Origin of the sequence: Marinobacter sp. KM021 (assembly GCF_050707965.1) — a bacterium.
GTDB classification, from domain to species: Bacteria; Pseudomonadota; Gammaproteobacteria; order Pseudomonadales; family Oleiphilaceae; genus Marinobacter; species Marinobacter shengliensis.
In genome coordinates, this window is sequence record NZ_CP136129.1 from 4,127,700 (window position 1) to 4,358,385 (window position 230,686).

Sequence of the window (230,686 nt, forward strand, 5' to 3'; positions counted from 1 at the left end):
CCCCAAGCTGCTCGATGAGAACGGCGGCCTGAAGCATTTCGACATCGTGGTGGCCAACCCTCCCTTCTCGCTGGAGAAATGGGGCTTTGAGGGCGCGGACAGCGATCCCTATAGCCGGTTCCGGCGCGGGGTACCGCCAAAGTCCAAGGGCGACTACGCCTTTATTCTGCACATGATCGAGACCCTGAAGCCGAAGACCGGCCGCATGGCGGTGGTCGTGCCTCACGGTGTCCTGTTCCGGGGTTCTAGCGAAGGCAAGATTCGGCAGAAGCTGATCGAGGAGAACCTTCTGGATGCCGTCATCGGCCTGCCCGAGAAGCTGTTCTACGGCACCGGCATCCCGGCGGCCGTACTGGTGTTCCGCAAAGACAAGACCGACAACAACGTACTGTTCATCGACGCCAGCCGCGAGTTCCAGGCCGGCAAGAACCAGAACCAGTTGTCCGATGAAAACATCGCCAAGGTGGTCGAGACCTACAAGCAGCGCGAGAACCTCGACAAGTACGCTTATCTGGCCAGCCTGGAGGAAATCCAGGAGAACGACTTCAACCTCAATATTCCCCGCTATGTGGACACCTTCGAGGAAGAAGAAGAGATCGACCTGATGGCCGTGCAAGCGGAGCGGAAGGCCATCGAGGCTGAGATTGCGAAGCTGAACGAGCAGATGGAAGGCTACCTGAAGGAGTTGGGTTATGGTGCCTGATGGTTGGAACGACCTATCTCTGGGTCAACTTTATGATTTTAAGAATGGACTGAACGCAGACAAATCCAGCTACGGTCATGGAACGCCCTTTGTGAACGTAATGGACATCTTTGCAGCAGACGAGCTTTCAGCTGAGGCATTACGTGGATCTGTAGCCGCATCAGAAAAAGCCATACGCGAGTTTTCTGTCAATTATGGCGACATTCTGTTCAATCGCACCTCCGAAACGGTTGAAGAAATTGCTTACAGTGCTGTGTATTTGGATACGCAACCTGCGGTATTTGGTGGGTTCGTTATTCGAGGTCGACCCAAATCTAGATCGGTCGATGCTCACTACTCCAAATATCTATTCAAGTCGGCACCTTTTCGCAGAAAAGTGATAAAAGCCTGTCAGGGTGCCGTCCGAGCCAATATTGGACAAAAAGATTTGGCGAAAATCGAGGTTTCGCTCCCCCCCCTCCCCGAACAAAAAAAGATCGCCCAGATCCTCTCCACCTGGGATCAGGCCATCACCGCCACCGAGCGCCTGCTTGAGAACAGCCAGCAGCGGAACAAAGGGTTGATGCAGCAGTTGCTGACCGGGAAGAAGCGGTTGCCGGGGTTTGAGGGGGAGTGGGATAAAGTTCAGCTCAAAAAGCTTGGGAAGTGCATACGTGGCGTGAGCTATAAACCCTCAGATATTTGTAGCGAAGTCCCCACTAAAACAGTCCGACTTCTGCGCTCTACAAATATCCAAAATGGGAGCCTCAACGATAAGGATCTCGTGATTTTACCGAACGCAAGCGTAAAATCAGAGCAGCTCCTCAAAGCTGGCGACCTATGTATATGCATGGCAAACGGTAGCAAAAAACTGGTCGGTAAAAGTGCTGTTTTTCACGACTCTGAACGACCTTATACCGTCGGGGCATTCTGTGCGATTTATCGAACATTTAAGACTGCTGACAGCCGGTTTGTCCGGTTTCTTTTCGAGTCTTCTAAATATGAGCAGCAGATTTCAGTAATACTGGCTGGTTCCAGCATCAATAATTTGAAAGGGTCTGATATTGAATCAATGTGGTTCAATGCCCCCGTCGATCCCGAGGAACAAACGGCTATTGCAGATGTTTTGTCATCGGCAAGTAGAGAGATAAGGTTGCTTGCCAACTGCTTGAACAAGTTTAAAGAAGAGAAAAAAGCCCTAATGCAGCAACTCCTTACCGGCAAGCGTCGGGTTCAGGTGGAAGCCGCGTGAGCAAGGAGTCTGGCATGCAGATCCATGAAAGCCTGGCACTACTCAACGATCTGCACCTGATCGAGTGGCTTTCTCAGGATGTTGAATCATCGACAAGAACCGTCGTGAACGCCCTTGTGAGTGACCTGCTAGAGACCGATGACCCGAGGGAATGCCGTCCTGCATCCTGGTCGGACGCAGTAATCCAGGTCATGACAAACGAGGTTTTTCTGGAGGACTGGTTCGACCTATTGAGCGGCCGTTTTCGAGATGCCATCGAGTTGAACGCGGACTCTATTGGTTTCGCCATCAGTAGTTACGATTCGATCCTGACGGATAGAGAAGGAAAAAAAGTGGCCATTGATTCTGCCCATGGGTGGGAATCGCATGTCAGATTGGTCCTGAAACAGGCCATTAACGGAACAGCCCGGAGATAGTATGAACACCACCCCTCAAGGGAATGAGCAGCATTCCAGCCACATCCCGGCCCTGGCCACCCTGATCAACCTGGGCTGGACGTTTCTGCCGGCCACGGAGTGTCAGGCCCTTCGGGGCAGCCAGCGGGAAGTGGTCATGAAGCCGGTGCTGGAGCGGGTGTTGCGCCAGCGCAAGTTCGAGTTCAAGGGACAGTGGTACCCGTTGTCCGATCAGGCGGTGGATCAGGTGATCCGGGAAATCACGACACCTTCCATGGCCCAGGGCCTGATGGACGCCAACCAGTCCGTGTACGACATGCTGACCCTCGGTGTGACGGTCACCGAGTTCATCGGCGGCAAGAAGGCCCAACCCACGATCCATCTGATCGACTGGGAGAATCTGGACAACAACGAGTTCCATGTCACCGAAGAGATGGAAGTGCTGTCCACTCAGGGTACCCACACCCGCCGGCCGGATGTGGTGGCGTTCGTCAACGGCATCCCCCTGGCGGTGATCGAGGCCAAGAAGGCGGCCTCCGGCAACCCCAACAAGAACATGGTTGAAGAAGGCATCAGCCAGCACCTCCGAAACCAGAAGAACGACGAGGTTCCGTACCTCTACGCCTTCGCCCAGCTGCTGTTTGCAATCAGCCGCAACGACGGGCGGTACGGTACCACGCACACTCCGCTGAAGTTCTGGTCAAAGTGGACGGACGAGGAGTTCGATGACCGGTACGTGCAGGACATCAAGAACCGCACGTTGTCCGTGTCCGACAAGGACGCGCTGTTCCAAGATAAACCCCCGAAAATCCGGGCCTACTTCGAGCAGCTCTGGTCACAGTCCGTCATGCCCACGGAACAGGATCGCCTTCTGGTTGGCCTTCTCGACCGACAACGGTTTCTGGAGTTTCTGCGGTTCTTCATCCTGTTCGATCGCAAGGTCGGGAAGATCGCGGCCCGGTATCCGCAGGCCTTCGGGATTAAAGCGCTTCTGGAGCGCATCTCCGACTTCAAACCCAGCGGCGAGCGCAAAGGCGGCGTATTGTGGCACACCACCGGCTCCGGCAAGTCGTTCACCATGGTCTATCTGTGCAGGGCCCTACTGCTCAGTGAAGCCCTGAAGAACTGTCGGATCATCGTGGTCACCGACCGGGTGGATCTGGAGAAACAGCTGTCCAAGACCTTCCTGACGGGCGGGGCCTTTGGTTCCGACATCGCCGGCAAGAAAAGCGGCGACTCGCTGGCCAAGACCCGCTCCGGACGCGATCTGGCCAAGCGCATCGGCCAGGGCAACGAGCGAATCATCTTCACCATCATCAACAAGTTCGCCTCGGCCGCCAAGCAGCCGGAGTGCTACAACCCGTCCAACAACATCATCGTCATTGTCGACGAAGGACACCGGAGCCAGGGCGGCGAGAACCATCAACGGATGCGCCAGGCGCTGCCCAATGCCTCGTTCATCGCCTTCACCGGCACCCCGCTGCTGAAGAACGAGAAAAGCGAAACCGCCGAGAAGTTCGGGGCCATCATTCACACCTACACCATGAAGCGGGCGGTCGAAGACGGCACCATCACGCCACTGCTGTACGAGGAGCGTAAGCCCCTGCTGGATGTGAACCAGCAAGCCGTCGATACCTGGTTCGAGAAAGTCACTGCGTCCTTGTCGGACGACCAGAAGGCGGATCTCAAGCGCAAGTACGCCAAACAGGGCCAGATCTACACCGCCCAGGATCGCATCAAGCTCAACGCCTTCGACATCGGCGTGCATTTCAGCGAAAACTTCAAGAAGGCCGGATTGGAACTCAAGGGCCAGCTGGCCACCGACAGCAAACTGAGCGCCATTCGCTACAAGCAGCACCTCGACAGCTGGGGCCAGGTCACCAGTGCCATCGTGATTTCCCCACCGGACACCCGTGAAGGCCATACCGACGCGGACGAATCCAATCTTCCGCTGGTGCAGGAATGGTGGAAGAAAAACGTCACTGGGGATGCTCAGGACTATGAGAAACACATCATCGAGGACTTCGGCACCGATGGGCCGCCGGACATCCTGATTGTTGTAGACAAACTCCTGACCGGCTTCGATGAACCCCGTAATGCAGTGCTCTACATCGACAAGCAGCTCAAGGGCCACAACCTGATCCAGGCCATTGCCCGGGTGAACCGGCTGCATCCCCAGAAGCCCTTCGGCTATCTCATCGACTACCGGGGCATCCTCAAAGAGCTGGATACCGCCATCAGCGACTACCAGAACTATGAGGATCAGACCCAGGGCGGCTTTGCCATCGACGACATCGAGGGCCTGTATTCCAACGTGGACACCGAGTACAAAAAGCTCCCAGCCCTGCACGACAAGCTCTGGAGCTTTTTCGGTGAGGTGCGCAACGCCCTGGATCAGGAGCAGTACCGGCAGATCTTCATGCCGAAGTACGAGACGGACGAGGACGGCGTAGAAGTCGATACCCGACAAGCCCTGCGAGAGGATTTCTACGAAGCCCTGACCGAGTTCGGCATGTGCCTGAAGACCGCGCTCTCGACTCAGAGCTTCTTCGAGGACAAGGCCTTCACCGAGACCGACATTCGCCGGTACAAGTCCGATCTCAAGTGGTTCTCCGATCTGCGCAAGGTCATCCGTCTGGATGCTCAGGAAACCGTGGATTACTCCGAGTATGAAGGCCAGATTCGGGATCTGATCGACCGCTACGTGATCGGCGTGAGCGTCACCCCCGGTGAAGACCCGGCCCTGATCGCGTCCGTGGAAGACAAACCGGAAGACTGGTCAGAGGAAAAGACCAAGAACGAAACCGACAAGATTAAAACCCGTACCAAGAAGACCATCGAGGAAAAGCTCGGCGACGATCCCTACGCCAAGAAAGTATTCTCCGCTATGCTGAAGGAAGCGATCCAGAAAGCGGAGTCCATGTTCGACTACAAGGCCCAGTTCAAGCTGTTCAGCGACCTGGAAGCCATGGTGGAAGAACGGGAAGTACCGAACCTTCCGGTAGACCGGTTCGAGGGCAACAAGCACGCCCAGGCTTACTATGGCGCGTTCAAGCTGGTGTTGGGCGACGCGTTCGCCGCACTGGAAGCCGAAAAGGGCGAACAGCTGATTCAGGAGGCCTTCGAGATCGACAAAGTGGTGAACCGGGCCGTGGCTGAGAACTCCCTGAACCCCGTGGGCATTGAGCAGGATGTCCGTAAAAACCTGCTACCCCGGCTGTTTGGGCTGATCGGTCTGGACAAGGCCAAAGCCATGCTCGATGAGGTGGTGCAGATTCTTCTTAACGGAGTGGCCCGGTGATGACCTCCGTAGACTCCCGTCAGGACGAACAACCATTGGAATACATGGCCCGGTACGGCGACCGGGAGTTCCGGTACCACCTGTGCTACGTGCCCGAACACAAGAAAGCCACCATACGGGTGCATGTGCATCCCAATGGCATGGTGCAGGTAGATGCCCCCGAGTCGGCTCAACTGCCGGCCATCAAATCCGCCGTCCAGCGCCGGGCACGCTGGATCTTCAAACATCTGGACGACATCGCCGAGCGCTATCGGGATGTCCGGCCGCGACAATGGGTGAGTGGCGAGAGTGTTCTGTACCTGGGCCGGCGGTACGTCCTGAAAGTTATCGAATCTCCAGAGCAACGCAAGGTCACCTGCAAACTGATCGGCGGCCAGCTCCGGGTGCAGGGAAAAGACCTGACCTCGGATCGGATTCAGAAAGCCGTGCGCCAGTGGTACCGGGATCGCGCACTGGACGTGTTCCAACGACGGCTCGACCTGATGGTTGAAAGTCTGCCTTGGACAACGACGGCACCAGCCTGGCGTATCATGGAGATGCAGACCCAGTGGGGGAGCTGTTCACCGGAAGGGGCCATCTTGCTGAACCCGCACCTGATCAAAGCCCCCACGCGAGCCATTGACTATGTGATTCTTCATGAGTCTTGCCATTTAGTTGAGCACAATCATAGTCCCAGGTTTTACGGACTTCTCGATCGGTTCATGCCAGAGTGGCGGTCGGTGAAGGAACAGCTCGATGGCAAAGCGGAGCTATTATTGAAAGGGTCAGAAGCCTAAACGCTCATGCAGCATCAATCTATCTACAAAGACGGCTGGGATATAAACCTTGAGATTGGGATCTAAATTACGAATAACGGCAGCGACTTCACACATGCTACGGCGGCATTTCACCAAGTTCAGCCGAGGAAAGACTTAAGATGCTGTCTGATATTAATTTGACCATCAAACCTCGTTCAGTGGAATAGCCTAATGAAAAACGTTCTTTTATTTTCTGCCACTTTACTTATTGGCCTCGGTGTATTGCCTTCCCTTTCAGCCGGAGAGCCAGGTGAAAGACCGTTTCAAGAGAGGTTAGAGGCGATGGTCTCTGAAGCGGACCAGCTTTACGAGCAAGGGAAAAAAGATGCCGCGAAGACCGGGTACCTGTTGGCATCTTACATGGGGAGCCCGGAAGCCCATTTTAATTTAGCCTATCGATACATCGTGGACGACAGGGAATACCACTTAGAACAAGCGGCTATTCAGGGGCACGAGAAGGCTCTACGCCTTTATTTAGACCACACATTTTACAGGGCGGGCAGTATTCGTCAGGCAAACCCGCACAAGGCTGCTGCAGTCTATGCAAGAGCCATATCAGAGAATTCAGATATTACCTTCAAGTACCTAGATCCAAAAACTTCTCTCTTATATGCCTCCGAGCTCGCAATAAGGGATAAAGAAGCGTTTTTTACCAAGTATCGCGTTGAGGATGAGGACGGCAAATACCCTTTTTATGATGTTTGGGAGTTGGCGGAAAAAGCATCACGCCCCAGTGAAGTATTTGGGCAGCCTAATCCTGAGCTAGTGTTTTGGCTAATCACTCACGGTGGAGTGGTTCCATCTGAAATGGATACGGCTGTAAAAGTCTACTACCAGCGATGGAAGACCGGGGGGGCGATTGAGTTCAATCTATGTGAATTTGTCACAAGTGGCATTGGCGCAACACACTGCGCCACGAGAAATGAGGAAATAAGGGAGAAAGAGAGAAATACGGATATTGATTCATTGATGAGCAAGCTGGACCCAGTGCAAGCTTCATTACTCCAAATGGCATATCAAGAGATGGCAGAGTTCGTCACGTTGAAAGCTCAAGGTGAAGAAATGCATGGTGGGACAGCCTTTTCCGCAACAATAGCTTGGTCAATAGATGAACAAAAGCAGGAATTTATAAACCTTGTTTCTAACATAATTAACCGTCGGACTCCTCAATACAGCTTCGACCTTCATGCAGAAGACGCAAAACTAAATGAAGAATATGGTATTTTATTATCTCTGATAGAGGCAAACCCTGACCTAGATATGGGACTCAATTCGACAATGGTTTCATTATCGGATTTTCGTAACACACAGCGCCAATGGATTAAGTATCGAGACGCTATGGAGCAATTCTTTCACTCTGCTACGGGAAAAAGCACTAAAAAAATTAGAGGTTTCTTGACCCATAAACGCAATGAGGATCTGATATCATTAAAAAATTACATTTCTAGTAATCTTAGATAAGAGTATTATTAAAATGTTACGTATTAAACTGGCCGTGAGTTTCTTACTCCTTACAATTTCCATTCCGTCTGAGGGAAAACTCAATTTAGGACAAGGTTCGCTCACATGCACGAGCATAGAAAAAAACGTCGATCGCCTGATTTGCTATGACCAGGCCCATGGCTACAAAAAAGAAAAAGTAAATGCACTAGGTCATTGGAAATTTGTATCCAAAATAGACCCACTGGATGATACAGTTCAGGCCTCAATTTACGTTCGATCCGAATATAGCCCTTATGATCCACGTAATCAGATGCTCAGAGAGTCTGGACATGATACCTTTTTCATCAGATGTACCAACGAGTTGTTAGAGATATTCATAGACTGGGGAGGCGACTATAAGGGCCAGTCTCTGAAAATTACTGAGCCTGCCGTAACCTTTCGAATTGGTTCCGAAAATGCGAAATCGAGCATTTGGTTGCCGTCGGAGAAAAGAGGGGCAACTTTTTATCCGTTAGACTCCCATGACTTCCTCGAATCACTAAGCGATAGTCACAAACTCGCCGCTAGAATACAAGACTCGAATAAAAGAATCATAACTGCGGTATTTAATCTTTCCGGTATAGATATTGCGCTAGAACGATTGAATCCAAAGTGCATTGACGATGGACTAGCAGATTATACGCCAGCAGAGAGAAAACTTATCCGGAGAGCCCTGTCCGAGGATCGGAAGCAGTAAACACGGGAGTATCATACTTTCGCTGTGGTGTCAGCGAGGTTTTCGAAAAATCTACGTGTGACAGCGCCCGATCACAACCAGAATATTGTCTCATCGCAACTGAAGATAGTCTGCTCTGTACAACTGACGTCGCGACCTTTAGTGGGGAAACTCTGGCCGGATACGTGAACAACACCCGATCTGGTCAAACTAGTTCATCATCTTCACGTAGATGTATTAATTTAAGGTAATTTTGGCAACCTTATTTTTGTCAGCATTTAAATTTTAGGTTTTAAAAGATAAATTCCTGATAAACCATTCACCAACTATCTCGGTACTGGCCTTTGATCTTTAAATCGACCCAGCGTTTTAGAAGTAGCGCCCGCTGTTTCACCATTGGAGTGATTGCATCCTCTGCTCTTCCAGCTCTCATTGCAACAAACATTGTTCCGTCCATGTCTTCATAGAGCCAGTCAAGAAAAGCACTATTAATTTCTATAGTTCGGTCTCGATTCTGGATCCACAGCCGCTGAGACTGCAGGAGTAATACGTTCTCTTCAGGAGAACATAAAATTTTAAGCTTTTGGTAGTAGTCATTTAACTCACGATCCCAAATTTTATATCCAACAAAGCATGGAACCGTCTTGGTATTTATGAATGTGTTATCGATACATGACTGCACATAATCATCGATATACGACTGAAACTCATTAACGGTATCAAATTCCTCAAGTCTTGAAAACTCATCAACCTCTTTAGTTTGAAACTCACTCAACCCCATATCTTCATTGCTTTTTAAATCGGAAGCCGACGCAATCCCAGATATTAGTCCATGAAAAATAAAAACAAGGAAAAACCTAGACATATTGTTAAAAAAACCACTTGAACATTATCATTGCCTCCTGGATTATTACAACTGAAAGCATAGGCTACATCGAAGAATGCGCAAGCCAACTACGTCCAATCATTCCCCTTGCAAAAGGACTATATATAAATCCCTAAAAATACCGATAATACGCATATTGTAAACCACAAAGGATGAGCCTAAGCTCCTCTAAGATTGATTGGCCGAGGCAAAGATTTGTTCAAATTAGTTCTTGAAACACCAAAATGCTCTGCCACTTCCGTCTTTGTAATTCTGGGGCTAATAAGCTTTTTTCGTGTCGGTATCGGACATTGCTGGTTTCCGGCCGCCCTTTCGGCCCCTAGGAGTCTGCGCGGCAGAAGTGTTTTGAGCAAGTGCCTCCGCCGCGCCGAATCACGGTTGTGCCCGAGAGTATAGGCGCAGTATCCAACCGGATAGAGTCACGATTTTCTGTCTAGGCAATCAAGACGGTTATAGGCAAGTTCACAACCGTAGCCCGACCACTCAGCACGGCCCAGCACGCCGCCTCAGATCGCCTATGTCAGCCTCATCAGCGAACTCATCCGCCTGAGGTTAAGCGACAGGCAGACCAGATCCCATTCGCCTTGCACGGCATTAAGCCCCCTCAGGCTGAACTGCCGGAAGCCCAGAATATGCTTGATCCAGCCATTAACCGCCTCAACCAGATACTTGCGCCGGGCGTAAACCGATCGCCCCGTCGCGGTGGCCAGCTTCTCGGCCATCCGTGACGTGGCGGGATAACCGCTCGCGTCTATCTCTGCGCTCTTTTTCCCTTCCCGACGCAGCGAGACATAACCGTCGATCCTTTTGTCCTCCAGGGACTGTAAGTCGTCTTCTTTACGGTAACCGGCATCGGCCAGGCATTGTTGCGGATAGGTTTTCAGGATGTCTTTCACGTCATCCAGTAGCGGTATCAGGCGACCCTGATCACTGGCATTGCTGCCCAGATGATTAGCGACAATCAGTTGGAATTCACCATCCACGGCCAACTGGCCGTTGTAGCATTGCTGGAACCCATCCGCCGTTTTCATAATCCGGCTTTGCGGGTCGGTAAAGTTGCTTTGATCTTTGTCGTCCGGCACCCCGTAATCTCGCTTGAAGTTCCGGCCACCGCGGGGTGGGCGGCGATCATCGTCCGGGTGCCGGCCTTTGGCTGTATCCCGCGCTTTCTGATCCGCTTCCAATTTCTCCTTGGCAGCGCGGATCTTGTCCAGTCGCGCCTGTCGGTACTGCAACTCCTCAGGTAGCTCATCACCCCGCTGATCCGGGCCGAACTGCCGATCTTCCGACTCATCCGTTCGACGGGCCTGACGACATAGCCCATCGATCTCTTTCGATAAACGATCTTCTTCCTCGCCCATGCGGCCATAGCTCATGGCCTTGTGCTTACTGGCATTAGCCCGAATCTTTGTGCCATCAATCGCCAGTGTTCCCAGCGTGATCAGCTCCGCCTCCCGGGCAATCCGTACGACTTGAATGAAGATGGCCTTGAAGGCGACCAGATGGTGTTTGCGGAAATCACAGATCGTGCGGTGCTTGGGAAAATTACCCGCAGCCAGAACCCGAAAGGCGACGTCTTCCTCCAACTTCCGGGCAATCTTGCGTGAGGAGAATACGCCGGTGGCGTAGGCGTAAATAAGAACCTTCAGCATCATCCGCGGATCGAACGGCGAGTTACGCCGACCGTTGCCTTCGTAGCGGGCGTAAAACGCACTCAAATCCAGCTCCTCGACAACATCACTGACAAAATAGGCCAGGTGGCCATCAGGCAGCCACTCGTTCAGGCTTGGGGGAAGGAGCAATTCCTGGTCGGGCGAGTACGGGCGGAAAGTGGTTCCCATCAGACGTCCTGTTGCCGAAAAATTTTCGGTTTATTATGCCAGAAACGAGCTTCTGCCGCGCAGACTCCTAGCCCGGGTTGACCTGTCCCGAATCAGGTCGCGTTCAAACTCAGCCAGGGACCCGAAGATTTGAACACTAAGCTCCCACCTGAACTGGTCGTGTCGATGGATTCGGTCAGGGATTTGAAGCCTACCCCACGCTCGTGAAGCTCCTCAACTAGAACAACCAGGTCTTTTAGTGAGCGAGCGAGACGATCCAGCTTCCAGACGACCAGGACATCGCCCTTTCTGAGCATCTCAGGCGCTGCGACAACTCGGGTAGCTCACGTTGATATCCTGTGAACTTTTCCTGGAAGATCTGCTCAGCCCCAGCCTTCTCCAAAGCATCTACCTGGAGTTCTGGGTTCTGGTCACTCGTGCTTACCCGTGCATAACCTATGATCATCAAACGAACCTTTTCTGGACATAGATTGTTGTACGGGATTTATGGACACTAAACAAGGCAAATCTGACCACTTTCTATGGGTCGGCGAGAGTGTCCAACAAACGACCGATTACTGAACCTCCAATTTGAATCACGCACATGTCACCGCAACGATTGCGAATATAAAATAAATTATTAGGGCTCTCAATGAGCATCAGCCAGACTGTTGTTAACAGTTCGATTAGATCTTTGGGGAGGTCGGATAGCCCGAATCCCAGCTACATTTATAGACAGAATATTTTGAAGCTCGGGAAAACCATTAACCTGGCCCCCGCAGACCTGCCCAAAGAGGGTGGACGCTTCGACCTGCCCATCGCCCTTGGCATCCTCGCCGCTTCCGGGCAGATTCCCGCCGAAAGTCTCAAAGACCTCGAGTTCATTGGCGAGTTGTCCCTGGATGGCGCATTACGGCCCCTGAAAGGCGTATTGCCGGCGGTACTGGCGGCAAGAGGCGCCGGTCGCGCGCTGTTGCTTCCCCAAGACAATGCTGAAGAGGCCGCGCTGGCCAGCGATGATGACGTGTTTGCCGCCAGCCACATACTGACCGTCTGTGAGCATTTGTCTGGTCGCGCCCGGATATCCCCGGTAGCTCGAGCCCAGCCAGAAGCCGGGCCCCGGGACGAGGGGCTGGACCTCGCGGACGTCCGGGGCCAGCAGGTTCCCCGACGGGCCCTGGAAGTGGCGGCTGCCGGCGGGCACAATCTTCTGCTGTTTGGCCCGCCAGGCACCGGCAAAAGCATGCTGGCCAGCCGGCTGCCCGGCATACTGCCAGCCCTGGACGACGCCGCGGCCATGGAGGTGGCCAGTGTGCATTCGGTCGCCGGCCTTCCCCTCAAGCCCGGTGGTTGGCGGCAGGCTCCATTCCGCTCCCCGCACCATACCGCTTCGGCGGTGGCGCTGGTGGGAGGTGGTAGCAGCCCAAGGCCCGGAGAAATCTCCCTGGCCCATCGAGGCGTACTGTTTCTTGACGAGTTGCCAGAGTTCCAGCGCCGCGTGTTGGAGGTATTGCGGGAACCTATGGAAACCGGTGAAATTTCCATCAGTCGGGCTGCACGGCAGGTCACTTTTCCTGCCCGATTCCAGGTGGTTGCTGCTATGAACCCTTGCCCGTGCGGCTACAGTGGGCATCCGACCATGGAGTGTCAGTGTACGCCGCAGCAGGTCATGCGCTATCGCTCCCGGATATCCGGGCCGTTGCTGGACCGGTTTGACCTGCACGTTGAAGTGCCGGTGCAGGCCGGGGGCGTGTTGTTGGGGGCGGGTGAAACCGGAGAGTCCAGCGCCAGCGTCCGGGAACGGGTGTTACGGGCCCGGGCCAGGCAGTCAGAACGGGGCGTGCTCAATGCGGCCCTTGCTGGCAAGGCGTTGCACGAGGCCAGCCATCTGAATGCGGAGAGCGAGAAACTGCTGTCCGGAGCCATGGAGAAACTGGGGTTGTCTGCGCGGGCGTTGCACCGAATTCTGCGAGTGGCCCGCACCCTGGCGGACCTGGATGACCAGCCAGCGGTAACCCGAAACTATCTGATGGAAGCGCTCGGCTACCGGCAACTGGACCGTCAACAGGGGCAAAGCTCGGTTGTCTCCGCTTGAGGCGGCCTACTCTGGTAAACTGGCGGGTAACGTTCCCTAAATCAGATCCGCATTGACGGTTGAGGACCACAGATGACTGACCAGCATGAGACGCACGATGCCTCCGGCGACAACCCGATCACCACCCGCCGCGGTGTTCGCAGTTTTGTCTTGCGCCAGGGCCGGATGACCGAGGGTCAGAAAAAAGCCTATGAACGCAGCTGGCCCAAGTACGGCCTGAGCCGCGACAACGGCATGATCGACCCGAGGGAAGTGTTTGGCCGGGACAACATGCTGAATCTGGAGATTGGGTTTGGCATGGGGAAATCCCTGGCGGATATGGCGGAAGCGGCCCCCGAGCAGGACTTTATCGGTGTGGAAGTGCACTTGCCCGGTGTTGGAGCCTTGCTCAAAGAGGTGGAGGATCGCGGACTTGAGAACGTGCGCGTTTACAATATCGACGCCAATGACGTCATCGACTTGTGCTTACCAGATGCCAGCCTGGACCGTGTGATGGTGTTCTTTCCGGACCCCTGGCACAAGAAAAAGCACCACAAACGTCGCCTGATCCAGCACGACTTTGTTCAGAGGATTCGTCACAAACTCCGCGTTGGTGGCATTCTGCACCTGGCGACGGACTGGGAAAACTACGCCGGGCACATGCTGGAAGTGATGAACGATTCGGAAGGGTTCGCCAATACTCAGGAGCAGGGTGGCTACTCACCGCGCCCGGATGACCGTCCGATCACCAAATTCGAAAAGCGTGGTGAAAATCTTGGCCACGGAGTCTGGGATTTGTTGTTCTATCGCACCAATTGAGGCGGGACAGTGTCAGGAGTGGCTCAGCGGATGCCGGCGGGCAGCCCGGATGATGACAAGTCCGGCCACTCCGAGCAGCAGCCCGGTGAATTTGATCAACGCGAGGATAGTGGCGGTCATGCTCATGGAGTCTGTGGGCGGGCTCAGGTTGTTCAGCAGTACAATGTTTTCCGCCACGTCACTCAGCCCTGCCGTGATAAACAGCGCGCGCACCCAGCGTGCGACCTTGCGCTCCCGGATGCCGGGCCTGTCCCGGGTGAAGTGTCTGGTCAACTGCAACAGCGCGGCCAGGTAAGCCACGATAAACAGAAAGTCTACCCACAATGACGCTTTTGCCCAGATCAAGCCGTTCTCGCGCCAGCTGCGGATGATGGCGTAGGCCTGGTCTGCCGTGCCTGCCAGTTGGAAGCTGACAATGCCCTGAGGGGCAGAACCGGTCTTCAGGGGTTGGTTGATGGCCATCAGAACCAGAAACAGCGCCACCGCCACCACGATGGATACCTTCATGGGCGGTTTCATCGGGCGAGGCCCGGATGGCACGGTGTGCTGAGCTGAATTCATCAGAGGAAGTGCTCCAGCAGGCTATTCAGGTAACGCTGTCCTTGCTCGGTCGCCTGCAGGCGATCGGGGGTCAGCAGATGTTGTTTGCGTAATTGCTCAAGTTGTACCGCAACTGACGACAAGGGTAAACCTGTACGTTCTAAGTACAGTTGCTCGGAGGTGCCCCGTTTCAGGCGTAACGCGTTCATCATGAACTCCAGTGGCCGATCCTCCGGTTCCAGGTCTTCGCTGCCGGAGGTGCGGGAGCCGATCCTTTGCAGGTAGGCGTCTGGTTGCCGGGTTTTCCAGTATCGCAGAACTCTGCCGTCAGCCAGGCTGACTTTGCCATGCCCGCCAGCACCCAGCGCCAGGTAATCACCAAACGTCCAATAATTCAGGTTATGCCTACTTGCCCGGCCGGGCAAACTCCAGGCCGATATCTCATAGTCGTCGAAGCCCGCTGACCGAAGATGAGCGGTTCCTTGCCGATAAATCTCCCAGAGCCGGTCGTCGTCTGGCAACGCCGGTGGCCGCGAGAAAAATTCGGTGTTCGGCTCAATGGTAAGCTGATACCAGGACAAGTGGGTTGGCCCGTGGGCCAGGGCGGCCTGCAGGTCGTTCACTGCCTGTTCCGGAGTTTGCCCCGGCAGGCCGTGCATCAGATCGATGTTGAAATTGTCGAACCCGGCAGTCTGGGCGGATTCGATGGCCCGGTGGGCCATGGCTTGATCGTGGATACGGCCGAGGGCTTGCAGGTGTTCCGGGTGAAAACTTTGCACGCCGATGGACAGCCGGTTAATGCCGGCCTCGCGGAAACTCTCGAAGCGACCTGCTTCCAGCGTGCCGGGGTTGGCTTCCAGGGTGATTTCCGCATCGCTCGAAAAAGGCAGGCGTTGGCGGAGCCCGTCGAACAGCTGTTCGTAGAAGGCGCCGCTCATCAGGGAAGGAGTACCGCCGCCGATAAAGACGGTTTCGATAGGGCGCCCCTGGATATAGAACAGGTCCTGATCCAGATCCTCCAGAATGGCGTTCAGATAGGCCGTTTCCGGAATTTCCCCCTTGACGGCATGTGAATTGAAGTCACAGTAGGGGCATTTGCGCACGCACCAGGGCACGTGGATGTACAGGCTCAGTGGCGGGCAGACCGCAACCGGGGTGGCGGTCATGGGTTTACCGCTCCGCCTGGAGTTGTTCCAGCAGGCTGGCCAGGGCCCGGCCCCGATGGCTGATCTTGCCTTTCTGTGCCCGGGTCAGTTCTGCGGCGCTGCAGTTGAACTCCGGCGCCAGGAATACAGGGTCATAACCGAAGCCGCCGTCACCCCGGGGCTCGGTCAGGATCTGCCCGGGCCAGCGGCCATGGCAAATGATCGGCGTGGGGTCGTCGGCATGTCGAAGATACACCAGAACACAATGGAACTGGGCACTGCGTTGTGCGGCGGGAACGTCGTTCAAGGCATCCAGAAGTGCCGCCACGTTGTCGGCGTCGGAAGCGGCGTCGCCGGCGTACCGCGCCGAGCGCACGCCGGGCTCGCCATTGAGGGCATCCACGGCCAGGCCGCTGTCGTCTGCCAGGGCCGGCAGCCCGGTTTCCCGGGCGGCATGGCGGGCTTTGAGGATGGCGTTTTCAACGAAGGTGACCGCCGGTTCTTCGGCCTCGCTCACGCCAAGTTCGCCCTGGGCAACCGGCTGCAACCCCAAGGGGCTGAGCAGTTCTGTCAGTTCGGCAATCTTGCCTTTGTTATTGCTGGCGATGATAAATTTCTGGCTCATGGTGTCAGTCATTGAACAGGGTATGGGAGAAACGAACTGGCAGATCCCGGTTGTGGCCAGTGGGCCGGGCCGTGATGTTGAACGTCATCAGGTCGCCGGAACGGTACTGGTACTGGGCGATGAAATAGACTGCATCACCCTCCTGAATACGACGGAAGGCCAGGAAATTCACCTGCTGGATGTCATTGGTAACCTGGCCCTGTACCTGCCCGCCAACCGGCCGGATCTGGCCATGCTCACCTTCGGTCATAATGGAAATGTTGATGATGCCAATGCCCCGGCTGCGTTGCAGGTTGTTGGCCCTGGCGACTTCCGGGTCAAGGAAGGTGCTTGGGAAAACGCTCCAGTGCACCTGATAGTCACCGAAGTCTTCCTGGCCGGCCTGCGCCTGAGCGAATAACAGCAGTCCCAGGGTCAGGGTCAGTAGGCGAGTGATCGAACGAGTCATCATCATGGGTTCTCCCGCGTGATTCGATAGATGGCAATTTCCCCCAACAGGTTCGGCCAGAGCCTGGCCAGCCAGCTGTTCTGATGCTGACCGTCTACCACCCGGCGGCTCTTGATGCGAATGCCTTTCTGACGGCACAAGGCTTCAAAATCCTTGAAGGTGCATAGCCGTATGTTGGGGGTGTTATACCATTTATACGGTAGTGCGTCGGATTCGGGCATACGGCCACTCAGAGCCAGTCCCCAGCGCAGGCGCCAATGGGCAAAGTTGGGGAAGGTGACGATGCCCTCTCGGCCGACCCGGAGCATCTCTTCGATCACTTTGTCCGGTCGCCGCACCGCTTGCAGGGCCTGGGTCATCAGAACCACGTCGAACATGCCGTCGTCAAAATTGTCCAGCCCCTGGGTGTCCAGGTTCTGCTCGATCACGCTCACCCCTTTCGCCATACAGGTGGTGATGTGGTCCGGGTTGATCTCCAGGCCAAACCCCGTGGCGCCTCGCTCCCGCTGAAGAAAGTCCAGCAGGGTGCCATTGCCGCAACCCAGGTCCAGTACGTGATGCCCTGGCTGGACCCATTGCTGGATGATGTCCAGGTCTGGTCTCATGCGCCCACCTCCCGTGCCACCCGGTCCATATAAGCGGTGAAAATATCGGTGTACCTGGGGGTTGGAATCAGGAACGCGTCGTGGCCCCAGGGGGCATCGATTTCGGCGTAACTGACCTTCTTGCGGGCAGAGATCATGGCGTTCACCATCTCTTCGGAGCGTTCGGGCGAAAAGCGCCAGTCGGTGCTGAACGACAGCACCAGGTACTCGCAGCTTGCCGGTGCCAGAGCCTTGGCTAGATCCCCGCCGGCGGCATAGGCCGGATCGAAGTAGTCCAGGGCCCGGGTCATCAACAGGTAGGTGTTGGCATCAAAGCTTTCTGAGAAACGCTCGCCCTGGTAACGAAGGTAACTTTCTACCTGGAACTCGGCGTCGAACCCGAACTTGTAAGCCTCTTCCCGTAACTCCCGGCCGAATTTCTCACCCATGGAGGCGTCGGACAGGTAGGTGATGTGGCCGACCATACGGGCGAGCATCAGGCCGCGACGTGGCACCGCACCAAAATCGTAGTATCGGCCGTCGTGGAACTCCCGGTCGGAGGTAATGGCCTGACGAGCCACTTCATTGAAGGCGATATTTTGTGCACTGAGTCGGGGCGTGGAGGCAATCACCACAGAGTGACGCAACCGTTCCGGGTAATCCAGGCTCCACTGCAACGCCTGCATGCCGCCGAGCGAGCCGCCGACCACCGCGGCCCACTGTTCAATGCCCAGGTGGTCAGCCAGGTAGGCTTGGCTTTTTACCCAGTCGGCAACGGTAATCACCGGAAAATCCGGGCCGAAGGGTTTGCCCGTTACCGGATTGTTGGAATTGGGGCCGGTGCTGCCGTGGCAGCCTCCCAGATTGTTCAGGCTGACCACAAAAAAACGATTGGTATCGATGGGCTTGCCTGGGCCGATGCAGCTGTCCCACCAGCCAGGCTTCTTGTCTTCCATGCTGTGATAGCCCGCGGCATGGTGATGGCCGCTGAGTGCATGGCAAATCAGCACTGCGTTGCTGGCGTCCGGATTCAGGGTGCCGTAGGTCTCCACCACCAGGTTGTAACTGTCCAGGGTCTGGCCGCACGCCAGTTCGATCGGCGTGTCAAAGCGAATGGTTTGGGGGCTTACAAGGCCCACGGAGTCCGAGGGCAGGGAATCAGGCATGGCGGTGATGAGTTCCTGGTCCGGTCCACAAGTGTCTGGCCATTGGCCTTGAAGTGTTCAGAAAAGCGCGACAGCATCGCAGTTTAAAGGCGGGTGGGGGTTGCTGCAACCGGCGCGTGGCTGTGGCGCCGTTTTCGGGGCCCGCGCGATGTTCGAGCGGGCCCCGGTCTTTCAGATGGCGCCTGAGATATTGACGACTTTCTGCTGAATCATGGTAGGGGCCGGTTTGCGGATTTGCCGCATCATGGCGTCGGCCAGTTCCAGCTGTTTACGCAGGTCGGCAATGGCATTATCCAGGCGCTGGCGCTCCGCGCGGCTGTCCCGGTCGCTGCGGACCATGTCGCGCAGGCGGCGGATCTGGTGCTCCAACAGCTGTTTCTGCTCCATGGAATACTGCATGATCGGCAGCAGGGCTTCCTGGGGCCAGCGTTCGACATCCTTACGCACCCGGCCGTGAAGGGTGCGAGCTTCGCCCACCATGACGTTGAAGAAGCGGCGCACCAGCAGGGACTGTTCGGTCAGCAGGTTTTTCGGGCTGATGCGAAAGCGCTTGGCTTTCTTGCGCAGTTCACGAATGGCGATGACATGGCGGCCCGCCCGCAGCGGGATGGGCTCCAGGTGCCTGGCCCGGGTGTCTTCGTTATAACGGCGATAGATGGCTCCGACCATTTTCTCTGCCAGCCGGCCTTCGGCCAGCAGGTTGGTCAGGTCGCTTTCCAACAGTTCAAAGAAATGGTCCATGGCCCGGTTCATGCCGGCCGTCGTCCAGCTCTTGGACATCGTGTGACGAACCTTGGCGGCGCGATTTTCAAAACGATCCTCGGCGACCAGGTTCTTCAGCATCTCTCCCTGGGAATCCATGAGCCGGCGGGAGGAACGCAGGGTGATCAGCTTTTTGTAGTAGAAGTCATAGTCTTTCTGCGCGCGCTCTGCTAGCCGGCTGAGGGCGGCCTTGTCCATTGTGGCGCCGGCACAGGCCTGGCGTTCTTCTTCCAGTGATTCAAGCCGGTATTGCATGGCCGCCTGACTGTTTTGAAGCATGCCCAGAAGATCGTTGATCAGGTTCTGGGTAATCAACTGCTCCTTGTGCATCAGGATGCGCTGAATGATCAGTTGCTCGAGCTGGCCGATGTTGGAGCGCCCGAACAGCTCGTTGTCTTTGCGTACCCGGGCCAGCAGTCCCTGTTTTGCCGAAAGCGGGATCACGTCTTGCTGGCGTATGCTCAGATGTTCCGCAGTATAGGTGCGTACCCGCTCAATGGCATCGGCGGTGTGTTGCTCACCCTGCAGGTCGTCCCACAGCACATCAATTTTGTTCAGCACGGCAAACCGGCCGGCCCTGTGGTCGGCGTGTTCGGTATCGATATGGTCCTTCCAGATGGTCATATCGCTGGCGGTTACGCCGGTGTCCGCACTTAACACAAAAATGACCGCGTGGGCGCGGGGCAGCATACTGATGGTCAGCTCAGGCTCGGAGCCCAGTGCATTGAGCCCCGGCGTGTCGAGGATGCGAAGACCACGCTCGAACAGCGGGTGGCGAATGCTGATCTGGGCGTTGCGCCAGGCAGGCACCAGTACATTGCCGGGGTTGTTGCGATCGTGTTCCAGCATGGCTTCGTCAAAGCCCAACTGGCGCGCTTCGTCAGGGGTCACGCTTTTGATGCGGGCAACCTCGGCCAGCACTTCGCGCATGACTTCCGGGTTGCGCTCGTCCAGCTCGTGCTTTACCCAGCGCTCAGGCTGCTTGCGCAGTTGCTGCAGGGAAAGTTCGCCGGTCCGGGTCTCGATGGGCAGGAGCAGCAGGTAGTTCTGGTTGGCGCTGCGATCAAAGAACAGCTCCGTGGGGCACATGGTGGTGCGGCCTGCCTGGGACGGCAGCATGCGCTGACCGTACTCCGAAAAAAACAGGGCATTGATCAGCTCGGTTTTGCCGCGGGAGTACTCGCCCACAAAGGCGATGGTCAGCTCATCTTCAATGAGCAGTTCCAGGCCATGGCGAATTCGGGTGCTGACGTCTTCCGAGAACAGATTGTTATCTTGCAGCCAGAGCCGGTACCGGCCAATCTGCCGTATCAGCTCTTTCTTCCAGTTGTGGTATGCCTCAACCTGCTGCGACAGAGTTCCCTGCTGATTCATTGGATAATCCTTCTGCGCGACTTCCGAGATTAAATGACGTTAATAGTAGCCTTTTTAGTCAGTTGGGTGGGGTGCGCCAGTCGGCATTTTTTACGGCAGGTCGGGAACTGATGCAAAAAAGGCTTCAGAATCATGTTGTTGACGCTGAAGCCTTCGGTGTTTCGAAATAGATAAAACTGTAACTGAATGTATATCTGTGAGGCAGGTTACATTCCAAGGCCGATGGAGCCGAGGCCCGCGGCGATCTTCATATGGTCAATCACCACAGAGATGACGTTCAGTATCAGGAACACAATGATTGGTGACAGATCCAACCCGCCCATGGAAGGCATGACGCTACGCACCGGTCGCATGACCGGTTCGGTAATCTGCGCGACCAGCTGGATAGCCGGGTGGCTGCTTTGCGGGGCAATCCAACTGACCACCACCACGGCAATCACTGACCAGAAGTAGATTTTGACAATCAGGCTGAGCACATTCAAAACGGCCCAGACGAGCAGGGTAATCGGATTGATGCCGGGAATCCCGCCGTTCAGGGCCACCAGGATCAGGAGGAAGGTAATGGCCTGGATAATGACAGCAAGTACCAGCGCTGCCCCATCAATGCCGCCCCAGCCTGGAATGAAACGGCGCAGCGGGCGTAGCGGCGGATTGGTGGCCTTTACCACAAACTGGGAAATCGGGTTATAGAAGTCGGCCCGGGCCAGCTGTAGCAGGAAGCGCAGCAGTACGATGGTCATGTAGAAGGTGGACGCGATCAGCAGGATCGTAATCACAATATCTGCCAGCATGTAGCTGTGTCTCCGTTAACGGTTACTGTTTATCTGCCAGTTCTTTGGACATTTCCCGGGAGCGATCAAACGCCGCGCCATAGGCCTTTTTCACAAGTTGCCGCAGGCCGCCGTCCTCAAAGGTATTCACGGCACGCTCGGTGGTGCCGCCGGGGGACATGACGTTGCGTTTGAGCTGCGCTGGGTCATCGTCGCTGCGGGCCGCCATTTCGGCCGCGCCCGCCATGGTCTGAATAGCGAGTGCCCGAGCGGTTTCAGGTGCGATGCCGGCTTCGGTGGCGGCGCCTTCCAGAGCTTCAAGCATCAAGAAGAAATACGCCGGGCCGCTTCCGGATAGCGCGGTAACGCCGTGCAACTGGTCTTCGTCGTCCACCCACAGCGCTGAGCCGATGCTTTCGAACATCGACTGTACCGATGTCTTCTGTGCGTCTTTGACCTGTGCGTTGGCAAACAGCCCGGCGGCACCCTTGCCAACCAGCGACGGTGTGTTGGGCATCACGCGAACCAGCGGCATGCCGCCGCCAAGCCAGTTGTCCAGAGTCTCAGCGGTCAGGCCTGCGGCGATGGAAACCATCAGCGGGCGGGTGTTCTGCACCACCGGGGCGATGTCGTGGCAGACATCCGCCATCACCTGGGGCTTAACTGCCAACACCACAATATCCGCCTGTTGGGCGCAGTACCGGTTGTCCGTGGTAACGCTGACACCAAAACGCTTCCGGATGGATTGCAGGTGGCCATCGTCAGGGGCGCTTACCCAGATATTACCGGCCTGGTAGCCGTTCTCCAGCATGCCGCCGATGATGGCGCTGGCCATGTTGCCGGCACCTATAAAAGAAATCGTGGGTGATGTGCTCAAGGGTCACTCCAGGGCTTTGGTCAGTTAATTCGTTGAATGCGATGATAGCAGGAACCAGCGGTTTCAGCTCTGGCTGTGTTTGGATGGCCTTGCCCCAAATAGAGCGGTACCTACGCGAACCCAGGTTGCGCCCTCTGCGATGGCGATCTCGAGATCATCCGACATACCCATAGACAGTGTGTCCATCGGGCCCGCCTCAGGAGACCCCCGTTTAAGCTCCCGCAGGGTATTGGCCAGCTTGCGAAAACTCATCCGCAGATCTGCCTCGGACTGGTCTGGATCGGGAATCGCCATAAGCCCTCGCAATTTTACGTTAGGCAAATCGCCGATCTCATCCACCAGTTCGGGCAGTTCGGACAGGGTGCAGCCGGATTTGCTGTCCTCGTCATTGATGTTGACCTGCAGGCACAGATTCAATGGTGGTAAACCGGGAGGTCTCTGCTCGCTCAGGCGGCGGGCAATCTTCAGCCGGTCAACGCTGTGCACCCAGGCGAACATCTCCGCAATTTGCCGGGTTTTGTTGGACTGGATGGGGCCAATAAAGTGCCACTCAATCTGATCGAGATCCTTCAGGGCTTCAATCTTGTCCAGCGCCTCCTGAAGGTAGTTTTCACCAAAGGCAACCTGGCCGGCATTGGCAGCGACCCGGAGTTCGTCTGGCTGGCGTGTCTTGCTGACTGCCAACAGGCGCACACTGCCGGGGTCCCGGCCTGCCTTCAATGTTGCTTTTTGTATGCGTCGGGTTACGCTCCCGATGTTGTCTGCTATGCTGCTCATAGTGTGAGTTTGCCGCTTCTGGACTAAAAGAAAAAGCCCTCCGAGGAATCCTATGGATATTACTGAACTGCTTGCCTTTTCGGCGAAACAGGGCGCATCGGATTTGCACCTGTCTGCCGGTCTGCCCCCCATGATCCGTGTCGACGGCGACGTGCGCCGCATCAACCTTCCCCCGATGGAGCACAAAGAAGTGCACGGGTTGATCTACGACATCATGAACGACAAGCAGCGTAAGGATTACGAAGAGTTCCTGGAAACCGACTTCTCGTTCGAGGTGCCGGGTGTGGCCCGTTTCCGGGTAAACGCCTTCAACCAGAACCGTGGCGCCGGCGCTGTATTCCGGACCATCCCCTCGAAGGTTCTGACCATGGAAGATCTGGGCATGGGCCAGGTTTTCAAGGACGTGTCTTCGGTTCCCCGTGGTTTGGTACTGGTTACCGGGCCGACAGGTTCCGGTAAGTCGACTACGTTGGCGGCGATGATCGATTACATCAACGATACCCGCTACGAGCATGTGCTGACCATCGAAGACCCCATCGAATTCGTACACGACTCGAAAAAGTGCCTGGTCAACCAGCGGGAAGTGCACCGGGATACCCTGGGCTTTAACGAAGCCCTGCGTTCCGCCTTGCGGGAAGACCCGGACATCATCCTGGTAGGTGAGCTCCGGGACCTGGAAACCATCCGTCTGGCTCTGACCGCCGCCGAAACCGGCCACTTGGTGTTCGGCACCCTGCACACCACCTCCGCTGCGAAGACCATCGACCGGGTGGTTGACGTGTTCCCGGCCGAGGAAAAGTCCATGGTGCGATCCATGTTGTCGGAATCCCTGCAGGCGGTTATCTCCCAGACCCTGATGAAGAAGATGGGCGGCGGCCGTATTGCCGCCCACGAGATAATGATTGGCACCTCGGCCATCCGTAACCTGATTCGTGAAGACAAGATTGCCCAGATGTACTCGTCTATCCAGACGGGTGGTTCCCTGGGCATGCAGACGCTGGATCAGTGCCTGGAGCGCCTGTTGCAGAAGGGTCTTATTTCCCGTGAAGCAGCGCGGGCCAAGGCCAAGATGCCTGATAACTTTTAACTTCGGGCTCCTTGCTTCCACCTTTGGGGAGGGAGCGAGGCGGGCGGCCTTCCCGGGACACGCTGTAAATACGTCCCTGTAAGCTTGACTGCAGCATCCATGCTGCAGACAGTCCCGGGAAGGCCGCCCGCCCCGCTCCTCGAACACTGTTCGGGGAGTCAACGTGGTGAGAACAAAACGGTATAGGTAGACAAATGGAATTCGAAAAACTGTTACGGCTGATGGTGGAAAAAGGCGGTTCGGACCTGTTTATTACAGCGGGTGTGCCGCCGAGCATGAAGGTAAACGGGAAAGTGCTCCCGGTCACCAAGAACGCGCTGACGCCGGAGCAGACGAGGGAGTTTGTCTACGGCGCCATGAACGACAAACAGCGCGCCGAATTCGAAGAGACCCACGAATGTAACTTCGCCATCAGTGCCCGGGGCATTGGCCGTTTCCGGGTGTCAGCGTTCTTCCAGCGCAACCTGTGCGGCATGGTATTGCGACGGATTGAAGTGAAAATTCCCCAGATTGACGACCTGGCGCTGCCCGAGATCGTCAAAGATCTGGCCATGACCAAGCGTGGCCTGATCATGTTTGTGGGCGCCACCGGTACCGGTAAGTCCACCTCCCTGGCCGCCATGCTCGGCCACCGTAACCGCAACAGCCGCGGCCACATCATCTCCATCGAAGACCCGATTGAATTCGTGCACCAGCACCAGGGTTGCATCGTCACCCAGCGGGAAGTGGGTATCGACACCGAAAGCTTCGAGGTGGCCCTGAAAAACACTCTGCGACAGGCGCCGGACGTTATCCTGATTGGTGAGGTGCGTACCCGCCAGACCATGGAGTATTCGGTACAGTTCGCAGAAACCGGCCACCTGTGTCTGGCCACCCTGCACGCCAACAACGCCAACCAGGCCCTGGACCGGATCATCCAGTTCTTCCCGCCGGAACAGCACAACCAGATCTGGATGGACCTCTCCCTGAACCTCCGCGCCATCGTGGCTCAGCAATTGGTGCCGACGCCGGATGGCAAAGGCCGCAAGGCCGTAATCGAAGTGTTGATCAACACGCCGCTGGTGGCGGACCTGATTCGGAAAGCCGAAGTGCACAAACTCAAAGAGTTGATGGCCAAGTCCAACGAATCCGGCATGCAGACGTTTGACCAGGCGTTGTACCGGCTGTACGCCGAAGGCTCCATCACCTATGAAGACGCTTTGGCCCACGCGGATTCCGCGAACGACCTGCGCCTGATGATCAAGCTCGGTGCCGATGCCCAGGGTGCCGACAAGCTGTCATCTTCGGTCGACAAGCTCACCATTCAGGACGATTGATCGAAACCGAACAGCGATCCTCCTTCCAGGCGGCTCTGTCCGGGGCCGCCTTAATACCAAAGTCGTACTTTGTTAGTGCCTGCAACCAGTAGTTTTGGCATTTGAGGCCATTGTGCTGCCCTGCGTATACTCCGCGCGCGACTAACAAAGGAGACAGCATGCACAAGAATACCAATGCCCTCGTAAAGGCCATCCGCTTCGCTACCGTGACAGCTCTCGCCGCCCCAGCCACTGTTTTGGCCGGCGGATTCGCCCTGAACGAGCAGAGCGCCAGTGCCATGGGCACTGCTAATGCCGGTGCAGCGGCTAACCCCGAGAATGCCACTATTGTATTTTTTAACCCCGCTGGCATGAGCCAGTTGTCTGGGACCAATATTTCGTTTGGTGCCGCGGTGTTGGATATTGATGCCAAGGCGAAGACTTCCAGTATCCGAGCTATTGGTGCCGATGGGCAGCCGGTTGATGGGGGTAATTATAGGAATGGCGGAGATATCGCCGACCCAGCAGTATTGCCTAATTTCTACTTGGCCCATGAAATCAACGACTCTATCGATGTTGGCTTTGGTATTCATGCACCTTACGGACTGGCTGCAGATTATGAAAATGATTTTGCCGGTCGTTTTTTTGCTGATAAAACTGAGTTGACTGCGATCGCATTTACCCCATCTATTGCTCTCAATAATGGCAAGGGACTGTCGATGGGGTTGGGTCTCAATGTGCTATATGCAGAAGGTCGCCTTAGCCGTTATCAGGACCTGAGCGCATCGCCTTTGGCGGCAACTGGAGCAGAGCCATACGCCGATGTGGAAGGCGATGATATTGGTGTGACTTTTCGGGTGGGCTTTCTGTATGAGTTCTCTGACCGCACACAATTCGGGTTGACCGCTCAAACAGGTACGGAGCTTAACCTTAAAGGAGATATGGAAGTCACGGGCCTTCCCGGGGCCCCTTTCACGCCAGTGACGACAGCTACCGAGAGAGTTGAAGTTCCGTTGGCAATTCCGGAAAGTATTGGTTTTGGTGCTCGCCACCAGCTGACTGACGAGGTGACGCTGCTTGCGGGCGCAACCTATGCTCGGTGGAGCCGATTTGAGGAACTGGATATCGTTAGTCGCGAGGGTGCGACGGGCCAGGTCTCAGGAATCCTGGGCGCGCTCAATGGTGGTCAGGCTCCTGATCCAATCAACCACGTGACGGAAGAATGGAAGAACACCTGGCAGGTTAATGTTGGGGGCATCTGGCAGGCAACTCCGGCTTGGGCGTTCAAAGCGGGTTATGCTTTCGATGAATCTCCTGTTGACCAATACGTCACTGCACGGATTCCGTCCACGGACCGCCATTGGTTGACGCTGGGTGCGCAATGGAAGGATGTTGCAAGTGGTTGGACGGTCGACGCGGCCGTCGGAACGTTGATATTCGACGGTACTGCCAAGGTTGATGACCGTGAGTATAGTCACGACGATCCAACGGGCGATCCAATCAGCCAATCCAACTACCAAGCGGAATACGACCTGAGCGCCTGGAGCGCCGCCATCGAGTTCAGCAAGGCCTTCTAAGCGGCTGTCCTTCTCGATAGCTGATCCGGCCAGTCCGGGTCAGCCTACCACCTGACCACGATAGATAACCTGTTTCTTCCTTGGTCGGGCTTCTTCCCCGCCTGCCTCCTCCTCTGAACCAGCAATCTCCTGCCCGCGATAAGTTTTGGCAGCGGCTGGCGCTGCATCTATCTGCCCCAGCTCCGGCACCCTCTGTTTAAGCGCTTCCCAGGTATGCACCAGATGCTTCGATCGGGTTTTACCTGCGTATTCAGCCAAGTGCTCCGCAAGGTGGTCTTCGTTCAGGTGGAGCTTTACCCCGAATTCAGACTGAATCAGCCGGCGGCACTGTTGCACCAGTTTCAGGTGGGATGGGTCGAATAACCAGTTGCGTTCATTCGCTACGGAATTCATGGAAAGGCCTCGCATCGCTGTCACGGCATAGGGCATCAAAGAGCCCAGACCCTCAGATCTGTGCAGTTTTCGTGCCGTGATCGGGAGGCGCTTAAACGTAGCGGGAAGGTGGAGTGAAGGGGAAAGGGTGCCCTGTCATTGTGCTTTTCCAGTGAAAATGAACAAAAACAGGGCGTTATCGGGCCAGGTTTCAGGTCTAGTGAGCTTGGTCCCAGTTGTCGCCGGTGCCGGCTTCTACCAGTAACGGTACGTCCAGCTTGGCGGCAGCCTGCATTCGCTGCACCAGGCCCTTGCGCACGGTCTCCAGAGCCTCTTCCCGCACTTCGATGATCAGTTCATCGTGCACCTGCATGGTCATCCAGGCATCGTCGGCATGCTCTGTGTGCAGCCACTGGTCCACATCGATCATCGCCCGCTTGATGATGTCGGCAGCGGTCCCCTGCATGGGCGCGTTGATTGCGGTGCGCTCGGCAGCCTGTTGCAGCTGTTTGTTCCGGGCGTTGATCTCCGGCAGATACAGGCGGCGGCCGTACAGGGTTTCCACGTAGCCATCGTCGTGGGCCTGTTTGCGGATGTTATCCATGTATTTGAGTACGCCCGGGTAACGTTCGAAATAGCGGTCGATGTATTCCTGGGCGGTCTTGCGGTCGACCTCCAGCTGGCGGGCCAGGCCGAAAGCAGACATGCCGTAGATAAGGCCAAAGTTGATGGCTTTGGCGCTGCGGCGTTGGTCGGAGCTGACCTCGATCAGGCTCACGCCGAAGACCTCGGCGGCGGTGGCTTTGTGAATGTCTTCACCATGTTCGAAGGCCCTCAGCAGGCCCTTGTCGCCAGACAGATGCGCCATGATTCGCAGCTCTATCTGGGAATAGTCCGCCGCCAACAGTTTGTAGCCTTCCGGCGCGATGAAGGCCTGGCGAATGCGGCGGCCTTCCGGAGTGCGGATAGGAATGTTCTGCAGGTTCGGCTCGGAGGACGACAGGCGCCCCGTGGCAGTCACCGCCTGATGGTAGGAGGTGTGTACACGGCCGGTGCGGTGATGGATCAGCTCTGGCAGGGTGTCCGTGTAGGTGGACTTCAACTTGCTCAGGCTGCGGTGCTCTACAATCAGTCGGGGCAGTTCGTGCTCATGGGCCAGTTCCTGCAATACTGGCTCGGCGGTGGAGGGTGCACCCTTCGGAGTTTTCTTGATCACGCGCAGGCCGAACTTGTCGTACAGAATGGCCTGCAGCTGCTTGGTGGACCCCAGATTGAAGCTTTCGCCGGCCACCTCGTGGGCCTCTTTCTCCAGTTCCGCCATGCGCTCGGCCAGTTCCTGGCTGTGCTGGCGCAGGGTGCTGGCGCTAATCAGAGTGCCTCTTTGTTCCATGCGTGACAGCACCGGTACCAGCGGCAGGTCGATCTCCCGGTACACCGATTCCAGCTTGCCGGTTTCTTTCAGTTTCGGGCTCAAAGCCTGGTGCAGGCGAAGGGTAATGTCGGCGTCTTCGGCTGCGTAGGGGCCTGCTTTCTCCAGATCAATCTGATTGAAGGTGAGCTGCTTGGCGCCCTTTCCGGCGATGGATTCGTAGGTGATGGTCTGCTCACCGAGGTATTCTAGGGCCAGGCTATCCATGTCGTGGCGGGTGGCCACTGAGTTGAGTACATAGGACTCCACCATGGTGTCGTCGCCGATGCCCTCCAGCTGGATACCATGGTTGGCGAGCACATTCTTGTCGTACTTCAGGTTCTGGCCGATCTTTTTCACGTCCGGGCTTTCCAGCAGGGGTTTGAGCTGGTTAAGCACATGGTCGCGGTCCAGTTGATCCGGTGCCCCCATGTAATCGTGGCCCAGAGGTACATAGGCCGCTTCCCCCGGCTCGATAGCAAAAGACACACCCACGATTTCGGCGTCCATATAGCGCAGGCTGGTGGTTTCGGTGTCGAAAGCGAATTGGTCGGCGGCTTTCAGTCGTTGCAGCCAGGTATCCAGCTCTCTCTGCTCGGTAACCACGGAATACTGTTTCTCTACCGGTTTTGCGGATTCCTGCTCGGTGGAGCGCTCACGTTGGTCGCTGGCGGAACCTTCGGTGTTCTCCAACTCAGCAATCCAGCTGCGGAATTCGTACTCCTTGAACAGTTCCAGCAGGGAATTGTCGTCCTGTTCCCGCTCCTGCAGATCTTCCAGGCCGAAGTCCAGGTCGACATCCAGGCGGATGGTGGCCAGTTCCCGGCTCAGGGGCAGGGTGCCGGTGGCTTCCCGCAGGTATTCACCGATCTTGCCTTTGATCTCGTCGGCGTGTTCGATCAGGTTGTCGAGATCGTTGTAAGTCTGCAGCCATTTCACCGCGGTTTTCGGGCCACATTTGTTCACGCCCGGAATGTTATCCACCTTGTCACCCACCAAGGCCAGGTAGTCGATTATCTGTTCCGGGGTCACCCCGAATTTCTCGATCACCCCCTCCCGATCCATGGCGGTTTCAGTCATGGTATTGATCAGGGTCACGTGATCGCTCACCAGCTGGGCCATGTCTTTGTCGCCGGTGGAGACCACCACATCGATACCCTTGCTGGTGGCTTCGTAGGCCAGGGTGCCAATGACGTCATCGGCCTCCACGCCCGGAACAATCAATAGGGGGAGCCCCATGGCGCGGACGATTTCGTGGATCGGTTCGATCTGAACGGCCAGATCTTCCGGCATGGGTGGCCGGTTGGCCTTGTACTCTTCATAGATGTCATGGCGGAAGGTTTTGCCTTTGGCATCGAACACCACCACCACCTTGGAGCCGGGGAAATCCTGCTCAAGACGCCGAAGCATGCTGATAACGCCCTTGATGGCTCCGGTCGGATGGTTTTTGCTGGTAGTCAGTGGTGGCAGCGCATGGTAAGCGCGAAACAGGTAGGAAGATCCGTCAACAAGAACCACGGGTGGGGTCTTTTTCTCAGTCATATCAAAGCCGGTCCGGAATCTGATTGAAGCGTGGGTTGGCTTGTGCAACTCTAGCCAGAAAGATGAACGAAAGGGTACCACGAAAATGAAACGAATCGCCTGTTCCGCCATGTTGGCTGGGCTTGTGTCTTTACCGGTGATGGCGCAGCAAGAAGGCTCGCTGGATGCCACCCCGGTGGTCACGCCCCAGGAGCCTGTGGTTATTTCCGATTACCAGCCCCCGGAAGGCGGGCCGGAAATTGTGATCCGGCCGGGGGAGAATGAAGTGTTCTATGAATACCGCGTGAATGGCCAGCTTATGGAAATCAAGGTGGTGCCTAACGTCGGGCCCGAATACTACCTGGTACCATCTGGTGGTGGCTGGATACAGGACACTGAGTCTGACCTGCTGATTCCAAGCTGGGTGATCTTCCGCTGGTAACCTGGCACCTTTCCTTTGCGCTCAGATCAGGTTGACTTCCACCGGGTCTGAGCGCCGGCTTTCAAGCCCATCCACATCGACCGTCGTAATTGAGAATTCGTAGGCGCCGGGGGGCATGCCCTCGAGGCGGTAACGGGTTGTGCTGGCATCGTTCAGCGGAATGATATTGAAATCATTTTTGTGCTTCATCCGGTAATAGATGCGATATCCAGAGATCTGGCCCGGTGCCAGTGACGAGCCATCTTCGCGGGTCATAGGTGGATTCCAGGCCAGGGTGCGGGGGGTAACGCTATCGCCGGCTTGGCGACTTTCCTGGGTTGCCGGAGTTTGCCCCAACGTGGCCAGAAGGTTTGATTGCGCCTGTTTCAGCCTTGCATCGGAAACTTCTGAAGCGCGTTGGGAGTCGAGTTTGCTGGCGCGCGTGTCTTCCTGACAGCCAGTGGTCAAAAGGGAAGCGGTAATAATCAGCAAGCAAAGCGCTGACTTTGAAAGCGCGCTGGCTAACCGGCCGGGCACGGGTGGCAATGGATACTTCATGGTCAACTCGCATACGGAGCCGTGGCTGGCTCTCTGGTTGCTGATCGTATGGAGCCTGAATAAAACCGGGAGACGGGCTACCTCAAACAAGGTGCGATTATGCCAGTCGATGCCTTTCGATCAAGTGAACAATCTGTAAAAACCGAAAACTGGTTTTAGTATGAACATTCTAATTTTTATCCGTACCTTGGCAGGTGAAAGTTACCAAAGGCACGCAGAAGCGAGGGCTTGTGGTGCCGAAACGATCCTAATATCAAGGAGAACTACCATGGGTAAACTTAAATCCTACCAGGAACAACTGCAGGACATCGTTGAGAAAGGCATCAATGCCGCGGAAGAGCAGCAGAAGAAGCTGGCTTCCAAGCCGTTCGATTATGCAGAGAAGCTGGAAGCGGAAGCCCGTGAATACAGCGTCAAGACCCTGCGCAAGCGTTACACCGGATACTCCGAGAACCTGTTCGAGCAGCTGCGCAGCCTGAACAGCCGTTTCGGCAACTTTGCCGCCGAACTGGTTGCCAAGCTGGAGAAAGAAGCTGCTGAAGGCGCTGATGCCGTTTCCGGCGCTGCTGAAGACGTTGCGGAAGCAGCTCAGGATGCCAAGAAGTCAGTCACTGCCAAGAAGCCGGCCGCTCGTAAGCCTGCGGCTCGCAAGACGGCAGCCAAGAAGGAAACAGCTTCCGCCTGATCATAACGGCGAGCTGTAACCACAAAGGGCGCTCTGGTGAGCGCCCTTTGTCATTTCCGCCAATACAAACGTTTATTCCGGCTCCAGGGGGAGTGTCCGCTCCTGGCCAGTAACGACTTCCAATCTTTTGATATCCACCTCAAATTCCTTTTTCATCGCACTGATGTCTTGCTGTTGGGCGGCAATTTCCCGTTCCACGTCCCGGATTTGTGACTCCAGCCGCCGAATCCTTTCCAGGGTAGCTTCCGGAATATCCCTGCCGGCCCGCTCCATATCGGCCGCCCGGCTTTGCTCGTTGTCAAGTTGACTGGAAATTACGGAAATGTTGCCCCGTTTCAGCTGGATGATCCCTTCCAGTTCGCGAATCTTCCGATGCATGGCGCGAACAGCCTGGTCTGGATGGCTGAAACGCTTCAACAGCTGGCGATCCTGTTCCTGTTGAATCTCGGCCTGACGTTGGCGTTCTTTTTCCGCTTCCCGGGCGGCGATTTCCTCGGCTGTGGGGGCCGCTGGAATGGTTTCAATCACCCGGCCATTGGTGCTGAGGATGTCGTAGCCGCGTTTGGTAGCCTCCTGCGGGATGGTGCTGCTGATCACCAGTTGACCGTTGTCATCCGTGTAACGATACATATTGGCCTGCACACTGGCGGACAGCAGTAGTCCTGCTGCGGCCAGGCTGGCAATAACCGTTGATTTGGACACACGGTGGTGCATGGTCAGACTCCGTAACGGTCCCGGTAGCTGGCCACTGTTTCCGCGTGGCCGGCAAACTCCGGATTGGACTTCAGGTAGTCCAGTACCTGCTCAAGACGAATGATGCTGACGACGGGGATGCCGAACTCCTGCTCCACTTCCTGGATGGCGGATAACTCGCCATTGCCTTTCTCCTGCCTGTCCAACGCAATCAGCACGCCGGCGGGCTCCGCGCCAGCGGCACGAATGAGGTCGATGGATTCCCGAATGGCGGTGCCGGCAGTGATTACGTCATCTACAATCAGTACCTTACCTTGTAGTGGGGCGCCGACAATATTGCCACCCTCACCATGATCTTTCTTTTCTTTGCGATTGAAGGCAAACGGTTTGCTGTTACCGTCTGTTGCAAGGGCCATAGCGGTCACTGTGGCCAACGGAATGCCCTTATAGGCGGGGCCGAAAATAATGTCATAATTCAGGCCGCTGCGTTCGATGGCTGCGGCATAGGCTTTGCTTAGCTGTAACAGGTCGTTTCCGGTATTGAATAGCCCAGCGTTGAAAAAGTAGGGGCTGGTTCGGCCGGATTTGAGCGTGAACTCTCCAAAGCGCAGAACATTCCGCTCAATGGCAAACTCGATAAAATTTTGCTGATAGTCGTGCATGGCAAGGCTTCTGGCGGGGTTTGATCTTTAATTAAAGCGTAAAACCGGTATCATACACACAAACCGAATCAGGGAACATGTATGCGGGTAGTTACAATCAGCGTCAATGGTCTTGAACAGGCCGTTGAGAAGGGGTTTTTTGACTGGCTTGCAGAGCAGGACGCTGATGTCGTCTGTGTGCAGGACCACCGCATGCGTGCCTATGAAGTAGAAGACAAACACCTGATTCCGGAAGGCTATGAGGCCTACTTTATTGATGGTGAGTTGAACGAACACGGTGGTGTGGGTATCTACACTCGCCATTTTCCGAAGGCCATCATGTACGGGTTTGCTAATGAGCAGGCAGACCGCGAAGGTCGCTTTATCCAGGCGGATTTCGACAAGGTCTCCGTGGCTTGCGTGCTGGCGCCCTGCGCCCTTGGCCGGGAAGACGAGCTGATTGGCGAAGATGACCTGACCGTGCTCGACCACAAAGACGAGTTCATGGAAGCCTTCGGCCTGCATATGCAGAAGACCCTGCGCAAGCGCCGGCAGTTCATCTTCTGCGCCAACCTGCAGACCGCCCACCACGTGACGGACGCCAGTCCGCTGTACCACAAGACGGATTTCTCCGGTTTCCTGCCCCATGAGCGTGCATGGCTTGATCGCCTGTTTGATGAGATGGGCTGCATTGATGGTTTCCGGGAAATCAACAAACAGAGCAATCAGTTTACCTGGTGGCCGGAGCAAACCGAGGGCTCCCGTAAGAAGGCGGGTATTCGGGTGGACTACCAGTTGTTGACGCCGGGCATTCGCAAGACCATCCGTGATGGCTGGATTGATGAAGACACCCGTTTCTCTGATCACGCGCCGGTGATCATGGATTATGATATTGAAATTGGCTTCTGATTCAGACGGCTACTGATTAGGAGCGGGCTCGGAGGGGGAGACCTTTCCGGGACCCTCTCCGGCCAGGGATGGCCGGAGCGGAGCGCACATGGATGTGCTTGTAGCGTGTCCCGGAAAGGTCTCCCCCTCCGGGCACGCGGGCGGCTTACTCAGCCAACGCCGTCTTCTGAATTTCAAACAGTTCGTTAATCGCCTTTCTGGCCAGAACCAGCATGGAATCCAGCTCGGCCTGCTCGAACGGAGCGCCTTCCGCCGTTCCCTGAATCTCGATGAAGCCGCCCTGATCGGTCATGATCACATTCATATCGGTTTCCGCTTCGGAATCCTCCGGATAGTCCAGGTCCGCTACCGGCGTGCCTTTGTAAACGCCAACGGAGACCGCTGCCACCATTTGAACAAGGGGAGATTTCTTCAGGCGTTTAGTGGCGACCAGGTGGTTCAAGGCGTCTACTAATGCCACGCAGCCACCGGTGATGGCCGCTGTGCGGGTGCCGCCGTCGGCCTGGATAACGTCACAGTCGATGGTGATGGAGTGTTCACCCAGGGCGCTCAGGTCTACCGCAGCGCGCAGGCTGCGGCCGATCAGGCGCTGGATTTCCACGGTGCGGCCACCCTGTTTGCCGCGGGCAGCTTCGCGGCCCATGCGGCTGCCGGTGGAGCGGGGCAGCATGCCGTACTCGGCGGTGATCCAGCCTTTGCCTTCACCGCGCAGGAATGGCGGTACCTTGTTCTCAACAGAGGCGGTACAGATGACTTTTGTATCACCGAACTCTACCAGTACCGAGCCTTCGGCATGGCGGGTGTAGTTGCGGGTGATGCGGACGTCTCTGGGTTGCTCGGGCGTTCTGCCACTTGGTCGCATAGTGTGTCCTGTTTATGAAAATGCATATCCGGGCGGTGCCGGGCGGAATCTTTGAAAGGGTGGCGAGTATAACACGTAGCATGCCCGGGGCGGTGGACTGCAGGGTGATCTTTGGTCGGGTTCGCCGCCTGGGCAAATACCCTGTTAAACTCGATGCTTCTGTTCATCGGTTATGGAGCCAATATGATCCGCAGCATGACTGCTTTTGCCCGCAAGGATACCCAGGGTGACTGGGGTACGCTCACGTGTGAGATCCGTACCGTAAATCACCGCTACCTGGAGCCGTCTTTCCGTTTGCCGGAGGCGTTCAGGGAACTGGAGAACCGGTTTCGAGAAGAGCTGCGTAGTCAGGGGTTAAAGCGGGGCAAGGTGGATATCTCCATGCGCCTGCAGTCTGCCGAGAACGAGGTTCAGAGCTTCGAGATCAGCGATGAGATGGCCAAGGCGGTGAACGAGGCAGCCAACCACATCAACCGCATTCTCGATAACCCCGCCCATATTAATGCACTGGATATTCTGCGTTGGCCTGGCGTGATGTCTTTGCCGGAGAAAGACTACAGCGCGGCGAAAGAGGCGGCTGCCGGCCTTTTCAAAGACACGGTCCAAGAGCTGATGTCCGTTCGCGAACGGGAGGGCGAGCGCTTGAGGCCGTTATTTGAGGATCGTCTGGCCACCATGGGCAAGCTGGTGGCAGAAGTGCGGGAGAAAATGCCGCAGCTGCTGGCCGCCCAGGAGCAGAATCTGCGGGATCGCTTCGATAAAGCAAAAGTGGAGCTGGAGCCGGAGCGTGTGGCCCAGGAAATGGTGATGCTGGCGCAGAAGAGTGATGTGGCCGAGGAGCTGGACCGGCTGGAGGCTCATATCAGTGAAGTGACCGATACCCTGAAAAACGATGATGCCATCGGCCGGCGGCTGGATTTCCTGATGCAGGAACTGAACCGGGAAGCCAATACCCTCAGCAGTAAAAGTATTGACGCGGCGGTTACCCGCGCGGCGGTGGACCTCAAGGTTTTGATCGAGCAAATGCGGGAACAGGTGCAGAATATTGAGTGATGTTCTTGGGGGTTCGACGTTGTTCTTGATGGCATTATAAATCAAATAGTTATGTAATTTTGACGCTCATAATGTTCGTGTAAGTTCTGCCAAGTTTGGGTAGTGATGGGTAGTAGATTGGGGAGTATTTTCTCGCTATATTGTATCGGCGAGATTGTACTCCCCAATTTTTTTAAGGCAGGAAAGTGGGCAAGCTACACGACAAGACCGTCAAGAAACTGATCAAAGAGAAGCCATCCGTGCGGCATGCCGATGGCAATGGTCTCTACCTCATGACCCCGAAGCGCGGCGATGCCTACTGGATGCTGCGCTATACCACCCCAGCTACCAAGCTCCGGCGCGAATACACCATCGGCAAGGTGGACGACTGGTCATTGGCCGACGCCCGTGATGAGGCGGCGAAGCTGAGGTTGGCGATCAAGCGTGAGGGTGCTGACCCGGTTCAGGAGCGGCAGAAGGTCAACCAAAACCCCTTCAAAACGCTCAATGACCTGTACGCGGACTACTACGAGCTTCGCAAACGAGAAATCGCGTCCCACCATAAAGAGAAGAGCCTGTACGAGCGTGAGGTCGCCTGGCGCATCGGAAAGGTGGAACTTGAAAAGATCCGACCAGTGGATATCAGTGAAATCCTGCGGGACGTGGCCACTGGCTATGACGACAATAAGCCCCGCCCAACCCTATCAAATGATTTGATGCGCCTGCTGAGGAACCTGTTTGATCATGGCATCAAACTGGACGTCACCAGGTTCAATCCAGCCTCGCCATTCCGTCCCAGGGACGCCGGCGGGGAGGAGAAGGCCGCCAACTACCCAATGAATGAAGACGAAGTCACCGAGTTCTTCACCAAACTCCGGGTGATTCCGGCGCAGTTCAGCCGTGAAAACTACCTGGCCTGTGCTTTGTTGATTGCGACCTGTACGAGAAAAATGGAGCTGCTGGCAGCGCCTTGGTCGGAATTCGATCTGGAGAACCGTATCTGGTACCTGCCCGAGGAAAGGACCAAAAAGAGAAGGGCCATCGATATCCCGTTGGCGGAGCCCGCCGTGGAATGGCTGAATGAGCTGAAGGTACGTTCCTGCGGTAGTGAGTGGGTATTTCCAGCTCGCAGGATCAGTAAAAAAGCACGGACGCCGTTTGTGTGTGAAAACACGCTGAACCATGCGCTCAAGAAACTCTTTGAGAAAAAGTTCTTTTCGTTCGACAAGCGCCGCGTCCACGATCTGCGTGGCACGGCCAGGACGAAGCTGGGCAAGCTTGGTTTTGATGACAATCTGGCTCAGCGCTGCCTGAATCAACTGCCCGGCAACCGGACGGACCGGGTTTATAACAAGCATGCGTACTTTGAAGAGCGAAGAGCGGCTCACGAGGCGCTCTGCGAGTGGCTGGCGCCCATCGTGAGAGGTGAAGTCAGCTCTGGAGGGTAAAGGGGCCAGATCAGGCCCCTTGTTGCTCAATCCAGGCCAACAGATCCGACAGGCGCCAGGCCACTGAGTTGCATCCCAGCTTGAGTCGTGCCGGAGCCACTCGCTTTCGTTCCAAGGTCCACCACTGCGTCCGGCTGACGGCTGTAATCGCTCGACGGTCCGACTCCCGAACCAGCCGCTCACACTGTCCAGAACGAGCCAGCAGCTTGGCGCGCACCTCCTCCGAAGGCGGACTGAAGGTCTTGTTACTCATTCTCCGTTACCTCCGAATCAACACTGGGATAAGTGGGAAACTGGGAAAGTCCATCTCCATCCGGTAGCGCTTCCCAATACGCCTTGATGCGATCAGGCCACAGGGCGAAAAAACGCTCCGATCGATCCCGTAGCTTGATTTTCATGGTGCCACGGCTCTGTTCATTGGTTTCCAGGAAATCTCTCTGGATCAGCGGCTCAATTTCCCGGGTGTATCGACTTCGAAGGCCAAGCTCCTTGATAAGAGTATTTTTGGGTATCAGCCACTGCGTCTCACCGGCCACTTTGCGTCGCAGACCAATTGCTCTTCCGTAATCCCCCCGCTCTATGTCAACGAGACGGTGATTCCATTTGTAAATAGCATCGCGAAGGCGGGCCAACAGGCGGTACTCCTCCGAATTGAAGATGTGACCCCGGCTCCGAAGCCAGGCTCCAACGACTTGGTGTACTGCTCGAACCGACTCCGCTTCCGTCCAGGGGAGGAGATAGTTCCGACATGCCAGGCATAGTGCAGCGGTGATCAGTGCGAACCGCCTGATCACTCGGACGACTTGCGAAGCCATATGAGGGGTCTTCCATTGCTCCGTCAACCGGGCAACCTCATTCTGGATGTAGCTGGGTAGGTCATTCACATCTTCTGTAAGACGCTCGAGCCAGTGCCGGAACAGTGTGCCGTGGTAGTGCCCGGTACGGCTTTTCAACGTGTCCACGAACTCTTGGGCACTGTTGAATCCATGCAACTTGTCAAAGGCTCCAAACCTCCCAAAAATCGGAATCTCGACAAGTCGGGTTTCTTGGCCGGCTTTAACCGACTTGCCTATTTCCTGAAATACTTCCGATAGCCATACCTCACCGGTACTTAAAGCCAGAGTTCGCCAGTGCGTTTGTGCAGTAAGGTCCCCTGATATATTCGCACGCAACTTACTGGCACCGGTCATTATATGATACGTCGCTACATCGACATCTTCCGGGCGCGCCAGGCCAATTTCATCCAATGCCAGCAACATGTCATTGTGCTCAGCAGCCACGGCTGCCAAGCCATTGGCAGTCGATACCCAGTTCCGCACAAACGTTGGTGCACCACACACGCTCGCGGCCGCCTGCAGTAGTGTCGTTTTACCGCTGGAGCTATTGCCGCCGAAGTGAAAAGCCCCATTTTCAATCTCCGCATGCTTCAGCAGTGGTGCCGCAAGGGCTACCCCAATGCTGAACATCGCCAGCGGGTTGCCCTCACACAGCTTCCCCACTTGAGCTTGCCAATCCTGGAGAGAACCGTTTTCCTGAAGTAGAGGGGAGGTTGATAGCTGCCCGACGAAGTAGTGCTGCTCATCCGCCTGACCTGCCGTCCAGCTACTCGTCGCGAAGATGGGGCCGTGCCAACCTGTACGGTCGACGGTTGTGGCCGGCGGCGCCTTTGCCATTTCCTCAAGCAGGTAGCGTTGTAGTCGTGCCCAACTGATATTGCCAGGCTCCAGCGGATAGCCGCTGTCCACGAGCAGCTCCCGTATCTGTCGGGCGTTATCGCCGTTCAGGTTGCGCGCATACACCACCTCGCGGAGCAGGACGTTGTCCATATTTTTCCACTGCAGCAGCGCACCGTGACCGTGCTTCTTGTTGGAGAGTCGGGTTCTGGCAATAACCTCAATCCATCCACCAACTCTTTGCCATTCATCAGAGCTGAAGCAGTACAGGCCAGAGTCTCTCAATTGAAATTTCATTTGCCCCTCCGTCACAACCGATCCAGCCAGTTTCTAACATCCTGGATCCGAAACCTGACGGCTCGACCTTGCGGGTTTGGCTTGATGGGGGCGGGGAAGCGACCTGATCGGACGTATCGACGTAGCGTGGCTTGCGATAGCTGAGTGACGGCGCACACTTCTTCGTATGTGAGCAAGCGCTCGTTGGTCTCGCTAGAAAACATGTGTTTCATTATCTACTCCTGGTTCGTTGATTAACGGCAGGAGTGATTATTAGTAATCAGGAGTCAGGACCAGAACCGTGAAATTGGCCATTTTGGGCGCAAAGAGAAAAAAATTATAACTAGATGAAATTAAAGGTTAACTTCTGTCATTAAGGCGATTTTCATGGGAGCCTCATCGGTTTACGAGCAAAATCTGGCGAAATGTAAGCAATCGCTGTTACCCGCCACCATCACGGCATCATTTTGTGAAGCGGTAATGCGCATTGACTTTCACATGTGAAAGTCAATGCTGGACGTGATCAAAACAGCCTCTTAAAGAGCCTTTTCGAGGCCCTGTTATTTTACGGGGCATGTCCATATCACAACGGGGCTCCAAAAGGTCTCTTCCAAGCCCTTTGTAAGTGCCCCGAGGAAGTAGCGGGAATTGTCGTAGCGACGACAGTCAGTCCGGTTCCATCAAGCCACCGGATACCGGTGTTTTCACTGAGGTGGGAGGCCAGGGTCCCAAATAAATAATGGAGCGCGGATCCTTCAGCCCATGCGAGCTATTTCATGGCGCGTGGGAGCGCAGCGGCAAAGTCCCAAATCAGGTAGTCACGTGGACAGGAATTGGAAAGGTCCCATGGCTTGGAGGAAGGAATCTGCCTCCGCCCCCGCCTTTGTGTCCAAAAAGGACAAAAGCACATGGCAGCTCAAAGCACTCGACGGATTACGATTGTTGGCAAATCCATAGCGAGGAGCCAGCCATGAGCAAACGAATGACTCACCAGGAAATCTGCGAAGAGTGGGAGGCGGTCAGCCGAGCCCAAAATGTGAACCACCAACGTGGTATCAAAGCCGCCATAACGCAATGCCGTCAGTTTCTGACGGCGATTCACCAGCAAGCGGACGTGGAGCAAGCAAGGTACCGCTATCTGGCGCAGCGGCTCTGTGATCACTTCTGGTCCCACAACATGGCTCATCGTACCGACAAGACACCCGGCTATCCCGGGCACTTCGGCTGCCGCGTTCGACTCAGAAAAAGAAAACTGGAATTGTCCTGGTACTACAACCGCTTTATCCCGAAGAAGAGTGGCGAGGGCCGATCAGTTTTCAGTGAGTACATCCGCAAAGAAGGTCGGTTCCGCTATCACAAACCGGCCTTCACGCGGGCACAGGACTGGGAGAAACCGCTCATCATGGAAACTGAGGACGGTTTTGAAATGTTGCGAAGGCTCAATGCCAACCAGGCGGAGCTTTGTCGAATCGTGCGGAAAAGCGAGCGCCTCCTGAAAAATCTGGAGGAGCACCTCGGTGGACTGAAGGAGGCGACCAGCGGGAGTTCAAGCCCCTCCAACGAGGAGGGATGAGGGCTGTTGGCGGTAAAAGGCATGCCGCTCACACCGCAGGTGTTGATTGCGTGGGGCTATTGATGGGATCGCCCAGATTTCAGGTGGCTATATATGCCGTTCTTTGCTGGTCTATCCGGGTCAAATCGGTTGAATGCAGCGTGGTACCTCTATATATTGATCAGTCAATGTAGTGTAGGGCTGTTCCGCCCATGAGACCGTGCCGCCTCAGATAAGGTGGCAACACCATCGCCCATAGGAAGCGAAAACATGGCCGAGATGGAAGATCGCTGGTTATCCGTAGACGAAATTGGCAAGCACCTCGGTGTCAGCAATGACACCGTGTACCGCTGGATCGACAAGCACGCAATGCCCGCCCACCGCATGGGGCGATTTTGGAAGTTCAAAAAAGTCGAAGTGGATGAGTGGGTCAAGGGCGGTGGAGCCGCTGAGACGAGCAAAGGTGAGCGTTCCGAATGACCCAAGGCCGGTATCGCATCTCCTTCACGTCCGGCAGCCTGTATCACCGCGAATCGGTGAAGTTGGCCGAGCTGTACCTGTCGCTCCGTGACTGGGAAGATGTGCGGACTCAAGCTCTACATGACAACCTGCTACAGGCCAGAACAGAAAGCACGGCAAAGCGCACCTGTAGAGAGGCGATTGCACGCCTGAAGACGTTGACCGAAAGCGAACTGACTTTCCTGGCCGAGGCAAACCACCAGGACCAGGCTCACCTTCTGTGGGTTGCCGTGTGCCGCCTGTACCGCTTTATCGCGGACTTTGCGGTGGAAGTGCTACACGAACGGTTTGTCGCGATGAAGCTGGATCTCAGTTTTGAGGATTTCGATGCCTTCTATAACCGTAAATCGGAATGGCATGACGAACTGGATAATGCCAGCGCCTCAACGCGCGATAAATTGCGGCAGGTCCTGTTCAGAATGCTGCGGGAGGCAGGGTTGTTAGCTAAGGACAAAACCATAAACGCAGTTCTGCTCAGCCCCAGGCTGGTTGAGTTGCTGCGTCAGAACAATCCTGACGAGTTTTTCTACTTCCCAGTCTATGAATCCGATATCAGGGGGATGTCAGCTTGAAAAAGGACATTGCCAAAATGCCGATGCAGGAGCGACTACAGCACCTGTTTAGCGTGGTTTCCGGCCAGCGGTTCCTGAACAAACAGGGACTGGGTAATGAAGTGCCTTTCTTCATCTGTCCCTACCGGCCTGAAGAAGCGGTCGAGATGGAGCGTCTTCAGCGGCAGTTGGTTAACCGGCTGGAGCAGGCGGGCATCCGGATCCTGAGTATCAATCTGTACGACCTGGCCGTCGATATTTTGAAAGAAAGAGACATCTGGGAGCAGGTGTTGGAGCTCGAGCCCACGGTCTCAAAGGATCAGCTGAAAGAACTGCTACAGGGAGTGCTGGACCCGGAAGCCCATTTGGTGCCCGCTATTGCGGCAAAACTCCAGTCCGTTGAGTTTGACGTGCTGTTTCTCTCAGGGGTGGGCGAGGTTTTCCCCTACATACGCTCCCATAACGTGCTCAACAACTTGCAGAGCACCGCCAAAGACCAGCCAACGGTGATGTTCTTTCCGGGGTCCTATACCCACTCGCTGGAAACCGGTGCATCGCTGGATCTGTTCGGCAGGCTGCATGACGACAAGTACTACCGTGCGTTCAACATCTTTCATTACGAAGCCTGAGCGGACGATACGATTCGAGGCGTAATCATTAAGGGAAAGTACAATGACATTGAAGAATATTTTTCTAAAGCCCGTTGACCGCCCCATTGAAGGCGTTATCAAAGCCGACGATGAAGCCAGTCTTCGCCTCGAAATTGAAGAATACGTACTGACCAACGAAGTCGAGAAACGCCTCGAAGAGTTCCTGGACGCCTACAATAACTACGAAGGGGCGAACGGGGTCTGGGTATCCGGCTTCTTCGGCTCAGGTAAGTCGCACCTCCTCAAGATGCTGGCCCTTCTGCTTGAAAACCGGGAGATGGACGGTGCTACTACCCTGGACCTGTTCCTTCCCAAGTGCAGTGAGAATGAAATTCTCCGGGGCGACCTGAAGCGAGCTGTCTCAATTCCGGCGAAGAGCATTCTGTTCAACATCGACCAGAAAGCCGATGTCATCAGCAAAACCCAAATCGATGCGCTTCTGGCCGTGTTCGTTAAAGTCTTCGACGAAATGTGCGGCTACTACGGCAAACAAGGGCACATTGCCCAGTTTGAGCGCGATCTGGACGGCCGTGGCCTGTACGAACAATTCAAAGCCGAGTACGAGACCATCGCCGGCCGCCCCTGGCAGAAAGGCCGGGAGCAGGCCCTCCTGGAAGGCGCGAATATCGCCAAAGCCTACGCCGCTGTGACCGGTGGCGACCCGCAGTCGGCAGCGGGCATTCTGGACAAGTACCGCAGCGAATACCGAGTTTCGATAGAGGACTTCGCGGACAATGTGAACACCTATATCGAGAAGCAGGCAAAAGAGGGTGGCCACAAAGAGTTCCGCCTGAACTTCTTTGTGGACGAGGTTGGCCAGTACATTGCCGACAACACCAAGCTGATGACCAACCTGCAAACCATTGCCGAGAGCCTCGCCACCAAGTGTCGTGGGCGGGCCTGGATTATCGTCACCGCCCAGGAAGAAATGAAAAACGTGGTTGGCGAAATGGGCAAGCAGCAAGGCAACGATTTCTCGAAAATTCAGGCACGGTTCAATAACCGTATGAAGCTGTCCAGTGCGGACGTGGCGGAGGTCATCCAGAAGCGCCTGCTAACCAAGACCGAAGAAGGCGTCAATCAGCTGTCGGACGTCTATCACGCGCAGGCAAACAACTTCAAAACCCTGTTTGACTTCGCGGATGGATCGGCCACCTACCGGAACTTCCGGGACAGGGACCACTTCATCCACAGCTACCCCTTCGTCCCCTACCAGTTCGCGCTGTTTCAATCGGCGATCCAGAATCTGTCGCAGCACAACGCCTTCGAGGGTAAACACAGTTCTGTCGGTGAGCGCTCCATGCTGGGTGTTTTCCAGCAGGTGGCCATCCACATCGGCAACCATGAGGTGGGCCAGCTGGCCACCTTTGACCTGATGTTTGAAGGCATCCGCTCTGCACTGAAATCACAAATACAGCGGGCGATTATTCAGGCCGAGAACCATCTCGATAATGCCTTCGCTATCCGGCTGCTGAAGGCCCTGTTCCTGGTCAAATATGTCAAGGAATTCAAGCCCACGGTGCGCAACCTTTGCGTGCTGATGCTGGATGCCTTCGATCAGGATCTACCGGCACTTCGCACCAAGGTCGAAGAAGCCCTGAGCCTTCTGGAGCAACAGACCTACATACAGCGCAACGGCGACCAGTACGAGTACCTGACGGACGAGGAAAAGGACGTCGAGCAGGAGATCAAGAACACAGAGGTTGAGTCATCGGACGTTGCGGACGAGCTGGAAAAGATCGTTTTCGACTTTGTTATAAAACAGCGCAAAATCCGCTATGACGCCGGCTCCTCCCAAAACCAGGGGCAGGACTACTCCTATTCGCGCAAACTGGATGATCGTCTGCATGGGCGTGAATACGAGCTCTCGATCAATGTCATCAGCCCGTTCCACGAGCATACTGACAACGAGCAAATGCTACGCACAGCCTCGACCTACAAGGCGGACGAGCTGTTCGTGCTCATGCCGTCGGACGAGCGCCTGGTGCGCGATCTGCTCATGTTCAAGCGCACCGAGAAGTACATCAAGCAGAACATTTCCGTTACCCAGCAGGAAGCCGTTAAGCGGATCCTGAATGACAAGGGCTTCCAGAACCGTGAGCGCGAGGCCAGGCTCCGGCAGCAGGTTCAGACCCTCATGGGCAAGTCCAAGTTGCTCATTGGCGGCGCCGATGTGGAAGTGGCGAATGAGGACCCCCAGACGCGCATTATTCGGGGCTTCCATGAGCTGATTTCACGGGCTTACCCCAACCTCCGCATGTTGCGCGGCGTTTCCTACACGGAAAACGACATCAGCAATTGCCTCAACCGTACAGACGATGGCCTTTTCGGTAACGACGCCACGGCCCTGGCAGAATCCGAGCAGGAAGTGCTGGCGTTCATTCAGAGCAACAATCGGGGCGGTGTCCGCACCACCCTCAAGAGCCTGCTGGAAAAGTTCGAACACAAACCCTACGGCTGGTATTACGCCGCGATTCTCTGCACCCTGGCCAACCTTTGTGCCCGTGGCAAGGTGGAAGTTCGTCTCGACGGTAACATCCTGGAGGACAGCGAGCTGGAGCGCGCCCTGCGTAACACTCACGGCCACGGCAACGTGGTGCTGGAACCACAGATTGAGTTCACCGCCTCTCAGGTCCGAGCCCTCAAGTCGTTCTACGAGGACTTCTTCGACAGCCCGCCCCGCAGCAGCGAAGCCAAGGCCCTGGGTAAAGAGGCCGGCGAAGCCTTCCAGGACATGTACCACGACCTGGATCGGCGGATAGCGCAGGTCGATCAGTACCCGTTTCTCAATGCCTTGAAACCTGCCCTGGTGACGCTGAAAGAGGTCGCCGGAAAGCCCTACACCTGGCACCTGACGGAATTGGGCAAGCAGGAAGACCAACTGCTGGACCTGAAAGAGGATGTCATCGATCCCATCCGCAGGCTTATGGGCGGCTCACAGAAAGACATCTACAACCAGGCTCGGTCCTTCCTGCAGAGTCAGGAGCCCAACTTCATCTATGTGTCCGGGGACGAGATCGAGCAGATCCGCACCATCCTGAACGACCCTAACTGCTACAAGGGGAATCGCATTCAGCAGCTCAAGGGCCAACTGGATAGCCTGCAGGAGCGCATCGATGAGAAAGTGCAGCAAACCCGAGCTCAGGCAGAAACCTCCCTGAAGACCATGCAGGAACGCATGCAAAGCATGGACGAATACCAGTCCCTGCCGGAACCGCGCCAGGATGAGCTCAATAAACCGTTCCGGGATCTGGTCGATTACATCGGACAGGAGCGCCTGATTGCTGTGATCAAGGACCGGACCCGGTACTTTGAAGAAGAGGGCTACCAGAAGCTGCTGGGCAAAATGGTGGCGCTGGCCAATCAGAAATCAGCACCGGCAGACGACCCCGATCAGCACCCAGGTAGCCAGAGTGAAGACCAGAGTGACGGGGGGACTCCCGAGGTCAAGGAATCGGCAGCCGACTACGTTCACACTCGCAACCTCCGTGTCGCGTTCGACAAGGCCTGGCTGGCCAACGAGGGTGATGTGGACCGGTACCTGAATGCCCTGCGCGAGGCCCTGCTGGTTGAAGTCCAGCAAGGCCGAAAGGTCCAGATCTAAGCGTGCCGAACCGTCTAACCGGTCGATGTTGGGGATAGCCATGCACGAAGCCGAACAGGAAATCCAGACGCTCATTCGCGGCGGCGAGAGCCTCGCCGTCGAGTTCAAGAGCGACGTCAAAAGCCTGCCGGACCGGGATCTGGTGGCCGCGGTGGTGGCCCTGGCCAACACCGAGGGCGGCGACCTGTTCCTGGGCGTTGAAGACGATGGCACCCCAACTGGGCTGCATGCCAACCACCGCAACCTCGCCGGCCTGCCCGCACTGATTGCCAACAAGACCATTCCCTCGCTGGCCGTGCGCGTTGAGGCCCTGGAGCTGGAGGGGCAAACTATTGCCAGGATCCAGGTTCCCAAGTCCCGGCAGCTGGTGTCGACCTCGGATGGCCTGCTGCAACGTCGGCGCCTGAGAATGGACGGCACTCCGGAGGCCGTGCCCTTCTACCCCCATGAGTTTGTTCAGCGCCAGTCCAGCCTGGGAGTAACGGACCCCTCGGCCTTGCCGGTGGAAAACCTGGCGGTTGAGGATCTGGACCCGATTCAGCGGATCCGCATCCGCAACGCCATCAAGAAATACGGCGGCGACCAGAGCCTGACGCCCCTGGCGGATGATGAGCTGGACGGCGCCCTGGGGCTGACCGTGAACGTGGGAGGCCAGCGTCACCCCACCGTGGCAGGGCTGCTGCTGCTGGGGAGCGACATGCAGCTCCGACAACACCTGCCCTCCCACGAGGTAGCATTCCAGGTGCTGCGCGGTACCGATGTGCTGGTCAATGAGTTCTACCGCAAACCGCTGCTGGAGACCTTCGAGGAGGTCGAGGTACTGTTCCGCGCCCGGGTGGAAGAAGAGGAGATTCAGGTCGGACTGTTTCGCGTGCCCATCCCCAACTTCGACCGCCGGGCCTTCCGGGAAGCCTTTGTGAACGCCCTGGTTCACCGCGACTACAGCGCCCTGGGCGCCGTGCACGTCAAACTGGACGATGACGGCCTGAGCATCAGCAATCCCGGTGGTTTTGTGGAGGGCGTCAACCTGGACAACCTTCTGGTGGCTGACCCTCGCTCCCGTAACCCCTTGCTGGCTGACATTATCAAGCGCATCGGCCTGGCCGAACGCACGGGCCGAGGCATCGACCGGATCTTCGAGGGCATGCTCCGCTACGGGCGCACTGCACCCGACTACTCCATGTCGTCCGCTCACACCGTCTCCGTGCGCATGAGCGCAGCGGACGCGGACGCCGAGTTCCTGCGCATGATCGTCGAGCGCGAGGAACAGACCGGCGCCGCCATGCCAATCGACAGCCTGATTATCCTGTCCCGGCTGCGCAATGAGCGGCGCTTGAGAACGGCGGACTTGGCCAAGTCGGTACAGAAGCCGGAAACCGTGGTCCGGGGCACCCTGGAGAAACTGGTGGAAGCCGGCATGGTGGAAGCCCACGGAACCGGCAAGGGCCGCACCTACACCTTGGGCGCCAAGGTATATCAAGGGGCGGGGCAAAAGGCCGCCTATGTACGCCAGGCAGGGTTTGATCCTATCCAGCAAGAGCAGATGGTCATGAGCTTTATTGATACGCACGGCAGCATCAAACGTGCTGACGTGGTTGAGCTGTGCCATATCAGCCCGGATCAAGCCTACAAGTTGTTGGCCAGATTGAAGAAAAGGGGAGAAATCGAGCAACTAGGCGAGCGTAAAGGGGCTATTTACAAGCGCACGCGTTAATTTATGCGCTCAGCGTAAATATATACGCTCATTTATGCGTCAGCGTATATCGCTCGGTCACGATCAAAACCAAGGCATGAATCGATGGAAACCGCAAAACTCAGAAAATTCGCTCAGTTCGCCCGCCGCAGCCTGATTGAACAGGTCGGCGCCAAGCTAAAACTGGTATTGGCCGAAGAAAGCCCCGCCCGGCGGGAAAGCTCATCGGCCATCAAAAAGCTGGAAGAGGCGATAGCCGAGCAGGGTAAAGAGCAGGTTGTCGAGCGGGTGGCGTATATCTGGTTTAACCGGCTCGTAGCCCTGCGGTTTATGGACGTGAACCGATATAACCGCATTGGCGTGGTCTCGCCTGCCGAGGGGCAGTTTCAGCCCGAGATCCTGGCGGATGCCAAGATGGGCCATATCGATGAAGAGATGGTCGTGGAAAATACCCGAAAACGGGTCTTCGCCCTGCTCGATGGCAAAATGCCCAGCCAGGATCCACAAGGGGAAGCCTATCGCTTACTGGTCGTAGCCGCCTGTAACTATTGGTACAGCGCAATGCCGTTCCTGTTTGAGCGCATTGACGATTACACCGAGCTTTTGATGCCGGATGATCTGCTCTCCGGCAACTCAATTCTGGCCTACACCCGCGAGGCCATGACGCCGGTTGCCTGTGAGGATGTCGAGGTGATCGGCTGGCTGTATCAGTTCTATATCTCCGAGAAGAAAGACCAAGTATTCGCCGATCTTAAGAAGAACAAGAAGGTTACTCCCGAGAATATCCCTGCGGCGACCCAGCTGTTCACACCGCACTGGATTGTGCGTTATCTGGTGGAGAACTCACTCGGCCGCCTTTGGATGCTCAACCGTCCTGATTCTGGCTTGATTAAGCAGATGGATTACTACATCAAGCCGGAGGAACCAGAAACTGATTTTCTCCGCATCAGTAGCCCGGAAGAAATTAAGGTTTGCGATCCAGCCTGTGGCTCAGGCCATATGCTGACTTATGCCTTCGATTTGCTGTATGCCATTTATGAGGAGGAAGGCTATGAGTCCGCTGAGATTCCGGCCAAGATCCTGACTCAAAACCTATACGGTATCGAGATTGACGAGCGTGCTGGTGAGCTGGCCGCCTTTGCTCTGACCATGAAAGCGCGTGCAAAACATCGGCGGTTCTTTCGGAATCCGGTACAGCCGAATGTTGTGGTTCTTGATAATGTGGTCTTTACCGAATCTGAGATGCAGGATATAGCTGCTCTATTGGGTAAAGATCTTTTTAAAGACGAACTGCGTGAGACACTGAGTCAGTTTGAGCAGGCGAGAAACTTCGGCTCATTGATCGAGCCGAAGTTGCGCGAACCGACCGAGATTCTACGAGCGCTGGAAGCGCGAGATTTCGGCTCTGATATGCTGCTAAAAGTTTTGTACGAGCGGCTAGTGGACGTGCTATGCATGGCCGAGGTGTTATCGCCGAAATATCATGTGGTAGTGGCGAATCCTCCTTATATGGGTCGTGGTGGCGCAAATGAAGCTCTGTCATCTTGGACTCAGAAACAATACCCAAAGAGCAGAGCAGATTTATACGCGATGTTCATTGAGAGGTGCGGGCAGTTGTCAATTCCGGCCGGCTTTTTCTCTATGATCACTATGCATGGCTGGATGTTCCTATCGACGTTCGAAAAGCTTCGGCGTGAGCTACTGCTCGAAAATCATATTGTGACAATGGCCCATCTTGGTGAGCGGGCATTCGACTCGATCGGCGGGGCTGTTGTTTCAACAGCAGCTTTTGTATTCGAGCACAAAAGGCGACTAAGCGCACGAGGCACCTATATCCGCCTAGTAGAAGGTGGTAACGAACAGGTAAAACGAGATGCGCTGATTGATGCCTCCAATAACGAAAATTCCATTTTTCGTTTCACGGCTTCCTCAAATGACTTTAACAAGATTTCGAGTGCTCCTGTCGCATACTGGGTGTCACCTCGCCTTTTCAGTCTTTTCGAGGATGGAACGCCGATAAAGGATAAGGTCATCTCAAGAGATGGATTGAACACGGGAAATAATGAAATTTTTATTAGGCAGTTCTGGGAAGTTCCCCTTGAATCTTCGAAAGCCGGAGCGAAGTCCGCTGAAGAATTTTGGTCATCAGGAGCGCGCTGGGCGCCACTCATCAAAGGCGGCCCGTATCGGAAGTGGTATGGCAATCTTCAGCATGTGATCACCTATGACAAGCAAGGTTTTGAACGGCTAGCGCGGTCGGGCAACAAGCTGCCATCACGTGAGTTCTACTTTAGAGAATGTTTTGCGTGGACCCGAATCTCTAGTCCAGCAGGCTCGTTCCGCTACTATCCAGAGGGAGCGATATTCGAAAGTGCAAGTCTTTGCGTCTATTCAGATAGCCCCGAAGATCTGAGAGAGTCATTGGCCTTTTCGAATAGTAATCTGGCTCCCAAGGAACTCGCTGCGCTCAGTCCTACGGTTAATCTTCTCTCAGGCTACTTTGATATGCTCGTGGTGCCTCCTTTGGGTAACCAATCGCAAAATATCATTGAAACCTGCGGACAGTGCATTGATATTGCCAGAAGCGACTGGGACGCATACGAAACCTCTTGGGATTTCACGAGATTGCCTTTGTTGAATCCTAACTACCGTCAGCCAAGTCTATATGCCTCCTATCAGAACCTTCGCGCCTACTGGCGAGAGATGGCACAGGAAATGCGACGGTTGGAGGAAGATAATAACCGCATCTTTATCGACGCTTATAGTTTGCAGGATGAGCTGGCACCAGATGTACCGTTGGAGGAGGTCACTCTCACTTGTAACCCCCACTACCGCTACGGCAACAACAAAAGTGAGGAAGAGCTGGAGGCGCTACTGCTGGCCGATACCATGCGAGAACTGGTCTCCTATGCTGTAGGCTGCATGTTCGGCCGCTATGCTCTGGAAGAGCCGGGGCTGATCCTGGCCAATCAGGGAGAGACCATCGAGGACTACCTGAAGCAGATCCCAGAGCCGAGCTTCCCGGCGGATGATGACAATGTTATCCCTATGCTCGATGGCGACTGGTTCACCGACGACATCACTGAGCGCTTCCGTGAATTCCTGCGCATCGCCTTTGGCGAAGAGCACTATGGGGAAAACCTCCGCTTTGTCGAGCAGGCGCTGGGCAAAGATATTCGCAAGTACTTCCTGAAGGACTTCTATAACGACCACGTGCGCCGTTACAAGAAGCGGCCCATCTACTGGTTGTTCTCCTCACCCAAGGGCTCATTCAATGCGTTGATCTACATGCACCGCTACCAGCCTCACACCGTGGGCACGGTGCTGGAGTATCTTCGGGATTTCAAAGACGAGAAGCTAAAAGCCCGGAAAAACCATCTGGAGGCCCTGAGTATCAGCGCCGGGGCCTCCCAGGGTGAGAAGACCAAGGCCCTGAAAGAGATCGAGAAGATCAACAAAACCCTCGCCGAGCTGGATGACTACGAGCGGGATGTGCTCTACCCACTGGCCACCGAACAGGTGGAAATTGATCTCGATGACGGGGTGAAGACCAATTATCCGAAATTTGGCGAAGCTTTAAAGAAGATTACCGGCCTCTCTGGCTAGGAGCACAGGCATGCATATCAACAAACTAACCTTGCAGCGCTTTCGTGGCGCTCAAGATCTACCGCTGGATCTGGATGACAAGCTTAATGTGTTTGTCGGCATGAATGGCACGGGTAAATCCAGCATTCTGGATGCCTCGGCCATCATGCTGTCCTGGCTGGCGAATCGGATTAAGCATGCGGGTGCGTCTGGGCGTCCGATTGCCGAATCCGATATCAGGAATGGTGAATCCTCCGCCAATCTGGCCATTCAGCTATGTGATGAGGGTACTTCCTTCGGCTGGAACTTGGCGAAGGTGCGTAAGGGGTACAGCAAAAAGGACCTGGCCTCTGTTCTGATTTCTGCATCCGAAACGGCCAAGGGTATTCAGGCCGGCATCACCGAACACAACGGGAAGGTAAACATCCCCTTGTTTGCTTACTACCCGGTGAATCGCGCTGTGTTGGATATTCCACTGCGTATCCGAGAAAAGCATCAGTTCGGGCTTCTTTCTGCTTACGAGGAGTCGCTAACCAGTGGCGCCAACTTCCGTACTTTCTTTGAATGGTTCCGGGAGCGTGAAGACCTTGAGAACGAGAACCGCAAATACATAGATGATCTGATCAAGCCGGACGATTTCGAGTTCCCGGATTCGCAGCTAACGGCGGTGCGGCGGGCCCTTGAGATTTTCATGCCGGACTTCCAAAACCTGACCGTAAGGCGCCAACCGCTGCGGATGGAGGTAACGAAGAAAGGCCAGCGGCTGACGGTAAACCAGCTTTCCGATGGCGAAAAATGCTTGATGGCCATGGTTGGCGACCTTGCCAGGCGCATGGCCATAGCCAACCCGGAGCGAGAAGATCCGCTGCTGGGAGATGGCATTGTGATGATCGATGAAATTGATCTGCACCTGCATCCGAAATGGCAGCGCCTGGTGGTGCCCAGTTTGAGGGCGGTTTTCCCGAACTGTCAGTTTTTTATCTCCACTCATTCACCGCATGTAATTACCCATGTGAAACCGGAGAATCTGTTCCTTATGAACATGACAGATGCCGGGGAATTGGAGATTGTTCGCCCGAATGAGTCCTACGGGAAGACGGTGGACAGGGTACTTGAAGATCTGATGGGCCTTGAGACCACACGCCCTGACCAAGTGGAAGATGCTCTTCGAGCTATTTACGGGCAAATCAATGATGGCGAGCTTGATACTGCCAGAAAAGGCATTGCTGAATTGGAACGAGACATTGGCGAAGATCCGGAACTGGTAAAAGCCAAGGTGCTGATCAAACGCAAGGAGCTGATTGGCCGATGAAGTATGTGGAGAAGCGCCACGAACCTGAAGTTTTTACGCAATGGAAGGCTCTGGCCAATGTCAATGAAGACTGGCAGCCTACCTATGGCGACCTGAGGGGTGAGCCCAAAGCCTCGGTAAAGAGATCATTGATGCGGGAGCAGGGTTACATCTGCTGCTATTGTGAACGCCGGTTAACCGAGGGCGATTCCCACATAGAACACTTTCAGCCTCAGAGTGACCCGACTGTGGATCCGCTGGATTACGGCAATCTTTTGTGCTCCTGCCAGAATCAGATCAGAAAGGGTGAGCCCCGTCACTGCGGTAACCTGAAAGGCGACTGGTTTGACCCCGAGCTGTTGATATCTCCGCTGGATGCGAATTGTGAGCCCCGGTTTGGTTTTGAAGGTGATGGTTGGATTAAACCTGCTGACAATAACGACCGGGCGGCCTGTGAAACCATTACCCGACTGGGCCTCGACCTGCCCAAGTTGAATGAGTTGAGAGCTGGAGCAATTGAGCCTTTCCTGGATGATAGCTTGAGCCATGATGAGCTGGGTCAGTTCGTGTCGGGCTACTTAACCATGGGAGCAGACGGCCGTTTCGGTGAGTTCTGGACCACCATCAAATACCTGTTTGGGGACTATGCCGCCGCATGAGTAATCGAATTTCCCAGGCCTCTCATGAATATCCCAGGTCGCTCATGAAGGAGGGCTACCTATGAAATTGAAAGAAATTGCCGTTAAAGGCTTTAAATCCATCAGCAATCACGACTACGAGCGTATTGCCTTTAACGATGTCACGGTGCTGTTGGGGGCGAATGGCTCCGGGAAAAGTAACCTGATTTCACTGTTCCGGCTGTTGGGATTTATGACCACTGGTGCTCTGCAGCAGTACGTTGGCAGGCAGGGCGTCAGCCAGCTTCTGTTTTATGGCCCAAAGGTGACCGAATCGCTGAGTTTCAGCGTGAAACTGGAAGATGACAGCACCACGGACTCCTACGATGTAAAGCTATCGTATGGGTTGCCGGACCGGCTGTTCGTCAGCGGTGAACAGGTAAGCTATCACAAGGCCGGTCACCCCAGACCGCAGGAATACTTTCTGTCCAGTGGTGGCCCCGAAGCGGATCTGGGGCAGGATGATCGGCCCACCAGTAAAGTGCTTACCGGTCTGCTCAGAGGCATACAAACCTTCCAGTTTCACGACACATCCGACACCGCCCGAATCAAGGACCGGGTGTACGTTGATGATGTGTCCTACCTGCGCAGCGATGGGGGCAACCTCGCGGCCTTCCTCAAGATGTTGAAGGAGTCGGACAGCTATCGTCCTTACTACGAACGAATTGTCCGGCATATTCGCAAGATTATGCCGCAGTTCAACGACTTCGTACTGGATACCCTTCCTGGCAATGACCGTTTCGTGCGACTGAACTGGTCTGATACCTACCGCCAGGATTATCTTTTTGGTCCGGATCAGATTTCCGACGGGTCTCTTCGCTTCATGGCGCTGACCACACTACTGTTGCAGCCACCGGCGTTGCTTCCAAAAGTGATCGTTCTGGATGAGCCGGAGTTGGGTCTGCATCCGGCTGCCACGCTTGAGCTTGCCGGTATGATCAAACGTGCATCCCAGAAAACGCAGGTGGTCCTGGCCACCCAGTCCACACGGCTGGTGGATGAATTCCTGCCGGAGCAGATTGTGATTGTGGAGCGCGATTCAAAGACCGGCGCCAGCTCGTTCCACCGTCTGGAAGCGGAGGCGCTGGGTGAATGGTTGCAACGGTACAGCCTCTCGGAGCTTTGGGAGAAAAATGTGTTGGGAGGGCAGCCGTGATTCGACTGCACATAACCGCAGAGGGCCAGACCGAGAAAGCCTTCGTCGACCAGGTTTTGACACCCCATCTGGCGCACTTTGATGTCTACACCGACGCGCGCTGTGTGTTAACGAGCAAGGACAAACGGGCAGCCAAAGAATACCGGGGTGGCTTGATCAGTTACCAGAAGGCAAAAGCAGACATCGAAACCTGGATGAAGGAAGACGCCAACCAGGAATGCTGGTTTACCAGCATGTTCGATTTATATGCCTTGCCAGACGATTTCCCAGGATTTGACGAGGCGGAACGGCTGGAGCCTTATCAAAGGATCGAACGGCTCGAAGCTGCTTTTGGCAATGAAATGAACAAGCCAAACTTTATTCCCTATATCCAGTTGCATGAATTTGAAAGCCTGATTCTGGCTGACCCGGCCAAGCTGGATTGGGAGTACCTGGAGCACGACCAGCCAATTGGAAATCTAGTGAAGATGGTCGGCTCCCAAAATCCGGAGCTCATCAATGACGGTCGAGAAACAGCGCCATCAAAACGAATTCTCAAAGAGATACCGGAGTACGACAAGGTGACATCAGGGGTATCGGTTGCGGCTCACATCGGCCTCGGTGCTCTGCGGGCCTCATGCAAACACTTTGATGAGTGGGTGTCGCGCTTGGAGAAGCTCGGGGGCAAAGAATGAGCCAGCAAATCAATTATGCGCTGGGCAGGCTTTTCGATAAGCACCGGGTTGTGTTCTGGTACGACACCAAGCAAGAGCTGCGCAGTGACTTCGAGGCGGTTTCCATTCCGGACGTGGAGAAGCTGGAGATCGCCAACAACGAGTACGGCCTGAAACATCGCATCCTGCGGGAGGCACCGGAACAGAAATTCTTGCTGTACAAAGAAGGGCCACAACCGGAGGATCTGGACAACTGGTTGCTGGACGTACAGCTGGCCCACGGCGAGTTCCGGACCGACCAGGTGGCCATCTGGCTGTCCGAGTTGGAGTTGGGCCTGGAGTTCGCCGAGATAGCTCAGGCCCATACGGAGTTCTTTCAGGCGATCAAGCGCAAGGAGGCACTGAAGAAGTTGCTGAAGCCGGACGATACCGCCGGCCAGCTGCGCCTGAAGATGCTGGCCGTGTGTGCCGGTAGCGAGCCCCGTATGGACTCGGTGGTGGAAACCCTGCTGCAGCAACTGGCTGAAGACCGTGATGATGGCATCCGGCTGATTGAGCGCTGTGGTCTGGGCAGCTTCCTGTGGGAGCAACTGACCCGTTTCTACGGCTACGAGGCCAGTGAACCCAGCCTGCGCGATTTCGTGATCGAGCTGTTCAAGTCCTGCTACGCCATGGGTACCGATGGCGATGTCAAACTGACCGGCGACGCCCTGGTGTTCCTCAAGCGCTGGAAAGACAGCCGGCAGTTCGAGCAGGGGTTTGAAACCCTGTCTGCCGAGTGTGCCGAGGTGCTGGGCATTGAGCAGGATCTGGGTAAGCGGGACTTCCGGGACCTGGTTGAGCTGGATTACTTCCGGCTAATCGACCAGAAGATTATCAGTGACCTGGTGCGGGCGGTGGTAGGCCGCACGGTCACTAGTGGCGATGTGGCATTGTGGGTACGGCAGCGGCGCCAGGGCCACTGGTACGGGGAGTTCCGCCACCTGTATGAAGCCATTGAGTTTGCGGCCCGTTTTGTCCAGATGCTCGGTGAGGCTCGTCTCACCATGGACAGCCTCTCCGACGGCGTTCAGCGATACAGCCGTTCCTGGTTCCAGTTGGATCAGCTCTACCGCAAATTTACCTACCATGTGCGCATGTCCGGCCAGGCATCGTTAATGGGCGATCTCAGTGAGCAGGTGGAGAATTTGTATTCCAACAACTACCTGCTCAAGCTGGGCGACGGCTTCCAGGTTCACGTGGATGCCGCGCCGCGCTGGGAGGCCTATCCGGTCGTTCAGCAAACAGCCTTTTTCGAGCACTGGGTTCGCCCGTACCTGTGCAAGGACAAACGGATCTGCGTGATCATTTCCGACGCCATGCGCTATGAGATTGGTGATGAGCTGCTGGGCCTTATCCGGCAGGAAGATCGCTACAGCGCGGAGCTTGAACCGGCACTCTCGACCCTTCCCAGCTATACCCAGCTCGGTATGGCGGCGCTACTGCCCAACAAGTCCCTGGCAATCGCCGACAACGATACCGGTACGGTACTGGTGGATGGCCAAAGCTCACAGGGCACGGTCAACCGTACCAAAATCCTGCAGGCCGCCTTGGATGGTCGGGGCCAGGCCGTCAAGGCGGAGGATTTTATGCAGCTCAACCGGGAAGACAGCCGTGAGCTGCTCAAGGGTAATGATGTGCTGTACATCTACCACAACCGCATCGATCACACCGGCGACAAGATGCATTCAGAGGGGCAGGCCTTTGAAGCCGCAGAACAAACCCTGGATGACCTGATTCGACTGATCAAGAAGCTCACGGCGGCCAACGCCAATAACCTGCTGATCACCGCTGACCATGGCTTTATTTACCAGAACCGTGAGCTGGATGAGAGTGATTTCCTGGGCGATGCCGTTTCTGGCGATGATATTCGCTACCGGGACCGTCGGTTCGTGCTGGGTAAGGGGCTGTCCGCCTCTCCGGCCTTCCATCACTTCTCGTCTGAGCAGCTTGGGCTGGATGGCGATATGGAAGTGCAGATTCCCAAGTCCATCAACCGGCTGCGTCTTAAAGGCTCTGGCAGCCGCTTTGTGCATGGCGGCGCATCCCTTCAGGAGGTTGTGATTCCAGTCCTGAAGGTTAACAAGAAGCGCCAGAGTGATGTCAGCGCCGTTGAGGTGGACATCCTGCGTGGGGCCAGCTCGGTGATCACTTCCGGCCAACTGGCCGTCACCTTGTATCAGTCCGGACCGGTTACCGAGAAAGTACAGCCTCGCCACCTGCGGGCTGGGATTTATACCCAGTCAGGGGAGTTGATTTCGGACAGTCACGAACTGTCGTTTGACCTGACCTCGGAGAACCCCCGCGAGCGGGAGCTTCAGGTGCGCTTTGTGCTCAGCCGCAAGGCGGACGAGGCCAACGGCCAGGAGGTTTTCCTGAAGCTGGAAGAACAGCACGCCGGCACCTCCCACTACAAGGAATACAAGTCGCTCAGGTATTTGATGCGGCGGTCCTTTACCAGCGATTTTGATTTCTGAGGGTTATAGCCAATGAGTACGCTTGACCAAAAGATCAACGAACACTTCCCCGGGTTGGTGGTGCGCAAAGACCTGGTGAAAACGGTCAAGGGCAACGCCATCGTTCCCTCATACGTGCTGGAGTATCTGCTCGGCCAATACTGCGCCACTAACGACGAGGCCACGATTAAAACAGGGATTGAAACGGTCAAGGAGATTCTGGCCAAGCACTATGTCCACCGGAACGAGGCCGGACTGGTGCGCTCGAATATCAAGGAAAAGGGGCGCTACAAGGTTATCGACAAGATCAGTGTGGCCCTGAATGAGAAGACGGATGCCTACGAGGCGCAGTTTTCCAACCTGGGAATCAAGAAGGTATTGGTGGATTCTGGGACCGTCAAGGCCCACCCCAAACTGCTGGTAAGCGGCGTATGGTGCATTGCGGACATCGAATACGTATTTTCTGAAGACCAGAACGTCAGCCCCTGGATTCTGTCCACCCTCAAGCCGATTCAGCTATCGCACTTCGACTACGACGCCTACGTTGCCGCGCGGCAGCAGTTCAGCACCGATGAGTGGATTGACCTGCTGATCCAGAGTATCGGCTTTAACCCGGAGATGTTCGGACGGCGCAGCAAGCTGACGCAACTGGTCCGATTGATTCCGTTCTGCGAGCGGAACTACAACCTTATCGAACTTGGCCCCAAGGGGACGGGTAAATCCCACGTTTACTCCGAATTCTCGCCCCATGGGATCCTGGTTTCCGGTGGTGAAGTCACCGTACCCAAGCTGTTTGTGAATAACTCCAGCGGCAAAATCGGCCTGGTGGGCTACTGGGATTGCGTGGCCTTTGACGAATTCGCCGGTAAACAGAAGCGAGTCGACAAGGCCCTGGTCGACATCATGAAGAACTACATGGCCAACAAGTCCTTCTCCCGTGGCGTGGAAACCCTGGGCGCCGAGGCGTCCATGGTGTTCGTGGGGAACACCCGGCACACTGTTCCTTACATGCTGAAGCATTCAGACCTGTTCGATGAACTGCCGGACAAGTTCTACGATTCTGCCTTTCTGGACCGGATCCACTTCTATATTCCGGGATGGGAGGTCGACATCATCCGGGGCGAGATGTTCTCCGACGGCTATGGCTTCGTGGTGGACTACCTTGCAGAAATCCTGCGCTCGATGCGGAACTACGATTACTCCGACCAGTATAAGGAGCACTTTACCCTTTCTTCGGATATCTCGACCCGTGATCGGGACGGTATTAACAAGACCTTTTCCGGCTTGATGAAGATCCTGTTCCCCCAGGGGGGAGCGACCAGGGAAGAGGTTGAAGAAGTGCTGCGCTTTGCCATTGAGGGGCGCAAGCGGGTCAAGGACCAGTTACAGCGGATTGATACCACCTACGGCGAAGTACGCTTTTCCTATCAGGATCAACAAGGCCAGGAAATACTGGTCACGACACTTGAGGAGGAAGAGTACCCAGGCTACTACCACCAGACGGTCTCGACTCCTGATGACGAGGGAGTAGAACCCGAGCCAACAGCGGACGTTAAAGGTGTCGAGCCAGAAGAGCTGAATGCCCCCGAGCCAGTACTGGAAGAAAAGCACCTGACCTTCCAGGAAAATCAGAAGGGCATCTCATTCGACGGCTTGTTTGGCGCATACCTGAAAGGAGCCAGCAAGATCACCGTCACAGACCCCTACATCCGGCTTTTCTACCAGATCCGCAATTTCATGGAGTTTCTCGAAGCCATCGTGAAGAACAAGGCCGAAGAAGATGAAGTGGAGGTTCACCTCGTCACCGTCAGGGACGAGTTCAAGGGTGACCTGCAAGACGAGAGTTTTGAAAAAATCCAGGAATCCGCTCGCACCGTGGGCATCGACTTCACCTGGGCGTTTGACGAAAGCGGCACCATTCACGCCCGTCATATCGTTACGGACCACGGCTGGAAGATATCGCTGGATCGGGGGTTGGACATCTTCCAGCACTACGAGATGAATGAAGCCTTCGCGTTTGCCAACCGGTTGCAGCAGTTTCGGTCTAGCAAGGCCTTCGAAATTACCTTCATCAAACAGTCATAGATCCACCCGGCAGTGCAATGGGAGGCGGTGTGTCAGGCGCTCGCTTCCCACTCCCACCAGGACTGAAACAGCTCGTCACCACCCGGCACATAGGTGTGAACCTCCCGGCCATTCCAATCCAGCGCCAGAACCTGCAACGCAGCCTGTTGCAGCTCGGCATCCAAGGCCCTCAGCCGGTTCAGCTCGAATGGCCAGTGACTCGCGTTATATAGGCCAAGCAGGAATCGCCGGATATGCCGGGCCTGGCCGCCTCCACTATGAGCGGCGTCGATCAGTATTGTGAGAGCCGGAAGCCCCGCGTCCTCCCGCAGCTGCCTCCGCTTTTCTTCCTGTTCCAGCAAAAATAGAAAGCTTTCGGGAAGCATGGCTGTTTTGTCCGTCATGTGCATAACCTCATATCGACTTCACGATTATGCTGCCATGGACGACGCAGTAGGCACGGCTCTCAAACTGCCCGTTTTGGGCAAGAACACCGGTTTGCCCCGAATTTATTTCAGATCGCCATTGTGTCGGGGTGATTTTTTTCGGAACTTTCGCTCCAGGAACGCTTCCAGCCGGTCCGCGTTGCGGTAGGCCACAACGCAGATAAAAAGTACAACTGCGACAAAGCTCAGGAATGCAATCAGTGTGGCAGATAGGTTCAGCATATTCACGTCTCCAATAGTTGACTGCCCTTTGAGGGCAGTTTGTTGGTTTCAGGCCACAGCATCGGCCTGTCTTTGTTCTTTGGCGACAGACGCAATCAAGTGCCGCGAGCAACTCAGCATCTCCTGGATCTCGCTGTAGCTGTGGCCACTGCGTAGCAGGCTGGCGATGTGCTGTCTGCGCTTCAGGTCTGGTTGCCGCCCCTGGTACTTGCCCTCCGTTTTTGCTTTATGAATGCCCTGGAACTGCCGGCGCCGACGGTCTTCGTAATCTTTGCGGGCCACGGCAGCCAGCATGTCGAGCATCATGGCGTTGACCGCTCGTAGAATGGAGTCGGTGAATCCGGTGTCGTCTTTCTTTTCCAGAGCGAGCCAACTGGTTGGTAATTCCGGGGAGACGATGGCTAACCGCTTGGCGGCCAGCTTTTGCTTGAGGGAGTCCCAGTCACTTTTTTTGAGGCGAGCCAGCCGGTCGATCTGTTCGACCAGCACAATGTCACCCTCACCGGAATCTGTGATCAGCTTCATCAGCTCGGGTCGGTGCAAAGTAGCGCCGGACACGTTCTCCACGTAGAAAGCGGCAATACGCTGACCGTGGTTGGCTGCGAACTGTACCAGTGACTCCCGGGCTCGCTCCGCATTCTGTTCCTGCGTGGATGCCCGAAGGTAGGCTCGAATAAACATCGTCGGTTCCTCAGTCTGTTATAAGTGGTTCTCTCTGGCCGGTCTGGTTTAGGTGGTTCTGGTGGCCGTTACCGGGTTCGAACCTCTGGTTCTCCTGATCTGTACCCATAAGGAACCACCTCAAGAGTCGAGAAACTCCCCGAACGGATCGTCCGCTCGATAAATCTGGTTGATTCTGTCGTCATCGAAGAAACCCTCTGTACCGCCATTGCTCCCATTGCCGGAAGTTGCCTTGTTGCCCGCGCCGGTTGCCTCCTCATCACTGCCTCGACTGAACGACGCCATCTTTTGTTCGAATTCAGGAAACGTCATTTCCCCATCGGGTCCCTTGGCGAAAACCGTCTTGTAGGCATCGACTACGGCCAGTGCGAAGCGAATGAACAGTGCGACCACCCAGAGCACGAACAATAAATACCATGCGTAAAGCGCTGCATCGGTACCCCTAAAGGCGAGCTCCACAACGCCGATCCCGGCGAGCCCCACTGTTACGATTTTTGCCACTCTTACCATGGCCTCAGTCCCCGATAGTTCTTTACTTCGAAGCTACCAGAACCTGAGAAAATGCAAGTTTTTCCCGGCGTCAGGCCGCTGCGGCTTGCCCGGCCAGCCACGGCGGTTTCACCTTGCTGTAGGCATCGTTCGTCATCGCCCTCAAGTCCTGCTCGAGCTCGACCCAGCAATGGGGAGCGGTGGTCATTCGGCTCAGTCGGTCCTCCGCGTATCCGATCCGGCATTGATGGAAAATGCCTCGCTCGCTCAGGGCATTGCTGATCACAAAAGTCATGTAGACGCTATCGACTCTCAGGTCCTCCAGCGGCAGCAGTGCCAACTCAAGTTCATCGTGCCAGTCACTCATGGTCGGGCTCCCTGAACATCAGCTGTTGGCCCTGTTCATACAACACCGGATAGGGGAGCGGCTCGCCGTCCTGGATCACGGTGTTCGGTGGAAAGTACATCACTATCCAGGGAGGCATGCCGGCGCTGACAGCGCCATAGAATTCATCTACAGGAAAGGTACGTTCATGGCCGGACTGCCGAAATACCAGTCGGGAATATTTCTCGGGATGGTTGGCAGCGATGTTGTAACTGGCTGCTTCACGGCCGATGACATAGCTTGGTGTCTTCCAGTGATTCGGTTGTTGGATGTTATAGGCGATGATGCAGTTGCTATCGGCACAGCCATATCGCTCGACTGTTACCGACCACAGCATGAGCGGGTTCCCATCAATCTCCGGCGTCTTCACGTCTGTGAGCTTCGTTACATTTATCGCCATCGACTCGGCGGCCTGGGTGATGGCCTCATCTACAACGGCAACATAGTGGTCATAGGCGTCATCCTCGTTCGCCGCCAGTGATTCCGGCATCCAGCCCATCAGGCTGGGTCGCGCCGAAGGGTTGTCCGGCGTCATCATGATGTCAGTGGCGTTGAAGAACAGCGTCTGGGTGCCGGTAAGATGACGAAGCGGCGCATCTAATGAGGTGGCCAATCTGGCCAGGTCGAGGGCGCTTACCAGCAAACCCTTTCGATGCGAGCGCGTCCCGTCTGGTGAATCCCGCAGGTCCTGATCGTAGACGCCGCCGGCACGGGCCAGATTCAGTGCGCGGGATGATTCGTCGTCATAGTGTCGAGGCATGACAGCGCAACCCGCGAGCGCGGCTGTAGTTACAGCAAAACAAATGGTCTTCAACTTGGTCATTTTGAACTCCTGCGTTTTCTAAAATATTCGCACGAAGTTTCAAATATGCAAGAGGAAAATCAAAATAATATTTAATAAAATCAATGTGTTGCGCTGTCAGTACAAACTTCGGTGTATCCGCAGTGGTGCATCGGGAGTGCCGCTCTTGCTAGACTTGCCAGTAGGTTTTTTTCGGTTGAGGCGAGGTGTTGGTAAATCGGAAAAGGATCAGAAATTCCCAGTTTCCCACTTATCCCAGTTTATAAGCATGGGTAGTAACCGACCGGGCCAATAGAGAAAAAGTTTCTATTCATGCAAGAAACAGCGGGATGACGACTGCCTGAACGATACTGGTCTGCGCTTTAGTGCCGATGTGCCGGTGGAAGTCATTGAACACATGCCATCGGAGCAGATCGGGCCTGACGCCGACCAGTACGACATCCTCGGCACCAAAACCTCCTACCGGCTGGCCCAGCGGGCCTCCAGTTACGTGGTGCTGAAGGTGGAACGCCCGGTGTTCCGGCGCAAAGGGCACCGAGAAGCCTGCGACAACACCGGCTCTATTTAACGTGCTGCACAACAGCCTGGCCGATGTCAGCCTGCTGGTGGACAAGTTTCAGTCCCCCTGCCGTTGTATCGTCAGCACCAGCGCATCCAGCAATCCGGCATCACCATCAGCCGCAGTACCCTGACCAAGCTGGTCAAGCGAGCCATCGACCTGCTGCGCCCCATTGTGGATGCGCAGACCGACAACGTGCCGCGCAGCCGGTACTGGCCATCGACGAAACGCTCATCAAGGCCGGCCACCAGGGCCGGTCAGGCCCCCAAAAAGGCAAGATGAGATCCGGCTGGTTCTGGCGGCTGTCTGGCGATGCTGGCGAAGTGGTGTCATCCTGACCGACAGAACAAACAGCCCGAGGCCCCGTCGCTTGCGGTGGCCAGGATCCACCTTGCCGGCAGACTCGGCTTTGCAGTTGATGAGTCTGGCATAGGAAGCGAACTTCTGAACTGACTCAAAGCGCTGGATATCACCGATTTCGTAGAGAATGGTCAGCGCTAGGATGCGCCCTACACCGGGAATGGTCCTCAGCACACTCAGAGAAGTGGGATTATGTTGTTTGGCTTGCCGCTCCAGGTGTTCTTCAAGCTTGCTCAGCTCACGGTGATAGCACTCGATGATGGCCAGGTCGAGATTGATGTTGTGCTGGACATTCTGTCCGGCAAAGGCCGCCTGAACCTGTTCCCGGACTCCCACATTCTTAAGGTTTACCTTATTGGGTGGCGGATTGTATTGGCTGGTGGTGTTCACCACGTGGGTTTTGAGCATGGCCCCGTGCTGGACGATGCGGAAGCGTCGTCGCAGTAGGTCGCGGGTGGCCCGCATCTCGTTGGGATAGGTGTAGGCCAGCGGGAAGTTGCCGTCCTTTGATTTCCTTGTGTAGCAACACCTCCCCCTGCTGGTTGATGATACAGACGTACAGGCATGCAGCAGATTGATTCCACAATAATGATGGTAGGTGCTACGATAAAGTTTATTGAGTCTTCTCCCTTGTGGTGTTTGGTCGCCTTCCAGCTTAGCGGTCAACCGCTAGACTGGGGAGAGGGCTTAATAAGTATCAGGACAGTGACATGGACCCGCAAATCCCTCGGGATCAGTTTCCTTTCACCAGTGTCCGGTTAGCAAGGCGCTGGCGCAAGTTGCTGGATGAGCGCCTGAAAGACCTGGGGGCTACCCAGGCTCGCTGGTTCACCATGGTCTGCCTGCAGCGTGATGGTGGAGGGCTGACATAGCGGGATATAGCCCACCTGATGGTCATCGAGAATCCGACATTGGTCCGCCTGCGTGTTTTTGAGTAGGTTATGGAAAGCGCGTGACCAGGAGGTGAAGCATGCTACCTAAGGATATCGTTGTCTTTCTTGAAGAGGCTCGGCCCTATGACCGGCGACTGGCGATCGCCGCTGACATCGCTGCGTGCTGGGATGCCTGCCTGATAGCGGTGTTTGTGGCAACGCCACTGAGAGCGATGCCTCATGCGTACGCTGTGGCCGGCCCCGCCATGCGCGCCTTGCTCGAACAGCATCGCGTGCGTGTTCGGGACGCAGAGACTCAGGTCAGGGAGCGGTTTGAGGCAATGGCTCGCGCAAGAGGTATTAGCGCAGAGTGGCGCTTGTCCGAGAGCGAGGTGGCGGAGGAATTAATGCTACACGCGCGCTATGCAGGGCTGGCGTTGGTCCCTCCCTTCGAAAGCTCCCCTGAACCTTCCATGACGGTCAGGATGGCCGAGCATGTTATCTTCGGGTCTGGACGCCCGACTATACTCATTCCTGACGAGTGGCCGGCCGGACGGATTGGACGACGTATCGTTGTTGGCTGGAACGCTAGCAGGGAGGCAACACGAGCTGTCGGCGATGCGTTACCCTTCCTGGCCCAGGCAGAAGCAGTGAAGGTGGTTTGTGTCTGCGATGAACCGGATGGCGAGCTGGAGTGTAGAGAAGATTTCGGCGCGGACCTGTGTCGCCACCTCGCGCGTTATGGCGTACAGGTAACACTGGAACAAGTCGACGGTGGTAAGGTCGGCCCGGTGCTACTCGAGCAGGCGCGGGCGTTCCATGCCGACATGCTGGTGATGGGCGCCTATGGCCATACGCGGCTCACCCGACTGGTGCTGGGTAGCGCTACTCGAACTGTACTCTGTCAAGCGTCAATCCCTGTGCTGGTGTCTCGTTGACTATAAACGAACGCGCTGGCGGGCTATTGACGGAGCCCTTCGGAGAAGTTCCTTAGTAGCTGGCCTGAGAACCTGCTTGAATTGCAGGTCGAATTGGCGCAAACCTGGTTAGTGCGTAACGCAGACTTGCCTCAATGATTAGCTTACGATTTACTGTTACTGAGTCAGCAATATCAGGACAGTGATATGGACCCGCAAATCCCTCGAGATCAGTTTCCCTTCGCCAATGCCCGAGTGGCAAGGCGCTGGCGCAAGTTACTGGATGAGCGCCTGAAAGACCTGGGGGTTACCCAAGCTCGTTGGTTCACCATGGTCTGCCTGCAGCGTGGTGGTGAAGGATTGACCCAGCGGGAGTTAGCCCATTTGATGACGATCGAGAATCCGACATTGGTCCGTCTGCTTGACAGCCTTGAAGAGCAGGGGCTGATTGAACGACGGCCCTGTAAGCATGATCGGCGCGTCAGGTTGCTGTACCTTACCAATACCGGTGAGCGCTTTTCGAGCGAACTGAATGAGCGGGCGAATCTCTTGCGAGAGGAGATGCTGAAAGGCATTGAAGACCAGGATCTGGAAGTCGCTCTGCGTGTGTTTGAACGGGTTATGGAAAATTCCGCCAACCCCAAATATTACTGAACCCGAGACATTTTTCAGACGCGAGCGACAAGATTAGGATTGGAGCGTTCCGCAAATTTCGCCGGCACAGGACGGTTCCATCACGGCTGGCGGTCCGTCGTTATGTGTGTTACGTTCAGTCCATGCTGAACGAAATGAACAAGTTTTGCAGCAGCCTTCCTATCATTGTTGGCGGAACACCGAATCAACTGGCACGGGAAAGTGGGGCAGCATCCGGGAGTATGGTCTTTTGCAACCGGTTCAACCCGCCTTGACAGAGGGCGCTTTATTGAAATCTCGACGTGGCAAAAAGTGTTATTGGAGTTGGTGCTCAGGTTTGTTGCTGGGCTTCCTTGTGACGTCAGCTTCCGCCGACGGCCTGCTGTCCCTGAAAGTGGAAAACGATGCCTTTTCCGCCGGTGGCGATGGTCAATACACCAACGGCGTAGAGGTGATCTGGGCCTTTGAGCCCCCGGATCGACATTGGACCCGCCGTCTTGCGGACGTCATTCCGGGCTGGTCTGGCAGTACTCTTGCGGGCGTAACGTACCGGCTCGGGCAACAGATCTATACGCCCGAAGATATAGAGGTCGAAACGCTTATTAAAGATGACCGCCCCTATGCCGGCCTTTTGTTTGGTGGAATTTCGCTACTGAGCGAAAGGGAGCACGGTGGCTTGCGTTTGGCAGACAGCCTGCATATCGACGTGGGCATCGTAGGACCGGCTTCCGGTGCTGAGGTAGTCCAACGAAATTTCCACGATCTTATTGCGGCAGACAAGCCGAGGGGTTGGGACAACCAGCTTGAGAACGAGCCAGTGATTAATTTTGGTTATGAACGGGCCTGGCTTAAACAACAGGATGTCGCTGAGCTAAGCCTGGAATATGGACCGTCTGCCGGGTTTGCGCTCGGCAACCTGTATACCTACGCTTCCAGCGGCCTTGGGTTTCGTTTGGGAGAGGGGCTTGATCGTAGTTTCGGCATTCCGTCAGTCGCCCCCGCACAAGGCGGGCAATCTTCTTTTCGGCGGGATCGGGGCTTTAGCTGGTACGTCTTCGCTGCCGTAGAAGGGCGCTATACAGCACACAACCTGCTGCTCGACGGCAACAGTTTCGAGGACAGCCACTCCGTTGACAGTCGTGAGTGGGTTGGCGATGCTCAGGTGGGTGCGGCATTGACCTGGGATCGCTGGCAGATCGCCTACACCTACCTGTGGCGCAGCGAAGAATTCGAGGAAAAGGACGGCGTCGATCAGTTTGGATCGATCGTTCTGTCTACCTGGTTATAAGTGAAGGCATGAATTGAACGGTTTTTGAGTCTTTTGCCCATTCAGAGGTTAGTTATATGCAGACAGAGAAGAGTTTGATGGTGCGGCTATTTGGGGTCCGCATGTTGCCAATGTGGTTGGCGGTTCTTTTGCTGGCTGGTTGTGACAATTCCTCCGGTCAGGCAAAGGCTGAACGGTCAGCGCCGCCGCCTCCGGAAGTCGGGGTTGTTGAAATGCAGCCGCAGCGTGTGAACCTTTCAATGGAACTGCCGGGCAGGACCGCCGCTTACCGTATCTCGGAAGTGAGGCCGCAAGTCACGGGCATTTTGCAGGAGCGCTTGTTTGAACAAGGCGCCCAGGTCAAAGCAGGTGAGGTCCTCTACCAGATCGACCCCAACCGATACCGTGCTGCCCATCAACGGGCCCAGGCAGAACTGGAGCGCGCACAGGCCGAATTGCGACAGGCTCAGCGGGAGTGGGCACGTACGTCAGACTTGTTTGAGAAGAATGCGGTCAGCAAGCGTCAGCGTGATGAAGCGCTATCGGCCTTGGAGGCAGCCCGGGCGGATGTCTCCCGATCCGAGGCGATGGTCGAAACGGCGGGTATCGAGCTGGCGTATACCGAGGTCAAGGCTCCCATCGCCGGGCGCATTGGCCCGACACTGTACACGGAGGGTGCACTGGTAACCGCCAATCAGCCCCAGGTCCTGGCGCGCGTGGTTCAGCTTGATCCCATGTATGTCGATATTCAGCTACCGGTCGAAAAACTGGCTCGAATTCGGTCGTCTCTGAATGAGGGCGCGGCTTCTAAGCCCGGCCTAAATGAAGCCGAGACTGTTTTGTTGCGCGATGACGGTACTCTCTATCCGCATAAGGGACGCGTTGACGTTGCGGATGTTACCGTCAACCAAAGCACCAGTTCGGTCACTGTGCGGGCGGTTTTCCCCAATCCTGACGAAGACCTTCTGCCTGGAATGTACGTGCGCGTTCGCCTGAGCGAGGGGGTGCGGGAGAACGCCCTTCTGGCGCCGCAGCAGGGCGTGAGCCGTAATCCGCAAGGCGAGGCCACGGCGTTGCTGGTCAACCCGCAGGGAGAAGTTGTTGCCCGCCAGTTAGAGGCAGAGCGGGCCATTGGCGCTTTCTGGCTGGTGGAGAACGGGTTAGAGCCGGGGGGTCGCCTTATCGTCTCCGGTCTGCAAAAGGTTCGGCCAGGGGCCAAGGTGAAGCCGGTTGAGGCAGATGTTCCATTACATCCCACCCAAAACCAGCAAGCCAGTGGCAAGGATAGTTCACAGAAAAGCGCCTCCGACGACGAGGGCCCCGCACAATGATTAATTTCTTCATTTCCAGGCCCGTTTTTTCCTGGGTTCTGGCCATTGTCGCCATGTTGGCGGGCATCATGGCGATCTTCGTTTTGCCGGTCCAGCGATACCCGTCGGTGGCGCCGCCGGCGGTGGAGATTCAGGCCGATTATCCTGGCGCCTCGGCGGACACCGTGTCCAATACGGTGGTTCAGGTCATTGAACAAGAGATGACCGGCCTCGACAATTTGCTCTATATGGGGTCAACAGCGGATTCCTCAGGCCACGCTACGGTTACTCTCACCTTTGCGGCGGGCACCGATCCGGACATTGCCCAGGTCCAGGTGCAGAACAAGCTCAAACTGGCGGAACCGCGGCTCCCGGAGGTGGTGCGCCAGCAGGGGATCAGCGTCGAGAAATCCAGCACCAGTTTTCTGATGGTAATGGCATTCGTCTCTACCGACGGTCGCCTCAGCAAGCTGGATATCGCCGATTTTATCAGCTCCGAGTTAGCCGAACCCATTGGACGGGTAACTGGTATCGGCAGCGTGCAGGTTTTCGGCTCTGAATATGCGATGCGGATTTGGCTGGACCCTTCGGCGTTGACCAATTACGGCCTGACCGTCGCCGACGTGAGCGCCGCCATCGAGGCGCAAAACGCCCAGGTCACCGCCGGCCAGCTCGGCGGGCTGCCCGCGGTCGAGGGTCAGCAGCTCAATGCCACGGTCACCGCCCAGACCTTGCTCACCTCAACCGAAGAGTTCCGCAACATCCTGCTCAAGAGTATGCCCGACGGGTCCCGGGTGCGCCTGGGGGATGTTGCCCGCGTTGAGCTGGGCGGCGGTGCAGTCCAGATTGACACTTTCTACGATGGCGAGCCGGCAGCCGGCCTTGGCATCAATCTGGCGCCGGGTGCCAACTCGCTTGCGGTCACAGAGGCTGTTAAAGCGCGGCTCCAGGAGCTCGAGCCGTATTTTCCGGAAGGGGTGGAGATTCGGTATCCCTACCAGACGGCCCCCTTCGTGGAGGCCTCCATCGACGCGGTGGTCACAACCATCATCGAGGCAATCGCCCTGGTGGTCCTGGTCATGCTGGTATTTCTCCAGAGTTGGCGGGCTACCCTGATACCAGCGATCGCAATCCCGGTGGTGCTGCTGGGCACCTTTGCGATCATGGCGGCCTTCGGCTTTTCCATCAACATGCTCACTCTCTTCGGTCTCGTATTGGCGATCGGCCTTCTGGTGGATGACGCCATCGTGGTGGTTGAGAACGTCGAGCGTGTGATGCATGAGGACGGCCTGAGCCCGATGGAGGCGACGCGCAAGTCCATGGGGCAGATAGCCAGCGCGCTGATTGGCATCGGCGTGGTGTTGTCTGCGGTGTTTATCCCGATGGCCTTCTTTCCGGGCTCCACCGGGGCAATCTATCGGCAGTTTTCCCTGAGTATTGCTGGTGCCATGGTGCTTTCGGTGCTGGTGGCTCTGATTCTGAGCCCCATGCTGTGTGGTCGGATCCTCAAGCCCACGCATGAAAGAACCTTGCTGCAAAAACTGTTCGGCTGGTTTGAGGCAGGCCTGGGGCGACTGACCCGGGGCTATGTCCGCCTGGTTGGCCATACGGCGCGCCACGCCTGGCTCTACACACTGGCGTTCCTGGGCATCGTCGGCCTGGTGGCCGTTCTCTTTGTGCGGTTGCCCGGCGGGTTCCTGCCCGCGGAAGACCAGGGGTTCGCCGTGGTGCAGTATCAGTTGCCCGCCGGTGCGACCCAGCAGCGCACAATCGATACGATTCAGGTTATCGAAGATTACTTCATGGACCAGGATGAGGTGCAGGGCCTCTTCACAATCGCTGGTTTCAGCTTCGCTGGCCGGGCGCAGAACGCGGGACTGGCGTTCGTCAATCTCAAGCCATGGAGTGAGCGCGATCCCGAGACGCAAAGCGCCGACGCGATCATTCAGCGGGCGAACCGGGCGCTTGCCGGGCTGGTGCGTGATGGGCGGGCTTTTGCTTTCAATTTGCCACCGATACCGGAATTGGGGCAGGCCCTGGGCTTTGAATTGCGTTTACAGGATCGGGGTGCCATCGGGCATGAAGCGCTCATGGCAGCGCAAGGTCAATTGCTGCAGTTGGCGGCCGAAAGCCCCGTGCTGACGAGTGTGCGCCCCAACGGTTTGGCGGACAATCCCCGCTACAAAGTGGACATTGATTACGAAAAGGCGCAGGCCCTTGGCATAGAGCCGTCCGAGATCAGTCGACTTCTGTCGGTGACCTGGGGCTCGCAATACGTTAACGATTTTCTCCATGAGGGGCGGGTCAAGCGAGTCTATGTTCAGGGTGATGCCCCTTTCCGGATGCTGCCTGAGGATTTTGAGGCGTGGTATCTGCGAGCCGCTAACGGAGAGATGACCCCGTTGAGCGAAGTGACGAACGGACGCTGGGAGTATGGCTCACCGCGCCTTGAGCGTTTCAACGGTGTTCCGTCCCGTCAGATTCAGGGTGAGCCGGCACCGGGCTACAGTACCGGTGAGGCCATGGCGGAGGTCGAACGTTTGATCGCTCAACTCCCGGACGGTGTGGCCGGCGCCTGGAGCGGCCTGTCCTATCAGGAGCGCCAGGCCGGTGCCCAGGCATCCCTGCTTTACGCGCTGTCGGCACTGGTGGTGTTTCTGGCGCTCGCCGCGCTCTACGAAAGTTGGACCATACCCATTTCCGTGATGCTGGCGGTGCCCTTGGGCGTACTCGGGGCGGTACTTGCAGCGATGGTTCGCGGGCTTCCTAACGACGTCTTCTTCCAGGTTGGCATTCTGACCACCGTTGGTGTGACTGCGCGCAACGCTATACTTCTGGTGGAGTTCGCCCGCTCGTTAGAGGATCAGGGAATGAAATTGATCGAGGCAACCAAGGAAGCGGCGCGAGTGCGCTTGAGGCCGATTCTGATGACATCGGTTGCTTTCGGCATGGGTGTGTTGCCGCTTGCTTTCGCCAGTGGTGCCGGTGCAACCACCCGTATTGCGATAGGAACGGCGGTTCTTGGCGGCATGATTTCGGCAACGATACTGGCGACGTTCTTTATTCCACTGTTCTATGTGGTCGTCCGCCGTATCACGGATTTTCTGAGTGGCTCCAGAGACCAGGATGACTCGGCTGCGGCCGCTCCCGGACGGGCAAATGGAGGTGTGGCTGATGACCGTTAAGGTATTGCTGACCACTTTGATGGTGTTGTCACTTGGTGGCTGCTCACTCGCGCCGACTGTTAAGAAGCCCGAGCCGTCGATGCCGGAAAACTGGACGTCCGCACGACTTTCGGCGGACGAGAAACTCCCTCTGGACTGGTGGCGTGGCTATGGCGATCCGGCACTTGTCACGCTTGTTGAGGAGGCACTTGATGCCAACAACGATCTGCAGCTCGCCGCTGCCCGGGTTGCCGAAGCAAGGGCGCTCCTTACCGGACAGCAGGCAGAACGATACCCACTTCTGGAGGTGGAGGGCTCCGCGGTGCGCCAGGGCCCGAGTGAGGAGTCCGTCAACAGTACTGGTGGTCAACCCTTCAATGATATCCAGGTTGGCGGTGTTCTATCGTACGAGCTGGATCTCTGGGGGCGGCTTGCCAATGCCAGCGAAGCAGCCCGGGCACGGCTTCTGGCCAGTGCAGCGAATCGCGAGGCCGTGCGACTGGCCGTGATTGGTGAGGTGGCCAATGGTTACTTCAATTTGCGTGCGCTTGATCGTCAGATCGACATCGCGGAACGCACCGTGTCGTCCCGCCGCGAATCGGTCGCCCTGCAACGGGCCCGGTTTGAAGGAGGCGAGATTAATGAATTGGCCCTGCGGCAGGCAGAATCCGAGCTTGCGGCCGCTGAATCCGAACTTCCGAGGCTTCGCCAACAGCGCTCCCTTCAGCGAAACGCCTTGGCAGTGCTTCTGGGGCGAGATCCACAACGGATTGTACGTAGTGATATTTCCGTAGCGAATACCATTGGTGAGATGGATGTTCCGGCCAGTATCCCTGCAGGCCGACCAGCAGATCTGATGGTTCGGCGACCCGACATTGCCGCAGCCGAACAGGAATTGATCGCGGCCAACGCCGAAATCGGTGTTGCCCGGGCGGCGTTTCTGCCCAGGATTTCATTCGAGGGGCTGCTGGGCCTGCGAAGTGCGTCCGGTGGCGACTTGTTCCAGGGTTCGGCATCCACGTGGCAGTTGGGCGGCTCGTTAGTCGGCCCGTTGCTGGACTTCGGGCGTTCCGAGGCACTAGTCAATCAGGCGGAGGCGCGTCAACGCCAGGCCCTGATTGCGTATCGTCAGGCCATTCAGGTGGCGTTTCGGGAGGTGCTCGACGCGATGGCCGGGGTGCGTGGTACCGAAGATCGCCTGGAAGCGCAGGCCCGGCAGGTAGCAGCACTGCGAAGCACGGCTAAACTTGCGCGATTGCGCTTTGAGGGTGGCGCGTCCAGTTACCTGGAGGTGCTGGACGCTGAACGAAGCCTGTTTACAACCGAACTTGATCTCGTGGAAACGCGGCGCGATCACTTGCAGTCGACGGTTAATTTGTATCGCGCGCTGGGCGGGGGTTGGCAGAATTCATTGCAATCTTCTGATTATGAAAACACTGACTGAATCAGACAGGCGTTTTATTGAGCGCCTCGGTCTTCAGGCTCAATCTGAAGGCTTTTCCCGCATCGCTGGGCAACTTTGGGCGACACTGATCGTGTCGGATGGTCCCGTCAGCTCATCGCAGCTTGTGGATACGTTGCGTGTCAGTAAGGCGAGCGTCAGTACGAATACGTGCTTTCTTGAAAGACTCGGCATTGTTGAGCGTCGAACAATGCCGGGTGAGCGCCAGGACTTCTTCGCGATTCGTCCCCATCCCTACGCTGCCTTGGTGGAAGGGCAGATAAAACGGCTCGAGGCCAGAAAGGAGGTGATCGCCGAAGCCAAGGCAACCATTACCAATGAACAAACGCTTGCCAAGCTGGCTGATCTGGATCAGTTCTACACCCTGTATTATGAGAGCTCCAAAGACCTTCTAAAGCAGCTGAAATCTCAAATCCATGGACATAAAAAATAATAACATCAAAGGTTTAACCTTGGATTTAATCCGGGCCTGAAGGAAACGCGGGCTATGTCAGAGCAACCCTGGCTGGTGTTACTGCGAGGAGGCCTGAATGGTTTTTGCCATCTGGAATGTCTGGTCAGCGGCTCAAAGCAAAGCAGACTAATTAAATTGCCTCTTGCGCACCTATCTACTGATAGGTAAATTAAACGTCGTATGCTTAATGACCAACAGAGGTAACCAATGAAAATTTACGACACTGAAGGCTTTCCCAACCCGCTGCGCGTTCGCATTGCCCTTGCCGAGAAAGGTGCCACCGATAAAGTGGTGTTTGTCCCGGTGGATGTCATGGGTGGTGAACACCGTACCACTGATTTCAGGGCAAAGAACCCCGATGCCACCGTGCCGGTACTGGAGCTTGATGACGGCACCTGCATTGCACAGTGCAACGCCATCACTGAGTACCTTGACGGTGTGTTTGACGGGCCCTCCCTGACGGGCGCCTCGCCTAAAGAGCGTGCGGTTATCGCGATGATGAATATTCGTGCCGAATCCGGTTTGATGAATGCGGTGGGCGCGTATTTCCACCACGCAACCCGGGGACTGGGGCCCGACCTTGAGACATGGCAATGTCCTGACTGGGGTAATAAGCAGAAAGAGGTCGCTCAGTCCACGATGGCCTATCTCAACGAGGTGCTTGCGGAAAACGAGTTTCTTGCTGGTGACCGTTTCACTGTTGCGGATATCACGGCTTATGCCGGACTGGTGTTTGCAGAGTTCGCCAAGGTTGACATTCCCGGTCACCTGGATCATCTCCTGGCCTGGCGTGCCCGGGTCGCGGCCCGTCCGTCGATTACCGGCTGATGCCCGGGCCTTTTGGCTTGGCGGACTGATTAACCGGAGGACAGAGCATGGAAATCAATGCAGATTTCACAAAGCCCGTGGTCATTGATACTGACCAGCTTGAGTGGCGCCCTTCACCCATGAAAGGGGTGGAGCGGCGAATGCTGGATCGTATCGGTGGCGAAGTGGCCCGTGCCACCAGTATTGTGCGGTATGCGCCAGGCAGCCGGTTCTCGGCGCACACTCATGACGGTGGTGAGGAATTCATCGTACTTGACGGTGTGTTTCAGGACGAACATGGGGATTATCCTGCGGGAACCTATGTGCGGAATCCGCCAACCACCTCTCATGTACCAGGCTCTGCCGAGGGCTGTACGATTTTTGTCAAGCTCTGGCAGTTCGACCCGGCGGACCGCACCCAGTTCAGCAAAAACATGGAAGCGGAACTGGGTGCTCCGGTGGAGGGCATTTCCACCTCGCTCCTGCATGAGGACGAGCGTGAAACGGTCACTCACCGCAAGCTTGAGCCCGGTGCTAACTTGACATCAGAGGCGGCCGGCGGGATCGAGGTGTTGGTCCTGGACGGCGATGTCACGGTAAACGATGAAGTGCTGGGCAGGAATGCTTGGCTGCGTCTGCCCGAAGGAGAAGCATTGTCCGCAACGGCCGGAGCCCGTGGGGCGAAAATCTGGATGAAGACAGGGCACCTTCGGTTTGTCAGGACCCCTGAAGTGTAACCAGCAGGAGCCTGAACATTTCTGGGCTGCCAAAGAGCCAAAAAGGGCTTGATCAGGGGAAGGAATCGTAACCTTCCCCTGATCAAGGTGCCATACACGGCAACTGCCTGAGTGAACGACGTTAACCATTGACTAATTATGAACCGTGACACAAGAACCGCCCTGTTAGACTTCGCAGAGCGCACCGCCCGATCAAGAGGGTTTGACGGATTCAGCTATGCGGATCTCGCGAAGGCCATTGGCATCAGAAAGGCTTCCATTCATTATCATTTTCCGACCAAGGCGGACTTGTCGGAGCGTTTGATCGAGCGGTATCACACCAGCCTGAAAGAGCGGCTGGTTGAAATAGAGGCGGCCTGTTCCAGCGCCGGCGAACGCCTGAGTGCTCTCATCGCTGTGTACCGAAGTGCCCTGCATGACGGCCAGACCGTCTGCCTGTGCGTTGCCTTTTCAATCTGTCGCGAAAGCCTGCCCGAGGCGGTTGTCAACCGGGTGGGTAGCGTTCGGGCAATGGTGCTGGACTGGACCAGGGCAACCTTTGAACTGGGCCTGAGGGATGGGTCAATTTCGTCCATTTCTGATCCCTCACAAGAAGCCTGCGCAACCCTGGCCACGCTGGAAGGCGCCCACCTGGCGGCACGCACAGCACAAGACCCAGCTCCATTTGATGCGGCTACACAACTTTTAAGGGCTCGCTGCCAAAGTGCTTCGGAAGGGAACAACACTGGCGCTTGAATGGCAGTGAATGAGACGCGACAGAAAGTCGTGACATTAACCTGTTATCAGGAGGTGCAACATGACCCCTCACAACCTGCCAAGATTTGATCACAATCCGTTACGCTACACAGCACTCGGAAACTCGGGCTTGTTCGTCTCCGAACTCTGCCTGGGAACCATGACCTTCGGCGGTGATGAAGACATCTGGGGCCTGATCGGCCAGTTGCAGCAGGAACAGGCCGACGAACTGGTGAAGATCGCTCTGGAGGCGGGAATCAACTTTATCGATACCGCCAACATCTATGGCTTCGGGGCCAGCGAGCGCATCGTCGGCCAGTCCCTGAAGAACCTCGGCGTTCGCCGGGAAGATGTCGTGCTGGCCACCAAGGTGCTCGGCCCCATGGGCGAGGGCCCCAATGCCCGTGGTGCTTCCCGTGGCCACATCATGAGCGAATGCAAGGCGAGCCTGGCGCGATTGCAGACCGATTACATTGATCTGTACCAGATCCATGGCTTTGATCCGGCCACCCCGATCGAAGAAACCCTGGAGGCACTGAACACCCTGGTGCAACAGGGCCATGTGCGTTATGTGGGCTTGTCTAACTGGGCCGCCTGGCAGGTCATGAAGGCCATCGGTATCACCCGGGCCCGCAACCTGTGCCCGGTAACGTCTCTGCAGGCGTACTACACCCTGGTGGGGCGCGACCTGGAACGGGAGGTGATCCCCATGCTGGCGTCGGAAAAGGTCGGGTTGATGGTGTGGAGCCCGCTGGCCGGCGGTTACCTTTCCGGCAAATACGAGGATCCGGACGTATCCGAGGAGAACCGGCGCACTAAGTTCGACTTCCCTCCGGTTAACCGCGAGCGGGGCAAAGAGGTTATCAAGGTCATGCGTGAGGTGGCTGACGGAAAGCAGATTGACGGCGAACCCGTCACCGTGGCCCAGATCGCTCTTGCGTGGCTACTGCACCAGGAACCTGTATCCAGTGTTATTGTTGGTGCCAAGCGACCAGATCAGTTGAAAGCCAATATCCGGGCCGCACAGATCCGATTGTCTGATGACGAGCGTAAAGCTCTGGACGAGGTGAGTCGTATCCCGGAGGAGTACCCGGGCTGGATGATGGCAATGATGGCCGGGTACCGAAATCCTTCCGAGCCTTAATCCGATAGCGACCCACTGCACACATTTCGCTGCGCCTTGGCTGCGCAGCCAAACAACGGGAAAACTCGTCTATGCTGTCAAAAGTTAAACGTCCGTGGCTACTGGCCACATCGACGACGCTGTTGGTTGTTTCAACCCCGGGCCTGGCAAACTCGGCGTGGGACGCCAGCCTGGGTGCGGGTGTACTCTATACTCCGGACTACCTTGGCAGCGACGATTATGAAACCAGGGTCTGGCCGACGATCAATGTGAGCTATGGTGACCGTTTCTACTTTAACATTCGCGATGGTCTTGGCTGGAACCTGATTCGCCACGGCAACTGGAAGCTGTCGCCCTTTATTGGTTACATTCCGGGGCGCGACAATGACGAGGATCTTGAACGCCTGGACAAGATTGATGGCGGCGCGATCGCCGGCTTGCGCGTTGCTTACAACCACGACGCATGGTCGTACAGCGCAGCCGTCCAATCTCCCTTCACCGGCGATGTCGATGGCTATCAGGTGGTGCTTAAGGCACGATGGCGGAACCAGTTCAGCGATCAATGGTTTGCCTCCCTGGGGCCGAACCTGACCTACAGCAGTGATGACTGGACAGACGATAGGTTTGGTATTTCCGATACGGAAAGTGCCCGCTCCGGCTTGGCCTCTTATAGCCCTGATGGCTATGCCCGGTATGGCCTGACAGGCAGTTTAACCTACTCGTTGTCTGCGCAATGGTCGGTCACCGCGACCGCTGGGGTGTCACAATTAACCGGCGATGCCGAGGATAGCCCGATTGTCAGTGATATCGGGGAGGCTACCCAAGCCTACACCGGTGTTTTTATGAGTTACCGATTCTGAATGTCTTCGGGGACCGGGGCAATTCTTGTCACGGGAATGGGCAAGTAACCCCTGAATCTCCCGGTTCTGGCTTCGTCGGCTATGTAAGGATTACTTCGGAGCTCAAACACCTGGCTCACTTTTCCTTTAACCGAAACCAGAGTGCGTAAAGCGCCGGAACAAACAGTAGGGTGATCAGAGTGCCGACTGCTACGCCCCCTATAAGTACATAAGCGAGCGGCCCCCAGAACAGGTCAAAGGTCAGAGGTACAAACGCCAGAACGGCCGCCAGGGCAGTGAGTACCACGGGGCGAGCGCGTTGGACGGCTGCCTCGACCACGGCTTCCCGAGCAGCCATCCCAGTTGTGAAGTTGTCCTGCACCTGCTGCGTCAGAATCATGGTGTTTCGCATCAGGATACCGCCCAGGCCAATGAGCCCCAACAACGCGGTAAAGCCAAAAGGTTGATTAAACAACAGCAAAGCCAGCACAGCGCCAATGAGTCCCAATGGCGCGGTGGCCAGAACGGTCAAGGTGCCGATAAATGAACGCATCTGAAGCATGATGAAAATCAGCATCAACGCCAACATCACCGGTTGTAAAGTCTGAATGGAGGCGTTGGCTTTGGCGGATTGCTCCACCGTACCGCCAATTTCAATACGATAACCGTCCGGTAACCGTTCACGCAGGCCTGCCATCGTACTCCAGATCTCTTTGGTGACATCCGGTGGCTGGGCGCCTTCCACATCCGCCTGAACGGCCAGGAAGGGGGCGCGGTTGTAACGCTTTATAACCGGTTCCTCATAACGAACCTGCCACTGCCCCAGTTGTTTTACGGAGAGTTTGCGGCCGTCGCGGGTTTTGATTTCAAGATCTTCGGGCATCATGATTTCACCGCGGGCATTACGCGCCACCAGTTGAACGCTCCTTATGCCCTGGCGTAACTCGGTAACGGCCACGCCGCGAAGCTGGAACTGGAGTTGCCGTGCAACCTCTGCCGGGGTCAGGCCCATCCAGCCCAGGTTTTCCGGGTCCAACTCAAGATAGAGCGTGGGCACACGCTCATCCCATTCGAGGTGCGGCATGACGATGTTCGGATGCCCGGTCATGAGAGTCCGAATCTGGTGCGCGATCTCTCTGAGTTGATCGGGTTCCGGACCCAACACTCGAAAACTGACCGGCCAGGCCACCGGCGGGCCGTACAGCAAACGCGTTACACGCACTCTCGCCTCAGGAAACTCACCCGCCGCGATTTTGGCCTCCAGCGTCGAGATGATGTGATCGCGCCCTTCAACGTCCTGCCCGATGGCAATCAACTTGGCAAACGCCGGGTCCGGCTGCTCGGGGTTTGCCGATACGAAGAATCTGGGTGCACCGGCACCGATGTAAGCGGACAGGCTTTTAACCTCCGGCATGTCCATCAATATCGCTTCGAGGCGTCTGACGCTTTGATCCGTGGTGGCAATAGCGCTCCCCTGCGGAGCATAGACACTGATCAGAACCTCGGGGCGATCAGAACTGGGAAAAAACTGCTTCTGTACCTGGGCTGCCATACCGAAAGCACTGAGAGCCAGTAAACCCACTGTGAGAAAAACGACGGTTTTCCGGTACCTTACACACGCTGCAATCACCCCACGCAACCGCTGATAAAAAGCGCTTTGATAAAGGTCCTGGCCAGTATGCCCGATGTAATCGGGCAATAGCTTGACGCCCAGATAAGGCGTAAAGGTGACCGCCACCCCCCAGGAAATCAGCAACGCAAAAGCCAGCACCCAGAAGATGTTACCGGTGTATTCCCCGACACCCGACTGAGCAAAGCCGATGGGGACAAAACCGGCCACTGTTACTAGCGTTCCAGACAGCATGGGCGCGGCTGTGACGCTCCAGGCATGACTGGCTGCCCGTACCCGGTCCCAGCCACTCTCCATCTTCACAATCATCATTTCAATGGCGATGATCGCATCGTCCACTAACAGGCCCAGTGCGATAATCAACGCGCCCAGGGTGATGCGGTCCAGGTTAATGCCCGCTATTTTCATCAATAAAAAGGTCAGCCCGAGAGTAACGGGAATCGCAATGCCCACCACTAAACCCGCACGCAGGCCGATCGCCAGAATACTGACGCCCATTACGACGACCAATGCCACCAGAAACTTGACCTGAAAAAGATCAACGGCCTGAGTGATGGCCTCAGCCTGGTTGGTCAGGGTCTGTATTGACATCCCCAGGGGCAGCCTGGCCTGTTCAGTGCTGACAAACTTACTGAGCCGTTCACCAAACTCCAGGCCATTTTCGCCCGCCTCCATGACGACGCCCAGGAGGATCGCATCCTCACCGCTGGAACGGACGATGTAGTTCAACGGATCTTCATAGCCCAAACGCACCTCGGCCAGATCAGACACGGTGATAACTTGGTCTCCGATACGCAGAGGTACTGAGGCGAGGCGCTCAAGGTCAGACAGGTCAATGTTGCTGCGGACATAAACCCGCGGGCCGGCAAGATCAACAAAGCCCAGAGGCTCAAGGCGATTGTTGGCCTCTATCGCCTGCAACACTTCTTCTGCCGACAAGCCGAGATTGTTGAGCCGGTCCTGATCAAACTCGAGATACACCCGCTCAGGACGCTCGGCCAGGATCTGTGCCTTTTGCAAGCCGGGTAGCCGTTGCAGGCGATCTCGTATCGCTTCTGCCTCGCGGGTCAGTTCACGCATTGGCATTCCCGGTGCTGTGAGGGCCATCAGGGAGAAATACACGTCTGAGAAATCATCGTTAACGATGGGGCCGATGACACCACGGGGGAGATTGGGGCTTTCATCGGACATGCGCTTGCGAACTTGATAGAAGAGATCGGGCATTTTTTCACTAGGCGTATAATCCTGGAACCGGATAAGCATGGTGGCCTGTCCGGGCCGAATGGTGGTTTCAACAGTGTCGAAATACGCCACTTCCTGTATTCGTTTTTCCAGGCGGTCCACCACCTGATTCCGTAGCACCTCAGGGGTTGCTCCTGGCCAAACCACAGAAACCACCATTGCCCGGACAGTGAACGCAGGGTCTTCCGCCCGACCAAGGGATGAGAACGCGTAGAAGCCCGCAACAACGGACATCAAAAGAAAAAAGAGGGTGACCGAACGCTCGCGCACTGCCAGTGCGGAAAGATTAGGCAGGCTCATTGAGCCAGCTCCCGCACCGCCATGCCAGGCGTGAGCAGGTGTGTCCCTAATGCGACGATCGGCGTAGTCGCGTTGATGTTGGCCCGGATCTGCGCATACTCCTCACCCAAATCGATAACCTCGACCGCAAGGGGGGTCACCATGCCGTCGGAGACCAACCAGACCTGCGGCGTTTCTCCTCTCTCATCAAGGGCACCCAGCGGTACACGATGGCTGGCCGTGGTTTGTTTCTGCATCAGCCGGACACTCACCACTGAACCAAGCGTTAAAGACGAAGGGTAGGGCCCCTCCAGGCTGTATCGGGCACGCCAGCTCCGGCTTCTGGCGTCGGCAGCCCCGGCAATCTCTCTCAGATTCACCGCAAGCTGTTCGCCATTGGGTAAAGGAACATAACCTTGCCGGGGCGGGTTGCTGCCCTGAGGTAAAAAGACCTCGACTTCCAGGGATTGATCTTCAGCCAGAACGGCAAGGGTTTGACCGACACCCACAACCTGGCCGGGCTCAACGATGACCTCGGTGATCACGCCTGCATTGGCGGCTTTTAGTTCCGCATATCCCAGAGCATTCTGAGCCTGCTGATTTCGTGCAGAAGCCGTTTCCACCTGGCTGCGTGCTTCACGCTCCGCCAGTTCAAGGCGTTGCAGGGTTTGTTCGCTGACAAACTGACGTCCTACCAGTTCCTGCTGTCGCTGGAGCTCATTAGTGGCAATGGCCAGGGCCGCTTCTGCACGCCTCAGATCTGCGGCGGCCCCCTCCGCGGTTGCGATAAGGTCTCGTGAATCGAGTTTGAACAGTAAGTCGCCTTTTTCCACGCGCTGACCGGGATCGATGAAACGTTGTTGAATCCGGCCGGCGATCTGAAAGGCCTGGGGAACTTCGTGGCGGCCTCGCAGGGTTCCTGAAAACCTCTGAGATGTTGGACCTGCCTCCTTCAATTCCACTGTTTTTACCCAGGGAACAGGGGGGCGGGCCTCTGGAGGCGTTTCCGCGGACTGCTGACAACCTGACAGAATGAGCAGCGAGATAAACAGGGTCAGCAGAAAGCGCATGGCAGATGTCTCGATCGGCAAGATTAAGGTGTGGATATCAGTTCTCGCGGCATCCAGATAAAGCTAGTTGCAGGATAGCATCGCGAACGATGTCCTTCTGCTCCATAGGCAGAAAATGGGTCGTGCCCTCAAGAACCCTGACGTCAGCCGAAGGCAGCAGGGCCTTCAGGCGTTTTTGTGCCTTTGGTGAGAAGGTTGACCCGCGTTCCGCGGCCAGTGCTATAACCGGGCACCGCAACTGACGAATACCGGGCCAGGGGTTGTGTTCGGTATGGGCAAAGGTGGTGCTCTCCCATTCGGGCGCACACGCCAATTGAACTTGGTCACCCTGCGGCACGAAGGCGTGTTGGACGTAGGCGTTCAGCCATGCTTCGGGCCAGGTCTTGAAGCCACCGCGGCCACGATAGTTGTCCAGCGCAGCAGCGTGCGAATCAAATACCCTGCGCCGACGTGCCGCTCCGGCGGCCAGCGACAACCGATGTGACTGACGCAGCAGCTTGGCCAGCCCCAACTTCAGGCCCTGCACCGGATCCATGATCACCGGTTCCGCCAGAATCAGACCCAGCACTTTGTCAGGCCGCCGGGCAGCGGCCATGATGCTGGTGGTGGCACCGATGGAATGGCCGGCAAGCCAGACCGGTTCGTCCAGGCATTCCAGCAGAGCGATCAGGTCGCGATAATAGGTTTCCCAGCCCCGGAATGTCGACAGGTTGGCTGCACCAACGCTGGCCCCGTGTCCTCGCATGTCCCAGGCCAGGACATTGACGTCCGTGGCGAGCTCGTCAAGCAGTGGATGGTACAGGCGGCCATGGAAACCCGTGGCATGGGCCCAGTGCAGTGTGGGTCGCGCTTTGGATTGCGGCCAGCGCCACAGTGCGATATCGGCGCCATCCGTCGCCCGGAATTCGTCGCGTTCAGGTGTGTTGTGCTTAATGTCCATGACGGTCTTCTTGTTGGGCGGCCATTGTCGGGAGCAATAACTGAACCTGACCAGTGGCGATCGGTTTTTTATCATCGCCTTGCCAGCAGGTCACCTGGACCAGGCTGGTGCGCCTGCCTTGCCGAATAATGTCGGCCCTGGCGAACGTCGATCGGGCCTTCGCGGAGCGGAGGTAATTGATGTGGCTGTCGAGAATGCGCGGGCAACGTGTCTCTGCATCCTGGCTTTGCGCAGCCACCCGCGCGGTGAGTTCGATCAGGGCTCCAAGCACGCCGCCATGGAGGGCTGGTAGCATGAAGTTGCCAATCAGCGCTTCACGACACGGCAAATGAACCAATACGCCTACATCACCGCGCTGAACCTCAAGCCCGAGGTGCTGTGCATAGGGAATGCGCTCCAGAAGAGCCTGCCAGTCAGCACATTCTTTCGCACTTTCCGCAGTGCCTGAGATTTGTGGGGCCGAATCGCCAGTCGTGCTCATGCGCTCTCCTTTCCTGGTCCACCTGCATGCAATTGCTGTCCCTGGGTGTTACGCATGAAGGTGGCGTTTGCCGTCGCTAGTAACTCGCGATTTCCCTCGCTAAGGATGTCACAATGAATAAACGCGACATCGTCCGATAAATGACGACAGGTGGCCACCGCTGACAGGGCCCGGTCGCCGATGGCAGGCCGCAAATAATCCATGCGCAGATCCAGAGTGGCAATGGGCATCAACTCCAGGGCACCCGCGAATACCGCCAAGCCTCCGGCGGAGTCTGCCAGCGAGTAAAGTACGCTGGTGCAGATTTCTTTTGTATCCTTATGGGCGAACATCCATGACTGCGGGGTTAGCCGCATACAGACCTGGCCCTGGTCTACCGAGACAACTTGCATGCCCAGATCCCTGCCGTGAGGAACCTGTTCGGTGAACTGCCACGCCGTCGTCACAGCGTCACTGTGCTGAAGTTTGTTCAGATCGTTCATCAGATCCGCCCAGTCTGACATGCATTTCGCGCAGGGGCGGAAGTGTAGAGGACCAGTGGATTGTCATAGGTCATTGCCATGGCGTTCTCTTGTGAGTAGCATTGTTTCCAAAGTTTGGTTGGTCAACCAACCAAAAGTCAACACTTTGTTAATCCAAATGGCACGGCACCGGTGTAATGGCGTGCGATCAGTGAAACGAATCGAATGATGGCTGCTCTGATGATTAATAAACGGGATTGCTCAGGAGATGGTTAAGCCATGGTTGACAGACAGATTACCCCTGCAAGCAAATTAGGCGATCAGGGTAACGTTTTGTCTAACGCCGCCCGGCTCTTTCGAGAGAAAGGTTTTGAAAGGACGTCTCTAAAGGAGATTGCCGAAGCCTGCAATATGCTGCCCGGAAGTCTGTATTATCGTTACAGCAGCAAGGAAGCGCTGCTCGTTGAGCTGATGCGTCGGGGAGTAGACCTGGTTACAACAGAGGTTGAAACCGCGTACGCCAGCTCGGACGATCCCGTGGAACGATTGCGTCTTTGTATCAACGCACATTTGCACGCCCTGCTGGTTGATTCGGATACGGTTTACGTACTTTTGTTTGAGTGGCGTTCACTGAGCGCGGAGGCCCGCGGGGACATCATCGCTTTGCGTGACCAGTATGAATCCCTTTGGGCCGAGATCATCGAAACGATGATTGAGCAAGGCGTGATTCGGAAGGATGTCAATGCTCGCCTGCTTCGCCTAATCGGCCTCGGGGCGCTCAACTGGGTCGCAACCTGGTTTGATCCGAAAGGTGTCTATACACTCGACGGCATTGGTGATTTTGTCTGGAACGTCATCATGGATGGTGTAATCAGGAAAAGTGTACGAACATAGGCACTGGCTCCCCAAGCGTAATTAGCGCCGGTTTATGTTTGTTAATCACGTGTATAGATGGTGTGTGATCTGACGTTTAGCCTGAATTGCTCAGGTGGCTGGCCAAACCAGCGTTTGAAGGCGCGTCTGAAATTGGCACTGTCGTGATAATTCATCAACGCGGCAATGGCCTCGATTGACAGTTCGCTGTCACGCAGGTATAGCGCTGCCTGCTGAGACAGAATCTCGTCACGGATTTTTCGAAAACTGCTGCCTTCATGGTTGAGTTTACGCGCCAGGGTGCGTTTGCTGATGAACAGAGAAGCAGCCGCTTCCTCTTCACTGAGCGTTCCCGGCGGCCGGGACAACATCATCTTCTTCAGCCGGGTCTGGTAGCTTGGCTTATCGGACTGAAGTTGCGCAAGCATGGCTTCACACTGTCGCATGGCCAGATGATAGTTTTCATGATTGGCAGAGGCGTTTGGTTCCCGACACAAGGCCATCGGCAAGCTGAGTTTTAATTGGCTGCAATCAAAGTGAATCTGCCCGGACAAAAAGTCCGAATACGTTGCGTGATACTCGGGTTTCGGATGGGCAAAGCATACTTCAGCCTCGCGCAAAGGGCGGCCAACCATGAACTCGCCGAATTCGAAAAGTGCCTTGACCATCGCATCCGACAGGCAACGCTGTATGTCATCGTCTAATGGCCCCAGGTACTGCAGAATACATTCCAAACGCTCACCGACTTGCTGCAAGTGCAACTGGATGAAGCTCGCGCGCGTGGGCAGGAATGTCCGAATCGCGTGTAGAGCAGTGAGGAGGTCGGGGCTGCTGTAAGCCACGAACCCCATTGCTCCGTGGGTTGCCGGAGTCATTCGTTTACCCAGCCTTAACCCAAATTCTGGCTGGCCGGACAGATCCATTGCATTACGCAGGATCTGTATCTGCTGAGCCACAGTAAGCAGTCCGTCCTCGCTCAAAAATTGCGTCACCCCAAGTCCAGTGCCCCGCAGCAGACGCGGAAGTTGTCTGGCTGTCAGATTCAGCTCACGTGCAACTAGCCGTGAGTAATTCGATGGAATATCCGGACCGGGACTTTGCAACTCCTCCATTTTCTTCCGCGCCGCCATCATTGATACCCCCCTTCCTAAAGTTTCGCCATTTTGTCTTCAAATGACCCCTGCTTGTCAAGAAATGACCTGAAAAATATGCTGGCAGACAGGCAATATCTGTCAATCATCAATGCTGGTAGGAGAACAACATTGGGCAAAGTTACGTTTATCGAACATGATCAAACTGAACATGTCGCAGAATTCAAAGCTGGTTCCTCGGTAATGCAAATCGCTGTTGATAGCGCCATTCCCGGTATCGACGGGGATTGTGGGGGGGAGTGCGCCTGCGGTACCTGCCACGTTATCGTCACGAACGAATGGTTCAGCAAGACAGGCACGCCTGGCAATGAGGAAGAACAAATGCTGTCAATGACACCGGAGCGGGCGAGCACTTCGCGCCTGGGCTGCCAGGTGGTACTGACTGATGAAATGGACGGCATGACCGTGCATTTACCCGAGTTCCAGATGTGAACACAGGAGGACGCATGCCAACACTGCCCAGAACATTTGACGACATTCAGTCCCGACTGATTAACGCCACCTCCAGGGTGGTGCCGATGCAGAGGCAAATTCAGGGACTGAAATTCTTAATGAGCGCCAAGAGGAAGACCTTCGGCCCACGCCGACCGATGCCCGAATTCGTTGAAACACCCATCCCGGACGTTAACACGCTGGCCCTTGAGGACATCGATGTCAGCAATCCGTTTTTATACCGGCAGGGTCAGTGGCGCGCCTATTTCAAACGGTTGCGTGATGAGGCGCCGGTCCATTACCAGAAGAACAGCCCTTTCGGCCCCTTCTGGTCGGTAACTCGGTTTGAAGACATCCTGTTCGTGGATAAGAGTCACGACCTGTTTTCCGCCGAGCCGCAAATCATTCTCGGTGACCCTCCGGAGGGGCTGTCGGTGGAAATGTTCATAGCGATGGATCCGCCGAAACACGATGTGCAGCGCAGCTCGGTGCAGGGAGTAGTGGCACCGAAAAACCTGAAGGAGATGGAGGGGCTGATCCGATCACGCACCGGCGATGTGCTTGACAGCCTGCCTACAGACAAACCCTTTAACTGGGTACCTGCTGTTTCCAAGGAACTCACAGGCCGCATGCTGGCGACGCTTCTGGATTTTCCTTACGAGGAACGCCACAAGCTGGTTGAGTGGTCGGACAGAATGGCAGGTGCAGCATCGGCCACCGGCGGGGAGTTTGCCGATGAAAATGCCATGTTTGACGACGCGGCAGACATGGCCCGGTCTTTCTCCAGGCTTTGGCGGGACAAGGAGGCGCGCCGCGCAGCAGGCGAGGAGCCCGGTTTCGATTTGATCAGCCTGTTGCAGAGCAACAAAGAAACGAAAGACCTGATCAATCGGCCGATGGAGTTTATCGGTAATTTGACGCTGCTCATAGTCGGCGGCAACGATACGACGCGCAACTCGATGAGTGGTGGCCTGGTGGCCATGAACGAATTCCCCAGGGAATTTGAAAAATTGAAGGCAAAACCGGAGTTGATTCCGAACATGGTGTCGGAAATCATCCGCTGGCAAACGCCGCTGGCCTATATGCGCCGAATCGCCAAGCAGGATGTCGAACTGGGCGGCCAGACCATCAAGAAGGGTGATCGAGTTGTCATGTGGTACGCGTCGGGTAACCGGGACGAGCGCAAATTTGACAACCCCGATCAGTTCATCATTGATCGCAAGGACGCACGAAACCACATGTCGTTCGGCTATGGGGTTCACCGTTGCATGGGCAACCGTCTGGCGGAATTGCAACTGCGTATCCTATGGGAAGAGATTCTCAAACGCTTTGACAAGATCGAAGTCGTCGGCGAGCCGGAGCGCGTGCAGTCCAACTTCGTGCGGGGCTATTCGGAGCTGATGGTCCAGCTGACACCAAAAAGTTAATGAACAGGCTGACCAGGATGACGACCGAACAATTTGACTATGTCGTGGTTGGCGCGGGCTCGGCCGGATGTGCTGTCGCCAGCCGCCTGTCGGAGAGCGGTCGCCATTCTGTGCTGCTGCTTGAAGCCGGTCCGGAGAGCCGCCGCAACCCTTTCGTGAACATGCCGCTGGGTTTCCTGCAGCTGATGTTCAGCCGCCGCTACAACTGGCAGTTCAATACCGAACCGCAGCGTCACATGCACGACCGGGCGCTTTTTCAGCCGCGGGGCAAGATGCTTGGCGGTTCCAGCGCCATGAACGCGCAGGTCTATATTCGCGGGCATGCCCGGGACTACGACGAGTGGGCACGGCTGGGGTGCAACGGGTGGTCATACGCCGAGGTGTTGCCCTACTTCCGCCGATCGGAACATTTCGAGCCCAAACTTACGCTGAATGAGGCAGAATTTCATGGTCAGGGTGGTCCGCTGAACGTTGCCGAGCGGCGCTATACCAATCCGCTGAGCATTGCGTTTGTCGAGGCGGCAACCCAGGCGAAGTACCGGCTCAATACAGATTTCAACGGCAGTGAGCAGGAGGGCGTGGGCTTCTACTACGCCTACCAGAAAGACGGCACACGCTGTAGCAATGCGCGGGCGTATCTGGAACCCGCTGCGGGGCGCTCCAACCTGACGGTTTGCAGCGGCGCGCATGTCACCCGGGTGCTACTCGAAGGCACCCGCGCCACCGGTGTCGAATACCGCGATACAACGGGGCAGACGCAGGTTCGTGCCAGGCGCGAAGTTGTGCTCTGCGGCGGCGCGTTCAACTCGCCGCAACTGCTGATGCTGTCCGGGGTCGGTCCGCGGGAGGAACTGTCCCGGCATGGCATAGAACTGCGCCATGCGTTGGAGGGCGTCGGGCAGAATCTCCAGGATCATATCGACGTGTTCGTGCGCGTCAGCGCCCGCAGCCGCCAAAGCATCTCGATGCATCCGAGCTACTGGCTCAAGGGGCTGTGGGGCGCTCTGACGTATCTGAGCGGCCGGCGGGGCGTGCTGTCGAGCAACGGCGCCGAGGCCGGCGGGTTCATCCGCTCCCGGCCCGAGGAGCCGATACCCGACCTGCAGCTGCACTTCGCGCCAATGCTGTACGACGATCACGGGCGAGACCTGAAGACCGCGATGAGCGGTTATGGCTACGCGGTGATGATCTACGGGCTCAGGCCATCGTCGCGCGGGCGCGTCGGTCTGCACAGTGCCGACCCGTTTGCGGCGCCGCTGATCGACCCCAACTACATGGCCGAGTCCGCCGATGTCGAGCGACTGGTACGCGGGGTACATCTGGTGCGCAGAATCCTGGCGCAGGCGGCCTTTGCCCCGCACCACGAGGTTGAGGTCTCGCCCGGGCCGGCGCTCCAGAATGACGACGATCTCGCCGCATGGGTACGGCGCAGCGGTGAATCAGCGTACCACCCGGTTGGCACCTGCAAGATGGGTGTTGATCCGATGGCGGTGGTCGATCCGCGCCTGCGCGTGCATGGCCTGCAATGCCTGCGGGTGGTCGATGCCTCCATCATGCCGACGCTGGTCGGCGGAAACACCAATCAGCCGGCAACCATGATCGGCGAGAAAGGCGCCGCGATGATACTTGAGGATGCCGGGGAGACGGTCGGCTAGCGCTGCGGGGGGCATCCCGGCGCACAGCTGGCATCCGGACTTCTGATCAATCTGATCCCAGAGAACAACAGGCAGAGACAGACTATGGCAAACCAACAGAAAGAGACGACAGTCATCGTTGGCGGCGGGCACGCAGCGGGTGCGCTCCTGACAACCCTGCTGCAAAAAAAATATCAACAGGAAGTGATTCTGGTGGGCGAAGAACCACATCCACCCTATCAGCGGCCGCCCCTGTCCAAGAACTATCTGGCAGGAGAGGTTGATCAGGCGTCGCTGTACCTGAAGCCGCGCTCGGTGTACGAGAACGCCGGCCATCAGTTGCGGCTTGGTGTGCGTGCCGAACAGATTGATCGGGACAACAGGACCATCAGCCTGTCGGACCAGAGCACATTGAAATACGATCGACTGGTTCTGGCCACGGGGTCCCACGTCCGAAGCCTGAACGCACCCGGGGCTGACCTGGAGGGCATTTATTATCTGCACGACATAGCTGACTCGGATGCCCTGCGTGAAGAATTGCTCCCGGGGAAGCGCCTGGTCATCGTGGGTGGTGGTTACATTGGACTTGAGGTGGCAGCCAGTGCCACCAAAAAAGGCGTTAATGTCACAGTACTGGAAGCGGCCGAGCGTCTTATGCAGCGTGTAACAGGCCCGGAAATCTCAGAGTTTTTTTACACCAAACACAGCAGCGCCGGCGTGGATCTGCGGCTGAACACGGCGGTAACCGGTTTCGAAGCGGGCGATCAGGGGCATGTGGCTGGCGTGACCTTGGCGAGCGGCGGCACTGTACCGGCCGACATCGTGCTCGTTTCAGCGGGTGTTGTGCCGGAAACCGCCCTGGCTGAGGCCGCCGGCCTGCCCTGTGATGACGGCATTATTGTTGACGAGTTTACCCGCACAGAAGATCCCGCCATCCTGGCGATCGGCGACTGTACCCGCCACCGGAATCTTTTCTTCGAGAAGATGCAGCGCCTTGAATCTGTCGCCAACGCGGTTGATCAGGCCCGGACAGCGGCGGCAACCCTGATGGGCGAGGAGAAACCCTATAACAGCGCTCCATGGTTCTGGTCGAACCAATATGACGTGCGTCTGCAGATGGTGGGGTTGTCGCAACATCATGATCAGCGTGTGCTGCGCGGAAGCCCGGAAGACAAGGGATTTGCGGTGTTCTATCTCCGCGATGGCTGTGTCATTGCTGTTGATGCGGTCAACCTGCCCATCGCTTTTATGGTCGGCAAGACCCTCGTTCAACAACGCAGGCAGGTCAATCCTGAAATGTTGAAGGATCCGGATATTGAACTGAAGTCCTTGGTGAGCGGTCAGTCCATAAATTGAAATTGACGACCGAGTAGAGCTGTGCCCTTAGTTTGCCCAAAATTGCGAAAGCAATGCACAACTCATACGGCCTATGGATATCATATCCTACGACCGACAGCTTTCAGTGAGCGCAAAGGATGCGTGAGCCACAACCGGCGGAATTTCCCGTAGCCAGACACATTACTGTTGCTCTGGTAAACCGAGAGCACCATAGCGAATGATATGGACTCCCCCTGCTCCCACGGCATCGATGTGCCACATTGAAGGTGTCTGACATCTTCAATCAAAAGCAGGAGGAGTCATCATGAATGTTACAACCATTGGCATCGATCTGGCGAAAACTGTGTTCAGTATTCATGGCACCGATCAACACGGCAAGGTCGTGGTTCGCAAACGACTGAACCGGCCCAAGCTGTTGCCTTATATCGCTCAGCTCCCACCCTGCCTGATTGGCATGGAAGCCTGCTCGGGTGCCCACCATTGGGCTCGGGAAATGACCAAACTCGGCCACGATGTCCGAATCATTGCACCCCGGTTTGTCGCGCCCTATCGCAAGAGCAGCAAGAACGACGACAACGATGCCGAGGCCATCTGTGAGGCAGTAGGTCGGCCGAATATGCGGTTTGTTCCAATCAAGACCGAAGACCAGCAAGCCGTACTGTGCCTGCATCGTATTCGCCGTGGACTGACCAAAGAACGCACCGCGCAGATCAATCAGATTCGTGGGCTGCTGGCCGAGTTCGGACTGATCATTCCCCAGGGCCGTTACGCCGCACGGCGCCGGGTTCCCGAAATCCTGGAGGATGCCGAAAACGACTTACCCATGCTCGCTCGCCGCTTAATCAACAACATCAACCAACGCATTCGACAGCTCGATGAAGAAATCCTGGCTTACGATCGGGAGGTCGAAGCGATGGCCCGGAGCGATGAGCAGGCCAAGCGCCTTATGGCCATACCGGGTATCGGACCACAGACCGCAACAGCCCTGCTGGCCAGTGCGCCTGACCCCAGACAGTTCAAAAGTGGGCGACACTTTGCCGCATGGTTGGGTCTGGTGCCCCGACAATACTCGACCGGTGGCAAGGTGCGACTTGGCCGAATCACCAAGCGCGGGGACAAATACCTGCGAACGCTGCTGATCCATGGCACCCGGGCAGTGATTGCAAAATTACCGGATAAGAATGATCGACTCAGTGACTGGGCCAAAGACCTGGTGGAACGACGTGGATACAAGCGGGCCGCCGTTGCGATGGCGGCCAAGAACGCCCGGATTATATGGGCACTACTCATGAATCAAACCGAGTTTAAGACACAGCCTGTGGAGGGCTAAAACCGAGCACCAACGACAGGCAGAACAAGCCTGCCAGAAGAGTCTTGCAACGGCAAGCGATGACGGAACGGTCAGACCGAGAGTGGGAGAACCTGTTTATTTCTGCGGCTCAGCGAAGCCGACTAACGAATAAGGTCCCCGCTCACACGCATCATCATCCTGGCCCGGGCAAAAACGCCCACAAAGAGGCCGAATGTAGAGCCGCAGTCTCAAACCGCTTCGGATTCAAATGGCGTTGCTTGACCGCAGGGGGAGTCCATGTAGGTGAAATAATTCTCTATATGTCCCACTAATAACCTCACCTTGCAATTACCGACGAAAATATGAACTTGATTTTACCCACAAAGAAAAAGCGAAGTCTCTATCGGCCATTATGGGTAGAGGTTCCGATCACTCAATCCTTCATAAGCAACATCGCCCATTCGGTGTCGACCTCTTGTTTTGGTTCATCTGAGCATATGCTTTTTCATGCGGATGGGTGGTGGCAGCCAAGACAGGGCTTTTCAGACTGCAAGCTTCAAGCGGTGTGTAAATCAAACACAGTAAGATTCCGGCTTATTGATGGTGGACATCAAGAACCGATAGTTACGAGCGGTATTAATGTTAAGACACTTGCTCGATTAAATGAAACTTGCGGGACTACTGAAAAGGTTTTCTATAGTAAGGACGTGCCGGTCCTGATGGCTATATACTACTCGACTAAACGATACGAGACCTTTAAATGATGCATAAGGCTGGGGCTATATACCTAAGGAAGATCTGAATAACCGCTGGTTTTTGCCCCTTTTCCGCAATCTTGGCGGAAAAGGGGCGCATTGGTCTTACGCTGCAGGTTTTTTATCAATCAGCAGGTTGCTGAAAGCGACCAGCAAATGCAGACGGTTGGTATACTTGGCATTTAAAAGCGATATGCAACACCGATGCTCACGATAGTGGGGTCCACTTCCACTTTTGCCTGAACAGGGGCCGGGCCCAGGTTACCGGTGATATCCGCCTCGAAGGGTGCATATCTAACGTCAAAATTTGCCGACCAGTTATTGTGTATCCTCCAGCGAAAACCAGCCTGAACCGCAGGGGCCCATGTATCTTCGACGTCGAAGTCGGTTAGTGCGCGATCCTTCTCATCTAAAAAGAGAATCCGTCCTACACCCGCTCCAAAGTACGGAGAGAAGTTGCTACCCGTCAAAACATGATACTGAAGCGAAAGAATTACCGGACCATAATCTGTTTGACCAAGAAAAAGACCGGAGAGAGACTCTTCGCCCTGGAGGTCCGCACTAGCGGGAATGCCGCCAAAAATGTTAAATGCCAGCTGATTACTCAGAAAATACGACACGTCGAATGATACGGTCGTATCGTTGTTAATAGACAGGTTGGAATTTGGAACGGGGGCACTCCCCGCAGAGGCTGATCGCAAATCTTCATCGGTTAGAACTCTAGTGGCATTCAGCCCAACCACCCAGTCGCCTCTACTGTAAACCGGCTCAGATTGAGCGTTGGCCAGGCTCGCAGCAAGTGAAAGTAAAAGGAACGCCACTAACGAGACTTTACTAATTATTTTAGGTTTCATTTTTTATTATCCTTTTTGGTATTAAAACAAATTGGCTTTAGGTAAAACTGCAATTTTTCGTAACACAAATGCCACTCATTGAAGCTAGCTTGCCGGTTTATTGACTAATACTTCCCCATACTCAGAACGCAGCTTGTTTTTTAATACTTTCCCAGTGGCATTGCGTGGCAATCCTTCCACAAAGATCGCGCGATCCGGGATCTGCCACTTGGCGACTTTCCCTTGATAATGAGCAAGAAGTTCCTCCTCAGTAATATTTGCGTCGGGTATTTTTACTGCCAACAGGATCGGTCGTTCGTCCCATTTATCATGGGAGGCCGCCACTACGGCAGCTTCATTGATGGCAGAATGGCCCATTGCGATTCCCTCCAATTCGACTGTAGATATCCATTCACCACCAGATTTAATAATATCTTTTGAGCGGTCACGTATTGTCATAAATCCATCATCATTGATCGAAGCAACATCACCTGTCTCGAACCAACCGTCTTCCTCAAGAGTCTGATTTGGTTCAACACCGAAGTAATCGGCTACCACCCAATGACCACGGATGCGGAGATTTCCCTGAGCAATGCCATCTTCGGGCAGTTGATGGCCGTCTTCACCCACAATTTTGAGCTGCACCCCGTAGGGAGGCCGTCCCTGGCTTTCACGGATTTTGTTTCTTCCTTCCTCCGAAAGAGTATTGTGTTTCGACAGCAGTGCATTGACGGTTCCGATCGGTGATGTTTCTGTCATTCCCCATGCATGGACAACTTCTACGCCGTACTTACCACGAAACTCTGACATCATTGAGGGAGGGCAAGCGCTACCACCTATCACCGTCCGTTTGAGCGTCTTTGCCGAGGAGCCAAGCTCGTCCAAAGCCGAAAGAAGTCCCTGCCAAATCGTGGGCACACCCAGCGCAATCGTTACGCTTTCTGAATCGATAAGCTTGACCAAACTTTGTCCATCCAGGCCGGGACCAGGCAACACCAGTTTGGCTCCAACCATCGCCGTAATGTAGGGTACCCCCCACGCATTTACGTGAAACATAGGAACAACCGGCATCACCACGTCCCGTGCCGATAAATTCAGTGCGTCAGGTTGAGCAGCTACCAGCGCGTGCAGAACGGTGGAGCGGTGTGAATAGAGCACCCCTTTGGGATTTCCAGTGGTGCCCGATGTATAGCAGAGGCTTGAAGCCTGGTTTTCGGCGATTTCAGGCCAATTCGCGTTAGGCGTTCCTCGCTGGAGAAACTCTTCATAAAACAACAATCCTGGAAATTGCGCTGCAATTTCTTCGTCCGGTTCGGACATCAATACAAATTCCTCAACCGTCTCCAGTCGGTCACGGATATTTGAAACAATCGAAAGGAACGTTTTGTCAAAGAATATGGCTTTGTCTTGAGCATTGTTGATAACGTAAACGAGTTGTTCTGGAAACAGTCGCGGGTTAATGGTGTGACACACCATCCCGCCACCAGAGATGCCAAGATAACATTCCAGGTGCCCCACGTTATTCCAACAAATGGTCGCGCACCGATCCCCCTGGACATAGCCTGCCGTTCGAAGCGCCGACGCAAGTTGTCGCGACCGCCTCGAAACAGTTGCCCAGTCAGATCGACTGGGATTTCCATCCGTTCCTATCGACACAATCTCAGCGTCTCCATGGTAGCGAGCAGCATGGTCGATCAAAGAATTCACGGTGAGTTCTACGTTCATCATTTTGCCAAGCACGTTTATCTCCTCTCCATTTCTACTGCTCGTGGGACGGAATAGTTGGCGTCAGTAGTGTCCGCGGTGGGCGTGGGCGTCATAACCCGAGCCTGAACCGTGACATTTCCCAGGAGGATGTCGGCTGCATTTTCGGCAATCATCATGGTGGGTGCGTTGGTGTTACCGGCAACCAAACTGGGCATTATCGAAGCATCGACGACTCTAAGCCCTTCAATGCCTCTGACTTTCAACTCTGGATCAACGACTGACTCCGGATCCACGCCCATACGGCAGGTGCCAACGGGGTGGTAGATAGTCTCTGCATTTTCCCGGATGAAGTCCGCAATCTGATCGTCCGAGGACACAGAGTTTCCGGGCATGACTTCTCGCTTACTATGCAAAGCCATTGTCGGTGCCGCGAGTACTCGTCGCCCGAATTTAACGGCGGAAATCATTGTCTTGATGTCTTCGGGGTCACTCAGATAATTGGGCTGAATCAACGGATCGGCTAATGGATCAGGGCTTTTCAGTCCAATAAAACCCCGGCTTTTGGGCAGCAGATCGCAAATGTGTAAGGTGTAGCCATACCCGGTCATCACTTTTCGCCCATGATCCTTCAAAAAAGTTGGCAAAAAATGGAATTGCACATTCGGTCGTTCACACGAAGGGCTGGATTTAACAAAGCCTCCTGCCTCGGCTACATTACTGGTGAGAAACCCGCGTCGCGCAAAAATATAGGAAAAAAGTGCGCTCACTCCCCGAAGCAGGAAGCTGGGGGCAACACCAATAGGCAAACGTGAGTTCGCCGCGTGCATCAGCGTAATATCCAAATGATCGACCAGATTCTTGCCCACCTCAGGAAGGTGATGGACCAGAGGGATTCCGTGTTTCCGAAGCTCTTCGCGATCACCGATTCCGGAAAGCAAAAGTAGCTGTGGTGAATTAACCGCCCCGCCGGACAAAATGACTTCACCGCCATTATTGAGTCTGAGCTGGCGATATTCGCCCCCTTGGTTCAGTGTCACCCCAACCGCCCGCTGGCCATCCATTACCACCCGGGTTACCCGAGCGTCCGTTAGCACATCGAGGTTAGGCCGTTTCTCTGCGCCACGCAGAAACGCCTGCGCCGAACTCCAGCGCCGACCATTTTTTTGTGTCACCTGGTAGGGGCCCAGTCCCTCTTGCGTTTCGCCATTGAAATCCGTGTTCACCGGGACATCCACATGGGAAGCGGCGCGAACAAAATCCCGACTTAACGGATTGACCGATCTCAGATCGCTTACGCTGAGTTCACCGCCCTTGCCGTGGTAAGCATCCGGTCCGAAACGTTCGTTATCTTCCAGTCGGCGAAACAATGTTAATGCGCGGTCCCATCCCCAAAGGTCGGTTCCGGCAGCCTGACCCCAGTGTTCATAATCGGCTTTGTGGCCCCGGATGTAGACCATGGCGTTGATGGAGGAGGAGCCGCCAAGAGTTTTACCCCGGGGCCAGAACAGACGGCGCCCCTTGAGATGTTCCTGAGGCTCGGTTTCGAAGGCCCAGTTCACCTGCTTGCTATTGGCAAGAAGTGCAATACCCACAGGCATATGTATGAGCGGGCTCTTATCCTTTGGCCCTGCTTCAAGTAACGCTACTCGCTTCGAGGGATCGGCAGTCAGTCGGTTAGCCAATACACAGCCAGCCGACCCGGCGCCAACAATAATGTAATCGTACATAGTGACTCTCTTGTTATTGGATTATGCTCAGCCCAGAATACGAACAGCAGCATCTATGAGCCGCCGGACCCAGCGTGTATAGGGAGGAAAAAGCAGGTGGATGAGAGAATGCTTATCCTCCATCAGCGCCTTTTCATGGGAAAAAGCGCGGAAACCGTATTCACCGTGGGATGCCCCTATTCCAGAATTATTCACTCCGCCAAAAGGCAGGTCCGGATGCAGGAAGTGCACGACTGTAAGGTTAATCCCTGCAGCGCCGGAACTCGTTCGTTCGATAATATTTCTGGCAAAAGACTTGTTCTGGTCGAATACGTAAAGCGCCAGTGGCTTGGGGTTATCGTTGATTTTGTTGATAACTGAATCAATATCATCGAACTCAATAACCGGTAATATCGGGCCGAATAACTCCTCACGTGAGATATCCATGTCGCTGGACATATTTGCAATCAACGTCGGCGCAATGAAATTTTCTTCAGCATCTGTAATACCGCCTTCAAAGACGTTTGCGCCTTTGCTTTTGGCATCTTCTATCAGGCTTGACACGCGCTGGAAATGACGGGCATTTACAATCCGGCAATAGTCAGGCGTCGATTGCCGGGCTTCCGGCGTTTTCCCGTAGATGCGCCCGATTTGCTGTTTAAGTGCTTCATTGAATGGGGCTGCAATGCTTCTGTGTACAAAAACATGGTCCGGAGCGATGCAGGTCTGGCCATTATTGGCAAACTTCCCCCAGACAATGTATCGGGCAGCCTTCTTGATGTTGGCATCCGGGCCTACAATGGTCGGGGATTTTCCCCCCAGTTCCAGTGTCACCGAGGAAAGGTTCCTGGCCGCAGCCTCCATGACCAGCTTGCCGACCGCAGGGCTGCCAGTGAAGAATATGTGGTCGAAGGGCAGGGCCAACAGTTTCTGGGCTACAGCGGCATCGCCTTCAATCACCGAAACAAGATCGGGGGGGAAGGTTTCGGCGACAATGTTGGCAATCACCTTTGAGGTGTGGGGTGTCATTTCCGAGGGTTTGATGATAGCTCCGTTCCCCGCAGCCAACGCTGAGACGAGAGGTCCGAGCGCAAGATTGAGAGGATAATTCCATGGCGCGATAATTAAACACACACCCTTTGGCTCTGGCCGAACATAAGACCTCGTACCCCAAACACCAATGGATGCAGCCACTCGCTTCGGACGCATCCATTTACGCAAGTGTTTTTTAGTGTGTCGAATTTCCTGAAGCACCGGCAGGAGTTCAGTTAATTTGACTTCTGGAGCGGGTTTTCGAAAGTCCGCCGCGCAAGCCGCAATGATGTTTGATTCGTAGCGTTTAATTGAATCCCGCAGCTGGTCGAGCTGCGCTATTCGAGCCTCTAAGGTAAAACTTCCGCGACGCGCAAGTTGTGCCCGCTTTAGGGCCGCGAACGTTGAATCAATCGTATCGCTGGTTGACACATTGGGCAGCCCAACCTCCGCCAGACTAGCAATCTGCATTATAAAATCACCTCTTTCCGAACGAGACTGTTGTTATTTTAAATCGGATTATTAGTCTTCATAGAGGACATAGTCCTCTTTTGTGGCACCACAGTCCGGACAGCACCAATCGTCTGGAATATCTTCAAAACGAGTGCCGGCAGGGAAGCCTTCGGCTTCATCTCCGAGAGCTTCATCGTAGATATGGCCGCAAGTGATGCAGACCCACTTCCGATAGGTATCTTTTTGAGTCGAGTCTTTGGGCGATTTTGAAGAGGTAGGCTTCGGTTTCGCTTTGGGCTTTGTTTTATTTTTAGCTGAAGGAGTAGATGCGTCCGTTGCTTTCTGCGATGCTCCCTCGGTCTTAGCTTGGCTGGCAGTACGGACCGCTATATTGGTTGCGGACACCGAAAGTTCCGAGTTCGCTTCTTGAAGCGCAACGAAGTCAACCTTATCCCTGACGGCACAGTCTGGACAGGACCAGTCTTCAGGAATTTTTTCCCAGGTCGTTCCTGCAGGAAAGCCTTCGTGCGGATCACCAACCACTTCGTCGTATACATAACCACAATCCGGGCATTGATGTTTAGCCATTTAAAGCACCTTTCAAACGATATTATTGTCTTTGTTTTGGTAGCGCCCGACGCGCACCCTCTTTCAGGTGCACGTCAGAGGCTCTTTTTCTGCAACGTAAATAAAGTAAACGACGTATATAAGTTCTAATTAGCCGATCATTTAGACGCTGCGGTATCGACTGATTCAGAATCAGTCCCACCAAATTTACGCACATAGAATTCACGCTTGCCGGGTTGAATCTGAATCTTATCGAGATCTCCTTTAGCCCAATCCAGCACCCGGTGGTCCATTATCGACCGAAACCATGAGGGAAACATTGCGACCAGGAACATTCCGGGATATCCCGATGGTAAGGAAGGCAGGTCTTTGAAGTCGCGAAGCGATTGATAGGACCTTGTAGGATGGGCGTGATGGTCGGAATGTCGTTGCAAATGAAACAGAATCAGGTTCGACATAATATGGTTTGAGTTCCATGAGTGGTGCGGTTGTTGACGCTCATAACGTCCATCCGACATCTTCTCGCGCAGCAATCCGTAATGCTCAATGTAGTTGGCGCTGGTCAGCTGCCACCAGCCAAAGGCCATCTGGATGGGCAGGAAGATCAGCATTAACGGACCAAAAAACGCCAGCAATGCGGCATACAGCACGACCGTCAGAATCATCGGCTGAAGCACTTCGTTCTCCAGGCTCCAGACACTTTTGCCGCAACGGCTCAGGCGCTGCTCTTCCAGCGTCCATGCCCGCTTGAAAGCACCGGGAATTTCACGCAATGAAAATGCGTAAATGGACTCGCCCATGCGGGATGTCGCCGGGTCCATCGGTGTTGCCACATCACGATGATGCCCCTTATTGTGCTCAATGAAGAAATGGCCGTACCCGACCACGGCGAGAACCAGTTTGGCCATCCAGCGGTCAAACGTCTCTTTTTTATGGCCGAGTTCGTGGCCTGTGTTCAGAGCCAGGCCATTGATGATGCCCATGGAAAAGGCCAGTGCGACGAACTCGAAAACATTCATTGGATGCGTGGCCACCCACCAGCAACTGACAATCAGAGATGCGTAGTGAACGGGCACGGTCAGGTAGGTCAGCACCCGATAGTAACGGTCCTGCTCAAGCCGGGGCACAGCCGACTCGGGGGGGTTGGAAAAATCTTCTCCGAACATGGCATCAATCAAGGGAACGGCACCATACCAGAAGATTAACACCAGCCCGTACCAGATGCTCCATCCGGTCTGGGCGACCAGATAAAGGCTGATAAGGGGTGTCGCTGGCCACAGCACGGAAAGGACCCACAGGTGGCGCTTTCTGTCCACATAGTTTTCGGCACCAGGGTCCCTCTGAAGAGACTCTGTTACTACATTTTCTGACATTGACATCAGGATCACCTTATTGTTATCGGATTCATCATCTTTTTACATCTTGTTCTGACCGGGCCACTCAGATGAGCGGGCCGGTTGTATACAGTTACAGGATTGGCTATAACCTGGGGTCAAACAACTACCCGAACGGGTAGGTTTGGGTCAGAGATCTGTCGATATGCGTCATGCCCTGGCGCGCTCGCGTTCCGGGGCGGCAAAGCAGGAGACTTGACTGTCATGACACGCCATAGCCTGGAAGATTGGTGCAGAAAGATGTCCGCCCGGATGTGGGGTCGTCAGCGTTTCATCACTCAAGGCTGTACAGACCGCCAGCGCCTGAGTGCTTCCGCGGTGCCTGGAGCAAAAGTCGTTCTGTACCGGGCTCCGCCGGGCTACGGAAAATCTGTACAGGTAGCCCTGGCAGCGAACATCCGCGATCCGGAACACGAGAGTGCCGTCTATATCAATAGACGATCGTACCCGGACGCACGGGATGTCACTGACAGCCTGTTTGCGGCGTTGGTTTTATATCAGCTTGAAGGACCTGAATCCCGGGGAACGCTGAAAAGCGACACCGACACCATCGAAGCGCTTCGGGATGCCTTGTCCAATGCAAAAAAGACCATAAGAATTTGCCTTGACGGGCCCGGTGAAGGGGCAGATAACGGGGATCTGATTGAGGATCTGATCTGTGAAACACCGGGCAATGTAAAATTTTTTATTGCGCCTGGCAGCGCCGGGGCGTTGCCACGTTTGTCGCTGATGACGGGTGTTGTAACCTATGGTGCTGATGAGCTTGCCTTTACAGAAGGGGACCTAAAGGAGCCAGAGAAGCTTGGTGAGGTAACGGGTATAGATGGCCTCGAAGCAGGCAACATGATACAAGCCACCGGCGGATGGCCCGCACTCGTCAGGCTTATGTGCCAAACTCCGAACCCGGACCTCCCGCCCGCATCCTGGCCGGAAACCCGCTCGTATTTCAGAGACAATCTCTTGTCCGTGCTACCCAGACATGCGCGAAGGTTTGTTTGCAACGCAGCGATGCTCGAGGAGATCAGCGCTGAATGCTATGACTATGTCTATAAAACGCAACAGGCTGATCAGGAAATTTCGTTTCTTAACGAAAAATTTGCACTTTTAGCCCCCACCGCCGCCTCCGGCAAGCACCTGACCATGCACCCTGTGCTGAGAGAGTATTTGCGCAGTGTGTTTAGCGCCACTCAACGGGAGCGCCGTTCGTATGTGCTGAAACGCGTTGCCTTCTGGCATTGGCGCAGGGGAGAGTACCTCCATTCAATCAACGTCGCCCTGGAAGCCAGTGACCATCGCTGGGCGCGCGTGGTCAGTGACAGCATTATTCTGGATGTGGCGCTCCGGCAAGGTGAAATTGAAGTGCTTCGCACGTGGTTTGAAAAGGTGCCGGCTCGCACGATAAAAAAAATCGCTTCCTTAAGCATAGGCTATGCCTGGACTCTGTATTTCAGCCAGCAAGCGCGGCAGGCAGAGGAAATGCTGGCGAGTTCCCGCCATCCGATTTCCAGGGGGCTGGGCAGCCTTGATGAGGAGGGGTGGCGGGAACTGGTCAAGGCAATAGGTAAAGCCACACACGATGAATTGCCGGAGAGTCAGGCGCTCTGTGAAAAGTGGATTGACGCCTTTGGCGATCGCAACCTGGTGGGTAAAGGCGCGGCCCTTACATGCCAGGCATTCATTGCCTCCAGCGACCGCCGCTTTGAAGAGTTAGAAGAATTATTGCACAAGGCGGCTGTGGCCAATCAGTCATCCAATCAATTCTACGCGTTTATCTGGCTTAAAGCGGCGGAAATTCAGACAGAATTGTTCAAAGGCGACATCGTCCGGGCAATGCACCTGTTGCGTCAGGCGGATAAAACCGCAGAAAAGATTGGCGTACCAAAAAGCTTTTTAAGCAAGATGCTTGGTGTTCTTGAGGTACAAATCCTGCTCGAACAGGATCATCACCTGGTTTCCCCGGAATCTGCACAGGCATCCTTTGATTTCGCCTTGAATTATGGCGTTACCGACATTCTGTGGGGATGTACACAGACCTGCAGCCGTTTGCTGTACCACCAGGGATTCCGGGACAGAGCCATGGCCCTGTTGGAGCAAGCCCGCCTGGCCGCCAGCGAGCGCGAGCTCCCGCGCCTCAATATCCTGACGAAAGTTCAGCTGGCTGAGTTCACTCTCCTGAACAACGAGGAATTGGAGCCACCGATACTTCCCGATGAATCCGAGCTGATATTTACGCCGAATCAAAACCGGGCCATTCAGGCGCACATTGCTTTAGTGCGCTCAATGTACAGGCTAAGGCTTGGGAAGCAGTTTGGTGTGGCCGGGAACTATGCCAGAGAGGCGCTTCAGGCTGCCAGTGCCATCTCAGATGCCAGAACCAGGGTCGCCGCCCAGTATTGCCAGGCCCTGGCAGCCTTTGCCCTCGGTTCCTCAAAACCGGCAAAGCGCCTGATTCTTGATGCCAACCTGCATGCGGAGCATCTGAATTGCCACTTTACACCGCTGTGGATAAAAGAAGCGCTGCTTTCCCTGAGTCCCCTTGCCCGGAATCTTTTTGATGACCTGCCGGACACCGCTGAAGCAGCCACTACAAAGGACCCCGAGGTCCGGGCAGACGACCTCAGCGCTGCACCGGTACCGGGACATACCGACCCCGTTATCACGGTCAGGCAGATTTCCATACTGAAGTGCATAAGCAACGGAATGACCAACAAAGCGATCGCTGAGCGGCTTCTTGTGACCGAGGATGCTGTCAAGTGGCACCTGAAAAAGATTTTCAGCGAACTTGGAGTAACCAACCGGGTTCAGGCGGTCACTGAAGCGCGACTGCGCGGGCTTTTATAGTGAGTGAAAAGTAACCGGTGCTCTGCTGGTTGCAGAACCGGACTATTGGCAGGGGGCATCTTCCCGGGGTGATCTGTTTTCGGTTTCGACGGAAAAAGGGCCAGTCCGGAGACTGGCCCTGTGTCAGGTTTCATCACTTTTGCGTGTAGGGAGACACATACCTGAGCTGAAGTTCATTCGGTGCAACTTGTATTGTGAGCTCAGTATCTACGTCGATCACTGAGTTTACTACTCCATTAACAACCCCGCCCAATAGGCGGCAAAGAAGACCTGTTCCGATACTACAAATTGCAGACTCCTCTTCAAGCAAGCCCACAGTTGCTCGCCCCAAAAGCCTCGTTGACAGCACAATCGGCTCAACATTTCGTTGTTCTATGACGATCCTGCCATCATCAAGGAAGGTTATCGGTCCAGAGAGCTTCAATCCATTAATTGGATAGCTGCGCAGATTATCCTCAAGGCGGGTGTTCGCCAGTCCGCTCAGCCTAACGTTCAGATACGGTGCATCAAGGTAAACATCCAGCTCGGTCTCGAAGGTCAGCTGACCGTCTTTTTGTAGAATCACACCATCAATCAGGCCGTCGCGGTTTTCGCCCTGGTAACGCATACGCAAGGCGAGGGGTCCGGTGTCAAACTCTTGAGAGGTCTGTAAATCACTGGTCGCAAGTACTGCGAGCAACTGACTGCTCAGATTGACCCAGATGTCGCTAGGCGTGGTAAGGAGTACCGACGGATGCAACTTCACAGGCACTCGCGTGCTGCCATCTTCGGCAACGGTTGGTTCACCCACTATCTCAACATCAAGGTTTGCTGTCAGAAAAATGAATTTTTTGAACTCATCGCAAGCTTCGGTGCCTACTTCACAGCCTATCTGCCCGTTATCCTCAAGCACCCCGCTACTGATCTCCGTGATGGCAAGCTTCATGGAATTTTCAGGAATTCCGCTGATGGCATCAGGCTCTTCCGGGTCCAGCTTCAGATTAGCATTCACATCCCTGCTCGGGAGATTTTTCAGCGGCAGAAGCACGGAGGTTTTGGTTATATCTCTGGCAACAAACCGGTTTTCAAGCGGTTGTCCGCCTGACGAAAGGTCCCCGAGGCTCCTTCCCGGGTCGGCGTACTGGCTCAGGAGCCTGCTGTACAGGGGGATACCCTGTTGATTGGTAATACCATCGGTCAGCACGTAACGGTAGTTTGTTCCTTGCTCCCACTTGTCGAGTGGTACGGCTCTCAGTTCACGACCATTGAGGAGGCTAAGACTATAACCTTCAACTGACTGCCAGCTGCCGTTCTCGTCCTGCTTTTCCACAACAACAGTTTCGCCGGCCACAATGGAGTCCGGATCGATATCCTGTGAGAAGCGCACGATAATAGGCTCGCTGGCCGGATGCTCGGTTATGGGCAGCAAATCATCCAGCGGGCGCTGTCCAAAATTCGCGGAAGCAGGGGTCTGGCTCGTGATGCCACCAAGACACCGCCCCTGTTTTCCGGGCTGGGCATCCAGGTCCGTCTTGGCGCATGGGTAACCAGGAAGGGTTGTAAGGGCAATCGGACCAACGTCAGCTGGCGGAACCTCCGCCGTTGGGTCGAGCCTGAAATTACGGCTTGTGCTGGCCATCGGATTACCCGACAGGTCAACAAGGCCGTCCATCGTAAGGGTATAATCGATGCCATGCGTTAACGGCTCGGTTGGCCGGATAACGAGAGCCGGACCGTCAAGCCGGGATTTAAAGGCAACCTCTGCCGATGTGGTGCCGTCATTGGCGATGAGGGTGATATTGTCCGGATTGATGGATGACGGAAGGAGAGGTTCCGAGAAATAGACAATCAAAGGGTCAGAAGGCCTCTGTATGTTGGAGTGTTCCCCGGGGACCCAGCTCTTGATGAAGGGCGCTGCGGTGTCCGCAAAGTCGGCCTGTAGCGGGGCATCTTCGACGTTGCGGAAGCCGTTCAGCTTGAAGGAAATCAGGCCTGAGGCTGTGTCAATGCCCATCACGTCCGGCTCAATAACGCCAACGGCTTCGATGCTCAGCTTGCCGTCCTCGACGATGGCGGTGCCCACGAGCTGCACGTGCATGAGCTGTTGGCCAAGGGCGCCGTTGGCAACCGTGTTCCCGGTATTCAGGGCCATATCGATGTAGAGCTCGAGCACCCGGGGTGCATCCACTGCATCGGTATAGGGGTTGGGCATCAGGAAACCATTGGCATCCGAGAGAAAGCGAACCTCGACGGCTTCGGATTCGAACCCGGCCGGCACGGCGCCGGCGACCTTGACGACCACGGAGCTTCCGGTGAGCAAGGTGCCCCGGTCGATCCTCAGGGGAATGCTCTGGCCGGCCGCTTCAAACCTGGGAATAAAACCCAGCTCCGCGAACACGGTGCCGGTGACACTGGTCGGGTTGTTCGGGCCCAGAAGAAGGGAGCTCAGGTTTACCGAGTTGTAATCGGCACCGGTCAGTGGCAATTGGCCCGGTATGCTTTCAGCTACCTGAGCCATGATCTGGCGCTTGCCCGTCGGAGAGCGGGAGTCGACCGGGTTGAAGGTCAGTGTGTGATCTTCGGACAGGGTGTCACCCAGCAGAGCGCTTTTTATGCCGCTGGTCACGGTCAGGTTATAGGTCTGGGCCGGATCCAGGTAGCCTTCCGGATCCACCGTGACCCGGTGGCCCTTGACGTACACTTCGGCATTGACCGGTTCGCCGGCCTGGTCCGTCAGGCGGATGGTCTGGCCGTAAACCACCGATTGCGGGTCGACGGGCTCGGTAAACTGAAGCCGGAATGTCGTGAAATCCGTGACGGGGTAGTCGCTCCCTCCGTCCGGAATGGTCCGCGCCAGTTCAAATCCGGTACCTTCGGTCTGGCTCAGAAGCGGGCCGGATGTTGCCGGTGCTGTCTTGAATTTGATTCCGTCCGCGGTCAGGGACACTGGTGCGCCGCCAACCTGAAGTCCCTCTGCGGTCAGGGTGTAGCTGGTTCCCGGTGCAAGCGCCTTGTCCGGCTTTGCCGCAAGCCCCATCTTGTCTTCATCAGTGAACATCACGTCTGTGAGGGTAACCTCGTTCCCGGTGGCATCCCTCAGGATCAGAGAGTCAGGAATGTCGGTCAGCGGTGTGTCGATGGACTTGTTGAAACGCAGGAAGACAGGTGTTGTTGTGGGAACGGTGGACGTGACACCGGGCTGATCGCCGCCCGGGGGCGTACTGTCAGCCGGATAGGTAAATGTCAGCGATCCGGGTGTCGGAGCCCGGGTAACGGTCTGCTGGTCGCCGCTATCCCCGCAGCCTGCGAGTGCTGTGGTGACAATCAATGCAATAGTGGTTTTTTTCATGCCGTACCTCTTCAAAATCTCAGCGTAATTGAGCCGCTGAACACGTGAATATCGCCGTCTGCAGTAACGTCTTCTTCATTGCCATTGAAGTCGACAATGGTGAAGTCACGCTCTTGCAGCATCTGGTACTGGTAACCGAGGTCCACGCGAACGGGGTAGGCCAGAAGACGGGTCCGGTTGTAGGTGGCACTTAAGCCAAGCCCGACAGAAATCTTGTCTGTGTCCAGGTAGTTGATTTCCGGGTTTCGGGTGGTTTTCAGAGGGGATTCTTCATAGGCGACGCCGGCACGGAAGGTAAAATTGTCGTTCAGCATGTACTCGCCACCGAGGCGGGGAGTCAGGGTGTCCTCAAACTGCATACGGGCAGCGGGGGAAAGGCTGTTCTGATCCTTGATGGTGTCGCTGGTAAATTTATCTTCCAGGCCTGACCAGTTCTGTTGTTCTACACTGCCGCCAATACGCCAGCCGTCACCTTTATACTGGGTGCCGACGACCCAGATTTCCGGCTGAAAGGAGTCTATCGTGGTAACCGCAAGCGCAAGCCCCGGATCGGGAATCGTCTGGTCGACAATGACGTTTGCGTCGATACTGGTGGAAGCCGATGATTCTGCCCGGTAAGCAAGGGCCGTTTCCCAGCCGCTCAACCAACAGCCGCTTTCAGGGCAGAAAGTTTTGCCCCAGTCGATGGAGGTACTGAGAATCGACTTTACAGAGGGTTCGGCATTGACTGACAGGCGCTCACGTCGTGTCTCACCGGCCAGGTTCGATAACGTATCCAGCTTGGCTGTGGCTTCGAGGGTGACTCTTGCCGAGATTCCGGCGTCAATACCTCGCCAGATGTTGGTGGCACCACCGATATTGAGGAACAGGGGTTCCCTGCCATACTCCATGAACTGGCCGCTTTCTGATGTGTTTGAACTGAAGGCCAGCAGTTCCTTGCCATACTTCTCTACTCCCGCGATGAAGCCAAAGTAAATGGGGTGCTTAAAACGGGTCAAGGAAGAAAGATTTGTTTTCATGCCGATGAGCACATGCTGACTCGGTGAGTCGGCGAGTACGTCGCCATCCCGCAGGGGGCCATCCGCTCTCAGTTCCTGTTCTGCATGAAGCAGGCCTAGGGTCAGCTCTCCCCGGGGATCTTTTGTCAGATAAGCCGGGTTATAGTAAGTGGCAGACACCTGATCGTTGAACATAGACAGGGATTGCGCTGTAGCCACGTCGGCTGCCATTACCCCGTAGGTGGTGCCGATGTTGCCCATGCTGGCCTGAGTGGGAAAAGAACCCCCAGCGGACAGAATTGCGATTGCAAGGCAAGAGGTAGGGCCCTTAGTAAAAAGGGGAGTCTTAGGCATTAATATGCTCCGTTTTCTCGTTATTGTTGTCAGTACATCTATACAGCGCTTGTTGAGGCGGTCAGATGCTGTTCAGCAAAAAAGCTTACTTAAACTGTTTTTTCGGAACATTGGCCCTCTTGACGCCACAGATCGTCTTTAACTCAGCCAGGCTTTTTCGTGAGAAAGGTTTTGAAAGGACGTCGCTCAAGTAGATTGCCGAAGCGCTGCTTGTCGAGCTGATGCGCCGGGGAGTCGACCTGGTTACCGCAGAGGTCGAGTCGGCTTACGCCAGCTCGGACGACCCGGTTGAGCGTTTGCGTCTTTGTATCAACGCACATCTGCGAGCCCTGTTGTTAGGTTCGGATGCGGTTTACGTGCTGTTGTTTGAATGGCGGGCGCTGGGCCCGGAGGCTAGTAAGGAAATCATCGAACTGCGTGACCAGTACGAGTCCCTGTGGGCCGGTATCCTCGAAACAATGATTGCGCAGGGCGTGGTCCGGCAGAATGTTGACGGCCGTTTGCTTCGCCTGATCGGCCTTGGGGCGCTCAACTGGGTTGCAACCTGGTTCGACCGGAACGGAGTCCATTCACTCGACGCCATTGGTGATTTTATCTGGCAGATCGCTATGGACGGTGTCATCAATAAAGGTGTCCAGGCATGATCTGGATTCGCCGGCATGGACGTACCAGTCAAAGCAACAGCGCTACCGCCAGCAGTCGCTCTGGCAGTGTCCCAGCGATCAGATCGGCAGTCAGTCGGATCAGTTATCGCTGCTGTCCGACAGGTAGGCGCCGTCCTCGTCATGGACTTCCTGGCCGGTCACCGGCGGGTTGAAGGCGCAGATCAGGCGCATGTCCTCGGTGCCACCGTACAGGGTGTGCTTGTCGTGGTTGTCCAGGGCGTAGAGGGTACCGTCGGTAATCTCGTGAACTTCACCCGTGGCGAGGTCCTTGATGCGCCCGTTACCGGCAACGCAGTAAACGGCTTCCAGGTGGTGCTTGTACCAGAAAGTGTGCTCGGAGCCTGCCTTGATGATGGTTTCGTGGAAGGAAAATCCCATTCCGTCCTTCTTGAGCAGCAGGCGGCGGCTGGTCCACTGCTTGTCGCTGACTTCACGCTCGGTACCAATGATGTCCTGAACTTTAACGATTTTCATGGGCGTATCTCATGGTTGGTTGGTCAGAATCGGGTGAAACAACTTTATAGTATAAACATTAGGCATCTATATATTTCAAGTGGCCCTTTCCTCCTGCCACTGGTCATACCCCTCTAGCGCTTCCCGGCTGTCATTGCCCGGTGTGGCCCGCTCCGCACGCCGCGAGAGGCTTAACGTACGCTATTTTCCGTTTCGTGAGGTGGCCCCTTGACACGTGCGTCACCGACTCTGCTGAATCGCGTTCTGCGACGATGGCGGGTGACGCATGGCCTCGCTGGCCGGCAGCGCCGGAGGCGTGGACCTCCGGCGCATCATCAGCGCCGGAACAAGGGCGGCCAGGAAGATCGCGCCGACGATAAAGAAGCTGTCCCGGTACCCCAGCATGTTGCCCTGGCTGTAGATCACGCGGCCAAGATAGTTCATCGCCCCGGCCTGGCGTATCGCCTCCGGCACGCCAGCCTGTGCAAACAAGCCGGTTACTTCGTGCAGCATAGCGGTCGTTGCACTGTTGCCTGCATGCTGTGCCGCCGTGAAGCTGTCTACGTAGAGCTGAGATCGCCGCTCCAGAGCGATGGAGAGCAGGTTGACACCAAACGCCCCGCCGAGTTGGCGCACGAAGTTGATGGCGCCGGAGCCCTGACTGAGTAGCGTCATGGGGAGCGCCTTGAGGGCGCCGGCGTTCAGGCTCGGCATGATGAAACCAAGGCCGATACGCCCCAGCATGATCCACCAGGCGAACAGCCAGAACGAGGTATTGGTATCCACGTTGCTCATAAGAAACGATGACAACGCGAAAATCACAAGCCCAAACATGACCGTGGCATAGGCGGGTGTCCTGTCAGTCAGCCGCCCCGCGATGGGGAAGACCAGGGCCAGAATCAGCCCCGCCGGCATTAGCAGCAGGCCCGAGCGGGTCGGCGTGTAGCCCTGGATCGTCTGGACGAACAGCGGGATCAGGAAGGTCGAACCGAAGATGCCTGCTCCGAAAATGAAGGCCACGACGGAGGCGCCCGCATAGACCCGGTTCGTGAAGAGCTTGAGATTGAGCATGGGTGCGGACGTGCGCAGCTCCCAGACGATGAAGCCGATGCCCGCGACCAGGGCGATGGCGAAGTCGCGCAGGATGGGGTCGGAGATCCAGCCGTCACGCTGCCCGTTCGACAACCCGTTGAGCAGGGTCACGAGAAACACCGTCATCAGTCCAAAGCCGATCCAGTCGAATTTGCGCGGCGGACCGGAGGTTGCGCGCCCCGGCATCAAGATCGCGGCCATAAACAGGCCGATGAAGCAGAAGGGCACGGCCATGAAGAAGACATAGCGCCAGCTGAAGCTGTCGACCATGATGCCGCCAAGCGTCGGGCCAAGCGCCGGGGCCAGCACCACGCCGATGCCGTAAATTCCCATGGCCGACCCGCGTTTCTCCGGCGGAAAGACCTGGAAGATCGTCTGCATGGCGAGCGGCTGGAGGATGCCGGCCGCGCCGCCTTGTAAAACACGGGCCAGGATCAGCACGCCCTCGGCGGGGGCGAGCCCACCCATGATGGAGGCGGCGATAAAGATGGTTATCGCCAACATAAAGGTCGCGCGCTGGCCGAGGGTATCGACCATCCAGGCATTGAGCAGCATGGTCCCGGTCATCGCGGCGAGGAAGCCGGTGGAGAGAAGTTGCGCCTTGTCCTGGCCCATGCCGAAAGCGCCCATGATATCCGGCAGGGCTACATTGACGATGGTGGCGGTCAGGATAGTGGCGATCGTGCCCATCATGACCGTCGCTGTGACCAGCCAGCGATAGGACGGGCCGAAACGGGCGAATAGCCCCTCGATACTGTCCGGCCGGGGCGCGCTAGTCATCGGCTCTCGCCTCCAGCTCCACCATCATACCCGGCTTGAGTTCGCCGCCGTCCTGCTGCACCGCGATGCGCACTGGCAGGCGCTGGGTGATCTTGGTGAAATTGCCGCTCGGGTTGGGGTTGGGCAGCAGGGCGAACTCGCTGGTGGCGGACTGCCCGACGCGCGTGACCCTGCCCTCAAAGCGCCGCCCCGGCAGGGCATCGACAGTGATCATCACGCTCTTTCCCGGCCGGAAGAAGCGGATGTCGGTCTCCTTGACGTTCGCTTCGACACGCACCCGCTCGGGATCATGCACCATCAGCAGGCGTTGGCCGGGGGTGACATATTCGCCCTTGTCCACAAATACCCGGTCCACCACGCCGTCGAATGGCATGACGATGGTGCGATCTTCCAGGTCGAGTTCGGCCTGGGCTTTTTGTGCACGTAGCCGCTGCTCCTCCGGGCCGAGTTCGGCGAGCTGGGTGCGCAGCACCGTGAGTTCCCCGCGCGCGGCTTCAGCCTCGGCCAGGGCGGCGCGGGCATTTTCCAGGTCCGCCTGGGCGCTCAATGTCTGCTGCTTTGCCGTCTCCAGCGCCGCCCGCGTCTGGTCCAGGCGCGCACGGTTGATGGCACCGCTCGGCGCCAGCTTCTCCGCCCGGTCATTCTCCTGTCTGGCAAGATCGAGTTGCGCTGCCGCTGCTGCCAACCTGGCCTCTGCCGCCCTCACCGCTGCCTGTTTGGCGGTAATGCGGCTCTGTGTCTGACGGTCGGTGAGTGCGATGCGCGCTTCGATCTCCTCGCGGCGGCGGGCAATCCCGGCGAGTTGCGCGTCAAGCGCCTCGACACGGAGACGGCTTTCCCGGTCGTCGATCCGGATCAAAACCCTGCCTCTCTGCGCGGCATCGCCATCGGTCACTTCAAGTACCGTCACCCAACCGGGAACCCGGCTGCTCATGGCAACAATGTCGGCGGCGACACGGGCATCCGTCACAACGACATGGGTGAGCTGCTGATACAGCCACCAGCCGCCACCTCCGAGAACGATCAGCGTCGCCAGGATCGCGCCATACCATCGCCATGGCCGAGGGCGGGCAGGAGGTAAAGCCGTCTCTGACTCAGCCTCCCTCTTCTTGTCGGGGGCGGTGCGTAGATCGGTTTCCTGATCGTCGTCCTGGTGTTCCCGGTGGGTCATATGCTGGTTCACGCTCTAGCTCTCATCAGTTTTTGTCCACAGGCTGCATCGCCCTTGGGGTGCCGCCCAGCTTGTCGGCGATCTTCTCGAAGACCTTCAGACAGGTCGCCACCTCGGCATGGGACAGGTCGGATAAGATTTCCGCCCGCACCGCCGCTGTGGTAGCTTCGATCCGTTCCAGAACAGGGGCAGCCTCCGCACGCAGGTGAACCGATTTGGTGCGCCGGTCGGCGGCTTCCGTGCGGCGTTCGATCAGCCCCTCCGCTTCCAGCCGGTCCAGCGCGCGTACCAGGGTCGGCCCCCGCACCCCGACCGCCTCGGCCAATTCACGCTGGGTTGCCGCCTGGGGCAGGCGAGAGAGATGTAACAGGGTCAACCAGCGGGACTCGGTGAGGCCAAAGGTGGCCAGCCGCCGGTCGATTTCGGCGCGCCACAGCCGGGCGACCAGCCCGAGGCGAAGGCCGAATTGTTCCTGATCGTGAAGTGGCTTCGTCATCTCATTGCCTGCATCATTATGTAGCTGTACTATAATCAATAGATAGCTAAGTATCAAATGGCGAGGGATGTAGCCCCGAAGGCAGCACTGTCTAGAGCAGAGGACCGGGAAAGGCGTTCCATCCCGATCACAGAAAGGAGCACCACGATGTACAGGACGATCCTCCTAGCCTATGACGGCAGCCGGCAAGGCCGTGAGGCGCTGGACCAGGGGGCCGAGCTGGCTTCGCTTTGCCAGGCTCGTGTCTATCTCCTCGCCGTCGTCACCCATGAACTGGGTGTCGCGCTCGCTGAAGCGGCGGCACCCTCAGACCTGCCGGAGCGAGAATATCAGGAAGTGCGCCGCGTGCTGACGGAGGGCGCGGAAGCGCTGCGGCGGGCGGGGCTTTCCGTCGACACGCGCCTCGCTGCGGGCAACCCCGCCGAGGAGATCGGCCGAATGGCGCACGAGGTCGGCGCGGATCTGGTCGTGGTCGGTCACCGTGAACAGAGCGCGATGGCCCGGTGGTGGCACGGCTCCGTCGGCGCTTCGCTGCTCGCCCACGCGCCATGCAGCCTGCTGGTGGCCGTTGCGGACCGGTAGTTGTCAAGGAATATGTCGCAGGGTCTTCATCAAGGTCTTCGCCGGCTAGGCTGAGGAGAAAGCCCTTGATTCAGGTGTTAATCGGTTGGCGGCCACTGCTGCGCAGCATGTAACACGCGCAGTATTCGTACCGTCAAGGCATCCTCCTGGTACACGAGGATATAGTTCGACCAGGCGACGAGTTCCCGGGTCCCTTCAACCCGACCAGGGCGGCCTATTGTGGGGAACTCCGGCAGCTTTTCAGCTTTCATCTCGATATCATCTTTTACGCGCTGTGCTGCATCGGGATTGTCATCAGAGATGTAATCGACACTCCCTAGCAGATCGGTACGAGCCAGTTCCAGCCATTCCAGTTCAGGCACGGCGACGCTTTCTGTCGATCAACGCTTGTGCCTCATCCATTACCTGTTGATGAGGAACGGTAGGTCGGGCATCAGCCAGGGCCTCTTTCACTTTATCGCGGAACCAGGCGTCATGGGCTTCCGGATCAGCCGTTAACCCAACGGGCAATCCGCCCTCTTTGGTTACGCGGGTTAGAAGGATGCGGACGGCATCTGATACCGTCAAGCCGAAGCTGGCGAGCTTTTCCGCTGCATCAGCCTTCAGCTCGTCGTCCACACGAACGTGCAGCATTGAAGTGTGAGCCATGATGAATTCTCCGTTTGTCATGCGTAACTCTACTTTGTATCTCAAATGCGATACAGTCAAGCTGTAGATATTAGCAAAATCACTGCGTTTGGTCAGATGCCAGTATTTTATAGATTGTTGACCGGCCTATCTTTAACCTCCTGGCGATCTCCGTAGCCCCCACTCCCTGGCTGTGCAGGGCACGGACTCTATCCTTGTCCACCCTGGGTTTACGGCCAAACTTGACCCCTTTGGCCTTGGCCTCCAGGCGGCCCTCGTTGGTGCGTTCCAGTATGCGCTGACGCTCGGGCTTGGGCCACGGCCGACAGGATGGTGACTACCATCTTGCCCATGATCCCCTCGGTGCTGATCCCATCGTCGAGGAACCGGATAGCCACACCCATGTTGTCGAACTCTTTGATGAGCTGGCCCGGAGTTGCGTCAATACAAGATCGAATAGCACTGGGATGACATTATTCACATTGCCGGTTCGCTCAAACTGGGGACCGTGCAGGCCTCCGTGGGATGCGCTGGAAGCGTAACTGGAAGCGTTTTACCCCAAAGGCGGTGGGCCGGGGGCGCCCACCCATGGGCCTGGGACGAATGTTGCGGCTGTATGTTAGTGGCCCCAACAGTGCTTTGGCTTCTCGGACCAAGGCATCGAGGATGCGATTTACGACAATCAGGCGATCCGGCGTTTCGTTGGCATTGACCTTGGCCGGGAGTCAGCACCGGATGCGACCACCTTGCTCAAGTGTCGCCGATTGCTGGAGCGCGAAGGGCTCACCGGCAAGCTGTTTGAGGCGATCAACGCTCATCTGGCTGGGCAGGGGCTGATGCTACGCGAGGGCACCGTGGTGGACGCGACGCTGCTTGCCGCATCGCCGTCCACGAAAAACCGGGCCAGAAAACGCGATCCGGAAATGCACCAGGCTCGCAGCCTGCTTCACGGCGAAGAAACAGACGTTATGTACCTGTGCTGGGTTGTGTCAGCCAGCGGTTAAGCTAACATCCGGCACAAGCTGATTTTTCTTCTGCTGGCATTGAGCCTGCTGGGGTCCGGATTTGCAGCATTGCCAACACCTGGATCAGCCTGACCGCTGCCAATTGAGAAGACGCGATGAAAAGATATCCTTACGGTTTTTCAGCAGCCTGGGCGCTTACGCTGATGTTCGCGATGGCCAGCCCCACGGTGGCAGCTCAGGCTGCACCGGATGAACAGAAAGAAACCGTTAACTGTGCGTTGATCCGGGACGGCATCCAGCGACTTGCCTGCTATGACGCCCAGAATGACCCCATTGCCGCCAGAAAAGCGGCGGACGAAGACACGTTACAGCAGGCGGATGAGGAAGCCGCTATTCCGGTGGCTGATGATGCCCGGCGGGAGCAGATCGTCAGCGATGCTCTTGAGGACGACTCAGACACCGGTCTGATGACAGCCCTGGTGGATAATTACCTGACCGCGGAGAAGGCAATTTTTTCATTCACCGGCAGTTTTGTGACCCACCGCCCCAACTACATCCTGCCATTCACCTATGTGGACGACCCTAACCCAAGGCCCACCAGCCCGAGACTGGGCCCCGCCGGCTATGACTTCGCTCTGGAAGAGGAAGAGGCGAAATACCAGATCAGTTTCAAGATTCCACTGCTGACTGGCATTTTTGATGATCGAACCACCTTCTGGTTTGGCTATACCCAGCAGTCCTACTGGCAGGTGTACAACACCAAAGACTCCGCTCCCTTCCGTGAAACCAACTACGAGCCCGAGATTTTCTTCCGGCACCGGCTGGACTGGGATCTTGGGCCTGGCACTCTGAGTGCGGTGTCTCTGAGCTTCAATCACCAGTCTAACGGTCAATCAGAACCCCGGTCGCGCAGCTGGAACCGGATCATGGGCACCGCGGCTTACAGCTATGACCGCTGGCTGTTTATGGTTAACCCCTGGTTCCGGCTGCCGGAGAGTGGCAGCGATGACGACAACTCGGATATCGAGAAGTATCTCGGACATGGTAGTTACCACGCGGTTTACAAGCTGACAGAGGACCGCACGTTCTCGCTGAAGCTTTTGAACAATATGCGTTCTACCAATCGGACGTCGGTGGAGTTCGGGTACAGTTTCCCGATGGGGGATACGATGAAGGGCTTTTTCCAGTACTACAACGGGTATGGGGAGAGTCTGATTGATTATAACGAGCGTATCGAGCGGTTTGGCGTGGGGATTCTGCTGAATAACTGGTTCTAGTCGGAGTGTGCCCGGCGCAACTCCACGCTGCCATGCATCAGGTCCGTCAGGCCATGGTGCTGAGTGTTCGCCGGAAGCGGGTCAGGGCCAAGGCAAAAAGGGTACTCCCGATAACGGCGATGGCCAGGAATTGCGGCCACACGGTGGCGAGGCCCGCGCTACGATACAGAATGGCCTGGGCCAGCATTACAAAGTGGGTGTTGGGCGCGGCGAGCATGATGTACTGGACGGCCTCCGGCATGCTCTCGCGCGGCGTCGAGCCCCCGGAGAGCATCTGCAGCGGCAGCAGCACCAGCATCAGCAGCAAGGCAAACTGCGGCATGGACCGGGCGACGGTGCCCAGGAAGATGCCCATCGAGGTGGTCGCGAACAAATGCAGCGCAGTCCCGACCAGGAACAACGCGAGCGAGCCTTCGATGGGCACGGACAGCCAACCCTGCACCACCGCAGTCAGTGCGAAGGCGGTGGCGGCAAGGACGACCAGCGCCATCGCCCATACCTTGCTGCTCATGATCTCGAAAGGCGTGACCGGCATGACCAGCAGATGCTCGACGGTGCCGTGCTCGCGCTCACGGATGAGCGCCGCGCCGGTGAGGACGATGGAGAGCATGGTCACGTTATTGATGACCTGCATGATGGCGCCGAACCACGACTTGTTGAGCTGGGGATTGAAGCGCATCCGCAGCGCCAGATCGACCGGCAACTCCGGAACCTCGCGATAACGCTGCGCGAAGGCGCGCACCTCGTCGGTGACGATGGTCTGGATATAGCCGCTGCCGGTAAATGCCTGGCTCATGCGCGTGGCATCGACGTTGAGCTGGACCGTGGGCCGCTGCCCTGCCAGCAGGTCACGCTGGAAGTTGGGCGGGATGTCAAGAGCGAAGGTGTCGAGGCCGGCATCCATGCGGGCGTCCATCTCGGCCTGCTCGATCACCTCGGGGAGAACAAAGTACGGCGGGTAAAAGGCGCTGACGATGCGCCAGGACAGCGGCGAGCGATCCTCATTCACCACCGCGATCGGCGCCTTGTTGAGGGTCTCCGGCATGGCCGTGGCCGCCGTGTAGACGGAAACGGTGAAGGCGTAGACGATCAGCACCAGCATGATCGGGTCGCGGACAAGGCTGCGCAGCTCCTTGACACCGAGATGGCAAATATTGGCAAGGCGCATAGACTATCGCTCCTGCTTCTTGAGCAGCGCGGCGGACAGCCCGATCAGGACCGGCACGGCCAGCGCCAGTGGGAGAAAGGCGCCATGCAGGTCGGAGAAGTTGAGGGCCTTCGAGAAGGTGCCGCGCGCGATCGTCAGGAAATGCGTGGTCGGATAGACCTCGCCGATCAGCCGGCCCATCCCTTCCAGGGACGAGACCGGGTCGATCATGCCGGAGAAGTTCGCCGCCGGCAGGATGGTGAGCACTGCCGTGCCGAAGATCGCCGCGATCTGGCTGCGCATGAAGGTGGAGATCAGCAGCCCCACGGCCGTGGCGGCACCAATATAGAGCAGCGCACCCACCGCCAACGTCAGGAAGCTGCCCTTCAGCGGCACGCCGAAGACGGTCACCGCGAGCAGCGTGAGCAGCAGGAAGCTCAGGAAGGACAGGACCACGTAAGGGAACTGCTTGCCGAGCAGGAACTCGAGCCGCGTAGTGGGCGTGACGTAGAAGTTGGTGATCGAGCCGAGCTCCTTCTCGCGCACCACGCTGAGCGCCGCGAGCATGGCCGGGATCAGCATGAGCAGCAGCGGGATCACCGCCGGTACCATTGCCACCAGGCTCTTGACGTCCGGGTTATAGCGGAACCGGGTCTCGATATTGACGAGCCCCGCCAAAGCCTCGCCGTAGCCGGCCTCGCGCGCCTTGGTCGCCAGCCAGTGGGCATGAATCCCCTGCACATAGCCGCGGACGGTCTCGCCCCGTGTCGGCATGGCGCCGTCGATCCAGGCGCCGGTCTCGACCCGCCGGCCCCGGGCAATGTCGCGCGCGAAGCCCGGCGGGATCTCGATCGCCAGACTGATGTCGCCTTCGCGCATTCGCCGGTCAAGATCGGCATAATCGGTGATCGGCGGCCGCTCGACGAAGTACCGGGAGCCGCTGAGGTTGAGCGTATAGTCGCGGCTGACGGTGGTCTGGTCGCGATCCAGCACCGCAAAGGTGAGATCCTCAACATCGAGGCTGATCCCATAGCCCATCACGAACATGAGGATGACGCTGCCGAGCAGCGCCAGCGTCAGCCGGATGGGATCGCGGCGCAGCTCCAACCCTTCACGCCGGGCGTGGCTGATCATGCGCCGGGGATCGAACATGCGCCGCCAGCCCTGGGGTTCGCCATGGCCTGCCGACGCGTTAACCGTATCGAGCGACGCTGTTTGCTCCTCTCCGCCTTCGCCCTCCCCCGACGCCTCCTCCAGATGCGCGACGAATGCCTCTTCCAGGGTCTCTGCGCCCCGCTGCTGCACGATATTCGCCGGCGTGTCGGTGACCAGCACCCGGCCCGCATGCATCAGCGAGATGCGGTCGCAGCGCTCAGCCTCGTTCATGAAGTGGGTGGAGATGAAGATGGTCACCCCGTCACGGCGCGACAGCTCGACCAGCCTGCGCCAGAAGGAGTCGCGCGCCACCGGGTCGACACCTGAGGTGGGCTCGTCGAGGATCAGCATCTCGGGCTTGTGGATCATGGCGACCGCCAGGGACAGGCGCTGCCGGTGGCCGAGGGGCAGCCGGCCCGGCAGGCTGTCGATCACAGCCGCCAGATCGAAACGTTCAACCATGTCGTCCACTCGCCCTGAAACCTCGGCAACGGGCACGTGAAACAGCCGGGCATGCAGCTGCAGGTTCTGCCGCACCGTCAGCTCGGTGTAGAGCGAGAAAAACTGGGACATGTAGCCGACCCGGCGCCGGGTCGCGAGGTCGTGCGGGTCCACCTCGTGTCCGAACAGCCAGGCGCGGCCTTCGCTCGGCGGCAGGAGGCCGGTCAGCATCTTCATGGTCGTGGTCTTGCCGCAGCCGTTGGAGCCGAGAAAACCGAAGATCTCACCCCGTGGGACACGCAGGTTCACATGATCGACCGCGGTGAACTCGCCGAAGCGCATGGTCAGGTCCCGGGCCTCGATGGCGGCATCGCCATCGTCTTCCGGCCGAGGCGGAATCTCGACCGCCCGATAATCCCGGCGCTTGTCTTCCGGCAGCAGCCGGATGAAGGCTGCCTCCAGCGACTCCGCCTCCGTGCTGTGCAGCAGGCCTTCGGGCGTGTCGCTGGCCAGCACCCGCCCATCGTCCATCGCCGCCAGCCAGTCGAAACGTGCCGCCTCCTCCATATAGGCCGTGGCCACCAGCACGCTCATGCCGGGCCGGGAACGACGGATGCCGGCGATCAACTCCCAGAACTGGCGTCGTGAGAGGGGGTCGACACCGGTGGTCGGCTCGTCGAGGATGAGCAGGTCCGGGTCGTGGATCAGCGCGCAGCAGAGGCCGAGCTTCTGCTTCATCCCCCGGACAGCTTGCCCGCCGCCCGATCGAGAAACGGCTTGAGCCCGGTGGCCCCGGTCAGCGCCTCGATGCGGCGCTCCCGTTCGCCGCCGTCATGCCCGAACAGGCGCCCGAAGAAGTCGAGGTTCTCGAATACCGTGAGTGTCGGATAGAGGTTCCGTCCCAGGCCCTGCGGCATGTAGGCGATACGCGGGCCGACTCGGCGGCGATGGCGCGCATCGGCCATATCGCCGCCGAGCACTGCGACCTGTCCCGTCTGGACCGCGCGGGCGCCTGCGATCAGCGCCAACAGACTTGACTTGCCGACCCCGTCCGGGCCGATCAACCCGGCCATGCAGTTCGCCGGGATGTCGATAGTGACCTCGTCGAGGGCACGCGCCTTGCCGTAGCGCAGGGACACATCCCGCAGGCGGGCAACCGGCGCGGCAGCCCCCCCGCCATCCTCGATCTGTGCATGCTCCCCCCGGCTCATTGCGGCAGTCTCGTCTGCAGTTCAGGCGGCCAATCCACCCGCGGGTCGAGCCGCACATAGGCCATGCCCGGCAGGCCGGTCTTGACCTGGAGGAGGTGCTCTCTGAGCAGGTCCGGGGCAATCCGCGCCTTGATGCGGAACATCAGCTTCTGGCGCTCTTCTTGCGTCTCCACCGTCTTGGGCGTGAACTGTGCGACGTCCGCGACGAAGGAGATTTCGACCGGGACCACGTATTGTGGAGCGGCGTCGAGCACGAGCCGCGCCTCGGCCCCGAGCGCGACCCGCCCGGCCTGTTCCGTCGGCAGGAAGAAGGTCATGTACACATCGGTGAGATCGACCATGTTCAGCACCACGCCGCCCGGGGAGAGAACCTCGCCGGGCTGAGCGACGCGGTACTGGACGCGCCCGTCACGCGGCGATTTCAGCACGCTGTCGTCGATATCCGCCTGAATGCGCTGGAGGGTGGCCCGCGCCGCTTCCACCGAGGCCTCCGCGGCAATGACATCCGACCTGGCCCGCCCTATGGCGGCTTGCGCGGCCGCCGCCTGCGCCTCCGCGGCACCGACCGCAGCCTTCGCCGCCGCGGCCGCGGCACGGTCGTCATCGAGCTGCGCCTCGGAGGCGGCATTTTTTGAGGCGAGCTCCCGGGTACGGACAAGCCGTTTTTGCGCGGCGTCGAGCTCGGCCTTCCTCTGGGCTATAAACGCCTCGGCGGCCTGCCTCTCGGCCTCGCGCTGGGTCACCAGGCTTTGCGCGGTCTCGATGCCGATGAGCGCCCGTTGCAACTGCGCCTCGGCCTCCCGGAGCTGCGCTTCCAGGACGGCCGTGTCCATTTTCGCCAAGACCTGGCCGGCGCGGACGAAGTCGCCCTCGTTGACCAGGATCTCCCGGATCCGGCCTGCGGTCCTGGCCGCGATATCGATCTCAACCGCCTCGATCCGACCGTTTCCGGCGGCGAATCCGTCGGGCAAGTCCTGCGGTTGAAAATGCCACCCGGCCCAAACGCCCAGCCCAATGACAATCGCAGCGGGGACGCCTCGAATACCTGCTTTCATGAACTTTTTCACGTCTTGGATTGCTCCACGCCAGTTGGCTCACTCATTCTTGATCATTGAATTGAGACTGAGCGAGATCTTTGTAGACCCACATCTGAAGCTGTACCTTACGCACGAACCACAGCAATTAGGCTGACCCACATCATTTTTGTCGACAAACAAATATCCGGGCGAGATTCCCAGTTTCCCTATTATCCCAGTTTATAATCATGGGTAGTAACTACGCGGACTGCTCAGAGATAGAGTTTCTATCCATGGGTAGTAAAATGGGTAGTATTGAGCGGCGATGGCTGTGAAAAATACACCAAGCAACTGTTTATAAATGCTTTTTAATTTTTATTCGTCGAGCAGGTGCAAAACCTTGAATGATTGTCGCGGGCCGGAGTAGACCGGCCCGTTTCTGCCTTATTCTTTCTCGGCCGGTTTAATGGCCACGAGATCGGTTCTCAGGTGAGTCAGCACTTTCTCAGCCGTATTGCCGACAACTTTGGCCGCCAGACCGGTTTTGCCGGTGGTGCCCATGACCACCATATCAGCCTTGATTTTGTTGGCGACACTCGGGATCACTTTTTGTGCCGGGCCAGCGACAATGTGAACCTGCTCCGGGTTCAGGTGCCAGGTGTTGCGCAGGTGTTCGATTCTGGGCTTCAGTTCTTCCTCGCGCTTGCGTGTATAGGCGGCGGTATCAATGATGTCCAGATCAGCCAGCACCACCGATGTGTGGAGCGCATGCACCAGGTGCAGTTTGGTATCCATGGCCTTGGCCAGCCGCCAGGCATGATCAATAATCCGGTTGTTCAGGGCCCGTTTAACCGGCTTCTCCGAACTCAGGTCAATGGCGGCCAGAATCGGGTGTGCTTTCTTCCATTTGTTGTCTGCCACCAGCATTACCGGCGCCGGGCATTCACGAATCAGGTGCCAGTCGGTGGGTGTGTACAGGAACGTCTCGGATCGATGCCCGGTTTTCACCACGGCGCTGATATTCTCGCGTTCGCAATGCTCGTTAATCCATTGGTGAATCTGCTTGGCCCAGACCGTGTGGGCGACCACGTTCAGGTCGTCGCAGTCTGCCAGTGCCAGCATTTTCTCCAGCCATTCCTGGCGTAACTCGATCAGTGCCGTGCGTGCATTGTTCTGAACCACCGGGTCGGCGGGAAGGGCGTCGAGATATTCATGCACGAAGGCCACGATTTCGAGGCTGGCGCCGGTTGCCCGGGCCAGTTCAATACCCCGGCTCAGTGCGGTCTGGTGCTTGTGTTTCGGGTCCATGATGATCAGGAGTTTGTCCATTCCGGGCTTCCACTAATCGGCAGATTCAGGGTGAGGGGCTGATGGCCCCGATGTCTGGGTTTAACGCGCTATATTATCAGTAGAACACGGCTCGGGATGCGCATATAAGTCAAACCCCGTATAATTCACGGTTTTCTCGCAGGCCCCCGGGGCTGCGCAAACTGTATTTGGAGTCAGTAAGCCATGAGCCAGGCCGGTGAGCAGGGTACCCTGTTTGTAATTTCCGCTCCCTCGGGCGCGGGCAAAACCAGCCTTGTCGCGGAAATGCTCCGTCAGGATTCGCAGCTGGGTGTGTCGGTGTCTCACACCACCAGGCCCATGCGCACCGGCGAGCAAGACGGCGTGAATTACCACTTCGTCAGCCGTGATGAGTTCGAGGCGATGATTGCCGAGGGCGATTTCCTGGAGCATGCCGATGTTTTCGGTAATTACTACGGCACCTCTCATGCGTGGGTCCGCGAGACCCTGGCGACAGGTCAGGATGTTATCCTGGAAATTGACTGGCAGGGCGCCGAGCAAGTTCGCCGCCTGGTTCCCGAGTGCGTCAGTATCTTTATTGTACCGCCCTCTGCGGAGGTGCTGCGTGAGCGCCTGATTGGCCGCGGCACCGATGCGCCGGAGGTGATTGAGCGCCGGTTGGCAGAGGCGGAAGAAGAGTGCCGGCACGCTGCCGAGTTTGACTACCTGGTGGTAAACGACGATTTCGGCGTGGCATTGGCCGACCTGCTGGCCATCACCCGCGCCCAGCGGCTGAAAATGTCGGTGCAACAGTTGCGCCACGGCAAACTGCTGGCGGGTCTTGTCAGTCGGGACTGAATCTGGTTTTCCCTGTATACAAATTGAACCAGGGGCAGTAAACTACGCGGTCTGCTAAATCAGTGATTCTTTTTGTCGGGGAAGATAATGGCACGAGTTACCGTTGAAGATTGTCTGGAAAACGTTGATAACCGCTTCCAGCTGGTCATGCTGGCCACCAAGCGCGCCCGCCAGATTGCCACCAAAGGTTCAGAGCCTATGGTTGCTGAAGAGAATGACAAGCCGACGGTTATCGCCCTGCGTGAAATTGCCGAAGGTAAAGTTACTCGCGATCTGCTGACCGAAGACGACGACGAGTAAAATCGCCGGCAGGAGTGCGTACATTTACCTGCCAGCGATTGAGACCCATTGAAATCTGTCACCGCAGTTTTATAGTGTAGCTATAGAAACCTGCTGGAAGGACAAGGGAAGGCCCGGATGCATGCATTCGGGCTTTTTTGTCCCTGGCGAACAGAGAACACTGGAGGCGCGGTGTCGGAAGAGGCAACGGTTGAAGAACTGGCCAAAGAGCTCAGTTCGTATCTGGATACCAGTCGCATCAATCAGGTGCGAAGGGCTTACTATTACGCGGAGCAGGCCCATGAAGGGCAGATGCGTAAAAGTGGCGACCGTTACATTACCCACCCTCTGGCCGTAGCCCACATCCTTGCCGAGCTGAGACTGGACCATCAAAGCCTGATGGCGGCCATGCTCCATGACGTTATCGAAGATACTGGAATCCCCAAAGACGCGCTGACAGAACAGTTTGGTGAAGATGTCGCCGAGCTGGTGGACGGTGTCTCAAAACTGACCCAGATTGAATTCCGCTCCCGAGCCGAAGCCCAGGCCGAGAACTTCCAGAAAATGACGCTGGCCATGGCCAAGGATATCCGGGTAATCCTGGTCAAACTGGCAGACCGCCTGCACAACATGCGCACGTTGGGGCCGATGCCCTATGAAAAGCGCCAGCGCATCGCCACCGAAACCCTGGATATCTATGCCCCGATTGCGAACCGGCTCGGGATGCATGCCATCTCCACAGAGCTGGAAGATCTTGGCTTCTCCTCGCTGTACCCAATGCGGTCCAGGTACATTTCCAAGGCGGTCGACAAGCTGCGGGGCAGTCATCGAGAGATCATTGATGAGATTCGGGGCAAGCTGCAGGAGAAACTGGAAGAACGGGGTTTGCCCGGGCGCATTCAGGGCCGGGAGAAACACCTGAACTCCATCTACAACAAGATGAAGTTCAAACAGAAATCCTTCCATGAAATCATGGATGTCTATGCGTTTCGGATCATCACAGACACGGAAGACGATTGTTACCGCATTCTGGGTGCCGTGCACAGCCTCTACAAACCGCTGCCGGGCCGCTTCAAAGACTATATTGCCATGCCCAAGGCCAACGGCTACCAGTCGTTGCACACAACCCTGTTCGGCATGCACGTGAACATCGAAATCCAGATCCGCACCGAGGAAATGGAGCACATCGCCAATAACGGTATCGCCGCGCACTGGATGTACAAAACCGACGATTCCGGAGTCACCAACATCAATCAGTCTAGGGTTGACCGCTGGGTGAAAGGGTTGATGGAAATGCGGGAGCGGGCGGATGACTCCATGGAGTTTATCGAGCACGTAAAGGTTGACCTGTTCCCTGACGAGATCTACGTGTTCACGCCCAAAGGGCGCATCATGGAATTGCCCAGCGGCGCCACAGCGGTTGACTTTGCCTACGCCATTCACACCGATATCGGTAACGCTGCGGTTGCCTGCCGGATCAACCGCAACCTCGCCTCCCTGAGCCAGCCGCTGCAAAGTGGTCAGACCGTCGAGATCATCACTGCGCCCGGCGCCAAGCCGAACCCCGCCTGGTTGAGCTTTGTGGTCACCGGTAAGGCCCGAAGCAGCATTCGACATGTGTTGAAAACCCGCAAGCGGGCAGAGTCCATCGAGCTGGGCAGAACCCTGCTGAAGAAGTCGCTGAAAGGATTCGGTGCAAAACTGGCGGACATCAGCGATGCCCAGAAACAGGCTGTGGTGAACCACAATCAAGTCAACAGTTTTGATGACCTGATCGGCGATATCGGGCTGGGCAATCGCATGGCTTACCTGGTGGCGCGGCAGCTGGTATCTGGCAACGAAGCGCTGGATGGTCCGGCCAGTCTGGAGAATGTGGAGGTCGACAAACAGGGTGCGGTGACCATTCGCGGTACGGAAGGCATGCTGGTGCGCTTTGCCAACTGCTGCAAGCCGATTCCGGGCGACCCGGTGGTCGGCATGATGGATTCCGGCAACGGCATGGTCATTCATTCCGACACATGCTCCCGTCTGCCGGAAGACGACGAAGGCCGTGCCCGCCTGACCCACCTGAAATGGGCCAAAGACATCACCGATGAGTTCTCAGTGGAGCTGCGCGTAGAGCTGGAGCGTCAGCGCGGTGTGATTGCAGAAATGGCCAATGCCGTTGCCATGGCCGATGGCAACATCGAGCGGATCAACGTGGAAGAGCAGAATGCCAAGTTCGGTATTGTCAGCCTGGTGGTTCACGTGAATGGCCGTAAACACCTGGCACGGGTGATGCGCCGGGTGCGCAACATTCGGGCGGTGACCCACATCAGCCGGGTTCGCCACTGACCAGACCGAGGTATGGTTGACAGTGGCCACGGCGAAGGGTGACGATTGGCGTTTTGAACGAGAGGAAATTACAGGTCATGACCAACAAATCTGTCATCCAGACTGAAAACGCCCCTCAGGCGATTGGTACATATTCCCAGGCGGTGAAAGCCGGGGACACCGTGTATTTGTCTGGCCAGATTCCGCTGGACCCGGAAACCATGGAAGTGGTCGCAGGTGACTTCGCCGCCAAGACCCGCCAGGTGTTTGAAAACCTGAAGGCTGTTTGCGAGGCCGCAGGCGGTGAGCTGAAAGACATCGTCAAACTGAACATTTACATGACCGACCTGGCCAACTTTGCCACCGTGAATGAAATCATGGCGACCTATTTCCAGGAACCCTACCCGGCACGGGCTGCCGTGGGCGTGGCAGCGTTGCCGAAAGGTGTGCCTGTGGAAATGGAAGCCGTGATGGTGCTCAGCTAAGGCCGTCGATCAGTTCCCGGTATCCTGTCTTGTAATCGGGGTACCGGAACTCAAAGCCGGTGGCCAGCAGGCGCTGATTGCTGCATCGCTTGCTGCCAGCTCTGCCGCCCTTACGGGCACCCTCCACCGGATCTTTACACGGCACCTGCCGCCGAACCCACGCTACCACGTCATCCAGCCGCACCGGCTCGCAATCACTACCAATGTAGAGATCGTCCAGTGGTTCTCCCTTCATGGCTTTCTCTGTCAGCCAGGCGACCGCCCGGGCCGCATCCTGCTCGTGAATCCGGTTGCTGAACGGGGCAGGGGGCTCTGGGTTCATTCGCCCTTCAAGAACCTCCTCCAGAAAGCGTTGCCGGCTGTGGCCGTAAATACCGCTGAACCGGACCACGGTGGCCGGGTGAATACTGTTCAGGGCGGTCTCTTCGCCTTCGAGAATGAGTTGCCCGGTGAAGCGGTCTGGCCTGGCCTCACTGTGTTCATCCACCCAGCTGTCGTCGTTCTGGGCGTACACGCTGGTGCTGCTGATGAACAGGAGCTTGGTTAATTTATTCGGACCCTGGGCATTGATCAGGTTCTGTAATCCGGTGACGTAGGCATCCCGGTAACCCGGTTCGTCGTAGCTTGATGGTGTCAGGCAATAAATCACCACATCAAGATTTTCTGGTAGCTGGCCCTTCAGTGTGTCTGGCCGGGTCAGGTCGGCACCTATACCTGTAACCCCGGGCGGTACCTTGTGTGGGTTCCGGCGCAAGCCGTACACGTCAGCCGTCTTCGCCAGCAAGGAGGCGATGTCGCCACCCAGCTTGCCGCAGCCCGCCACCAGGATTCGCGTTGAATGTTTGCGATCCGTCATTGCCATAGACAATTTCAATCCTTATGCTTTCGCTGATAAAGTATGTGAAACTTCGACCTGCACCCTGTGACCGGAGCTCACCATGACACTCACCGAGTTACGATACGTCGTTACGCTTGCCCGGGAAAGGCATTTTGGCCGCGCGGCAGAGCGTTGTCACGTCAGTCAGCCCACGTTGAGTGTGGCGGTTAAAAAGCTGGAAGATGAGCTCGGCATTCCGTTGTTTGAGCGGAGCAAAAGCAGTATCCGGGTGACGGAAGTGGGCCAGCGGATTATCGAACAGGCCCAGCGGGTTCTGGACCAGGTGGGCGTCATCAAGGACATGGCCCAGGACGGCAAGAATCAGCTCAACTCGCCGCTCAAGGTGGGTGCCATCTACACCATTGGTCCCTATCTGTTCCCGCACCTGTTGCCGGAGTTGCGCCGCGCCGCGCCGGAAATGCCGCTCTACATAGAAGAGAACTACACCGCCAACCTGCGCCAGAAACTCCGGCATTCCGATCTTGATGCCATCATCATTGCTTTGCCATTTGAAGAGCCGGAGGTGGTCACGCTGCCGCTGTATGATGAGCCCTTCGTGGTGTTGCTGCCGGCTGACCACCCGCTGACGGCGAAGGACCAGATCACGGCGGAAGAGATGTCCAAGGAGCAGCTTCTGTTGTTGGGGCCGGGCCACTGTTTCCGGGACCAGGTGCTGGAATCCTGCCCGCCATTGGTTGATGCCATCACCAAGCGCACTGACAACGGCCAACCTGAACTGGTTACTGAAGGCAGTTCTCTGGAAACCATCAGGCACATGGTAGCTTCCGGGTTAGGGATCACTGTATTACCCCTGTCTGCCGCCACCGCCATCAAATACCAGGAAGATATCCTGGCGGTGCGCCCGTTTGCGCCGCCGGTACCCTTCCGCACGGTCGCCCTGGCCTGGCGCGTAACCTTCCCCCGCCCGAAAGCCATTGATGTGTTGTCGCTGGCGGCCAGCCAGTGCCGAGTGATGGAAAAGGCGAAAACGGCAACGCCGGTGGTCGCTGAGCGCGCCTGAGGGCTGTTATGACGTCACTGGACGACATTTCCGTTACCCAGCTCAAGGGCGTAGGAAGCGCCCTCGCGGAGAAGCTCGCCAAGCTGGGTATCCATTCCATTCAGGACCTCCTGTTTCATCTGCCCTATCGCTACGAAGACCGAACCCGCGTAGTCCCCATGGGCAGTTTGCGCATCGGCGACGTGGCGGTGGTCGAAGGCGAAGTCATGAAGGCCGACCTGGTAATGGGGCGCCGTCGATCGCTTCAGGTTACCCTGCGGGATGACAGTGGTTTTCTGGTGATGCGGTTCTTCCACTTTAACGCAGCCCAGAAAAACCAGCTGACTGAAGGCGCGCGGGTTCGTTGTTTCGGTGAGGTTCGCCCCGGCCGGGCCGGTTATGAGTTCTATCACCCCGAATACCAGGTTAATCCGCCACCCATGGCAGCTGCCGGTGAGGCGACACTGACTCCGGTCTACCCGCTGACCGAGGGCATTCAGCAGCCCCGGGTGCGAGGCCTGTGCCAGCAGGCCCTGGGTTATCTGGCCCGTTTCCCGATCAAGGAGTGGTTGCCGCCGTCACTGTTATCAGACTATCAACTGCCTGGTATTACTGACGCGGTCAAACTGGTGCATTCTCCTCCTGCCGATGCGGCGGTGCATTTGCTGATGGAGGGCCGGCACCCGGCCCAGCAGCGCCTGGTGATGGAGGAATTGCTGGCCCATCAACTCAGCCTGTTGCAGGTGCGTGAGCAGATTCAGGCCCGGGCGGCGCTCCCACTGTTGCCGACCGGTGACTTGCCGGAGCAGTTCCTTGAGCAACTGCCGTTCAGCCTGACTGGCGCCCAGAAGCAGGTGATGAAGGAGATCCGACAAGACCTCAGTCAGCCGGTGCCCATGCTGCGCCTGGTTCAGGGCGATGTTGGTTCCGGAAAAACTGTGGTGGCAGCTCTGGCAGCGCTACAAGCCATTGGCTCGGGTGCCCAGGTAGCCCTGATGGCACCGACGGAGATTCTGGCCGAACAACATCTCCGGAACTTCCAGGGTTGGCTTGCCCCTTTAGGGATTGAACTCGCCTGGTTGTCTGGCAAGGTCAAGGGCAAGGCACGTCAGGAGGCTTTGGCAGCGGTTGCTTCCGGCCAGGCGCAGGTGGCCATCGGTACCCATGCGTTGTTCCAGGACGAGGTTCAGTTCCAGCGCCTGGCCCTGGTGATTGTCGATGAACAACACCGTTTTGGTGTACACCAGCGCCTGGCGCTTCGCGAGAAAGGCGTCGGCGGTCAGTTGGCCCCCCATCAGTTGATCATGACCGCAACGCCGATCCCTCGAACCCTGGCCATGAGTGCCTACGCCGACCTGGACACCTCGGTGATTGACGAACTGCCGCCCGGCCGGAAGCCGATAGAAACCGTTGTGCTGCCGGATTCCCGCCGTGATGATATTGTTGAACGGGTGCGCACCGCCTGCCGTCAAGGGCGCCAGGCGTATTGGGTGTGTACTCTGATTGAGGAATCCGAAGCGCTACAGTGTCAGGCTGCAGAGGTGACAGCGCAGGAACTGGCGGAACGATTGCCAGATCTGAAAATCGGATTGGTCCATGGCCGGCTCAAAGCCGTAGATAAGGCCGGCGTAATGGAGCGCTTCAAAAACGGCGAGCTGGACTTGCTGGTGGCCACCACCGTGATTGAGGTGGGGGTTGATGTGCCCAATGCGTCGCTGATCATCATTGAGAACCCGGAGCGCCTGGGGCTGGCGCAACTGCATCAGCTGCGGGGGCGTGTGGGCCGGGGGGAACAGGCCAGTTTCTGTGTGTTGATGTATCACCCGCCGTTGTCGAATAACGGAAAAGCAAGGTTACAGGCGCTCAGAGACAGCCAGGATGGTTTCTTTATTGCCGAAAAAGACCTTGAGATTCGTGGCCCTGGTGAAGTTCTGGGTACCCGCCAGACGGGCCTGATGCAGTTCAGGCTCGCGGACTTTGAACGGGACAAGGGCTGGATTGAACCCGTCAAAGAGATGGCGCCGGCGCTCATGCGACAGCCAGCTGTGGTGTCTGCTCTGATCAGGCGATGGCTCGGAGAAAATATTCGGTACGGCGAGGTTTAAGGCCAAAACCATACTCTGTTGGTACATTGTGGCCTGGCCTACTTTCTGCCCAGAGTTTGCTTGAAATTAGCTGCACAATGCAGCCAAATAGGTATCAAACCTTCTTTTGGAGAAAGCTATGGAGCTCCCTGTTGCGGTTCAGCAAGCGCTTGGCGACAGCGCCGCGGGGGTGTCGCTGAGAAATGCGAACCAGGTTCAGCCACAGCACCGGTTGCGTATGGTGCTGCTGAATGACAGTGAGGGAAATCTGCAGGCTATTTGCCGACGTGACGACTTGCTGGATCTTGAGGCTCTGAACAAACAGCTCGGCCGTGATCTGAGGATGATGCAGCGGCGCGAGCAGGTCCGGGTGCGCCAGCGCTCCGGATTACAGGAGTTGCCCGCCTTGCCATCGTTAACTGGCTGGCCGACCGTGATCGACCAGAGGGTGGATGACCTGGAATCCGTCGCCCTGGAATTGGCGGATCAGAAACTGGCGATCATGATGCCAGCGGCGGATTTCCGCCAATTGACCGCCAAGGCGGAACGCCATGACTTTGCGGTGGATACCGACACCATCTCTGTGAATCTCGACAATCACGGTGCTGATCGGGACCAGTTGCATTCTGCGCTGAAAAAATTTACTGGCCTGCGCATCCAGCAGCGGCTGGAGGATACCCTGGAATTGCCGCCACTGCCTGAGACCGCCCAGCGCATTATTCACCTTCGGGTAAACCCGAACGCGGTCATGGGTGACCTTGTGGATGTGGTAGAGAGCGATCCCAGCCTGGCAGCCCAGGTAGTAAGCTGGGCGTCGTCCTCGTTTTATGCCGCGGCGGGGCAGGTGCGCTCGGTGCACGATGCGGTGTCGCGGGTGCTGGGCTTTGATCTGGTGATGAACCTTGCTATGGGCCTGGCCCTTGGGCGGGCACTCAAACACCCGAAAGACCACCCGGATGGCTACGTGGATTACTGGCAGCAGGCCATCTGGCAGGCGCAATCGGCTGGCATTCTGGCGAGTATGATGCCCCGGGGCCGGCGCCCGATGTTTGGCCTGGCGTATCTGGCTGGCCTGTTGCACAACTTTGGCCACCTGGTGCTGGCCCAGGTGTTTCCTCCCCATTTCAAACTGGTTTGCCGCTCTCTGGAAGTGAACCCGCATATCGATTCCAGCGTGATCGAGCATTACCTTCTGGGCATCACCCGTGAGCAAATCTCCGCCCAGTTGATGGAAAACTGGGGCATACCCGACGAAGTAACCCTGGCCATCCGGTATCAAAAGAATCCCACCTACGATGGCCCCCACAGTGATTACGCGCGATTGCTTTGGCTGGGGCGTCAGTTGCTGACAGAACGAGGGGTTGCACTGGGGGCAGGAAAGCTGGCTGACGCTTCCGTATATGAGGAGTTGGGCCTGGATCGAGAGGCTGTGGAGGAACAGTTCGATGAGCTGGTCAACAGCAAAGACAGCATTATGACCATAGCCGGCATGATGGGCCAAGGCTCGTAAAAAAGCCGGCCTTGGAAGGCCGGCAAATTCAACCGCTTTGCAGAGTCGTCCAAACTTATCAGGAGACAACAACACAGGTTTCTGCCCCCGGATGCGTGGGGGCAGCGTCCTTGTTTAAAGTTAGACAAGCTACGGGAAAAGGAAAGCACCAAATGCTGCTTCGGAATCCATGAGCGCAACGTCAGGTTTGCCCGGAAACCAAACCTATTGATTTGCTTTGCTATATTTCTCCGGGCGCCCGGCCGTCAGTTACAAAAAATTACAAAATAGGCGCCGATCAATCGAAACGGTGGTGCCTTATGGCGGTCGCTGCCCGGCGCACCTCGTCTGAATGGGCCTGTTCGACAGCATGGCGTTCTTTATCCATCTTCTCGACAAAGCGGGTGTCGGTGGCCTGCCGGGCCCGATGAGTCGGCATGTGCTGAATCTTGTCGTGAACCTCCTGAAACACCCGGAACGGTGATTTTTCCAGCAGGTCCGGGGCAACGTGATCCAACAGGCCCTTGAGTCGCAGGCAAGCCTCGGAGCACTCCACCTGGTCTTCCTCCACCGCCATGGCAATAATCCGGATGCTCTCAATCATTTCGTCCCGGCGCTTGGCCTGGAACTCCTCTGATTTTTTCTGGCGCAACCGGTGTTCCGAGATCGCTCTGGCCTGGCGCCAGATGTAGAACAGCAGAATGCCTATGGCCACCAGGCCAATAACGATGATGACCAGCTGGAGCCCTCTGGGCATGATGTGTCTCCCTGTGGTGAATGTGTCAGGCCTGCTTGAGTTGCGCCTCAGTTTGCCAGACTTTGACACTCACTACCTGCCCATTTAACACGGATGTGCCGGAAACCGGGTCCACATCGGCGTCGTTGAGCACGTCATTGATGCTGGCGCCAGCATGGGCCGCCGCGGTGGACTGGCCGGTGCCCGGGCGATGATGACCCCAGCCATGGGGGATGGACACCACGCCGGGCATAATATCTTCGGTCACTTCCACCGGCAGGACCACTGATCGGCCGCCGGAGCCGATTTCCGCCTGCTGGCCATCAGTCAGCCCACGGGTTTTGGCATCCACTGGGTGCATCATCAGTGTGCAGCGGCTTTTGCCCTTCACCAGTCGCTGACTGTTGTGCATCCAGGAGTTATTGCTGCGCACATGGCGCCGGCCGATCAGCTGCAAGTCATCGGCTTTGCCGGGCTCCAGCAAGGCTTTCAGCCGTTCTACATCGGCAAGATATCGGCGTGGTGCCAGCTGTATCTTGCCATCCCGGGTATACAAGCGCTCTGGCAGCGAGGGTTGCAGGGGGCCAAGATCAACGCCGCTGGGATAGTCTTTCAGCAAGGACAATGACAAACCTTTGGGTAACTCCTGCCAGCGCCGATTCAGGGGGCTGAGTTTGGCCAGGCCTTTCAGGGGATGGCGCTTGGGCAAGCTGTCAATGGCCAGGTCCAGTGCCGGCTGAACCAGTTTGCCCGCCTTGCCCAGGTTGGCGCCGTAGGGGCCGGTGCGCAGCAGGGCGTCCAGAATCGGGTCTGGCCCCAGGGCTTTGAATGCCTTCCAGCCCAGTTCAGAGCGTAGCGGCAAACGTCCGCCTTTGCGGGCTTTTTCGAGGCGGTGGGCCAGTTCCAGAAGAATCTGCCAGTCGTGGCGAGCGTCTGCTACAGGTTCAAACAGGGCTTCGCTGTATTTGGCCACGTTGCGAACCGCAAACATGCTGAAAATCAGATCGTAATGGCTGCGCTCAAGCGCGGCGGTGGGCGGCAGTATCACGTCGGCGTGCCGGGTAGTTTCGTTCAGGTAGTAATCCACCGACACCATAAACTCGAGACCTTCGAGGGCCTCATCCAGCCGTTGTCCATTAGGGTTCGACAGAACCGGGTTCCCGGCCACGGTCACGAATGCACGGATCTGCCCGTCACCGGGGGTGAGCATTTCGTCGGCCATGGTGCTGGCTGGGTACTCGCCGGCGAACTCCGGCAACCCTCGAACCCGGCTGTGTCGCTTGGCAAAGTGCCCATTCTGGCCAGACAGGGCACCCAGAGCCACCAGATCAACGGCGGGTTGGGTAAACAGAACGCCGCCGGGAATATCCAGTTTGCCGGTCAGGATGTTGAGGCAGTAGGCCAACCAGGTGGTGGTGGCACCGAACGCCTGGGTGCTGGTGCCCATTCGGGTATACAGCGCGGCCTTGCGGGTGTTCGCCAAATCCCGGGCCAGCTGGCGAACGTCGTCTGCAGCAATGCCGGTGGGTTCTGCGACCGATTCCGGGCTGAAGCCAAGCGCAGCCAACCGCAGCAAATCCATGTCTTTCACCAGCCGCTCCGCAGCACCGGCATTGACCAGGTTTTCCGCAAACAGGGTATGTACCATGGCCATCAGCAACAGGGCATCGGTGCCGGGGCGAACAAAGTGGAACTGGTCCGCGAGTTTGGCGGTTTCGGTACGGCGGGGGTCGATCACGACCAGCTTGCCGCCACGCTGTTTCAGGGCTTTGATCCGCCCGCGTACGTCCGGCACCGTCATCAGGCTGCCATTGGAGGCCATCGGGTTGCCGCCAATGCAGATGAACAGGTCGGTGTTATCAATGTCCGGAATCGGGAACAGGATCTGGTGCCCGAACATTTCCAGGCTGGCCAGCATATGCGGAAGCTGGTCGTTGGAGGTGGCAGAAAACCGGTTCTGCGTGCCAATGGCATGCAAGAACGGCATGGTGGTCATCAGGGTGCCGTGGTTATGTACATTGGGGTTGCCCAGGTACACGCCGATGCTGTTGCGGCCGTGGCGTTTGCGAACGTCTGTGAGCCGCTCGGCTACCAGGTCAAAGGCTTCATCCCAGGAGATCTCCTGCCAGCCGTCGGCGGTTTTACGAATCGGCTTGCGCAGACGCTCGGTATCCTCATGCAGATCCTGCAAGGCAACCGCTTTCGGGCATATATGGCCCTGGCTGAGCGGGTCCTGCTCGTCGCCCTTGATGGAGGCAATCTTGCCATCCTGAACCTCAATGGCGACGCCACACATGGCCTCACAAAGATGACAGGTACGGTAGTGTGTGCCGTTTTGCATGGGGCTCTCCCGGAATTGTTGTTTTAGGTTTCAAGTTGCAACCAGATTATCAGGAAATGGCCGCCAGATGAAAGAACGGATGGTAAAGGGCAGCTGACCTTTGTTCATAAAAAAGGCCAGTCCGGAGACTGGCCTTGCAGGCAGGGCCTGGGTTAACGCTGAGCCGGTATTTCCTTTACCGGGTTGGAGATGAAGTTCAGGTAAACGCCTTGTTCCGGTATAACCAGAGGAATGGTGATGTCTCCTCTTTCCGTTTCCGTTGACGAGTCCGCAAGGCAAGTGACTATGCCAGTCAATCCCCTCTCTTCAACACATGCTGCATAGCTCAGGAACTCACCAATAATGGGCACCGTGACGTTAACCCGGACATCAATGCCTGGGCTGTTATTATTTCTTTGCTCAACCTGCATGCGTCCATCATCAAAGAACACGATGGGGCCATCGAGCTCAAGTGTTACCGGCTTGCTATAGAGATCGTGTGAGAGCGCTGAAGCAATGGGTAATGAGAGGTTCGGCGCGTCCAGGGTCAGATCAGCCGTAGTCATGAACGTGGGGTGTCCGTCTTCGCCCTCAACAATCAAACCCTCAACCAGCCCCATCGGGTTGTCTTCGGTTGGCTCGCCGTAGGTCATGCGCAGAATCTGCGGGCCGGTTGCCTGTTCTCCGAAGCCATCGAGGAATACGCTTGCGGAGGTTGTGGCCAGCATGGTCGGATAAAGCAGAACCCGAATGGCTTCCTCGCCGGTCTCCTCGTCCAACACTACCGTTCCCATGATTTCGGTATTAAGACCGTAGGTCTGATAGATGAATTTGTTCTCCGGACATTCCTCCGATGCTGAGCAACCGACGCTGGCACCAACTGGGATACCGAGTGCGCTGGCCTGATTGCCAATAACTCCCAGCTTGGCTGCGTTTGCCGAGGGCAGGAAACCTCCTGCGCCATCTTCCTCATGAGCAAAAGGCTCCAGACAATCAGCCGCACCGGGCGAGGTGCAGTCGATCACATAGTTGGAGTTGGTGTCTCGCACGGGCAGGTTGCGAAGCGGCGTAAACACACTATTAACCGCCTCCGTCCCACGGAAGTAGATCTCCATATCGGGCCCACCAACATCTTCTGGATCAACCAGGAGATCGGTTTGCAGCGGATAGCCTTGCTCTGAGCAGATGGCAGACTCGCAGTTCATGCCAGTGACAGACGCCATGGTGTAACGGTAATAGCTGCCGGGCTCCCAACCTTCATTGGGATAGAAACGAATGCGCTGATTGTTCTTTTCCAGTCGACCGGTGACTTCAGCAAAGTCGCCGGCTTCGCCGCGTTTTTCCACTTTAAAAGTGTCACCTAAACGGATGCTGTCCAAGTTCATGGACTGAGAGAATACGACCGTAATCGGCCGATCCTCTGGCAGGGTAGTGATCGGCAACACCTGACCAGCGGGGCCGTCAGGTGCTGCATCCAGACAGCGGCCGTGATTCGGGTTATCTGAATCAAGATTGACCGGTGTGGTAGCGCAGGGATAGCCGGGATAGGTGGTCAGTGCAATCGGTGAGACAAACTCAACGGTGGTCTCGGGATCATCCAAAGCCTCAAGAGAAAAATTCAGTGGCGCGAGTGCCACAGGGTTGCCCGCAAGGTCAGTGAGGCCGTTCACTTCCACAGAGTAGGGAACTCCGTGTTCCAAGCCACCCTCGGGATTAAGCACCAGAACGGTGCCATCAAGGTTATGATCGAAGGCGACGGGTGTTCCATTTGCCTTGAGCGTTACCCCGCTGCTGATAGATTCGGCATCCAGCGGCTCATCAAAGAATAGAATCACTGGATCACCCGGTCGCTGCATCGACTGACGGGTAGATGGGGTGGCATTCTCAGGGCCTGGCATCCAGCTCACCAGTTGCGGTGGTGTGTTGTCCAGCTCCCGCAGCGTATCTGCATCCAGGACTGAATCCACGTCTGTGGCGGCCTGCAAGTGGAAGGCAATAGTCGAATCGGTAAACTCCTGGCCCAGCAGGTTGGGCTCGACCATGCCGATGGCGTCGATGGTCAGCACGCCATTCTGTACCAGTGCAATCCCCCGCAGCTCCACACCCATCAGATCCTGAGACAGCGAGGCATTGGGCTGCGCTTCCTCGGTGTTCATGGAAACATCCATAAACAGGGTAATGTGACGCGGGGCATTCTGGTTGTCAGTGTAGGGGTTCGGGCTGAGGTAACCGGAGGCATCCGACAACATGGTGACCTTGATGTTCCCGGTGGTCTGCAGTTGTCCGGAGTCTGCATTCAGGATCGGCACCGCACCGCCGATCAGGACATCCAGGCTGGTGCTGTTCAGAACACTGCCTTTGGGCACACGCAAGGGCAGGGCCTCATCCGCCCTGAAGGCGGGGGCGTAGGCCAGCTCCGCGAACAGGTCCCCGGTTTGCTGGGAAGGACCAGCCACGCCCTGGAGCACCGAGTTCAGGGTTACGCCGTTGATAATCTGCCCATTCAGGATAGAGCGTTGGGCGGCATCTTCCGATGCTCCTTCACCAAGACCGGAATCCACCGCCGCCTGTTGAAGCACCACGGTCGGGCCGGTATCGCGGGGCTGGAAGCTGAATTCCTGGCTGAATCGGTCGCCATCCGGGCCATTGGTCAGGCTGGTCAGGTTGTTGAGCTTGAGTGTGTAAGTCTGGCCGGCTTCGAGAACATCCGCCTTGCTGCCGCAGTCTTCCGGGTCTGCCGTGACGCAGGGATCAACCGTAATGCGATTGCCTTTGACCAGAACAGTGGCCGGTACCGCCTGGTTGTCTGAGTCCAGCAGTTCGATGGTGCCGCCGAGCTTTTTCCAGTCCGGGTGGACAGGGTGGGTCATGGCCAGGCGAAAGGTGGAGAAGTTCATGGCCTGGAAGGCGCTCCCCTGATCTGGCACCTGCCAGGCCACCCGGAAGGTTTCGTCGGTATTGGTCAGGTTGGCGATGGCGGTAAAATCACCCCGGGTGTCGAACTGGATACCCGGTTCGCCGACCGCATTAGGCGTGGCGACGGTGCGACCGCCCTCCGCTGCCAGCGGCTGTTCGAAGGTGACGGAATAGCGGGTCAGGATATCTAACCTGCCAGTGGGCTGGAGCTTCAGGCTTTTGCCACCGTCGATTTTCTCGACGGAAAAGTCCTGAGAGCTATCGCCAGAACGGATACTGATTTTCTCACGGAGTGTGGCTTCATCATCGGTTATCGCATGTGAGAATCGCAGTACCAGCTCGGTTTTCGGACTCACATCGGCTTGTCCGTCCATCGGGAAGGAATACACCACAGAACCGGGCGCAGAGCGCTCACTCATGGTCTGTTCATCACTGCCGCCGCAGGCGGCGAGCAGAATTGCGGGAACGAGTGCCAGTATTTTATTGTATTTCATGGCCTTCCTCTCCTCAGAACTTCAGGGTGATGGAGCCGCTGACGACGTGGACGTCACCGTCTGCTGTCACATCGGTTTCATTGCCGTCAAAGTCGACCAGCGTGAAATCGCGCTTCTGCAGTTGCTGGTACTGATAGCCCAGGTCCAGCCGCACCGGGTAAGCCAACAGGCGGGTTCGGTCATAGGTGGCACTGATGCCAAGGCCAACGATGATTTTGTCGGTGTCCAGGTAGTTGAGTTCGGGATTACGCGTCGTTTTCAGCGGTGATTCTTCATAGGCAACACCACCTCGTACCGCGAAGTTCTTGTTCAACTGATATTCGCCGCCGAGGCGGGGAATGAGGATGTCGTCAAACCGGATACGGTTGCCCGGAGCGACAGAGCCCTGGTCCTTAATCGTGTCGCTGGCGAAAATATCTTCAAGCTCCGACCAGTTCTGCTGCTCGATACTACCGCCCACTCGCCAGCCGTCGCCGACATACTGTGTGCCAATAGCGAAGGTTTCCGGCTGGAAGGAGTCGATGGTGGTCACCGCCAGGCTCAGGCCCGGGTCTGGAATGGTCTGGGTAACGATGATGTTGGAGTCCACGGTGGTGGAGGCCGATGACTTGGTACGATAGGTGAACGCGGTCTCCCAGCCATCCAGGAAACAGTTGCTGTCTGGGCAGAAGGTGCTGCCAAGATCGACTCGGGTACCCAGAATGGTTTTCATGGAAGGCTCGGCGCTGACCGCCAGGCGCTCACGGCTGGTCTCACCGCCGAGGGTGGAAACCGCATCCAGGTTGGCGGTGGCTTCCAGAGTGATTCTGACCGAGGCGCCGACGGAAATACCGCGCCAAATCGGAGTGGCACCGCCGATATTCAGGAACAGAGGTTCACGGCCATACTGAAGGTACTGACCGGTTTCGCTGGTCTCGGACCCGAAGGCCAGCATTTCCTTGCCGTATTTCTCCACGCCGGCCACGAAGCCCAGGTAGATCGGGTGCTTGAAACGGGTCAGAGAGCCCAGGTTGGTTTTCATGCCGATCAACACGTGCTGGCTGGGTGAGCTTGATAGCACGTCGCCATCGGCATTGGGGTTCTTCGAACGCAACTCCTGCTCTGCATGGAGTATGCCGGCGGTCAACTCGCCGCGCTGGTCACTGGTCAATGACGCAGGATTGTAGTAGGTCGCGGACACCTGATCATTAAACATGGAGAGCGATTGAGCAGTGCCTACGTCAATGGGCATTACGCCGTAGCTGGTACCCAGGTTTCCCATGCTAGCGTGGGCATTAACGGACAGGCCGGCAGTGGTGGTGGCAATAGCAAAGGACAGTGCCCGCAGGGCAAAGCGATGAGAACCTATCATGTGTGAAGCTCCTGTTATTTTTGTCATTCAGGTGTTCATAAGCCGGCAATTATTCTGGCCGTTTTTTCGTACTTACACCTCTATGCTGGATGTTAGCCCGCTTGTCTTTTTGGGACGTTGGCCCGGATGACGCAAATTTGCGTCGAATTGAACACAGAATTTCCCACCTACATGGTTAGACAAAAACACGGAGCTGTGTAGATCAATTCGGGTCGGGATTGTTGGGGATTTGTGAGTAAATGTTTCTATGTGGCATGCGCTCGACATCAGCATGCAAGAACGCTCGGTACGGACGCTATGGCTTGGGAAGGGTGGGCGACTAATGAAAAAGAAAAGGCCGGCGAGTGCCGGCCTTGCGTTTTACGGTTGGGTAGATGGCGATATGTAGTTCAGGTAAAGCTGCTGTTCGGGTATTGTCAGTGCCAGCGAAGTGCGTGGGCCTAAGCCGAGGATGTTGCCCAAACCGCCCAGGGTGTTCCCGTCAATCACGATATTGGGGAGCTCAACGGCCTCGGTATTCCTTTGCACAATCTGCATGCGCCCATCGTCCAGAAAGGTGACGGGTCCCGAGAGCTTGAGGTTGTTAATCGGAAAGCTTCGCATATTGTGGTCAAGTTCGGTAAGGGGGATTTCCGGCTTCAGGTAAGGCGCGTCCATATAGAGGTCCAGCTCGGTTTCGAACGTAAGCACCCCCTCTCCATTGGTAAACAGATAGCCACTGATCAGCTCGTTCCGTTGTTCCCCTTCATAACGCATGCGCATCAGCATCGGGCCGGTCTTTATGCTGTGATGTTTGCCGACGAGCCAGGCCACCAGATCGGAAATGCTCACATTCACATCAAGTTCTGAGGTGTAGAGCACTGAGGGGTAAAGCTTCACCGGTACTCTTCCCTGGTCATCCGGTTGGCCGATGACGGCAACGTCCAACATCGCGGTCATGTAAATGAACTTCTCTTGTTCACAAGTCTGACCGACGCGGCATCCGATATTCGCATTGTCGACCAGCGTGCTGTCCACGCTTCCGGTTTTGTATCGAACCTGCCCCGAGTTCTCGATAGCGGCGTAGGTGCCAGACTCGCCTTGCTGAACCTTCTGTTCAGGATTGGTGATCTGAAAATCACTATTGATATCGGCCGTTGGGAGGTTCCGCAGAGGGGTCAGAACGCCCGGATTCTCTGGGCCGCCCATAAAGTAATTCTCCATGGCCGGGCCGCCGAAAGTTCGAGCGGAGGTGCGAATGGATTGGCTCAGTACCTGGGTCTGGAGTGGAAGATTGGCGACCGAGCGGATGCCATCTTCGCCAGATTCGAGGCGATAACGGTAGTGTGTGCCGGATTGCCAGCGGTCATTTGGAATTATTTTGAGTTCCTGTGGGCTTGTCTCAACGACAAAGTTGGTGAAGGCTTGCCACGCGCCGTCTTTAAACTCTTCCATTCGTACCGTATCGTCAGCGATGATCGAGTCGCTCTTCATGATCTGCGAGAAACGCACGATGATCGGCTGCTGGCCAGGATGGGTGTGAATTGGCAGCAAATCATCTGTGCTTCTGCCGCCAGCACACCGGCCCTGGTTGCCGGCCTCCGGATTCGCCGGAACGTTAACCTTGGCGCATGGATAACCGGGCAACGAGGTTAAAACCACGGGTGATTGGTTGCTCGGGTTGTCCTGATTGGTGCGCGGACGAGTAAACATCTTTTCTGTGGGCGCCAGGGCGTTGCCCGCAATATCGGTAATGCTGCCCGAAAGTGACAACCGGTACTCCCTGCCTCCCTCAAGAGGAGAATGTGGTGCCACTGACAGTGCGGATCCGTTGAGTGTTAGCGAAACCGGCGTTGGCTCGTTCGGATTGTCCACCGGATACAGAGTAACGGAGCTGCTTGTTACCGTGCTCGGGAGCAAAGGCTCGGAGAAGAACACCGTAAGAGGGTCGCCCGGAAGCAGTTTGTCCACTTCGGCAGCCGCAGGAGACCAACTCTTAACAAACGGAGCCTCCTGGTCAGCGAACTGTTCCTGTGTTGGAGCATCTGCCTCAAAGCGGAAGCCCTCCAGCCGGAACGAGATCAACCCTGAAGCCTTGTCCACGCCCATGACGTCGGGTTCGATAACGCCGACCGCTTCAATGGTCAAGGTGCCGTTTTCCACGATGGCTGTGCCCACCAGTTGAACGTGCAGCATCTGTTGGGCGAATGCGGCGTTGGCAGTCGGGTTGTCCGTGTTCAGGGCCATATCGATGAACAGTTCGACAAGCCGGGGAGCATCCTCTGCGTTGGTGTAGGGATTTGGCATCAGGAACCCGTTTGCGTCCGAAATAAAACGAACGCTCACGGCATCGGACTCAAAGCCGGCAGGAACAGCGCCGGCAACGTTGACTTCCACGCTTGAGCCCGTCATCAGAGAGCCCCGGCTTATCGCCAGGGGCACACTCTTGCCTTCCCTTTCGAACTTTGGAATGTAGCCCAGCTCGGCAAATACCACGCCGCCGGCAGTGGTAGGATTCTCCTCGCCCAGGAGTTGCGATTGCAGGTTCACGGTATTGAATTCTGCACCGGAAAGGGCAACTTCTCCGGGATTGGTGGCCGCTTTCTGGGCGGCAAACTGACGTTCGCCGTTCGGCGAACGGGTGTCCAGCGGCTGGAATGTCCAGGGGGCTTCCGCCGGCACGGTCAGTTTGGCGCCAAGTATTTCACTTTCAATGCCGTCGGTCACTTCGATGGAATAGGTTTGCGAAGGGTCCAGGTAGTCGTCCGGATCAATCGTCAACCGATGCCCCCGGAGGTACACTTCAGCTGGCACCAGTTCACCGTTGCTATCGCGCAGGCTGAAAGTGTCGCCATAGACCAACGTTGAGGCTTTCACCGGTTCGGTAAACTGAACCCGAAGCACCGACAGGTCGGTTGCAGGGTATCGGTCGTCATCAAGGGGGATAAATCGGGCAATTCGGAAGTCGATATCCTCAGCCTGGCTTAGCAGTGGCCCCTTGGCTGCCGGTTCGGTCTTGAAGACGATGCCATCGTTTGTGAGTGTGACAGCCTGGCCCGCCACTTCCAGGCCGTGTGCGGTGAGTGTGTACACCTGTCGAGGGGATAGCGGTTCAAGCGGCCTCACAGCCAGTCCTTTGTCGCCGGCGGTTAACGTCGCAGCGCCTAATGGAATGGTGTTGCCCTGGCTATCCTTCAGGGACAGGGTATTGGCGAGTTCGTCCTCGGGAGTGGTGATTCGATCAGTAAATCGCAGAAAAATGGGTGCTGACACGGGTACCGTACTGGTAAAAAGCTGTTGCCCGTTCGCCATAACCGGTGTGTCCGCCGGATAGGCGAAATACAGTTCCGGGGCTGCGGCTGGCTTGTTCACGGTTTGGCTGTCGCCACCGCAACCCACCAAAGCGAGACCTGCCACTGACAGTGCAAGAATTGTTTTTTTCATGGTGCGCCTCTCAGAACTTCAGGGTAACTGAGCCACTGACAACGTGGATGTCGCCGTCGGCCGTGACCGCTTCTTCGTTGCCGTTGAAATCAACGATCGTAAAATCGCGCTCCTGTAATTGTTGGTACTGATAGCCAATGTCGAAACGAACCGGATACGCCAGCAGCCGGGTGCGATCGTACGTGGCACTGAGCCCCAGGCCCACCACTATCTTGTCTGTGTCCAGGTAGTTCACTTCCGGATTGCGATCCGATTTGAGTGGAGACTCCTCGAAAGCAATGCCTGCTTGAAACGCAAAGTTTTCATTAAGGTTGTACTCACCACCCAGTCTCGGAACGAGGATGTCGTCGAACTTCATCCGGCTGGCGGCTGCAACACCCTGTTGATCTTTTACACTGTCGTTGGCGAATACGCTTTCAAGCTCCGACCACTTTTGCTGCTCAATGCTACCGCCGATTCGCCAACCATCGCCCCTATATTGGGTGCCGAAGCTGAGAGTTTCTGGTTGGAAGGAGTCGATAGTAGACACTGCGATGCTAAGGCCAGGGTCAGGGATGGTCTGGCTGACGATCACGTTGGACGAAATAGAGGTAGACGATGTCGATTTGCTGCGGTAGGCAATCGCCGTTTCCCATCCGTCCAGGAAACATGCCTGGTCTGGGCAGAAGGTATCTGCGTAATCGATGTTAACGCTGAGAATGCTCTTCAACGACGGCTTGGCATTCACACTGAGCTTCTCTTTCTCTGTGTCGCCTGCAAGATTGGATGTGGCAATTAGCTCAGCCTCAGCTTCCAGCGTGATTCTGGCCGAAACCCCGGCGTCGATACCGCGCCAAATTCGCGTGGCACCGCCCAGATTAAGAAACAGAGGTTCTTTTCCGTACTGCAGAAACTGCCCCGTCTCGGATGTTTCAGACGAGAAGGCGAGCATCTCTTTTCCATATTTTTCCACACCCGCAATGAAACCGAGGTAAAGCGGGTGCCCGAAACGGGTCAGTGAGCCCAGATTGGTTTTCATGCCAATCAAGACGTGCTGGCTTGGGGAGCTGGAAACCACGTCACCATCGCGGTTTGGGCCGCTGGCGCGCAGCTCCTGCTCGGCATGCAGCAGGCCGGCAGTGAGCTCACCCCGGGGGTCCTTGGTCAGATAGGCGGGGTTGTAATAGGTGGCAGACACTTGTGTATTAAACATCGACAATGCCTGCGCTGAGGCAACATCAGTGGGCATCACGCCATAGGTGGTACCTAGGTTTCCCATGCTGGCACACACGGGTAACGACAGGGATAGACTGATCGCCGAAACAGAGGCGCAGAGAATCCGCTTACCTGCGAAATCAAAGCCGTGCATTGTAATACTCCGTTGTTTTTTTTAGTCGCTTGTCGGTCTTGTGACCGATTTATCATTATTCTGTGATCATAAGCTGGACGGCGCACTGCGTGGTGTGGCTTTGGTGACAGGTAAAGAGACGTATGAGGGCCAAGATTGATATAAGTCATTGTCTGGCATTGGGTTTGCGGATTGGCAGACTCAAAGGAAGCGGGGGGCAAAATTGCAATTATGTGATGGCGTTCACGTATTGGGGTGCCACTACCCATTGCCCAGAGTCACGTCTTTTTTGGGGCATTATTGTGCTCCAGCGAGCAGATTGTTGGCGCCTGCGATGGTTGCCAGAGTCTCGTATATCCGCTCGGTTTGCGAGACCGCCAGTGTCAGCCCCTCGCCCTCAACCAGCTCGATGGGGATGTCGGGGTTAATGCCTCGGAAAATATTCAGGTGAGAAAGCGGCGTGCTGGCGTTGTGGCTTCCATGAATGAGTGTCAGGGGCAGGTTTGGAGTTTCCAGCAAGTGCCCCCAATCCTGAATCATGATCCTGAGGTCCTCCAGGTACCCCGCCCCGAGTTGATTGACATAAAACCCATAGGCTGCAACTACCCCTTGTTTCAGGGAGTTTTTGCGAATCACATGTTCATCCGGCTCCACGCCCTCGAAAATCACTTTCGGCCACTGTTCAGGGCCGAGCTTTCTCATCCTCAGGATCAGCAGGCGAATCAATAACCTGGCCAGCCAGGGCGCGTGGCGGGCAGCTTGAATGAAGATGGCCTGATGAGCTGGCATGGCGTTGATCTGTTCCAGCTCCTTGAACGGTGGCGCGGCAGAGACAGAAACAACGCCGTTTATCTGGATGCCGGAGTGTTGCATGAGCGCAAGTGCCGGTATCAGGGCGACTTCGTGGGACAGAATGGTTACCTTGGAGATCGACAGGGAGCCAAGTACGGCGAGGATATCGTGGCACTGGCTTTCCAGTGGGTCTTCGGTTTTGTCCGATGGTTCGGTCCGGCCATAGCCGGCACGTTCAACGGCTATGATATCCAGACCAAACTGCGCGGCCAGTCGCCGCTCATCCGGAAAATCCCCGGCACCGAAAGAGGGACCGTGCAGGAAAAGCACTGGCCGGCCGCCGGGTTTACCAAATCTTCGCCAGCCAATCCGTCGTTGCTCGCGAAACAGCTCGTGGATGCTCATGGGGTAATCGTCGTAGTGAACGGACAGCAGATCCCCCTTTGTCGTCACGGTGTCCATCGCAGTCGCTGCAGAGGCGGCCATGGTAGCAGCCTGCACCTGGCTTTTGGCGCCGAGCTTTTGCAACAGGCTTTTGATCTGTTGCCGAACGGTTGTCACTGAGCTGCCCCGCTCTTCGGCGATCTCTTCTGACGAGCAGCCGCGAGACAGAAGCGCGAGAATATGGCGTTCGCTGGCGGACAGGCCAAAGACGCCGGCAAAGGCCAGATCTATGGATTCTGGCCAGTGTTGTTGTAAAGCATTCAGCACGAAGGTTTTCAGCTTCTGGTGGTACATGCCCACGAGAATCAAAGGCAGAGCATGCTCGTCGCTCCCTTTTCGATAGGCCTTAAGCAACGTGGGCCCTTGAGCGGTGGCAAGGCGTTCCTTGAACTGGTGGAAAGCCTCCGGGCTGATGCCAAGAGCGACCAAACCGTCACCCGATCGCATATCAAACAGCTGCGCGGCACCGGCATTCAGGGCCACAACCTGGCCAGACTCGTTGAGCGCCAGGGCAGGCGCTGTGTGGTCATTGACCAATTTGTACAGCGGGTCGTGCCCGGTTGCACGCTCCTCGAGGTCATGCAGAGCGGTCGACAGCTCCAGCGCCAGTTCCGTGGGCAGAATGGCTTGCGAGCTGAGATCCGGTGCCAGGGCCACGATCAGGTCCGCAAACTCTGCTTTCCTGGCCGCCACGGCAGAAACCAGTTCTTTGAGATTGTGATTGTCTGGCATCTGTCTCCGCCGGATTTGTGTTTTCGGTTAAACGAAACCGGGGCCTTACCGGATCACTTTATACCAGATGGTAGATGCTGCCCTGTGGCAGGCGTATTAATGTTACCCAAAAAATCAGGGGAGTCACGGTCAGGTGATTGCAGACTATGCAGAAATTTTCCGGCACCGAGGCGGCAGCTACCACCGGGCCATGTTAACCGTGCCCCATGCTCGGATGCGTGAGTTTCAGCGGGCCGTTGAGCCGCTGGCTGCGGATCTCGCTGCTAATCCCATGCTGCGGGTAGCGGATGTGCCCGCCGGTGGTGAGTATCTTCAGTATTTCCTTCCCAATTCCATCATCTATCAGGGCTTTGACCCCAGCTCGGGCTTTAATAGCGACCTGTACGAAAGCTGCGGGCTGGCCGATTTACCCTTTGCTGATCAATCCATCGATGCACTTGTCAGCCTTGCAGGGCTGCACCATTGCTCGGATAAACGCCCGTTTCTGAATGCCAGTCACCGTGCGCTGGTGCCCCGGGGCATGCTGTCCATTCTTGATGTGCGAGCCGGTTCGTCCGAAGCCCAATTCCTGGATGAGTTTGTGGGTGAATACAATGGTATGGGGCATGAGGGCGACTATCTGGGGCCTGAGTTCGTGTTGCAGTGTGATACACAACACTGGGAGATCCTCTCGGCGGGGATGGTGGATTGTCACTGGCAATTCGTCAGCAAAACCGAGCTTTGTGATTTCTGTCGCGGCTTATTTCGTCTGCAGCGTGTCTCCAACACCATGATTCTGGACGCCGTTGCCCGGTACCTGAACTTCAGGGCAAGCACGGATTCACACGAAACTGTGCTGATGCCATGGCGCCTCTACCGTGTGGTAGCTCGCAAACGGTTTCCGAGCCAGAGGGAGCACTGAATGCCGTCCAGACCCGATTGGAACATGCAGCCGCCGGTTACTCGCTACCCTGGTGGCGCCGATACTACCCGCCAGCCGGGCTTCTGCGTGAATATCCGGCCACCTTCTAGGGAGGCTGAACCGCTGTCGCCGACCTTCGCTACCTTGCTTGAACGCGCATTTCCGGAACCAGCCTTTGGTAACTTACCGAAACCGCCGGCTCACCCGGTTGGGCCCGAGCCCTGGCTGGAATGGCTCGGGTATTGGTATCACCGGATGATTCGATACGCTGGTTTACCGGTATTCGAAATGCCAAAAGCACTGTCATCGCCGGACAAGCCCCAGTATTACCGGATGTATTGCCCGGCCTACGAGGGTACCGAGAACGCAAGCTTGTCACTTTTGAAGTGGCTGTTGACGGTTTCCATGGCGCCGCAAACCGACACCCTGATGCGTGAGGCAATGAACGGCCTTGATTCCCTGATGAAATCGCTGTCGGCCGGTGCACCAACCTCGGCCAATACCCTGCGCTTCCTCTTCGCGGCGTTTGAAGCACGGTTGCCCGTCGTCAGCCTTGGCCACCACATGTTCCAGATCGGCATCGGGGCATCCGGCGTTTGGCTGGACGGTTCGTTTACCTCTGGAACGTCGGTTATGTCGGCCAATCTGGTGCGCAATAAGGCGGCCACCAGCGACTTTCTGGCCAAAGCAGGTATTCCGGTTCCCTGGCAGGCACTGATCACGGAGGAGGCCCAGCTGAAGACCGTTGCCGAGGCTCTTGGGTTTCCATTGGTCTGCAAGCCGGCGGATCTGGACGGTGGCCAGGGCGTTCATCTGCATTTGGAAGACCTGCCTTCGCTGGCGAAGGCTTACCGGCAGTGCCGGGAGCTGAGTAAACAGGTGCTGACTCAGCCCCAGGTGCAGGGCCGGGATTACCGGTTAACGGTGCATGCGGGGGAGTGTGTCTGGGCCATCGAACGGGTTCCGGCTCGAGTGATTGGCAATGGCAAGGACACCGTGGCGGCCCTGATCGACCATGAAAACGCCCGGCCAGAGCGCTCAGGCACCGGTCACAGCCCGCTCAAACCACTGCCAGGTGTGCACTCCGCCAAAGACCTGTTGAAGGCTCAAAGCCTTAAGCCCACCAGCGTGCCTGAAAAGGGGCAGATCGTTGTCCTGTCGCATTTACCGAATGTCGCTGCCGGTGGTCAGCCAGTACCCATATTCTCTGAAGTGCACCCGGACAACGCCGAGCTGGCCGCCAGAGTGGCGCGCCTGTGCCGGCTGGACCTGGCCGGCATCGACCTGATTATGCCAGACATTCGCCGGTCCTGGCGTGATGCCGGCGCCTGGGTGATCGAAGTGAACGCGCAGCCGGATATTGGCCAGACCACCGCCGCCCACCTGTACGGCAAATTGCTCAAAAGGATGCTGCCGGAAACGCCTGTTGAGATTCGCTACGTTGAGGGCCGGGAGAATGATGCCTGGGGCAGGGGGGACAGGGTGAGTTGTCAGGGGCGTTTGTGGAATGGGCTGGCCTGGCAGCCATTGCCGGAGAAACAGGCAGAACGGGTGGCCTGGGCACGGCAGTGCCTTTTGGATGACCAATGCCAGGGTATCTGGCTGGATAAAGAGAGTTGGACGTGGTTCAGGCAAGCCGCCACGGATCTTGCGATCCGGTGACGGCTTTAGAAAGGCTAATGTCAGATCGGGTTGAAGTACTCTGCGCCACCGAGACCGGGTAATGGAATAAATTTGGTTGGGCCATTATTGCCATTGCGACAGGCCGCATCGTGGCTGTCGGTGGATATGGCTGCTGCTGGGTCACGGTCCGTTTGCGTGTTGTTCTCATCCACATGCACGCGAGTCGTTTCCTGCGAATTGCCGTCCAACAGGAAACTGACACCCGCTACCAGGGGTGCGCTGGGTGTAGAGGAATAGCCAATGGTGGCATTGGTTGGGCAATCCAGCCGCGCTTGGTCTGATCTGCCTCGCAAGAAGCTCGCTTCGTCTCCAACAAACTCGAAGTCTGCAGTAATGAACTTATCATTGCCACCGTTCGACAGGGTTTCGATAAAGAGCGTTTCGGCATCCTCACCACTACCGAATACGATAGAGGTAGTTTCGGCATTTTCATCACCGCGGTAGGGTGATTCGACATACAACTTGTAGATGTCATCTGGCGTGTTGTTACCCAACTCAGTCGGGGCTACGAAAACAGACGCAAAGTTGTTGAATTTCACCTGCGATGCCGTGCCACCATTGGGTGTGGTAATGATTCTCAGGCTCGGCGCATCAAAGGCATACATGCCTTTAAAGTTATTATCGGCTAAGCGCTGTTTGAAAAACCGGCTACGATTTGGATTGGCGTACTCAAAACTGTTCAGCGCATTTTGTTGTGCTTGGGAAAACTCTGAGGCTGTAAACCAAATTGTGTAACTGCTCACGACTGAGTAATCTTTTCAAAAGGATACCATCGTGGGTACACAAGTGGACCAAGAAAAACTCAAAGCTATGGCCGCCGAGCTGGCCAAGGACATCAAGTCTGAAAAAGATCTCGGAGCCCTCACTCAGCAACTGGTCAAACTGACGGTCGAGACCGCCCTCAATGCCGAACTGGACGAGCATCTCGGATACGAGAAGCATGCGCCTGAAGGCCGTGGCACCGGCAACAGTCGAAATGGCTATACCGCCAAGCGCCTGAAGGGCCAGCACGGAGATGTGCCGATAGAGGCTCCCCGTGACCGTGATGGCTCTTTCGAACCTCAGTTCGTCCGCAAGGGCCAGTCCCGCCTGACCCAGATGGATGACCAGATCCTGGCGCTATACGCCAAGGGCCTGAGCACCCGGGATATCGTGGACGCCTTCAAGGAGATGTATGACGCCGACATCTCGGCCACTCTGGTGTCCAAGGTGACGGAGCGGGTGATCGAGCAGGTTCAGGAGTGGCAGAACCGTCCGCTGGATCCGATCTATCCCATCGTCTATCTGGACTGCATCGTGCTGAAAATTCGTCAGGACAAGAGGGTGATCAACAAGTCCCTATACCTGGCCCTGGGCATCAACATGGAAGGCCAGAAGGAGCTGCTAGGCCTCTGGCTGGCCGAGACCGAAGGCGCGAAGTTCTGGTTGTCGGTACTGACGGAACTGAAGAACCGTGGTCTGGAGGACATCCTGATCGCCTGCGTGGACGGCCTCAAGGGCTTCCCGGATGCTATTGCTGCTGAGTACCCTCAGACCAAGGTGCAGCTGTGCATCGTGCACATGGTTCGCAACTCGCTGCGCTACGTGTCCTGGAAGGACTATAAGGCCGTGACGGCCGATCTGAAGCAGATCTACCAGTCTGCCTCGGAACACGAAGCCCGGCAGGCGTTGGAGGCCTTCGGAGAACGCTGGGACGGTCAGTACCCACAGATCTCCCGATCCTGGCACAGCCATTGGGACAACCTGATCACCATCTTCGAGTATCCTCCGGCCATCCGAAAAGTGATCTACACCACCAATGCCATTGAGTCGCTGAACAGCGTCATCCGCAAAGCCACCAAGCGCCGTAAGCTGTTCCCCAGCGATGACTCGGCACTGAAAGTGGCCTTCCTGGCGATCCAGCAGGCCTCAAAGAAATGGACGATGCCGATCCGTGATTGGAAGCCGGCATTGAATCGCTTTATTATCGAATTCGGTGACCGTCTGGACGGTCACCTGTAATGGGATGGGCAGTTACACAGATTTATTTACAGGCTCAAAACTCTCCAAAGACGTGAGTGTCGGTAAAACCAAACGCTAAATTGTAGTTATTGTTGTTAAGGGTGATGTCGACCGGCGTGCTTTCTTCACGACCGCCGTTGCCGAAACTGAAGACAAGTTACTTGCCAAAACCTACCGAGATAACTTTTCCACTCTTTGGCTCTACCAACAATTCATCGCCATCCCAATTAAAAAGCTTTACGTTATCATCCTTGGCAACGATTGATGTATATGGACTATCATCATACACATGCTTCCGTTTTTCGATCACCCAAGCAATACTCCCATCCTCCCTGACTCCAAATACGTTCTCGTTAAAATACGCACCCGGATCAGGTTCAATTCGGACTACAAGGATAGCGTCAAACACTACCACTTCTGCTATTGGCCATTGAAACGGCACCTCAATACCCGATGGTTTTATTTTCAATACGTTCTTCGTAGCTGAATAATTAATCGTCATGGTAATGGCCTCATGTTTTGGAACGCAGAAGATGGAAGTCGCTGTAACAATTCGTATTGAATTGCACCACCTGAACCCCAGTCAGGTTGCGCCCCAACTGTCCCTACTCGAATATTAGTTCCTGGGGGAACATGAACATCAGACACAAAATTCGGTAGTTCTGGTAGCGCAAACTTATCTTGTATTTGCAGAGGTGTTAACCCTTCGATTTCCTGTTGGCGCATCATCCATGATCTAGCTTGGTTACCCTCGCCATGCACACGTGCAAATACCCTTTCTTGCTCAAGGACAATATCCCTAGCGCGTGTACCTTCCGCATAAGGAGGAAGGTTTCCTTTTGCAAGATGGGGAGCGTTTGCTTCGTCAGCTGACAATGGCCCTGTCAGATTTTTGTTTAGAACACCCTCTCCACCACCAATGCTCTTTTGAAAAACCAAATACAACGGCTCAATCCCACTATCCTTCGGAAAACTTACGATCAGCTCGACCTGATCCTCAAACGGCCGCTGGTATCCGGGTGGCGAGTGTTCCTGGCCATCCTCCTTAATCGGTGTCACCAGAATGCTGTAGGGATCAATACCGGAATCCGCCGGGTATTCGGTGCTCACTACCGGGCGGTGGCCGCTGTCATCCGGGTACCACACGAGGGTGAAGTCGTCATCAACCACCACTTCAAAATTCTCGCCCTTGAGCTCTGCGTGAGCAACCGGAACCCGGTCTTTGTATCCGGTGCTGTCATTAACGTGATAACCAGCCACCCGGAGGTTTCCGGTGGCATCCACGTGCAGATGAAAACGCACCCGAATGGCCGCCTCAGCCATTTCAAGGAGTTCTTCCTCGGTGTACAGGGTGCTGTCGCCCAGCTTGGATGGCCAGAGTGCCAAAAGTACTGTGCTGGCAGCCGTACTCATTACGCTGGCACCAATACGCGCCGCCATAGCCCAGCCTTTTGCCAGTCTCATTGCCGAGCCGGAGATCAGGCCCAGCGGCCGCAAGCCGTTTGCACCGGGGCTGGTGACGGTGGCGGGGGCAAGCATCGCAAGGGTGCCGAAGTTGCTGGCTTTTTCCTCGCCCTCATTACTGTCGGTATCCCCGGAGGGCCGGGTGCAGGACTTGGCAAACACTTTGGGGCCCAAGGGCGGAAGCCCAAAGTTTTCCGAGATCACCACCGGCGGGGGTAGAGGCTCGGGGGGTGGCTCAATCACCGGGCGTTCCGGCGTGTAGTCGAGCTTGGGCGGTGGTGGCAGGCTATCGGAATGAGCGTAGGCGGTGCCTCTGGAAGGAAACGCTTGCCGGTCACCAAAGCGTTTTTCGAAGGCCGTGACGGCATTCTCTGCAATGGCTGCAGAGGTGCTTTCCGTGGGAACAATGCGCCCGGATACCAACCTGAAAACAGGAACCGCAGGGATCTCTTTGAGCAACACCAACTCGCCACTGGCAAGCTGGTCTCTTAATCGGGCAGGGGTGAAACTGGAACTCGGAAGGTAGCTGGCCAGCTCCTTATCGGAGTATTGGTCCCAGCCACCCTCGATCATCAACGCTTCGTGAAGCGCAAGCGAGTGCGGGTCTGCTATTTTGGTCACGTCCGTGTTTCCACAAAGTATTAATCGGCACAATCCATGCCTGAAGTGTTAGTAAATCTACCGGAATTGCCAGTCAAATCCAAGCCAGCATTGAGTAGGTTATGGGGGCAATGGGAGACCGTTCTTACTTATCGATGGGCTCAGGTCGCGATCTGGCCTTCAGCGCCCTTTGGCAGCAATGTCTTGGGGCGCTGTCGTTTGTGTTCGCTGTGGGCTGGCACAGGCGATGACCGGGAGGCCGCCAGCGGCGGTGGTGGGTAATCGTGCCGCTTGCGCCAGCTGCGCTACACCTTGATCGGGCCGAACATTCCGGTGTAGATGAGCGAGTTCCAAATCTTCTTGATGGCCTGCCCAGTCTCTTGGTTGACGAATAGTGAGGAACGGGCACCGTGGGGGCTGCCTAGCAGGTAGTAGCGCATTGACTCCCAGGTTTCTGCCAATTCGGACCACCTCCAGCAGGGAAGCTCCTGTTCAAGTATCAGGGGCATCGCTATGGAGAGGGGTATGGTTCCGTCCATATTGAGCGCCCTATTCCATTCACACTTCACCAGGACGGGAGTTGCGTCAGGCATGTACAGCTTCACGTCTAGCTTTTCGGCCGTGATATTGGCCACAGGGTGGGGTGGTAATGCGTTCACTGACTCAATGACTTTCTCGGCCTTCCCGCTTGCAGTGTAGGGGCAAGTGATGAAGCCGTTGCGGAAGAGCCGGGTATGGTCAAGGCCGTTGTAGCCACATTGGGCGCTTGGTGTGGTCTCTGGGATACGACTGTCGTGGTTACAGACCAGTGGGTGCCAAGTCGGGTAGGTGTCAACAACCGGACCAAGCTCATCCACGATGTCCATGAGCGCTTCCCTACTGCGCATCCTGACGGACTCATCGGAGTCTCTTGGCCTTGGTACAAGGTAGGCTTCTACTTGCTCGTACCCGATGCGTGCTGCTTCGTCTGCTCTAAATGCCATGGTTCACCTCTCAATCATGAGTGCTCTCGCGCGGTATATGGTATCTTTGCATGAAAAAAGAATTTCATGCAAGGCTTCAGTGGTTCGTGTGTCATGACGGCGATGTAATCGCATGTAAGCATGGCGCAGCGGCTTAAATTTCAGGCAAAGAAAAAGCCCCAGACCGCTTGGTGTGGAGCTTTGTGTGGTGGGCCCACCTGGACTCGAGCCAGCGACCAAAATTCAAGTGCGGCCGATTCAACGAATCCGACGCCCCCTTAGTCCAGGGCCCTTCGGCCTAAATGGTATCTTCAGGCAGCGGTTTTATCGAGACCGCGCTTATAGTGCCGGGTTTGGAAGGGGAGTAGGGCTTTCATAAACGGCCTGAGATCGTGATCGAGCCCCCAGGATTGGGCCAGCCCGTCGACACGGGCCCGGGACAAACGTTCAGGAAGGCTCGCCTTCGCATCAGAGGCGACGGTTTGCAGTTCCTTCTTCTGTTCGGCACTCAGGCAGTTGAACCTGGATAAACGGTCAACCAGATAGCCGGCCAGGCGTCGCTCTTCCAGGGGCAACCCTGAAAGCGTCGGGACATAGCCCTGATGCCAGACTTCAAGGGCTGCTTTTACAACCTCTTGGTCTGTCACACGGTCGAGTCCTTTGTGTGCGACGTTAAGTAAGGAAGTCATGAAATGTCCGCGTTGATCACTTTGTATACGTTTTTATAACGTGGGTGATATTCCCTGTCAATCTGTCGAGGTTACCTGGAAAGTACTTACGGGCCTCCTCGGCGCGGTATTTGAACTCCTCGATGGAGAGTCCATGGTCAAACAGCGTGTGTATATCGTCGATGTCCTGGTCTCCATAGCGCCCGAGTTTCGAAATAGCCAGGTCCACTTTTTGAACCAGGTAGACCCAGACCGGTGAGTCTTCCTCGTTCCGGTTAAGCCAAATGGCGTCTTCCTGGTAATCCTCATGTAGCGGCGCGAGGGTCGGAGTGAAATTCGGATCGAATACGATAGAGGAAGGGCCGGTTTCCGGATCATCAAAAAAGACTTCATCCAGGGCAAGAACCAGCTCATTGGGAGAAATCCTGTCCATCGCTTCGAGCTCTATATCCAGGTCACTGCTACCACGAGCGTTAGTATGGAGATGGAGAGCACAGCCGCCGAAAATATACGCCTTACAGCTACCAGGCTTGGCCCCTCGGTCTTCCAGGAAGTCAGCCAGGTTATCGAACATTTCGAAAATGGCCTTCGCCATTGGTGTGTCCCTGTATATTTCGGTCATGGATACCCCCGTATATCAGCCTGGAAGCATAACAGAACCTCAGAGTCGTATCGTCTAGGTTAGCCGTAAAAAGCGCCGCTGACGTTTGGTTGACACCTAACGGGGAGAGGGTTATCGGAAGTGGTAATGACACCATAATGTGGCCGCAGTTTGTCACCATAAATTGGCCGCGTTGAACCGAGGTTGTTTGCTAACGACGCCAGTTCCAACGTGGCGCTTTTAAACAAAAGCGAACGTTCGCGCACCTCGGTTCGATAAATCTGCCTATCTTTTCGTAGTGTCCGCAGTGACGGGGTAGAGCCTCAAGAGGTCGATTGGTTCAGAAGCTAATCCCTTTGGCTTTTTGTTCCAATGTCTCCCTCATGTAGAGATGCAATGAGCGGGCACGCGATGCTGTCCGGCCGTGCGTGGCATTGACTGACCATGTCGCTCAGAGCCTTCTCAATTTTGACCAGCCTTTCGATCTTTTCACGCACATCCTTCAGCTTGTGCTCGGCGAGCGCACTGGCTTCCTGACAGTGAGTGCCATCTTCCAACCTTAAAAGGTCGCCGACCTCGTCGAGACTGAAACCCAGCTGCTGCGCCGTTTTAACAAATGTCAGCCGATCAATATCGGCGGAACCGTAGCGTCGAATACCACCTAGAGGTCGTTTGGGTTCCGACAACAGACCTCGCCGCTGGTAATAGCGGATCGTCTCGACATTTACATTGGCCGCCTTGGCCAAGCCGCCAATAGTCAGTGAACTGGCTTTAACCGACATACTGCTTGACTCCGTACTTGACTACGGAAGTAACCTTATCGCATCGAGTCCATGGGCAACAGGTGTCAGCGTCATGTCGAAATTCAAATCTAAATCCGGAGGTGCTTCTCTCGCTGTCGGGGGCATGGCTGGACTTCTCGCCTCGGCGTGCTGTCTCGGGCCATTGGTACTTATCACTCTGGGCGTTTCCGGTGCCTGGATCGGCAACCTGACAGCTTTGGAGCCCTATCGACCGCTGTTCATTGGCGCGGCCACCGTCGCCATGTTCTTTGCCTGGCGACGAATCTATCGCCCTGTAGAGCAATGCTCACCCGGTGAAACGTGTGCGATCCCTCAAGTCCGAAAGACCTATAAGGTGATCTTTTGGGTAGTTACGGCTCTGGTACTGGTCGCATTAGTGTTCCCTTACATTTTGCCTCTATTCTACTAAACGGAGATTTTTCTCATGCGTAAACAGTTTGTACTTGCCATGTTCCTCACTTTGCTCAGCATGTCCTCCTGGGCTGCGTCTCAAACAGTAACTCTCTCGGTGCCTGACATGACCTGTGCCGCGTGTCCGATCACCGTCAAGTTGGCCTTAAGTAAGGTGGAAGGGGTGTCGCAAGTTTCCGTGAGCTACCCTGATCGAGAAGCCGTCGTCACCTTTAACGATGCGCTCACTTCCATAGAGGCGCTCACCGAGGCCACGAGCGACGCTGGTTACCCCTCCACTCCCACGGCCTCAGAGGCGACTCCGGAGGGGCAATGAAGAATCCGAAGAACCTGCTCAGGGTCGGCATAGTAGGGTAGGGACTATTCTGGTTGCACTATGCTGCTTCACACCGATTCTGGTCATTTTGATGGCCACCGTGGGACTGGCCGCCCTGACGGGCTATCTCGACTATGTGCTTCTTCCGGCACTGGCGGTATTCATCGGCCTGACGGTTTATGCGTTCTGGCGGAAAAAGCACTATGACGCCAGCTACGAGAGCAACTTCAAAGCTCCAAGGAGTTTCCCGAGTGAAAAATGACAACAAACTGCATATTGCGGTAATCGGCAGTGGTGGTGCCGCCATGGCGGCTGCCCTGAAGGCAACAGAGCGCGGTGCCCGCGTCACCCTGATTGAACGTGGGACTGTCGGCGGCACCTGCGTAAATGTTGGCTGCGTGCCCTCGAAGATTATGATTCGTGCAGCACATATCGCGCACCTGCGAAAAGAAAGCCCGTTTGACGCGGGCATCAGTGCTGAGGCTCCTCAGGTAGACCGAGCAAAACTGCTTCAGCAACAGCAGGCACGAGTGGAGGAGCTGCGTGACACCAAGTACGAAAAGATACTTCGAGAACACAAGGACATCACAGTCCTGAACGGTGAGGCCCGGTTTGTCGATACCAATAGCCTGGTAGTCACGCTGGCTGAGGGTGGTGAAAAACCGGTTCATTTTGATCGCGCCTTTATTGGAACCGGAGCCAGACCGGCAGAGCCGCCAATAACGGGGCTGGCAGACACTCCTTACCTGACATCAACCAGTGCCTTGGCGCTGGATACCGTTCCCAAACGGCTGATCGTGATTGGTGCCGGTTTCGTTTCCTTGGAATTGGCTCAGGCATTCGACAGACTCGGCAGCAAGGTTACCGTTTTAGCCCGGAGCCGTGTGTTGTCCAGCGAAGATCCTACGATCGGAGAGGCCATAGAGGCGGCTTTTAAACGGGAAGGGATTGAGGTGCTTCGCCAGACCACGCCCAGCAACGTGGACTATAGCGACAACGAGTTTATCGTCGAGACGCCTGCCGGCACCTTGCGAGCCGACCAACTACTGGTGGCGACCGGTCGAACGCCCAATACCGAGGCCCTGAACCTGGCGAGCATTGGCGTGGAAACTTCACGCGGCGCAATTCAGGTGGATGAGCATCTGCAAACCACGGTCACCGGAATATACGCTGCTGGTGACTGCACCAATCAACCGCAGTTTGTCTATGTCGCAGCTGCCGCAGGCAGCCGAGCCGCCGTCAACATGACGGGAGGCGAGGCCAAACTCGACCTCAGTGCCATGCCCGGGGTCATGTTCACCGATCCTCAAGTCGCCACCGTTGGCCTCACTGAAGCCGAAGCAGTTGCTCGGGGTTATAGCGTGGACACCAGGCTGCTCGACTTGGAAAACGTGCCGCGTGCGCTAGTAAACTTTGACACCCATGGATTTATTAAAATGGTAGCAGAGCGCAGCACAGGCCGTTTGCTCGGGGTGCAGGTTGTCGCAGCGGAAGGCGGTGAAATTATCCAAACGGCAGTGATGGCGTTACGAGCAGGTTTGACCGTTCAGGAAATCGGCGATGACTTGTTCCCTTATCTGACCATGGTTGAAGGACTCAAACTCTGTGCGCAAACGTTCACCAAGGATGTAAAGCAGTTGTCCTGCTGTGCCGGTTAATCGCTCCGGCTCTGGTCAACGCGAGCACTGTCCAAAATTTGAACGTTCGCTTTGTGACCTTAACGTAACGCCGATTATGCGCAGTGTACTTGGGAGACCACCAGAGCCTGAAGCGGGTTCCAGGGCACGTCCTTGTGCCGACTTCGTTATTTTTTCTTCCGAGACGGTTTACTCTTTTCACCGACGGTTTCCCGCGGGTGTTTCTTGGCAAAGGTCTCGGTTACATAACGGCCTGTTACAGCGCTTCGGTATTTTTTGGACATGCGTCACCTCACATCAATGAAAAGATTCTAGCGATGCCCAGGGATGCCCTCGGCATCATCCTCATTTAGCGGTTTGGCCAACTCCGGAAATGGGCGCAAACACGCTGAAGCGTGCCGTTGACCATTCGGAAGTAGGCTCGAACGTAGACAGCGGGTCTGATGACCATGGCTGATCTCCTGTACGAGATAGCCAGTGAGGTGACGGTAAGAGGCGTTACGATCACGGGACGATAGATCCAAAGGGTATTGGCATACAAGCGTCTCGTTTTGTACTATTCTCAACCCATCAGTCTTACTGGCTGTGTGGATATAGGTAGGGGGTTATTCTTGGCGGAAGGCCCCTACCGCTTGGTAAAACCTCAGGGCTTCGGTCCTGGGGTTTTTTATCGCCTAAAGAAAGGCGATGGACTGATGATACTTGCCTTTGGCCACTTCGTCAGCCTACTTACCAAACAGACTCACAATATTGTGTTATCCAATATTTTCATTAAAAAAACATATGGTTATATTGATTTTTCTAATTTCTATTTAAAAAATCAATGAGTACTGCCAAGTACAATAGGATGAATGATTGGGCGGCAAGTTTTTCTGCCGTTTCAGACCGGTCTTCGATGATGTGAGGGTGCTCCTTTAATGCGACTAGGAGGGGTCAGACATCGGCAGATCCTGATACGGTAATGAGAAGCATCGGCCAGAAAGGCCGGAGAATAGTCAGGGCAGGATTCAAGCCTTTCGTCGGTCGCAGGCTACTGAGCATGTATATAAGGGCGGGGTACTGCCCGACTCCAACGCCATTATCAGGCCCTTACCTATGAATGGACCGCCAGGCCGATTCCGCAAACTGTTCCCGATACTCGAGGGGTGACGTCTGGATCCGCCCGGAAAGCCAGGCCCTGCAAAAGTTCTCCGCCGGCCCGATGATCAGAGATGGAAGCAATTCCTGGCATTGAATAATCTCATTCGCGCCGGAATCCAGCCTGAATAACACCTCCCTCAGCTCACGGTAGTTTTCAATATTGCGCTCTCTGAGTTGCTGCTGATGTGGCCCTTTAGCCACAGCGGATCGTGCCTGAAAAAGGAAACGAGCCCACTCCGGGTAACTCGTTACCCAGTCCACATAACTTTTAACGATAACGTGGACAGCTTCTTTCAGTGTTTCCGCCGTCTCCAGAGCTGATGTCAGTTTCGCTCTCTGATTATCCTGCGCACAGAAGAATAGGGCGCTCAGAATGCCTTCTTTGTTTCCGAAATGATGGTAGATAGCACCAACACTGGCGCCACACCGAACCTTGATGGTGTCGATGGTCGTGGCTTCCACGCCAAGCTCATTGAAGCAAGCCAGGGCGTTCTCAAGAATGTTCCGCTTCAGCGCAGATCTGCGCCCTGGGAACGGCTTTTCGAGAATATCGTCGTCAGGCATAAAGGGCTCTTGCTCATTCCTGTATCGATTAATACGGCAGTTTACTCCTTGACAGCCCCTCCATAAACAGAACATTATTCTTTTACAGAATATTATTCTGTTTAGTAACTTGTCGCTACCAAATATCATGGAGATCACGATTTATGAGCCAAGCACTCGCAGCATTCAACGCCTTTGGTGCCGAAAGTTTTTCCAGCATGATGTGTCAGCAAGCGCCTTACTTCAGCACTATCCAGCCAACGCTTGTCGAATTGAAGCAAGGCTACGCCGAGGCGAAGGTGCCATTCAGGAAGGAAATCACAAACCACCTGGGAACGGTCCACGCCATTGCCATGTGCAACGCCGCCGAGTTAGTCGCTGGCCTGATGACTGATGCGACAATTCCGAGCGGTGCCCGATGGATTCCTCAGTCAATGAGCGTGAATTACCTGGCCAAAGCGAAAACCGACCTGCGCGCGATCGCAAACGGAGAAGGAATTGACTGGGATAGTGCGGGGCAAAAAATCGTTCCGGTTTCTGTCATCGACGAAGACGGGCAAACGGTATTCACTGCAGAAATCACCATGAACGTAAAACTGGGGTAATAGATATTTGAATGCCGGGTTTATGGCCCGGCAGCCTCTCTAAAATATGCATCCATAATGAAGCGTACGCCGTATAACCCCTCACGATTTGATGGGGGAAAAACCATGATAAAAGCAGTTCTGCAAACCGCCACATTTCTTGGCGCAATTTCTTGTTTTGGGTTGGTAAATGCGACGGAGACGAGAACCCCTCTGGTTCCGCTTCCCTCTGTCGTTGATTTTACCGATGGCGATGGCTGGGGTGTTGGGCTTGGCCTGGGCGTTGAGTATGAGACGGCTTATGAGGGTTCAGACGAGTTCGAGCTTGAGGTCGATCCGGCTGGGGGTGTTCAGTGGCGAACGGGTGACCACCTTTTTTTCTGGGCAGGTGAGGCCATTGGGTGGCGAACACTGGCCAGGGATGCCTGGTTGATTCAAGCCTCGGTAGGCTACGAAGAAGGCCGGGAAGAGGGTGATTCCGAGGATGGCAGACTGGATGGCCTGGGTGAATCAAGTTCTGGAGCGGCAGTGTTGCTTGAGGTGCGTCACGCTCTTGCAGAAAACTGGCGTTACTTCCTTGATGGTCGTGTTTCAGCGGGAGAGATCGGTACGTTGGGGGTTTTCGGCGCAGGAACCTGCCTTGCTTGCCAGCCTGATGGCACTGGATGGGAAATTGGCGCGGCTGCAACGTTCCACGATGGCAAGTTAGCCAACCGGGACTTTGGTGTGAACACCCGGCAATCGATAGATTCAGGTCTTCCAGAAACCGACGTTGATAGCGGGTATCGTTCGACGGGGGTCAATGTTAATTACCGGAACTACCTGAACAAGAACTGGCAGATCTTCGGCGAAGCTCTTTACGAAGTTTATGGGAGTGACGTCTCAGATAGCCCGATATCCCGGAATGATTATGAAGCGGAGATTGGTGTTGGCTTCATTTATGTTTTTTGATGCGCCTTAATAGAATGATGGTACCAATTCAGCCGAAGGCGAAACTGGAAATGAATACAACGCAAAGCAGGCCGTCAGCCTGCTTTGCGTCTGCGTGAAGATAGGAATTAGTGCCCCTGCCCTCCAGCAGCGCCATGCACGCCCTCTATATAGTGAATGTAATTGACGTAGTCAGCGACAAAGGCACGCCCCTTATCGCCGCTTTGATCAGCCATGGCCCTTGCACGCTGAGCCTCATGATAACGCTCACGAATACCGTTCTCGATCTTGCGGGTTATATTTGCCACGAGGCGATCAATTTGCCCGTTTTCCAACGCCGCATCCGCCGCCATTAAACCCGGATCAATCTGTCCGGAAGGCTTGATGCCGGTAAAGGGTGCGCCTTCGGAGGCACGATGAACCTCAACGAGCGTCGAGAACAGATGCTGATCGGCAATGTTTTTCGCAGTTTCGCTTTGCCCGCGGACTTGGCGCACATCGGCGAATACCCTTTTGATTTCGGCCTCATCCTTTGCCGGCACCCATTTGAGCAAGGGCTTAACATTGCCTGACTCCAGTGCCGCACGGGCTTCGGTAATCACGGGACCGTCCAGAGCATCACAATGAGCTTGGGCGCTACCGGCAAACATCAGGCTGAAGATTGCTGCGGCCACTGCGGGAACAGCGGTTTTGCGTAATTTGGTTTTCATACATGACCTCTTCATATTGCGTTGAGCTTCACGAGCACCGGGTTTGGTGGCGTTTCGCAATCAGAGTACGGAAGGGAGGCCAAAGAATCGTTCGCAAGTACGAAACCGAACCGATTCCATGGTTTGGAAATAAAATATATAATTCAAAAGGATAGAGGTTTCAGTATCGGGTGAGAGCGTACTCGAACGCCGGGTAGCCAGGTTCAGGATCGTGGCTAGGGTCGGATATCGCCCTGCAGGGCTCGTCGGCGATATTCACTGGGGGTAAATCCTGTCTCTTTCTTGAAAGCAGTGTTGAATACGGACTTCGAGTTGAAGCCAGAGTCATACATAGTTTGCAGAATATTTGCCTGATTGGCTGCATCGGCCAGGCGCGATTTCGCCTCGTCGATGCGATAGCGACTGACGAACTCAAAGAAATTGCAGCCAAAGCCTTGGTTAATGGCCCGTGAAACCTCTCTTGAAGGGGCGCCCAATTTCCGTGAAAGTTGTTCCAGGGTCAGGTTGGGGTGCAAGTGGGGCTTTTCCTGGTGCATTAACTGTTGGAGCCTGACCTTTAAAGTTTGATCAAACTGCGGCGTGGGCTCTTCTTCCAGCAAGGCGGCCTGGTCTGCTGCCAATCCAGAGAAAACAACGGGTTGGCGAAGAGAGTTTATCATCAGAAAATTGATGAAAATGAAGCCCGTTACAGCGCCAGCGCCGGCCACCCACTCGGTTCCAGGCACGCTTCTAAACACATGCGCCGCAAGGCAGTAAAACATGCTTACGGTCCAGGCCACTGCATAGCCGATCAGAAGCGTCCGTAACCACGCAAGTTGTTTGTTTTCAATACTCGAGAAAATCTGTCGAATACCAAGGCCGAAACGGTTGATCGCACGAATCGTCGTGCACAGGTAGCCCAGAAAGACCGCGTGAATAGCGACTGCAAGAAGGGGAGAGGTAAGTACGCCCGGGTGGTCCCGTTCAAGCAGAATCTGAATTTTGGTCTCGCTCGGCTGCAAATAATACTCAACCAGAAAAATTGCGCCGACCACCCAGAAGAGCAACGTGTGCACGAGATGCTTCCCGCGTAACCGGAAGTTCTGATACATCAGCGATTGCGCATATAGATAGAGCGTGCCTGCTTGCAGAAGCCCGATGAGTGTCCCGAGGTAGGCGAAGTTTGGGTGCTGGAACGCAAGCCCGCTGCCATAGAGGAAGATCTCTCCCAACCCGGCGGCGAAGAACACCAGAGTGGCAACCAGGAGTCGGTTAGATATGAGCCCACTGTTGGATGGAAGTAGGAGAAAAACGGCAAGAGCCAGCGATTGAATGATGCTCGTCAGCAGCACAATGTCGGTGAGTGTCAGATACATGCCAGATTCAGCTCCGCTTCAAAACCATCCTGCCGTCCTGTTGCCGGCGATCTGAGATGCAGGGTCATGCCGGCACCTTTAGCAATCGCATCGGCAATCGCGAGGCCCAGGCCAGAACCTGCAGCGTCCGTTTTGGCGCGTGCAAACCGGTTTCTTAAAAGAGCGAGCTGTTCCGGTGGCACTCTTGCACCGCCATTGCAGACCCTTAAAACCCCATTATCGTTCAGGTTGATCTTCACCGGCTCGCTACGGGAACCATGCTTAAGGGCATTCTCGATCAGGTTACGCACCAGGATGGCGAAGGCATCGGGATCAAGAAAGGAGTTCACTTCGCGCTCCGGCAGGGATAAAACAACTCGCCCGGGTGCCTGGGCCTCAAAATCCCGGGCAATCATCGCGAGGATGGGCACAAGATCCTGCTGGCTTTGTGAGAGTGCACCGCCACCTTCTGCTTTTGCCAACTCGAGCAGTTTTCCGGACAGCACCGAGAGACTGCGTAACGCTTCTTCAATTTCTGCAACATCATTCTTGAGATAATCATCGGGCATTCTGGTTTTCAGTCGCTGCACTTTGGCAAGCGCTGTTGCCAGGGGAGTTCGCAATTCATGGGCACTGTTGGCGGTAAAGCTGCGTTCTGATTCGAGAGCACGATGCAAACGCTCAAGCAGCCGGTTGATGGCACCGGCGATTGGTTCAAATTCACGGGGTAACTGCTCTTCTACAACAGGGGACAGATCTCCCGCGCCGCGGGATTCAATGTCTTGCTGAAAATCGACCACCTTACGAAGGGAAAGCCGGACAATCCACCAGACACCCAACAGGCTGACCGGAATCAGCACCAGTAAAGGCAACAGTAAGGCTAATCCCGCCTCCAGAGCGGATTCACGCCGGTGCGCCAAGGGTTCGGCCACTTCAAGATAGATGGTATTGCTGACTGCAGATACGCCATATAGCCGGTGGGTCAGAGTATCTGAAAACCCTTCCGCGGGGGTCCTGCTAAACACGCCAGGGTCGGCATCGTGGGACTGGAGCAGAATATTTCCAGCTTCGTCCCGTACCAGATAGGTCAGGTATTCGTCATGGTCTTTCAGGGCTGGGGCCTTTTGATTGCCCGCGCCGTTCTCACGGTTCAGGATGTCGGTGACCGCCAGTGGCAGTATGCGCTGGGCGGTTTCTTCCAGGGCACTGTCGAAGACCTCGTTCATTTCATGCTGTGCCACCAGTCCCGAAGCGGTCACGCCCAACAGCCAGAGTAGGGTGACACCGAGTGTCAGGCCGATACCGAGTGTTTTTTGCAGGCTGGTTCTAGTGGTCATGTGTTTCCAGGCGATAGCCCATTCCCCTGACGGTTACGATAGCGTCCCGCCCCAGCTTTTTACGCAGACGGCTGACATAAACTTCGATGGTGTTACTTTCGATTTCGGCCCCGAAAGCGTATAGACGATCCTCCAGTTGCGATCGCGATAACAGCATTCCGGGTCGCTGGATAAAGCCCTCAAACAATGCCCACTCCCGTGCCGTAAGTTCTACCGGCAGGCCGTTGCGACTGATGCGGTGATCGCCAAGATCAATCATCAGCTCGCCCACTTGTATGATCGGGCTTGGATTGCCGCGATATCGGCGAGCCACCGCGGCCACGCGGGCCGACAACTCCGAAAGATCAAAGGGTTTGACCAGGTAGTCGTCAGCACCGGCATTCAATCCTTCAATCCGGTCAGACACCTGATCCCTGGCGGTCAGAATGATCACCGGTGTTGTTATTCCGGTAGCCCGGATCGTTCGCAAAAAGCCGAAGCCATGGCCGTCGGGCAGCATCAGGTCCAGCAGAATCAGGTCGTAGGCTGTGGTCCTGATACTCGCCTCAGCAAAGCGCAGAGTTTGCACCCAGTCCACGGCGTGGCCGTCGTCCGCAATCTGATCCCGGACCGCCTCGCCCAATCCCGCCGTATCCTCCACCAAAAGAACCCGCATTGTTCACCTCTGACCCAGCCCTGAAATCAAGATACTACAGCTCGAACCTGACAACAGCCTGAATGGTCAATAACGCTTCGATCTCTCTTCACCGACCTTCAGCTGGCTGTCAGGTTTGGGCGCTAGCCTTCGGGGGAATATTCCAGGTACCGATCGCAGGAGATGTGATGATGCGGATGATTTTTCCTTTCGTTGTGTTGGTTTTGGGCCTATGGGCCTGGAACCTCTTTGCAGGTCCTGGGGCCGGTTCTCCCTGGGCAGTCTATGACCAGAGCCTGCTGCTCAGTGGGCTGTTATCCATTGCTCTGATGTCACTAGCCATGATGTTGGCACTGCGCCCAGCCTGGTTGGAGAGACCGCTGGGCGGGTTGGATCAGATCTATCGCACCCACAAATGGGCGGGCATTCTGGCAGTGGTATTCGCCGCCGCCCATTGGCTGATTGAAATGGGTGACGATGTAATAGAGTCGGTGTTCGGAAAAGCCGGCAAGCTGCACGATCAGGATTATTCCGGGTTCATCGACACCATGCGCGATGCGGCGGAAGAGGTAGGGGAGTTCGCCATCTATCTGCTGTTCGCCATGCTGCTGATCACCTTGTTGCGCAAGTTCCCCTACAAATACTGGCGCTATTTGCATCGCGGCATGCCGGTGCTTTATCTGTTGCTCGCTTTCCACGCGGCGTGGCTTACTCCGCTGCAATGGTGGCAGCAGCCAATCGGTGTGCTGATGGCCATTTTGCTCTTTGGCGGCAGCATCGCCAGCGGGCTATCCCTGACCGGCAGAGTTGGTCGTCGTCGCCAGGTTCGCGGCATGGTCACCGCGATCAAAACACCAGACCGGGACGTCACCGAAGTTACCTGCCACATGGGGCCGGCATGGCCCGGTCACCGTGCGGGGCAATTCGCCTTTGTGACCTTCGACCGACTAGAGGGCGCGCACCCGTTCACGATTGCCAGTGCCGATAGGGAAAATGGCACGGTTACGTTCATCATTAAATCGCTCGGCGACTTCACCCGCAATCTGAGCCAAAAAATCAGCGTGGGGCAAACCGTAAATATAGAAGGCCCTTACGGCTGTTTTAACTTCGATCGCCGCAACCGCAAATCCCACCAGATCTGGATAGCCGGTGGCATCGGGATCACGCCGTTTCTGGCCTGGCTCGAAGCTCTAAGCAGCGCCACCGACGCCACCGTGCCTGAAGCCGATCTGCATTACTGCACGCGCAACGCCGGCCAGGATCCCATGGTGGATCGACTTCGGGCGCTTTGCGATGGCTTTCCCGGGATACACCTCGAGATTCATGACAGCAGCAAGGGGCAGAGGTTGTCTGCCGAGACGTTGTCTACCAACGGACGCTCGGCAGCAGGCGCAGAGGTCTGGTTCTGCGGCCCGGCAGGGCTGGGGGAAGCCATTAGAAACGGCTTGCGGGCAGCACCCTTCCGCCTGACTCGCTTCCATAAAGAAGCTTTTCAGTTCCGCTGAAATGGCCTCGTTTGTTCAGGTCGTTGTCAGGTTAGCGCCTTAGAGTGGATTTAACACAACCAGCAGGAGAGACACCATGAAGACCAAACCCATTATTCTGAGCCTGTCTTTGTTACTTCTGAGCGGTACCGCAGTGGCCGATGACGACTGCGATGATCCGGTGGCGAGTTGGCAGCCCCGTGAAAATCTGCGTGAAAAGCTGGAAGCCGAAGGCTGGACAGTTCACCGAATAAAGGTTGACGACGGTTGTTATGAAGTCCGGGGCCTCGATGCCGATGGGGTCAGGGCAGAAGCCTCTTTCGCGCCCGCTTCATTGACCATGATGAAATGGGAGCGTGAAGACAGTGACGATGAGGAGAGGGACCGCGGCAACAGGAAAAATGGACAGGACAATCCCAAAAGTCAGGCGCCACGCAACGGCATCGTCAAGGGGCGTCCCACGGTTACCGTTGAGTAACTGAGCGAATTTGCCCTGTTCCTTTAACGTTCATCAGGTTTTTGGAGACCATTTATGAAAACGTTTGTTCTCACTTGCAGCCTTTTCGCCGCCTTGGCTTTACCGGTATTCGCCCAGGCCCGTGACGTGACCTTCACTACGGAACTACAGAATTACGGCGGCGATGGAGCCTATCTGGCGCTGTATCTTACCGATGCCGCCGGAGAGTATCAGGGTACCCTTTGGGTTTCCGGGAAGAAATCTAAATACTACAAACACCTGGGAGGCTGGGCCCGGGGCAGTGGGCTTGATCCTGCAGAGTATGACGGCTTGACTGGCGCCAGTGTTACCAGTGGCCGCACGCTGAAAGTGACTCTGAACCTCGATGATTCGCTGATCGACAACGGCTATGAGGTTCGAGTCGACTCTGCTGTTGAAGATATGCGCGATATCAGAGCCGATGTGATAGCCCCCCTGACCACCGAAGGGTCCGGAAAGCCGGTTTCAGGACGTGGTTACGTGCGCGCTCTGACCTACGAGCTTCAATAATTCACCAGGAGCATCGGCTATTATGTTGCGCAAGTTCCACAGTTTACCGGGTTTGCTTGCAGGCGTGTTCCTGATCGTTCTCTCGGTCACGGGAGCTGTGTTGGCTTTGGCTCCGACGCTGGATAGAGTGTCAGCGGTCATTCCGGCTTCCGGTGAAGTCAGTATTGCCGAGCTGGCAGACCGGGTCGTTGCTCACTATCCCGGGACTGAGCAGATCGTGCGAGAGCCTTCTGGCAAGGTCATTGTCTATTACAGCCGTGACGGCCAGGCCGGTGCGGATCTGGTGAATCCGGTAACAGGTGAGGGCACGCCCTACGAACCTTCCGCATTCTTTGGCTGGATCAAGGATCTGCATCGTGCGTTTATGCTGGATGATGCCGGTAGAGCGCTGGCCGGCGTATTGGCTGTTTTGATGGTGCTTCTGTGTCTTTCGGGAATATTTTTGATAGCCCGGCGTACCGGGGGTTGGAAGAATATATTAAGACCGCTTTCCGGCTCAGGCGGGAAACGAATCCATGCCGAGCTGGCCCGGTTTGCCGTGCTCGGCCTACTGTTATCCGCACTGACCGGTAGCTATATGTCGGCACAGCGCTTTGGTTTGCTGCCGGAAGCGCCTGACACAGGGCCAGGGTTTCCGGCTGAGGTCTCGGGCGGGCAACCATCGCCTGTGGGCACCTTAAAAGCGCTAGGCAATTTCGATCTTGGCGAACTCCGGGAACTGGTGTTTCCCTATCCCGGTGATCCGCAGGACGTCTATTCGCTGTCAACCGCCGGCGGCTCCGGATTCGTGGACCAGGCTACGGGCGAGTTGCTGCAGTTCCAGCCGCGCTCTGACAGCGGCGTATTGCAGGACTGGATTGTACGTTTGCACACCGGTGAAGGCCTATGGTGGCTTGGCCTGATTCTTGGCGCTGCGGCACTGACTGTGCCAGCTCTCTCGATAACAGGTGCAACCATCTGGTGGCAGCGTCGCCGGTCTTCAGGGCAGCTTCCTGACAACGCCGATGCCGCTCAGGCGGATACAATTATTCTGGTCGGCTCCGAAGGTAATGCCACCTGGGGATTTGCCCGGGAACTCCATAGCAGCCTGAATAAGGCCGGTTTCCGCGTGCATTGCAGCGAGATGAATGCCCTGGCTAAGCAGTATCCGCAGGCTTCCAGGCTGTTCGTGCTGACTTCGACATACGGCGATGGTGATGCACCCGCATCGGCCCGGCAGTTTATGGCCAGGCTCAAAGAATTCCGGGCTGAGAAGAACCTGCGATACACGGTACTGGGTTTTGGTGACCGGCAGTTTCCGAACTTCTGTCAGTTTGCCTTGTCGGTGGATACTGCGCTCGCCGGTAAAGGCGTCAGCCGTTTGCACGCCATTGAACTGATTGATCGGTGTTCTGCCTCGCAATTCAGTGAGTGGGGAAACCGGGTTGGTGAGGTTATCGGTACTCCGCTTTTCTTGAACTACTGTGCATTGCAGCCAGCAACGGTCAAACTGGAACTGGTAGAAAGGGCGGATTACGGGATTGCGGTTCAGGCGCCCACCAGTATCTTCCGGTTCAAACCGGCGGAGCAGGGCGGATGGCTAACGGCTTCTCCAAGAAGATTTAAAGCGCTGCCACCGTTCGAGGCGGGAGACCTTTTGGGGGTTATTCCCCCACACGGTCAACCCCCGCGGTTCTACTCGCTCGCGTCCTCGGCAAATGACGAAATTGTTGAGATATGCGTCCGTAAGCAGGCCGGCGGTCTTTGCTCCGGTTATTTGCATGACCTCAAGCCGGGTGATTGTATCGATGGCTTCATCCGCCCCAATCCAGGCTTTCGGCCAGCTACAGGTAGCCAGCCAGTTATCCTAATCGGTGCAGGTGCCGGCATTGGTCCGTTAACCGGTTTCATCAGAAACAATACCAGTTGCAACCCTATGTATCTGTACTGGGGCGGTCGCGATGCCAGGTCAGATTTTCTCTACCAACCTGAGCTTGGGCGCTATCTTGAGGATCATCGACTGAGCGGGCTGAACACAGCCTTCTCAAGAACAGACGAGCGCGCCTACGTGCAGGATAAGCTCAAACAGGATGAATTAGCCGTGCGACAGATGGTTAACACCGGTGCGCAGATACTGGTCTGTGGTGGCCGGGATATGGCGGCGGCTGTGCGGCAGGTTATAGAAGACATTCTCAAACCCTTGCACATCGATATTGAAACTCTGAGAGGCCAGGGACGTTATCTTGAAGATGTATATTGACAGATAAAGTGACAAGGTCGAACTGAGCCTATAATCCCAAAGCACCAAATCGCGTCCTGAACAGGAAGCTGAAAGATGCCATCCACAGAAAATGAAAGACTGCTCAGCGAGCACCAGCCTAATGCCGTTCGTGCACGGCTTGCTGGTCCCGTTAAGGCCTCGACGCTACCAGATGCTGTGCTTGGCGGCATCGATGGCTGCGTTACAACGTTTGCGGTTGTATCGGGTGCGTTCGGCGCAGGTTTCTCGCCACAGGTTGCGTTGGTACTCGGCTTTGCAAACCTGATTGCAGACGGCTTCAGCATGGCGGTAAGTAATTACGAAGCGGGCCAGGCGCAGTTGAATCAGATCAAATTTGCTGAACGCACAGAACGTGAACATATCCGTGCTGTGCCAGAAGGTGAACGTGAGGAAATTCGCCAGCTGTTTCAGGCGAAGGGATTCGACGGCGAATTGCTGGAGCAAGTAGTGGAGGCTATCAGTCGTAATCCCGATGTGTGGGTAGCAACCATGTTGCGAGAAGAGTACGGACTCTCGGGTGCCGGACTCAGCCCACGCCGAGCCGCGTTGACTACCTTCGCCGCATTTTTGTCGGTTGGTGCTTTACCTTTACTGCCTTATGCCATCCCGGGTATGGAGAGTCAGATTCAGTTCCTGACGAGTCTTGGTTTGGCAGGCGTCGTCTTCTTGGGTATCGGAATGCTTAAAAGTATCGTCTATGGCTTACCAGCAATGCGATCAGGACTCCGGACTTTGATCATGGGTACGGCCGCAGCGGGGCTGGCGTTTGCTACTGGGCATTTTGCGCAGGGGTTATTGGGGGGTTAGTTCTTCAGCGGTGAATAGACAATTTAACATAATATTCCCCTAAGAGCTGATATTCATTCGCGTACCCGCTATTGGAATTAACGGCGGATTTCTCGCTCTGTTCGCCCAATGAGTGTAGTTGCAGAATTGAATTTTTAAAGCACAATTCATGCTGAAATGAAAATTATTTAGCAAGGGCCAGTCGTCGACTAATTACTGCGCAACTTTATGAATTGTGGAAAAAATGGTGTCGATATCATTGATGCCAAAGGCTTAGCGTACAATTTTTTCCGTTTCGTGAACTGACCCCACCATTGCTCTGAATCCTGGGTGCTGCTGTATGTGAGGCGCTGGCTAACGGCACCGATGCAGACGAAAGATGGTAAGCAGGAACGACGGAACGTTGGCACACCACAAGGTGGCCCGTTATCGCCAGTTCTGGCAAACCTGTTTCTGCATTATGCATTGGATCGTTGGCTGACCGTTCGTCATCCGGATATCCCATTCTGCCGATATGCAGATGACGGAATACTGCGTTGTCGAAGTGAGCGTGAGGCTCAGTATCTGCATTCCCAGCTAGATATGCGTGAGGTGGACCCAATAGCTATTCACAGAGATGCCCAACAAACGAGTATACTGGCCTGTGTTTGTCCAGGCTGCTCGGATAAATCACCATCAGCTCCTTGCTAAGGCCAGGCTCACTCACGGGAATAGCCACCAGACTTCCATTTTGGACCTCCTCCCGTACAGAACTTTCAAGCACCAACGATGCGCCAAGTCCGACCTTAACCGCTTGCTTGACGGCTTCGGTGCTACCCAGCTGCATAGATACCGTCGGAAATGGCCCATGCTCACCGAAGTAGGTCGCCAAAAGCCGGCCAGTGCCGGTGCCGGGTTCGCCGCCGATCAGAGCCATGTTAGACAGCGTATCGCGGTCGATATCGGTTCGACGGACTAACGGGTGACCAGGCGGAACGATTAGAACAACGGGCTCGTTACGCCACGCCTGAGCATGGAATCCGGGTAGATCATGCCACCACTCCATAATCGCCACGTCCAGCTCACCGTCCGATAAATGCCGTGCAATAGTCGGATTGGAATCTATTACCACATCCACCTCGGGCCCTACGCCCAGCTCCTTGTAACGACGGATGTAGGGCTGGAGCATATAAATCCCAATATTGGAGCTCGCCCCAACGCGAAGTCGAGCCTCCATAATGGAAGATCTCGCCTGCTCCTCCAGCCGGAGCAGACTTCGGGCAAAAGGCAACAAGGTTAAGGCAGCCCGGGTTGGCTCACAGCCAGAGCGCCCCCTGTGGACCAATAAAACGCCAAGTTGGTTTTCGAGTTTTTGAAGGTGCTGGGACAGTGTGGGTTGTGCGATGTCCAACTGGCGGGCTGCGGCCTGAAACCCGTTGTGGTCCAGCACCGCCACGAAACTCTTCAGCCAGACAAGATTCAGCATGGGCCGCTCTCGCGGCCACTGGGATCATTGATCGCATCACCCGGCCGCTCACCCCGAAGCACTTGCAGAATGTTCCGAGCAGCGCGTTGCTCGATAGCCAGACGCACCTGGCTGACTGCCGATCCGATGTGAGCAGTAAACAGCGTGTTGGGGTGGGCCCTGAGCCCCTGGGCGATCTCCCTCGGACGATCTTCTCTCGCCCAATCTTCCATCTCAAACACATCAGCGGCGTACCCCCCCAACTGACCGGATTGAAGCGCTTGCAGAACACTACCCTCATCCACCACAGATCCACGGCAGGGATTGATAAGGAATGCGCCCGGTTTCATTCCTGTTAGCGTTTCGCGATTAATGGTGTGGAGAGTTTGCTCATTGAGCGCCAGTGCCAGGATCACAATATCTGACTGGGCCAGCAGCATCTTGAGGGGAGTATGGGACAAACCCAGTGCCTGCTCATGCTGCACGGGTAAACGTTCCGGCTGGGAATAGATTAAATCCGCTCCCCATCCGTTCAGGCGCTGCGCCACCGCTTGGCCGATGGCCCCCATACCCACAATACCAATCCGTGAGCCTTCGATCCCCTGCCCATAGAAGCGTGGTGTCCAGCCAGTAAATTCACCGGATCGAACGAAGTGGTCCGCCGCCTTGACTTGTCGGGTGAGACTGATCGTCAGCCCGACCGTTAGCTCTGCAGTAGGCACGGTTAGCAAATCCGGTACAAATGTCAGCCAAACCCCATGACGCGTGCAGGCATCCACATCAAAGTTGTCATAGCCTTTCAGGGCTGCACCAATCACCTTCAAGCGCGGACACCCCTGTAGGAACTCCACTCCAACTCGGTCTGGCATGAACGCCATCATCGCATCAGCGTCTGCAACGCGCGCAGCCACTTCCTCCTGGGGCAACGTGGCGCCGGATTGGTTGGTGACCAGCTCGCAATCTTGGGCAAGTTCATCCAGAACACTGTCATGGATCTTATGGGTTATCACAACCTTGGGTTTCATCGACGTTCCTTATTTGAATTTCTTACGAAGGCGGCCACTGAGACTGTCCACGACGGTGACCATCAACAAGATGACAATGAGAATGGCGCTGACTTCCTGATACTGCATGATTCTCAGCGAGCCCATCAATTCGAAGCCAATACCACCGGCACCCACCATGCCCATTACGGTCGAGGCACGGAAATTGTATTCCCAGCGATAAATGGACACGTCCGCGAATTGAGGAAGTACTTGTGGCAGCACGGCGTGATAGAGCACCTGCAAGCGAGTAGCGCCGGCAGCATCGGCCGCTTCCACTGGCGCCTCATCTACATGCTCAATCGCTTCGGCAAAAAACTTTCCAACCATGCCAATGGAGTGAAGACCGAGCGCCAGTACGCCAGGCAACGCCCCAAAACCAACAGCAGCCACGAAGATGATGCCCATGATCAGTTCCGGGACTGAACGCAAACCGTTTAAAAGGGTTCGAGTTACTTGGAACACCACCGGATGTGGAGAGGTGTTGCGCGCAGCCAGGAATGCCAGTGGCACAGACAAGGTTACTGCAATGGCAGTACCGGCAATGCTCATCGCAAGCGTGTCGATTAACGGCGACACCCAGCTGGCCACATTGGTGAAGTCAGGTGGAAGAGATTCGCCAATGAGTGTGCCTATGGCTGGCACGCCATTGGCAAGTGTATTGAAATTGAGCAGCCCTACGTACCAACTTGCGACAAAAATGATGAGCAGCACTAACAGCGACTGTCCGAGTTTTTTCCGCCAGCCTTTCGCGTGCTCATCCAGCACGGAGGCCGACGGGGCCGGCGACAGAGTCGCCGGTTCCGTCGTTGTATAGTTCATGGGGCACTCCTCACATTTTTGCGAAATCAAGATTGAGCAGGACACCCATAGCGCGGATGACATCGTAATCTTCGTCGGTAATTGCCGCGAATCCCTCAGCCTTCAGGTTGTCGAGAATCTCCGGGTCATCGATCTGCAGAAAGGCTTTCTGAATGTTGCTCTTCAGCTCAGGGGCCAGGTTCGAACGCATGGCCCAGGGGTATTGAGGAAAGTCACCGCTGTAGCCCAGCACTTTGACCTTGCTCCGATCAATCAAACCGCGGTCCATCACATGCTCGAAGATAACTTCGGACAACCCTCCGGCGTCGGCATTGCCATTGGCGACGTTAACCGCAACAGCGTCATGGCTACCGACGAAATGAGCCTCATAGTCCTTTCCGGCTTCGAGCTCTGCCTTCTCAAGGAGTACGGTCTTGGGGATCAGGTGGCTGGAAGTGGATGCGCGGTCACCGTAGGCCATTTTCTTGCCTTTGATATCCGCGAAGGAGCCAACGCCAGAGTCCGCATTGGCAATAATGATGGAGCGATAAGTCGGCTTCCCGTCTACCACCATGGCGGCAAAGGGTTCAATGTCACTCTTACTCTTGGCCATCACATAGGACAACGGACCAAAGTAAGCCAGGTCAATTCGGCCAAAACGCATGGCTTCGATCATGGAGGAGTAATCGGTGGTAACAATCAGTTCTACTTCCTTACCAAGAGTGGTTTCCAGGTAATCCTTCAAAGGTTGGTTTCGCTTGATCAGTTCTGACGCGTTCTCATCCGGCAGCAAGGCAACTTTCAAAAGATCAGGGTCTGTATCTGCGGCATGGGCTGACCAATGGATGCCGAGCATCATTATCAGAGCCAGCAAAGAGTGAATCATTGTCTTCATTGTGCTATCTCTCCAGTACGTCTGTCGTTATCGGGGTGGTCTTAGGTTTATGGATGGCTGGTTTGCCTTCCGCAGCTACCACGCTGGGTGAACGGTGGTAAATCTCGTCCAGGTGTTTCGATTTCAGGTTTTCAGGAGCATCGTCAAAAACGATATGAGCGTTCGAAAGGCCGATGATCCGGTCTGCAAAACGCTGGGCGTATTCCAATTGGTGCAAGGAAATAACCGCGGTGATTCCATCTTCCTGACAAATATCGCGCAGTAGGCCGAGTACCTTTTCAGAAGTGGCCGGATCCAGGCTGGCAACGGGCTCATCGGCAAGAATCATGGATGGTTGCTGCACCAATGCTCTGGCGATTCCAACCCGCTGCTGCTGGCCGCCGGACAACTGATCTACTCGGGAAAGCGCTTTGTCAGCCAGACCTACGCGGTCGAGGCATTGCAGAGCCAACTCCAGGTCCTGCCGGGGCAGGGGAAGCAGGCTTCGCCAAGTACCGTGATACGCAAGTCTGCCTGTCAGCACATTCTGTAACGCGGTGTATCGTTCGATCAGCTGGTGATGCTGGAACACCATGGCGGTGCGGCTGCGGTGCTGTCGCAGGATTCTACGGTTGGTCAGTTCACCAAACTCGCCAGACACAACCTTCCCGGTTGTGGGCTTAACCAGGTGATTCAGTGAACGAAGCAGAGTGGATTTACCCGCGCCTGAAAGTCCCAGTAGCACGGTGAATTCGCCCTTGTGAAAGTGAACGTTGGTGGGTTTGAGCGCGAGGACGTTTCCCGGGTAGGTTACGCCCATACTCTCGACTCGAAGCATCACATTGGTTGATTGAGTTGGCGCCACAGGATCACCTTTTGCAATAAATAAGCTCGCCGTATTGCGAGTTACAATTGAACGGTAAAGCTGAGAGATGACACTGTCGTGTCACTGACGTGACAGGTTGATGAAGTGCTTTTGGTTCGCAAGGATTTTCCGAAGGGCTCTGTGAAATACATGGAGCTCAGCCAAAGTGGAACGAGCCACCCAGGAGCTTAAGCAACAAAAATTGCGTTCCACCGTCAGTCGGCGAATCTCACGGTACAGTTCGTCCGTGCTGAGTTCATCGAATTGCTTACCGACTATACTCTTGCCTTCGAGGAGGTCGGACGCGCTCTCCAATAGGTCGCGCTTCCAGGTGCTGACTATGGTGGGGTGGATCTGGAAACGGGCAGCAATTCAAGGTGTGGCCTTAAGGGTGGGCAAGGACAGCCTTGCACTTACTAATTCGAAATAAAGTAAGCGAACATTACCCAGAGATATAAGCCAAATCCGGATGGCCAAAAAACGATTTCAATAGTCGTGGCAATTTTTGCAAACGTCGAAGCTGCCGGTAAACAGTGCTCCGAAGTTGTTCTTTGCTGTTAATGATCTTTTTACCGACGTGATGGTATTTGATATAGCCCCAAACAGGCTCGTCAGGATTCAGCTCCGGCGAGTACGGCGGCAGGAAGAACAACCTGAGCTTGCCGTCGAGACTCTCAACATAGTCTCGAACCCGACGAGCATGATGAACCGGGTGGTTATCGAGGATCAGGAAAACCGGCTTGTCAACGTCTTGCACCAGAGCCTTGAGGAAACCAAGAAACGCATCGGTGTTCATGTTGCCCTGAATGGTCTTAAAGCGAAGCTCGCCGCGAGGCGAGATGGCCGAGATCAGATTGATGCTGAAGCGACTGCCCGTATTACGGATGATCGGAGTTTCACCCCTGGGTGCCCAGGTGGTGCCACTGTGATAATCAGACCGAATGCTGGCTTCATCGCCGAAATAGATGGTGGCGCCGACTTTTTTTGCTTCCTTGCGAATTTCCGGGTAGGTCTCTTCTTTCCATTGTTTCACGGCCTCTGGCTTTTGCTGGTAGGCCCGATGCAGGGGTTTCTGAGGCGTCAGCCCCAGGTTTCGAAGCAGACGACCGACCGAGACATCGCTTAACCGGACGTTGAACTTTTGCCGGATGAGCTCACGCACTCGGCCCCGAGTCCACAGGGCAAAATCAAACTTCAACTGGTCCGGCGTAAAAGTCGTTATCCAGATATACAGCTCCCGGATCTGAGCACCGCTCAGTTTCTTGGGACGACCGGAAATCTGTTTGGCCTTGAGCGCGTCAAAGCCACCCTCGCGGTAGGCAGCCAGCCATTCATAGATTCGTGCTCGGCTCATCCCCAGCGCTTTGATGACGACTTCTGGACTCTCGCCATCCATGACCCGTTGAACGGCGCGAACGCGAATGGCTTCTAATGTTTTGTGATCAAGTTTACGACCGTCATCGTGGCGCATGTGTGTAAATATCCGATAAGCTTGGCGAACGGAGCCTACATTATAAATGATGTTCGCTTACTTTCGAACCCATTAGTAATTCGCATAAACTTACTCTGGGTAAATTTCAACCAGCTCAATTTCCAATTTCGATTTAGCTAACCAACAGAATCGTCGTCAAGGCTCAAGTGAAACATACATATATTAACTCATGAGGCTTATTCTGCAGTAATGAATTTTGTATCAAGTTTCCGGCCAAAAATAGTATGGCCAGTCACGAAAACACGACTGGCCACGTTTTTTCCCGAGAAGCAAGCTTCGCTTATAGCCCTACCTGCCTTGAGCGTACTAGGACTCACTTGAATCTGCTATTCCCGCCTCCTTCATCTGCTTGTGTAATTTTTGATGTTTCAGGCGGAGTTCTTGCCTGTCAACGGTTTCCACGGTCTTGTTCGGATAGCTCCTTGCCTCGTTAATCCTGTCGGCTAAGCCAGAATCGGCGTAGGCAAAGGAACTAAACAGTGCTGTCATTGCTATGGCTGTAATGATGCTCTTCATGACGAACTCCTTGATTTGTTGCTCCAGGCCCATGCAACTGGGCCTCTAGTAGATACCGCTGATGCCCACCAGCGGTATTTCTGTTATCATTTGCTGTACGTTACCTTCTGCTCCATTTGTTTCTTCTCTAAAGCACGATGGTAGGCTCGTCCTTCTTCACTTATCATCTGTCTTCGCGCCTCCATTCCAACTTCTGACAATCCATAGCGTGTCATTTCTTTGTGGAGTCGCTGCTGCGGCGAATACTATTAATGATTTCATAATTTCACCTCCTGTTTGGTTGATGGTTTCATTAGATCATTAGCTCCTGAAACCTGACTGAAAAAACAAAAAAAGTTTATTAACGATTTGATAACAAGTTGACCGCTACAGAGAGGCCAAACCCGGGGCTAACCCGGTGTAGTTCACCAACCCTTTCGGATGGTTGCCAATGTGAAGCGGCAACAGACACTAGTGGGCGACAGGGACAAACGACGGGTCATCAAAGTACTTGTCGTAGGCGTCCAGCGCGCCAATGACCTGTACAGCACCATCGCGGGGAGAGTCGGCGCTGCTGCCGGCCATTTTCTCGGCGCCAGCCATCAGCTGGGCGATGATCATGTGCAGTTGCGCGTCGGCAGCCGGCGGTAGCTGGCAGTTGGCGACCATGTAGGCAACGCCGTCATTGACTCGCTTGGCCAGTGGCACATAATCCTCCGCTGCCAGGCGGTCTTCGTGAATGACCTGCAGTGACTCACGCATGGCTTGACCGATCTCGCCCATGGCCTTGCTCAATGGGGCGTCAATGGCCCACTGCTCGCCATTGTTCAGGTGCAGTTCAAAGGGAGCATCGCCGTGGTCGTGTTGATGAATGGCCGCGCCATCGCTGGCCAGGCTGAGGCCGGAAAACAGCAGTCCGGCGGCTAGGGCAAAGGGTAGGGCAATCGGGGAAAGTCTGATGGGCATGGTCGGTCTCCATTCTGAGTATTGGCCAGCCAGCTGTTGCGACCGGCTTCATTCAGGCTAACGACGCTGGCGCTGGTTTTGTTCCCTTTGCCGATCAACTTATTCGTTATGCAGTGTTTCCACGTCCGATCGCTGGGGCGACTGACGCATTAGCAAACGGGCCAGGTGCTGGCGCTGGCTGGCGTCGAGAATCTCCCGCTCACGCAACAACTGTTCTATGACCAGTTGTTGCTGCCGGTTCTGCAGCTCGGCCAGCGTGCTCTGCGCGGCACGGATGAGCTCGGCGTCCAGCTGTTCGGCAAAGATGTGGTCGATCAACTGGTTGCGCTGCTGCTGTATGGCCAGCGTGGAGGTATTGAGTTCGAGCGTGAAGGGCGCTTCGATGTCTTGCCATTGGCGCTGTTGTCGGTCATCCAGCTGGAGCTCGCGCACCAGCAGCGGGGTGCCGGATGCGCTCGCTCGCTCGGCCAGCTGTTGCCAGCCAAGCGCGGCCAGTACCCCCAGATTGAACAGCAGGGAGGCTATCAGCGCCAGGCGCAGGGTGGCTGTGTTCATCGCGGGTTCCCCTTGAGATAGCAGAGTTCGGGTTGGCGGCACAGGGCGCCGGGTGGCGTACTGTCTAGGATTGCCAGCGCCGCGAAGGTCGGCTCGCGGTTATCGATGGCTGGTGAGTTCAGGCCATTACCAATCAACAGTCCCAGCACCAGTGCCGCGGCTGCGGCCATGCCCGACCACAGACGCTGGCGTCGCAGATGGCGCGTGCCCGGCTGCTGGCGCTGCGGCAGTCGATCGAGAAGGCCGGTCATGTTCAGTTCCGGCTCGAAGGCCGGCAGTCGCTGCATATCCTGGCTCAACTCGCGCAGGGCCCGGTACTGATCCTGGCAGCGCGGGCAGCCGAGCAGGTGGCTGCTTATGTGCGCGGTGCTGGCGCCATCCAGTTCCTCGTCCAGATGGGCTGACAACTCGCTGATGTCCGGATGTTCAGTCATCGCTGTCTCCTGTGAGTGTACGGCGCGCCTGCAGCAGTGCCGAGCGGGCGCGGGCCAGGCGTGACTTCACCGTGCCTTCGCTGATCTCAAGTGCTGCGGCTATTTCCTGATAGGAAAGCCCCTCCAGCTCACGCAGTAGCAGCACTTCGCGTTGGGCCAGGGCCAGCCCGGTCAGCAGTTGCTCCAGTTGAGCTATCCTGCGGCCGCCTTCCAGCTGCCGCAGGGGCGATGGCGCAGGATCGATCAGTGCGTCATCTTCCGGCAGCGGCTCAGGCTCACGATGTGTGCGACGCAGCACATCGATGCAGGCATTGCGGGCGATGCGTAACAACCAGGTCTCGAAGCGGGCATCCGGTCGCCAGTCGGGCAGGGCGTGCCAGACCTTGATAAAGGTATCCTGGGTGATATCCAGCGCATTGTCCGGATTGCCACACAAACGCCGGACGAATGAAAACACCCGCCCCTGGTGTTGTTGCACCAGCCGGCCGAATGCCTGGCGGTCACCGGCCTGTGCCTGGCGGATCAGTTCTCCGTCAGTTCCGTGCATGTGGTCCCCTGGAAAGTGCCTGGCCTGTCTAACGTTGCCGCACCGGAAAATGTTCCATCTGCGGTGATTCTGTGGAATTTATCACTTTAAATTCTGGAGGTGCATTTAATGCCTCCAAGTTTTTATAAATAAAATATGGCGCCAAGATAAACAGAAAGAGTAATGATAAAAAAACCTTTTTGTTCATATATGACACCTAACGAGGCTGTAGAAAAAACCCGATTTCGAGCCATCCCTACCGCCTGATTCCTATAATTTTTATCTCGGTCGCCAACTGACCGAGGATCCCGGTTTCACCAGCAAAGGGCCCTGGCGCAGTTCCAAGACGCCGGGCATCCAGCTGGCGCTGTCCAATGCGTACCTGAAAGCCGAGGGACTGGCATCACTGCGCGATGGATGGATCAAGCTTCACCATTCCCGGTGAAACGCCCTGTGCGGACCCGCATGCAGGGTGTTGTGGGAGCTGGGGGATAAATACCCCCGGCTACCCGATTATGTGACGTTGCGGGCCACCTAAGCCGCGCCGTGGCATCCCACCTCTTGCGGCCGTCTTGCTTTTCGGCGGGAGGCCATTTTGCAAATTACCGACCGAATATCTTCGGAGCATCCTGACCAATTGCGCCAACAACTGCGCTCGATCCGATGGCGCATCTCTGCGTCCGGCCTAACTTCTCAGCAAAATATAAACACTACATCACCCTGTCATCCAGCCTGCGTCCGAGCATCGGCACCCCTTTCTGCCCCTGTCCAAACCTCTGAGCAATTGTTAAGCTGTATATGCGTACAGCATCAAGGGATTGCATCATGCCATTGGCCAGGATGGCCGCGCCTGCTCCGACGCGCCCCTACGAGCGCCACCGGCCAGAAGAAACGCTGCTCTATCAACTCATCGAAACCCATTACCCCGCGTTTCGTGCCCAGCTCGAAGCTCAAGGACAAACGCTGCCTGCCTTCGTTAAGCAGGAGTTCGACGAGTTCCTCAAATGCGGTCGGCTTGATTACGGATTCTTGCGGGTGTGCTGCGAAGATTGCAAGCATGAACGCCTGGTTGCTTTCAGTTGCAAACGACGGGGGTTCTGCCCGAGTTGCGGTGCTCGGCGAATGGCGGAGTCCGCCGCCTTGCTGGTTGATGAAGTGCTGCCGAAAGAGCCCATCCGGCAGTGGGTGCTGAGTTTCCCCTACGAATTGCGTTTTCTGCTTGCCCAGCAACCCGCCATGATGGGCAAAGTGCTGGAGATCGTCTATCGCACGGTGGCCACCCACTTGGTCAAGAAGGCCGGGTTCAACAAGCGTACTGCCCATACCGGGGCTGTCACCCTGATTCAACGCTTCGGCTCTGCACTGAACTTGAACATTCATTTTCACATGCTGTTTCTCGACGGCGTTTACGCGGAGGACAAATACGGCGTCATGCGCTTTCACCGCGTCAAAGCCCCCGCGATAGAGGAACTCAGCTCTCTGGTGCATCAGCTCTCTCATCGCGTCACTCGGGTTCTGGAGAAAAAAGGCTGGCTGCAACGTGACGATGAAAACACCTATTTACTTCTGGATGCCATCGATCAGGAGGATGATGCCCTCGGCCAGTTGCAAGGGCATTCGATCACTTACCGCATCGCAATGGGGCCGCAGAAAGGACGCAAGGTGTTCACCTTGCAAAGCCTGCCACCCCGTCTGGATACCCCCAGAGTATCAGACCGTGTGGCCAAACAAGCGGGATTTTCCTTGCACGCCGGAGTCATGGCCGAAGCCCACCAACGTGACGTGCTGGAACGGCTGTGCCGCTACATTTCTCGGCCCGCGGTGTCGGAAAAGCGGCTGGCGCTCACCAGCAATGGCAAAGTTCGCTATGAACTGAAGACGCCGTACCGTGATGGCACCACGCATGTGTTTTTCGATCCCCTGGATTTCATGGCGCGGCTAGCGGCGCTGGTGCCGAAACCGCGTGTGAACCTGACGCGGTTCCACGGTATTTTCGCCCCCAACAGTAAACATCGGGCGCTGATCACGCCAGCAAAAAGAGGCAAGGGGAGGAAACTTGCGAAACAGGGATGCTCAGAAAAGACCATTGCCGAACGCCGCAAAGCCATGACCTGGATGCAACGATTGAAGCGCGTTTTCAACATCGACATAGAAAAGTGCGAGCTTTGCGGCGGGCACGTCAAGGTGGTCTCCTGTATCGAAGACCCTGCCGTGATCGAGAAGATTCTGCAACATCTGGCGATGAAGGAATCGCTGCCGTTACCCCGCGTCCATGAAGCGAGGGCGCCGCCGGATCAGGCGGCGCTGTTCCAGCTCTAAACCACCACTCCTTCTCCTTCACCAACGACTTGCCCCAACACGGCAGGATGAGACGCGCCTGCTGGGTGCATCTTTCAAGAAAACCGATGAAAAACCGACCGCCAATACCTACGCTACCGAACGGAAAAGGCTGAATTCTGGCTCCGAAAGGACCTTTGGGCCGTTCATGCACGGATTTCATATGATAGGATTTCAGCGAAAAGGCGCTTTATTTGTCCTATACCCCCAGAGCCGCATAACTTTCACCGCCCTGAACCACGGTGACCGAGCGCCAGCCACTGTAGGCCAGACGAAACTGGTAGAGCAGGTGTGGAAAGGCCTTGGACTGAATCGTAATCGGGTTATCGGGGTGGGTAAAATCAGAGAACCCCTGCTGTGCGACAACGGCCTGTTGGCGAAAAATGACCTCTCGCTCCGGCCCATGCAGTGCTCGCCATTGCTTCACCCGGCGTTGCAGTGTGCGCAAAATGGTCTGGTCGTAGTGCTCAGGGTACTGCTCTTGCAAGTAATCAAGCAGTGTTGTTCCGGTTAAATCCGGCTTGGCTTTTAGCAAGGGGAGCAACTCTGTCTCCCAAACGGCCTCCAGTGGGTCTTCTCGGGTGCGCCACTGACGCTCGGTGTTAGCGCGGGGGTTTTGTGTTGACGTCTCGATGCGTCGTCCGGATCGAACGGAAATGCCCGCCTTGGCGGCAGCCACTTCCTGGCTTGCGCCATTTTGTCGGTGCTGCATGAACAGCTCCTCTTGTCGGTTGGTTATGTGTTGGCCTGGCACCCATTGCTCCACCATGGAAAACAAGGGGCCAATTGTTACACCCAACCGGCCAAGATAATTGTCGCTAACCGGTCATCCTAATTGTCGCCGAACAGTCAGACCCAGGTAGAGAATATAGCTGGCTATGCCAATGGTGATCGCGGGATCAACCCAGCGCATGTCGTAGAGCAGGATAAGGGCTCCACCTACAACAACCGCTATTGACGCAAACGCATCAGACAAGTTGTGTAAAACAACGCATGAATATTAACGCTGCCCTTCTGCATTGAGTAGGTCAGCAGCGCGCTCAACGCGTCCATTATCAGTGCAACAATGTAAGTCGGACTACCCAACACCCCTTGAGTTCCAGCGGATCTGGGAACCGCATGACACCCTCGTATATCAGGTAGGGCCCTATCATGATCAAGGTGGTGTATTTAACAGCGCAACACCTACCTTTATTCGCCCGTAGCCGAAGGTCAGCTTTTATTAAGCCGGGCGACGCGCAATCTTACGGGCCGCGAACGCGATAATCAGCGATGCCATGTCCCAGAAGTTATGTATAGCATCGGCAATCAGCGCCAAACTGCCGGCAAAGTCCTTTCCGCGATCTGGACGAGAGTCAGGATGCCGTTTGCCCAGATGGCTACTGCAACCCGTTTATGCTTGGTTTCAGGGGGAATGTGAACTAGCTGTATACTGAAAAAGTGTGCTTTACCTCATATAGGTTTCGAAGTAATGCGGGAAGAAGCGTTAATTGGTTGCTTCCAATGTTCGCATTGCGACCCGAGCGACCAATTTATGGAATCAATCTAAGGCAACCTTATGGTTTCGTGACCATCAAGAGCTGCGTAACAACGGAACAGCGGCCAAAACTCCCGACATAAGTCACCATAATGTGGCCGTTCCGGCCAACTTATGGTGGCATGACCAGGAAGTGATGTAACTGCTTGAAGTATGGTGGGCCCACCTGGACTCGAACCAGGGACCAAAGGATTATGAGTCCTCTGCTCTAACCAACTGAGCTATAGGCCCTAAAAGGGAAGCGGGCGCCATTATACCCACGAGGGGTGGCGCCCGCTACTGTCTTGCGGATTAACCGTTGCCCTGGTCGTCAATAAAGCCGCGCAGGTGATCGGAGCGGGAAGGGTGGCGCAGTTTGCGCAGGGCCTTGGCTTCGATCTGACGGATACGCTCCCGGGTTACGTCGAACTGTTTGCCGACTTCTTCCAGGGTGTGGTCGGTGTTCATTTCAATACCAAAGCGCATGCGCAAGACTTTGGATTCGCGAGCGGTCAGCCCGGCCAGCACCGAGCGGGTCGCCTCGCGCAGGCCTTCGGCAGTGGCGGAATCCACCGGCGACAGGGCCTGGATATCTTCGATGAAATCGCCCAGATGGCTGTCTTCATCGTCGCCAATCGGGGTTTCCATGGAGATCGGCTCTTTGGCGATCTTCAGTACCTTGCGGATCTTGTCTTCCGGCATGTCCATGCGCTCGCCCAGCTCTTCCGGCGTGGGCTCGCGGCCCATTTCCTGCAGCATCTGGCGGGAGATACGGTTGAGCTTGTTGATGGTCTCAATCATATGCACCGGAATCCGGATGGTACGGGCCTGGTCCGCGATGGAGCGGGTAATGGCCTGGCGAATCCACCAGGTGGCATAGGTAGAGAACTTATAGCCGCGACGGTATTCAAACTTGTCCACGGCCTTCATCAGGCCGATGTTGCCTTCCTGAATCAGGTCCAGGAACTGCAGGCCACGGTTGGTGTATTTCTTGGCGATGGAAATTACCAGTCGCAGGTTAGCCTCGACCATTTCTTTCTTGGCGCGGCGGGCCTTGGCTTCGCCGATGGACACCCGACGGTTGATTTCCTTGATGTCGACTACGTCCAGATCCACTTCGGTCTGGACGTTCTGGATGCGCTTCTGCAGGCGCACGATCTCGTCGATGCGTTCACCAATGGCGGCGGCGTATGGCTTCTTGGTGGCCGCGATTTCTTTCGCCCATTCCAGGTCGGTCTCGTTGCCCGGGAACCATTTGATGAAATCTTTGCGCGGCATTTTGCAGTCGCGTACGCAGATCTGCATGATGGCCCGTTCGTTCTCCCGCACCAGATCGTTGGTGGAGCGAACCACGTTCACCAGTTCGTCAAACGCCTTGTTGCCCAGCTTGAATGGTGCAAACACCTGGCCCAGTTCGTTCAGGGCTTCCTGGGTTTTCTTGTGGCTGCGGCCGTGCTTGGCCAGGGCTTTGTCGGCGGCATCCAGTTTTTCTTTCAGCAACTCAAAACGCAGGCGGGTTTCTTCCGGGTCCGGACCGTTATCGGTTTCTTCCTCGGTTGAAGTGTCGTCGTCATCATCGCTGCTGTCGCTGTCGTCAGCAGAGGTGTCTTCACTGGTGTCTTCGCCCATGAACGGCTCGGCGTCGTCCGGGTCCAGGAAGCCGGTAACGATGTCGCTGATGCGGCCTTCGTTCTCGATGATGCGATCGTAAGCCTGAATCACGGTGCCGGCGGTGCCGGGGAAGTGGGCTACGGCCGCCATGACGTCGCGAATGCCTTCCTCAATGCGCTTGGCGATCACGATTTCGCCTTCACGGGTCAGCAGTTCAACGGTGCCCATTTCACGCATGTACATGCGCACCGGGTCGGTGGTGCGGCCGGCATCGGTTTCCACGGCGGCGAGAGCGGCGGCGGCTTCAGCGGCGGCGGCTTCGTCGGCGGTGGAGTCGCCTTCGGTCATCAACAGGGTATCGGCGTCGGGTGTTTCTTCGCACACCTGGATACCCATGTCGTTGATCATCCGGATAATGTCTTCAACCTGATCCGGATCTGCGATATCTTCCGGTAGGTGGTCGTTTACCTCGGCGTAAGTCAGGTAACCTTGTTCCTTGCCTCGTGCGATGAGGTCTTTCAAACGTGATTTCTGCGAATTGCCTGACATAGACACCCTGTGAACTCGCTTTTAAAGAGGAAAAAAGTTAAACAGCCATTATAGCTGCCGCGTATCTGCTGTGCCACCGAATGGTTAGATGGTGATCAGTGGCGTCAGTTTCAAGTGGTCATGCCCCAGCAACCGGATTTAACGCAGGTTTCAATCTACGTTGCCCTTGCTGAGCGTTCTCAGCTCTTCCCGCTGTTCCGGGGTGAGCGTGGCCAGATTCCGGAGCAGGGTTGCCAGTCTTTGCTGGCGCGCGGCCTCTTCGTTCGGGCTCAACAGTTCTCTGGCGGCTGCCAGTATGCTTTCCCGGGCCGGTATGTGCTCCAGTCCATCAAACAGGTTGTAGAACCTGTCTCTGGCCTGTTTGTCCGTTGCCAGTCCCGAGACTAATGCCTTGCGGGTACTGATATTCTGTTCCATCAGCCAGCGGGCGAACCGCCCGGCCTGCTCCAGCTGGCGGTTGCTGTCAGCCAATGTTTTGACTTCCGCCGCCATTTCCGGTGCTTCCAGTAGTGCCAGGCAAAGCGTGCTGTCTTTGCTCAGCTTCACATCTATCCGTTCTTCTGTCGGCCGGTTCTGCCGCTCGCCGCGCCATCCGCGGGCTTTGAAGTCATTGCCTTTGGGCCGTTCCTGCCAGGGCTTCCGGCCGCCACACAGGCGCATCATTTCGTGCCACATGGCGTCCCGCAGTGTGCTGCGGGGCATCTTGTTCAGAAGCGGTTCTGCACGGGCTCTCAGTTCGCCCCGGTGTTCCGGCAGCTCCAGGTTCAAACCCTCGCTCTGCCGGTCGAACAGGTAACGCGACAGGGGCGTTGCCGCTTCAATCCGCTCCCTGAAGGCGTCTGCGCCTTCCTTTCGGATCAGTGTGTCCGGGTCTTCACCCTGTGGCAGCATCAGAAACTGCAGATGCAGGCCGTCGGCCATCAGTTCCAGGGCGTTCTCCATGGCGCGGTCTGCAGCACGGAAACCGGCCTGATCGCCATCAAAGCAGAACACAATGTGCCGGACTTGCCTTAGCAGGGCGGTCAGACTGTCCTGGTTGGTTGCGGTGCCCAGGGTTGCAACGGCATCGTGTATGCCGTGCTGGGCCAGCGCGATCACGTCCATGTAGCCTTCAACCACCAGCAATTTGTCCAGCTGGCGGATGGCTTGCCGGGCCTCATAAAGGCCGTAGATCTCCCGGCTTTTATGAAATACATCCGACTCCGGGGAGTTGATGTATTTGGCCTTGTCGTCTCCAAGGGTTCGGCCGCCAAAGGCCACTGTTTTGCCCCGGGTGTTCCGGATCGGAAACATCACCCGATTGCGGAACAGATCTCTTGGCCGGCCGTACTTGTCTGAAACCGTTTTGGTTTCCAGTAATGGCTCTTTCAGGTCTTTCGGCGCCGCGTCAAAAAGCGCCGTTCCGGTGCCGGGCGCAAAGCCGATCTGGTACTGCTCGATGATGGCATCGTCCAGGCCGCGCTGTTTCAGGTAGTCCCGAGCGTAAGCGCCTTGCTGGCTGCCCAGAGCCGAGTGGTAGAAGCGGCTGGCGAAATCCAGGGCGTCGGTCAGGGATCTGGCCTGCTGCATTTCCTGGCGCGCGGCTTTATCATAGGGCACCTCAAGACCTGCCCGTTTGGCCAGCTCTTCGACAGCCTCGGTAAAGCCAAGCCCCTCGAATTCGCGGATAAAGCTGATGGCATCACCATGAGCGCCGCACCCGAAACAGTGGTAAAAGCCTTTATCTGGCCGAACGTTGAACGACGGTGTTTTTTCGTCGTGAAACGGACAACAGGCCTTGTAGTTGGCGCCAGCCTTTTTGAGGGTGATGCGGCTACCGATCAGCTCTGCCAGATCAATCCGATCAAGCAGGTCTTCAACAAATCGTTGAGGGATCAGTCCGCTCATGGTGGCTCCACTTCAGTCGGGGTGCCTGATACAAACCGGTATTCGCCATAGCCAAAAATGCCGCCGAAGCCAGGCCTCGGCGGCATTTTCAGTTTGCCGGAGAAGGCGAAACGCCGTTCCGGCAATCAGTCTTGCTGTCGATGCGCGCTGAACTCAGTACAGACGCTCGAACTTACGCTGCTCACGCTGAAGCTTCTTGAGATGACGCTTAACGGCGGCAGCTGCTTTACGCTTACGAACAGCGGTCGGCTTCTCGTAGTGCTCACGACGACGTACTTCAGACAGTACACCGGCCTTCTCGCAGGAACGCTTGAAGCGACGCAGTGCTACATCAAACGGCTCATTCTCTTTCACTTTAACAGCTGGCATTCGAAAATCACCTACCTGATAGATTCGGTTTCAATTGGTTCCGCCGGCCTTGGCCACGCGGGCTCGATACCTGGTCAGATTGGCTAAAACTCGACCAGTGCATAATTTAGGGCGGCAATGATAGCCGTTGGATATGTTCAGGTCAATGACTGTTCAATGAAACTGCCGGAGCCTTTCGGGTTTCTGCTAAAATGCCGCCAGTTTCTCATTCCCATTTCGGACGCGGCCCAGACTATGCTGATTCTTGGTATTGAAACCTCCTGTGACGAAACCGGCGTTGCCCTGTATGACACCGAGCAGGGCTTGCTGGCCCACGCGCTGTTCAGCCAGATTGCTATGCATGCGGATTATGGCGGGGTAGTGCCTGAGCTGGCGTCCCGTGACCATGTTCGCAAGCTGTTGCCGCTGTGTGACCAGGTATTGGCCAAGGCTGGCAGGGATCGTAACGATCTTGAAGGGATAGCCTACACCGCCGGCCCCGGGCTGGTTGGGGCGCTGATGGTGGGTGGTTCCGTGGCCCATGCTCTGGGTTTCGCGCTGGGCATTCCGGTGCTGGGTGTTCACCACATGGAAGGGCATTTGCTGGCGCCAATGTTAGAAGACAATCCGCCAGCGTTTCCTTTTGTTGCTCTGTTGGTGTCCGGTGGTCACACCCAGCTGGTTCGGGTGGATGGTATCGGGCAGTACCAGATGCTGGGTGAATCGGTGGATGACGCCGCCGGCGAAGCCTTTGATAAAACCGCCAAGATGCTCGGGCTGGATTACCCCGGAGGCCCCCGGGTGGCGGCGCTGGCGGAGAAGGGCCGGGAGGGAATCTACCGTTTTCCCCGGCCAATGACGGATCGTCCCGGGCTGGATTTCAGCTTCAGCGGTTTGAAAACGTTTACCCTGAACACGGTGAACGATGCGAAAGATAACGATGCCTTCGATGAGCAGGTAAAAGCAGACATCGCCCTGGCCTTTGAGGCGGCTGTAGTGGATACCCTGACCATCAAGTGCCGGAGGGCGCTGGAGCAAACCGGTTGCAAGCGCCTGGTTATTGCCGGTGGAGTAAGCGCCAACAAGCGGTTGCGGGCAGGGCTGGAAAAGATGACCGCGAAACTCAATGGCTCGGTGTTTTACGCCCGCCCAGAGTTCTGTACTGACAACGGCGCGATGATTGCGTATGCCGGTGCCCAGCGGCTCCAGAGCGGTCAAAGGGACGGTGAGCGCATTGTTTCGGTGCCGCGCTGGCCGATGAATACCTTGCCGCCGGTTAACGAGCCGCGGGCGAATGGCCTGGTCGATTAACCCGGCCGGGCTTTAAAGCCCGGTTTCCCGGCCCTGGGCGAGGCGGATCAGGTTGTTGCGGTGGCGCACCACGATCAGCAGGGTCAGCAGCCCGAACAGTGGCAGGGTTTCCGGCTCAATCAGCGCGCTGATAACCGGCCCACTGGTAACCGCTACCAGGGAGGCCAGCGCTGAAATGCGCCAGCGCCACATGATCAGCAGCCAAAGCAGCGCCATGATACCGGTGGTCACCGGCGCCAACGCCAAACCGGCCCCGAGCGCTGTGGCCACGCCCTTGCCGCCTTTGAAACGATAGAACAGGGGAATCATGTGGCCGGTGACCGCGCACAGTGCCACCATGGCCTGAACCAGTATCGACATACCCGCAACGTGTGATAGCCACACTGGCAGCCAGCCTTTGAAGGCATCCAGTACCAGTGTAGCCACCGCCGGTTGCCAGCCACCCGCCCGGTATACGTTGGTGGCACCGGGGTTGCCGGAGCCCAGGACTCTTGGGTCAGGCAGGCGCCAGAGCCTGCATACCGGGATGGCAAACAGCACGGAGCCGGCCAGGTAGGCGCCGAAGCAGAGTGCGACAATCAGAACTGGGTTACTGGTCAGGTTCATGGCCATATCGCGGGCGCGCAGACGGCGCCGGGTGTTCTGTGAGAAAATGCCCGCCCTGAAGCTCAGTACACAGGCAAACTCCCACACTATCGTTTGCCTGCACATTATTCAATCAGCCTTGAGTGGAACACACTGGGAGTCCGGTTTGGCAGAAGGTTTGGTAGACACAGTGCTCATCGAGGGCCTGGCAGTGGACACCGTGATCGGCGTTTACGATTGGGAGAGGGAAATCACCCAGCGGATACTGGTGGATCTGGAAATGGCCTGGGACAACCGTCTGCCCGGGGCCAGCGACAATGTCGCCGATGCACTGGATTACGCGGCCGTTAGTGAGCGGGTGAGTGAATGCCTGCAAACCCTGAAACCCCAGCTGCTGGAACGGGCAGCGGAAGAGATTGCTGCGCTGTTGCAGTTGGAATTTGGTGTGCGCTGGCTACGGCTGACCCTGAACAAGCCCGGGGCCGTGCCGGCTGCGCGCTCCGTGGGCGTCCGGATTGAGCGGGGAACGCGGGCATGAGCCGGGTTTACATCAGTATTGGCACGAACATCGAGCGCTACCGCCATGTCACTGTTGCACTGGACGCGCTGGCCGGGTGGTTTGGAGATTTGACCATCTCGCCGGTTTACGAGAGTGAATCCGTCGGTTTTGAAGGTTCCGATTTCCTCAATCTTGTGGTGGGAATCGACACCGGGCTTTCGGTGGGTGAGCTGTCCCGCCGGTTCAAGCAGTTGGAAGCCGACAACGGCCGAACCCGATCTGCGCCCAAATTCAGCCCTCGAACCCTGGACCTGGATATATTGACCTATGATGATTCTGTCGGGGTGGTCGACGGTGTCGAGCTGCCGAGGGCGGAGATCCTCAAGAATGCTTTCGTGTTGCGGCCGCTGGCAGACATTGCCGGGGCAGAAATGCATCCGGCCTGCCGGCAAACTTACCAGCAGCTCTGGCAGGACTACCAGCGTGACCAGAAGCTCTGGCCGGTCGACTTCAGCTGGCAGGGGTGCCAGATTTCACGGGCGGTTGGCTGACCTGAATAGGCGGATCATCTGGTCGGTGGCACTGTCGCCGGCGGTGCCTTCGAATTTATCCCCGAGCAGCCGGGGCAGGATCTGGTTGCCAATTTGCTTGCCCAGTTCCACGCCCCACTGATCAAAGCAATCGATATCCCAGATCACGCTTTGCACGAAGGTGCGGTGCTCATACAGCGCGATCACGGCCCCAAGGGTTGTCGGGGTAATCTTGTCCATCACCAGAATATTGCTGGGTTTATTGCCTGGGATTTCCTTGTGGGGTGCCAGGGCTTTTGCGTCAGCCGAGGCCAAGCCCGCCTGCAACAGTTCCTGTTCCGCCTCGGCCCGGGTTTTCCCGGCCATCATAGCGCTGGCTTGGCTCAGGCAGTTGGCAAACAGGGTAGCGTGGTGATGTTCCACCGGATTGTGGGACTGCAAGGGGATGATGAAGTCAGCCGGGATCAGCCGTGTGCCCTGGTGAATCAGCTGGTGGTAAGCGTGCTGGCCATTGGCGCCAACGCCGCCCCACAGGATTGGCCCGGTTTCGTAATCCACGGCGGTGCCGATCTGCGTTACCCGCTTACCGTTACTTTCCATATCCAGCTGTTGCAAGTGCTCCGGCAGATGCTTGAGGTATTCGTCATACGGTAGAACGGCGTGGCTCTGTGCATCCCAGAAGTTGTTGTACCAGACGCTCAGCATGGCCATGATCACCGGCAGGTTGCTGGCCGCTGGCTGTTCACGGAAGTGACAGTCCATGGCGTGAGCACCCTCAAGCAGTGCCCGGAAGTGCTCCATACCGATGGTCAGGGCAATGGGCAGGCCGATGGCCGACCAGAGGGAGTACCGCCCCCCGACCCAGTCCCACATGGGGAAGACGTTGTTGCGGTCGATGCCGAACCGGATGGCTTCGTCCACGTTGGCGGTAACCGCCAGGAAATGCCGGGCCACCGCGGGCTCACTGCCGCTCTTGTCGAGAAACCACTGGCGCGCTAGCAGGCTGTTATCCAGTGTTTCCTGGGTGCGGAACGACTTCGACTGCACCAGGAATAAGGTGGTTTCCGGGTTCAGCGACCTCAAGGTTTCGGCGATATCGGTGCCGTCAATGTTGGCAACAAAGTGGCAGTTCAACTGGCCTTGCCAGAAGGGTTTCAGGGCTTCCACCACCAGTTTCGGGCCGAGGAACGAGCCGCCGATACCGATGCTCACCACGTCGGTAAAGGGTTTGTTGGTATAGCCGGTATGGCAGCCCTCGGTGATGGCAGACACCAGCTCCGCCATTCTGTCGAGTGTGGCGTGCACTTCCGGAATAATGTTTTCACCGTGTACCCGAACGTCCTGGCCGCGGGGTTGGCGCAATGCCGTGTGCAGGGCGGGGCGGTTTTCCGTTCGATTGACGATGCCGCCATCAAACAGCGCGTTTCGCTGCTGCTCCAGGCCACAGGCCTGGGCCAGGTCCATCAGCGCGTTGAAGGTCGCATCGGTAAGCCGATTGCGCGAGAAGTCCAGGGTCAGGCCTGCGCCGCTCACCAGGTACCGCTGGGCTCGCTGCGGGTCGTCCCTGAACAGATCCCGTATCGGCGTTCCGGCCAGCAGATCCTTGAGTTGGGCCAGAACCCGCCATTCCGGGAGATGAGTCAGTGGTGCCGGTTTGTCGGGCATCAGAGGTTCCTTTCTGTTCGCCGCCGGGCAGTCTTCAGGCGGTGGTTCCTGGTGTTATCGGGTGACGCTAAGGTTGTCGATTAGCCGGGTCGTCCCTAAAAACGCCGCGACCAGAAGCGTCAGCTCCCGATCTGCTTCGCTGGCGGGTTTCAGCGTCTGGCTGTTCACAATGTTGAAATAGTCCGGGCGTAGCCCGGCTTTGGCCAGCGTGTCGTTCGCTTCCCGTGCCAGATCGTCAAAATCGGAGCGGCCCTGTTCCAGCTGCGCAGCCACGCTGGTCAACGTCTGGTACACCACCGGCGCAATGGCTCTCTCCTCTTCATTGAGATAGCCGTTTCTGGAACTTTTCGCCAGTCCGTCCTCTTCGCGAACAGTGGGGGCGCCAATAATTTCAACCGGAATCATCAGGTCCCGGGTCAGTTTGCGGATGACCGCCAATTGCTGGAAATCTTTCTCGCCGAACACGGCCAGGTCGGGCTGAACCATGTTGAACAGCATGGTAACGACCGTTGCCACACCTTCGAAGTGCCCTGGCCGGCTGGCACCGCAGTGCCCCTCGCTGACTTCCGGCACAACCACTTTGGTTTGTCGGGCCAGGCCCTCGGGGTAAATCTCGTCCGCCGAAGGCGCGAACACCAGGGTGTTGCCAGCGGCGGCCAACTTGTCCTGGTCGTCGGCGAGTGTGCGGGGGTAAGTGTCCAGGTCTTCGTTGGCGCCGAACTGCATCGGATTGACAAAAATGCTGGTGACAACGATATCTGCAGCCTCTGCCGCCTTCCGTACCAGCGAAACGTGGCCCTCGTGCAGGTTGCCCATGGTGGGCACCAGGCCAATGGTTTTACCCTGCTGCCGGTAGCTGCGCAGAATGGTTCGGAGTTCTTTAAGTGAATGTACGGTTCTCATGCCTTGAACGTATGCTCCTCGGCCGGAAATGAACGCGCCTTGACGGCCTGGGCGTAGGCGGCGATGGCCTCCGGAATAGAGTTGGTTTCCGCCAGGAAGTTTTTCACGAAGCGGGGTTTTCGGCCGGTGGTGATGCCCAACATATCGTGCAGCACCAGCACCTGGCCGTCGGTGTCTGCGCCTGCGCCAATGCCGATCACCGGGGCCCGGACGGCCTGGGTGATGCGGGCAGCGAGAGGGGCGGGTACGCATTCCAGAAGGATGACATCGGCGCCTGCCGCTTCCAGCTCGCAGGCATGCTCGATCATGGCTTCGGCAGCCTTTTCGTCACGGCCCTGAACCTTGTAGCCGCCAAACTTGTTAACGAATTGTGGCGTCAGCCCCAGGTGGGCGCAAACCGGTACACCGCGCTCACTCAGGGCTTCGATGGTGTCTTTCATCCAGTCAGTACCCTCAAGCTTGACCATGTGGGCGCCGGCGCGCATCAGTTCTGCGGCGTTGTCCAGGGCATCGGTCACGGTGCCGTAAGACATGAAGGGCATATCGGCCATGATCAGTGAACCCTGGTTGCCTTTGGCAACGCAGCTGGTGTGGTAAACCATCTGTTCCATTGTGACTGGCAGGGTGCTGTCATGCCCCTGCAGAACCATGCCCAGCGAATCACCAATCAGGATAACGTCAACGCCGGCCTCGCTGACCACATGTGCGAAGGTGGCATCGTAGGAGGTCAGGGCAGAGAAGGCTTCGCCCTTTTGCTTGTATTCCCGCAGGGTATTGATGGTAACTGCCATAAGATCCTTGCCTTTTGGGTGGATGGGCCGGTTCTGGCTCGGGGTCGTCCGAGTTCAGAGCGATAGATTAATGCCGGGGTATATCTGACACAAGAGTAGCATGGGAGTCTGGCTTGGGGTCAGTGACTTCCGGCCTTTGGGGGCAATAATCGAAGCTGGTTGTCCGGGCATGCTTGTCGCAGTGTTTCAATGCTTCGGCCATCAGGCAGCGTCAGCTCGGGATTCAGGTCGAGAATGGGCTGCAGCACGAAGTCCCGGTTGGCCAGCTCGGCATGGGGTACGGTCAGTCGCTCGTCGTGGATGCTGTCGTTGCCGTAAAGCAGCAGGTCAAGGTCCAGGGTTCGGGGCCCCCAGTGGCGCAGTCGCTCCCGGCCGTGAGCCTGTTCGATGGCTTGAAGATGATCCAGTAACTGGTGCGGCGTCAGCTCCGTGGACAATTGCACGGCGCCATTCACGAAGTCCGGTTGATCCTGGGGGCCAACCGGCCGGCTGGCATAGAAGGCAGACTGTGCCAGCAGGGTGGTATTGGGCAGGCTGGCCAGTTCGGCAACCGCGCGTGCCAGCTGGGCGGTTGGGTCTTCCAGATTGCTGCCCAGCCCAACATAGGCCACTACCGTCATGCTTGGGGTGGCCTTTTGACTGGGCTGCGTTTGCGGCGCCGTTTACGCGGGGTGCTGGCGGAGCCTAGCTCAGACAGCATTTTTTCCTGCCCGCGTTCGTCCAGGCGCTGGAAGTCCGTCCACCAGTCGCCGAGGCCCGGTTCGATCTCGCCGGCGGATTCACGTACCAGCAGGAAATCATAGGCAGCCCGGAAGCGCGGGTGGGCCAGCGTGCCAAAGGCCCGCTTGCCCTGGCGCCTGGGCAGGCGCATCTGCATTTCCCAGATCTCTTTCATCGGGCCTGAGAAGCGTTTCGGAATGGCTGTGGCCTGCACCTGCCGGCCAATGACTTTGCCGATGGCGCCATGAAGGGCGGGCTGCACCGGGTCGCCATTATCCTGGCGGCGGCGCCATTCCACTTGCAGGGCCGGCCAGAGCATGGCGGCAAACAGGAAGTAAGGCGTGACGGATTTGCCCTGGGCAATCCGGGCGTCGGTATTGCGCAGTGCCTGGCGAATGAGTTCGTCGGATTCCCCGGCGTCGATGGCCTTGGCGGTTTCCGGGAACAAGGGCGCCAGTAGGCCGTACTCGCTGAGCAAGTCATAGGTCGCTTCGCCATGGCCCGCCGAGAACAGCTTGAGCACTTCATCAAACAGCCGGGCCGAGGGGATGTGAGTCAGCAATGGCGCCAGTTCCCGGATGGGAGCTTCGGTGTCCGGTTCAATTTCGAAACCCAGTTTAGCGGCAAAGCGGATGGCGCGAAGCATGCGAACCGGATCTTCCCGGTAGCGGGTTTCCGGGTCACCGATCAGGCGGATCTGGCGATTTTTCAGATCGTCAACGCCGTTGGCGTAGTCGATGATCGTGAAGTTGCGGATGCAGTAGTAAAGCGCGTTGATAGTGAAGTCACGGCGCAGGGCGTCTTCTTCCTGGTTGCCGTAGACATTGTCCCGCAACAGCAGGCCATGCTCACTGGTTCTGTGCTCATCGGCTGCCGGTTCGTCTTCGGTGTCCCGGGCGTTGCCCCTGAAAGTGGTCACCTCGATGATTTCCCGGCCGAATACCACATGCACAATCCGGAACCGGCGCCCGATCAGTCGCGAATTCCGGAACAGGTCGTGAACTTCCTCAGGGGTAGCGTCGGTGGCAATGTCGAAATCCTTTGGCTGCCCGCCCAGGAGGATGTCGCGCACGCCGCCGCCCACCAGATAAGCTTCATAGCCGGCTTTGTTAAGCCGATGCAGGACTTTTCGTGCGGGCTCGCTGATCATCGAGCGGGACACGGTGTGCTGATCCCGGGGGATCTCCTGCCGCTGGTAGCGTCGGGCTTTCTTTTTCCCGTTGCCGGGAATGAAGGAGCGTAGTTTTTCTACAAGTCGTTTAGGCATGAAATTCCGTGATTGCGATGCGCAAAGACGGGGATTTTAACGGTTTGCGCAGGAATTGCACATGTTTAGGCAGAAACGGAAATAGAAAAGGTGATTTTTGTTCAGGAGTTGGGGTGGTCAGGGTGAGTCTGTAGGCCAGATAATCAAAAGGCGGATTCGTTTTCACGAACCCGCCCTGAAAGCGTTGACGATCTGCATTGTTTTTGTTGTTGCCGGGATTCTTTTTGATTTTTCTACCCCACCGTGTTGTCCCAACAGTAAGGACATCAAATAACGCAAACGGAAAGCTTTGAATACATAGAGCGGTCAGGAGCAAGGTGCGGGTTATCGGGGTAGTTGCAGTGCCGCTTCAGGAGCGATTCTTCTCTACATCTACAACTCGCACATGCCTGGGGACCACTAAAAAGCAAAGTACCCAAAACACTCAGTTCGCTTGCATCCTGTTCTTGTTTTTGTTGCTGGATGCTCATGCAGCTTTTTGTTTTTGTTTTGCCGCTGCGTTGTCACTTTTGTTTTTGTTGTTGTGCGCTATTAAGAGTGCGAAGGCTGTGCCAGTTTTTGAAAACCTTTAATTAACAGAGGGTTATGTTTTTGTGAGAAATAAGTGTTACCCCGTATACGTCTAAAGTGTTACCTGTCTCACGTAACCTGAGTCGGAAGTGTTACCTTGGGGAACGCTGGGTAACAAATGATTTCGGGTTCATTTCTTTGTTCAGGAACTTTTCTTGCGGGGAATACCCAAACGCTGGCGACGTTCCCACAGAGATTTCCGGCTGATGCCCAGTTTCTGGGCCAGCTCGGTTTCGCTCATCCGGTCCTGGTTCTCCAGCACAAAATGCTGAAAGTAGTCTTCCAGAGACAGGTCGTTGGCGGAGTCCGGCTCACGGGTGCGGGTCTGCTCGTTGTTGCCTTCTACCAGGGTTTCCGGAATGTACTCGTCACTACCCTCGTTATCGAGGTCCAGCACTGCGGGGGTAATGATGTCGCCGTCGGTGAGAATGGACGCCCGTTCGATGGCATTCTCCAGCTCCCGCACGTTTCCTGGCCAGCGGCACCGCTCCAGCGCCTGCATGGCCTCCGGGCTGAGACTGAGCTCCGGCCGTCCGAGCTTCTCTGCCTGCCGCTTAAGGAAACGGCGGGCCAGGCCCAGAATGTCTGACCGGCGTTCTCGCAGGGGCGGAATTCGGATTTGCATTACGTTAAGGCGGTAATACAGGTCTTCCCGGAATTCTCCGGTGCGGGTCATTGCTTTCAGGTTCCGGTGGGTTGCGGCAATCATGCGCACATCCACTTTCCGGCTCTGGGTGGAGCCGACCTTGCGGATCTCGCTTTCCTGCAGCACGCGCAACAGCCGGGCCTGGGCTTCCGCTGGCAGTTCGCCGATCTCATCAAGGAACAGGCTGCCGCCATCGGCGGCTTCAATCAGGCCGGTACGGGCGGAAACGGCGCCGGTGAATGCGCCTTTCTCATGGCCGAACAACTCCGATTCAATCAGGCTTTCGGGGATGGCTGCGCAGTTTACTGAAATCAGCGGCTTGGTGGCCCTGGGGCTGAGCAGATGCAGGGCCCTGGCCGCCAGTTCCTTACCGGTGCCGGACTCGCCCTGTATCAGGACGGTGGTTTCGGTCGGGGCCACCTTGCGAATCAGCGTGAACACCTTCTGCATGGGCTCGCACTGGCCATACATGATGGCTGCCGGGTCGGATTCGGTCGCCTGGTGCTGCCCGGCGCTCTCGCCACTGCCGGGCTCATCAGGCTGCGCACTCTGGCGAGCCAGGATGTTCTCAACGGCTGCGAGCATTTCATCGTGATCAAAGGGCTTGGCGATGTAGTCCACGGCACCGAGTTTCATGGAGTCCACGGCTGAGCGCAGACTGGCATAGCTGGTCATGATCAGCACCGGGGTGTTGGGCGCCCGGTTGATCATCTCGGTACCCGCGGCGCCGGGCAGGCGCAGATCGGTGATGATCAGGTCAAAGCCGTCCGGTTCCAGGTTGTCCGCTTCCTCTACGGAGACGGCATCCGCCACTTCGTAACCGGCGTGCTGCAGCAGCTTGCGGACCGCGGAGCGGATGATGTCTTCATCTTCAACTATCAGAATACGGGGCATATCGCGTTCACGACCTTTCGTTCGGGGTGCTGTTGCCGGTATCGGTGTCTGGCTCGTAGGCGGGCAGGCGTAACCTTACACAGGTTCCCCGCTGGCGTTCGGTATCTGCCGGGCTTTCCACCTGTACGTTGCCATAGTGTTCTTCAACAATGCTATACACCAGTGAAAGCCCAAGGCCCGTACCTTTGTTCGGTGCTTTGGTGGTGTAAAACGGTTCAAAGATATGGTCCAGCTGGTCAGCGGGAATGCCGGTGCCTTCGTCAATCACTTCGATGATAGCGGAGTAGCCATCGCCCTTTCCACTGACCCGGATGGTACCGCCGTCTGGCGAGGCATCCCGGGCGTTGGCCAGGAGGTTGACGAAGACCTGCACCAGGCGTTGCTCATCCCCCAGTATCTGCAGGTTTTCCGGGCACTCGTTCCGGTACTGGATGCCCATGCCCTTGTCACTCAGCGACAACAGGTTGATGGATTCTTCCACGCAGCGGTGGATGCTGACCGGCTCATAGCGGTTGGCATGGGCGTGGTTGCCGGTTCGGGCAAAGTTCATCAGTGACTGCAATATGGCGGAGATGCGTCGGGTTTGCTGCTGTATCTGGTCTGCGGTTTCCAGGATGGACGGGTCGTCGGTTTCCAGTTTCAGGTTCTGGGCCAGCGACGAAATACCGGTGACCGGGTTGCCAATCTCGTGCGCAACACCGGCGGCCAGTCGGCCCACGGAGGCCAGCCGTTCACTGTGCATCAGCTCGTCTTCCAGTAATCGGGTTTCGGTCTGGTCTTCCACCAGAATGATCGAGCCACCTTCCGGATGGTCCGGCCCGCTCAGGGCAGCCTTATGAAGGTTCAGCCAGTGGGGCTTGCCCCGCAGGTCGAGCCGGTGCTTGTAACGGTGCAGGTCGTCGCCCCGGTTGAAGTCGTCCAGCAGGGTATGCCAGTGCTCCGGCAGGGCCATCAGTTTGGCGCCGACCACCTCGTCGGCAGAAATGCCAGTGAGCGATTCGATGGCGTGGTTCCACATCAGGATTTCGCCATCCTCACCGACAGAGCAGGCGGGTATCGGCAGGTTCTGCAGGGTCTGCCGGTAGTGGCGCCGCAAGTTGTCGAGCTCCCCGGCCAGGCCGGTAAGCTGGTTCTGGTAGTCGCCCAGCGCCCGCTCCACATAGCGGATGTCCTGGCCGGTGCCGCCGTGGGTCAGGGGTTTGAAGCCCAGATGGCGTTTGACAATATCCCTGGCTACGGCGGGGCCCAGCAAGCCCGACAGGTTGATTTCAACCTGATCCCGCAGGCGCCTGAGCTGGTAGGGGCGAAACTCCACGTTGGGCAGCTTTAATTGCCCCAGTGCACGCTCTACTTCCCGTCGGGCCACGGTCGGGCCCAGCGGGTCGGTCAGATGTTGAACGAAGTCGTTGGAGGATGTTGCCAGCAGTTCCCTGCGCTGTGGGCGAGACAGCGCACCCAGGGAGCAGGCCTGTGCCGCGCTGGTTTCTTCCGGAGACGCGGGGCTCAGGATTGAGACCAGTGCAAACACCGAAATGTTGGCCGTCAGGCTGATGAAAGTGAACAGGTGCCAATTGTCATAACCCGGGGTGACCGGAAGATCCAGCCAGGACAGCAGGTCGGCGGCGTAGGAAAACGGCAGCACCAGGGTGGTCATCCAGATGGCCAGGCCGGTCAGCAGTCCGGCGATCAGACCGCGCCGGTTGCCCTCCGGCCAGTAGATAACGCCGAGGGCGCCTGGTAGCAGCTGCAAGGTGCCGGAGAGCGAGATGGCTCCGAGGATGGACAGGTCCAGGTTCTGGCCAATGGTTTCGTGGAACAGCAGCGCCAGAAACAGGATAACGGCAATGAGCAGGCGTTTTACCCACTGCAGCCATTGATAGATGTCGCCCTGGTCTTTGGGAGTTTTCAGGGGCAGCACAACATGGTTGAGAACCATGCCCGACAGCGCCAGGGTGCTGACGATCATCAGCCCGCTGGCGGCGGAAAGCCCTGCGATATACATCAACAGTGTTAGCGCCGGGCTCTCCAGTGCCTGGGCCACCCCGATACTGAAAAACGCCTGGGGCACAACAACACCCAGGGCCTGGCCGGCCCAGACAATCAGGGGCACTGGCAGGCCAAGCAGTAGCAGATACAGGGGCAGGCCCCAGCTGGCTTTCGCCAGGGCCCTTGGCGAGGGGTTCTCGCTGAAGGTCATATGGTACATGTGCGGGAGGACCAGCGCGGCGGCAAACGACATCAGCAGCAGGGCCCGCCAGCTGCCATCATTGATCGCCATGGTCATGGTTGCCTCGGGGTGTGAGGCCCGGGCCAACCATTCTTCAAGCCCGTCGGTGCCGCCGAACACACCGAATAACACCACACCACCCAGCACCAGCAGGGCAACCACCTTGACCAGGGAGTCAAAGGCGATGGCCAGCACCAGCCCCTGATGGTTGCCAGAGCTCTGGTGCCGGCGTGCGCCAAAGAGCATGGTGAACAGCACGACGATCAGGCTGAACATCACGCTGATGGCTTTGGGCGAGGTGTCAGGCGCGAGCAGGGACGCCGATACCGCAACAGCCTGAATCTGCATGCTCAGTAGCGCCAAAATGGCGGCGGCTGAGCAGAGTGTCACCAGGGTGCCGGCCCACTGGCTGCGATAACGATAGGCAAAGAGGTCAGCCAGGGACGTCAGTTGATAAGCGCGGCCGATGCGCAAGATCGGGTTCAGCAACACCGGCGCCAGCAGAAAGGCCCCGGAGATACCCAGATAGTAAGCCAGAAAGCCGTAACCGGATTCCGCCGCCATGCCGATGGCGCCGTAGACTGCCCAGATGCCGGCGTAGACGCCAAGGCTCAGGGTATAAACCAGAGGATGCCGTACCCACTGACGCAGCAGGGTGCCCCGCTCGGTACTCCAGGCAATGCCGAACAACAGAATCAGGTACAGAAGGCTGGCCAGTAGCAGGCCGCTGGCGCTAAAACTCATTGGGGTCTCGCCGCCATTCGAGCCAGAAGCCGATGGCAATCAGGCCTCCCCAGATCACGTAGGGGCTGTACCAGGCGTTATCTGGTGAGGTCCACCAGTCCAGAATGTTGGGAGAAAAAATATAAATGGCCAGTACCAGCAAAAAGACCAGGCGGTAGATATACATCGGCTCAGTGGTCCGGACGCAAGTGTGTGTTTGGGGTTATACCACGGGCCTGCCGGGATGTCAGGGGGATGGCGTGCCGGCGCCAGTTTTCCCGGCCCCAGGCGAGCACATCGTCCACCGTTGCGTTCAGAAGCGCGGACGGCGGCTGTTGGCCAAGGGCTGCCAGTGCGTTGACCAGGTTGGCGGCGGGCTGTTGGTCATCCAGCGCCGGAGCATGGGTCTGTTTGCTCAGCTTCTGGCCCCGATCGTTCACGATGACCGGTATATGCAGCCACTGCGGTGGCTGGGCGCCAAGAGCACGGAAAATCTGTTGCTGCTGCGCGGTCATGTCCAATAAGTCGGAGCCCCGCACCACGTGGCTGATGTTCTGGTCGATATCGTCCACCACCACTGCCAGTTGGTAGGCATAGAAGCCCTCCTTACGCAGTAGCACCGGGTCGTCCAGTTCTGCCGCTACTTTCTGTTGCTGATCGCCCAGCAGCAGATCCTGCCAGTGGCTGACTTCGTCGGTCAGGGCAAATCGAATGGCGTAGGGGGTATCTCCAGGTGCTGGATGGCCATCTCGGCAGTGGTCCGGATGATAACCGCCGTGCTTTTGGAGCAGTTTTCGGGAGCACCGGCACCGATAGGCTTTATGCCGCGCCAGAAGCTGGCCAATGGCGGCCTGGTAGGCGTCGTGGCGCCGGGATTGAAACCGTACCGGTTCGTCAGGAAACAGCCCGTGGCAATCCAGGGAATGGAGAATCTGGCCGGTGGCCTCGGGGGGCTCCCGTAGCGGGTCCAGGTCTTCGATGCGAACCAGCCAGTCGCCACCGGCGGTGCGGGCTTCCAGCCAACTGGCCAGGGCGGTTACAAGGGAGCCGAAATGCAGCGGTCCTGTCGGGGAAGGGGCAAAACGCCCACGGTACCGTGGTTGCTCCATAGAGACTCAGTAAGCCGGCTGCTCATGCGGCCGGCTATCGGTGGGGCTCAGATGCCAGTCTGGCGCTCGCGGATTTCCGCCAGGGTTTTGCAGTCGATGCACAGTGTGGCCGTCGGGCGAGCTTCCAGGCGACGAATGCCGATCTCCACGCCGCACTGATCGCAGAAGCCGTAGTCGTCTTTGTCGATGCGGTCGATGGTCTGGTCAATCTTTTTGATCAGCTTGCGCTCGCGATCCCGGGTGCGCAGCTCCAGGCTGAATTCTTCTTCCTGGGTTGCACGGTCACTGGGATCCGCGTAATTTGCGGCGTCTTCCTGCATGTGGTGCATGGTGCGGTCCACTTCTTCCATCAGCTCCTGTTTCCATTGCAGGAGCAGATTTTTGAAGTGCTGCAGCATGTCAGCACTCATGTAGTCTTCACCCTTTTTCATTTCATAAGGGGTGAAATTGGTAAAACGTTCGCGTGGTTGTTCTGCAGTGTTTGCCATTGAACCCGGCCTCTTGTTTGTACTACTACAAGAACGCTTTGCTTCCGCCGCGCCAGCACGGTTGCTGCGCGGTTTAACCCTGGATAAAAGCATTCGTCCTGAAACGGGAATTTGCGGAAAATAGCAGATTAGTCTCAGGGTGGCCAGCCTTGTGACAACGACTTTTTGCGGAGATCACATGAAGTTTGCTGAACCTTTGGTGGAAGGGCGGCTGATTCGCCGCTACAAACGCTTCCTTGCCGATGTGCGATTGCCCGATGGCGAGGAGGTAACGGCCCACTGCCCGAACACCGGCTCCATGCTGGGCTGCCAGCCCGATAACGCCAGGGTCTGGCTGAGCCGTAGCGATAATCCCAAGCGCAAGTTGAAGTACACCTGGGAGCTGGTGGAAACCGCCCCGGCGGTATTTGCCTGCGTGAATACCGCCCGTCCCAACGCCCAGGCACGGGAGGCCATTGAAGCCGGGCGGGTACCGGAGCTGGCCGGTTACACAGAGTGCCGGGCAGAAGTGCGTTACGGTGATGAGAAAAGCCGGATAGATTTGTTGTTGTCGGGCCATCCGGCGCGGCCAGACGCCTGGGTTGAGGTGAAGAATGTCACGCTGGCGGACGGTTCAAGCGGCTATTTCCCGGATGCGGTGACCGAAAGGGGCCAGAAGCACCTTCGGGAACTGATGGCGCAGGTTGCAAAAGGCGACCGGGCGGTACTCTTCTTTGTGGTTAACCACACAGGAATCGAAAGGGTGCGCCCGGCGGATCATATTGATGCCCACTATGGCGAGTTGTTACGCCAGGCGAAGGCCGCCGGGGTCGAGGTGCTGGCTTATCGCGCCGCGCTGTCGGGAGCGGATGGCAACCCGGGAGGCGGGCTGGACCTGACCGAAGCGGTGCCGGTCAGTCTCCAAGCCTGATTTCGATCTGGTCACCGTTCTGGCGTACCTCCAGGGCGGTCAAGGCATCGCCCTGGCAAGGGCCCGCAATGCATTCACCGGTGCCGGGCTTGAACAACGCGCCGTGGGTAGAGCATTGGATAAACAGGTTGTCGGCGTCCATGAATTTGCCCGGCATCCAGTTCAGTTCGATGCCCAGGTGCGGGCAGATGTTCAGGTAGGCTTTCGGCTCGCTACCATCCAGAAACACAAAACCGGTCAGGGGCATGCCTTCCGGTTCACGGGCTTTCTGTTTCAGCCGGAATTCAATAAACCGGCCTGGAACCAGTTCCGTTGCCGGGCAAACGGTCTCCCAGGGATGGTTCTGTTCCGTCATTTTGGCAGCAGGGCGTATCGCATGCGGGTGCCGTGGTTCAGTGACATCACGATTTCATCGGCCTCCAGGCGATGGGGGAAATAGCAGCCGGAGATCTTGGCGCTAGCGATGCTGGCACCCTCCATCCGGGATTTGGAAAAGTCGATGCCGCGCAGGTCGGCGCCCCGGAAGTAAGCGTGGCGCAAATCCAGCCCCTTGGCGTCGAGGCCGCGTAAATCCAGCCCCCGGAAGTCGCCATGGGCAAAACTGGGCAGGTCGCTCAGTTTTGCTTTCTCGGCATTGAACGCCTTGATGTCTTCGCTGCGCAGTATGTCATACAGCGGGTGATCAATCTGATGCAGTTCGTGTTCCTGAATGTCGTCCATCTCACACCTCGAATGGAATGATGCCAAGCGTACGCAGGTAAGTTTAGACGCTTTGGCTCGGTGGCAAGCCAAAGTGCTGCCGAATTCGGTCTGCAACTGCTTCTGCTACATGCTCCTGGTCGGTATGCAGGTGCACGGTGTGGGTTTTCTCCTCCACCGTCAGTGGCTCGAACCAGCGTTGCTGTGCATCCAGCAGGTCTTCGGTGGCTTCCGAGGCATCGCCTTTGCGTTTGCGCACCCACTCCCGCCTAAGCTGTTCCGGGGCCTCGCAGTGCAGCAGGGCAAAGGGCACGCCCTGGGCCTCGGCCACCTTGGCAAAGAGCGTGCGTTCGCGTTCTTTCAGGCAGGCCGCATCCACAATGACGGAATGCCCGGAGCTGAGCAGGTCATTGGCCAGATTGGCGAGGTGCTGGTAAGTCTGTTCGGTGACTTCCGGGCTGTACAGGTCCGTGCCAACGCCGGATTTGCTGTCGTCCAGCGGTCCAAGGCCGTGCAACCGCTTGCGCTCAACATCTGAGCGCAGCCTGATCAGGTTCAGCTCGCCGGCCATGGCGGCACTGACGCAGGTTTTGCCGCTGGCTGAAAGCCCGGTGGTGGCCAGCAGGTAATGGTTGGGGATCTCGCCGTAATCTTCCGCCAACTGGGCGTAATCCCGGTAGCGTTGCATCAGGCCGGCTTTTTCGCCCTCGCCCAGGCTGGGGTTAGCCATGGTGAACAAGGCAATCTTGGCCCGGACCATCGCCCGGTAAGCCTTGTAGAGCGGGAGCAGCGCCAAGGCTTCGAAATCGCCCCGGTATTCCAGATAGCTGTTCAGTACCAGGTTGGCCAGCAGCGGTTCACGGCGGGATTCCAGGTCCATCAGCAGAAACGCCAGATCGTTGATGACATCAATCCAGCGGAACGGCTCATTGAATTCGATGCAGTCGAACACCGTGACCTGATCGTTGAACACCGTAATATTGGCCAGGTGCAAGTCGCCATGGCATTCCCGCACCATGCCCTTGGCCCTGCGGCTGGCAATCAGCTCCCGGTGCCGCTCGAAGGTGGTCCGGGTCCATTCTTCCAGATTGTCCAGCTGCAGCAGCAGGGTGTTGTCGTCCAGCATCGGGCGAATCTGGTCGAAGTTTTCCTGCATCGCGGCGTACACCGCTTCCGGGGTGCCCAGGGGTTTATCTTCGGCAACGGCAGGCAAGCTATCGTGGAACTGCGCTACCTGGCGGGACAGGTTGGTGAGCATCTCCGGTGGCAGGTCACCGCGCTCCTGGCGCTTGTCGAACAGCTGGTCCTGGTCGAACTGGCGCATGCGGATGGCGTATTCAAAGGCTTCTCCCTCGCCGCCGATAACAGGTTGCTCCGGTGTGCCGGTAATGGGCAAAACGTCCTGATATAGTTCCGAGGCCAGGCGGCTGTTGAGTCGGAGTTCTTCCTCGCAGAAGTGCTTACGGCGCGCCAGGGTGGAGAAGTCCAGAAAGCCGAAATCCATCGGTTTTTTGATCTTGTAGGCGTAGCTGCCGGTCAGTAACACCTGTGAAATATGGGTTTCAATGACCTGGAAGCCCTGTACCGGGTGGTCATACAGTGCCGGGTTTTGCAGTGCCTTGATCAGTGTTTCCGATGGGGTCGCGCTCACGGTGTGCTCCTGGTTCCCTGAACTCATTGATTTTTATCGCTCTGTTCTGATTGGCCTACTATAACGGGCGGATTACAGAAATAACACACAACAGACCTGCCGAAGGGGTCGCCCGCTTCGTTATAATCCGGCCATGACCAAATCTCGTTCCCCCCGTAAAAAATCGTCCAAATCCAGGCCAGCGGCCAAACGCAGCGGTTTCTGGCGTTTCATGTTTCGTGTCGGGGCCCTGGGCCTGGTGCTTCTGGCCGGCTGGATGGTGTACCTGGATGCGGTTGTAACCTCCCGTTTTGAGGGCCGCCGTTTTGAAGTGCCGTCCCGTGTCTACGCCCGGCCGTTGGAGCTTTATGATGGCGCGAGCGTAAGCGCGGCAGGCCTTGCCCGGGAGCTGGAATTGGCTGGCTACCGGGCCGGAGATGGCGTTCGGGCCGGGACTTATCAGCGAAATGGCGGGCGGTTTATGATCAGCGCTCGTGGTTTCAGGTTCCCCGATGGTGAAGAGCCCAGGCGCCGATTGTCATTGGTGGTGTCGGGAGACCGTGTTCAGTCGTTTTCGGTGGTCGCCGGCCCGGATTCCCCGATTGTCCGGCTGGAACCGGCCCAGATCGGCGGTATCTATCCCTCCCACCGGGAGGACCGGGTGCTGGTTCGTCTTGATGAGGTGCCGGAGTTGTTGCCCCTTGGGCTGATGGCGATTGAGGACCGACAGTTCTACGAGCATTACGGCGTTGCGCCCTTGTCTATTGCCCGGGCCATGCTGGCAAACATAAAGGCGGGGCAGATTGTGCAGGGTGGCAGTACCCTGACCCAGCAGTTGGTGAAGAACTTCTTCCTGACCCGAGACCAGACCCTGGTGCGCAAGGGTAACGAAGCCCTGATGTCGGTTTTGCTGGAATGGCACTACGAGAAAGACGACATTCTGGAAACCTACCTGAACGAGGTCTACCTTGGCCAGGCAGGTAATCGCAGCATCAACGGCTTTGGCCTGGCCAGCCAGTTTTTCTTTGGCGAGCCCCTGAAAGACCTGGACGTTCATCAGATTGCCCTGTTGATCGGCATGGTGAAAGGCCCCAGCTACTACAACCCGCGCCGCCACCCGGAGCGGGCCAAGGCCCGGCGTGACCTGGTGCTGTCAGAAATGGCTGAGGCCGGGCTGATCAGCGCTGACGATGCAGCCCGGGCTATCCGCCAGCCCCTGGGGGTGAGCGCCAGGCCGTCTTATACCGATAACCGTTATCCGGCATACATTGACCTGGTGCGCCGGCACCTGGCTCGGGATTACCGGGAAGAAGACCTGCAGAGTGAAGGCTTGCGCATATTCACCACCCTGGACCCGGCGGTTCAGGATGCGTCAGAAAAGGCGGTTCGCGATACCCTGCCCCGGCTGGCCCGCGGTGAGACCCGCGAGGCTCTTGAGGCGGCCCTGGTGGTCACCGCCAAGGACACCGGCGAGGTGTTGGCGCTGGTGGGCGGAAAAGACCCGGAGTTTGCCGGTTTCAACCGTGCGGTGGACGCCCGCCGGCCGATTGGCTCGCTGATCAAACCGTTTACCTACCTGGCAGCTCTGGAGCAGGCCGACCGGTATACCTTGATTACGCCGGTACAGGATCGCGCGTTTACCCTGGAGTTTGACGACGGCCGGTTGTGGCAGCCCAAGAACTTTGATGGTGAGGAGCGTGGCGAAGTGCCCCTGCACCTGGCCCTGTCCCGATCCTACAACCTCCCGGCAGTGCGTGTCGGGCTGGATGTCGGCATCCCGCGCGTGCAGAAAGTGTTGAGGGCATTTGGGGTGACCACACCGATTTCGGACTATCCCTCGCTGCTGCTTGGCTCGATGTCGTTGACGCCGGCGGAAGTGGCCCAGCTCTACCAGGGGCTGGCTACCTCGGGCTTCAACACACCCTTGCGGACCATTCGGGAAGTGACCGATGCCCGCAACGAGCCGTTATCGCGCTATAACCTGAAAGTCGACCGGGTTGCCGACCCCGCTGCGGTGCACCTGGTGCAGTACGCCATGCAGGAAACCGTGCAGGAGGGTACCGGCCGCTCAGCTTATCGGACCCTGCCAGATCGACTGACACTGGCTGGAAAGACCGGTACAACAGACCAGGGCCGGGACTCCTGGTTTGCGGGCTTCAGTGGTGACTATCTGGCCGTGGCCTGGGTGGGGCGTGACGATAACGGCCCCACGGTATTGACCGGCGCCTCTGGCGCCTTGCCGGTGTGGTCTGCAATGATGGCGCAGTTGCCACAGCATGGCTTTTCACCGGTCATGCCGGACGGTGTCCAGTATCATTGGGTCAATGCCCGCGAACAGGCATTGACGGGAGAGCGGTGTGAGGATGCCCGTCTGGTGCCATTTATCGCCGGCAGTGAGCCCCGGCAGCGCCTGGACTGCGAAGGGCAGTTCGGCCGGCAAATACGCAGTTGGTTTGAAGGATTGTTCCGATGAATAAAACAACGATTACCCGCGCCGGTTGCCTGGCCATGGCGCTGGGTCTTGCAGGTTGCGCCAGCGGCCCCGGGGGTGGCTCTATCTACGTACCTATGGGCGGCGACGATCGCTCGAGTGCGCCGGAACCGCCAAGAACCGCGGAACCGCAAGAAGAGTCTGAGCCCCGGGTATGGCGCAAGAGCGAGCAGCCCGAGGTGAGTGAGCCGGAGGCGCCCGCTACCCGCTCGCCCAGTTATCGGGAGTCCGGTGACGAACTGCCGGCCGCAGCGGTCAGCCTGATCCGTGACGCCGACCAGCGCCTGGCGCAGGGGGACTCTGCCGGCGCTATCGCCCGCCTGGAGCGGGCACAACGCATAGCGCCGCGTTCCTCAGAGGTTTATTTCAAGCTGGCGGAAGCCTATGTGTCTGGTGACAATCTGGGGGCGGCAGAACAGTTCACGCTGAAAGGTCTGTCGCTGGCGGGTAACGATTCGAGGATGCAGCGCTCGGGTTGGTTGCTGCTGGCGGATATTCGCCGGGCCAGGGGTAATGTGGCCGGGGCCGATCAGGCTGAGGCCCGTGCCGGGGCTTTGTGATAGGAGAATGTCAGGAGAGCAAAGGCCGTCCCTGGCCTTTGCGTCAATGCAGCGCTATTAAGGCTGCAGCGGGATGGGGTCAGCCACAGTGGTTTCGCCGGCGATGACGTCGAGGGTCTGGGTACCCTCAAACTCGATCTCGTCGTCGGTTTCGTTATCATCCAGCTGGCAGCTGTAGCTGATGGTGTAGGTGCCCTCGGTGAGGAAGGCGGCGGTCCACTCATACAGGTTGCCATCTTCCTGCTCGTTGACCGGCACCACCATCAGCGGATTGAGGCCGTCTCGCTCGACGTTCAGATCTACCGGCTCGTCAATCTCACCCTCGTAGACATAGACTGCACCTTCATAGTTCGGGCTGCAGTCGAGCTGCTCCGGGTCTTCATTGCGAGCTTGCAGGATAGTGGCGTAATCCACCTCGCCAGTCAGCTCACCCACCTCCAGGTTGTTGACCAGGCGAAGTACCGGCTTGAGCATGTAATCCGCCAGCGCCTTTCCGGGAGGGTTCACAATGGATTTGCGAACATCAAAATCGATGGTGAAGCTCTGGCTGGTGTCGGCGGCAACAACAAAGCTGCCTTTGAGTTTCAGGCCGCTTTGCTCGCCGGAGGGCACCGCCAGGGTATAGCGGGCATCACCTTCGGATTCCTTGGTCACCCAAGACTGCTCAGTATCGACAATCAGGCGGATTTCCTCATATTCACCGGCAGGTACTTCCTCGTCGGTAATCAGAGGCTCGGTCACGCCGCCTTGCAGGGTGAGCAGGTCAATAATCCCGACTTCGTCCAGGCTGAACTCCTGCCACTGTCCATCCACCGGTTTGAGCCGGATCGCATTGAACGCCACGTTCACGCTGCTTAGATCCATGGTGGGAGCATCAGTGAGCCCCATGGATACCGTCCCTGTTTGCCCAGAAGAGAGGCTGCCGTCACCGCTCCCACCACAGGCGGCCAATGCGGCCGCAAGGGCGGAGACCGCGAAAACTTGGGTTGAACGCTTCATAAATCCTCCGGTTCGTATCCGTTGCGTTGTTTATCCGGCGTTGCAATCGCCAGTAATGACTTCACGATCCGGAATCGCTGCGGGTTCCCCTCGATTTGATTAACATTTACACATGAGTTGGTCATAATTCGCCGATAAGGGCAGGGCTGTTATAGACTGCGCGCTTCCGTAAACCGTCATCAGGCAGTACTTTTTTGGCCATTCTTCCGTTTCGCCCATCCGCCCAAAAGCGATTTCAGCGCCTGGTGCAGCCGCACCTGACGGCGTTGCACAGCTTTGCCTATCGATTAACCGGTAGCCTTCAGGACGCCGAGGATCTGGTGCAGGATGTGGTGGTGAAGCTCTACCCGCGCCTGGATGAGCTGGAATCCGTGGATCAGCTCAGGCCGTGGTTAAACCGGGTGTTGTACCGTCAGTTCATCGATTCCGTCAGAAAGAAGGGGCGCCAGGCCGATCGTCCGGTGAGCGAATTGATGGAGGCGGAGAGTCAGTCTGATTGGCTCGACAGCCAGATGTCGGACGATCAGTCGCCCGAGCTGGAGCTAAACAAAGAACGGCTTGGCCCAATGCTCGACCGGGCGCTGGAACAGATGTCGCCGGACCAGCGCACCCTGCTGTTGCTTCACGATGTGGATGGCTGGCGCCAGGAAGATGTGGCGGAAGTGTTGGGCGTGCCCATCGGAACCGTCAAATCCCGGCTGCATCGCAGTCGGGCTGCCTTGAGGAAGCATCTTCAGTTGGCAATGGAACCGGATGATGATTCCGGGCGTCTGGAACATTGAGGTGATAACTATGTCCTGTCGGCAAATCCAATCACAATTGCCCGACTATGTTCGGGGCCAGCTGCCCGCCGATGAGTCGCAGGTGGTGCGCGTGCACCTGGAGAGTTGTGCTCTGTGCCAGCAGCACGAGGCGTTCGAGCGCTCGCTGATGTCCGAATTGGCTTCACGCTGCAGGCTGCCGGAACCGTCACCGGGCTTTGAAAACCGGGTGTTCGGCCAGCTTCCCGCACCGGCCTCCAATCGCAAGGTTCATGTGGCCTGGGGCGGTGCCGTTGCGGCCGCGCTGGTGCTGGGGCTGATGCTCGGCCAAGGTAGCGATAAGCGCGGGCTGGAGCCGGAAGTGGCAGCCACGGACCTGACCGAAGAAGCGGCGGCTCCGTCAGAGATGGCGCCGGTGGAACGAACGGTACGGCTGGCCTTTAATGCCGGTGAAGCCCTGGATGATGTTACCTTGACACTGGATCTGCCGCCCCATGTAGAGTTGTCAGGCTTGCCCGGTCAGCATCGGGTCAGCTGGCAGGTGAGTCTTGTACAGGGCGACAATGTGCTGGAGTTACCCTTGACGATTCTGTTTCCCGGCGCCGGCGAGTTGGTTGCCGAACTCGATGCAAATGGTCGTCAGAAAGTTTTCAGGGCGATGGTGCCCCAGTACCCGAACGATGATGGCCCGGCAGCCTCCGGCAGTCGGACAAATCACGAGGAGCCTGCAACATGAGCGTTTGTGAATCCTGGTGGCGGGCCAGCTCTTCCCGCTTGATGCTGGCGGCCGTGCTGGTAGTAAGCGCCCCTTTGGCGCTGGCTGACGACCTTGATGTGACCATGAGAATGGTGGACGACAGCGAAGATCTCACCGGTGCCGTGACTCGGGAAATACGCCTGCCGGAGTTGCCCGGATTGCGCCGCCATGAACGGGGTAATACCTTGGCGCCCGGCAGGGCAACGGCAGAGGATGCCAGAGAGCGGGGGCGGAATTTTGGCCAGTCGGTCTCCGAGCGTGCCCGGGAAGTCCGGGGTGGAAATCCGGATATCGGGCGTGACAGTCTGCCGGAAACTGTACGGGAACTTGACGAACTGAGGCCTGAGCTACCGTCACCATCGTCACGTCCCTGATCTTTTATCTGTGTTAACCTCAGGGCTCGCCCGGAACGGGGCTGCCCCGGCCGGTTCCGTTGATGTCGAGCCTGAGGTTTTCGGTTGTTCAAGACCCTTCGTTTTGTGGGCCTGTTGGCCATCTCCGCTGTCGTTGTTGCCGAGCCGGATCAATCCGCGCAGCAGGCCATGGCCACTGGCATTGAACAGTTTCAGCAGGGCGATTATCCCGCCGCACGACAGCAGTTTGAAGCGGCCAGGGAGCTGGGTCACGACAGCCCGGCCCTGACCTACAACCTGGCGGTCACCTACTACAAAACCGGTGATTATCCGGCCGCCGAAGCTCTGTTTCTCCAGCTTTTGCAGGGGCCAAATCAGGCTCTTGCCCACTACAATCTCGGTCTGGTTGCCCTAGCGGATGGCCGAACGGCCGAGGCTGAGGGCTGGTTTCAGGAATCTGCCCGTCAGGAAGCGCCAGAAACCATCCGTGAGCTGGCACAGCGGCAGCTGGCCAAACTGGCCGAAGACGCCCCCTCTGACTCGTCCTCGATGAAATCGATTGCCCAAGGCTACTTGGCTACCGGGCTTGGCTACGACAGCAATGTGGCCGGCGTTCCCGACGACTCGCCGAGCGACAGAGGCAGCTTTTTCGCCGAGCTGGTGGCGGCGGGCACTCTGAGCCAGCCGGTCAGCGAGCACTGGCGGGTGGTCTGGGATGGCGTGATTTATGGTCAGGATTATACCCGCGGCCGGGCGGACGATACGTCTGTGGTTCAGGCCCGGGCGGCCGGGGTGCGCCGCTTTGACCAGTGGGAACTTGGCCTGCGTGCCGGTGCCTCACGGGCCTGGCTGGGCAATGATGAGCTGGAAACCCGTGTAGGCCTGAGCCTGTTCGGCCGTTCCGGCGTTTGCCCGTTATCCGGCTGGCTGTCCGGCTGTTCATGGTCGGTGTCAGCGGATCAGGTGAATGGTGGCCCGGATTACGTCGCCTATGATGGCCAGTGGTACCAGTTTGAAGTCCGTGCCGAACAAAACGTTGATTGGCTGCTTGTTGAAGCATTCTATCGTTGGCAGCGCAATCATCGGAAAGACTTTCAACAGGACGAGTTTTTCGCCAGCGTATCCCCGGTCCATCATGAACTGGGCGTTGAGGCGATTTATCCGGTTGGGCCGGCTCTTTCGGTAGGGGCGGAGGTTGCCGTGCGGCACAGTCGTTACGAAGATCCACACCAATGGCTCGAACAAGGCACACTGGCCACTCAGCGGCGCCGGGATGTGCGGCGGGAGTTCGGGCTGATGGCGGAGTACGCTATCAGTCGGCAATGGCTGGTGCGTAACCAGTGGCTGTTCCGGGATCAGAATAGCCGGATTGACCGGTACGATTACCGTCGTCACACCTATACAGTATCGCTGGAAGGGGTATTCTGAAAACCATCAGCCCTGGCCCGAGGTGGCCAGAGCTGACAAGACGACCCTGTTACAGGGTCGCCATGACTTTCCGGGCTGCGGCCAGGGTGAACTCAATGTCCTCATCGCTGAGGGCCGCTGTGGTAAAGCCCGCTTCGAATGCCGAGGGCGCAAGGTAGATGCCTTCCTTCAGCATTCCCTGGAAGAACTTCTTGAAACGTTCCACATCGCACGCCATCACCTGTTCGAAGGTGGTCACCGAGGGCTCATCGGTGAAGAAAAAGCCGAACATGGCGCCAGCGGACTGGACGGTCAGCGGGATGCCGGCTTCGTCGGCGGCGGCTTTCAGGCCATCACGCACCTTGTTGGTTTTGTCCGTCAGCTTGTCGTGGAAGCCGGGCTCAGAAATGGCGTTCAGGGTGGTCAGGCCCGCGGTCATGGCCAGGGGGTTGCCGCTCAGGGTGCCGGCCTGGTAGACCGGACCCAGTGGAGAAATGTGCTCCATGATTTCCCGCTTGCCGCCAAAAGCACCCACCGGCAAGCCGCCACCGATCACTTTGCCCAGGGCGGTCAGGTCCGGCTTAACGCCGTAGAAGCCTTGGGCACCGCCGAGTGACACCCGGAAGCCGGTCATTACTTCGTCAAAAATCAGCACCGTGCCGTGTTCATCGCAGACTTCCCGCAGCCCTTCCAGGAACCCAGGTACCGGCGGAATGCAGTTCATGTTGCCGGCAACAGGTTCGACAATAATAGCTGCCACCTGATCGCCGATGTCCTTGAAGGTCTCACGTACCTGATCGATGTCGTTGTAGTTCAGGGTAATGGTGTGTTCGGCCAGGCTGGCGGGAATGCCCGGGGAGTTGGGTACGCCCAGTGTGAGCGCGCCGGAGCCGGCTTTTACCAGCAGTGAATCCACGTGGCCGTGGTAGCAACCCTCAAACTTTACAATCTTGTCCCGGCCGGTGTAGCCACGGGCCAGGCGAATGGCGCTCATGGTGGCTTCGGTGCCGGAGTTGACCATGCGCACCAGTTCAATGGAGGGCACCAGTTCACACACCTTTTTCGCCATTTCGGTTTCGATGGCCGTAGGAGCGCCATAGCCCACACCCAGATCCACCTGGGCGTGCAGGGCCGCTTTAATGCGCGGGTCTGAGTGGCCAAGAATCATCGGGCCCCAGGAGCCGATAAAGTCAATGTATCGGCGGTCATCTTCGTCATACAGATAAGCGCCTTCGGCATGCTTGAAGAAAACCGGAGTACCGCCAACACCGCGGAAGGCCCGCACCGGTGAATTTACGCCGCCCGGAATGTATTTCTGGGCCTGTTCGAATAGCGTTTCAGAGTGAGTCACGGATAGCTCCTGTCAGTTTGAAGATGAGAAAAGAGGGTGATGCCTGGCCACCAGCCGGGTAAAGGTTTCCGCTCTGTGCCGGATGTCCTCCGGAGTGCCACCAAACAGACCTCCCACTACCGCAATCAGGTCTGCGCCGGCACGGATCAGGGCTTCGGCGTTGTCGGTGGTGATGCCACCAATCGCGGTAATCGGAAGCGCCAGCGCTCTGGCTTCCGTCAATACAGTCGTTTCTGCAGGTGGTGCACCGGGTTTGGTGGCCGAGTTGTAGAACCGGCCAAACGCCAGGTAGTCGGCCCCTGCCGCCTTGGCGTTGCGGGCAAGGTCCAGCCGATGGTGGCAGGTAATGCCGATGATGGCCTCTGGCCCCAGAACACGCCGGGCGTCGGCCAGGGTGCAATCGTCCTGGCCCAGGTGCACACCCGCAGCGCCCACCCGCAGGGCCAGTTCCGGGTCATCGTTAATCAGCAGGGGCACGCCGGCCTGGCGGCACAGGGCGTTCAGCTCCGTTGCCTGGCGCAATCGCTCGGCACTGGTGCCTGCCTTGTCGCGGTACTGTACCAATGTCGCTCCGCCCTGCAATGCCGCTTCCACGGCGGCAATCAGTTTATCTGCCGGGGTCAGTGCGTTATCGGTAATGGCATACAGGCCAGGTTTTAGCATCCGGTTCAGCGTTCCCACAGAATGCCCCGGTCGGGAACCCGTTGGCCTTTGCCCACATTCAGCGCGTGCAGAAGGGCACGATGAACGTAGTTCTGCGCCTGGGAGATCGATGCCCTGGCCGACAACCCACTGGCGCGCCCGGCCGCAATGGCGGCGGCCAGCGTACAACCGGTGCCGTGGAACTCATTGGCACCGACCCTTTCCACTTCCCAGTGCATGGGTTCCGGGGCGTGGTTGTACAGGGTATTGACGATATGGATGCCCGTGCCATGGCCACCGGTGGCCAGTACCGATTGGCAGCCGGCGTCAATCAGGTTTCTGGCGGCCTGGTCAGGATCATCACTGCCACCCAGTTGGGCCAGTTCAACGCCATTGGGGGTGATCATTTCCGCCCTGGGGAACAGCCGGGTTTTCATCGCCTGAACCAGCGCTTCATCGGCAAGATCGCCGCCGCCGGCGGCCTTGATGACCGGGTCGACAATCAGCGGTAACTCCGGCTGGCTGTCAAGAAACTCCACCAGTACATCGACCACATCGGCATTGCCCAGGGCACCGGTCTTGATGGCATGGATGGGCACATCTGCTGCCAGGCACTGCAGTTGTTGCCGGATCAGCTCAGCGTTGACAGGCTCGGCGCCATACACGTTGTTGGTGTCCTGCACGGTCAGGCAGGTCAGCACTGGCAGGGGGTGCCCGCCAAGGGAAGTAATCGCCTGGATATCGGCCTGAATGCCGGCACCACCGGAGGGGTCCAGCCCAGACAGCACCAGAACATGGGGGCGGGTGTAGCTATTAATGGTTGCTCTCCTCAAAAGGGTTTTACAACAGCCAGAATGACCACCGCTAACAGAATGAATACCGGAACCTCGTTAAACCAGCGATAGAACACGTGGCTGCGGGTATTCTTGTCATCCCGGAAGACTTTCACCAAGTGGCCGCAATAGAAATGGTAGACGACCAGCAGCGCGACCAGAGCCAGTTTGGCGTGCATCCAGCCCATGCTGAAATAACCGGACACATTGTAACTGAGTAACCAGATTCCAAAGACCACCGTGGCGATCATCGAAGGTGTTGTTATGCCCCGGTACAGTTTGCGCTCCATGATCTTGAAGCGTTCGCGGCCCGGCTGGTCCTCACAGGCTGCATGGTACACGAACAGTCTGGGCAGATAGAAAATGCCGGCAAACCAGCACACCAGGGAAATGATATGAAACGCCTTGACCCACAACATCCATCAACTCCGTCGGTATTGGTAATAGCTTTCGATATCTGATTGAAGCACGACACCATAAACCCGCTGAATCATCGGGGCTACATGGCGTTGTACGTACAGTGCCTCAGCCTGGGTTGAGTCGAATTCGTTCAGGGCCTCTTCCAGGGTGGCTTGATATTGCACTGGCGCCACATCCCGCCGGTTGGCCGGGATTTCCATCAGGTCGACGGTGTCCGGAGGGGCGATGCCCTCTTCGGCAACCTGTTTTTCGGTGTCTTCCAGGTAGCGGGCAAGATCCACTGCCGGTAGCAGCGCGGTTGGCCCGTTGCTGCCCTCAACCAGCAACCATTTGGGTTCCGACTTCAGTGCCTTGCGGGCCTCATCCGGGGTCAGCTCCCGATCCGTGCGCAAAATGCTCCGGTCCATGATCGCGCCCACCGACACTCGCCTTAACGCCTGGATCACTGGTGAATTCTGGTAACTCAGGCCCTGGTTTTTCAGAATGGTCAGGAACAGGGATTTTTTGCCGAAAGCTTCACTGGTCACCAGGCTGGCGGTGGTGATGATCAGCATGCCAGGCAGAATGATGTTCGGGTTTCGAGTCAGTTCCATCAAGGCCATCAGTGCGGCCAGCGGTGCCTGTAGCACCGCCCCCATCATCGCCCCCATGCCCAGCATGGCGTAAAAGCCAACCGACGATGCCAGCTCGGGGAAGATCTGGGCGCCGATCAGCCCCATCGCTCCGCCAAGGGTCGCCCCCATGAAAATGGTCGGGCCGATCACGCCACTTGGCATACCAAGCCCGATAGACAACCCGGTAATCACCAGTTTTGCCACGCCCACGCCAAGCAGTAACCAGAACCCCAACTCGCCGTGAATGGTCTCGCTGACCGTGTCGTAACCAATGCCCATGGTTTCCGGCACCACAATCGCAAACGGCACCATCAGTAGGCCGGCCACGGTGATCCGGAGCAGCACCGGCCGGTGGTGATGTCGGCCCATGCTGTCCACCAGATGAATGAATACGGCGGCGGCTATGCCGATGATCACGGCGATGGCGAGAATCCAGGGGATTTCCAGGAGCGAGTTCATGGTCAGCGCTGGCACACTGAAGGCTGGCTCTGAGCCATAAACGATCTGGGTGACGATGGCGGCACTGACCGCCGCAAGAATGATGGGGGTAAAGCCGGCAATCGTGTATTCCATCATCACCACTTCCATGGCGAAGATGACCCCGGCAATCGGCGTGTTGAAGGAGGCGGAGATGGCCGCTGCGCAGCCGCAGGCCACCAGTGTTCGTATGCTGTTGTTGGGCAGTCTCAGCCATTGCCCGAACAGGCTGGAGAAGGCCGCGCCCAGATGCACCGCGGGGCCCTCCCGGCCAGCCGACTGGCCGGATACTACGGTGGTAACCCCGGCTACAAACTGAACCATGGCGCTTTTGAACGATATGTAGCCCTGGTGGTAGTTCAGGCGCTCCATAATGTGGACGATGCCCACCTTGCGATCGTGAATGGACAGCTTGTGCAACAGAATGCCCAGACCAACGGCACCGGCCAGCGGCAGCAGCCCCCTGGTCAGAATGTCCAGTTGCTCGAAGTTCTCTGAGCCCGCACCGGGCAGGAAATGTTCCAGCGGCCATTCAATGGCAAGCCGGAACAACAGAATCACCGCGCCGGTGACAATTCCGGACAACAACCCAAGCACAGCCAGTTGCGGCAGTGCATCGACACCCGACAGTTTCCTCCGGAAAACGGGGATCAGGTTCTCAGTGATCTGTTGCCTGATGTTACGCATGAGCGCCGGGTTCCGGGTCGATGGGCGGGTCCTTCAGAAGGATTCTGACAACATTGTAACCATGGGTCTGCAGGCTGCAATAAGTCCTTGGATTATCATGGTAGACTACCCGGGAATTCTGGCCAGACCACGTTGGAGATGAGTGTGATTAAAATAGGCATCGTTGGGGGAACCGGGTACACCGGTGTTGAGCTGTTGCGGATTCTTGCCGTTCATCCGGACGCCGAGGTGAAATGCATCACTTCGCGTTCCGAGGCTGGTATGCCGGTAGCTGACATGTACCCCAATCTGCGAGGGCATTTTGACCTGGCCTTCTCGGAGCCTGATTCGGCGGTGCTGGCACAGTGCGACCTGGTGTTCTTTGCCACGCCTCACGGGGTTGCCATGCGCATGGTTCCGGAGCTGATGGCCGCCGGCGTTCGTGTGGTAGACCTGTCTGCGGATTTCCGCCTGAAAGACCTGGATGTCTGGGCCAAGTGGTACGGTATGCCCCATGAAACACCGGAGTGGGCACAAAAAGCGGTTTATGGCCTGCCTGAGGTAGCACGTGACGCGATTCGCCAGGCCCAGTTGGTCGCCAACCCTGGTTGTTATCCCACGGCGGTGCAGCTTGGCTTCCTGCCCTTGCTCGAACAGGGGTTGGTAGACCCCAGCCGGCTGATTGCCGATGCCAAATCCGGTGCCAGCGGTGCCGGTCGCCAGGGCAACATCGGCATGCTACATGGTGAGATCGGTGAAAGCTTCAAGGCCTATGGCGCCTCCGGGCATCGGCACCTGCCGGAAATCCGCCAGGGCCTGAGTCTGGCAGCTACCGGGCCGGTGGGCGTAACCTTCGTGCCGCACCTTGTACCGATGATTCGGGGTATCGAGGCCACCTTGTACGCGGAGCTGTCCGAGCCGGCGGATTTTGATTGGCTCCAGGCCCTCTACGAAGATCGCTACAAGACCGAGCCATTTGTGGATGTCATGCCTTTTGGCAGTCACCCGGAAACCCGCAGTGTTCGCGGCGGCAACCAGTGCCGGATGGCATTGCATCGCCAGGAGCAGAGCAATGTGGTGATTGTCTCCTCGGTCATCGACAACCTGGTCAAAGGCGCTGCTGGGCAGGCAGTGCAGAACATGAATATCATGTTTGGTCTTGACGAAACCCAGGGCCTGAAGGCTCCGGCACTTCTTCCTTGAGGGCAATACAAGGTGAGTGATACCCGCAAACCGAACGATGAGTATGTGGTGATCCGCCACCGGCCGGGCTACCGCCTGCGCCGGACGATGATCCTGCTGGCTTTTACCGTGGTTGCCGCCATTGCAGGTTACGCTGCTGGAATGGCGCAGGGCGGGTTCCGGTTTTCATCTGCTGAAGCCTCGAACGAGCAGCTGGCACAGGAGTTGCGCAGTCTGCGGGATCAATTCCGCACCGCGCGGCAGAATCTGGTGAATCTAGAGCGCGGGCGGGCGATTGACGAACAGGCGTTGCGGGAAGCCAGAAACACCATCGTCGGGCTCGAAACCCGGATATCGGAGTTGGAGGCAGACCTGACGTTCTATCGGAATATCATGGCGCCCTCTGAGACCAGCAAAGGGCTGCAGGTTGACAGCTTTACGCTGGCGTCCGCCCGTGGCGATAACACCTATCGGTTCAAGATGGTGCTAACTCAGGTTGGCAATAACAACAGTTTTATTGCCGGGCAGGTGGCCGTGAATATCATAGGCCGCTTGGACGGTGAGAAAGAAGTGATTGCCTTGCGCGATCTATCCGACGACATCGAGGATCTGGGGGTCAGGTTCCGGTTTCGGTACTTCCAGGATGTAGAGGGTACCTTGAGCCTTCCCCAAGGCTTTGAGCCCTACGAAATCCAGGTGGTGGCGCAGGCGCAGGGGCGGAATGCCTCACAGGCAGAACGAACATTTGATTGGGCACAGTTAACTGGGAGCTGATACATGCTGGGCAAGAAAAAACAGAAATCGCGCCGTTCCGTTGGCCATTTCGATACCTTGATTTCATCCAGAACAACCATTGAGGGCGATGTACGCTTTTCGGGCGGCTTGCACGTGGATGGCAAAATCAAAGGTCGGGTGCTGGCGGAAGAGGGCAGTGACGCTGTGGTCCGGCTGTCGGAAGTGGGTGAGATCACCGGCGATATCACTGCGCCGCACATTATTATCAATGGCAAGGTGAACGGTGACGTGCGCGCCACCAGCCACCTTGAACTGGCAGAGAATGCTGCCATTAACGGTAACGTATACTATCGTCTTATCGAGATGGCCATGGGGGCATCCGTGAACGGTAATCTGGTTCGTCAGGATGAAACCAGCGGCCTGCTGACTCACGATAAAGAGTCTGTGCTGAGCGCGGAGTCAGAGGGTGAGGGTAAATCCGAATAGTTGACTGTTTTAGTCGGGAATACCATAATCCTCTGACCGCTTTATCTCCCGGAGGCATACCTTGAGTGTAGTTCAACAGCAAATAGCCACACCGTTGTTCTTCAGCGACAGCGCTGTTGCCAAGGTTCGCGAGTTGATCGAGGAAGAGGAGAATCCTGATCTCAAACTGCGGGTGTTCGTAACAGGTGGCGGTTGTTCGGGGTTCCAGTACGGATTTTCGTTCGACGAGAATCAGGAAGACGACGATACCGTCATAGAGCGGGATGGAGTAAAGCTGTTGGTTGATTCCATGAGCTACCAATACCTCGTAGGCGCCACCATTGATTATCAGGAAGGCCTTCAGGGTTCACAGTTTGTTGTTCAGAATCCAAACGCCAGCTCCACCTGCGGTTGCGGCAGTTCGTTTTCCATCTGAAGCCTCAAGCCGGGTAAATCGCGCCCAACACCCGCGGGCCTCTGGCGCCGGTTACCTCAGGCAGGTTTCCCGGCTGGCCTTCAAGGGTTTGTCTGGCCAGCCAGGCAAATGCCACTGGCTCTACCCATTGCGGGTCCAACCCCAGATCAGCCGTTGTGGTCAGCGCTACCGACCCCAGTCCAACTCTGAGTTCATTCATCATTAACCGGTTGAACGTTCCGCCGCCGCAGGCGTAAACCGTCATGTTGGCGGACTCTTGTGGCAACTGCTTCAGAACGGTAATCACCGTCAGTTGTAAGAGGGTCCGTTGAACGTCTTCTGCAGCCAGATCGGGGAACCGCTGCAGGTGGGTACGGATCCAGTCAAGGTTGAAGCGCTCCTTGCCGGTGCTTTTCGGAGCTGGCTTGCTGAAATAGGCGTCGGAAAGCATGCTGCTCAACAGCTCCGAATGCACAGCGCCCTCGCTTGCCAGGTGTCCGGATTCATCATAGTGACGCCCGGTCTGGTCCAGGCACCAGGCATCAAGCAAGGCATTTGCCGGGCCGGTATCAAAACCGACCACGGGTTTTCGTCCGGCTGCGGGAAGCCAGGTGATATTGGCAATTCCTCCAAGATTCAGTATGCAGCGATCCTGCTCGTCCGAGGCAAACAGCCATTGATGGAAGGCCGGAACCAGTGGGGCGCCCTGACCACCAGCGGCCAGGTCTCTGCTGCGAAAATCCGAGACCGTGGTCAGTCCGGTGCTTTCCGCAATACAGGCGGCATTGCCAATCTGAAGTGAGAAGGGGGCAGGGCCGGCAGGTTGGTGGCGTACTGTTTGCCCGTGACTGCCAATGCCTCGAATATCCCGGATTTCCAGGCCGGAGCGCCGGATCAGTTCCTTTGCGGTATGACCAAAGTGGTGGCCCACCAGTGTGTCCAATTCACCGAGTTCGTCAGTGTCTGACTGGTTTCGGGTGGCCAGCAGGAGCCTTTGTCTGAGTGGTTCAGGGTAGGGTAGCGAAAGCGTGGAATGAATATCCAGATGCCGGCCAGTGAAAGACACCAGCACCGCGTCCACTGCGTCCATGCTGGTGCCTGACATCAGGCCGAGCCAGTAGGTCATAATCAGTTGTCCGATGCCAGAGCCAGTTGGCGGCCACTCTCGCGGAAACCATTGAACTGCGCCAGCCGTTGCTCGGTGAATTGGCGAAATCTTGCCATTTCAGCGCTTGGTACGGGCTTGGCGTCGGGCAGTTTCACGGTACGGGAGTTCTTGGCAACGCCATTCACCCGGAACTCGTAATGCAGATGAGGGCCGGTCACCATTCCGGATGAGCCAACATAGCCAATGGTGTCTCCCTGTTTTACCCGGGTGCCATTCTTGATGCCTTTACCCAGTCGACTCATATGAGCATACAGGGTGGTGATATTGTCGCCATGCTGCAAAACCACGGTGCGGCCATAGCCGCCTTTCCAGCCGGCAAACTGCACTCGCCCACTGCCGGCTGCCTTGATCGGTGTGCCCGGGGGCGCGGCATAGTCGGTTCCCTCGTGGGGTCTGACCACGTCCAGTACCGGGTGTCGGCGTTGCAGGTTGAAGGGCGATGACACGCGGGCGTTGATTGGAACTCTCAGAAACGCCTTACGCATACTTTTGCCTTCCGGCGTGTAATAGTCACTCTCGCCGTTGTTGTCTGTGTACAGCAGGGCCACATTCTCAGTACCGCGGTTGATGAAGCGTGCGGAAAGAATTCGACCGGTATCAAATTTTTTACCGTCGATGTACAGCTCTTCGTACACAACTTCAAAGCTGTCACCCTTGCGGACGTCGTAGACAAAGTCGATGTCCCAGCCAAATATTCCGGCCAGTTCCATGGTGAGCCGGTCATTCAGGCCTGCGTCCCTGGCGGCAAGATAGAGGGAGCCGTCAATGACGCCGGCGGCAAATGCCGGGCGCGGCTCCGGTTTGCGAACTTCTGTGTTGCCAAGGAAGCCGTTGTCGGCCTTTGAGATCTTGAGAGTTTCTAGGCGGCTGCGTTGCAGCTCTACGGCCACAAGCTGCCCCTCGCTGTCGACACCGAAGCGAATGTCTTCCCCGGCGTATAGGCGCTGAAGCTTGCCTGCTTCGCCCTCACCGTGAATCACCGACAGCATGATGCCATCGTTGAAACCTGCTTTGCGAAACAGCGAAGACAGTGTGTCGCCGGACTTTACACGAAACTCCTGCCAGTCGACCTTCGGGGTATCGGGTTTCGCTGTGCGCCCAGTCTGAGCGATTGGTTCTCCGGCACTTTGCGCTTTGTCCTCTGAGGGCTGAGTGCCGCTGGCTTCCTGTGTCTGGGCGGGCCTGGTGTCTTTCGATGCCGCGCCAGACACCAGGCCCTCTTCGAGGTCAATGGTGTAGGACATGCGCTTGGCTTCGACGTCAGCGCTGGGGCTCATCAGCACAGCCGCAGAGACAACAATCGTCACTGCTGCTGCCAGAGTAATATGTGTTTTGGGGAATGTTTTAAGCACGTGGCTCACCCGTTTTCATCGGTATTCCAGCAAGTTGTACTAGCTAATTAAAGCGCTAGATCAAGTAAAGTCAAACAGATTACCGCATCTGACATTATCAGGACAGTGTCGAACATTACGGTTGAGCGGGTGTCTGGTCGTACAAAACTGCCTGCCGCTGGTATAATGCCGATCCTTTTATTGCTCGGTTTGGTTGAAAACTGAGCAGTCACACTTTAGCAAGGGTGTCGGTTAAACACAGATTTGTTTTGTTGAGGTCTGTAACTGCCGCCGGCAAACCCTGGCACCAAGTCAAACTGGGGACGAAAGGTTCATGGCAACAATTGAGGAAGCGTTGGCCGTTATCAAGCGCGGTATTGACGAGCTGATTCCCGAAGAGGATTTGATTGCAAAGCTTAAAGAAGATCGGCCGCTGAGGATCAAGGCGGGTTTCGATCCGACCGCACCTGATTTGCACCTCGGCCACACCGTGCTAATCAACAAGCTCCGCCAGTTCCAGGATCTTGGCCATGAAATCATCTTCCTTATTGGTGACTTCACGGGAATGATTGGCGATCCAACCGGAAAAAGCGCAACACGTCCTCCTTTAACAGAAGAGCAGGTGCGCAAGAACGCTATTACCTATAAAGAGCAGGTGTTCAAGATTCTGGACCCGGAGAAAACCCGGGTTGTATTCAATTCCGAATGGATGAGCCAGATGAATGCCGCGAGCATGATCCAGCTCGCGGGTCAGTATACGGTTGCACGGATGCTCGAGCGTGATGACTTCACCAAACGTTATAAAGCTGAGCAGCCGATTGCCATTCACGAGTTCCTGTATCCGCTGATTCAGGGCTACGACTCCGTAGCGCTTGAAGCTGATGTGGAGCTTGGTGGTACTGACCAGAAGTTTAATTTGCTGATGGGGCGGATTCTGCAGAAGCATTATGGTCAGGCGCCCCAGGCCATTATTACCGTTCCGATTCTTGAGGGTCTGGATGGTGTGCAGAAAATGTCCAAGTCGTTGGGCAACTATGTTGGGGTCAGTGATTCACCGGGAGAGATGTACACCAAGCTGTTGTCGATGCCGGATGAGTTGCTGTGGCGTTACTTCGAATTGCTGAGCTTCCGGCCGATGGCGGAAGTGGAACAGTTCCGCGCTGAGGTGGAAGCTGGTGCCAACCCGCAGGACTATAAAAAAATACTGGCTGAAGAGCTGATTACTCGCTTCCATGATGAAGAGGCTGCGAAAACCGCTCACAAGTCTGCCGGCAACCGGGTTGCGCTCGGGGAGATTCCGGAAAACGTACCATTGGTAGAAGTCTCTCTCGAAGGGCAGGATGAAATGCCGATGGCAGCCGTCCTTCGCCTGGCTGGGCTGGTAAAGAATGGCGCTGCTGCCAGAGATGTACTTGGTCGTGGTGCTGTCTATATAGATGGCAAACAGTTTGAAGGTGATCGCAGGTTTGTCAAAGGTGATGATTGCGTTGTCCAGGCGGGTAAGAAGAAGATTGCCCGGGTGGTCATTGTCGAGTGAAGTAAGGCTGGTTGCGGCCAATTTGAAAAAATTTCAGATTGGCCGTTGACTCCTCAGCAGAGGTCTGTAGAATGCGCATCTCGCTTGAGGGGCTGGCCACTGAGAAGGGGTAAAGCCTCGGCGATAACTGCTTGAAAGTACTGAAGAAAAAGTTCGAAAGATTCTTCAGAAAGCGGTTGACAGGAAGGCGGTTCAGTGTAGAATGCGCACCTCGAAACAGGCAGTAAGCCGGACAGTTTTTCGGCGGTTTTCGGAAGCGGAAACGGCGAAAAATAAACGGTTGACAGGGCAGCGGAACGATGTAGAATACGCGGCCTTGATTGAGCAACAGCTCAAACGCTCTTTAAAAAGTTAACCAAGTAATTCGTGTGGGCGCTGGCCGAGGTATTTCGGATACGAAATATCAGGACAGTGACTCGTCGAAATTGAGTTTTGTCTTGAGCAAGAATTAAGAACTTTCGGGTTCTTGTATGATTTAAACTGAAGAGTTTGATCATGGCTCAGATTGAACGCTGGCGGCAGGCTTAACACATGCAAGTCGAGCGGTAACAGGGGGTGCTTGCACCCCGCTGACGAGCGGCGGACGGGTGAGTAATGCTTAGGAATCTGCCCAGTAGTGGGGGATAGCCCGGGGAAACCCGGATTAATACCGCATACGTCCTACGGGAGAAAGCAGGGGATCTTCGGACCTTGCGCTATTGGATGAGCCTAAGTCGGATTAGCTAGTTGGTGGGGTAAAGGCCTACCAAGGCGACGATCCGTAGCTGGTCTGAGAGGATGATCAGCCACATCGGGACTGAGACACGGCCCGAACTCCTACGGGAGGCAGCAGTGGGGAATATTGGACAATGGGGGCAACCCTGATCCAGCCATGCCGCGTGTGTGAAGAAGGCTTTCGGGTTGTAAAGCACTTTCAGCGAGGAGGAAGGCCTTAAAGTTAATACCTTTGAGGATTGACGTTACTCGCAGAAGAAGCACCGGCTAACTCCGTGCCAGCAGCCGCGGTAATACGGAGGGTGCAAGCGTTAATCGGAATTACTGGGCGTAAAGCGCGCGTAGGTGGTTAGGTAAGCGAGATGTGAAAGCCCCGGGCTTAACCTGGGAACGGCATTTCGAACTGTCTGACTAGAGTGTGGTAGAGGGTAGTGGAATTTCCTGTGTAGCGGTGAAATGCGTAGATATAGGAAGGAACACCAGTGGCGAAGGCGGCTACCTGGACCAACACTGACACTGAGGTGCGAAAGCGTGGGGAGCAAACAGGATTAGATACCCTGGTAGTCCACGCCGTAAACGATGTCAACTAGCCGTTGGGACTCTTGAAGTCTTAGTGGCGCAGCTAACGCACTAAGTTGACCGCCTGGGGAGTACGGCCGCAAGGTTAAAACTCAAATGAATTGACGGGGGCCCGCACAAGCGGTGGAGCATGTGGTTTAATTCGACGCAACGCGAAGAACCTTACCTGGCCTTGACATCCAGAGAACTTTCCAGAGATGGATTGGTGCCTTCGGGAACTCTGAGACAGGTGCTGCATGGCCGTCGTCAGCTCGTGTCGTGAGATGTTGGGTTAAGTCCCGTAACGAGCGCAACCCCTATCCCTGGTTGCTAGCAGGTAATGCTGAGAACTCCAGGGAGACTGCCGGTGACAAACCGGAGGAAGGTGGGGATGACGTCAGGTCATCATGGCCCTTACGGCCAGGGCTACACACGTGCTACAATGGCGCGTACAGAGGGCTGCCAACTCGCGAGAGTGCGCCAATCCCTTAAAACGCGTCGTAGTCCGGATCGGAGTCTGCAACTCGACTCCGTGAAGTCGGAATCGCTAGTAATCGCGAATCAGAATGTCGCGGTGAATACGTTCCCGGGCCTTGTACACACCGCCCGTCACACCATGGGAGTGGATTGCACCAGAAGTAGTTAGTCTAACCTTCGGGAGGACGATTACCACGGTGTGGTTCATGACTGGGGTGAAGTCGTAACAAGGTAGCCGTAGGGGAACCTGCGGCTGGATCACCTCCTTAAACGAAGCCGAATGCTTCGGTCAGAGTCCACACGAATTACTTGGTTGGCTAATAAAGAGAGCAAAAGGGTCTATGCAGGCCCGATATCGGTTTGCCACAAACACTGAGTCAGTCTCGGGGTTTGGCGCCGGATTCGGATCGGCTGGCAAGGCGCAGGTTGAGTGAAAGAGGGAGCGTACACACGTACGTGACCGATTGAGCGAAAGCTGCAACGCAGTCCAGGCGGTTCGAAGACAAGCAAAACCGGGTCTGTAGCTCAGGTGGTTAGAGCGCACCCCTGATAAGGGTGAGGTCGGTGGTTCAAGTCCACCCAGACCCACCAGAATTTCACTGCTCGTCGTTGTCGAAGCACTTGCATAGCAGGCTATGCGGCGCACTTCGACGCCTAGATCAGCAAAATTCTGGTCTATTGACGATAGCAGAGCTCAAGAATGATTCTGGGGCTATAGCTCAGCTGGGAGAGCGCCTGCCTTGCACGCAGGAGGTCGGCAGTTCGATCCTGCCTAGCTCCACCAAACTTTACTGACGAAAGTCAGTGTACAGAAACGAATGTTTCATATCGATGAAGCCTTCCTTTCTGATCACTGGGTCAGATTTGCTCTTTAACAAATTGGACGAGATAGAACACGAATAGATTTCTCTCATTATCTCCGAGAGAAACTGTTCAAAGTGATAGCGATTTCAAGCGTTATCCGGTGTTGTCGTTGAAGTGGTTGTTATATTGCTTCAAGTGACTGTCTCGAAACAGGGTTCTGTATCAGGCTTGCCTGGTAAAGGATGCTGAATCGTGATCAGTTGTCTTGGGGTTATATAGTCAAGCAACTAAGCGCATACGGTGGATGCCTTGGCAGTCAGAGGCGATGAAAGACGTGGAAGCCTGCGATAAGGTTCGGGGAGCTGGCAAACGAGCTGTGATCCGGACATCTCTGAATGGGGAAACCCACCTGGTTTCGGCCAGGTATCTTGCACTGAATACATAGGTGTAAGAGGCGAACCGGGGGAACTGAAACATCTAAGTACCCCGAGGAAAAGAAATCAACCGAGATTCCCTAAGTAGCGGCGAGCGAACGGGGACCAGCCCTTAAGCTGGACAACTGGTAGGAGAAGGCTCTGGAAAGTGCCGCCATAGTGGGTGATAGCCCCGTATCCGAAACCTGAGTCCAGTGAAATCGAGTAGGTCGGCGCACGAGAAACGTTGACTGAACATGGGGGGACCATCCTCCAAGGCTAAATACTCCTGACTGACCGATAGTGAACCAGTACCGTGAGGGAAAGGCGAAAAGAACCCCTGTGAGGGGAGTGAAATAGACCCTGAAACCGTATGCGTACAAGCAGTCGGAGCAGACTTGTTCTGTGACGGCGTACCTTTTGTATAATGGGTCAGCGACTTATGTTCAGTGGCGAGGTTAACCGTTTAGGGGAGCCGTAGGGAAACCGAGTCTGAATAGGGCGAATTAGTCGCTGGGCATAGACCCGAAACCGGGCGATCTATCCATGAGCAGGTTGAAGGTGCCGTAACAGGCACTGGAGGACCGAACCCACTGTCGTTGAAAAGCCAGGGGATGACTTGTGGATCGGAGTGAAAGGCTAATCAAGCCCGGAGATAGCTGGTTCTCCCCGAAAGCTATTTAGGTAGCGCCTCGGACGAATACCACAGGGGGTAGAGCACTGTTTCGGCTAGGGGGTCATCTCGACTTACCAACCCGATGCAAACTCCGAATACCTGTGAGTACTATCCGGGAGACACACGGCGGGTGCTAACGTCCGTCGTGAAGAGGGAAACAACCCAGACCGCCAGCTAAGGTCCCAAAGTACCAGTTAAGTGGGAAACGA

205 protein-coding genes, 3 tRNA genes, 2 rRNA genes and 5 pseudogenes (2 of these 215 only partly in view) are annotated in these 230,686 nt (G+C 56.7%); 99 read left to right on the forward strand and 116 right to left on the reverse strand.

Features of this window, described 5'->3' with window-relative positions:
* The 7 genes from RVM24_RS19265 to RVM24_RS19295 all read left to right on the forward strand — a co-directional run.
* A protein-coding gene (locus RVM24_RS19265) for a type I restriction-modification system subunit M (RefSeq protein ID WP_431474612.1) crosses the window boundary here: on the forward strand, positions 1-703 show its 3' end. It extends 815 nt beyond the left edge of the window; 703 of the gene's 1,518 nt are visible here — the last part of the coding sequence; its start codon lies off the left edge, out of view; the stop codon is at positions 701-703.
* Positions 693-1,934, forward strand: coding sequence for a restriction endonuclease subunit S (locus tag RVM24_RS19270; protein WP_431474613.1), 1,242 nt, complete (start codon positions 693-695; stop codon positions 1,932-1,934). The genes RVM24_RS19265 and RVM24_RS19270 overlap by 11 nt, the downstream gene beginning before the upstream one ends.
* Positions 1,935-1,948: 14 nt before the next feature.
* Positions 1,949-2,350 (forward strand): hypothetical protein, encoded by a 402-nt coding sequence (locus tag RVM24_RS19275; protein WP_431474614.1) that lies wholly within the window; start codon positions 1,949-1,951, stop codon positions 2,348-2,350.
* A 1-nt stretch (position 2,351) separates the two neighbouring features.
* Complete coding sequence (locus RVM24_RS19280) at positions 2,352-5,630, forward strand: type I restriction endonuclease subunit R (protein WP_431474615.1); 3,279 nt, start codon at positions 2,352-2,354, stop codon at positions 5,628-5,630.
* On the forward strand, positions 5,630-6,406 hold the full coding sequence (locus RVM24_RS19285) for a M48 family metallopeptidase (protein WP_431474616.1): 777 nt from the start codon (positions 5,630-5,632) through the stop codon (positions 6,404-6,406). The genes RVM24_RS19280 and RVM24_RS19285 overlap by 1 nt, the downstream gene beginning before the upstream one ends.
* 192 nt (positions 6,407-6,598) lie before the next feature.
* Positions 6,599-7,888: a hypothetical protein gene (locus RVM24_RS19290; protein ID WP_431474617.1), complete on the forward strand. Its 1,290-nt coding sequence runs from the start codon at positions 6,599-6,601 to the stop codon at positions 7,886-7,888.
* Positions 7,889-7,901: 13 nt separating this feature from the next.
* Positions 7,902-8,606 carry a hypothetical protein gene (locus RVM24_RS19295; RefSeq protein WP_431474618.1) on the forward strand — a complete coding sequence of 235 codons (705 nt, stop codon included), beginning with the start codon at positions 7,902-7,904 and terminating at the stop codon, positions 8,604-8,606.
* Positions 8,607-8,904: 298 nt separating this feature from the next.
* Here RVM24_RS19295 and RVM24_RS19300 read toward each other — a convergent pair whose 3' ends face one another.
* The 3 genes and pseudogenes from RVM24_RS19300 to RVM24_RS19310 form a co-directional block, all read right to left on the reverse strand.
* Positions 8,905-9,450, reverse strand: coding sequence for a lysozyme inhibitor LprI family protein (locus tag RVM24_RS19300; protein ID WP_431474619.1), 546 nt, complete (start codon positions 9,448-9,450; stop codon positions 8,905-8,907).
* Between the two features lie 536 nt (positions 9,451-9,986).
* Positions 9,987-11,312, reverse strand: a complete 1,326-nt coding sequence (locus tag RVM24_RS19305; protein WP_230716015.1) for an IS1182 family transposase — start codon at positions 11,310-11,312, stop codon at positions 9,987-9,989.
* Between the two features lie 92 nt (positions 11,313-11,404).
* Positions 11,405-11,757 (reverse strand): annotated as a pseudogene (locus tag RVM24_RS19310) (recombinase family protein).
* Positions 11,758-12,036: 279 nt separating this feature from the next.
* On the opposite strand from RVM24_RS19310, the gene RVM24_RS19315 reads away from it, so the two are divergent.
* Both RVM24_RS19315 and trmB read left to right on the forward strand, forming a co-directional pair.
* On the forward strand, positions 12,037-13,386 hold the full coding sequence (locus tag RVM24_RS19315) for a YifB family Mg chelatase-like AAA ATPase (protein ID WP_431474620.1): 1,350 nt from the start codon (positions 12,037-12,039) through the stop codon (positions 13,384-13,386).
* 72 nt (positions 13,387-13,458) lie between these two features.
* Positions 13,459-14,184 carry a tRNA (guanosine(46)-N7)-methyltransferase TrmB gene (gene trmB / locus RVM24_RS19320; RefSeq protein WP_431474621.1) on the forward strand — a complete coding sequence of 242 codons (726 nt, stop codon included), beginning with the start codon at positions 13,459-13,461 and terminating at the stop codon, positions 14,182-14,184.
* Between the two features lie 12 nt (positions 14,185-14,196).
* On the opposite strand, the gene RVM24_RS19325 is transcribed toward trmB, so the two are convergent.
* The 10 genes from RVM24_RS19325 to RVM24_RS19370 form a co-directional block, all read right to left on the reverse strand.
* Positions 14,197-14,745: a hypothetical protein gene (locus tag RVM24_RS19325; RefSeq protein WP_061332552.1), complete on the reverse strand. Its 549-nt coding sequence runs from the start codon at positions 14,743-14,745 to the stop codon at positions 14,197-14,199.
* On the reverse strand, positions 14,745-15,890 hold the full coding sequence (gene hemW / locus RVM24_RS19330) for a radical SAM family heme chaperone HemW (protein WP_431474622.1): 1,146 nt from the start codon (positions 15,888-15,890) through the stop codon (positions 14,745-14,747). Before hemW ends, RVM24_RS19325 begins: the two co-directional genes overlap by 1 nt.
* A 4-nt stretch (positions 15,891-15,894) precedes the next feature.
* A complete protein-coding gene (gene rdgB / locus RVM24_RS19335) occupies positions 15,895-16,494 on the reverse strand; it encodes an RdgB/HAM1 family non-canonical purine NTP pyrophosphatase (protein ID WP_431474623.1) in 600 nt (199 codons plus the stop codon).
* A 4-nt stretch (positions 16,495-16,498) separates the two neighbouring features.
* Entirely contained in the window at positions 16,499-16,945 is a 447-nt protein-coding gene (locus tag RVM24_RS19340; RefSeq protein WP_061332593.1) for a DUF4426 domain-containing protein, read from the reverse strand.
* Positions 16,945-17,547 carry a methionine biosynthesis protein MetW gene (gene metW / locus RVM24_RS19345; RefSeq protein WP_106694447.1) on the reverse strand — a complete coding sequence of 201 codons (603 nt, stop codon included), beginning with the start codon at positions 17,545-17,547 and terminating at the stop codon, positions 16,945-16,947. Before metW ends, RVM24_RS19340 begins: the two co-directional genes overlap by 1 nt.
* Positions 17,544-18,692 (reverse strand): homoserine O-succinyltransferase MetX, encoded by a 1,149-nt coding sequence (metX, locus tag RVM24_RS19350; protein ID WP_431474624.1) that lies wholly within the window; start codon positions 18,690-18,692, stop codon positions 17,544-17,546. Before metX ends, metW begins: the two co-directional genes overlap by 4 nt.
* Before the next feature lie 171 nt (positions 18,693-18,863).
* Entirely contained in the window at positions 18,864-20,828 is a 1,965-nt protein-coding gene (locus tag RVM24_RS19355) for a dynamin family protein (RefSeq protein ID WP_431474625.1), read from the reverse strand.
* A 206-nt stretch (positions 20,829-21,034) separates the two neighbouring features.
* Entirely contained in the window at positions 21,035-21,619 is a 585-nt protein-coding gene (locus RVM24_RS19360) for a YggT family protein (RefSeq protein WP_431474626.1), read from the reverse strand.
* A 22-nt stretch (positions 21,620-21,641) separates the two neighbouring features.
* Positions 21,642-22,475, reverse strand: a complete 834-nt coding sequence (proC, locus tag RVM24_RS19365) for a pyrroline-5-carboxylate reductase (protein WP_286253545.1) — start codon at positions 22,473-22,475, stop codon at positions 21,642-21,644.
* Between the two features lie 63 nt (positions 22,476-22,538).
* On the reverse strand, positions 22,539-23,252 hold the full coding sequence (locus tag RVM24_RS19370; RefSeq protein WP_431474627.1) for a YggS family pyridoxal phosphate-dependent enzyme: 714 nt from the start codon (positions 23,250-23,252) through the stop codon (positions 22,539-22,541).
* A gap of 52 nt (positions 23,253-23,304) precedes the next feature.
* On the opposite strand from RVM24_RS19370, the gene RVM24_RS19375 reads away from it, so the two are divergent.
* The 3 genes from RVM24_RS19375 (at position 23,305) to RVM24_RS19385 (ending at position 27,211) form a co-directional block, all read left to right on the forward strand.
* Entirely contained in the window at positions 23,305-24,339 is a 1,035-nt protein-coding gene (locus RVM24_RS19375; RefSeq protein ID WP_008174189.1) for a type IV pilus twitching motility protein PilT, read from the forward strand.
* Positions 24,340-24,533: 194 nt separating this feature from the next.
* Positions 24,534-25,655 (forward strand): PilT/PilU family type 4a pilus ATPase, encoded by a 1,122-nt coding sequence (locus RVM24_RS19380; RefSeq protein ID WP_061332594.1) that lies wholly within the window; start codon positions 24,534-24,536, stop codon positions 25,653-25,655.
* Positions 25,656-25,813: 158 nt separating this feature from the next.
* Positions 25,814-27,211: an OmpP1/FadL family transporter gene (locus RVM24_RS19385; RefSeq protein ID WP_286920936.1), complete on the forward strand. Its 1,398-nt coding sequence runs from the start codon at positions 25,814-25,816 to the stop codon at positions 27,209-27,211.
* Positions 27,212-27,250: 39 nt separating this feature from the next.
* Here RVM24_RS19385 and RVM24_RS19390 read toward each other — a convergent pair whose 3' ends face one another.
* Both RVM24_RS19390 and polA read right to left on the reverse strand, forming a co-directional pair.
* Positions 27,251-27,604 carry a hypothetical protein gene (locus RVM24_RS19390; protein WP_106694532.1) on the reverse strand — a complete coding sequence of 118 codons (354 nt, stop codon included), beginning with the start codon at positions 27,602-27,604 and terminating at the stop codon, positions 27,251-27,253.
* Between the two features lie 196 nt (positions 27,605-27,800).
* Entirely contained in the window at positions 27,801-30,533 is a 2,733-nt protein-coding gene (gene polA / locus RVM24_RS19395) for a DNA polymerase I (protein ID WP_286920937.1), read from the reverse strand.
* Between the two features lie 85 nt (positions 30,534-30,618).
* Here polA and RVM24_RS19400 point away from each other — a divergent pair, with 85 nt between their 5' ends.
* Positions 30,619-30,954, forward strand: a complete 336-nt coding sequence (locus RVM24_RS19400) for a DUF2782 domain-containing protein (protein WP_061332562.1) — start codon at positions 30,619-30,621, stop codon at positions 30,952-30,954.
* A gap of 21 nt (positions 30,955-30,975) precedes the next feature.
* On the opposite strand, the gene RVM24_RS19405 is transcribed toward RVM24_RS19400, so the two are convergent.
* Positions 30,976-31,491: a fibronectin type III domain-containing protein gene (locus RVM24_RS19405; protein WP_374786351.1), complete on the reverse strand. Its 516-nt coding sequence runs from the start codon at positions 31,489-31,491 to the stop codon at positions 30,976-30,978.
* A 268-nt stretch (positions 31,492-31,759) separates the two neighbouring features.
* Between RVM24_RS19405 and RVM24_RS19410 the strand changes: the two genes are divergently transcribed.
* Positions 31,760-32,176 carry a hypothetical protein gene (locus RVM24_RS19410; RefSeq protein ID WP_061332564.1) on the forward strand — a complete coding sequence of 139 codons (417 nt, stop codon included), beginning with the start codon at positions 31,760-31,762 and terminating at the stop codon, positions 32,174-32,176.
* A 72-nt stretch (positions 32,177-32,248) separates the two neighbouring features.
* Here RVM24_RS19410 and RVM24_RS19415 read toward each other — a convergent pair whose 3' ends face one another.
* Both RVM24_RS19415 and pyrE read right to left on the reverse strand, forming a co-directional pair.
* Positions 32,249-32,890, reverse strand: a complete 642-nt coding sequence (locus tag RVM24_RS19415; RefSeq protein ID WP_374786350.1) for a DUF4124 domain-containing protein — start codon at positions 32,888-32,890, stop codon at positions 32,249-32,251.
* 2 nt (positions 32,891-32,892) lie between these two features.
* Positions 32,893-33,531, reverse strand: coding sequence for an orotate phosphoribosyltransferase (pyrE, locus tag RVM24_RS19420; protein ID WP_061332566.1), 639 nt, complete (start codon positions 33,529-33,531; stop codon positions 32,893-32,895).
* 81 nt (positions 33,532-33,612) lie between these two features.
* Here pyrE and RVM24_RS19425 point away from each other — a divergent pair, with 81 nt between their 5' ends.
* Positions 33,613-34,419, forward strand: a complete 807-nt coding sequence (locus RVM24_RS19425) for an exodeoxyribonuclease III (protein WP_374786349.1) — start codon at positions 33,613-33,615, stop codon at positions 34,417-34,419.
* 145 nt (positions 34,420-34,564) lie between these two features.
* Here RVM24_RS19425 and rph read toward each other — a convergent pair whose 3' ends face one another.
* Complete coding sequence (gene rph / locus RVM24_RS19430; protein ID WP_374786348.1) at positions 34,565-35,281, reverse strand: ribonuclease PH; 717 nt, start codon at positions 35,279-35,281, stop codon at positions 34,565-34,567.
* 183 nt (positions 35,282-35,464) lie between these two features.
* Between rph and RVM24_RS19435 the strand changes: the two genes are divergently transcribed.
* Together RVM24_RS19435 and RVM24_RS19440 are read left to right on the forward strand one after the other, a co-directional pair.
* Complete coding sequence (locus tag RVM24_RS19435; protein WP_431474628.1) at positions 35,465-36,334, forward strand: YicC/YloC family endoribonuclease; 870 nt, start codon at positions 35,465-35,467, stop codon at positions 36,332-36,334.
* A 185-nt stretch (positions 36,335-36,519) separates the two neighbouring features.
* Positions 36,520-37,761, forward strand: a complete 1,242-nt coding sequence (locus RVM24_RS19440; RefSeq protein ID WP_022987607.1) for a tyrosine-type recombinase/integrase — start codon at positions 36,520-36,522, stop codon at positions 37,759-37,761.
* 10 nt (positions 37,762-37,771) lie between these two features.
* On the opposite strand, the gene RVM24_RS19445 is transcribed toward RVM24_RS19440, so the two are convergent.
* Genes RVM24_RS19445 through RVM24_RS19455 form a run of 3 tightly spaced genes read right to left on the reverse strand, consistent with a single transcriptional unit; the run spans position 37,772 to position 39,943 of the window.
* Positions 37,772-38,014 carry a helix-turn-helix transcriptional regulator gene (locus tag RVM24_RS19445; RefSeq protein ID WP_023008356.1) on the reverse strand — a complete coding sequence of 81 codons (243 nt, stop codon included), beginning with the start codon at positions 38,012-38,014 and terminating at the stop codon, positions 37,772-37,774.
* A complete protein-coding gene (locus RVM24_RS19450) occupies positions 38,007-39,731 on the reverse strand; it encodes a DUF927 domain-containing protein (RefSeq protein WP_022987608.1) in 1,725 nt (574 codons plus the stop codon). Before RVM24_RS19450 ends, RVM24_RS19445 begins: the two co-directional genes overlap by 8 nt.
* Positions 39,732-39,742: 11 nt before the next feature.
* Positions 39,743-39,943, reverse strand: coding sequence for a helix-turn-helix transcriptional regulator (locus RVM24_RS19455; RefSeq protein ID WP_022987609.1), 201 nt, complete (start codon positions 39,941-39,943; stop codon positions 39,743-39,745).
* A gap of 737 nt (positions 39,944-40,680) precedes the next feature.
* Between RVM24_RS19455 and mobI the strand changes: the two genes are divergently transcribed.
* From mobI to brxL, 13 genes are all read left to right on the forward strand, one after another.
* Positions 40,681-41,283, forward strand: coding sequence for a conjugative transfer protein MobI(A/C) (gene mobI / locus RVM24_RS19460; RefSeq protein ID WP_023011724.1), 603 nt, complete (start codon positions 40,681-40,683; stop codon positions 41,281-41,283).
* Between the two features lie 249 nt (positions 41,284-41,532).
* Entirely contained in the window at positions 41,533-41,742 is a 210-nt protein-coding gene (locus RVM24_RS19465) for a helix-turn-helix domain-containing protein (protein ID WP_008174223.1), read from the forward strand.
* Positions 41,739-42,353: a DUF1819 family protein gene (locus tag RVM24_RS19470; RefSeq protein WP_022988852.1), complete on the forward strand. Its 615-nt coding sequence runs from the start codon at positions 41,739-41,741 to the stop codon at positions 42,351-42,353. Before RVM24_RS19465 ends, RVM24_RS19470 begins: the two co-directional genes overlap by 4 nt.
* A gap of 17 nt (positions 42,354-42,370) precedes the next feature.
* Complete coding sequence (locus RVM24_RS19475; RefSeq protein ID WP_011784100.1) at positions 42,371-42,961, forward strand: DUF1788 domain-containing protein; 591 nt, start codon at positions 42,371-42,373, stop codon at positions 42,959-42,961.
* Between the two features lie 43 nt (positions 42,962-43,004).
* Positions 43,005-46,586 carry a BREX system P-loop protein BrxC gene (gene brxC, locus RVM24_RS19480; protein ID WP_104416052.1) on the forward strand — a complete coding sequence of 1,194 codons (3,582 nt, stop codon included), beginning with the start codon at positions 43,005-43,007 and terminating at the stop codon, positions 46,584-46,586.
* A gap of 40 nt (positions 46,587-46,626) precedes the next feature.
* Positions 46,627-48,300 (forward strand): ATP-binding protein, encoded by a 1,674-nt coding sequence (locus RVM24_RS19485; protein WP_022992170.1) that lies wholly within the window; start codon positions 46,627-46,629, stop codon positions 48,298-48,300.
* 84 nt (positions 48,301-48,384) lie between these two features.
* Entirely contained in the window at positions 48,385-51,885 is a 3,501-nt protein-coding gene (pglX, locus tag RVM24_RS19490) for a BREX-1 system adenine-specific DNA-methyltransferase PglX (RefSeq protein WP_022992171.1), read from the forward strand.
* A gap of 10 nt (positions 51,886-51,895) precedes the next feature.
* Entirely contained in the window at positions 51,896-53,176 is a 1,281-nt protein-coding gene (locus RVM24_RS19495; protein WP_022988845.1) for an AAA family ATPase, read from the forward strand.
* Positions 53,173-53,814: a retron system putative HNH endonuclease gene (locus tag RVM24_RS19500; RefSeq protein ID WP_022988844.1), complete on the forward strand. Its 642-nt coding sequence runs from the start codon at positions 53,173-53,175 to the stop codon at positions 53,812-53,814. Before RVM24_RS19495 ends, RVM24_RS19500 begins: the two co-directional genes overlap by 4 nt.
* A 61-nt stretch (positions 53,815-53,875) precedes the next feature.
* Positions 53,876-54,988: an AAA family ATPase gene (locus tag RVM24_RS19505; RefSeq protein ID WP_022992172.1), complete on the forward strand. Its 1,113-nt coding sequence runs from the start codon at positions 53,876-53,878 to the stop codon at positions 54,986-54,988.
* Complete coding sequence (locus RVM24_RS19510) at positions 54,925-55,662, forward strand: DUF4276 family protein (protein WP_268877796.1); 738 nt, start codon at positions 54,925-54,927, stop codon at positions 55,660-55,662. The genes RVM24_RS19505 and RVM24_RS19510 overlap by 64 nt, the downstream gene beginning before the upstream one ends.
* A complete protein-coding gene (pglZ, locus tag RVM24_RS19515) occupies positions 55,659-58,157 on the forward strand; it encodes a BREX-1 system phosphatase PglZ type A (RefSeq protein ID WP_022988841.1) in 2,499 nt (832 codons plus the stop codon). Before RVM24_RS19510 ends, pglZ begins: the two co-directional genes overlap by 4 nt.
* A gap of 12 nt (positions 58,158-58,169) precedes the next feature.
* A complete protein-coding gene (gene brxL, locus RVM24_RS19520; RefSeq protein ID WP_022992174.1) occupies positions 58,170-60,221 on the forward strand; it encodes a BREX system Lon protease-like protein BrxL in 2,052 nt (683 codons plus the stop codon).
* Positions 60,222-60,253: 32 nt separating this feature from the next.
* On the opposite strand, the gene RVM24_RS19525 is transcribed toward brxL, so the two are convergent.
* From RVM24_RS19525 to RVM24_RS19550, 6 genes are all read right to left on the reverse strand, one after another.
* The gene (locus RVM24_RS19525) at positions 60,254-60,604 is read right to left on the reverse strand and encodes a DUF7673 family protein (RefSeq protein WP_081699727.1); all 351 of its coding nucleotides are present in this window, start codon (positions 60,602-60,604) and stop codon (positions 60,254-60,256) included.
* A gap of 105 nt (positions 60,605-60,709) precedes the next feature.
* Complete coding sequence (locus RVM24_RS19530) at positions 60,710-60,868, reverse strand: hypothetical protein (protein WP_022992176.1); 159 nt, start codon at positions 60,866-60,868, stop codon at positions 60,710-60,712.
* 48 nt (positions 60,869-60,916) lie between these two features.
* Positions 60,917-61,549, reverse strand: coding sequence for a recombinase family protein (locus RVM24_RS19535; RefSeq protein WP_022992177.1), 633 nt, complete (start codon positions 61,547-61,549; stop codon positions 60,917-60,919).
* Between the two features lie 120 nt (positions 61,550-61,669).
* Positions 61,670-62,059 carry a hypothetical protein gene (locus RVM24_RS19540; RefSeq protein ID WP_011784116.1) on the reverse strand — a complete coding sequence of 130 codons (390 nt, stop codon included), beginning with the start codon at positions 62,057-62,059 and terminating at the stop codon, positions 61,670-61,672.
* A gap of 70 nt (positions 62,060-62,129) precedes the next feature.
* Positions 62,130-62,405, reverse strand: coding sequence for a hypothetical protein (locus RVM24_RS19545; RefSeq protein WP_011784117.1), 276 nt, complete (start codon positions 62,403-62,405; stop codon positions 62,130-62,132).
* Entirely contained in the window at positions 62,398-63,246 is an 849-nt protein-coding gene (locus RVM24_RS19550; protein ID WP_011784118.1) for a hypothetical protein, read from the reverse strand. The genes RVM24_RS19545 and RVM24_RS19550 overlap by 8 nt, the downstream gene beginning before the upstream one ends.
* Before the next feature lie 376 nt (positions 63,247-63,622).
* Here RVM24_RS19550 and RVM24_RS19555 point away from each other — a divergent pair, with 376 nt between their 5' ends.
* Both RVM24_RS19555 and RVM24_RS19560 read left to right on the forward strand, forming a co-directional pair.
* The gene (locus RVM24_RS19555; protein WP_220150157.1) at positions 63,623-63,793 is read left to right on the forward strand and encodes a hypothetical protein; all 171 of its coding nucleotides are present in this window, start codon (positions 63,623-63,625) and stop codon (positions 63,791-63,793) included.
* A gap of 63 nt (positions 63,794-63,856) precedes the next feature.
* Positions 63,857-64,066: an IS66 family transposase gene (locus RVM24_RS19560; protein ID WP_022988836.1), complete on the forward strand. Its 210-nt coding sequence runs from the start codon at positions 63,857-63,859 to the stop codon at positions 64,064-64,066.
* Here the strand turns inward: RVM24_RS19560 and RVM24_RS19565 are convergent.
* A pseudogene (locus RVM24_RS19565) lies at positions 64,019-64,651 on the reverse strand (transposase); the annotation flags it as partial. The gene RVM24_RS19560 and the pseudogene RVM24_RS19565 sit on opposite strands and share 48 nt — an antisense overlap.
* A 203-nt stretch (positions 64,652-64,854) precedes the next feature.
* Between RVM24_RS19565 and RVM24_RS19570 the strand changes: the two are divergent.
* The 13 genes and pseudogenes from RVM24_RS19570 to RVM24_RS19630 all read left to right on the forward strand — a co-directional run.
* Positions 64,855-65,013: pseudogene (locus RVM24_RS19570) on the forward strand (MarR family transcriptional regulator); the annotation flags it as partial.
* 101 nt (positions 65,014-65,114) lie between these two features.
* Complete coding sequence (locus tag RVM24_RS19575) at positions 65,115-65,954, forward strand: universal stress protein (RefSeq protein ID WP_011784122.1); 840 nt, start codon at positions 65,115-65,117, stop codon at positions 65,952-65,954.
* A 186-nt stretch (positions 65,955-66,140) separates the two neighbouring features.
* The gene (locus RVM24_RS19580) at positions 66,141-66,587 is read left to right on the forward strand and encodes a MarR family transcriptional regulator (RefSeq protein WP_011784123.1); all 447 of its coding nucleotides are present in this window, start codon (positions 66,141-66,143) and stop codon (positions 66,585-66,587) included.
* 334 nt (positions 66,588-66,921) lie between these two features.
* Complete coding sequence (locus RVM24_RS19585; RefSeq protein ID WP_230713465.1) at positions 66,922-67,854, forward strand: lipid A deacylase LpxR family protein; 933 nt, start codon at positions 66,922-66,924, stop codon at positions 67,852-67,854.
* Between the two features lie 110 nt (positions 67,855-67,964).
* Positions 67,965-69,164, forward strand: coding sequence for an efflux RND transporter periplasmic adaptor subunit (locus tag RVM24_RS19590; RefSeq protein ID WP_431475421.1), 1,200 nt, complete (start codon positions 67,965-67,967; stop codon positions 69,162-69,164).
* Positions 69,161-72,328, forward strand: a complete 3,168-nt coding sequence (locus RVM24_RS19595) for an efflux RND transporter permease subunit (protein ID WP_011784126.1) — start codon at positions 69,161-69,163, stop codon at positions 72,326-72,328. The genes RVM24_RS19590 and RVM24_RS19595 overlap by 4 nt, the downstream gene beginning before the upstream one ends.
* A complete protein-coding gene (locus RVM24_RS19600) occupies positions 72,318-73,751 on the forward strand; it encodes an efflux transporter outer membrane subunit (protein WP_011784127.1) in 1,434 nt (477 codons plus the stop codon). The genes RVM24_RS19595 and RVM24_RS19600 overlap by 11 nt, the downstream gene beginning before the upstream one ends.
* Positions 73,735-74,202: a GbsR/MarR family transcriptional regulator gene (locus tag RVM24_RS19605; RefSeq protein WP_011784128.1), complete on the forward strand. Its 468-nt coding sequence runs from the start codon at positions 73,735-73,737 to the stop codon at positions 74,200-74,202. The genes RVM24_RS19600 and RVM24_RS19605 overlap by 17 nt, the downstream gene beginning before the upstream one ends.
* A 228-nt stretch (positions 74,203-74,430) precedes the next feature.
* Positions 74,431-75,051 carry a glutathione S-transferase family protein gene (locus tag RVM24_RS19610; protein ID WP_011784129.1) on the forward strand — a complete coding sequence of 207 codons (621 nt, stop codon included), beginning with the start codon at positions 74,431-74,433 and terminating at the stop codon, positions 75,049-75,051.
* A 47-nt stretch (positions 75,052-75,098) separates the two neighbouring features.
* Positions 75,099-75,767, forward strand: a complete 669-nt coding sequence (locus RVM24_RS19615) for a cupin domain-containing protein (RefSeq protein WP_011784130.1) — start codon at positions 75,099-75,101, stop codon at positions 75,765-75,767.
* A gap of 138 nt (positions 75,768-75,905) precedes the next feature.
* Positions 75,906-76,502 (forward strand): TetR/AcrR family transcriptional regulator, encoded by a 597-nt coding sequence (locus tag RVM24_RS19620; RefSeq protein ID WP_011784131.1) that lies wholly within the window; start codon positions 75,906-75,908, stop codon positions 76,500-76,502.
* 61 nt (positions 76,503-76,563) lie between these two features.
* Entirely contained in the window at positions 76,564-77,646 is a 1,083-nt protein-coding gene (locus RVM24_RS19625) for an aldo/keto reductase (protein ID WP_011784132.1), read from the forward strand.
* 71 nt (positions 77,647-77,717) lie between these two features.
* A complete protein-coding gene (locus RVM24_RS19630) occupies positions 77,718-78,485 on the forward strand; it encodes a MipA/OmpV family protein (RefSeq protein WP_011784133.1) in 768 nt (255 codons plus the stop codon).
* A 115-nt stretch (positions 78,486-78,600) separates the two neighbouring features.
* Here the strand turns inward: RVM24_RS19630 and RVM24_RS19635 are convergent, their stop codons facing one another.
* The 5 genes from RVM24_RS19635 to RVM24_RS19655 all read right to left on the reverse strand — a co-directional run bounded on the left by RVM24_RS19635 (position 78,601) and on the right by RVM24_RS19655 (position 84,588).
* On the reverse strand, positions 78,601-81,636 hold the full coding sequence (locus tag RVM24_RS19635; RefSeq protein ID WP_011784134.1) for an efflux RND transporter permease subunit: 3,036 nt from the start codon (positions 81,634-81,636) through the stop codon (positions 78,601-78,603).
* Positions 81,633-82,577, reverse strand: a complete 945-nt coding sequence (locus tag RVM24_RS19640; protein WP_235853763.1) for an efflux RND transporter periplasmic adaptor subunit — start codon at positions 82,575-82,577, stop codon at positions 81,633-81,635. The genes RVM24_RS19635 and RVM24_RS19640 overlap by 4 nt, the downstream gene beginning before the upstream one ends.
* A gap of 145 nt (positions 82,578-82,722) precedes the next feature.
* Positions 82,723-83,625 carry an alpha/beta fold hydrolase gene (locus RVM24_RS19645; protein ID WP_011784136.1) on the reverse strand — a complete coding sequence of 301 codons (903 nt, stop codon included), beginning with the start codon at positions 83,623-83,625 and terminating at the stop codon, positions 82,723-82,725.
* Positions 83,615-84,106, reverse strand: a complete 492-nt coding sequence (locus tag RVM24_RS19650) for a PaaI family thioesterase (protein ID WP_011784137.1) — start codon at positions 84,104-84,106, stop codon at positions 83,615-83,617. Before RVM24_RS19650 ends, RVM24_RS19645 begins: the two co-directional genes overlap by 11 nt.
* Positions 84,103-84,588 carry a PaaI family thioesterase gene (locus RVM24_RS19655; RefSeq protein ID WP_031209883.1) on the reverse strand — a complete coding sequence of 162 codons (486 nt, stop codon included), beginning with the start codon at positions 84,586-84,588 and terminating at the stop codon, positions 84,103-84,105. The genes RVM24_RS19650 and RVM24_RS19655 overlap by 4 nt, the downstream gene beginning before the upstream one ends.
* 258 nt (positions 84,589-84,846) lie before the next feature.
* Between RVM24_RS19655 and RVM24_RS19660 the strand changes: the two genes are divergently transcribed.
* Positions 84,847-85,461, forward strand: coding sequence for a TetR/AcrR family transcriptional regulator (locus RVM24_RS19660; RefSeq protein WP_011784139.1), 615 nt, complete (start codon positions 84,847-84,849; stop codon positions 85,459-85,461).
* Positions 85,462-85,502: 41 nt separating this feature from the next.
* On the opposite strand, the gene RVM24_RS19665 is transcribed toward RVM24_RS19660, so the two are convergent.
* Positions 85,503-86,573 (reverse strand): AraC family transcriptional regulator, encoded by a 1,071-nt coding sequence (locus tag RVM24_RS19665; RefSeq protein WP_011784140.1) that lies wholly within the window; start codon positions 86,571-86,573, stop codon positions 85,503-85,505.
* Between the two features lie 51 nt (positions 86,574-86,624).
* Here RVM24_RS19665 and RVM24_RS19670 point away from each other — a divergent pair, with 51 nt between their 5' ends.
* From RVM24_RS19670 to RVM24_RS19690, 5 genes are all read left to right on the forward strand, one after another.
* Complete coding sequence (locus RVM24_RS19670) at positions 86,625-87,023, forward strand: 2Fe-2S iron-sulfur cluster-binding protein (protein WP_319802629.1); 399 nt, start codon at positions 86,625-86,627, stop codon at positions 87,021-87,023.
* Positions 87,024-87,037: 14 nt separating this feature from the next.
* Positions 87,038-88,450: a cytochrome P450 gene (locus RVM24_RS19675; RefSeq protein WP_431474629.1), complete on the forward strand. Its 1,413-nt coding sequence runs from the start codon at positions 87,038-87,040 to the stop codon at positions 88,448-88,450.
* 17 nt (positions 88,451-88,467) lie between these two features.
* Positions 88,468-90,105 carry a GMC family oxidoreductase gene (locus RVM24_RS19680; RefSeq protein ID WP_023011694.1) on the forward strand — a complete coding sequence of 546 codons (1,638 nt, stop codon included), beginning with the start codon at positions 88,468-88,470 and terminating at the stop codon, positions 90,103-90,105.
* A gap of 84 nt (positions 90,106-90,189) precedes the next feature.
* Positions 90,190-91,440: an NAD(P)/FAD-dependent oxidoreductase gene (locus RVM24_RS19685; protein WP_431474630.1), complete on the forward strand. Its 1,251-nt coding sequence runs from the start codon at positions 90,190-90,192 to the stop codon at positions 91,438-91,440.
* Positions 91,441-91,726: 286 nt separating this feature from the next.
* The gene (locus RVM24_RS19690; protein ID WP_008170306.1) at positions 91,727-92,752 is read left to right on the forward strand and encodes an IS110 family transposase; all 1,026 of its coding nucleotides are present in this window, start codon (positions 91,727-91,729) and stop codon (positions 92,750-92,752) included.
* 898 nt (positions 92,753-93,650) lie between these two features.
* Here the strand turns inward: RVM24_RS19690 and RVM24_RS19695 are convergent.
* The 6 genes from RVM24_RS19695 to RVM24_RS19720 form a co-directional block, all read right to left on the reverse strand.
* Positions 93,651-94,322: an OmpW/AlkL family protein gene (locus tag RVM24_RS19695; RefSeq protein ID WP_008170303.1), complete on the reverse strand. Its 672-nt coding sequence runs from the start codon at positions 94,320-94,322 to the stop codon at positions 93,651-93,653.
* Positions 94,323-94,406: 84 nt separating this feature from the next.
* A complete protein-coding gene (locus RVM24_RS19700) occupies positions 94,407-96,041 on the reverse strand; it encodes a long-chain-fatty-acid--CoA ligase (protein WP_230713471.1) in 1,635 nt (544 codons plus the stop codon).
* 2 nt (positions 96,042-96,043) lie between these two features.
* Positions 96,044-97,735 (reverse strand): GMC family oxidoreductase, encoded by a 1,692-nt coding sequence (locus tag RVM24_RS19705; RefSeq protein ID WP_011784147.1) that lies wholly within the window; start codon positions 97,733-97,735, stop codon positions 96,044-96,046.
* Between the two features lie 27 nt (positions 97,736-97,762).
* Positions 97,763-99,217, reverse strand: coding sequence for an aldehyde dehydrogenase family protein (locus RVM24_RS19710; RefSeq protein ID WP_011784148.1), 1,455 nt, complete (start codon positions 99,215-99,217; stop codon positions 97,763-97,765).
* A 51-nt stretch (positions 99,218-99,268) separates the two neighbouring features.
* Positions 99,269-99,787 (reverse strand): rubredoxin, encoded by a 519-nt coding sequence (locus RVM24_RS19715; RefSeq protein WP_011784149.1) that lies wholly within the window; start codon positions 99,785-99,787, stop codon positions 99,269-99,271.
* 137 nt (positions 99,788-99,924) lie between these two features.
* Complete coding sequence (locus RVM24_RS19720) at positions 99,925-101,145, reverse strand: alkane 1-monooxygenase (RefSeq protein WP_023011587.1); 1,221 nt, start codon at positions 101,143-101,145, stop codon at positions 99,925-99,927.
* A gap of 219 nt (positions 101,146-101,364) precedes the next feature.
* Here RVM24_RS19720 and RVM24_RS19725 point away from each other — a divergent pair, with 219 nt between their 5' ends.
* Positions 101,365-104,001, forward strand: a complete 2,637-nt coding sequence (locus RVM24_RS19725; protein WP_431474631.1) for a helix-turn-helix transcriptional regulator — start codon at positions 101,365-101,367, stop codon at positions 103,999-104,001.
* Positions 104,002-104,134: 133 nt separating this feature from the next.
* Here RVM24_RS19725 and RVM24_RS19730 read toward each other — a convergent pair whose 3' ends face one another.
* Positions 104,135-107,329 carry an Ig-like domain-containing protein gene (locus RVM24_RS19730; protein WP_230713476.1) on the reverse strand — a complete coding sequence of 1,065 codons (3,195 nt, stop codon included), beginning with the start codon at positions 107,327-107,329 and terminating at the stop codon, positions 104,135-104,137.
* A gap of 11 nt (positions 107,330-107,340) precedes the next feature.
* The gene (gene aupA, locus RVM24_RS19735; protein WP_036219378.1) at positions 107,341-108,681 is read right to left on the reverse strand and encodes an alkane uptake protein AupA; all 1,341 of its coding nucleotides are present in this window, start codon (positions 108,679-108,681) and stop codon (positions 107,341-107,343) included.
* Between the two features lie 221 nt (positions 108,682-108,902).
* Between aupA (RVM24_RS19735) and RVM24_RS19740 the strand changes: the two genes are divergently transcribed.
* Positions 108,903-109,325 carry a TetR/AcrR family transcriptional regulator C-terminal domain-containing protein gene (locus RVM24_RS19740; RefSeq protein WP_011784155.1) on the forward strand — a complete coding sequence of 141 codons (423 nt, stop codon included), beginning with the start codon at positions 108,903-108,905 and terminating at the stop codon, positions 109,323-109,325.
* 99 nt (positions 109,326-109,424) lie between these two features.
* Here the strand turns inward: RVM24_RS19740 and RVM24_RS19745 are convergent, their stop codons facing one another.
* From RVM24_RS19745 to slyA, 4 genes are all read right to left on the reverse strand, one after another.
* A complete protein-coding gene (locus RVM24_RS19745) occupies positions 109,425-109,820 on the reverse strand; it encodes an ectoine synthase (RefSeq protein WP_011784156.1) in 396 nt (131 codons plus the stop codon).
* A 219-nt stretch (positions 109,821-110,039) separates the two neighbouring features.
* Complete coding sequence (locus tag RVM24_RS19750) at positions 110,040-111,671, reverse strand: DHA2 family efflux MFS transporter permease subunit (RefSeq protein WP_011784157.1); 1,632 nt, start codon at positions 111,669-111,671, stop codon at positions 110,040-110,042.
* Positions 111,664-112,854 (reverse strand): HlyD family secretion protein, encoded by a 1,191-nt coding sequence (locus tag RVM24_RS19755; RefSeq protein WP_198324799.1) that lies wholly within the window; start codon positions 112,852-112,854, stop codon positions 111,664-111,666. The genes RVM24_RS19750 and RVM24_RS19755 overlap by 8 nt, the downstream gene beginning before the upstream one ends.
* A gap of 13 nt (positions 112,855-112,867) precedes the next feature.
* Positions 112,868-113,338 carry a transcriptional regulator SlyA gene (gene slyA, locus RVM24_RS19760; RefSeq protein WP_011784159.1) on the reverse strand — a complete coding sequence of 157 codons (471 nt, stop codon included), beginning with the start codon at positions 113,336-113,338 and terminating at the stop codon, positions 112,868-112,870.
* A gap of 147 nt (positions 113,339-113,485) precedes the next feature.
* On the opposite strand from slyA, the gene RVM24_RS19765 reads away from it, so the two are divergent.
* Entirely contained in the window at positions 113,486-113,920 is a 435-nt protein-coding gene (locus RVM24_RS19765; RefSeq protein WP_011784160.1) for a universal stress protein, read from the forward strand.
* A 77-nt stretch (positions 113,921-113,997) separates the two neighbouring features.
* Here RVM24_RS19765 and RVM24_RS19770 read toward each other — a convergent pair whose 3' ends face one another.
* The 4 genes from RVM24_RS19770 to RVM24_RS19785 all read right to left on the reverse strand — a co-directional run bounded on the left by RVM24_RS19770 (position 113,998) and on the right by RVM24_RS19785 (position 114,951).
* Positions 113,998-114,282 (reverse strand): type II toxin-antitoxin system RelE/ParE family toxin, encoded by a 285-nt coding sequence (locus RVM24_RS19770; RefSeq protein WP_431474632.1) that lies wholly within the window; start codon positions 114,280-114,282, stop codon positions 113,998-114,000.
* On the reverse strand, positions 114,275-114,568 hold the full coding sequence (locus tag RVM24_RS19775; RefSeq protein WP_011784162.1) for a type II toxin-antitoxin system RelB/DinJ family antitoxin: 294 nt from the start codon (positions 114,566-114,568) through the stop codon (positions 114,275-114,277). The genes RVM24_RS19770 and RVM24_RS19775 overlap by 8 nt, the downstream gene beginning before the upstream one ends.
* Positions 114,569-114,647: 79 nt before the next feature.
* The gene (locus RVM24_RS19780) at positions 114,648-114,770 is read right to left on the reverse strand and encodes a helix-turn-helix domain-containing protein (RefSeq protein ID WP_431474633.1); all 123 of its coding nucleotides are present in this window, start codon (positions 114,768-114,770) and stop codon (positions 114,648-114,650) included.
* A 7-nt stretch (positions 114,771-114,777) separates the two neighbouring features.
* A complete protein-coding gene (locus RVM24_RS19785) occupies positions 114,778-114,951 on the reverse strand; it encodes a hypothetical protein (RefSeq protein WP_431474634.1) in 174 nt (57 codons plus the stop codon).
* Between the two features lie 169 nt (positions 114,952-115,120).
* Here RVM24_RS19785 and RVM24_RS19790 point away from each other — a divergent pair.
* Together RVM24_RS19790 and RVM24_RS19795 are read left to right on the forward strand one after the other, a co-directional pair.
* Positions 115,121-115,485: pseudogene (locus RVM24_RS19790) on the forward strand (transposase); the annotation flags it as partial.
* 230 nt (positions 115,486-115,715) lie between these two features.
* The gene (locus RVM24_RS19795) at positions 115,716-116,789 is read left to right on the forward strand and encodes a phospholipase A (protein WP_036149235.1); all 1,074 of its coding nucleotides are present in this window, start codon (positions 115,716-115,718) and stop codon (positions 116,787-116,789) included.
* A 46-nt stretch (positions 116,790-116,835) separates the two neighbouring features.
* On the opposite strand, the gene RVM24_RS19800 is transcribed toward RVM24_RS19795, so the two are convergent.
* From RVM24_RS19800 to RVM24_RS19815, 4 genes and pseudogenes are all read right to left on the reverse strand, one after another.
* Positions 116,836-117,957 carry an ABC transporter permease gene (locus tag RVM24_RS19800; protein WP_011784164.1) on the reverse strand — a complete coding sequence of 374 codons (1,122 nt, stop codon included), beginning with the start codon at positions 117,955-117,957 and terminating at the stop codon, positions 116,836-116,838.
* Between the two features lie 3 nt (positions 117,958-117,960).
* Positions 117,961-120,743, reverse strand: a pseudogene (gene rbbA / locus RVM24_RS19805) (ribosome-associated ATPase/putative transporter RbbA).
* Positions 120,740-121,798: an HlyD family secretion protein gene (locus RVM24_RS19810; protein ID WP_011784165.1), complete on the reverse strand. Its 1,059-nt coding sequence runs from the start codon at positions 121,796-121,798 to the stop codon at positions 120,740-120,742. Before RVM24_RS19810 ends, rbbA begins: the two are co-directional and overlap by 4 nt.
* A 405-nt stretch (positions 121,799-122,203) precedes the next feature.
* A complete protein-coding gene (locus RVM24_RS19815; RefSeq protein WP_431474635.1) occupies positions 122,204-123,088 on the reverse strand; it encodes a universal stress protein in 885 nt (294 codons plus the stop codon).
* A 183-nt stretch (positions 123,089-123,271) separates the two neighbouring features.
* Here RVM24_RS19815 and gmk point away from each other — a divergent pair, with 183 nt between their 5' ends.
* From gmk to RVM24_RS19835, 4 genes are all read left to right on the forward strand, one after another.
* Positions 123,272-123,904, forward strand: coding sequence for a guanylate kinase (gene gmk / locus RVM24_RS19820; protein WP_061332570.1), 633 nt, complete (start codon positions 123,272-123,274; stop codon positions 123,902-123,904).
* Positions 123,905-123,991: 87 nt separating this feature from the next.
* Entirely contained in the window at positions 123,992-124,204 is a 213-nt protein-coding gene (gene rpoZ / locus RVM24_RS19825; protein ID WP_058091993.1) for a DNA-directed RNA polymerase subunit omega, read from the forward strand.
* 171 nt (positions 124,205-124,375) lie between these two features.
* Positions 124,376-126,517 (forward strand): RelA/SpoT family protein, encoded by a 2,142-nt coding sequence (locus RVM24_RS19830; protein WP_431474636.1) that lies wholly within the window; start codon positions 124,376-124,378, stop codon positions 126,515-126,517.
* 77 nt (positions 126,518-126,594) lie between these two features.
* A complete protein-coding gene (locus RVM24_RS19835; RefSeq protein WP_011784170.1) occupies positions 126,595-126,981 on the forward strand; it encodes a RidA family protein in 387 nt (128 codons plus the stop codon).
* Here RVM24_RS19835 and RVM24_RS19840 read toward each other — a convergent pair.
* The gene (locus RVM24_RS19840; RefSeq protein ID WP_230713487.1) at positions 126,974-127,843 is read right to left on the reverse strand and encodes a sugar nucleotide-binding protein; all 870 of its coding nucleotides are present in this window, start codon (positions 127,841-127,843) and stop codon (positions 126,974-126,976) included. The two genes, RVM24_RS19835 and RVM24_RS19840, sit on opposite strands and share 8 nt — an antisense overlap.
* A 76-nt stretch (positions 127,844-127,919) precedes the next feature.
* Between RVM24_RS19840 and RVM24_RS19845 the strand changes: the two genes are divergently transcribed.
* The 3 genes from RVM24_RS19845 (at position 127,920) to RVM24_RS19855 (ending at position 132,452) form a co-directional block, all read left to right on the forward strand.
* Positions 127,920-128,879: a hydrogen peroxide-inducible genes activator gene (locus RVM24_RS19845; protein ID WP_058091990.1), complete on the forward strand. Its 960-nt coding sequence runs from the start codon at positions 127,920-127,922 to the stop codon at positions 128,877-128,879.
* Between the two features lie 8 nt (positions 128,880-128,887).
* Positions 128,888-130,963, forward strand: coding sequence for an ATP-dependent DNA helicase RecG (recG, locus tag RVM24_RS19850; RefSeq protein WP_431474637.1), 2,076 nt, complete (start codon positions 128,888-128,890; stop codon positions 130,961-130,963).
* Positions 130,964-131,081: 118 nt separating this feature from the next.
* Positions 131,082-132,452 carry an HDOD domain-containing protein gene (locus RVM24_RS19855; protein WP_431474638.1) on the forward strand — a complete coding sequence of 457 codons (1,371 nt, stop codon included), beginning with the start codon at positions 131,082-131,084 and terminating at the stop codon, positions 132,450-132,452.
* Between the two features lie 277 nt (positions 132,453-132,729).
* Here RVM24_RS19855 and RVM24_RS19860 read toward each other — a convergent pair whose 3' ends face one another.
* The 7 genes from RVM24_RS19860 to RVM24_RS19890 all read right to left on the reverse strand — a co-directional run bounded on the left by RVM24_RS19860 (position 132,730) and on the right by RVM24_RS19890 (position 146,966).
* Positions 132,730-133,188, reverse strand: coding sequence for a DUF2489 domain-containing protein (locus tag RVM24_RS19860; RefSeq protein WP_431474639.1), 459 nt, complete (start codon positions 133,186-133,188; stop codon positions 132,730-132,732).
* 25 nt (positions 133,189-133,213) lie between these two features.
* On the reverse strand, positions 133,214-135,508 hold the full coding sequence (locus RVM24_RS19865) for a molybdopterin oxidoreductase family protein (RefSeq protein ID WP_431474640.1): 2,295 nt from the start codon (positions 135,506-135,508) through the stop codon (positions 133,214-133,216).
* Positions 135,509-135,660: 152 nt separating this feature from the next.
* On the reverse strand, positions 135,661-138,897 hold the full coding sequence (locus RVM24_RS19870) for an Ig-like domain-containing protein (RefSeq protein ID WP_431474641.1): 3,237 nt from the start codon (positions 138,895-138,897) through the stop codon (positions 135,661-135,663).
* A gap of 13 nt (positions 138,898-138,910) precedes the next feature.
* Positions 138,911-140,248 carry an alkane uptake protein AupA gene (gene aupA / locus RVM24_RS19875; RefSeq protein ID WP_431474642.1) on the reverse strand — a complete coding sequence of 446 codons (1,338 nt, stop codon included), beginning with the start codon at positions 140,246-140,248 and terminating at the stop codon, positions 138,911-138,913.
* Positions 140,249-140,608: 360 nt separating this feature from the next.
* Positions 140,609-143,671, reverse strand: a complete 3,063-nt coding sequence (locus RVM24_RS19880; RefSeq protein ID WP_431474643.1) for an Ig-like domain-containing protein — start codon at positions 143,669-143,671, stop codon at positions 140,609-140,611.
* A 10-nt stretch (positions 143,672-143,681) separates the two neighbouring features.
* The gene (gene aupA, locus RVM24_RS19885; protein WP_431474644.1) at positions 143,682-145,019 is read right to left on the reverse strand and encodes an alkane uptake protein AupA; all 1,338 of its coding nucleotides are present in this window, start codon (positions 145,017-145,019) and stop codon (positions 143,682-143,684) included.
* Between the two features lie 276 nt (positions 145,020-145,295).
* Entirely contained in the window at positions 145,296-146,966 is a 1,671-nt protein-coding gene (locus tag RVM24_RS19890; RefSeq protein ID WP_431474645.1) for a LuxR C-terminal-related transcriptional regulator, read from the reverse strand.
* A 133-nt stretch (positions 146,967-147,099) separates the two neighbouring features.
* Between RVM24_RS19890 and RVM24_RS19895 the strand changes: the two genes are divergently transcribed.
* Together RVM24_RS19895 and RVM24_RS19900 are read left to right on the forward strand one after the other, a co-directional pair.
* A complete protein-coding gene (locus RVM24_RS19895; RefSeq protein ID WP_374813004.1) occupies positions 147,100-147,867 on the forward strand; it encodes a class I SAM-dependent methyltransferase in 768 nt (255 codons plus the stop codon).
* On the forward strand, positions 147,868-149,529 hold the full coding sequence (locus RVM24_RS19900; RefSeq protein ID WP_058090672.1) for a hypothetical protein: 1,662 nt from the start codon (positions 147,868-147,870) through the stop codon (positions 149,527-149,529).
* Between the two features lie 20 nt (positions 149,530-149,549).
* Here the strand turns inward: RVM24_RS19900 and RVM24_RS19905 are convergent, their stop codons facing one another.
* Complete coding sequence (locus RVM24_RS19905; RefSeq protein WP_431474646.1) at positions 149,550-150,293, reverse strand: hypothetical protein; 744 nt, start codon at positions 150,291-150,293, stop codon at positions 149,550-149,552.
* Between the two features lie 43 nt (positions 150,294-150,336).
* Between RVM24_RS19905 and RVM24_RS19910 the strand changes: the two genes are divergently transcribed.
* Positions 150,337-151,551 carry an IS256 family transposase gene (locus tag RVM24_RS19910; RefSeq protein WP_431475389.1) on the forward strand — a complete coding sequence of 405 codons (1,215 nt, stop codon included), beginning with the start codon at positions 150,337-150,339 and terminating at the stop codon, positions 151,549-151,551.
* Positions 151,552-151,708: 157 nt separating this feature from the next.
* Here the strand turns inward: RVM24_RS19910 and RVM24_RS19915 are convergent, their stop codons facing one another.
* From RVM24_RS19915 to merR, 6 genes are all read right to left on the reverse strand, one after another.
* Positions 151,709-152,053, reverse strand: coding sequence for a hypothetical protein (locus RVM24_RS19915; protein WP_058090674.1), 345 nt, complete (start codon positions 152,051-152,053; stop codon positions 151,709-151,711).
* Positions 152,050-153,474: an S-type pyocin domain-containing protein gene (locus tag RVM24_RS19920; protein ID WP_431474647.1), complete on the reverse strand. Its 1,425-nt coding sequence runs from the start codon at positions 153,472-153,474 to the stop codon at positions 152,050-152,052. Before RVM24_RS19920 ends, RVM24_RS19915 begins: the two co-directional genes overlap by 4 nt.
* Positions 153,475-153,920: 446 nt before the next feature.
* Positions 153,921-154,598 (reverse strand): hypothetical protein, encoded by a 678-nt coding sequence (locus RVM24_RS19925; RefSeq protein WP_058090676.1) that lies wholly within the window; start codon positions 154,596-154,598, stop codon positions 153,921-153,923.
* Positions 154,599-154,888: 290 nt separating this feature from the next.
* On the reverse strand, positions 154,889-155,224 hold the full coding sequence (locus RVM24_RS19930; protein WP_058090677.1) for a hypothetical protein: 336 nt from the start codon (positions 155,222-155,224) through the stop codon (positions 154,889-154,891).
* Positions 155,225-155,282: 58 nt separating this feature from the next.
* The gene (locus RVM24_RS19935; protein ID WP_156510018.1) at positions 155,283-155,840 is read right to left on the reverse strand and encodes a DUF6036 family nucleotidyltransferase; all 558 of its coding nucleotides are present in this window, start codon (positions 155,838-155,840) and stop codon (positions 155,283-155,285) included.
* Between the two features lie 353 nt (positions 155,841-156,193).
* Positions 156,194-156,628: an Hg(II)-responsive transcriptional regulator gene (gene merR, locus RVM24_RS19940; protein WP_011783479.1), complete on the reverse strand. Its 435-nt coding sequence runs from the start codon at positions 156,626-156,628 to the stop codon at positions 156,194-156,196.
* 73 nt (positions 156,629-156,701) lie between these two features.
* Here merR and merT point away from each other — a divergent pair, with 73 nt between their 5' ends.
* The 5 genes from merT to RVM24_RS19965 all read left to right on the forward strand — a co-directional run bounded on the left by merT (position 156,702) and on the right by RVM24_RS19965 (position 159,840).
* Positions 156,702-157,058: a mercuric ion transporter MerT gene (gene merT, locus RVM24_RS19945; RefSeq protein WP_011783480.1), complete on the forward strand. Its 357-nt coding sequence runs from the start codon at positions 156,702-156,704 to the stop codon at positions 157,056-157,058.
* A 15-nt stretch (positions 157,059-157,073) separates the two neighbouring features.
* Positions 157,074-157,376, forward strand: a complete 303-nt coding sequence (gene merP / locus RVM24_RS19950; RefSeq protein ID WP_011783481.1) for a mercury resistance system periplasmic binding protein MerP — start codon at positions 157,074-157,076, stop codon at positions 157,374-157,376.
* 91 nt (positions 157,377-157,467) lie between these two features.
* Entirely contained in the window at positions 157,468-157,638 is a 171-nt protein-coding gene (gene merF, locus RVM24_RS19955) for a mercury resistance system transport protein MerF (RefSeq protein WP_011783482.1), read from the forward strand.
* Complete coding sequence (gene merA, locus RVM24_RS19960) at positions 157,580-159,034, forward strand: mercury(II) reductase (protein ID WP_206769573.1); 1,455 nt, start codon at positions 157,580-157,582, stop codon at positions 159,032-159,034. The genes merF and merA overlap by 59 nt, the downstream gene beginning before the upstream one ends.
* A gap of 590 nt (positions 159,035-159,624) precedes the next feature.
* The gene (locus tag RVM24_RS19965) at positions 159,625-159,840 is read left to right on the forward strand and encodes a hypothetical protein (RefSeq protein ID WP_156510019.1); all 216 of its coding nucleotides are present in this window, start codon (positions 159,625-159,627) and stop codon (positions 159,838-159,840) included.
* A 262-nt stretch (positions 159,841-160,102) separates the two neighbouring features.
* Here RVM24_RS19965 and RVM24_RS19970 read toward each other — a convergent pair whose 3' ends face one another.
* A complete protein-coding gene (locus tag RVM24_RS19970) occupies positions 160,103-160,717 on the reverse strand; it encodes a TetR/AcrR family transcriptional regulator (protein ID WP_286253395.1) in 615 nt (204 codons plus the stop codon).
* A gap of 143 nt (positions 160,718-160,860) precedes the next feature.
* Between RVM24_RS19970 and RVM24_RS19975 the strand changes: the two genes are divergently transcribed.
* Together RVM24_RS19975 and RVM24_RS19980 are read left to right on the forward strand one after the other, a co-directional pair.
* Entirely contained in the window at positions 160,861-161,301 is a 441-nt protein-coding gene (locus RVM24_RS19975) for a hotdog fold domain-containing protein (protein WP_022989543.1), read from the forward strand.
* A gap of 105 nt (positions 161,302-161,406) precedes the next feature.
* On the forward strand, positions 161,407-162,231 hold the full coding sequence (locus RVM24_RS19980) for a MipA/OmpV family protein (protein ID WP_058090680.1): 825 nt from the start codon (positions 161,407-161,409) through the stop codon (positions 162,229-162,231).
* A 107-nt stretch (positions 162,232-162,338) separates the two neighbouring features.
* Here RVM24_RS19980 and RVM24_RS19985 read toward each other — a convergent pair whose 3' ends face one another.
* The 4 genes from RVM24_RS19985 to RVM24_RS20000 form a co-directional block, all read right to left on the reverse strand.
* The gene (locus tag RVM24_RS19985) at positions 162,339-162,920 is read right to left on the reverse strand and encodes a DUF6448 family protein (protein WP_022989541.1); all 582 of its coding nucleotides are present in this window, start codon (positions 162,918-162,920) and stop codon (positions 162,339-162,341) included.
* 215 nt (positions 162,921-163,135) lie between these two features.
* The gene (locus RVM24_RS19990; protein ID WP_022989540.1) at positions 163,136-164,275 is read right to left on the reverse strand and encodes a helix-turn-helix domain-containing protein; all 1,140 of its coding nucleotides are present in this window, start codon (positions 164,273-164,275) and stop codon (positions 163,136-163,138) included.
* Positions 164,266-165,591 carry an ATP-binding protein gene (locus RVM24_RS19995; RefSeq protein WP_011786649.1) on the reverse strand — a complete coding sequence of 442 codons (1,326 nt, stop codon included), beginning with the start codon at positions 165,589-165,591 and terminating at the stop codon, positions 164,266-164,268. Before RVM24_RS19995 ends, RVM24_RS19990 begins: the two co-directional genes overlap by 10 nt.
* Positions 165,581-166,246, reverse strand: a complete 666-nt coding sequence (locus RVM24_RS20000) for a response regulator (protein ID WP_011786648.1) — start codon at positions 166,244-166,246, stop codon at positions 165,581-165,583. Before RVM24_RS20000 ends, RVM24_RS19995 begins: the two co-directional genes overlap by 11 nt.
* A 167-nt stretch (positions 166,247-166,413) precedes the next feature.
* Between RVM24_RS20000 and RVM24_RS20005 the strand changes: the two genes are divergently transcribed.
* From RVM24_RS20005 to RVM24_RS20030, 6 genes are all read left to right on the forward strand, one after another.
* Positions 166,414-167,730 (forward strand): ferredoxin reductase family protein, encoded by a 1,317-nt coding sequence (locus tag RVM24_RS20005; protein ID WP_011784786.1) that lies wholly within the window; start codon positions 166,414-166,416, stop codon positions 167,728-167,730.
* A gap of 76 nt (positions 167,731-167,806) precedes the next feature.
* Positions 167,807-168,187, forward strand: coding sequence for a PepSY domain-containing protein (locus RVM24_RS20010; protein WP_011784787.1), 381 nt, complete (start codon positions 167,807-167,809; stop codon positions 168,185-168,187).
* Between the two features lie 54 nt (positions 168,188-168,241).
* Positions 168,242-168,715: a DUF2271 domain-containing protein gene (locus RVM24_RS20015; RefSeq protein ID WP_011784788.1), complete on the forward strand. Its 474-nt coding sequence runs from the start codon at positions 168,242-168,244 to the stop codon at positions 168,713-168,715.
* A 22-nt stretch (positions 168,716-168,737) separates the two neighbouring features.
* On the forward strand, positions 168,738-170,954 hold the full coding sequence (locus RVM24_RS20020; RefSeq protein ID WP_022989539.1) for a PepSY domain-containing protein: 2,217 nt from the start codon (positions 168,738-168,740) through the stop codon (positions 170,952-170,954).
* A gap of 75 nt (positions 170,955-171,029) precedes the next feature.
* On the forward strand, positions 171,030-171,782 hold the full coding sequence (locus RVM24_RS20025) for a VIT1/CCC1 transporter family protein (protein WP_011784790.1): 753 nt from the start codon (positions 171,030-171,032) through the stop codon (positions 171,780-171,782).
* Between the two features lie 321 nt (positions 171,783-172,103).
* On the forward strand, positions 172,104-172,451 hold the full coding sequence (locus tag RVM24_RS20030; RefSeq protein WP_227513362.1) for a reverse transcriptase domain-containing protein: 348 nt from the start codon (positions 172,104-172,106) through the stop codon (positions 172,449-172,451).
* Here RVM24_RS20030 and RVM24_RS20035 read toward each other — a convergent pair.
* The 11 genes from RVM24_RS20035 to RVM24_RS20085 all read right to left on the reverse strand — a co-directional run bounded on the left by RVM24_RS20035 (position 172,366) and on the right by RVM24_RS20085 (position 181,277).
* On the reverse strand, positions 172,366-173,226 hold the full coding sequence (locus tag RVM24_RS20035) for a LysR family transcriptional regulator (RefSeq protein ID WP_199453018.1): 861 nt from the start codon (positions 173,224-173,226) through the stop codon (positions 172,366-172,368). The genes RVM24_RS20030 and RVM24_RS20035 overlap by 86 nt on opposite strands.
* Entirely contained in the window at positions 173,220-174,230 is a 1,011-nt protein-coding gene (locus RVM24_RS20040; protein ID WP_011783502.1) for a phosphonate dehydrogenase, read from the reverse strand. The genes RVM24_RS20035 and RVM24_RS20040 overlap by 7 nt, the downstream gene beginning before the upstream one ends.
* A 9-nt stretch (positions 174,231-174,239) precedes the next feature.
* Positions 174,240-175,070 (reverse strand): phosphonate ABC transporter, permease protein PhnE, encoded by an 831-nt coding sequence (gene phnE / locus RVM24_RS20045; RefSeq protein WP_011783501.1) that lies wholly within the window; start codon positions 175,068-175,070, stop codon positions 174,240-174,242.
* A gap of 10 nt (positions 175,071-175,080) precedes the next feature.
* Entirely contained in the window at positions 175,081-175,944 is an 864-nt protein-coding gene (phnD, locus tag RVM24_RS20050; protein ID WP_011783500.1) for a phosphate/phosphite/phosphonate ABC transporter substrate-binding protein, read from the reverse strand.
* A 4-nt stretch (positions 175,945-175,948) separates the two neighbouring features.
* Positions 175,949-176,788, reverse strand: coding sequence for a phosphonate ABC transporter ATP-binding protein (gene phnC / locus RVM24_RS20055; RefSeq protein ID WP_011783499.1), 840 nt, complete (start codon positions 176,786-176,788; stop codon positions 175,949-175,951).
* Positions 176,789-177,230: 442 nt separating this feature from the next.
* Positions 177,231-178,259, reverse strand: coding sequence for an IS630 family transposase (locus RVM24_RS20060; protein ID WP_374816180.1), 1,029 nt, complete (start codon positions 178,257-178,259; stop codon positions 177,231-177,233).
* A gap of 327 nt (positions 178,260-178,586) precedes the next feature.
* Positions 178,587-178,796 (reverse strand): hypothetical protein, encoded by a 210-nt coding sequence (locus RVM24_RS20065; protein ID WP_156510020.1) that lies wholly within the window; start codon positions 178,794-178,796, stop codon positions 178,587-178,589.
* A gap of 450 nt (positions 178,797-179,246) precedes the next feature.
* Positions 179,247-179,741 (reverse strand): hypothetical protein, encoded by a 495-nt coding sequence (locus RVM24_RS20070; protein ID WP_058090682.1) that lies wholly within the window; start codon positions 179,739-179,741, stop codon positions 179,247-179,249.
* A gap of 99 nt (positions 179,742-179,840) precedes the next feature.
* Complete coding sequence (locus RVM24_RS20075; RefSeq protein ID WP_058090683.1) at positions 179,841-180,296, reverse strand: periplasmic heavy metal sensor; 456 nt, start codon at positions 180,294-180,296, stop codon at positions 179,841-179,843.
* Positions 180,293-180,730 (reverse strand): anti-sigma factor family protein, encoded by a 438-nt coding sequence (locus tag RVM24_RS20080; RefSeq protein WP_058090684.1) that lies wholly within the window; start codon positions 180,728-180,730, stop codon positions 180,293-180,295. Before RVM24_RS20080 ends, RVM24_RS20075 begins: the two co-directional genes overlap by 4 nt.
* Positions 180,723-181,277 carry an RNA polymerase sigma factor gene (locus RVM24_RS20085; RefSeq protein ID WP_093478738.1) on the reverse strand — a complete coding sequence of 185 codons (555 nt, stop codon included), beginning with the start codon at positions 181,275-181,277 and terminating at the stop codon, positions 180,723-180,725. The genes RVM24_RS20080 and RVM24_RS20085 overlap by 8 nt, the downstream gene beginning before the upstream one ends.
* An 804-nt stretch (positions 181,278-182,081) precedes the next feature.
* Here RVM24_RS20085 and RVM24_RS20090 point away from each other — a divergent pair.
* The gene (locus RVM24_RS20090) at positions 182,082-183,575 is read left to right on the forward strand and encodes a transposase (RefSeq protein WP_058090686.1); all 1,494 of its coding nucleotides are present in this window, start codon (positions 182,082-182,084) and stop codon (positions 183,573-183,575) included.
* Between the two features lie 217 nt (positions 183,576-183,792).
* Here the strand turns inward: RVM24_RS20090 and RVM24_RS20095 are convergent, their stop codons facing one another.
* The 7 genes from RVM24_RS20095 to rpsU form a co-directional block, all read right to left on the reverse strand.
* Entirely contained in the window at positions 183,793-184,305 is a 513-nt protein-coding gene (locus RVM24_RS20095) for a hypothetical protein (protein ID WP_227513176.1), read from the reverse strand.
* A gap of 114 nt (positions 184,306-184,419) precedes the next feature.
* Positions 184,420-184,569, reverse strand: coding sequence for a cation transporter (locus tag RVM24_RS20100; RefSeq protein ID WP_227513177.1), 150 nt, complete (start codon positions 184,567-184,569; stop codon positions 184,420-184,422).
* Between the two features lie 246 nt (positions 184,570-184,815).
* Positions 184,816-184,872 carry a hypothetical protein gene (locus RVM24_RS20105; protein ID WP_264754055.1) on the reverse strand — a complete coding sequence of 19 codons (57 nt, stop codon included), beginning with the start codon at positions 184,870-184,872 and terminating at the stop codon, positions 184,816-184,818.
* Between the two features lie 412 nt (positions 184,873-185,284).
* A tRNA-Ile gene (locus RVM24_RS20110) sits at positions 185,285-185,361 on the reverse strand.
* A 60-nt stretch (positions 185,362-185,421) separates the two neighbouring features.
* Positions 185,422-187,269, reverse strand: coding sequence for an RNA polymerase sigma factor RpoD (gene rpoD / locus RVM24_RS20115; protein WP_058090688.1), 1,848 nt, complete (start codon positions 187,267-187,269; stop codon positions 185,422-185,424).
* Positions 187,270-187,419: 150 nt separating this feature from the next.
* Entirely contained in the window at positions 187,420-189,156 is a 1,737-nt protein-coding gene (gene dnaG, locus RVM24_RS20120) for a DNA primase (protein ID WP_138436774.1), read from the reverse strand.
* Positions 189,157-189,309: 153 nt separating this feature from the next.
* Entirely contained in the window at positions 189,310-189,525 is a 216-nt protein-coding gene (rpsU, locus tag RVM24_RS20125; protein ID WP_007153483.1) for a 30S ribosomal protein S21, read from the reverse strand.
* 234 nt (positions 189,526-189,759) lie between these two features.
* On the opposite strand from rpsU, the gene tsaD reads away from it, so the two are divergent.
* Positions 189,760-190,815 carry a tRNA (adenosine(37)-N6)-threonylcarbamoyltransferase complex transferase subunit TsaD gene (gene tsaD / locus RVM24_RS20130; protein ID WP_106694534.1) on the forward strand — a complete coding sequence of 352 codons (1,056 nt, stop codon included), beginning with the start codon at positions 189,760-189,762 and terminating at the stop codon, positions 190,813-190,815.
* 12 nt (positions 190,816-190,827) lie between these two features.
* Here the strand turns inward: tsaD and plsY are convergent, their stop codons facing one another.
* The gene (gene plsY, locus RVM24_RS20135) at positions 190,828-191,421 is read right to left on the reverse strand and encodes a glycerol-3-phosphate 1-O-acyltransferase PlsY (RefSeq protein ID WP_431475422.1); all 594 of its coding nucleotides are present in this window, start codon (positions 191,419-191,421) and stop codon (positions 190,828-190,830) included.
* A gap of 145 nt (positions 191,422-191,566) precedes the next feature.
* Here plsY and folB point away from each other — a divergent pair, with 145 nt between their 5' ends.
* Positions 191,567-191,938 carry a dihydroneopterin aldolase gene (folB, locus tag RVM24_RS20140; RefSeq protein ID WP_431474648.1) on the forward strand — a complete coding sequence of 124 codons (372 nt, stop codon included), beginning with the start codon at positions 191,567-191,569 and terminating at the stop codon, positions 191,936-191,938.
* A complete protein-coding gene (gene folK / locus RVM24_RS20145) occupies positions 191,935-192,450 on the forward strand; it encodes a 2-amino-4-hydroxy-6-hydroxymethyldihydropteridine diphosphokinase (RefSeq protein ID WP_106694478.1) in 516 nt (171 codons plus the stop codon). The genes folB and folK (RVM24_RS20145) overlap by 4 nt, the downstream gene beginning before the upstream one ends.
* On the opposite strand, the gene pgi is transcribed toward folK (RVM24_RS20145), so the two are convergent.
* From pgi to dksA, 11 genes are all read right to left on the reverse strand, one after another.
* Positions 192,433-194,094 (reverse strand): glucose-6-phosphate isomerase, encoded by a 1,662-nt coding sequence (gene pgi, locus RVM24_RS20150; RefSeq protein WP_061333536.1) that lies wholly within the window; start codon positions 194,092-194,094, stop codon positions 192,433-192,435. The genes folK (RVM24_RS20145) and pgi overlap by 18 nt on opposite strands.
* A 54-nt stretch (positions 194,095-194,148) precedes the next feature.
* Positions 194,149-194,997: a pantoate--beta-alanine ligase gene (gene panC, locus RVM24_RS20155; protein ID WP_061333537.1), complete on the reverse strand. Its 849-nt coding sequence runs from the start codon at positions 194,995-194,997 to the stop codon at positions 194,149-194,151.
* Positions 194,994-195,788: a 3-methyl-2-oxobutanoate hydroxymethyltransferase gene (gene panB, locus RVM24_RS20160; protein ID WP_061333538.1), complete on the reverse strand. Its 795-nt coding sequence runs from the start codon at positions 195,786-195,788 to the stop codon at positions 194,994-194,996. Before panB ends, panC begins: the two co-directional genes overlap by 4 nt.
* 119 nt (positions 195,789-195,907) lie before the next feature.
* Positions 195,908-196,408 (reverse strand): 2-amino-4-hydroxy-6-hydroxymethyldihydropteridine diphosphokinase, encoded by a 501-nt coding sequence (folK, locus tag RVM24_RS20165; protein ID WP_061333539.1) that lies wholly within the window; start codon positions 196,406-196,408, stop codon positions 195,908-195,910.
* Positions 196,405-197,775: a polynucleotide adenylyltransferase PcnB gene (gene pcnB, locus RVM24_RS20170; protein WP_061333540.1), complete on the reverse strand. Its 1,371-nt coding sequence runs from the start codon at positions 197,773-197,775 to the stop codon at positions 196,405-196,407. Before pcnB ends, folK (RVM24_RS20165) begins: the two co-directional genes overlap by 4 nt.
* Positions 197,768-198,091, reverse strand: coding sequence for a hypothetical protein (locus RVM24_RS20175; RefSeq protein WP_227510286.1), 324 nt, complete (start codon positions 198,089-198,091; stop codon positions 197,768-197,770). The genes pcnB and RVM24_RS20175 overlap by 8 nt, the downstream gene beginning before the upstream one ends.
* Positions 198,092-198,487: 396 nt before the next feature.
* Positions 198,488-199,885: a sigma-54-dependent transcriptional regulator gene (locus tag RVM24_RS20180; RefSeq protein WP_061333541.1), complete on the reverse strand. Its 1,398-nt coding sequence runs from the start codon at positions 199,883-199,885 to the stop codon at positions 198,488-198,490.
* A 7-nt stretch (positions 199,886-199,892) separates the two neighbouring features.
* Positions 199,893-202,856, reverse strand: a complete 2,964-nt coding sequence (locus tag RVM24_RS20185) for an ATP-binding protein (RefSeq protein ID WP_058090700.1) — start codon at positions 202,854-202,856, stop codon at positions 199,893-199,895.
* Positions 202,846-203,022, reverse strand: a complete 177-nt coding sequence (locus RVM24_RS20190; protein ID WP_058090701.1) for a hypothetical protein — start codon at positions 203,020-203,022, stop codon at positions 202,846-202,848. Before RVM24_RS20190 ends, RVM24_RS20185 begins: the two co-directional genes overlap by 11 nt.
* Positions 203,023-203,026: 4 nt before the next feature.
* Positions 203,027-203,944, reverse strand: coding sequence for a tRNA glutamyl-Q(34) synthetase GluQRS (gene gluQRS / locus RVM24_RS20195; protein WP_431474649.1), 918 nt, complete (start codon positions 203,942-203,944; stop codon positions 203,027-203,029).
* A 47-nt stretch (positions 203,945-203,991) separates the two neighbouring features.
* The gene (gene dksA, locus RVM24_RS20200; RefSeq protein WP_058090703.1) at positions 203,992-204,432 is read right to left on the reverse strand and encodes an RNA polymerase-binding protein DksA; all 441 of its coding nucleotides are present in this window, start codon (positions 204,430-204,432) and stop codon (positions 203,992-203,994) included.
* A gap of 178 nt (positions 204,433-204,610) precedes the next feature.
* Between dksA and sfsA the strand changes: the two genes are divergently transcribed.
* The gene (sfsA, locus tag RVM24_RS20205) at positions 204,611-205,342 is read left to right on the forward strand and encodes a DNA/RNA nuclease SfsA (protein WP_431474650.1); all 732 of its coding nucleotides are present in this window, start codon (positions 204,611-204,613) and stop codon (positions 205,340-205,342) included.
* Here sfsA and RVM24_RS20210 read toward each other — a convergent pair.
* From RVM24_RS20210 to RVM24_RS20220, 3 genes are read right to left on the reverse strand one after another with little or no spacing between them, the layout of a single operon-like run.
* The gene (locus RVM24_RS20210) at positions 205,326-205,697 is read right to left on the reverse strand and encodes a Rieske (2Fe-2S) protein (RefSeq protein ID WP_286253625.1); all 372 of its coding nucleotides are present in this window, start codon (positions 205,695-205,697) and stop codon (positions 205,326-205,328) included. The genes sfsA and RVM24_RS20210 overlap by 17 nt on opposite strands.
* Entirely contained in the window at positions 205,694-206,062 is a 369-nt protein-coding gene (locus RVM24_RS20215; protein ID WP_061333546.1) for a pentapeptide repeat-containing protein, read from the reverse strand. Before RVM24_RS20215 ends, RVM24_RS20210 begins: the two co-directional genes overlap by 4 nt.
* Before the next feature lie 43 nt (positions 206,063-206,105).
* Entirely contained in the window at positions 206,106-207,692 is a 1,587-nt protein-coding gene (locus RVM24_RS20220) for an AAA family ATPase (protein ID WP_431474651.1), read from the reverse strand.
* Between the two features lie 133 nt (positions 207,693-207,825).
* Between RVM24_RS20220 and mrcB the strand changes: the two genes are divergently transcribed.
* Positions 207,826-210,144: a penicillin-binding protein 1B gene (mrcB, locus tag RVM24_RS20225; RefSeq protein WP_374787673.1), complete on the forward strand. Its 2,319-nt coding sequence runs from the start codon at positions 207,826-207,828 to the stop codon at positions 210,142-210,144.
* Positions 210,141-210,722: a tetratricopeptide repeat protein gene (locus RVM24_RS20230; protein WP_286253630.1), complete on the forward strand. Its 582-nt coding sequence runs from the start codon at positions 210,141-210,143 to the stop codon at positions 210,720-210,722. The genes mrcB and RVM24_RS20230 overlap by 4 nt, the downstream gene beginning before the upstream one ends.
* A gap of 57 nt (positions 210,723-210,779) precedes the next feature.
* On the opposite strand, the gene RVM24_RS20235 is transcribed toward RVM24_RS20230, so the two are convergent.
* The gene (locus RVM24_RS20235) at positions 210,780-211,721 is read right to left on the reverse strand and encodes a DUF4382 domain-containing protein (RefSeq protein ID WP_374787675.1); all 942 of its coding nucleotides are present in this window, start codon (positions 211,719-211,721) and stop codon (positions 210,780-210,782) included.
* Positions 211,722-211,915: 194 nt separating this feature from the next.
* On the opposite strand from RVM24_RS20235, the gene RVM24_RS20240 reads away from it, so the two are divergent.
* The 4 genes from RVM24_RS20240 to RVM24_RS20255 all read left to right on the forward strand — a co-directional run bounded on the left by RVM24_RS20240 (position 211,916) and on the right by RVM24_RS20255 (position 215,020).
* Positions 211,916-212,503 carry an RNA polymerase sigma factor gene (locus RVM24_RS20240; RefSeq protein ID WP_106694490.1) on the forward strand — a complete coding sequence of 196 codons (588 nt, stop codon included), beginning with the start codon at positions 211,916-211,918 and terminating at the stop codon, positions 212,501-212,503.
* 10 nt (positions 212,504-212,513) lie between these two features.
* Positions 212,514-213,218: an anti-sigma factor family protein gene (locus RVM24_RS20245; RefSeq protein WP_244178222.1), complete on the forward strand. Its 705-nt coding sequence runs from the start codon at positions 212,514-212,516 to the stop codon at positions 213,216-213,218.
* Positions 213,215-213,613, forward strand: a complete 399-nt coding sequence (locus RVM24_RS20250; RefSeq protein ID WP_106694492.1) for a hypothetical protein — start codon at positions 213,215-213,217, stop codon at positions 213,611-213,613. The genes RVM24_RS20245 and RVM24_RS20250 overlap by 4 nt, the downstream gene beginning before the upstream one ends.
* A gap of 84 nt (positions 213,614-213,697) precedes the next feature.
* Complete coding sequence (locus RVM24_RS20255; RefSeq protein ID WP_431474652.1) at positions 213,698-215,020, forward strand: tetratricopeptide repeat protein; 1,323 nt, start codon at positions 213,698-213,700, stop codon at positions 215,018-215,020.
* 49 nt (positions 215,021-215,069) lie between these two features.
* On the opposite strand, the gene hemL is transcribed toward RVM24_RS20255, so the two are convergent.
* From hemL to RVM24_RS20280, 5 genes are read right to left on the reverse strand one after another with little or no spacing between them, the layout of a single operon-like run.
* Positions 215,070-216,350: a glutamate-1-semialdehyde 2,1-aminomutase gene (gene hemL / locus RVM24_RS20260; protein WP_106694494.1), complete on the reverse strand. Its 1,281-nt coding sequence runs from the start codon at positions 216,348-216,350 to the stop codon at positions 215,070-215,072.
* 12 nt (positions 216,351-216,362) lie between these two features.
* Positions 216,363-217,013 (reverse strand): thiamine phosphate synthase, encoded by a 651-nt coding sequence (gene thiE, locus RVM24_RS20265; RefSeq protein WP_431474653.1) that lies wholly within the window; start codon positions 217,011-217,013, stop codon positions 216,363-216,365.
* Between the two features lie 5 nt (positions 217,014-217,018).
* A complete protein-coding gene (gene thiD / locus RVM24_RS20270; protein WP_228715482.1) occupies positions 217,019-217,825 on the reverse strand; it encodes a bifunctional hydroxymethylpyrimidine kinase/phosphomethylpyrimidine kinase in 807 nt (268 codons plus the stop codon).
* Entirely contained in the window at positions 217,822-218,244 is a 423-nt protein-coding gene (gene hemJ / locus RVM24_RS20275) for a protoporphyrinogen oxidase HemJ (RefSeq protein ID WP_061333554.1), read from the reverse strand. The genes thiD and hemJ overlap by 4 nt, the downstream gene beginning before the upstream one ends.
* Before the next feature lie 3 nt (positions 218,245-218,247).
* Complete coding sequence (locus RVM24_RS20280; RefSeq protein ID WP_431474654.1) at positions 218,248-220,023, reverse strand: chloride channel protein; 1,776 nt, start codon at positions 220,021-220,023, stop codon at positions 218,248-218,250.
* 144 nt (positions 220,024-220,167) lie between these two features.
* On the opposite strand from RVM24_RS20280, the gene argC reads away from it, so the two are divergent.
* The 4 genes from argC to erpA all read left to right on the forward strand — a co-directional run bounded on the left by argC (position 220,168) and on the right by erpA (position 222,820).
* Positions 220,168-221,205: an N-acetyl-gamma-glutamyl-phosphate reductase gene (gene argC / locus RVM24_RS20285; protein ID WP_374787681.1), complete on the forward strand. Its 1,038-nt coding sequence runs from the start codon at positions 220,168-220,170 to the stop codon at positions 221,203-221,205.
* 12 nt (positions 221,206-221,217) lie between these two features.
* Positions 221,218-221,958 (forward strand): DUF6776 family protein, encoded by a 741-nt coding sequence (locus tag RVM24_RS20290; RefSeq protein ID WP_230713547.1) that lies wholly within the window; start codon positions 221,218-221,220, stop codon positions 221,956-221,958.
* Positions 221,959-221,961: 3 nt separating this feature from the next.
* Positions 221,962-222,405, forward strand: coding sequence for a bactofilin family protein (locus RVM24_RS20295; RefSeq protein ID WP_374787682.1), 444 nt, complete (start codon positions 221,962-221,964; stop codon positions 222,403-222,405).
* A 61-nt stretch (positions 222,406-222,466) separates the two neighbouring features.
* Positions 222,467-222,820, forward strand: a complete 354-nt coding sequence (gene erpA, locus RVM24_RS20300) for an iron-sulfur cluster insertion protein ErpA (RefSeq protein WP_061333558.1) — start codon at positions 222,467-222,469, stop codon at positions 222,818-222,820.
* Between the two features lie 4 nt (positions 222,821-222,824).
* On the opposite strand, the gene RVM24_RS20305 is transcribed toward erpA, so the two are convergent.
* Positions 222,825-223,925: an anhydro-N-acetylmuramic acid kinase gene (locus tag RVM24_RS20305; RefSeq protein ID WP_431474655.1), complete on the reverse strand. Its 1,101-nt coding sequence runs from the start codon at positions 223,923-223,925 to the stop codon at positions 222,825-222,827.
* Between the two features lie 2 nt (positions 223,926-223,927).
* The gene (locus RVM24_RS20310; RefSeq protein WP_152437256.1) at positions 223,928-225,319 is read right to left on the reverse strand and encodes an OapA family protein; all 1,392 of its coding nucleotides are present in this window, start codon (positions 225,317-225,319) and stop codon (positions 223,928-223,930) included.
* A gap of 313 nt (positions 225,320-225,632) precedes the next feature.
* Between RVM24_RS20310 and tyrS the strand changes: the two genes are divergently transcribed.
* The 5 genes from tyrS to RVM24_RS20335 form a co-directional block, all read left to right on the forward strand.
* Positions 225,633-226,835, forward strand: coding sequence for a tyrosine--tRNA ligase (gene tyrS, locus RVM24_RS20315; protein ID WP_072678568.1), 1,203 nt, complete (start codon positions 225,633-225,635; stop codon positions 226,833-226,835).
* A gap of 477 nt (positions 226,836-227,312) precedes the next feature.
* Positions 227,313-228,853: ribosomal RNA gene (locus RVM24_RS20320) — 16S ribosomal RNA — on the forward strand.
* 245 nt (positions 228,854-229,098) lie between these two features.
* Positions 229,099-229,175: transfer RNA gene (locus tag RVM24_RS20325), tRNA-Ile, on the forward strand.
* Positions 229,176-229,292: 117 nt separating this feature from the next.
* Positions 229,293-229,368: transfer RNA gene (locus RVM24_RS20330), tRNA-Ala, on the forward strand.
* Between the two features lie 297 nt (positions 229,369-229,665).
* A 23S ribosomal RNA gene (locus tag RVM24_RS20335) occupies positions 229,666-230,686 on the forward strand; it runs 1,871 nt beyond the window's last position.
* The 16S and 23S rRNA genes sit together here with 2 tRNA genes alongside, the layout of an rRNA operon.

Bases quoted from the DNA above. Each gene is read 5' to 3' on its own strand.
- aupA (WP_431474644.1), bottom strand. From the start codon at position 145,019: ATGCACGGCTTTGATTTCGCAGGTAAGCGGATTCTCTGCGCCTCTGTT.
- folK (WP_106694478.1), top strand. From the start codon at position 191,935: ATGAGCCGGGTTTACATCAGTATTGGCACGAACATCGAGCGCTACCGC.
- folK (WP_061333539.1), bottom strand. From the start codon at position 196,408: ATGACGGTAGTGGCCTATGTTGGGCTGGGCAGCAATCTGGAAGACCCA.
- RVM24_RS19500 (WP_022988844.1), top strand. From the start codon at position 53,173: ATGAAGTATGTGGAGAAGCGCCACGAACCTGAAGTTTTTACGCAATGG.
- RVM24_RS19270 (WP_431474613.1), top strand. From the start codon at position 693: ATGGTGCCTGATGGTTGGAACGACCTATCTCTGGGTCAACTTTATGAT.
- RVM24_RS19540 (WP_011784116.1), bottom strand. From the start codon at position 62,059: ATGGTAAGAGTGGCAAAAATCGTAACAGTGGGGCTCGCCGGGATCGGC.
- RVM24_RS19690 (WP_008170306.1), top strand. From the start codon at position 91,727: ATGAATGTTACAACCATTGGCATCGATCTGGCGAAAACTGTGTTCAGT.
- merA (WP_206769573.1), top strand. From the start codon at position 157,580: ATGACGCCAGCTACGAGAGCAACTTCAAAGCTCCAAGGAGTTTCCCGA.
- RVM24_RS20025 (WP_011784790.1), top strand. From the start codon at position 171,030: ATGCCATCCACAGAAAATGAAAGACTGCTCAGCGAGCACCAGCCTAAT.
- RVM24_RS19865 (WP_431474640.1), bottom strand. From the start codon at position 135,508: ATGCAAAACGGCACACACTACCGTACCTGTCATCTTTGTGAGGCCATG.
- merT (WP_011783480.1), top strand. From the start codon at position 156,702: ATGTCGAAATTCAAATCTAAATCCGGAGGTGCTTCTCTCGCTGTCGGG.
- RVM24_RS19550 (WP_011784118.1), bottom strand. From the start codon at position 63,246: ATGACCAAGTTGAAGACCATTTGTTTTGCTGTAACTACAGCCGCGCTC.
- pglZ (WP_022988841.1), top strand. From the start codon at position 55,659: ATGAGCCAGCAAATCAATTATGCGCTGGGCAGGCTTTTCGATAAGCAC.
- sfsA (WP_431474650.1), top strand. From the start codon at position 204,611: ATGAAGTTTGCTGAACCTTTGGTGGAAGGGCGGCTGATTCGCCGCTAC.
- RVM24_RS19650 (WP_011784137.1), bottom strand. From the start codon at position 84,106: ATGAGCACGACTGGCGATTCGGCCCCACAAATCTCAGGCACTGCGGAA.
- merR (WP_011783479.1), bottom strand. From the start codon at position 156,628: ATGTCGGTTAAAGCCAGTTCACTGACTATTGGCGGCTTGGCCAAGGCG.
- merP (WP_011783481.1), top strand. From the start codon at position 157,074: ATGCGTAAACAGTTTGTACTTGCCATGTTCCTCACTTTGCTCAGCATG.
- brxC (WP_104416052.1), top strand. From the start codon at position 43,005: ATGACATTGAAGAATATTTTTCTAAAGCCCGTTGACCGCCCCATTGAA.
- metX (WP_431474624.1), bottom strand. From the start codon at position 18,692: ATGCCTGATTCCCTGCCCTCGGACTCCGTGGGCCTTGTAAGCCCCCAA.
- RVM24_RS19595 (WP_011784126.1), top strand. From the start codon at position 69,161: ATGATTAATTTCTTCATTTCCAGGCCCGTTTTTTCCTGGGTTCTGGCC.
- polA (WP_286920937.1), bottom strand. From the start codon at position 30,533: ATGACTGAGAAAAAGACCCCACCCGTGGTTCTTGTTGACGGATCTTCC.
- RVM24_RS20095 (WP_227513176.1), bottom strand. From the start codon at position 184,305: ATGCAGCACCGACAAAATGGCGCAAGCCAGGAAGTGGCTGCCGCCAAG.
- RVM24_RS19605 (WP_011784128.1), top strand. From the start codon at position 73,735: ATGAAAACACTGACTGAATCAGACAGGCGTTTTATTGAGCGCCTCGGT.
- RVM24_RS19715 (WP_011784149.1), bottom strand. From the start codon at position 99,787: ATGGCTAAACATCAATGCCCGGATTGTGGTTATGTATACGACGAAGTG.
- recG (WP_431474637.1), top strand. From the start codon at position 128,888: ATGACGTCACTGGACGACATTTCCGTTACCCAGCTCAAGGGCGTAGGA.
- RVM24_RS20305 (WP_431474655.1), bottom strand. From the start codon at position 223,925: ATGACCTACTGGCTCGGCCTGATGTCAGGCACCAGCATGGACGCAGTG.
- RVM24_RS19840 (WP_230713487.1), bottom strand. From the start codon at position 127,843: ATGGCAATGACGGATCGCAAACATTCAACGCGAATCCTGGTGGCGGGC.
- RVM24_RS19725 (WP_431474631.1), top strand. From the start codon at position 101,365: ATGACACGCCATAGCCTGGAAGATTGGTGCAGAAAGATGTCCGCCCGG.
- rpsU (WP_007153483.1), bottom strand. From the start codon at position 189,525: ATGCCAGCTGTTAAAGTGAAAGAGAATGAGCCGTTTGATGTAGCACTG.
- RVM24_RS19355 (WP_431474625.1), bottom strand. From the start codon at position 20,828: ATGAATCAGCAGGGAACTCTGTCGCAGCAGGTTGAGGCATACCACAAC.
- RVM24_RS19975 (WP_022989543.1), top strand. From the start codon at position 160,861: ATGAGCCAAGCACTCGCAGCATTCAACGCCTTTGGTGCCGAAAGTTTT.
- RVM24_RS20230 (WP_286253630.1), top strand. From the start codon at position 210,141: ATGAATAAAACAACGATTACCCGCGCCGGTTGCCTGGCCATGGCGCTG.
- RVM24_RS19495 (WP_022988845.1), top strand. From the start codon at position 51,896: ATGCATATCAACAAACTAACCTTGCAGCGCTTTCGTGGCGCTCAAGAT.
- RVM24_RS19300 (WP_431474619.1), bottom strand. From the start codon at position 9,450: ATGTCTAGGTTTTTCCTTGTTTTTATTTTTCATGGACTAATATCTGGG.
- hemW (WP_431474622.1), bottom strand. From the start codon at position 15,890: ATGACCGCCACCCCGGTTGCGGTCTGCCCGCCACTGAGCCTGTACATC.
- RVM24_RS19285 (WP_431474616.1), top strand. From the start codon at position 5,630: ATGACCTCCGTAGACTCCCGTCAGGACGAACAACCATTGGAATACATG.
- RVM24_RS20210 (WP_286253625.1), bottom strand. From the start codon at position 205,697: ATGACGGAACAGAACCATCCCTGGGAGACCGTTTGCCCGGCAACGGAA.
- RVM24_RS19375 (WP_008174189.1), top strand. From the start codon at position 23,305: ATGGATATTACTGAACTGCTTGCCTTTTCGGCGAAACAGGGCGCATCG.
- RVM24_RS19400 (WP_061332562.1), top strand. From the start codon at position 30,619: ATGAAACGAATCGCCTGTTCCGCCATGTTGGCTGGGCTTGTGTCTTTA.
- RVM24_RS20190 (WP_058090701.1), bottom strand. From the start codon at position 203,022: ATGTATATCTACCGCCTGGTCTTTTTGCTGGTACTGGCCATTTATATT.
- RVM24_RS19610 (WP_011784129.1), top strand. From the start codon at position 74,431: ATGAAAATTTACGACACTGAAGGCTTTCCCAACCCGCTGCGCGTTCGC.
- RVM24_RS19645 (WP_011784136.1), bottom strand. From the start codon at position 83,625: ATGGACATTAAGCACAACACACCTGAACGCGACGAATTCCGGGCGACG.
- RVM24_RS20245 (WP_244178222.1), top strand. From the start codon at position 212,514: ATGTCCTGTCGGCAAATCCAATCACAATTGCCCGACTATGTTCGGGGC.
- RVM24_RS20000 (WP_011786648.1), bottom strand. From the start codon at position 166,246: ATGCGGGTTCTTTTGGTGGAGGATACGGCGGGATTGGGCGAGGCGGTC.
- dnaG (WP_138436774.1), bottom strand. From the start codon at position 189,156: ATGAGCGGACTGATCCCTCAACGATTTGTTGAAGACCTGCTTGATCGG.
- trmB (WP_431474621.1), top strand. From the start codon at position 13,459: ATGACTGACCAGCATGAGACGCACGATGCCTCCGGCGACAACCCGATC.
- RVM24_RS19545 (WP_011784117.1), bottom strand. From the start codon at position 62,405: ATGAGTGACTGGCACGATGAACTTGAGTTGGCACTGCTGCCGCTGGAG.
- RVM24_RS20075 (WP_058090683.1), bottom strand. From the start codon at position 180,296: ATGAACACAGCCACCCTGCGCCTGGCGCTGATAGCCTCCCTGCTGTTC.
- RVM24_RS20065 (WP_156510020.1), bottom strand. From the start codon at position 178,796: ATGAAGAGCATCATTACAGCCATAGCAATGACAGCACTGTTTAGTTCC.
- RVM24_RS19675 (WP_431474629.1), top strand. From the start codon at position 87,038: ATGCCAACACTGCCCAGAACATTTGACGACATTCAGTCCCGACTGATT.
- merF (WP_011783482.1), top strand. From the start codon at position 157,468: ATGGCCACCGTGGGACTGGCCGCCCTGACGGGCTATCTCGACTATGTG.
- RVM24_RS19405 (WP_374786351.1), bottom strand. From the start codon at position 31,491: ATGAAGTATCCATTGCCACCCGTGCCCGGCCGGTTAGCCAGCGCGCTT.
- RVM24_RS19580 (WP_011784123.1), top strand. From the start codon at position 66,141: ATGGACCCGCAAATCCCTCGAGATCAGTTTCCCTTCGCCAATGCCCGA.
- RVM24_RS19695 (WP_008170303.1), bottom strand. From the start codon at position 94,322: ATGAAACCTAAAATAATTAGTAAAGTCTCGTTAGTGGCGTTCCTTTTA.
- aupA (WP_036219378.1), bottom strand. From the start codon at position 108,681: ATGCCTAAGACTCCCCTTTTTACTAAGGGCCCTACCTCTTGCCTTGCA.
- panC (WP_061333537.1), bottom strand. From the start codon at position 194,997: ATGAGAACCGTACATTCACTTAAAGAACTCCGAACCATTCTGCGCAGC.
- RVM24_RS20010 (WP_011784787.1), top strand. From the start codon at position 167,807: ATGAAGACCAAACCCATTATTCTGAGCCTGTCTTTGTTACTTCTGAGC.
- RVM24_RS20250 (WP_106694492.1), top strand. From the start codon at position 213,215: ATGAGCGTTTGTGAATCCTGGTGGCGGGCCAGCTCTTCCCGCTTGATG.
- RVM24_RS19745 (WP_011784156.1), bottom strand. From the start codon at position 109,820: ATGAAAATCGTTAAAGTTCAGGACATCATTGGTACCGAGCGTGAAGTC.
- RVM24_RS19660 (WP_011784139.1), top strand. From the start codon at position 84,847: ATGGTTGACAGACAGATTACCCCTGCAAGCAAATTAGGCGATCAGGGT.
- RVM24_RS19535 (WP_022992177.1), bottom strand. From the start codon at position 61,549: ATGTTTATTCGAGCCTACCTTCGGGCATCCACGCAGGAACAGAATGCG.
- RVM24_RS20070 (WP_058090682.1), bottom strand. From the start codon at position 179,741: ATGCCCATCAGACTTTCCCCGATTGCCCTACCCTTTGCCCTAGCCGCC.
- RVM24_RS19835 (WP_011784170.1), top strand. From the start codon at position 126,595: ATGACCAACAAATCTGTCATCCAGACTGAAAACGCCCCTCAGGCGATT.
- RVM24_RS19845 (WP_058091990.1), top strand. From the start codon at position 127,920: ATGACACTCACCGAGTTACGATACGTCGTTACGCTTGCCCGGGAAAGG.
- RVM24_RS19730 (WP_230713476.1), bottom strand. From the start codon at position 107,329: ATGAAAAAAACCACTATTGCATTGATTGTCACCACAGCACTCGCAGGC.
- RVM24_RS19935 (WP_156510018.1), bottom strand. From the start codon at position 155,840: ATGGCGAAGGCCATTTTCGAAATGTTCGATAACCTGGCTGACTTCCTG.
- RVM24_RS19435 (WP_431474628.1), top strand. From the start codon at position 35,465: ATGATCCGCAGCATGACTGCTTTTGCCCGCAAGGATACCCAGGGTGAC.
- RVM24_RS19390 (WP_106694532.1), bottom strand. From the start codon at position 27,604: ATGAATTCCGTAGCGAATGAACGCAACTGGTTATTCGACCCATCCCAC.
- RVM24_RS19325 (WP_061332552.1), bottom strand. From the start codon at position 14,745: ATGAATTCAGCTCAGCACACCGTGCCATCCGGGCCTCGCCCGATGAAA.
- RVM24_RS19795 (WP_036149235.1), top strand. From the start codon at position 115,716: ATGTTCGCGATGGCCAGCCCCACGGTGGCAGCTCAGGCTGCACCGGAT.
- RVM24_RS19380 (WP_061332594.1), top strand. From the start codon at position 24,534: ATGGAATTCGAAAAACTGTTACGGCTGATGGTGGAAAAAGGCGGTTCG.
- mobI (WP_023011724.1), top strand. From the start codon at position 40,681: ATGAGCAAACGAATGACTCACCAGGAAATCTGCGAAGAGTGGGAGGCG.
- RVM24_RS19630 (WP_011784133.1), top strand. From the start codon at position 77,718: ATGCTGTCAAAAGTTAAACGTCCGTGGCTACTGGCCACATCGACGACG.
- rph (WP_374786348.1), bottom strand. From the start codon at position 35,281: ATGCGACCAAGTGGCAGAACGCCCGAGCAACCCAGAGACGTCCGCATC.
- RVM24_RS19970 (WP_286253395.1), bottom strand. From the start codon at position 160,717: ATGCCTGACGACGATATTCTCGAAAAGCCGTTCCCAGGGCGCAGATCT.
- pgi (WP_061333536.1), bottom strand. From the start codon at position 194,094: ATGCCCGACAAACCGGCACCACTGACTCATCTCCCGGAATGGCGGGTT.
- mrcB (WP_374787673.1), top strand. From the start codon at position 207,826: ATGACCAAATCTCGTTCCCCCCGTAAAAAATCGTCCAAATCCAGGCCA.
- tsaD (WP_106694534.1), top strand. From the start codon at position 189,760: ATGCTGATTCTTGGTATTGAAACCTCCTGTGACGAAACCGGCGTTGCC.
- RVM24_RS19590 (WP_431475421.1), top strand. From the start codon at position 67,965: ATGTGGTTGGCGGTTCTTTTGCTGGCTGGTTGTGACAATTCCTCCGGT.
- RVM24_RS19600 (WP_011784127.1), top strand. From the start codon at position 72,318: ATGACCGTTAAGGTATTGCTGACCACTTTGATGGTGTTGTCACTTGGT.
- RVM24_RS19810 (WP_011784165.1), bottom strand. From the start codon at position 121,798: ATGAAAGCAGGTATTCGAGGCGTCCCCGCTGCGATTGTCATTGGGCTG.
- RVM24_RS19625 (WP_011784132.1), top strand. From the start codon at position 76,564: ATGACCCCTCACAACCTGCCAAGATTTGATCACAATCCGTTACGCTAC.
- RVM24_RS20015 (WP_011784788.1), top strand. From the start codon at position 168,242: ATGAAAACGTTTGTTCTCACTTGCAGCCTTTTCGCCGCCTTGGCTTTA.
- RVM24_RS19475 (WP_011784100.1), top strand. From the start codon at position 42,371: ATGCCGATGCAGGAGCGACTACAGCACCTGTTTAGCGTGGTTTCCGGC.
- gmk (WP_061332570.1), top strand. From the start codon at position 123,272: ATGAGCCAGGCCGGTGAGCAGGGTACCCTGTTTGTAATTTCCGCTCCC.
- RVM24_RS19410 (WP_061332564.1), top strand. From the start codon at position 31,760: ATGGGTAAACTTAAATCCTACCAGGAACAACTGCAGGACATCGTTGAG.
- RVM24_RS19385 (WP_286920936.1), top strand. From the start codon at position 25,814: ATGCACAAGAATACCAATGCCCTCGTAAAGGCCATCCGCTTCGCTACC.
- RVM24_RS19815 (WP_431474635.1), bottom strand. From the start codon at position 123,088: ATGGACAAACTCCTGATCATCATGGACCCGAAACACAAGCACCAGACC.
- RVM24_RS19360 (WP_431474626.1), bottom strand. From the start codon at position 21,619: ATGCTGGCAGATATTGTGATTACGATCCTGCTGATCGCGTCCACCTTC.
- pglX (WP_022992171.1), top strand. From the start codon at position 48,385: ATGGAAACCGCAAAACTCAGAAAATTCGCTCAGTTCGCCCGCCGCAGC.
- RVM24_RS20235 (WP_374787675.1), bottom strand. From the start codon at position 211,721: ATGAAGCGTTCAACCCAAGTTTTCGCGGTCTCCGCCCTTGCGGCCGCA.
- RVM24_RS19615 (WP_011784130.1), top strand. From the start codon at position 75,099: ATGGAAATCAATGCAGATTTCACAAAGCCCGTGGTCATTGATACTGAC.
- RVM24_RS19915 (WP_058090674.1), bottom strand. From the start codon at position 152,053: ATGACGATTAATTATTCAGCTACGAAGAACGTATTGAAAATAAAACCA.
- RVM24_RS19860 (WP_431474639.1), bottom strand. From the start codon at position 133,188: ATGCCCAGAGGGCTCCAGCTGGTCATCATCGTTATTGGCCTGGTGGCC.
- RVM24_RS19665 (WP_011784140.1), bottom strand. From the start codon at position 86,573: ATGATGGCGGCGCGGAAGAAAATGGAGGAGTTGCAAAGTCCCGGTCCG.
- RVM24_RS19750 (WP_011784157.1), bottom strand. From the start codon at position 111,671: ATGACTAGCGCGCCCCGGCCGGACAGTATCGAGGGGCTATTCGCCCGT.
- RVM24_RS19450 (WP_022987608.1), bottom strand. From the start codon at position 39,731: ATGAAATTTCAATTGAGAGACTCTGGCCTGTACTGCTTCAGCTCTGAT.
- phnD (WP_011783500.1), bottom strand. From the start codon at position 175,944: ATGAAGACAATGATTCACTCTTTGCTGGCTCTGATAATGATGCTCGGC.
- RVM24_RS19455 (WP_022987609.1), bottom strand. From the start codon at position 39,943: ATGAAACACATGTTTTCTAGCGAGACCAACGAGCGCTTGCTCACATAC.
- RVM24_RS19775 (WP_011784162.1), bottom strand. From the start codon at position 114,568: ATGGCTCACACTTCAATGCTGCACGTTCGTGTGGACGACGAGCTGAAG.
- pyrE (WP_061332566.1), bottom strand. From the start codon at position 33,531: ATGCACGACTATCAGCAAAATTTTATCGAGTTTGCCATTGAGCGGAAT.
- RVM24_RS19855 (WP_431474638.1), top strand. From the start codon at position 131,082: ATGGAGCTCCCTGTTGCGGTTCAGCAAGCGCTTGGCGACAGCGCCGCG.
- RVM24_RS20085 (WP_093478738.1), bottom strand. From the start codon at position 181,277: ATGCACGGAACTGACGGAGAACTGATCCGCCAGGCACAGGCCGGTGAC.
- dksA (WP_058090703.1), bottom strand. From the start codon at position 204,432: ATGGCAAACACTGCAGAACAACCACGCGAACGTTTTACCAATTTCACC.
- RVM24_RS19295 (WP_431474618.1), top strand. From the start codon at position 7,902: ATGTTACGTATTAAACTGGCCGTGAGTTTCTTACTCCTTACAATTTCC.
- RVM24_RS20090 (WP_058090686.1), top strand. From the start codon at position 182,082: ATGCCATTGGCCAGGATGGCCGCGCCTGCTCCGACGCGCCCCTACGAG.
- RVM24_RS19680 (WP_023011694.1), top strand. From the start codon at position 88,468: ATGACGACCGAACAATTTGACTATGTCGTGGTTGGCGCGGGCTCGGCC.
- RVM24_RS19720 (WP_023011587.1), bottom strand. From the start codon at position 101,145: ATGTCAATGTCAGAAAATGTAGTAACAGAGTCTCTTCAGAGGGACCCT.
- RVM24_RS20040 (WP_011783502.1), bottom strand. From the start codon at position 174,230: ATGAAACCCAAGGTTGTGATAACCCATAAGATCCATGACAGTGTTCTG.
- RVM24_RS19635 (WP_011784134.1), bottom strand. From the start codon at position 81,636: ATGAGCCTGCCTAATCTTTCCGCACTGGCAGTGCGCGAGCGTTCGGTC.
- RVM24_RS19880 (WP_431474643.1), bottom strand. From the start codon at position 143,671: ATGAAAAAAACAATTCTTGCACTGTCAGTGGCAGGTCTCGCTTTGGTG.
- RVM24_RS19305 (WP_230716015.1), bottom strand. From the start codon at position 11,312: ATGGGAACCACTTTCCGCCCGTACTCGCCCGACCAGGAATTGCTCCTT.
- thiE (WP_431474653.1), bottom strand. From the start codon at position 217,013: ATGCTAAAACCTGGCCTGTATGCCATTACCGATAACGCACTGACCCCG.
- RVM24_RS19555 (WP_220150157.1), top strand. From the start codon at position 63,623: ATGCCATCGGAGCAGATCGGGCCTGACGCCGACCAGTACGACATCCTC.
- gluQRS (WP_431474649.1), bottom strand. From the start codon at position 203,944: ATGGAGCAACCACGGTACCGTGGGCGTTTTGCCCCTTCCCCGACAGGA.
- rdgB (WP_431474623.1), bottom strand. From the start codon at position 16,494: ATGAGCCAGAAATTTATCATCGCCAGCAATAACAAAGGCAAGATTGCC.
- RVM24_RS19870 (WP_431474641.1), bottom strand. From the start codon at position 138,897: ATGAAATACAATAAAATACTGGCACTCGTTCCCGCAATTCTGCTCGCC.
- RVM24_RS19470 (WP_022988852.1), top strand. From the start codon at position 41,739: ATGACCCAAGGCCGGTATCGCATCTCCTTCACGTCCGGCAGCCTGTAT.
- RVM24_RS19800 (WP_011784164.1), bottom strand. From the start codon at position 117,957: ATGCGCCTTGCCAATATTTGCCATCTCGGTGTCAAGGAGCTGCGCAGC.
- RVM24_RS19925 (WP_058090676.1), bottom strand. From the start codon at position 154,598: ATGGCATTTAGAGCAGACGAAGCAGCACGCATCGGGTACGAGCAAGTA.
- RVM24_RS19370 (WP_431474627.1), bottom strand. From the start codon at position 23,252: ATGAGCAGCATAGCAGACAACATCGGGAGCGTAACCCGACGCATACAA.
- RVM24_RS19890 (WP_431474645.1), bottom strand. From the start codon at position 146,966: ATGCCAGACAATCACAATCTCAAAGAACTGGTTTCTGCCGTGGCGGCC.
- RVM24_RS20180 (WP_061333541.1), bottom strand. From the start codon at position 199,885: ATGCCCCGTATTCTGATAGTTGAAGATGAAGACATCATCCGCTCCGCG.
- RVM24_RS19510 (WP_268877796.1), top strand. From the start codon at position 54,925: ATGGTTGCAACGGTACAGCCTCTCGGAGCTTTGGGAGAAAAATGTGTT.
- RVM24_RS19575 (WP_011784122.1), top strand. From the start codon at position 65,115: ATGCTACCTAAGGATATCGTTGTCTTTCTTGAAGAGGCTCGGCCCTAT.
- RVM24_RS19445 (WP_023008356.1), bottom strand. From the start codon at position 38,014: ATGAGTAACAAGACCTTCAGTCCGCCTTCGGAGGAGGTGCGCGCCAAG.
- RVM24_RS19685 (WP_431474630.1), top strand. From the start codon at position 90,190: ATGGCAAACCAACAGAAAGAGACGACAGTCATCGTTGGCGGCGGGCAC.
- hemJ (WP_061333554.1), bottom strand. From the start codon at position 218,244: ATGTTGTGGGTCAAGGCGTTTCATATCATTTCCCTGGTGTGCTGGTTT.
- RVM24_RS19340 (WP_061332593.1), bottom strand. From the start codon at position 16,945: ATGATGACTCGTTCGATCACTCGCCTACTGACCCTGACCCTGGGACTG.
- RVM24_RS20185 (WP_058090700.1), bottom strand. From the start codon at position 202,856: ATGAGTTTTAGCGCCAGCGGCCTGCTACTGGCCAGCCTTCTGTACCTG.
- RVM24_RS19290 (WP_431474617.1), top strand. From the start codon at position 6,599: ATGAAAAACGTTCTTTTATTTTCTGCCACTTTACTTATTGGCCTCGGT.
- RVM24_RS19995 (WP_011786649.1), bottom strand. From the start codon at position 165,591: ATGACCACTAGAACCAGCCTGCAAAAAACACTCGGTATCGGCCTGACA.
- RVM24_RS19280 (WP_431474615.1), top strand. From the start codon at position 2,352: ATGAACACCACCCCTCAAGGGAATGAGCAGCATTCCAGCCACATCCCG.
- RVM24_RS19785 (WP_431474634.1), bottom strand. From the start codon at position 114,951: ATGGGTGTGGCTATCCGGTTCCTCGACGATGGGATCAGCACCGAGGGG.
- RVM24_RS19980 (WP_058090680.1), top strand. From the start codon at position 161,407: ATGATAAAAGCAGTTCTGCAAACCGCCACATTTCTTGGCGCAATTTCT.
- RVM24_RS20080 (WP_058090684.1), bottom strand. From the start codon at position 180,730: ATGACTGAACATCCGGACATCAGCGAGTTGTCAGCCCATCTGGACGAG.
- RVM24_RS20295 (WP_374787682.1), top strand. From the start codon at position 221,962: ATGCTGGGCAAGAAAAAACAGAAATCGCGCCGTTCCGTTGGCCATTTC.
- RVM24_RS19485 (WP_022992170.1), top strand. From the start codon at position 46,627: ATGCACGAAGCCGAACAGGAAATCCAGACGCTCATTCGCGGCGGCGAG.
- tyrS (WP_072678568.1), top strand. From the start codon at position 225,633: ATGGCAACAATTGAGGAAGCGTTGGCCGTTATCAAGCGCGGTATTGAC.
- phnE (WP_011783501.1), bottom strand. From the start codon at position 175,070: ATGAACTATACAACGACGGAACCGGCGACTCTGTCGCCGGCCCCGTCG.
- RVM24_RS20215 (WP_061333546.1), bottom strand. From the start codon at position 206,062: ATGGACGACATTCAGGAACACGAACTGCATCAGATTGATCACCCGCTG.
- RVM24_RS19655 (WP_031209883.1), bottom strand. From the start codon at position 84,588: ATGAACGATCTGAACAAACTTCAGCACAGTGACGCTGTGACGACGGCG.
- panB (WP_061333538.1), bottom strand. From the start codon at position 195,788: ATGGCAGTTACCATCAATACCCTGCGGGAATACAAGCAAAAGGGCGAA.
- RVM24_RS19710 (WP_011784148.1), bottom strand. From the start codon at position 99,217: ATGCAGATTGCTAGTCTGGCGGAGGTTGGGCTGCCCAATGTGTCAACC.
- rpoD (WP_058090688.1), bottom strand. From the start codon at position 187,269: ATGTCAGGCAATTCGCAGAAATCACGTTTGAAAGACCTCATCGCACGA.
- RVM24_RS20020 (WP_022989539.1), top strand. From the start codon at position 168,738: ATGTTGCGCAAGTTCCACAGTTTACCGGGTTTGCTTGCAGGCGTGTTC.
- pcnB (WP_061333540.1), bottom strand. From the start codon at position 197,775: ATGCCTAAACGACTTGTAGAAAAACTACGCTCCTTCATTCCCGGCAAC.
- plsY (WP_431475422.1), bottom strand. From the start codon at position 191,421: ATGAACCTGACCAGTAACCCAGTTCTGATTGTCGCACTCTGCTTCGGC.
- RVM24_RS20060 (WP_374816180.1), bottom strand. From the start codon at position 178,259: ATGCGCCACGATGACGGTCGTAAACTTGATCACAAAACATTAGAAGCC.
- rpoZ (WP_058091993.1), top strand. From the start codon at position 123,992: ATGGCACGAGTTACCGTTGAAGATTGTCTGGAAAACGTTGATAACCGC.
- RVM24_RS19530 (WP_022992176.1), bottom strand. From the start codon at position 60,868: ATGCTGAACCTATCTGCCACACTGATTGCATTCCTGAGCTTTGTCGCA.
- RVM24_RS20035 (WP_199453018.1), bottom strand. From the start codon at position 173,226: ATGCTGAATCTTGTCTGGCTGAAGAGTTTCGTGGCGGTGCTGGACCAC.
- RVM24_RS19705 (WP_011784147.1), bottom strand. From the start codon at position 97,735: ATGTACGATTACATTATTGTTGGCGCCGGGTCGGCTGGCTGTGTATTG.
- RVM24_RS19505 (WP_022992172.1), top strand. From the start codon at position 53,876: ATGAAATTGAAAGAAATTGCCGTTAAAGGCTTTAAATCCATCAGCAAT.
- RVM24_RS20005 (WP_011784786.1), top strand. From the start codon at position 166,414: ATGATGCGGATGATTTTTCCTTTCGTTGTGTTGGTTTTGGGCCTATGG.
- aupA (WP_431474642.1), bottom strand. From the start codon at position 140,248: ATGATAGGTTCTCATCGCTTTGCCCTGCGGGCACTGTCCTTTGCTATT.
- RVM24_RS19275 (WP_431474614.1), top strand. From the start codon at position 1,949: ATGCAGATCCATGAAAGCCTGGCACTACTCAACGATCTGCACCTGATC.
- RVM24_RS20280 (WP_431474654.1), bottom strand. From the start codon at position 220,023: ATGCGTAACATCAGGCAACAGATCACTGAGAACCTGATCCCCGTTTTC.
- RVM24_RS19985 (WP_022989541.1), bottom strand. From the start codon at position 162,920: ATGAAAACCAAATTACGCAAAACCGCTGTTCCCGCAGTGGCCGCAGCA.
- RVM24_RS19465 (WP_008174223.1), top strand. From the start codon at position 41,533: ATGGCCGAGATGGAAGATCGCTGGTTATCCGTAGACGAAATTGGCAAG.
- RVM24_RS19620 (WP_011784131.1), top strand. From the start codon at position 75,906: ATGAACCGTGACACAAGAACCGCCCTGTTAGACTTCGCAGAGCGCACC.
- brxL (WP_022992174.1), top strand. From the start codon at position 58,170: ATGAGTACGCTTGACCAAAAGATCAACGAACACTTCCCCGGGTTGGTG.
- slyA (WP_011784159.1), bottom strand. From the start codon at position 113,338: ATGACGAAGCCACTTCACGATCAGGAACAATTCGGCCTTCGCCTCGGG.
- RVM24_RS19990 (WP_022989540.1), bottom strand. From the start codon at position 164,275: ATGTATCTGACACTCACCGACATTGTGCTGCTGACGAGCATCATTCAA.
- RVM24_RS19525 (WP_081699727.1), bottom strand. From the start codon at position 60,604: ATGACGGACAAAACAGCCATGCTTCCCGAAAGCTTTCTATTTTTGCTG.
- RVM24_RS19425 (WP_374786349.1), top strand. From the start codon at position 33,613: ATGCGGGTAGTTACAATCAGCGTCAATGGTCTTGAACAGGCCGTTGAG.
- RVM24_RS19765 (WP_011784160.1), top strand. From the start codon at position 113,486: ATGTACAGGACGATCCTCCTAGCCTATGACGGCAGCCGGCAAGGCCGT.
- RVM24_RS19900 (WP_058090672.1), top strand. From the start codon at position 147,868: ATGCCGTCCAGACCCGATTGGAACATGCAGCCGCCGGTTACTCGCTAC.
- metW (WP_106694447.1), bottom strand. From the start codon at position 17,547: ATGAGACCAGACCTGGACATCATCCAGCAATGGGTCCAGCCAGGGCAT.
- RVM24_RS19740 (WP_011784155.1), top strand. From the start codon at position 108,903: ATGCGCCGGGGAGTCGACCTGGTTACCGCAGAGGTCGAGTCGGCTTAC.
- RVM24_RS19415 (WP_374786350.1), bottom strand. From the start codon at position 32,890: ATGCACCACCGTGTGTCCAAATCAACGGTTATTGCCAGCCTGGCCGCA.